General features: G+C 37.4%; 207 protein-coding genes, 1 tRNA gene, 1 rRNA gene and 1 pseudogene. 96 read left to right on the forward strand and 114 right to left on the reverse strand.

Annotated elements, in window-relative coordinates; genetic code table 11:
• The first annotated feature begins 201 nt into the window (after positions 1-201).
• The 3 genes from rrf to O0931_RS00015 all read left to right on the forward strand — a co-directional run bounded on the left by rrf (position 202) and on the right by O0931_RS00015 (position 2,632).
• Positions 202-313 (forward strand): 5S ribosomal RNA (gene rrf, locus O0931_RS00005).
• A 284-nt stretch (positions 314-597) separates the two neighbouring features.
• The gene (locus tag O0931_RS00010) at positions 598-756 is read left to right on the forward strand and encodes a hypothetical protein (RefSeq protein WP_269413510.1); all 159 of its coding nucleotides are present in this window, start codon (positions 598-600) and stop codon (positions 754-756) included.
• A gap of 115 nt (positions 757-871) precedes the next feature.
• Positions 872-2,632: a S8 family peptidase gene (locus O0931_RS00015; RefSeq protein WP_269413511.1), complete on the forward strand. Its 1,761-nt coding sequence runs from the start codon at positions 872-874 to the stop codon at positions 2,630-2,632.
• Between the two features lie 40 nt (positions 2,633-2,672).
• On the opposite strand, the gene O0931_RS00020 is transcribed toward O0931_RS00015, so the two are convergent.
• From O0931_RS00020 to O0931_RS00030, 3 genes are read right to left on the reverse strand one after another with little or no spacing between them, the layout of a single operon-like run.
• A complete protein-coding gene (locus O0931_RS00020) occupies positions 2,673-3,449 on the reverse strand; it encodes a polysaccharide deacetylase family protein (RefSeq protein ID WP_269413512.1) in 777 nt (258 codons plus the stop codon).
• Positions 3,449-4,381 carry a glycosyltransferase family 2 protein gene (locus O0931_RS00025; protein WP_269413513.1) on the reverse strand — a complete coding sequence of 311 codons (933 nt, stop codon included), beginning with the start codon at positions 4,379-4,381 and terminating at the stop codon, positions 3,449-3,451. Before O0931_RS00025 ends, O0931_RS00020 begins: the two co-directional genes overlap by 1 nt.
• Positions 4,378-5,562, reverse strand: coding sequence for a glycosyltransferase family 87 protein (locus O0931_RS00030; RefSeq protein WP_269413514.1), 1,185 nt, complete (start codon positions 5,560-5,562; stop codon positions 4,378-4,380). Before O0931_RS00030 ends, O0931_RS00025 begins: the two co-directional genes overlap by 4 nt.
• Before the next feature lie 139 nt (positions 5,563-5,701).
• Between O0931_RS00030 and O0931_RS00035 the strand changes: the two genes are divergently transcribed.
• The 5 genes from O0931_RS00035 (at position 5,702) to O0931_RS00055 (ending at position 11,921) form a co-directional block, all read left to right on the forward strand.
• On the forward strand, positions 5,702-7,177 hold the full coding sequence (locus O0931_RS00035; protein ID WP_269413515.1) for a xylulokinase: 1,476 nt from the start codon (positions 5,702-5,704) through the stop codon (positions 7,175-7,177).
• A gap of 20 nt (positions 7,178-7,197) precedes the next feature.
• A complete protein-coding gene (gene xylA / locus O0931_RS00040; RefSeq protein ID WP_269413516.1) occupies positions 7,198-8,529 on the forward strand; it encodes a xylose isomerase in 1,332 nt (443 codons plus the stop codon).
• Between the two features lie 3 nt (positions 8,530-8,532).
• On the forward strand, positions 8,533-9,546 hold the full coding sequence (locus tag O0931_RS00045; RefSeq protein ID WP_269413517.1) for a LacI family DNA-binding transcriptional regulator: 1,014 nt from the start codon (positions 8,533-8,535) through the stop codon (positions 9,544-9,546).
• 366 nt (positions 9,547-9,912) lie between these two features.
• The gene (gene pnuC / locus O0931_RS00050) at positions 9,913-10,533 is read left to right on the forward strand and encodes a nicotinamide riboside transporter PnuC (RefSeq protein ID WP_269413518.1); all 621 of its coding nucleotides are present in this window, start codon (positions 9,913-9,915) and stop codon (positions 10,531-10,533) included.
• 305 nt (positions 10,534-10,838) lie between these two features.
• The gene (locus O0931_RS00055) at positions 10,839-11,921 is read left to right on the forward strand and encodes an acyl-CoA dehydrogenase family protein (RefSeq protein WP_269413519.1); all 1,083 of its coding nucleotides are present in this window, start codon (positions 10,839-10,841) and stop codon (positions 11,919-11,921) included.
• 2 nt (positions 11,922-11,923) lie between these two features.
• Here O0931_RS00055 and msrA read toward each other — a convergent pair whose 3' ends face one another.
• From msrA to O0931_RS00090, 7 genes are all read right to left on the reverse strand, one after another.
• On the reverse strand, positions 11,924-12,469 hold the full coding sequence (msrA, locus tag O0931_RS00060; protein ID WP_269413520.1) for a peptide-methionine (S)-S-oxide reductase MsrA: 546 nt from the start codon (positions 12,467-12,469) through the stop codon (positions 11,924-11,926).
• An 88-nt stretch (positions 12,470-12,557) separates the two neighbouring features.
• The gene (locus tag O0931_RS00065) at positions 12,558-13,604 is read right to left on the reverse strand and encodes a hypothetical protein (RefSeq protein WP_269413521.1); all 1,047 of its coding nucleotides are present in this window, start codon (positions 13,602-13,604) and stop codon (positions 12,558-12,560) included.
• A gap of 102 nt (positions 13,605-13,706) precedes the next feature.
• A complete protein-coding gene (locus O0931_RS00070) occupies positions 13,707-14,588 on the reverse strand; it encodes an RsmD family RNA methyltransferase (RefSeq protein ID WP_269413522.1) in 882 nt (293 codons plus the stop codon).
• A gap of 3 nt (positions 14,589-14,591) precedes the next feature.
• Complete coding sequence (locus O0931_RS00075; protein ID WP_269413523.1) at positions 14,592-14,975, reverse strand: type II toxin-antitoxin system VapC family toxin; 384 nt, start codon at positions 14,973-14,975, stop codon at positions 14,592-14,594.
• Entirely contained in the window at positions 14,975-15,184 is a 210-nt protein-coding gene (gene vapB / locus O0931_RS00080) for a type II toxin-antitoxin system VapB family antitoxin (RefSeq protein WP_269413524.1), read from the reverse strand. The genes O0931_RS00075 and vapB overlap by 1 nt, the downstream gene beginning before the upstream one ends.
• Positions 15,185-15,237: 53 nt before the next feature.
• Entirely contained in the window at positions 15,238-15,990 is a 753-nt protein-coding gene (locus O0931_RS00085; RefSeq protein WP_269413525.1) for an ABC transporter ATP-binding protein, read from the reverse strand.
• Positions 15,990-16,724, reverse strand: coding sequence for an MlaE family ABC transporter permease (locus O0931_RS00090; RefSeq protein ID WP_090498877.1), 735 nt, complete (start codon positions 16,722-16,724; stop codon positions 15,990-15,992). Before O0931_RS00090 ends, O0931_RS00085 begins: the two co-directional genes overlap by 1 nt.
• Before the next feature lie 145 nt (positions 16,725-16,869).
• Between O0931_RS00090 and O0931_RS00095 the strand changes: the two genes are divergently transcribed.
• From O0931_RS00095 to ispG, 5 genes are all read left to right on the forward strand, one after another.
• Positions 16,870-17,559, forward strand: a complete 690-nt coding sequence (locus O0931_RS00095; RefSeq protein ID WP_269413526.1) for an SDR family oxidoreductase — start codon at positions 16,870-16,872, stop codon at positions 17,557-17,559.
• A gap of 19 nt (positions 17,560-17,578) precedes the next feature.
• Positions 17,579-18,253 carry a PspC domain-containing protein gene (locus O0931_RS00100; protein WP_269413527.1) on the forward strand — a complete coding sequence of 225 codons (675 nt, stop codon included), beginning with the start codon at positions 17,579-17,581 and terminating at the stop codon, positions 18,251-18,253.
• Positions 18,254-18,258: 5 nt separating this feature from the next.
• A complete protein-coding gene (locus O0931_RS00105) occupies positions 18,259-19,233 on the forward strand; it encodes a toast rack family protein (RefSeq protein WP_269413528.1) in 975 nt (324 codons plus the stop codon).
• A 105-nt stretch (positions 19,234-19,338) separates the two neighbouring features.
• A complete protein-coding gene (locus tag O0931_RS00110) occupies positions 19,339-19,944 on the forward strand; it encodes an RDD family protein (RefSeq protein WP_269413529.1) in 606 nt (201 codons plus the stop codon).
• Between the two features lie 696 nt (positions 19,945-20,640).
• On the forward strand, positions 20,641-22,641 hold the full coding sequence (gene ispG / locus O0931_RS00115) for a (E)-4-hydroxy-3-methylbut-2-enyl-diphosphate synthase (protein ID WP_269413530.1): 2,001 nt from the start codon (positions 20,641-20,643) through the stop codon (positions 22,639-22,641).
• Between the two features lie 158 nt (positions 22,642-22,799).
• Here the strand turns inward: ispG and O0931_RS00120 are convergent, their stop codons facing one another.
• Positions 22,800-23,624, reverse strand: a complete 825-nt coding sequence (locus tag O0931_RS00120) for an alpha/beta hydrolase family protein (RefSeq protein WP_269413531.1) — start codon at positions 23,622-23,624, stop codon at positions 22,800-22,802.
• A gap of 152 nt (positions 23,625-23,776) precedes the next feature.
• Complete coding sequence (locus O0931_RS00125; RefSeq protein WP_269413532.1) at positions 23,777-24,178, reverse strand: DoxX family protein; 402 nt, start codon at positions 24,176-24,178, stop codon at positions 23,777-23,779.
• 104 nt (positions 24,179-24,282) lie between these two features.
• Here O0931_RS00125 and hemA point away from each other — a divergent pair, with 104 nt between their 5' ends.
• The 4 genes from hemA (at position 24,283) to hemL (ending at position 30,271) form a co-directional block, all read left to right on the forward strand.
• Positions 24,283-25,509 carry a glutamyl-tRNA reductase gene (gene hemA, locus O0931_RS00130; RefSeq protein WP_269413533.1) on the forward strand — a complete coding sequence of 409 codons (1,227 nt, stop codon included), beginning with the start codon at positions 24,283-24,285 and terminating at the stop codon, positions 25,507-25,509.
• A gap of 261 nt (positions 25,510-25,770) precedes the next feature.
• The gene (hemC, locus tag O0931_RS00135) at positions 25,771-27,351 is read left to right on the forward strand and encodes a hydroxymethylbilane synthase (RefSeq protein ID WP_269413534.1); all 1,581 of its coding nucleotides are present in this window, start codon (positions 25,771-25,773) and stop codon (positions 27,349-27,351) included.
• A gap of 484 nt (positions 27,352-27,835) precedes the next feature.
• Complete coding sequence (gene hemB, locus O0931_RS00140) at positions 27,836-28,804, forward strand: porphobilinogen synthase (RefSeq protein WP_269413535.1); 969 nt, start codon at positions 27,836-27,838, stop codon at positions 28,802-28,804.
• Between the two features lie 96 nt (positions 28,805-28,900).
• On the forward strand, positions 28,901-30,271 hold the full coding sequence (gene hemL, locus O0931_RS00145) for a glutamate-1-semialdehyde 2,1-aminomutase (RefSeq protein ID WP_269413536.1): 1,371 nt from the start codon (positions 28,901-28,903) through the stop codon (positions 30,269-30,271).
• A gap of 144 nt (positions 30,272-30,415) precedes the next feature.
• Here the strand turns inward: hemL and O0931_RS00150 are convergent, their stop codons facing one another.
• Positions 30,416-30,553: a hypothetical protein gene (locus tag O0931_RS00150; protein WP_269413537.1), complete on the reverse strand. Its 138-nt coding sequence runs from the start codon at positions 30,551-30,553 to the stop codon at positions 30,416-30,418.
• A 171-nt stretch (positions 30,554-30,724) separates the two neighbouring features.
• Here O0931_RS00150 and O0931_RS00155 point away from each other — a divergent pair, with 171 nt between their 5' ends.
• From O0931_RS00155 to O0931_RS00205, 11 genes are all read left to right on the forward strand, one after another.
• Entirely contained in the window at positions 30,725-31,591 is an 867-nt protein-coding gene (locus O0931_RS00155) for a sensor histidine kinase (protein ID WP_269413538.1), read from the forward strand.
• Positions 31,592-31,599: 8 nt separating this feature from the next.
• Positions 31,600-32,304 (forward strand): response regulator transcription factor, encoded by a 705-nt coding sequence (locus O0931_RS00160; RefSeq protein WP_269413539.1) that lies wholly within the window; start codon positions 31,600-31,602, stop codon positions 32,302-32,304.
• Complete coding sequence (locus O0931_RS00165; protein ID WP_269413540.1) at positions 32,304-32,819, forward strand: hypothetical protein; 516 nt, start codon at positions 32,304-32,306, stop codon at positions 32,817-32,819. The genes O0931_RS00160 and O0931_RS00165 overlap by 1 nt, the downstream gene beginning before the upstream one ends.
• 205 nt (positions 32,820-33,024) lie before the next feature.
• Positions 33,025-34,050, forward strand: a complete 1,026-nt coding sequence (gene hemE, locus O0931_RS00170) for a uroporphyrinogen decarboxylase (RefSeq protein WP_269413541.1) — start codon at positions 33,025-33,027, stop codon at positions 34,048-34,050.
• Positions 34,051-34,133: 83 nt separating this feature from the next.
• Positions 34,134-34,313 carry a hypothetical protein gene (locus tag O0931_RS00175; RefSeq protein ID WP_269413542.1) on the forward strand — a complete coding sequence of 60 codons (180 nt, stop codon included), beginning with the start codon at positions 34,134-34,136 and terminating at the stop codon, positions 34,311-34,313.
• Positions 34,301-34,588: a type II toxin-antitoxin system RelE/ParE family toxin gene (locus O0931_RS00180; RefSeq protein WP_269413543.1), complete on the forward strand. Its 288-nt coding sequence runs from the start codon at positions 34,301-34,303 to the stop codon at positions 34,586-34,588. Before O0931_RS00175 ends, O0931_RS00180 begins: the two co-directional genes overlap by 13 nt.
• Positions 34,589-34,601: 13 nt before the next feature.
• Complete coding sequence (locus tag O0931_RS00185) at positions 34,602-35,162, forward strand: CopD family protein (RefSeq protein ID WP_269413544.1); 561 nt, start codon at positions 34,602-34,604, stop codon at positions 35,160-35,162.
• Positions 35,163-35,347: 185 nt separating this feature from the next.
• Complete coding sequence (locus tag O0931_RS00190; protein WP_269413545.1) at positions 35,348-36,514, forward strand: hypothetical protein; 1,167 nt, start codon at positions 35,348-35,350, stop codon at positions 36,512-36,514.
• 277 nt (positions 36,515-36,791) lie between these two features.
• Positions 36,792-37,361: an RNA polymerase sigma factor gene (locus O0931_RS00195; RefSeq protein ID WP_269413546.1), complete on the forward strand. Its 570-nt coding sequence runs from the start codon at positions 36,792-36,794 to the stop codon at positions 37,359-37,361.
• On the forward strand, positions 37,342-38,094 hold the full coding sequence (locus O0931_RS00200) for a hypothetical protein (RefSeq protein WP_269413547.1): 753 nt from the start codon (positions 37,342-37,344) through the stop codon (positions 38,092-38,094). The genes O0931_RS00195 and O0931_RS00200 overlap by 20 nt, the downstream gene beginning before the upstream one ends.
• 108 nt (positions 38,095-38,202) lie before the next feature.
• The gene (locus O0931_RS00205; protein ID WP_269413548.1) at positions 38,203-38,985 is read left to right on the forward strand and encodes an outer membrane beta-barrel protein; all 783 of its coding nucleotides are present in this window, start codon (positions 38,203-38,205) and stop codon (positions 38,983-38,985) included.
• A gap of 58 nt (positions 38,986-39,043) precedes the next feature.
• On the opposite strand, the gene O0931_RS00210 is transcribed toward O0931_RS00205, so the two are convergent.
• Together O0931_RS00210 and O0931_RS00215 are read right to left on the reverse strand one after the other, a co-directional pair.
• On the reverse strand, positions 39,044-39,463 hold the full coding sequence (locus tag O0931_RS00210) for a PIN domain-containing protein (RefSeq protein ID WP_269413549.1): 420 nt from the start codon (positions 39,461-39,463) through the stop codon (positions 39,044-39,046).
• Entirely contained in the window at positions 39,450-39,719 is a 270-nt protein-coding gene (locus O0931_RS00215; RefSeq protein WP_269413550.1) for a DUF6364 family protein, read from the reverse strand. Before O0931_RS00215 ends, O0931_RS00210 begins: the two co-directional genes overlap by 14 nt.
• A gap of 102 nt (positions 39,720-39,821) precedes the next feature.
• On the opposite strand from O0931_RS00215, the gene O0931_RS00220 reads away from it, so the two are divergent.
• Positions 39,822-40,814: an ABC transporter ATP-binding protein gene (locus O0931_RS00220; protein WP_269413551.1), complete on the forward strand. Its 993-nt coding sequence runs from the start codon at positions 39,822-39,824 to the stop codon at positions 40,812-40,814.
• Between the two features lie 6 nt (positions 40,815-40,820).
• Here the strand turns inward: O0931_RS00220 and O0931_RS00225 are convergent, their stop codons facing one another.
• Complete coding sequence (locus tag O0931_RS00225; RefSeq protein WP_269413552.1) at positions 40,821-41,231, reverse strand: hypothetical protein; 411 nt, start codon at positions 41,229-41,231, stop codon at positions 40,821-40,823.
• A gap of 126 nt (positions 41,232-41,357) precedes the next feature.
• On the opposite strand from O0931_RS00225, the gene O0931_RS00230 reads away from it, so the two are divergent.
• A complete protein-coding gene (locus O0931_RS00230) occupies positions 41,358-41,918 on the forward strand; it encodes a DUF4230 domain-containing protein (protein ID WP_269413553.1) in 561 nt (186 codons plus the stop codon).
• 56 nt (positions 41,919-41,974) lie between these two features.
• Here O0931_RS00230 and O0931_RS00235 read toward each other — a convergent pair whose 3' ends face one another.
• From O0931_RS00235 to atpD, 21 genes are all read right to left on the reverse strand, one after another.
• The gene (locus tag O0931_RS00235) at positions 41,975-42,322 is read right to left on the reverse strand and encodes a cupin domain-containing protein (protein ID WP_269413554.1); all 348 of its coding nucleotides are present in this window, start codon (positions 42,320-42,322) and stop codon (positions 41,975-41,977) included.
• 23 nt (positions 42,323-42,345) lie between these two features.
• Complete coding sequence (locus O0931_RS00240) at positions 42,346-42,723, reverse strand: VOC family protein (RefSeq protein WP_269413555.1); 378 nt, start codon at positions 42,721-42,723, stop codon at positions 42,346-42,348.
• Positions 42,724-42,766: 43 nt separating this feature from the next.
• Positions 42,767-44,017, reverse strand: a complete 1,251-nt coding sequence (gene ilvA, locus O0931_RS00245) for a threonine ammonia-lyase IlvA (protein WP_269413556.1) — start codon at positions 44,015-44,017, stop codon at positions 42,767-42,769.
• A 233-nt stretch (positions 44,018-44,250) separates the two neighbouring features.
• The gene (locus tag O0931_RS00250; RefSeq protein ID WP_269413557.1) at positions 44,251-45,411 is read right to left on the reverse strand and encodes a 2-isopropylmalate synthase; all 1,161 of its coding nucleotides are present in this window, start codon (positions 45,409-45,411) and stop codon (positions 44,251-44,253) included.
• 10 nt (positions 45,412-45,421) lie between these two features.
• Entirely contained in the window at positions 45,422-46,513 is a 1,092-nt protein-coding gene (leuB, locus tag O0931_RS00255; RefSeq protein WP_269413558.1) for a 3-isopropylmalate dehydrogenase, read from the reverse strand.
• A 2-nt stretch (positions 46,514-46,515) separates the two neighbouring features.
• Positions 46,516-47,976, reverse strand: coding sequence for an ATP-binding cassette domain-containing protein (locus O0931_RS00260; RefSeq protein ID WP_269413559.1), 1,461 nt, complete (start codon positions 47,974-47,976; stop codon positions 46,516-46,518).
• A gap of 150 nt (positions 47,977-48,126) precedes the next feature.
• Positions 48,127-48,708, reverse strand: a complete 582-nt coding sequence (gene leuD / locus O0931_RS00265; protein ID WP_269413560.1) for a 3-isopropylmalate dehydratase small subunit — start codon at positions 48,706-48,708, stop codon at positions 48,127-48,129.
• Positions 48,709-48,787: 79 nt separating this feature from the next.
• Positions 48,788-49,552: a class I SAM-dependent methyltransferase gene (locus O0931_RS00270; protein ID WP_269413561.1), complete on the reverse strand. Its 765-nt coding sequence runs from the start codon at positions 49,550-49,552 to the stop codon at positions 48,788-48,790.
• A gap of 61 nt (positions 49,553-49,613) precedes the next feature.
• Complete coding sequence (locus O0931_RS00275; protein WP_269413562.1) at positions 49,614-49,922, reverse strand: antibiotic biosynthesis monooxygenase family protein; 309 nt, start codon at positions 49,920-49,922, stop codon at positions 49,614-49,616.
• 81 nt (positions 49,923-50,003) lie between these two features.
• Positions 50,004-51,410, reverse strand: coding sequence for a 3-isopropylmalate dehydratase large subunit (gene leuC / locus O0931_RS00280; RefSeq protein WP_269413563.1), 1,407 nt, complete (start codon positions 51,408-51,410; stop codon positions 50,004-50,006).
• 91 nt (positions 51,411-51,501) lie between these two features.
• Positions 51,502-52,983: a ketol-acid reductoisomerase gene (gene ilvC, locus O0931_RS00285; protein ID WP_269413564.1), complete on the reverse strand. Its 1,482-nt coding sequence runs from the start codon at positions 52,981-52,983 to the stop codon at positions 51,502-51,504.
• 233 nt (positions 52,984-53,216) lie between these two features.
• Positions 53,217-53,684, reverse strand: coding sequence for a DinB family protein (locus tag O0931_RS00290; RefSeq protein WP_269413565.1), 468 nt, complete (start codon positions 53,682-53,684; stop codon positions 53,217-53,219).
• A 3-nt stretch (positions 53,685-53,687) separates the two neighbouring features.
• Positions 53,688-54,071: a glyoxalase superfamily protein gene (locus O0931_RS00295; protein WP_269413566.1), complete on the reverse strand. Its 384-nt coding sequence runs from the start codon at positions 54,069-54,071 to the stop codon at positions 53,688-53,690.
• Between the two features lie 111 nt (positions 54,072-54,182).
• Positions 54,183-54,821 (reverse strand): acetolactate synthase small subunit, encoded by a 639-nt coding sequence (gene ilvN, locus O0931_RS00300; RefSeq protein ID WP_269413567.1) that lies wholly within the window; start codon positions 54,819-54,821, stop codon positions 54,183-54,185.
• A gap of 87 nt (positions 54,822-54,908) precedes the next feature.
• Positions 54,909-56,660, reverse strand: a complete 1,752-nt coding sequence (gene ilvB, locus O0931_RS00305; RefSeq protein WP_269413568.1) for a biosynthetic-type acetolactate synthase large subunit — start codon at positions 56,658-56,660, stop codon at positions 54,909-54,911.
• A 21-nt stretch (positions 56,661-56,681) separates the two neighbouring features.
• Positions 56,682-57,257: an ORF6N domain-containing protein gene (locus tag O0931_RS00310; protein WP_269413569.1), complete on the reverse strand. Its 576-nt coding sequence runs from the start codon at positions 57,255-57,257 to the stop codon at positions 56,682-56,684.
• Between the two features lie 46 nt (positions 57,258-57,303).
• Positions 57,304-58,986 carry a dihydroxy-acid dehydratase gene (gene ilvD, locus O0931_RS00315; RefSeq protein WP_269413570.1) on the reverse strand — a complete coding sequence of 561 codons (1,683 nt, stop codon included), beginning with the start codon at positions 58,984-58,986 and terminating at the stop codon, positions 57,304-57,306.
• Positions 58,987-59,229: 243 nt separating this feature from the next.
• Entirely contained in the window at positions 59,230-59,808 is a 579-nt protein-coding gene (locus O0931_RS00320; RefSeq protein WP_269413571.1) for an O-methyltransferase, read from the reverse strand.
• Positions 59,809-59,911: 103 nt separating this feature from the next.
• Positions 59,912-60,802 carry a branched-chain-amino-acid transaminase gene (gene ilvE, locus O0931_RS00325; protein ID WP_269413572.1) on the reverse strand — a complete coding sequence of 297 codons (891 nt, stop codon included), beginning with the start codon at positions 60,800-60,802 and terminating at the stop codon, positions 59,912-59,914.
• A 574-nt stretch (positions 60,803-61,376) separates the two neighbouring features.
• Positions 61,377-61,622 (reverse strand): ATP synthase F1 subunit epsilon, encoded by a 246-nt coding sequence (atpC, locus tag O0931_RS00330; protein WP_123206811.1) that lies wholly within the window; start codon positions 61,620-61,622, stop codon positions 61,377-61,379.
• A gap of 103 nt (positions 61,623-61,725) precedes the next feature.
• A complete protein-coding gene (gene atpD, locus O0931_RS00335) occupies positions 61,726-63,231 on the reverse strand; it encodes a F0F1 ATP synthase subunit beta (protein ID WP_056088622.1) in 1,506 nt (501 codons plus the stop codon).
• A 160-nt stretch (positions 63,232-63,391) separates the two neighbouring features.
• On the opposite strand from atpD, the gene O0931_RS00340 reads away from it, so the two are divergent.
• The 5 genes from O0931_RS00340 to obgE all read left to right on the forward strand — a co-directional run bounded on the left by O0931_RS00340 (position 63,392) and on the right by obgE (position 66,800).
• Positions 63,392-64,303 (forward strand): SDR family oxidoreductase, encoded by a 912-nt coding sequence (locus O0931_RS00340; protein WP_269413573.1) that lies wholly within the window; start codon positions 63,392-63,394, stop codon positions 64,301-64,303.
• 103 nt (positions 64,304-64,406) lie between these two features.
• A complete protein-coding gene (locus tag O0931_RS00345; RefSeq protein WP_269413574.1) occupies positions 64,407-64,871 on the forward strand; it encodes a redoxin domain-containing protein in 465 nt (154 codons plus the stop codon).
• A gap of 98 nt (positions 64,872-64,969) precedes the next feature.
• Positions 64,970-65,043: transfer RNA gene (locus O0931_RS00350), tRNA-Arg, on the forward strand.
• A gap of 73 nt (positions 65,044-65,116) precedes the next feature.
• A complete protein-coding gene (locus tag O0931_RS00355) occupies positions 65,117-65,686 on the forward strand; it encodes an adenylate kinase (protein WP_269413575.1) in 570 nt (189 codons plus the stop codon).
• Between the two features lie 118 nt (positions 65,687-65,804).
• On the forward strand, positions 65,805-66,800 hold the full coding sequence (gene obgE, locus O0931_RS00360) for a GTPase ObgE (RefSeq protein ID WP_269413576.1): 996 nt from the start codon (positions 65,805-65,807) through the stop codon (positions 66,798-66,800).
• Positions 66,801-66,886: 86 nt separating this feature from the next.
• On the opposite strand, the gene O0931_RS00365 is transcribed toward obgE, so the two are convergent.
• Both O0931_RS00365 and O0931_RS00370 read right to left on the reverse strand, forming a co-directional pair.
• Positions 66,887-67,570, reverse strand: a complete 684-nt coding sequence (locus tag O0931_RS00365; protein ID WP_269413577.1) for a YdcF family protein — start codon at positions 67,568-67,570, stop codon at positions 66,887-66,889.
• 122 nt (positions 67,571-67,692) lie between these two features.
• Complete coding sequence (locus tag O0931_RS00370; RefSeq protein WP_269413578.1) at positions 67,693-68,058, reverse strand: YtxH domain-containing protein; 366 nt, start codon at positions 68,056-68,058, stop codon at positions 67,693-67,695.
• A 38-nt stretch (positions 68,059-68,096) separates the two neighbouring features.
• On the opposite strand from O0931_RS00370, the gene O0931_RS00375 reads away from it, so the two are divergent.
• The 4 genes from O0931_RS00375 to O0931_RS00390 all read left to right on the forward strand — a co-directional run bounded on the left by O0931_RS00375 (position 68,097) and on the right by O0931_RS00390 (position 72,795).
• The gene (locus O0931_RS00375; RefSeq protein WP_269413579.1) at positions 68,097-68,543 is read left to right on the forward strand and encodes an OsmC family protein; all 447 of its coding nucleotides are present in this window, start codon (positions 68,097-68,099) and stop codon (positions 68,541-68,543) included.
• A gap of 89 nt (positions 68,544-68,632) precedes the next feature.
• Positions 68,633-69,883 (forward strand): DUF2130 domain-containing protein, encoded by a 1,251-nt coding sequence (locus O0931_RS00380; protein WP_269413580.1) that lies wholly within the window; start codon positions 68,633-68,635, stop codon positions 69,881-69,883.
• 118 nt (positions 69,884-70,001) lie between these two features.
• A complete protein-coding gene (locus O0931_RS00385; RefSeq protein ID WP_269413581.1) occupies positions 70,002-72,128 on the forward strand; it encodes a glycoside hydrolase family 97 protein in 2,127 nt (708 codons plus the stop codon).
• Between the two features lie 190 nt (positions 72,129-72,318).
• Positions 72,319-72,795 carry an acyl-CoA thioesterase gene (locus O0931_RS00390; protein ID WP_269413582.1) on the forward strand — a complete coding sequence of 159 codons (477 nt, stop codon included), beginning with the start codon at positions 72,319-72,321 and terminating at the stop codon, positions 72,793-72,795.
• Between the two features lie 71 nt (positions 72,796-72,866).
• Here O0931_RS00390 and O0931_RS00395 read toward each other — a convergent pair whose 3' ends face one another.
• The 11 genes from O0931_RS00395 to O0931_RS00440 form a co-directional block, all read right to left on the reverse strand.
• On the reverse strand, positions 72,867-74,618 hold the full coding sequence (locus O0931_RS00395) for an ATP-binding protein (protein WP_269413583.1): 1,752 nt from the start codon (positions 74,616-74,618) through the stop codon (positions 72,867-72,869).
• A 93-nt stretch (positions 74,619-74,711) separates the two neighbouring features.
• Entirely contained in the window at positions 74,712-75,830 is a 1,119-nt protein-coding gene (locus O0931_RS00400; RefSeq protein ID WP_269413584.1) for a sensor protein KdpD, read from the reverse strand.
• Positions 75,831-75,917: 87 nt separating this feature from the next.
• On the reverse strand, positions 75,918-76,988 hold the full coding sequence (locus tag O0931_RS00405; protein WP_269413585.1) for a porin: 1,071 nt from the start codon (positions 76,986-76,988) through the stop codon (positions 75,918-75,920).
• Between the two features lie 199 nt (positions 76,989-77,187).
• A complete protein-coding gene (locus tag O0931_RS00410; RefSeq protein WP_269413586.1) occupies positions 77,188-77,748 on the reverse strand; it encodes a K(+)-transporting ATPase subunit C in 561 nt (186 codons plus the stop codon).
• Positions 77,749-77,822: 74 nt separating this feature from the next.
• Positions 77,823-79,850 carry a potassium-transporting ATPase subunit KdpB gene (kdpB, locus tag O0931_RS00415; protein ID WP_269413587.1) on the reverse strand — a complete coding sequence of 676 codons (2,028 nt, stop codon included), beginning with the start codon at positions 79,848-79,850 and terminating at the stop codon, positions 77,823-77,825.
• A gap of 53 nt (positions 79,851-79,903) precedes the next feature.
• Positions 79,904-81,622, reverse strand: a complete 1,719-nt coding sequence (gene kdpA, locus O0931_RS00420) for a potassium-transporting ATPase subunit KdpA (protein ID WP_269413588.1) — start codon at positions 81,620-81,622, stop codon at positions 79,904-79,906.
• 75 nt (positions 81,623-81,697) lie between these two features.
• Entirely contained in the window at positions 81,698-81,775 is a 78-nt protein-coding gene (locus O0931_RS20090) for a potassium-transporting ATPase subunit F (protein ID WP_082468366.1), read from the reverse strand.
• A 268-nt stretch (positions 81,776-82,043) separates the two neighbouring features.
• Positions 82,044-83,156 (reverse strand): M20/M25/M40 family metallo-hydrolase, encoded by a 1,113-nt coding sequence (locus tag O0931_RS00425; protein ID WP_269413589.1) that lies wholly within the window; start codon positions 83,154-83,156, stop codon positions 82,044-82,046.
• Positions 83,146-83,763 (reverse strand): N-acetyltransferase, encoded by a 618-nt coding sequence (locus O0931_RS00430; protein ID WP_269413590.1) that lies wholly within the window; start codon positions 83,761-83,763, stop codon positions 83,146-83,148. The genes O0931_RS00425 and O0931_RS00430 overlap by 11 nt, the downstream gene beginning before the upstream one ends.
• A 501-nt stretch (positions 83,764-84,264) precedes the next feature.
• Positions 84,265-85,842, reverse strand: coding sequence for a M1 family metallopeptidase (locus O0931_RS00435; RefSeq protein WP_269413591.1), 1,578 nt, complete (start codon positions 85,840-85,842; stop codon positions 84,265-84,267).
• Positions 85,843-86,230: 388 nt separating this feature from the next.
• Positions 86,231-87,568, reverse strand: a complete 1,338-nt coding sequence (locus tag O0931_RS00440) for a sigma-54-dependent transcriptional regulator (protein ID WP_269413592.1) — start codon at positions 87,566-87,568, stop codon at positions 86,231-86,233.
• Positions 87,569-87,698: 130 nt separating this feature from the next.
• Here O0931_RS00440 and O0931_RS00445 point away from each other — a divergent pair, with 130 nt between their 5' ends.
• From O0931_RS00445 to O0931_RS00525, 17 genes are all read left to right on the forward strand, one after another.
• Positions 87,699-90,203, forward strand: coding sequence for a PIG-L family deacetylase (locus O0931_RS00445; RefSeq protein WP_269413593.1), 2,505 nt, complete (start codon positions 87,699-87,701; stop codon positions 90,201-90,203).
• A 101-nt stretch (positions 90,204-90,304) separates the two neighbouring features.
• Complete coding sequence (locus O0931_RS00450; RefSeq protein ID WP_269413594.1) at positions 90,305-91,996, forward strand: sodium:solute symporter family protein; 1,692 nt, start codon at positions 90,305-90,307, stop codon at positions 91,994-91,996.
• A gap of 35 nt (positions 91,997-92,031) precedes the next feature.
• A complete protein-coding gene (locus O0931_RS00455) occupies positions 92,032-92,550 on the forward strand; it encodes a DUF2911 domain-containing protein (protein WP_269413595.1) in 519 nt (172 codons plus the stop codon).
• Positions 92,551-92,762: 212 nt separating this feature from the next.
• Complete coding sequence (locus tag O0931_RS00460) at positions 92,763-92,951, forward strand: hypothetical protein (protein ID WP_269413596.1); 189 nt, start codon at positions 92,763-92,765, stop codon at positions 92,949-92,951.
• Between the two features lie 320 nt (positions 92,952-93,271).
• On the forward strand, positions 93,272-94,258 hold the full coding sequence (locus tag O0931_RS00465; protein ID WP_269413597.1) for a glycoside hydrolase family protein: 987 nt from the start codon (positions 93,272-93,274) through the stop codon (positions 94,256-94,258).
• A gap of 223 nt (positions 94,259-94,481) precedes the next feature.
• A complete protein-coding gene (locus O0931_RS00470; protein WP_269413598.1) occupies positions 94,482-95,075 on the forward strand; it encodes an RNA polymerase sigma-70 factor in 594 nt (197 codons plus the stop codon).
• Between the two features lie 88 nt (positions 95,076-95,163).
• Positions 95,164-96,309 (forward strand): FecR family protein, encoded by a 1,146-nt coding sequence (locus tag O0931_RS00475; protein ID WP_269413599.1) that lies wholly within the window; start codon positions 95,164-95,166, stop codon positions 96,307-96,309.
• Positions 96,310-96,596: 287 nt separating this feature from the next.
• The gene (locus O0931_RS00480) at positions 96,597-99,890 is read left to right on the forward strand and encodes a SusC/RagA family TonB-linked outer membrane protein (RefSeq protein WP_269413600.1); all 3,294 of its coding nucleotides are present in this window, start codon (positions 96,597-96,599) and stop codon (positions 99,888-99,890) included.
• 10 nt (positions 99,891-99,900) lie between these two features.
• The gene (locus O0931_RS00485) at positions 99,901-101,289 is read left to right on the forward strand and encodes a RagB/SusD family nutrient uptake outer membrane protein (RefSeq protein ID WP_269413601.1); all 1,389 of its coding nucleotides are present in this window, start codon (positions 99,901-99,903) and stop codon (positions 101,287-101,289) included.
• A 75-nt stretch (positions 101,290-101,364) separates the two neighbouring features.
• Positions 101,365-102,855 carry a TlpA family protein disulfide reductase gene (locus O0931_RS00490; RefSeq protein WP_269413602.1) on the forward strand — a complete coding sequence of 497 codons (1,491 nt, stop codon included), beginning with the start codon at positions 101,365-101,367 and terminating at the stop codon, positions 102,853-102,855.
• 135 nt (positions 102,856-102,990) lie between these two features.
• Positions 102,991-104,070: a calcium:cation antiporter gene (locus O0931_RS00495; protein WP_269413603.1), complete on the forward strand. Its 1,080-nt coding sequence runs from the start codon at positions 102,991-102,993 to the stop codon at positions 104,068-104,070.
• Positions 104,071-104,221: 151 nt separating this feature from the next.
• Positions 104,222-105,415, forward strand: a complete 1,194-nt coding sequence (locus tag O0931_RS00500) for a helix-turn-helix domain-containing protein (RefSeq protein ID WP_269413604.1) — start codon at positions 104,222-104,224, stop codon at positions 105,413-105,415.
• Between the two features lie 109 nt (positions 105,416-105,524).
• Entirely contained in the window at positions 105,525-107,696 is a 2,172-nt protein-coding gene (locus tag O0931_RS00505; protein WP_269413605.1) for an outer membrane beta-barrel family protein, read from the forward strand.
• A gap of 38 nt (positions 107,697-107,734) precedes the next feature.
• Positions 107,735-108,196, forward strand: coding sequence for an NUDIX hydrolase (locus tag O0931_RS00510; protein ID WP_269413606.1), 462 nt, complete (start codon positions 107,735-107,737; stop codon positions 108,194-108,196).
• A 59-nt stretch (positions 108,197-108,255) separates the two neighbouring features.
• Positions 108,256-109,107 (forward strand): NAD(P)-dependent oxidoreductase, encoded by an 852-nt coding sequence (locus O0931_RS00515; protein ID WP_269413607.1) that lies wholly within the window; start codon positions 108,256-108,258, stop codon positions 109,105-109,107.
• A 59-nt stretch (positions 109,108-109,166) separates the two neighbouring features.
• Positions 109,167-109,568: a GlcG/HbpS family heme-binding protein gene (locus O0931_RS00520; protein WP_269413608.1), complete on the forward strand. Its 402-nt coding sequence runs from the start codon at positions 109,167-109,169 to the stop codon at positions 109,566-109,568.
• Positions 109,569-109,814: 246 nt separating this feature from the next.
• Complete coding sequence (locus O0931_RS00525; RefSeq protein WP_269413609.1) at positions 109,815-110,300, forward strand: DUF7004 family protein; 486 nt, start codon at positions 109,815-109,817, stop codon at positions 110,298-110,300.
• A gap of 1 nt (position 110,301) precedes the next feature.
• On the opposite strand, the gene O0931_RS00530 is transcribed toward O0931_RS00525, so the two are convergent.
• Positions 110,302-111,231: a DNA adenine methylase gene (locus O0931_RS00530; protein WP_269413610.1), complete on the reverse strand. Its 930-nt coding sequence runs from the start codon at positions 111,229-111,231 to the stop codon at positions 110,302-110,304.
• 261 nt (positions 111,232-111,492) lie between these two features.
• Between O0931_RS00530 and O0931_RS00535 the strand changes: the two genes are divergently transcribed.
• Complete coding sequence (locus tag O0931_RS00535; protein WP_269413611.1) at positions 111,493-111,816, forward strand: hypothetical protein; 324 nt, start codon at positions 111,493-111,495, stop codon at positions 111,814-111,816.
• On the opposite strand, the gene O0931_RS00540 is transcribed toward O0931_RS00535, so the two are convergent.
• Both O0931_RS00540 and O0931_RS00545 read right to left on the reverse strand, forming a co-directional pair.
• A complete protein-coding gene (locus O0931_RS00540) occupies positions 111,817-114,378 on the reverse strand; it encodes an ABC transporter permease (protein WP_269413612.1) in 2,562 nt (853 codons plus the stop codon). It abuts the gene before it with no gap.
• A complete protein-coding gene (locus O0931_RS00545; protein ID WP_269413613.1) occupies positions 114,356-115,045 on the reverse strand; it encodes an ABC transporter ATP-binding protein in 690 nt (229 codons plus the stop codon). Before O0931_RS00545 ends, O0931_RS00540 begins: the two co-directional genes overlap by 23 nt.
• A 103-nt stretch (positions 115,046-115,148) precedes the next feature.
• Here O0931_RS00545 and O0931_RS00550 point away from each other — a divergent pair, with 103 nt between their 5' ends.
• On the forward strand, positions 115,149-115,829 hold the full coding sequence (locus O0931_RS00550; RefSeq protein ID WP_269413614.1) for an arylesterase: 681 nt from the start codon (positions 115,149-115,151) through the stop codon (positions 115,827-115,829).
• 12 nt (positions 115,830-115,841) lie between these two features.
• On the forward strand, positions 115,842-116,384 hold the full coding sequence (locus tag O0931_RS00555; RefSeq protein ID WP_269413615.1) for an HD domain-containing protein: 543 nt from the start codon (positions 115,842-115,844) through the stop codon (positions 116,382-116,384).
• A 214-nt stretch (positions 116,385-116,598) separates the two neighbouring features.
• Here the strand turns inward: O0931_RS00555 and O0931_RS00560 are convergent, their stop codons facing one another.
• Positions 116,599-117,816 (reverse strand): glycosyltransferase family 87 protein, encoded by a 1,218-nt coding sequence (locus O0931_RS00560; RefSeq protein ID WP_269413616.1) that lies wholly within the window; start codon positions 117,814-117,816, stop codon positions 116,599-116,601.
• A 362-nt stretch (positions 117,817-118,178) separates the two neighbouring features.
• On the opposite strand from O0931_RS00560, the gene O0931_RS00565 reads away from it, so the two are divergent.
• Positions 118,179-119,378, forward strand: a complete 1,200-nt coding sequence (locus tag O0931_RS00565) for a GAF domain-containing sensor histidine kinase (RefSeq protein ID WP_269413617.1) — start codon at positions 118,179-118,181, stop codon at positions 119,376-119,378.
• A gap of 667 nt (positions 119,379-120,045) precedes the next feature.
• Here the strand turns inward: O0931_RS00565 and O0931_RS00570 are convergent.
• The 38 genes and pseudogenes from O0931_RS00570 to O0931_RS00755 form a co-directional block, all read right to left on the reverse strand.
• A complete protein-coding gene (locus O0931_RS00570) occupies positions 120,046-121,332 on the reverse strand; it encodes a gluconate:H+ symporter (protein ID WP_269413618.1) in 1,287 nt (428 codons plus the stop codon).
• Positions 121,333-121,336: 4 nt separating this feature from the next.
• Positions 121,337-122,818: a gluconokinase gene (locus tag O0931_RS00575; RefSeq protein ID WP_269413619.1), complete on the reverse strand. Its 1,482-nt coding sequence runs from the start codon at positions 122,816-122,818 to the stop codon at positions 121,337-121,339.
• A gap of 101 nt (positions 122,819-122,919) precedes the next feature.
• A complete protein-coding gene (locus O0931_RS00580; RefSeq protein ID WP_269413620.1) occupies positions 122,920-123,357 on the reverse strand; it encodes a DoxX family membrane protein in 438 nt (145 codons plus the stop codon).
• A 102-nt stretch (positions 123,358-123,459) separates the two neighbouring features.
• Positions 123,460-123,906 carry a hypothetical protein gene (locus tag O0931_RS00585; RefSeq protein ID WP_269413621.1) on the reverse strand — a complete coding sequence of 149 codons (447 nt, stop codon included), beginning with the start codon at positions 123,904-123,906 and terminating at the stop codon, positions 123,460-123,462.
• A gap of 261 nt (positions 123,907-124,167) precedes the next feature.
• Positions 124,168-124,719 carry a WcaF family extracellular polysaccharide biosynthesis acetyltransferase gene (locus O0931_RS00590; RefSeq protein ID WP_269413622.1) on the reverse strand — a complete coding sequence of 184 codons (552 nt, stop codon included), beginning with the start codon at positions 124,717-124,719 and terminating at the stop codon, positions 124,168-124,170.
• A gap of 10 nt (positions 124,720-124,729) precedes the next feature.
• The gene (gene xrtY, locus O0931_RS00595; RefSeq protein WP_269413623.1) at positions 124,730-125,344 is read right to left on the reverse strand and encodes an exosortase Y; all 615 of its coding nucleotides are present in this window, start codon (positions 125,342-125,344) and stop codon (positions 124,730-124,732) included.
• Between the two features lie 167 nt (positions 125,345-125,511).
• Positions 125,512-126,348 (reverse strand): annotated as a pseudogene (locus O0931_RS00600) (glycosyltransferase family 2 protein); the annotation flags it as partial.
• Between the two features lie 227 nt (positions 126,349-126,575).
• Positions 126,576-127,979: an XrtY-associated glycosyltransferase XYAG1 gene (locus O0931_RS00605; RefSeq protein WP_269413625.1), complete on the reverse strand. Its 1,404-nt coding sequence runs from the start codon at positions 127,977-127,979 to the stop codon at positions 126,576-126,578.
• A gap of 115 nt (positions 127,980-128,094) precedes the next feature.
• A complete protein-coding gene (locus O0931_RS00610) occupies positions 128,095-129,510 on the reverse strand; it encodes an exosortase Y-associated Wzy-like protein (protein WP_269413626.1) in 1,416 nt (471 codons plus the stop codon).
• Complete coding sequence (locus O0931_RS00615; protein ID WP_269413627.1) at positions 129,494-130,657, reverse strand: glycosyltransferase family 4 protein; 1,164 nt, start codon at positions 130,655-130,657, stop codon at positions 129,494-129,496. Before O0931_RS00615 ends, O0931_RS00610 begins: the two co-directional genes overlap by 17 nt.
• Positions 130,650-131,465 carry an FkbM family methyltransferase gene (locus tag O0931_RS00620; RefSeq protein WP_269413628.1) on the reverse strand — a complete coding sequence of 272 codons (816 nt, stop codon included), beginning with the start codon at positions 131,463-131,465 and terminating at the stop codon, positions 130,650-130,652. The genes O0931_RS00615 and O0931_RS00620 overlap by 8 nt, the downstream gene beginning before the upstream one ends.
• Positions 131,466-131,470: 5 nt before the next feature.
• The gene (locus O0931_RS00625; RefSeq protein WP_269413629.1) at positions 131,471-132,748 is read right to left on the reverse strand and encodes a glycosyltransferase; all 1,278 of its coding nucleotides are present in this window, start codon (positions 132,746-132,748) and stop codon (positions 131,471-131,473) included.
• A 1-nt stretch (position 132,749) separates the two neighbouring features.
• Positions 132,750-133,826: an acyltransferase family protein gene (locus O0931_RS00630; RefSeq protein ID WP_269413630.1), complete on the reverse strand. Its 1,077-nt coding sequence runs from the start codon at positions 133,824-133,826 to the stop codon at positions 132,750-132,752.
• Positions 133,823-135,049: a glycosyltransferase family protein gene (locus O0931_RS00635; protein WP_269413631.1), complete on the reverse strand. Its 1,227-nt coding sequence runs from the start codon at positions 135,047-135,049 to the stop codon at positions 133,823-133,825. Before O0931_RS00635 ends, O0931_RS00630 begins: the two co-directional genes overlap by 4 nt.
• Positions 135,050-135,055: 6 nt before the next feature.
• Positions 135,056-135,721, reverse strand: coding sequence for an FkbM family methyltransferase (locus O0931_RS00640; protein ID WP_269413632.1), 666 nt, complete (start codon positions 135,719-135,721; stop codon positions 135,056-135,058).
• A 46-nt stretch (positions 135,722-135,767) separates the two neighbouring features.
• Complete coding sequence (locus O0931_RS00645; RefSeq protein ID WP_269413633.1) at positions 135,768-136,796, reverse strand: glycosyltransferase; 1,029 nt, start codon at positions 136,794-136,796, stop codon at positions 135,768-135,770.
• Position 136,797: 1 nt separating this feature from the next.
• Positions 136,798-137,790, reverse strand: coding sequence for a hypothetical protein (locus tag O0931_RS00650; protein ID WP_269413634.1), 993 nt, complete (start codon positions 137,788-137,790; stop codon positions 136,798-136,800).
• Positions 137,783-138,487 carry a hypothetical protein gene (locus O0931_RS00655; protein ID WP_269413635.1) on the reverse strand — a complete coding sequence of 235 codons (705 nt, stop codon included), beginning with the start codon at positions 138,485-138,487 and terminating at the stop codon, positions 137,783-137,785. The genes O0931_RS00650 and O0931_RS00655 overlap by 8 nt, the downstream gene beginning before the upstream one ends.
• A 1-nt stretch (position 138,488) precedes the next feature.
• Positions 138,489-139,475: a glycosyltransferase family 2 protein gene (locus O0931_RS00660; RefSeq protein WP_487362613.1), complete on the reverse strand. Its 987-nt coding sequence runs from the start codon at positions 139,473-139,475 to the stop codon at positions 138,489-138,491.
• Between the two features lie 3 nt (positions 139,476-139,478).
• On the reverse strand, positions 139,479-140,492 hold the full coding sequence (locus O0931_RS00665; protein ID WP_269413637.1) for a glycosyltransferase family 10 domain-containing protein: 1,014 nt from the start codon (positions 140,490-140,492) through the stop codon (positions 139,479-139,481).
• The gene (locus tag O0931_RS00670; RefSeq protein WP_269413638.1) at positions 140,489-141,364 is read right to left on the reverse strand and encodes a glycosyltransferase; all 876 of its coding nucleotides are present in this window, start codon (positions 141,362-141,364) and stop codon (positions 140,489-140,491) included. The genes O0931_RS00665 and O0931_RS00670 overlap by 4 nt, the downstream gene beginning before the upstream one ends.
• A gap of 3 nt (positions 141,365-141,367) precedes the next feature.
• Entirely contained in the window at positions 141,368-142,132 is a 765-nt protein-coding gene (locus O0931_RS00675; protein ID WP_269413639.1) for a glycosyltransferase family 2 protein, read from the reverse strand.
• Complete coding sequence (locus O0931_RS00680; RefSeq protein ID WP_269413640.1) at positions 142,129-142,791, reverse strand: class I SAM-dependent methyltransferase; 663 nt, start codon at positions 142,789-142,791, stop codon at positions 142,129-142,131. Before O0931_RS00680 ends, O0931_RS00675 begins: the two co-directional genes overlap by 4 nt.
• Entirely contained in the window at positions 142,784-143,668 is an 885-nt protein-coding gene (locus O0931_RS00685; protein ID WP_269413641.1) for a glycosyltransferase, read from the reverse strand. Before O0931_RS00685 ends, O0931_RS00680 begins: the two co-directional genes overlap by 8 nt.
• A gap of 10 nt (positions 143,669-143,678) precedes the next feature.
• Complete coding sequence (locus tag O0931_RS00690) at positions 143,679-144,842, reverse strand: glycosyltransferase family protein (RefSeq protein WP_269413642.1); 1,164 nt, start codon at positions 144,840-144,842, stop codon at positions 143,679-143,681.
• A gap of 73 nt (positions 144,843-144,915) precedes the next feature.
• Positions 144,916-145,821: a glycosyltransferase family 2 protein gene (locus tag O0931_RS00695; RefSeq protein ID WP_269413643.1), complete on the reverse strand. Its 906-nt coding sequence runs from the start codon at positions 145,819-145,821 to the stop codon at positions 144,916-144,918.
• The gene (locus O0931_RS00700) at positions 145,822-146,838 is read right to left on the reverse strand and encodes a glycosyltransferase family 2 protein (protein ID WP_331283617.1); all 1,017 of its coding nucleotides are present in this window, start codon (positions 146,836-146,838) and stop codon (positions 145,822-145,824) included.
• A 44-nt stretch (positions 146,839-146,882) separates the two neighbouring features.
• Positions 146,883-147,986, reverse strand: a complete 1,104-nt coding sequence (wecB, locus tag O0931_RS00705; RefSeq protein ID WP_269413644.1) for a non-hydrolyzing UDP-N-acetylglucosamine 2-epimerase — start codon at positions 147,984-147,986, stop codon at positions 146,883-146,885.
• Complete coding sequence (locus O0931_RS00710) at positions 147,983-148,762, reverse strand: glycosyltransferase family 32 protein (protein WP_269413645.1); 780 nt, start codon at positions 148,760-148,762, stop codon at positions 147,983-147,985. Before O0931_RS00710 ends, wecB begins: the two co-directional genes overlap by 4 nt.
• Positions 148,759-149,493 (reverse strand): class I SAM-dependent methyltransferase, encoded by a 735-nt coding sequence (locus tag O0931_RS00715; protein ID WP_269413646.1) that lies wholly within the window; start codon positions 149,491-149,493, stop codon positions 148,759-148,761. Before O0931_RS00715 ends, O0931_RS00710 begins: the two co-directional genes overlap by 4 nt.
• Entirely contained in the window at positions 149,490-150,755 is a 1,266-nt protein-coding gene (locus O0931_RS00720) for an ABC transporter ATP-binding protein (RefSeq protein WP_269413647.1), read from the reverse strand. Before O0931_RS00720 ends, O0931_RS00715 begins: the two co-directional genes overlap by 4 nt.
• Before the next feature lie 88 nt (positions 150,756-150,843).
• Positions 150,844-151,188, reverse strand: a complete 345-nt coding sequence (locus tag O0931_RS00725; RefSeq protein WP_269413648.1) for a four helix bundle protein — start codon at positions 151,186-151,188, stop codon at positions 150,844-150,846.
• Between the two features lie 143 nt (positions 151,189-151,331).
• Positions 151,332-152,189: an ABC transporter permease gene (locus O0931_RS00730; RefSeq protein ID WP_269413649.1), complete on the reverse strand. Its 858-nt coding sequence runs from the start codon at positions 152,187-152,189 to the stop codon at positions 151,332-151,334.
• Positions 152,190-152,205: 16 nt separating this feature from the next.
• Positions 152,206-153,345 carry a glycosyltransferase family 4 protein gene (locus tag O0931_RS00735; protein WP_269413650.1) on the reverse strand — a complete coding sequence of 380 codons (1,140 nt, stop codon included), beginning with the start codon at positions 153,343-153,345 and terminating at the stop codon, positions 152,206-152,208.
• Positions 153,335-155,122 carry an asparagine synthase (glutamine-hydrolyzing) gene (asnB, locus tag O0931_RS00740; protein WP_269413651.1) on the reverse strand — a complete coding sequence of 596 codons (1,788 nt, stop codon included), beginning with the start codon at positions 155,120-155,122 and terminating at the stop codon, positions 153,335-153,337. Before asnB ends, O0931_RS00735 begins: the two co-directional genes overlap by 11 nt.
• 294 nt (positions 155,123-155,416) lie before the next feature.
• Entirely contained in the window at positions 155,417-155,920 is a 504-nt protein-coding gene (locus O0931_RS00745) for a UpxY family transcription antiterminator (protein ID WP_269413652.1), read from the reverse strand.
• Positions 155,921-156,125: 205 nt separating this feature from the next.
• Complete coding sequence (locus O0931_RS00750) at positions 156,126-158,534, reverse strand: GumC family protein (protein ID WP_269413653.1); 2,409 nt, start codon at positions 158,532-158,534, stop codon at positions 156,126-156,128.
• On the reverse strand, positions 158,534-159,370 hold the full coding sequence (locus O0931_RS00755) for a polysaccharide biosynthesis/export family protein (RefSeq protein WP_269413654.1): 837 nt from the start codon (positions 159,368-159,370) through the stop codon (positions 158,534-158,536). The genes O0931_RS00750 and O0931_RS00755 overlap by 1 nt, the downstream gene beginning before the upstream one ends.
• A gap of 728 nt (positions 159,371-160,098) precedes the next feature.
• On the opposite strand from O0931_RS00755, the gene O0931_RS00760 reads away from it, so the two are divergent.
• The 4 genes from O0931_RS00760 to O0931_RS00775 all read left to right on the forward strand — a co-directional run bounded on the left by O0931_RS00760 (position 160,099) and on the right by O0931_RS00775 (position 162,545).
• Positions 160,099-160,593, forward strand: coding sequence for a hypothetical protein (locus tag O0931_RS00760; protein WP_269413655.1), 495 nt, complete (start codon positions 160,099-160,101; stop codon positions 160,591-160,593).
• Between the two features lie 52 nt (positions 160,594-160,645).
• Complete coding sequence (locus tag O0931_RS00765) at positions 160,646-160,978, forward strand: hypothetical protein (protein ID WP_269413656.1); 333 nt, start codon at positions 160,646-160,648, stop codon at positions 160,976-160,978.
• Between the two features lie 230 nt (positions 160,979-161,208).
• Complete coding sequence (locus tag O0931_RS00770; RefSeq protein ID WP_269413657.1) at positions 161,209-161,637, forward strand: response regulator; 429 nt, start codon at positions 161,209-161,211, stop codon at positions 161,635-161,637.
• A gap of 512 nt (positions 161,638-162,149) precedes the next feature.
• Complete coding sequence (locus tag O0931_RS00775; protein WP_269413658.1) at positions 162,150-162,545, forward strand: hypothetical protein; 396 nt, start codon at positions 162,150-162,152, stop codon at positions 162,543-162,545.
• On the opposite strand, the gene O0931_RS00780 is transcribed toward O0931_RS00775, so the two are convergent.
• The 3 genes from O0931_RS00780 to O0931_RS00790 are packed head-to-tail and all read right to left on the reverse strand — an operon-like array spanning position 162,542 to position 164,826.
• Positions 162,542-163,660, reverse strand: a complete 1,119-nt coding sequence (locus tag O0931_RS00780) for a DegT/DnrJ/EryC1/StrS family aminotransferase (protein WP_269413659.1) — start codon at positions 163,658-163,660, stop codon at positions 162,542-162,544. The two genes, O0931_RS00775 and O0931_RS00780, sit on opposite strands and share 4 nt — an antisense overlap.
• An 8-nt stretch (positions 163,661-163,668) precedes the next feature.
• A complete protein-coding gene (locus tag O0931_RS00785) occupies positions 163,669-164,421 on the reverse strand; it encodes a class I SAM-dependent DNA methyltransferase (protein WP_269413660.1) in 753 nt (250 codons plus the stop codon).
• Positions 164,422-164,424: 3 nt separating this feature from the next.
• Positions 164,425-164,826 (reverse strand): cupin domain-containing protein, encoded by a 402-nt coding sequence (locus O0931_RS00790; protein ID WP_269413661.1) that lies wholly within the window; start codon positions 164,824-164,826, stop codon positions 164,425-164,427.
• A 411-nt stretch (positions 164,827-165,237) separates the two neighbouring features.
• On the opposite strand from O0931_RS00790, the gene O0931_RS00795 reads away from it, so the two are divergent.
• The 6 genes from O0931_RS00795 to O0931_RS00820 all read left to right on the forward strand — a co-directional run bounded on the left by O0931_RS00795 (position 165,238) and on the right by O0931_RS00820 (position 170,657).
• Complete coding sequence (locus O0931_RS00795) at positions 165,238-165,651, forward strand: hypothetical protein (RefSeq protein ID WP_269413662.1); 414 nt, start codon at positions 165,238-165,240, stop codon at positions 165,649-165,651.
• The gene (locus tag O0931_RS00800) at positions 165,652-166,398 is read left to right on the forward strand and encodes a glycosyltransferase family 2 protein (RefSeq protein WP_269413663.1); all 747 of its coding nucleotides are present in this window, start codon (positions 165,652-165,654) and stop codon (positions 166,396-166,398) included. It abuts the gene before it with no gap.
• 295 nt (positions 166,399-166,693) lie between these two features.
• Positions 166,694-167,797 (forward strand): MraY family glycosyltransferase, encoded by a 1,104-nt coding sequence (locus O0931_RS00805; RefSeq protein WP_269413664.1) that lies wholly within the window; start codon positions 166,694-166,696, stop codon positions 167,795-167,797.
• Between the two features lie 103 nt (positions 167,798-167,900).
• On the forward strand, positions 167,901-168,908 hold the full coding sequence (gap, locus tag O0931_RS00810) for a type I glyceraldehyde-3-phosphate dehydrogenase (protein ID WP_269413665.1): 1,008 nt from the start codon (positions 167,901-167,903) through the stop codon (positions 168,906-168,908).
• A 109-nt stretch (positions 168,909-169,017) separates the two neighbouring features.
• The gene (locus O0931_RS00815) at positions 169,018-169,461 is read left to right on the forward strand and encodes a GNAT family N-acetyltransferase (RefSeq protein ID WP_269413666.1); all 444 of its coding nucleotides are present in this window, start codon (positions 169,018-169,020) and stop codon (positions 169,459-169,461) included.
• A gap of 2 nt (positions 169,462-169,463) precedes the next feature.
• Positions 169,464-170,657 carry a phosphoglycerate kinase gene (locus tag O0931_RS00820; protein ID WP_269413667.1) on the forward strand — a complete coding sequence of 398 codons (1,194 nt, stop codon included), beginning with the start codon at positions 169,464-169,466 and terminating at the stop codon, positions 170,655-170,657.
• Between the two features lie 168 nt (positions 170,658-170,825).
• On the opposite strand, the gene O0931_RS00825 is transcribed toward O0931_RS00820, so the two are convergent.
• From O0931_RS00825 to O0931_RS00840, 4 genes are all read right to left on the reverse strand, one after another.
• The gene (locus tag O0931_RS00825) at positions 170,826-171,677 is read right to left on the reverse strand and encodes a nucleotidyl transferase AbiEii/AbiGii toxin family protein (protein WP_269413668.1); all 852 of its coding nucleotides are present in this window, start codon (positions 171,675-171,677) and stop codon (positions 170,826-170,828) included.
• Positions 171,674-172,312, reverse strand: coding sequence for a type IV toxin-antitoxin system AbiEi family antitoxin domain-containing protein (locus O0931_RS00830; RefSeq protein WP_269413669.1), 639 nt, complete (start codon positions 172,310-172,312; stop codon positions 171,674-171,676). The genes O0931_RS00825 and O0931_RS00830 overlap by 4 nt, the downstream gene beginning before the upstream one ends.
• Before the next feature lie 163 nt (positions 172,313-172,475).
• A complete protein-coding gene (locus O0931_RS00835) occupies positions 172,476-174,311 on the reverse strand; it encodes an ABC transporter ATP-binding protein (protein ID WP_269413670.1) in 1,836 nt (611 codons plus the stop codon).
• A gap of 118 nt (positions 174,312-174,429) precedes the next feature.
• The gene (locus tag O0931_RS00840) at positions 174,430-174,816 is read right to left on the reverse strand and encodes a DoxX family protein (RefSeq protein WP_269413671.1); all 387 of its coding nucleotides are present in this window, start codon (positions 174,814-174,816) and stop codon (positions 174,430-174,432) included.
• Between the two features lie 403 nt (positions 174,817-175,219).
• Here O0931_RS00840 and mraZ point away from each other — a divergent pair, with 403 nt between their 5' ends.
• The 15 genes from mraZ (at position 175,220) to O0931_RS00915 (ending at position 193,496) form a co-directional block, all read left to right on the forward strand.
• On the forward strand, positions 175,220-175,687 hold the full coding sequence (mraZ, locus tag O0931_RS00845; protein ID WP_269413672.1) for a division/cell wall cluster transcriptional repressor MraZ: 468 nt from the start codon (positions 175,220-175,222) through the stop codon (positions 175,685-175,687).
• The gene (gene rsmH / locus O0931_RS00850; protein WP_269414549.1) at positions 175,677-176,582 is read left to right on the forward strand and encodes a 16S rRNA (cytosine(1402)-N(4))-methyltransferase RsmH; all 906 of its coding nucleotides are present in this window, start codon (positions 175,677-175,679) and stop codon (positions 176,580-176,582) included. The genes mraZ and rsmH overlap by 11 nt, the downstream gene beginning before the upstream one ends.
• Entirely contained in the window at positions 176,579-176,995 is a 417-nt protein-coding gene (locus tag O0931_RS00855) for an FtsL-like putative cell division protein (RefSeq protein ID WP_269413673.1), read from the forward strand. The genes rsmH and O0931_RS00855 overlap by 4 nt, the downstream gene beginning before the upstream one ends.
• Positions 176,985-179,087 carry a penicillin-binding protein gene (locus O0931_RS00860; RefSeq protein WP_269413674.1) on the forward strand — a complete coding sequence of 701 codons (2,103 nt, stop codon included), beginning with the start codon at positions 176,985-176,987 and terminating at the stop codon, positions 179,085-179,087. The genes O0931_RS00855 and O0931_RS00860 overlap by 11 nt, the downstream gene beginning before the upstream one ends.
• Positions 179,087-180,544, forward strand: a complete 1,458-nt coding sequence (locus O0931_RS00865; RefSeq protein WP_269413675.1) for a UDP-N-acetylmuramoyl-L-alanyl-D-glutamate--2,6-diaminopimelate ligase — start codon at positions 179,087-179,089, stop codon at positions 180,542-180,544. Before O0931_RS00860 ends, O0931_RS00865 begins: the two co-directional genes overlap by 1 nt.
• On the forward strand, positions 180,544-181,791 hold the full coding sequence (mraY, locus tag O0931_RS00870; protein ID WP_269413676.1) for a phospho-N-acetylmuramoyl-pentapeptide-transferase: 1,248 nt from the start codon (positions 180,544-180,546) through the stop codon (positions 181,789-181,791). Before O0931_RS00865 ends, mraY begins: the two co-directional genes overlap by 1 nt.
• A gap of 81 nt (positions 181,792-181,872) precedes the next feature.
• Complete coding sequence (gene murD / locus O0931_RS00875) at positions 181,873-183,261, forward strand: UDP-N-acetylmuramoyl-L-alanine--D-glutamate ligase (RefSeq protein ID WP_269413677.1); 1,389 nt, start codon at positions 181,873-181,875, stop codon at positions 183,259-183,261.
• Between the two features lie 14 nt (positions 183,262-183,275).
• Positions 183,276-184,469, forward strand: a complete 1,194-nt coding sequence (locus O0931_RS00880; protein WP_269413678.1) for an FtsW/RodA/SpoVE family cell cycle protein — start codon at positions 183,276-183,278, stop codon at positions 184,467-184,469.
• A 209-nt stretch (positions 184,470-184,678) separates the two neighbouring features.
• A complete protein-coding gene (murG, locus tag O0931_RS00885; protein WP_269413679.1) occupies positions 184,679-185,785 on the forward strand; it encodes an undecaprenyldiphospho-muramoylpentapeptide beta-N-acetylglucosaminyltransferase in 1,107 nt (368 codons plus the stop codon).
• 133 nt (positions 185,786-185,918) lie between these two features.
• A complete protein-coding gene (murC, locus tag O0931_RS00890; protein WP_269413680.1) occupies positions 185,919-187,274 on the forward strand; it encodes a UDP-N-acetylmuramate--L-alanine ligase in 1,356 nt (451 codons plus the stop codon).
• On the forward strand, positions 187,267-188,493 hold the full coding sequence (locus O0931_RS00895; RefSeq protein ID WP_269413681.1) for a cell division protein FtsQ: 1,227 nt from the start codon (positions 187,267-187,269) through the stop codon (positions 188,491-188,493). Before murC ends, O0931_RS00895 begins: the two co-directional genes overlap by 8 nt.
• A gap of 43 nt (positions 188,494-188,536) precedes the next feature.
• The gene (gene ftsA / locus O0931_RS00900) at positions 188,537-189,895 is read left to right on the forward strand and encodes a cell division protein FtsA (RefSeq protein ID WP_056871442.1); all 1,359 of its coding nucleotides are present in this window, start codon (positions 188,537-188,539) and stop codon (positions 189,893-189,895) included.
• Between the two features lie 130 nt (positions 189,896-190,025).
• Positions 190,026-191,651 (forward strand): cell division protein FtsZ, encoded by a 1,626-nt coding sequence (gene ftsZ / locus O0931_RS00905; protein ID WP_269413682.1) that lies wholly within the window; start codon positions 190,026-190,028, stop codon positions 191,649-191,651.
• A 165-nt stretch (positions 191,652-191,816) separates the two neighbouring features.
• The gene (locus O0931_RS00910; protein ID WP_269413683.1) at positions 191,817-193,058 is read left to right on the forward strand and encodes an aminotransferase class I/II-fold pyridoxal phosphate-dependent enzyme; all 1,242 of its coding nucleotides are present in this window, start codon (positions 191,817-191,819) and stop codon (positions 193,056-193,058) included.
• 261 nt (positions 193,059-193,319) lie between these two features.
• On the forward strand, positions 193,320-193,496 hold the full coding sequence (locus O0931_RS00915) for a hypothetical protein (protein ID WP_010602932.1): 177 nt from the start codon (positions 193,320-193,322) through the stop codon (positions 193,494-193,496).
• Between the two features lie 49 nt (positions 193,497-193,545).
• On the opposite strand, the gene O0931_RS00920 is transcribed toward O0931_RS00915, so the two are convergent.
• The 5 genes from O0931_RS00920 to ligA form a co-directional block, all read right to left on the reverse strand.
• The gene (locus O0931_RS00920; protein WP_269413684.1) at positions 193,546-193,836 is read right to left on the reverse strand and encodes a hypothetical protein; all 291 of its coding nucleotides are present in this window, start codon (positions 193,834-193,836) and stop codon (positions 193,546-193,548) included.
• A 232-nt stretch (positions 193,837-194,068) separates the two neighbouring features.
• Positions 194,069-194,956 carry a 4-hydroxy-tetrahydrodipicolinate synthase gene (gene dapA, locus O0931_RS00925; RefSeq protein WP_269413685.1) on the reverse strand — a complete coding sequence of 296 codons (888 nt, stop codon included), beginning with the start codon at positions 194,954-194,956 and terminating at the stop codon, positions 194,069-194,071.
• A 220-nt stretch (positions 194,957-195,176) separates the two neighbouring features.
• Entirely contained in the window at positions 195,177-195,311 is a 135-nt protein-coding gene (locus O0931_RS00930) for a GxxExxY protein (RefSeq protein ID WP_269413686.1), read from the reverse strand.
• A gap of 86 nt (positions 195,312-195,397) precedes the next feature.
• Positions 195,398-195,556 (reverse strand): GxxExxY protein, encoded by a 159-nt coding sequence (locus tag O0931_RS00935; RefSeq protein WP_269413687.1) that lies wholly within the window; start codon positions 195,554-195,556, stop codon positions 195,398-195,400.
• 83 nt (positions 195,557-195,639) lie between these two features.
• Positions 195,640-197,652 (reverse strand): NAD-dependent DNA ligase LigA, encoded by a 2,013-nt coding sequence (gene ligA / locus O0931_RS00940; RefSeq protein WP_269413688.1) that lies wholly within the window; start codon positions 197,650-197,652, stop codon positions 195,640-195,642.
• A gap of 158 nt (positions 197,653-197,810) precedes the next feature.
• Here ligA and O0931_RS00945 point away from each other — a divergent pair, with 158 nt between their 5' ends.
• Positions 197,811-198,212, forward strand: coding sequence for a hypothetical protein (locus tag O0931_RS00945; protein WP_269413689.1), 402 nt, complete (start codon positions 197,811-197,813; stop codon positions 198,210-198,212).
• On the opposite strand, the gene O0931_RS00950 is transcribed toward O0931_RS00945, so the two are convergent.
• Positions 198,200-198,874 (reverse strand): ACP phosphodiesterase, encoded by a 675-nt coding sequence (locus O0931_RS00950; protein WP_269413690.1) that lies wholly within the window; start codon positions 198,872-198,874, stop codon positions 198,200-198,202. The genes O0931_RS00945 and O0931_RS00950 overlap by 13 nt on opposite strands.
• 152 nt (positions 198,875-199,026) lie before the next feature.
• On the opposite strand from O0931_RS00950, the gene tyrS reads away from it, so the two are divergent.
• The 3 genes from tyrS to O0931_RS00965 all read left to right on the forward strand — a co-directional run bounded on the left by tyrS (position 199,027) and on the right by O0931_RS00965 (position 201,361).
• On the forward strand, positions 199,027-200,313 hold the full coding sequence (tyrS, locus tag O0931_RS00955) for a tyrosine--tRNA ligase (RefSeq protein WP_269413691.1): 1,287 nt from the start codon (positions 199,027-199,029) through the stop codon (positions 200,311-200,313).
• A 116-nt stretch (positions 200,314-200,429) separates the two neighbouring features.
• A complete protein-coding gene (parS, locus tag O0931_RS00960; protein ID WP_269413692.1) occupies positions 200,430-200,909 on the forward strand; it encodes a type II RES/Xre toxin-antitoxin system antitoxin in 480 nt (159 codons plus the stop codon).
• Entirely contained in the window at positions 200,909-201,361 is a 453-nt protein-coding gene (locus tag O0931_RS00965; RefSeq protein ID WP_269413693.1) for an RES family NAD+ phosphorylase, read from the forward strand. Before parS ends, O0931_RS00965 begins: the two co-directional genes overlap by 1 nt.
• Before the next feature lies 1 nt (position 201,362).
• Here the strand turns inward: O0931_RS00965 and O0931_RS00970 are convergent, their stop codons facing one another.
• The 3 genes from O0931_RS00970 to O0931_RS00980 are packed head-to-tail and all read right to left on the reverse strand — an operon-like array spanning position 201,363 to position 205,161.
• The gene (locus O0931_RS00970; RefSeq protein ID WP_269413694.1) at positions 201,363-202,346 is read right to left on the reverse strand and encodes a LuxE/PaaK family acyltransferase; all 984 of its coding nucleotides are present in this window, start codon (positions 202,344-202,346) and stop codon (positions 201,363-201,365) included.
• A gap of 20 nt (positions 202,347-202,366) precedes the next feature.
• Positions 202,367-202,726: a hypothetical protein gene (locus tag O0931_RS00975; protein WP_269413695.1), complete on the reverse strand. Its 360-nt coding sequence runs from the start codon at positions 202,724-202,726 to the stop codon at positions 202,367-202,369.
• A 5-nt stretch (positions 202,727-202,731) separates the two neighbouring features.
• Positions 202,732-205,161 (reverse strand): penicillin acylase family protein, encoded by a 2,430-nt coding sequence (locus O0931_RS00980; protein WP_269413696.1) that lies wholly within the window; start codon positions 205,159-205,161, stop codon positions 202,732-202,734.
• 192 nt (positions 205,162-205,353) lie between these two features.
• Between O0931_RS00980 and O0931_RS00985 the strand changes: the two genes are divergently transcribed.
• The 3 genes from O0931_RS00985 to glgB all read left to right on the forward strand — a co-directional run bounded on the left by O0931_RS00985 (position 205,354) and on the right by glgB (position 212,995).
• Positions 205,354-208,287 (forward strand): TonB-dependent receptor, encoded by a 2,934-nt coding sequence (locus O0931_RS00985; protein WP_269413697.1) that lies wholly within the window; start codon positions 205,354-205,356, stop codon positions 208,285-208,287.
• A 198-nt stretch (positions 208,288-208,485) separates the two neighbouring features.
• Positions 208,486-210,948, forward strand: coding sequence for a glycoside hydrolase family 31 protein (locus tag O0931_RS00990; RefSeq protein ID WP_269413698.1), 2,463 nt, complete (start codon positions 208,486-208,488; stop codon positions 210,946-210,948).
• Between the two features lie 61 nt (positions 210,949-211,009).
• Positions 211,010-212,995, forward strand: coding sequence for a 1,4-alpha-glucan branching protein GlgB (gene glgB / locus O0931_RS00995; RefSeq protein ID WP_269413699.1), 1,986 nt, complete (start codon positions 211,010-211,012; stop codon positions 212,993-212,995).
• 185 nt (positions 212,996-213,180) lie between these two features.
• On the opposite strand, the gene O0931_RS01000 is transcribed toward glgB, so the two are convergent.
• Genes O0931_RS01000 through O0931_RS01010 form a run of 3 tightly spaced genes read right to left on the reverse strand, consistent with a single transcriptional unit; the run spans position 213,181 to position 216,086 of the window.
• Complete coding sequence (locus O0931_RS01000) at positions 213,181-213,453, reverse strand: hypothetical protein (RefSeq protein WP_269413700.1); 273 nt, start codon at positions 213,451-213,453, stop codon at positions 213,181-213,183.
• A 58-nt stretch (positions 213,454-213,511) separates the two neighbouring features.
• Positions 213,512-215,698 carry a TonB-dependent receptor gene (locus tag O0931_RS01005; RefSeq protein ID WP_269413701.1) on the reverse strand — a complete coding sequence of 729 codons (2,187 nt, stop codon included), beginning with the start codon at positions 215,696-215,698 and terminating at the stop codon, positions 213,512-213,514.
• A gap of 55 nt (positions 215,699-215,753) precedes the next feature.
• Positions 215,754-216,086, reverse strand: a complete 333-nt coding sequence (locus O0931_RS01010) for a DUF6660 family protein (RefSeq protein WP_269413702.1) — start codon at positions 216,084-216,086, stop codon at positions 215,754-215,756.
• Positions 216,087-216,261: 175 nt separating this feature from the next.
• Between O0931_RS01010 and O0931_RS01015 the strand changes: the two genes are divergently transcribed.
• Complete coding sequence (locus tag O0931_RS01015) at positions 216,262-216,573, forward strand: RNA polymerase sigma factor (RefSeq protein WP_269413703.1); 312 nt, start codon at positions 216,262-216,264, stop codon at positions 216,571-216,573.
• Between the two features lie 26 nt (positions 216,574-216,599).
• On the opposite strand, the gene O0931_RS01020 is transcribed toward O0931_RS01015, so the two are convergent.
• The 3 genes from O0931_RS01020 to tssD all read right to left on the reverse strand — a co-directional run bounded on the left by O0931_RS01020 (position 216,600) and on the right by tssD (position 218,153).
• A complete protein-coding gene (locus O0931_RS01020) occupies positions 216,600-217,160 on the reverse strand; it encodes a hypothetical protein (protein WP_269413704.1) in 561 nt (186 codons plus the stop codon).
• A gap of 83 nt (positions 217,161-217,243) precedes the next feature.
• Positions 217,244-217,570, reverse strand: coding sequence for a hypothetical protein (locus tag O0931_RS01025; protein WP_269413705.1), 327 nt, complete (start codon positions 217,568-217,570; stop codon positions 217,244-217,246).
• Between the two features lie 70 nt (positions 217,571-217,640).
• A complete protein-coding gene (gene tssD, locus O0931_RS01030) occupies positions 217,641-218,153 on the reverse strand; it encodes a type VI secretion system tube protein TssD (protein WP_269413706.1) in 513 nt (170 codons plus the stop codon).
• 680 nt (positions 218,154-218,833) lie between these two features.
• Here tssD and O0931_RS01035 point away from each other — a divergent pair.
• From O0931_RS01035 to O0931_RS01045, 3 genes are all read left to right on the forward strand, one after another.
• A complete protein-coding gene (locus O0931_RS01035) occupies positions 218,834-228,187 on the forward strand; it encodes an Ig-like domain-containing protein (protein ID WP_269413707.1) in 9,354 nt (3,117 codons plus the stop codon).
• 1 nt (position 228,188) lies between these two features.
• Entirely contained in the window at positions 228,189-229,181 is a 993-nt protein-coding gene (locus tag O0931_RS01040; RefSeq protein WP_269413708.1) for a PorP/SprF family type IX secretion system membrane protein, read from the forward strand.
• 233 nt (positions 229,182-229,414) lie between these two features.
• Positions 229,415-230,344, forward strand: a complete 930-nt coding sequence (locus O0931_RS01045) for a DUF2806 domain-containing protein (protein ID WP_269413709.1) — start codon at positions 229,415-229,417, stop codon at positions 230,342-230,344.
• Positions 230,345-230,686: the final 342 nt, after the last annotated feature.

Below are 230,686 nucleotides of genomic sequence, written 5' to 3' on the forward strand. Positions count from 1 at the left end.
GTTACAGATGTAAAGCTGGTGACAGCACAGTCGAGTAATACTAATCATCCGAAGCTTTCAAAGCTAACACAACTTGTTGTTTGTTCTTCAAAACTAACTTCTTTCAATAATATGTCATTTAGTGGTAAGTACTGAGTACTTAGTAGATAGATAAGATGTCTAATTACTAACGACTAAATACTACATACTATTTAAAAATATTTAGGTGCCTATATCGGTGGTGTCCACCTCTTCCCATTCCGAACAGAGAAGTTAAGCCCACCAGAGCCGATGGTACTGCGGTAACACGTGGGAGAGTAGGTCGGTGCCAAATCTTAAAAGAAACCCTTTAACGGAAACGTTGAAGGGTTTTCTTGGTTTATAGGCTTTTCCATTTCTTCCCTCGGGATAGCTATCAGGGAGGCCGGTGCCAAATCTTAAAACCAAAACAGGCCTTTAACAAAAGCCCTTGCATTAACAACTGCAGGGGTTTCTTGGTTTAAAAGACTAAAGACCAAAGCCTAAAGACCAAAGACTAAAAACGAAAGGCGAAAAACGAAACCAAAACACAAGCCGAACGGTTTAGCGGTTAGCGGTAAACGTTGAGGTAAAGTTTACATGGAACTTGCAGTTGAAAATGCACTCCCATTGCATTGGCAACAACATAAAACCAAACAACCAGCGCCTGAACAACCAACAGAGTTAAAAGATGAGAGCGTGGTTAATGAGTTATTATCGGCGATGTCATTTCTGGATGCTAAACAACTAAACATCTAACCCACTAACCACCTAAGAACCTAACCAAAGGTTTGTTAAAATATGATAAAATTTTCGGGCTCAAGACAATAAAACCGTATTATTGCAGTATTACGTAAGTGTTAATATGACAAATATGAGTTTGAAGAAATTGCTATTTTTTTCTTTTTTATTATGCTTAAACACAATCACCTTTGCGCAGAGCAAGAATATACAGTTACCCGCAAATTGGTTTAACCTAGACTTGGTAGAAAACGGATTTTTTGGCATAAGCACGGAGAAAGCATATCGTGATATTCTGAAAAATAAAATCCCGAAACAGAAAGTAATTGTTGCTGTCATTGATGGAGGTGTCGATATTAGTCACCAGGATTTGAAAGACGTTTTATGGACAAATAAAAAAGAAATTCCAGGTAACGGCATTGATGATGACGGAAATGGTTATGTAGATGATATCCATGGCTGGAATTTTATTGGTTCAAAAAAAGGCAATCTCGAGTTTGATAATCTGGAACTCGTCAGGCTATTAAGAATATACACTCCAAAATACCAATCAACCACAAACTTGACGCCTTTAGACAGCACACAAAAAGAAGAGTTTAGGTTATATAAAAAAATGGTTGGCGATTTCGGTAAAAAATATGAAGATGCAAGTAATACATTTTCAGTATTAGTCGCAATAAATAAAGTGCTCGATTCTGTCGCTAAAACCAGTAAAAAAGAAATTCCTGCTTACGAAGACATTGAGCAATATAAGGCAGATGATGAAGTAGAGGAACAAGTAAAAACGATCATCAGAAAAGGTTCTAAAGATGATGGCAGTTTCGAAAAATTCTACAAAAACATTAAGGATGGTTATAAACAATATGATGCGATGTTGAAGTATAACCTAAATCCGAAATATGATATGCGGGCAGAACTTGTTGGTGATGACTATACTAACGCTAACCAAAGAAATTATGGAAATAATGATGTAAAAGGTCCGGATGCTTTACACGGCACACATGTTTCTGGAATTATCGGTGCAAATAGAACAAACACTTTAGGAGTAATGGGCGTTGCAAATAATGTTAGCATTATGGCCATAAGAGTTGTACCTACCGGCGACGAACGGGATAAAGATGTCGCTAATGGAATTCGATATGCTGTAGACAATGGCGCCAAAGTAATTAATATGAGTTTTGGCAAATCGTATAAATGGGATAAAAAGGCAGTTGATGAAGCGGTTAAATATGCAGAAAGTAAAGGTGTTTTATTAGTGCATGCGGCAGGAAATGATAATCAGAATAACGATATCGATGAGAATTATCCCAATAAGTTTTATGATAGTAAAGAAGCTGAAGCTTATAAATTAGCTCATAAAAAACCTTCTTTAGCTGATTTTATGCCACCAAAGAATGTACCTCAGAATAATGGGATGGGCATGAGACCACCAGTGGCTCGACCTGCAATTGTAAAGCCTGTTCCTTTAGATTCGACAAAATATGAACTTCCTCATGCATCAAACTGGATTGAAGTTGGTGCCAGTGCCTATAAAGATGATGACAATCTAAAAGCTGATTTTTCAAACTATGGAAAATATACCGTTGATGTTTTTGCGCCGGGATTCTTAATTAATTCTACAGCTCCGGATAACAAATATGAAGAACTGGACGGAACCAGCATGGCATCGCCGGTAGTTTCTGGTTTGGCAGCTTTAATTTTAAGCTATTATCCGGATTTAAAACCTGCTCAGGTTAGAGAAATTATAATGAAATCGGTTTCAAAAGTGCTGCACAAAGTGAAATACAAAAATGAAAAGGGTGAAAATGTTCGGGTTCCTTTTAGTGATGTTTGTGTAAGCGGAGGTATTGTGAATACTTACAATGCTTTGAAACTCGCAGAAACTTATAAATAATCCGGAATTAAACTGCAAACTTAAGGCTGTAAACCGGCTATTAATTTATGGTTTTAATGAAATCCTGAAAAGTGCCAAAAGGGTAGTTTTTTAATTTCATCCAAGATATCAAGCTTTCCATTCTTTCAATCATTTTATGCCCGGTATTTTTTCTTACATAGCCAGGAAATCCGAAGCGTTCAAAATCATCCAGATCAGTAAATTCCCACGGGTGAAAATAAATATTCAGGTATTTATCTTTTTTATATGTCCAGCTTACCAAAGATTTGTAAATGCTTAAGGGTAAGTTATGAAACGAAAGCCAGAATAATGGGAATCTGATCAGCGGACTTACCGAAGCAGGTATTTGCAATACGTTTTCTTTGGTGAAAAAAGTTCTTGAAATGTTCAGGTTATTGTACCTCCCGGGCAAAAATGTAGGATTAATTGATGTGTTATATGTATAGCCGGCTTTCTCAATTTCTTTTTCATCCACAGGCATCATTCTGGCCATTCTATATCCGGTTATTTCCTTCCCTGACAGTTCTTCCAGTTTTAATTTTGATTGAAGCAAATGTTCGGGTTTAAAATCAGAATGGTAATAACCATGAGATGCCAGTTCATGCCCCGTTTCTGTAATTCTTTTTATTAAGTCTGGGATGTTTTCTGCAAAAGTAACGGTACAAAAAAAAGTCGCTTTTACATCGTATTTATCTAAAATATGAAGTATGGAAATTGTTCCTGCCTTGGAAATTGTGATTTGATCTGCAAATGAGATATCCTTACCATATTCAAAAGGCATGTCGAATTCTTCAATGTCGAAACTTAAAAGCACCATTATTTTGCAGGTATATTTGTGGAACGGATAATATAATTTGGCCTGTTTTTAGACTGCATGAACATTTTACCTACGTAGATTCCTATAATACCTAAAATGATCAATTGTAGTCCTCCAAAGAAAACAATCGTCATAATTACCGATGCCCAACCTGAAACCTCTACATTATTTACAAATGCATAAATAATATAAGGTATATAAAGTATTGACGCAAATGATAAAATAAAGCCTAAGTAAACAGCTGAATAAAGCGGTTTGATGCTAAACGATGTAACACCATGCAAGGCAAGCCTAAACATTTTTTTGAGGGTATATTTGCTCTTACCTGAAAAACGTACAGCCGGATTGTACCTGATTGCATGTTGCTTAAAGCCCAACCATTTAACTAAACCCCTCAAGAAGGGTTCATTTTCATGAAAATTGCGAAAAACATTAACAACTTTTTGATCCAATAAACGGAAATCAGCTGCTCCAGCCTCTAATTCAATATCGGAAAGTGAGTTTAAAATTTTATAAAACATGCTGGAGGAATTTCTTTTTCCTTTCGACAGATTTGTATCTTCTGCTCTTATCGTGTACACAACTTCAAAACCTTCTTCCCATTTTTTCAGCATTTCGGGAATTACCTCAGGCGGGTGTTGCATATCGCAATCCATAGAAATTACGCAGTCGCCAAAAGCATTGTCCATGCCTGCTTTAACCGCTAACTGATGTCCGAAATTCTTTGAAAACTCTAAAAAAAAGATGTTATCTGCTGTTGCAGCATAATTTTTTACTTTTTCAAGTGTATCATCTGCACTTCCATCATCAACTATGATAAGTTCGTAATCGTAATTAATTGTTGTAAAAACCTTCTTAATACTTTCGGCAATTACAAATATATTATCGGCTTCGTTGTAGGCAGGAATAACAATAGAAACTAATTTTTTCATTTATCTGTAATCAAATAAGAGTCGAAATCTTCTTTCATCATTTGATAAATCAGGGTTAGCCAAATGATGATGCAAGGTAGGGCTTTGAGCGAATATAGACGAATAAATTCCTTCGCAACGCTTGGAAAAATATCGGTTGGCGACAAACTGGTTAATATAAATGCAAAAATAAAGAGCAAAATTACCCAGATATTTTTAGGATTTGGTTGTGTTACATACCAAATTGCAATACCTGCAAATGCAATAACATACGTAGGTGATTCTGAGCTGCTGCTGAAAATAACCGTGAAAATTAATGTTGAAGCAAGTAGCATTAGTCTAAAAGCTAGCTTTTTATATTGTTTGATTCGAAGGTATGGTAAAGTAAAAATTAAAACGCCTCCAATTAAAAATGGTGTGTTGGGTAGGTTAATATTTCCTGAAATCCGACGTGCCATGCCCATAACAGAAATATCCTGAAATGAATTTAGCGAAGCATTCACATCATTTTTATGAACTAAAGAATTGTACCAATCCTGATAAGAATGAATTATAAATGACGGTGATGAAATTACCATTGGTAAAGCAAATAAAATAAGAAAAGCGGAGAGGCAAGATAAAATAAACTTTAATTTATTTTCAGTGAAAAAGAAGAAGGCTAAACCAACAATGCCATACAATTTAACAAGCGTTCCAAACGCAATAAAAAAAGCAGACTGAACTTCTTTTTTCTTTAACAAATATGAAAAACCCAGCATGATTGTTCCGGTTAATGCAATATTAAACTGGAAACTAAATAAGGCAGTTAAGGCTTCATGGGCACAAATCCATGCAACAATAGCGCGTTTGTTTTCGGCTATCGGTAAACTGTAAATTCCCCAAAGCAATATTAGTACATTGGCTATATTCCATAATATCATGCCTAAGCCATCAGGAAGTATTGCAAATGGGGCTATAAATAGCGAAAATAACGGGCCATAATGATTGCTGTCCAGGTATTCCGGATAATTATCATATAGGTTCTGTAAATCTATAGTGTGCCAATAAACATATTTGAAAATAGAATAGTTATTGTACGCGTGATGTAAGTATTGTTTTCCTCCGGCAACTACTGCTAATAAAACATAAATAGAAACAATAAACTGCTTTTTTAGCAAGTACGTCGTAATCTTATTATAATTAACTTTTCTGAAAGCCTTCATTATGATTAGTGCCGCTAATATAAGAATTTAAAATCGATGAAGATGCTGAGCAAATATTCAATGATAAAATTTGACTTTTTGAAATTTAAATTTAACTTTATGCAACCGTTTGCATAAGGCTATATTTAACCAATTTTCTATGTATTTATTAGGTATCGATATTGGAACTTCATCTATAAAAGTTTCTGCAGTAGATATTCATACACAAAAGAGCGTTGCAACTGCTCAATATCCCGACGACGAAGCCGAGATAAAATCTGTTCAATCCGGATGGGCAGAACAATCGCCTGAAGACTGGTGGTCGAATACCCAAAAGGCCATTTCTAAATTGAATGCCACCGGGTTATTTGATCCCGAACAAATACGGGCAATTGGAATTGCCTACCAGATGCATGGATTAGTTGTCGTAGATAAAAATCAAAATATTTTAAGAGACAGTATTATCTGGTGCGATAGCAGAGCCGTAGCAATTGGTGAAAAAGCTTTTGATGAAATCGGCAATGAATTGTGCTTAAGTCATCTGCTAAACTCGCCCGGAAATTTTACAGCTTCAAAATTAGCCTGGGTAAAAAATAACGAACAGGAAATTTATAAAAAAATAGATAAGGTTATGCTGCCGGGAGATTTCATTGCAATGAAACTTACAGGTAAAGTTACTACAAGCATATCTGCACTCTCGGAAGGTATTTTCTGGGATTTTAAGGAAGATGAGGTATCTGAAGCTGTACTGGATTATTATGGAATCGACAGCAGATTAATCCCAGATTTATATCCTTTATTTTCTGAACATGGAAATTTGAAAGACGATATTGCTGCTCAACTGGGTTTAAAGAAAGGTATTCCGGTAGCTTATAAGTCTGGTGACCAACCAAATAATGCCTTATCTCTTAATGTATTAAAACCCGGAGAAGTGGCAGCTACTGCTGGTACCTCAGGCGTAATATATGGTGTTAGTGATGAGCTAACTTATGATTTACAGTCGAGGGTAAATACTTTCGCACATGTAACGTACTCAAAGGAAAATAAATATACAGGCGTTTTATTATGTATCAACGGTACAGGAAGCATGTATCGCTGGGCTAAAAATAATTTTGCACCACAAATACCCTATTCAGAATTAAATGTATCAGCTGCTTCTGCGCCGATTGGTAGCAGAGGAATTAAGGTTCTGCCATTTGGTAATGGAGCAGAACGTATGCTGGGAAATAAATATACGGGTGCCCAGTTTCTTGGAATAGATTTAAACATACATACCCAGGCTGATATTTTCAGAGCCGTACAAGAGGGAATTGCTTTTTCTTTTCGTTACGGATTAGATATCATGCGTGAGAACGGGATGGAGCCAAAAGTAATAAGAGCGGGTAAAGCAAACTTATTTTTAAGTACTGTTTTTACCCAAACTTTTGTAGATGTAACCGGTGTACCTGTTGAACTTTATGAAAACGATGGTAGTGTTGGTGCAGCACTTGGTGCAGGAATAGGCTCAGGGATTTTTGAAAATGCTGAAGCTGCATTTAAAAATCACGAGATGATTAAACGTGTGGAACCAAAAAATATCGCTGAATATGAACCTATTTACCAGGATTGGAAGAAAATTTTAATTAAAGCATTATAAGAACCACAAAATAAAATAATATGATAAAAGTAGTAACAGGCGACACAGAATTTTTTAAAGGAATTGAACAAATTAAGTTTGAAGGTTTAGGAAGCGATAATCCTTTGGCATTCAGATGGTACGAAGCAGATAAGATAGTTGCTGGCAAAACCATGAACGAACATTTTAAGTTTGCCTGTGCGTACTGGCATTCTTTTAATGGAAATGGAAGTGATCCTTTCGGCGGCGCAACACATGTTTTTCCGTGGGATGAAAAAAAAGATGCTATCGAAAGGGCAAAAGATAAAATGGATGCTGCGTTTGAATTCATCACAAAAATGCAAATTCCATATTATTGTTTCCATGATGTGGATGTAGTTGATTATGGTGATAATATAGCTGAAAATGAGCACAGACTACAAACACTGGTTGAGTATGCAAAGCAGAAACAAGCTGAAAGCGGTGTAAAATTGCTTTGGGGAACGGCAAATTTATTTAGCCATAAGCGTTACATGAATGGTGCTTCTACCAATCCCGATTTTCATGTATTGGCTCATGGAGCAGCACAGGTTAAAGCGGCTTTAGATGCAACAATTGCTTTAGGCGGTGAAAATTATGTTTTCTGGGGCGGAAGAGAAGGCTACATGAGTTTGCTTAATACAAACATGAAACGTGAGCAGGAACATTTAGCAAAATTTTTACACGCAGCTAAAGACTATGCCCGTAAAAATGGCTTTAAAGGAACTTTCTTCATCGAGCCAAAACCTTGCGAGCCTTCTAAGCACCAGTATGATTACGATGCCGCTACTGTTAAGGGCTTTTTGCAGCAATATGATTTGCTTAATGATTTTAAACTGAACCTGGAGGTAAACCATGCTACACTTGCCGGTCATACTTTTCAGCATGAATTGCAGGTAGCGGTTGATAATGGTTTACTGGGTTCTATTGATGCGAACCGTGGCGATTACCAAAACGGCTGGGATACGGATCAGTTTCCGAACGATATTAACGAGTTAACCGAAACCATGCTGATTATTTTAGAAGGTGGTGGTTTGCAGGGTGGTGGTGTAAACTTTGATGCAAAAATCCGCAGAAATTCTACCGACCCAAAAGATCTGTTTTATGCACATGTTGGTGGAATGGATATTTTTGCAAGGGCTTTAATTACTGCTGATGCCATCCTTCAGAAATCTGATTACAAAAAAATCAGAAGTGAGCGTTATTCATCATTTGATAGCGGAAAAGGTGCTGAGTTTGAACAAGGTAAATTATCTTTAGAAGATTTAAGAAATTTTGCTGCTGAAAATGGCGAACCTGAAGTGCGTAGCGGTAAACAGGAATATTTAGAAAATCTGATTAACAGATACATTTAATACTTGAAGAAAACTACAATATATGATATTGCAAAAGCCCTTAATGTAACTGTTTCTACAGTGTCGAGGGCTTTAAGCGGCTTTCCTGCGATTAGTGATTCGACCAGGAAAGCCGTTATTGAAACTGCAAAGCAATTGAACTATAGTCCTAATAAACTTGCTTCTGCATTAAAATCAGGGAAGACGTATACTATAGGTGTCATTGTTCCATCTGTTGAGGCGCATTTTTTTGCAACCATTATCGATAGTATTGAAGAAGGTTTAAAAGATGCCGGTTACCGTATTATTGTCTATCAATCTAAAGAATCGTTAACCAAGGAAATTGATGGGGTGAAAGCCCTTACAGAGGCACAAGTTGATGGGATAATTGCATCGATGTCTTTAGAAACCAATAATGTATCGCATTTTGAAGCATTTATCAACCAGGATAAACCACTTATTCTATTTGATAGGATTAATATGGCGCTGGAAGTGCCTACCATCACTTTAAATGATTTTAGAGCCGGTTTTATTGCTACTGAACACCTTTTAGTAAATGGTTATCAAAATATTGTATTTGTAACCACCACGCATCAGATTAAAATATTTGAAAACAGGTTGAAGGGCTATAAAGCAGCTTTGGAGGCTAACGGACTACCTGTAAATGAAGACAATATACTCTTCGGAGGTTTATCAATAGCAGATGGAAAAACTATTGGAACACAACTTTTAAAAAGAAAAAAAAGACCTGATGCCATTATTGCGGGCGACGATTTTACTGCACTTGGTATCATGCAGCAGCTGAAATCAGCTGGCATTACCCCGCCGGAAATTGGCATAATTGGGTTTGCCAATGAAACTTTTTCTGAATATGTTACGCCATCTTTGACTACAGTAGAACAATATCCGGCTAATATGGGAAAAGCTTGCGCTGAAATGTTTTTGGATATGATTCGCTCGCTCAAACCTTATGAAAACATTAAACATTTTGTAATTGAGCCTGTTGTAATCGCCCGGGGTTCGACGGCTAAAAAATAACCCTAATGATTTGTGGCTTTTAATGAGCATAACAGAGTGAGGTTAATTATTAGATGAGCGGAATTCCCAATAAAATCAGAAATTTTCAATTTAAAAACTATATTTGCCTTACTCAAAGGGGTGCTTTTTGATTTAGCGGTTTCTGATGCTATTCAAAGGGCTGAGATTACACCCATTTAAGAGGCTTAAGGCAAAAGGCTTAAGGTTTAGGGTTTTCACCTTATGCCTTAAACCTCAAAACCTTTCACCTTTTAATGCACCTGATTCGGATAATGCCGACGTAGGGAAGAGGTTAATTTACAATGCTGTTTCGCCCTGAAAGCAGTTTTCAATTTTTTTATTGGTCGAAAGACAAAAATATTGTAAATGAATTTTCAAGAGTGGTTCAGGCTTTTCACGGTGCAAATTTTGCATACATCATTAATTGAGTGGCTGGCTGTTGGCTTTGGCATTTCCGAAGTTTTGCTGGCAAAGAAAAATAGCATCTGGTTATACCCTACCGGAATAATTTCTATTTTGCTATCCATGTTTCTTCTATTGAATGTAAAACTTTACGCAGAAACGCTGTTGAGTATTTATTATTTAGTGATGAGTGTTTATGGTTGGGTAATCTGGAAAAAACGCAAACTGGAAGGTGAAAATCAAGTTTCCTGGAGTACGAATAAGGAATTACTTATTGCGGTTTTAATCTCTGTCGCTGGTTTCTTCGTTTTCTACTTCGTTCTGAGAAATCATACTGATTCTGATGTACCATTACTCGATGCTTTTGTTTCATCAACAGCCTGGGCTGGAATGTGGCTACTGGCAAAACGAAAAATAGAAAACTGGATTTTTCTAAACATATCAAATATCGTAGCGATTCCATTATTGGTTCATAAAAAGTTACCACTGATGGCTTGTTTAACAATTTTTCTTTTTGTGGTGGCCATTTTTGGATTTATGGACTGGAAGAAAATTATTGGAAGGCGAAAATTAAGCGCAATTTAGGTTCGCCGCAGATTCGCAGATTATTTAATTTAATCCAAGAATCTGTGGCAAAAACAAAAAGAGCTATTGCCATTAATACAATATTAGCAACAAAATGTAAATCATAAGAAATTAAGCTTAATCCTTCTGTGATTTCAGTGTTTTAGTGGCAAATGATAGAAATTAGTTGGCATAAGCGAATGGCAACGGGCGCATAGATTGACACGGAAGTAAATATAATTTTCTGTGAATTCCGTGTTTCTGTGGCAAGTAATATAGGAATATGAAAACATTTTAATCAGAAAATCTGTGGCAAAAAATGCGATATGAATAATGTAGTAACACAAACCTGGCAGGAAAAAGTAAGTGAATTCGCCGCTCAATCTGAAGAAATGGGCGAATTGCATCCGGAGATTTTAGAACTGGCTTACCAGGAGGGTTGGTTTAAACTTTTTGTGCCGGAAATTTATGGCGGACCAGGAAAAAAACTTCCGGAAATATTAAGATTAGAAGAAGCCTTAGCTGAAGCAGATGGCAGCTTAGGTTGGACCATTACGCTTTGTGCAGGTGCAGCGTGGTTTGCAGGATTTTTAAATCCGGGTTTAGCAAAAGAAATTTTAGCGGATAGACAAGTATGTTTTGCCGGTAGCGGTGCTGTAGGCGGTACAGCTACAAGAACAGTGCATGGATATTTAATTAACGGGTATTGGAAATACGCCAGCGGTGCTTTACACGCTACCATTTTCACGGCGAACTGTATCCTAAAAAATAATGATGGAACCGATATCCTGGATGAAGATGGAAATCCGGAAGTAATGTCCTTTATCCTTAAAAAAGACGAAGTCGAAATTCTTTCCGGCTGGTCTTATTTTGGCTTAATTGCAACCGGAAGCCATGCTTTTAAGGTGCATGATTTAGTTGTTCCGGAGAACAGAACTTTTAAAATAAATAATACTATCGAAATCGCTGATGAGGGATTTGATTATCCGTTTTTGCAACTGGCAGAAACCACATTAGCCGTTAATAGTTTAGGTATGGCTAATCATTTTATTAGGTTGGTTGAAGAAGCATTTTTCTCCCGCTCAGGGTTGAAACGATACAGTGAAAGGCAAATTGATTTTTTCAATAAGGAATTGAATAAATGCAAGAAAGAAGTGCTGGATTTAAAAAATCATTTTTATAAGGTATTCGATGAGTCATGGCAGCAGCTAATCGAAACAGGTATTATCAGTGAGGCTATACTTTCGGAAGTGAGTTTAATAAGCCGAAGACTGGCTCATGTCTGTAGAAAAGCAACAGATACACTTTTTCCGTATTGCGGTTTGGAAGCTGCAAAAAAAGAATCAGAGATAAACCGGGTTTGGAGAGATATACATACTGCGAGTCAACATGCTTTATTAACTTTTTAGCATTAATCACCATGTAGTTCCGGTTTAATTTTATCCTTAAACTCCTGTACAAACTTATCAAGTTTAGGCTGAATCACAAATGTGCAATAGGGTTTTTCATGATTTTTACCGAAATAGTTTTGATGATAGTCTTCTGCATCATAAAATTCTGAAACAGGGCTCAACTCGGTGATGATCGGCTTATCGAAAATGTTATCACGTGTTAAATCATCTATAATTTTTTCGGTTTGCTGTTTTTGTTCTTTGGTACTGTAAAAAACTACTGAACGATATTGTATACCGCGATCATCATCCTGTCGGTTCAGCAAGGTTGGATTATGTATTTTGAAGAAAACCAATAGCAGCTCGTTAAAAGAGATTTGATTTTCATCAAAATCAATTTGAATTACTTCTGCATGCCCGGTATCTCCATTAGCGATTTCCATATAGGTTGGGTGTTTTAATTCGCCACCCATATAGCCCGATACTATCTTTTCTACGCCTTTTAAAGTTTTAAAAACAGCTTCTGTACACCAAAAGCATCCTCCACCAAATATTGCTGTCTGCATATTTCTAATAACGAAAATAGGAGTCTTAAGGTTTTACTGTGTACAAAAAAGCCTCTTAGTTTAATTAAGAGGCTTTGGTCATTTACTATTATTGATACTGAATATATATCGGTTTCGGCGTAAGTTTCAATAACTCTTCAGGTGTTAGCAAACGCTTTGGTTCTTTTTTTAAGTCGTTTTTGTAGAATAACTTAAAACCTGTAAACTGAACAGGTTCGCTTTGAATAAAGTGCCTGTAAGTTCCTTTTTTCAATTCAGGTTCACCCCAACCATCCATGTGTATTACCACCTGAACTTCAGGGCGTAATTTAATGTTTTGAGAATTGGTTACCATTTTCTTTGTAAAACGATGCAGAACGAAAACTTTTGGAGGTAAATTGTATTTCTTTACAAGGTCAGCTAAAAATCCGGTTACGTAATTAACGTCTGTTGCATCGTAAGTTCCGATCTTTTTGCCTGGTAAGGAGCCATCTTTCATTGAAAATTCGGGATCAATACCTAAATGAACATATGGTAACTGCAGGTATTTTTCGATATGAGGAAGTTCTGCTTTTATTGTGCTTAAAGCAACCTGTAAGTCTAAAAACACGATTGTATTTGGCTGCATTTTTGCGATTTTTAAAACCGAATCAATTTGTTTATCACCCATACGGTTTATGTATTTACCATCTTTACCTGGTGTTCCGCTGGCTACCGCAGCAATATAATGTAAACCCGGCTGAACTGGTGTGGTTGGATCTGCTTTTTCCCAGCGTTTAACTTCCGTATTTAAGCGTTGCAGCATTTCTTTAGGCGCATACTCGCCAAGTGCACCCATTTTTTTGGAGTGCAGGTTTCCATAATAAACTACGATACGTTTAAAGGGCAAAATAGCACCTGCAAGCGGATATGGTTGTTTTTTGACAGGCCATTTGCCGGTTGTGTCTCCATTTGCCAGTTTATTTACTAAAGAATCATAAAGTTTCGGATCAACGGGCTTCATTACGTTTACAGTAGAATCGGTTTTCTTTTTTGTACTGTCTGATGAGAACATTTTACCAATGCCACCGCTTTTGCCATCTGAATTACAATTGGCAAATAAAGTGATTGCGGCAAAACCAAGTATTACGGCGCCCGCTAACTGAGGAAATTTCATAGATATATTTATAGATAATTAATGTTTAGACAGTTTTTCCGAATCTGTTTGTGTATGAAAATAGAATGGAAAACCCATAGTTCAAAATAAAGTATTCAACATTTACACATTACAGAATTTGCCGAAAACGCCTAAAGGAAGTTTAATGCCTGCAGTGGCCTGAAGATATAATTCACCGGTTTCTAAATTTGTAACTTTAGGGAATGAGGTACGAATTAAATTTTCTACAATTACAGAAGAAAATCCGAGCGAATAGGTATTTAAAATTAAAAAGTGTTCTTTTTCATCTAAAAGTTGAACCACATCCTGCATCATTTCCTGTATATGGTCTTCCAGTTTCCATTTTTCTCCATTTGGTCCGTGGCCATAAGCAGGTGGATCTAAGATAATACCATTGTATTTCTTACCTCTTTTAAGTTCTTTTTTAACAAATTTAAGGGCGTCTTCAACCATCCATCTTGTGTTTTTTAAACCCGAAAGTTCCTGGTTTTCGTTTGCCCAGGTGACCACTTGTTTAATCGAGTCGACATGGGTCGTTTCAGCGCCGGCAGCGTTTGCGATTAATGAAGCAGCGCCTGTGTATGCAAAGAGGTTTAAGACTTTTGGCTGAGGTGTTTTAAACTTTTTAATGGATGAAGAAATAAAATCCCAGTTTACCGCCTGCTCCGGGAAAACACCTACATGTTTAAAAGAGGTTAGACCAAGGCGAAGTTTAATCGCAACTTCATTGTTTTTATAGTCTACGTGCCAGCGATCGGGTGTTGCAGGATTTTTCTTAACCCATTCGCCTGAAGTTGCCGAACGGCCCCTGAACGTGATGTTAGCAGTTTTTTTCCATTCCTGTTCGGATAGTGTTTTTTTCCAAACCGCCTGTGGTTCAGGCCTGATTAGGGTTACGTTTCCGAAACGTTCTAATTTTTCAAAATCCCCGCAATCAATCAGTTCATAATCTTTCCAGTGTGTTGGGGCAAGTAGTTGTATCATTTATTAAAGTAACTTTAAATTTGGATAATTTCTGATGTATTGATCATCACTTATAATCGTTAAATCTTCCGCAATTGCCTGCGAGATGATCATTCTGTCAAACGGATCTTTATGAATTAAAGGAAGGGCTGAATAAATTTTAAAATTATGTTCTTTTAGGTCAAGAATTTTTATGTTATAATTGCTCAAAAGAATATAAATAGAATTTACATCATCTTTTAATTTCAGTTTACCAATATTCATCTTGATAACAATTTCCCAAATACTTACGATACTAAGGTATATATCAGTATTTGGATTATTAATTACATTAACGGTTTCTTTCTGGATAGATTTATCGCCATTAATAAAAAACAAGAAAATATGAGTGTCCAACAAGAAGCGCATTACATGTAATCTTTAAGATCATCTAATGGCTCATTAAAATCATCCGCTATATAAATAATAGTACCCCTTGCAGCTCCATATAAATTTTTCGGTTCTTCTGCTAAATTTGACTTCCTGTCTGATTCAGGAGGATATTTAGCATGCTTGGTTTTCAAAAAATCAATAAAATCTTCTACCTCATTTACCATGCTTTCTGGTAAGGTTTCCAATTTGTTGATAATATTTTTTGTAGCCGTAGTCATATTCAAATATAAGAATTTTCTTAAAACTTATCTTTTGCAGCTTTCATAAAACGGCTGGCAAATACAAAATCATTAAGTTCTTTAATATCTGTATGCGCAATTTCCTTATTGCTTCCTTCCCAGAATTTTTTTCCTTCGTGCAGGAATAAGATATAGTCGCCGATTCCCATTACAGAGTTCATGTCGTGCGTAACTACAATGGTCGTTGTTTTAAACTCTTCAGTTAATTCCTGAATCAGTTCGTCAATAACAATTGATGTTTTTGGATCCAGGCCGGAATTAGGTTCATCACAAAATAAATATTTAGGATTCATGGAAATGGCACGGGCAATACCGACACGTTTTTTCATTCCACCTGATAATTCAGCCGGGAACAAGTTGTTTTTTCCGGCCAGATTTACCCTCTCCAAACAAAAATTTACGCGTTCAATTTTTTCTTTACGGGTTTGATCGGTAAACATGTTCAGTGGAAACATAATATTGTCTTCAACAGTCATGCTATCGAACAGCGCCGATCCCTGAAAAAGCATTCCGATTTCTTTACGAACCTCGATGCGTTGTTCGTAGGTCATTGGTGTGAAATCACGCCCATCGTATAAAACAGAGCCTGAATCTGGTTGATGTAAACCAACCATACATTTAAGTAAAGTTGTTTTACCCGAGCCTGAACCACCAATAATTAAATTCGTAACGCCTTCCTCAAACTTACCGGAAATGCCTTTTAAAACTTCATTTCCGGAAAATGACTTATAAATATCTTTAACTTCAATCATTACAATAATAGTTGAGTAACCAAATAATCGCAAACGAGGATAGAAATACAGCTGATTACAACTGCTCTGGTACTGGCTTGTGAAACTTCTAACGCTCCGCCACGAACATAAAAACCCTCATAAGCCGGAACTGATGTAATAATGAAACCAAAAACAAATGCTTTAACCAGGGCAACAACAATCGTGTATGGATTAAAGTCTGTTGTGATGCCTTGCATATATTCAGCAGGCGTTACAGCGCCAGAGATGGAGCCACCAATATAACCGCCAGTAATGCTCAGGAACATAGAAATGATAACCAGCATGGGTACCATGGTTATGCCGGAAATAATTTTAGGAAGAATCAGATAACCCGGTGCGTTAATACCCATTATTTCTAAAGCATCAATCTGCTCGGTAACCCGCATCGAACCAATTTCCGAAGAGATGGCTGAACCGATTTTCCCCGCCAAAACAATTGCACTGATGGTAGGACTCAGTTCCAGAATACTCGAATCCCGGTTTACAGAACCTATAATCGTTTTTGGTATGAAATCACTAACCAGCTGGAAGGCAATTTGTAAGGTCATTACGGCACCAATAAAAGTTGAAATGATGGCAATTAAACCTAGAGAACCAACGCCAACGTAATCCATTTGCTTTGCTATTTCTTTAAGGTATATCTTCAGTTTTTCCGGCTTTCTGAATACAGATTTGAGCAGCAGTATGTACCTGCCGAAATTGGTAAAATTCATTCCGTATGTATTTCTTAATTTAAATGTTAGTATGTGCTACTACAAAGAAACGATAAAAATGTTGTTGTGCTTTGTTAATTGCAAAAATATTCGTGGTTTTAAATATAAATATGGTTTTTTGCTTACAAAAATTAAACCATAAAATATGAAGGCTGTAATAACCGGAGCAACAAAAGGCATTGGAAAAGCAATAGCAATAAAATTGTGGGAAAACGGGTATGACCTGGCACTTGTTGCCAGAAATATAAATGAACTGGAAAAACTTCGTGATGCCTTATTCATAACCGGCAGAACGCTTTTAATTTATGCTGTAGATTGTGCCCTTAAGGAAGATGTTTCTCGTTTTCTGAATACCATTGAGCAAGAGTTTGGCTTTGCTGAGGTTTTGGTAAACAATGTAGGGGCTTTTTTACCAGGCAGTATGCTCGATGAAGAAGATGAAACTTTTGAAAAGCAACAAAATACAAACGTTAATTCAAATTATTACATCAGCAAATTTTTTGGTAAAAAAATGCGTTCTGAGCAACGTGGGCACATCTTCAACATTTGTTCGGTAGCCAGTAAAGCACCGGTAAAAAATGGTGGGAGTTATAGTGTAACAAAAGCAGCGATGTTAAGTCTTAATCATGTATTGCGGCAAGAGTTAGCACCACACCATGTTAAGGTAACTGCTTTTTTACCAGGTCCTACAAAAACTTCATCCTGGGAAGGAACTACGATTCCTGATGAGAAATTTGTACAACCAGAAGACTTAGCAGAAACTTTGTTTACCATTTTAAACTTAAGTAAAGGGGTAAATGTTGATGAAGTGCTGATTACACCGCTTGATTTTTAAACACAAAATGAACAACGTTATGGAAAAGAAGCTTTTTAGAAACGAACACGATAAGATGATTGCCGGTGTAGCTTCAGGCCTTGCAGAATATATGCAGGTAGAGGTAACCATAGTTAGATTACTGTTCGCATTATCAACCATTTTTATGGCCGGAGGTGGCCTGGTTGCGTATATAATTATGTGGATTATTGTTCCGGTTAATAATGACCCTGCAGTAAAATTCTCAAAATTTAACGATTACTTTAATAAGAATAACCCCAATGCGGCCCCCTTTGGAAGTACAGATTCATTTACCGGTCCGGTGGGTTCAGGTAACACAAATTGGACACAACCTGTAAATGATGCACAGAAAACACCATTTGAAACGCAGGCTGATTTCAGTAAATTCAGTAAACCAAATGATACCGGTCGTACAATAGGCGGATTGCTTTTGCTCGTTGTCGGATGTTTCTTCTTAATGCGTGAATTTGACTTTATTCCTGATTGGTTTCGCTTCAGAAATTTCTGGCCGGTAATATTCATTGTTTTAGGAATTAGTATCATTGCTAAATCTAAAAGAAAAAATGAATGGGCTGCATTCCAAAATCAACAACAAGCTGCTGAAGAGTCAAAAACAGAAACCGTTACTGACGCAGTTCTAGTTGAGGAAACCAAAGACGAAAACAATTCAAAACCTGTTAACCCTCAAGTATAGATATTATGAAATTAGATAGATTAATCTGGGGTATTTTATTGCTTTTCATAGGCGGGGTACTCTTATTGGAAAACTTTGGTGTAATCGAATTTTATTGGCGCAATGTATGGCATTTCTGGCCTGTATTTTTAATCATCGCAGGTGTAAATATTTTATTCAATAAAAATAATTCGCAAACCGGCAGCATGATTTCCATCGCTGTGCTGGTACTTACCTTAGGCTTTCTGTTTTTTAAAGGACAGCAGGAGCCCGATAGAAATTCCTGGTGGAGCCATAAGTTTAAAGAAGATGTCGATGTAACTATCGATGACAACGACAACAATGATGATAACGACAATGACACTGCTTTTAATGAGTTGAAGTTGTCAGAGCCTTTTGCAGCTGTTGATAGTGCTAAAAAAACTATCCTGAATATTTCAGGTGGTGGCATATCTTTCAATCTTGATGGAGAAACTACTGATTTAATCAAAGCAGATGTGAAAAAAAGGCACGGAAATTTTTCACTCACCAAGCAAAATACGGATACCGCAACTGTGCTTACTTTCAAAATGGGCGATAAGAAAAATAAGTGGAATTTTGGTGACGGGGGTAATGACGTAGATTTTAAATTAAATAAAGCGCCAAATTGGGATATACTAATGAAACTGGGTGCAGGTGAAGCAGATTTTGATTTTGAACACTATAAAGTTCGAACTTTCCGGTTCGACGGGGGAGCAGCATCATTAGACATTAAAATGGGCGATCTACTGCCAATAACAGATGTAATCGTGAAATCCGGCGTTGCCGATGTTAAGATTAAAATTCCTGAAAATTCAGGTTGCAGAATTAAAACTAAAACTGGTTTATCGGCAAAGGATTTCGAAGGATTTGAAAAACTGAGTGATGGTGTTTATGAAACTTCCAATTATAAAACGTCGACTAAAAAAATCTTTATCAATTTGGATGGCGGATTGAGTAACTTTGAAGTGAGCAGATACTAAAAGGGAGAAGGAAGTAGATGATGGTAGATGGAAATGGTAGGTGGGTTTGAATACGCTGATTAAAGCGGTTTAATAACCTTTATCTGTGTAACCAAACCAAAGTAAATGGAAGAATATACTGTCGTAATAAATGGCAAACCTCAAGGCCCTTACACCATAAATGACCTTAAAAGTTTAAATATTAAACCCAACACGTTTATCCGTAAACCCGGAATGGACGATTATAAAGAAGCTCATGCAATTGAAGAATTGCGTGAGCTTCTCGGTTTTAGCTATCAGAAGACTGCTCCGCAATATTTTGCCGCTTTCGATTTAAGACTGCTGGCTTCAGTTATCGACCATTTCTTAATCTTTGTGATTTATTGCCTGACTATTTTAGTCAGTTTCGTTTTTGTGGAAGGGAAAGACCAGCGCATTATGGCCTTTTTTATGCCATTGCCATCAATCTTTATTATAAAATTAATTTATGGCAGTTTTGCAGAATCGGGTAAAAAACAAGCTACTATTGGCAAACGACTGGTAAACATTAAAGTAACCGACCTGGAAGGAACAAAGATTTATTTTGGTCGTTCTCTGATACGCAATCTATCAAAAATACTTTCTGTAATTCCGTTTTTCTTCGGCTATTTCTATAGCTTTTTAAACAAGAAAAATCAATGCTGGCACGACGTCGCAGCCGATACCCTGGTGATGAAAGACAGGTTGATCTAACGATTTTTTTATTGTTAATTAAAGTTAATTGAAAAGGGAATCGTTTTTTAATAATTTTTTTATATAAACTACTCTTCCCTTATGAAATATTTACTGCTGATGGTTTTTGCTTTTTCCCAGTTAACTTTATTTTGTCAAAACCGCTCCAGATTCTTTAAAACTTGAAAAGGATGAATATATAAACTTAAAAAAGATTGAGGCTTCGGTTTTGATAATAGACGGTGAGAAAGATATGATTTTAGAAAAACACACTAAATTTATTGCAGATAACATTCCGAAATCACAGCTTTTTATTTTTTAAAGGTGCCAGTCATTATGTGCCTGTCGAAAATCCGGTTAAGTTTAATAAATAAGTTTTAAGTTTCCCCGAAACCAGATAAATTTCTGCTGATATAAAGTCTATCACGTCAGGTGCAAAAAATGTATTTTGACTATCAAAGTACTGCCTCAAAGTTCATCATTACTTTCATTTCTTAAATTTATTTGGTTGATTAGGATTGATAAAACGGCAAGTAATTTGTTGATTTTACTGATAAAAACAAGCAAAATCAAGTCAAAGTTGTTCTATAATTTATTGCAAAATATGGGCAATTTATTTGTTTTAGCCAATTGACTTTATTTTAGCCATTCAACCTTAAACAATTTAACAATCCATCAATATTAACAATAAAACATTTACCTTATCTTTGTAATCGCATGGAAAATATATCGGTAAAGCATGAATTAGGTGGTGGGTATTGCAACAGTTTAACGCAATATTCGAGGTTTTTAACCCGCGAAGTAAAAATTGGTGATATCGCCTTGGGTGGTCATAATCCAATTCGTATTCAATCGATGACAACTACCGATACCATGGATACTATTGGAACCGTTGAGCAAACCATTCGCATGGTAGAATCGGGTTGCGAATACGTTCGTATTACGGCTCCAAGCACTAAAGAAGCTGAAAATTTAGCCAATATTAAAAAGGAACTGCGCTATCGCGGATACGATGTTCCTTTAATTGCCGATATTCATTTTACTCCAAATGCTGCGGAAATGGCCGCAAGAATTGTAGAGAAAGTTCGTGTAAATCCGGGTAATTACGCTGATAAAAAGAAATTTGAAAATCTGGAATATACCCAGGATGCTTACACAGCAGAACTCGAACGCATCAATAAGAAGTTTCTTCCTTTAATCAAAATATGTAAAGAATACGGTACGGCAATGCGAATTGGTACCAACCATGGATCGCTTTCTGACAGGATTATGAGCCATTACGGCGATACCCCCCGGGGAATGGTGGAGTCGGCGATGGAGTTTATCCGCATGTGCGAAGCCGAAAACTATTACAACCTGGTTATTTCGATGAAAGCCAGCAACACCCAGGTAATGGTTCAGGCTTATCGCTTACTGGTAGAAACTATGGTAAAAGAAGGCATGAATTATCCTTTACATTTGGGCGTTACCGAAGCTGGTGATGGCGAAGATGGCCGTATTAAGTCTGCTGTAGGTATCGGAACACTATTAGAAGACGGCTTGGGCGATACCATTCGTGTTTCCTTAACCGAAGATCCGGAGTTTGAAGCACCGGTTGCGAAAGCGTTGGCAGACAGATATTCTTTTAGAAGTAACAAGACGGATGTCGAAAGTCAGAATCCTAAAAATTCATCATCCATTTTCCATCATCCATCATCTGTTACGGCATCATCTTCCATCAAAACTCATTCACCTTATTCTTATTCCCGTAGAATAACAGAAGCTGTTCAGCATATTGGCGGTCATCACCACCCTTTGGTTATGATTGATGTTTCTAAAGAAAACTTAAAAGACCCATATTTTTTAAATGTTGTTGGTTACAATTACAGCGCTGGTTTAGATAAATATAATTTAGCGGACCAAGCTTGCGATTTGGCTTTCCTTGGAGATAAGCTGCCATCATTCTCTTTCCCCGGAAATTTAAAACAGGTTTACAATTACAATACCTGGTTGGGTTTGAAGGATAAAAAAAATTGTCATCCTTTGTTTACGTTGGATGATTTTAATAAAGCAGGTGTTAAAGATGAACATTTAAATTTCGTGGAAATTGATGCCACACAATTCAACCATTTGTCTTTGCATCAATTAATTAATGTCGTTTTTGTTTTAAAAACAGCTGCAAATCACGGAATGGCTGAGCAGCGGGCATTTTTTGTCGCTTTGCAGGAAAAAAACATTCAAACACCTGTTATCCTCAAAAGAACTTACGATAATTTAAATGCTGATAACCTGATGCTTTATGCGGCAACTGATTTGGGTGCATTATTAACCGATGGTTTTGGCGATGGCGTGTGGATTGATGCTCCAGGTCAAAATCTGGCTTTATTAAACGCCATTAGTTTTGGTATTTTACAGGCAACCCGAACAAGAATCAGCAAAACCGAGTACATTTCTTGTCCGAGCTGCGGACGAACGCTTTTCGATCTACAGGAGACAACGCAATTGATTCGCTCACGTACGGACCATTTGAAGGGGTTAAAGATAGGGATTATGGGCTGTATTGTGAATGGACCAGGCGAAATGGCTGATGCAGATTATGGCTATGTGGGTACAGGACCTGATAAAATTACACTCTATCGAGGTCAGGAAGTCGTGAAAAAAAATGTTAATACCGCTTTTGCTTTAGATGAATTGATTGATATTATTAAAGGCGATGGAAATTGGGTAGAGAAAGCTTAAAACTATCGAGGTCTGTGGAGACACAGAACAGTTTAACCCTGTTATAGTTTCAGTCTGTGACGACACAGACTGAAAGGTTAGTAATTTGTTAGTCCAGGCATGTTGAAGAACAATCGTTGTTTGTGAAATTGTTTCGGGATGCTTGCCATTAAAATATCTTATTCTCCCAGAAAAATCAAACACTTTTCACATACTTTAAACAAAAGAGGTGGCAGGGTTTCATTTTCATAAGGGTGAGACGCACCATAAACATGATTTGCCCCTTCAATTTTAACCAGCCTGCTGTTTGGATTGGCATCCGCCAATTGCTGTGCATGCTCAAAAGGAACATTTACATCGTCATCGCCCTGAACAATTAGCCATGGAATGTTAATACGTTTGGCTGCCTCAATGATATTCAATGTTTCATAATTTTTTTCAAAATCTTCAAGCAACGTCACATTTAATGGCATTTGCTCTTTTGTTCGGGCATTGATAACGTGAATTTTCCCGGTTTTTATCCATTCTGCCTCCTGCTCTTTTTTCCAGAGACTATTAAAACCGGAAATCGCACTCCAGGTGATGAGCTTGTTAACTCTTAAATCGTTCGCGGCCGTTATAATGGCTAAACCACCTCCACGGCTGTGTCCGATTAAATTGATTTCAGTATCTTTTCCGTAAGCTTTTTCGATAAAATCAAGTACGGCGTTAACGTCGAAAAGTTCTTTTGAAACGGTATTGCTGGCGAAAGTTTCCAAGTCGGTAACATCTTTTGGATCATCAGCGGGAACGCCGCTGTGCGATAAGTTAAACTTTACATAACGATAACCATTTGCGGCAAAATACCGGGCTGCTAAATTATGTGCCCCCCAGTCTTTAAAACCTTTGAAGCCATGAATAAAAAGAACTATTGGTGTATTTGGGTTTTTATCATCGAAAGTAATGTCGCCGGTAATCAATTTTCCATCTGAACCGCTAAGGCTAAAATCATTTTGTATAATCATAATTAAGGAATTGGTACAATTTTATAAACCTATAAAACCTGATTTTGTTGTGTTTTTTAAAAAACTGCGGAGGTTATTCCCGAGGCGGCGATGGGTAGTTGTCACCCTGATCCGATAACGATTGAATCGGCACAATGATATGCCAGATACTATTATTTAGCAGAATCTCGATAATAATACCAGGCCCAGCCGATGAACAATACCTGAAAAGGCAACCTCGCCCAGGCAACAAATGGGGTCACTAAAATTTTTCCAAGCATGAATGGTGCTTTCTGAATCATGTAAATATGAGCAGGCACAAATGCTATTAGCATTAAAATAATTAATATTGAGGCGGTCTTTCTGCTTCTTGAAAAAAGCAATAAAAACCCTAAAACGATTTCAATTATACCGGAGAGATAAATTAAAAATCCATGAGCAGGCAACCATTCAGGCATTATTACGTAATAAGCTGCGGTGGATATAAAATGATTAATGCCTGCCAGGATATAAAAAACGGCATAAATCCAAAGGAAAAGTTTAAAGGTGAATGTGCGATTGTCAGCTTGATGCATTTATTTAAAACCGTTCTAAATTGATGTAAATTACAGATTAATGACGGTGACATGCATCAACCATGTTACTTTTGTATCCCGATAATAGTTAATAACGGAAGCACTTGGAATATTTAAAAGTAATCGCTTTTACGCATCACCACATCGACCTGAAATCTTTAGGCAAATTAGTTATTTGCGACCAGAGTTTAGATAGCAGGTTGAAAAATATTCAAACAGAACTCCCTGTTAGCGAAATTTTTTACATTGGTACTTGTAATCGGGTTGAGTTTGTTTTTCTAACAAAAGAGAAAACCGATAAAGAATTCATCACTAAATTTCTTACCGTTTTAAATATGGGCTTACCTCCGGAGTTTATGGAGCGTTTCCTTGATAATGTTACGGTATACGAAAATGAAGAAGCTTTTAATCATCTTTTAAGAACTTCATGCTCTTTGGAAAGTCTGGTTGTTGGTGAAAAGGAGATTCTTGCTCAAATCCGTAAAGCGTATGAAAACTGCAGAAATGCGGGTTTTACCGGTGATTACATGCGCATGATCATGGATAGAGTTGTTAAAACAGCCAAAGAGGTTTATACCCATACTAATATCTCCAAAAATCCTGTTTCAGTAGTTTCACTAGCTTATCGTAAATTAAAAGAATTGAATATGTGTGGTAATTCCCGCATTTTAATTATCGGTGCCGGCGAAACCAACCAAAATATTGCTAAATACCTCAACAAACATAAATACTCTAATTTTTCTATTTTTAACCGTACTTTTTCTAAAGCACAATCTCTTGCAGATGAATTAAATGGTAAGGCTTACGATTTATCCGCATTAGAAAATTTTACTGAAGGCTTTGATGTAATTATCACTTGTACGGGTTCTACCGAAGCTATTATTACCGAAGCGCTTTATGCTAAATTGCTTAATGGCGATACCGGTAAAAAAGTTATAGTGGATTTAGCGATTCCAAACGATGTTATTCCTGCGGTTATTCATAACAACCTGGTTCACTATATTGAAGTAGAATCGCTTAAAGAGGTTGCCCGTAAAAATATTCAGGAACGTTATAGCGAATTGGTTCATGCTGAAGAAATTATCAGCAATAATATCACTGAATTTTTCACGGTTTTAAAACAGCGCCGTATCGAACTGGCGATGCAGGAAGTTCCCCGCAAGATTAAAGAAATCAAGAATACAGCTTTAAATGGTGTATTTGCAGATGAAATTAGCCAGATGGACCACGCTTCCCGTGAAGTTTTAGAACGTGTGATGAATTACATGGAAAAAAAATACATCAGTGTTCCAATGATTATGGCTAAAGAAATTTTAGTAAATGAATCGTAGGCTTACCCGCAAAGCAAGCAAAGTTTAAGCGTAAAGAACACCAAGCAAATCTCATTTCTTTTAATTTTTTAAACGATTAAAATTATTGAATCGCCTGAACATGTTGTCAAGCTGATTTGATAAACTATCGGATCAGGGTGAAGTCTGCCTGTTGCCAGCCCCGAAAAATATAAAACTCTGTAACCGCACTGTCTCATTTTTAAACAATTTATAGTTTCAAGCACTATTTAACTTAAATTTGCAGTTCATTTAATCTTAATAGTGAAAAAATTAATCATCGGAACACGCGGTAGCGACCTGGCTTTATGGCAAGCAAATCATATTAAAAATGAACTGTTAGCCCTGGGGATTGAAGCAGAGATAAAAATTATCAAAACACAGGGTGATAAAATCCTGAATTTAAGATTGGATAAATTAGAAGGAAAAGGTTTTTTTACCAAAGAACTGGAAGAGGAACTTTTAGGCGGCACAATCGACCTGGCTGTTCACTGCCTTAAAGACTTACCCACAACTCATCCTGCCGGATTAACCATCGCTGCAATTCCTCCGCGTGAAGAAGCAACAGAATATTTGTTAATTTTAAAAGATTGCGTGGATGTTTCGCAAAAGCTTTCCTTAAAAAAAGGTGCAATGGTAGGTACTTCATCAAATCGAAGAAAAGCACAGTTATTGGGCTTACGCGCTGACCTTGAAATTGAAGATTTACGGGGAAATGTTCCAACACGTATCCAAAAACTCAGGGATGAAGATTACGATGCTATTATGCTGGCAAAAGCGGGCATAAAACGTTTAGGTTTAGATGTCAGTGAATTTCATGTTGAAGAATTAGAGCCGACTGAATTTGTTCCGGCGCCTGCACAAGGTGCTTTGGCCATCCAAATCAGGGAAAATGATGTTGAACTTTTCGCCGCATTGCAAAAACTGAATGATCCTGCCACAGCTGAAGAAGTGGCTGTTGAGCGTAAAGTTTTAAATCTTTTTGAGGGTGGTTGTCATATGCCCTTAGGTTGTTATTGCAAAAAAGAAGATGGATTGTTTGAAGTGTGGACTTCAAAGGCTGAAACTGCTGAAGATTTCCCGGAACGCTTGTTTCTGCGTTCAAAAACTACTGATGGCTTAGCTGAAAAAATTGTTGCAAAATTTGATGTAGCAAGAAAAAAGCCGGCTAAGGTGTTCATTTCCCGTGAAATCGGAGAACATAGTTATTTCAGGAAAGCTTTAGAAAGTAATAATATAGAAATTGAGGGACGTTCATTAATCCGTACGTTTCCTATTGTAACGGTTTTAGACCAGTTTATTTTGAAGAATATCGACTGGATTTTCTTCAGTAGCAGGAATAGTGTGGAATACTTCTTTAACTTAAAACCACAATTACCAAAGAAAACAAAGTTTGGTGTTGTGGGCAGGGGCTCGGAAGATGCCCTGCGTAAGTTTAATCATTTTGCAGATTTTGTTGGCGCAAGTGGTGATATTACTGAAGTTGCCGAAGATTTTGCAAAACTCGTTTCAGGAAAAAATGTATTGTTTCCGAGGGCACAGGATTCATTGCAATCCATTCAGAAATCTTTACCCGCTGATGCAAAAATTATAGATTTGCCAATTTATGAAACCGTAATTGAAGAAAATATCGACCAGAGTTATGCTGATGTTTTGATTTTTACCAGCCCGTCGAATGTCGATGCGTACTTTGCTGATAATTTACTGGAGCCTGGTCAGCAGGTTATTGCCATCGGAAATTCAACAGGAAAGAAATTTGATGAAATGGGGGTAAGTTATACTTTACCATATTCACCTGATGAAATTGGTTTGGCTGAAGCTGTTTTTGGAATAGAGATAAAATAGAGGTTTAGGGGTTAAAGGTGCAGGGTTTAGGAGCAGAAAGGCGAAAGTTTAAACTGAAATGAATAGCCACTTCGTCATTGCGAAGCATGAAGCAATCTTAAAGTGAAAATAAAAGCAGGTTTTTGAAATGATAATTTTATAAAATTTGAGGGGTATCCCCCTTTGGAGTGGGCAGGGGAGGATTTATGTTTGAAACACCGAACCCGTGTGGAATAAACCCGATTGAAGTGGAAATACTTTTTGACGGTTTTACGAAAAAGATTGCCACGTCGTTCCTCCTCGCAATGACGGAAATGGAGCATACTGACAAAAGTTAAAAAAGATTGAAACGAAAAGCGGGGCTGCAATAACCGAAGAGTCACTGAAATTGCTTTTCGAATTAATATTAGATAATGTTTCGTGAGGACACGAACCATGGAGTTTTGAGAGAAATAATACGACATCAAGTTTTGATACTTGATACTAAATACTTGATACTAATAAAATGTTACATCGTCCGAGAAGATTAAGGAAAAACCCGTTGGTTAGAGAGATGGTAGCCGAAACCCGGTTATCGAAAGATATGTTTGTATACCCTTATTTTGTGGTACCCGGAACGAATGTAACACATGCAATTGATGCCATGCCTGGTGTAAACCATTATTCGGTTGACGCTTTGGTTAAGGATGTGGAATCCGGAATGAAGAAAGGCTTGAATAAAATCATGCTTTTTGGTGTGGGCGATGAAAAATCCGCTGATGCCAAATCTGCTTACCACGATCATTCATTAGTGCCAACCGCTGTTCGTGAATTGAAAAAACAATTTGGCGAAGATTTATATGTGATTACGGATGTTTGCGTTTGTTCTTACACCACGCACGGTCATTGTGGAATTATGGAGAACGATTATGTTCAAAATGATAAAACGGTTGATGTGATAGCAAAAATGGCTTTAACACACGCACAGGCCGGAGCCGATATGTTTGCCCCATCGGATATGATGGACGGCCGAATTGAAGCGATGCGTAATTTGCTGGATGAAAACGGTTTTGTAAATGCGGCTATTATGAGTCATGCCACAAAGTTTGCCTCTGCTTATTATGGTCCGTTCAGGGAAGCTGCCGATTGCGCGCCAGGTAAGGGCGATAGAAAAGCATACCAAATGGACTTCAGAAATCCGCTTGAAGCGTTGCGTGAGGCACAATTGGATGAGCAGGAGGGCGCCGATGTATTAATGGTAAAACCCGGATTGGCTTATTTAGATATTATTCAGCGTTTAAAACAAGATACAAATTTGCCTGTTGCTGTTTATAATGTTTCAGGCGAATACTCCATGGTTAAAGCAGCTGCAGAACGTGGCTGGATTGACGAACAAAAAGTGGTTATGGAAACGATGCATGCTTTTGCAAGAGCTGGTGCAAGCATTATTACCACTTACCATATTAAAGATATTTTAAATAACGATTGGATGTAGATAAGCTGAAAGCTTAAAGCCGAAAGATCAAAGCCGTTCTATAGCGCTTTACTTTTTGCTTTAAGCTTTAGTCTTTCAGCTTTTAGCTTAATAAAAATGTTAGATTCATTAAAGAAAATATTTTCAGGCAATGAGGCCGAGATTCCGTTAAATACAGGGAGTAAACCGGATATTTCGAGGGTAAAATCTGCGGAGTTGTATGAGAAGTCAAAAACGTATTTCCCGGGTGGGGTAAACTCTCCGGTTAGGGCTTTTAAGTCCGTTTACGGAACACCGCTTTTTATTGAAAAAGGTGATGGCTGCCACATTTGGGATGCCGATGGTAATAAATTCATCGATTTCTGTGGAAGTTGGGGGCCTTTAATTTTAGGCCATAATAACCCTAAAATACGCGAGAAAGTGACTGATGTGATGCAAAACGGAATGAGTTTCGGTGCACCAACAGCTTTGGAAAATGAGCTGGCAGAGTTAATTATTAAAAATAATCGTTTTGTAGAAAAAATCCGTTTTACAAGTTCGGGCACGGAAGCGGTAATGTCGGCAATTCGATTGGCAAGAGGTTTTACAGGAAGAGATAAAATTTTAAAATTCGAGGGTTGTTACCACGGTCATAGCGATTCGCTTCTGGTTAAAGCGGGTTCAGGTTTAGTTACTTTCGGCGAAACGTCTTCTGCCGGTGTACCAAAATCTTTTGCTGAAGAAACGATTGTAGTTCCTTTAAATGATACAACCGCCATTGAGCAGGCCTTTGCCCAATTTAAAGACCAGATTGCTGCAGTAATTATCGAGGGTATTCCGGCTAATAATGGCTTAATTATGCAGGATGAGCAATACATTCATTTCCTGCGTAAAATTTGTACAGATAATAATTCGTTGCTGATTTTTGATGAAGTAATTACGGGTTTTAGAGTAGGTTTCGAAGGTGCTGCTGCCTATTATGGCATCGCACCTGATATCGTAACCTACGGGAAAATTATTGGTGGAGGTTTGCCGGTTGGTATGTATGGTGCATCGGCTGAAATTATGGGTCATATTTCGCCTGATGGTGGCGTTTACCAGGCTGGTACATTATCCGGAAATCCGGTGGCAATGGCTGCGGGTATTGCAACTTTAACGGAATTAAATAAATCTGGCTTCTACAAAGATTTAAATAACAAAGCACAAGAGTTTGTAGCGAGTATTCAACGTTTTGCAACAGCTAGAAATTATAAATTTAAAGTGTTTACAATTGGTTCCATTTTTTGGTTTGCTTTTACGGAGAAAGATAAAATTCAATCTGCTGATGATATTGACGCGAACAGCATGGAGAAATTCAAAATCATGCACCGAGAGTTGTTAAACAGAGGAATTTATTTAGGCCCATCGGGATATGAAGTTGGTTTCGTATCTTCAGCTCATACAAAGATCGAACTGGAGAAAGCGAAACGAGCAATTTTTGAAGCGCTTGATTTGGTTTTTAAAAAGTAGGTTTTTATAACTATAGAAATTTAGTTTTTAACCATATAAGGCATTTAGGAAAATATAAGCTCAACTGCTTTGCAAAGCAGGAGTAGTGAAGAAACTTTGAGGGGAACTTCTCCCGATTTTATCGGGAAGTTGGATGTGGTTTTTTTATTTCTTGCAGAAGCCCACGTTTCCTAAACCCGATTGAAGCGGAAATACTTTTTTTAGCAGTAAACCTGAATAAACGGTGATGCTGAGGTACGAAGCATCTGCAACAGATGAAACAGATGCTTCGTGCCTCAGCATGACAGAAATTTAAAAAAGATTGAAGCAAAAAGCGGGACTGCAATGACAAAAATGAATAGAACATTGCTTTTCAAATAATAATAATTCTATTGTTCATGAAGACACAAACCATGGCGATAAAAATATAATTTAGTGATTTAGGACTAAATCTTAAAATCCTGGTAAAGACAGATGAAAAAATCCATTATCATATTTTATGCATTATTGCTTTATGCATTAATCCAGCTGATTTCCTGGGGTACCTTGGTGGTGCGACTGCAACCGAGCCGTATGACGATGATTATGGGCGAGGGTTCAGTGTTTTTATTTCTGCTTTGTATTGGTGGTTATTTTTTGCATCAATCCTTAAAGCGTGAAGATAAGCTGAAAGAACAGCAACAGAATTTCCTGATGTCTATAACACATGAGCTGAAATCGCCGTTGGCGGCAATAAAACTTTCTATTCAAACCATTGTTAAGAGAGATCTGGATAAAGCCCGTCAGGTTTCGCTGCTGAATAATTCTTTAAAAGACATTGAACGGCTGGATGATTTGGTAGAAAATATGTTGCTGGCAACCAAAATAGAAAACCGTTCTTACAGCTTTCCGAAGGAAGAATTTAATTTCTCGGAATTGGTTTATAAAATTACAGATAGATTGCAGGTTCATTCTTGTGGCAACGAACAACTTATCAATGCTCAAATTCAGCCAAATTTGCAGTTAACTGGTGACAAATTTGCCTTATCGTCAGTCGTAACAAATTTAATTGAAAATGCAGTAAAGTATTCCAGTCCCTGTGATGAGGTAAATGTGCTTTTAGACAAGGTTGACGGGCATATTCGCCTTAGTGTAATCGATAAAGGGCCGGGTATTTCAGATGCCGAAAAAATGTTGATATTTGATAAGTTTTACCGCGTTGGTAATGAGAATGTCAGGAAAGCGAAAGGAACAGGTTTAGGCTTGTTTATTGTGAAAGAGGTTTTACAATACCATGATGCAGATATTACAGTAAAAGACAATCTGCCTCAGGGAAGTATTTTTGAAGTAACATTTAGTTAATCTCAATTATGTCACAAAAATTAAGAATTCTATTGGTAGAAGACGAGGATCACTTGTTAGATGCTATCAAATTAAACCTCGAACTTGAGGGCTATAAAGTTCATGCCGTTAAAGATGGCAAAACCGCTCTTAAAGTATTTAAAGAAGAACGCTTTAATCTAATCGTATTGGATGTTATGTTGCCTGAAATGGATGGTTTCCAGGTTTGCGAAACAATCCGTCTGGAGAATGCAGAAGTTCCGATTATGTTTTTAACAGCTAAAAATACGTCGGAAGACCGTGTTTTAGGTCTGAAAAAAGGCGCTGATGATTATTTAGTTAAACCTTTCAACTTGGAGGAATTAATTCTTCGCGTTGGTATTCTGGTTAAACGCAGTTTAAAATCGGATGATTTAAAAGAATTAAATTCTTATAAAATCGGCGATAAAACAATCTATTTTAACTCTTTTGAATTGAAACACGATGATGGTACCATCACACCGTTAACCAAAAAGGAAACGATGTTGTTGAAGCTATTAATCGAGCGTAAAAACGATGCGGTTTCTCGTGAACAGATTTTAGAAACGGTTTGGAATTATGATGTCTATCCATCAACCAGAACGATTGATAACTTCATTTTAACATTCCGTAAGTATTTCGAACCAGATCAGAAAAATCCTGTTTATTTCCATTCAATTCGTGGTGTAGGCTATAAATTTACTGATATCCATTAATGTACAATAGTCTTGGCAGGTATGCGTTGATGGCCGTATTTTTACTGGCCGCTTTGGTATGCGTGTTTTTTACCCAGTATGAATTGGCCGCAGTTGCAGGCTTTTTGTTTGTTTTTGTGATTTGGAGTCATTTCAGGCACAGTTCTGTTTTAATGGCCTCAAAATATTTCAAGAATAATGAATTTGGAAAAGCAAAGCTGATGCTGGGTGAAGTGCCGAATCCGGAAAGATTATCTAAAAACCGAAGAGGTTACTATGAATTTATGCAAGGCAATTTGGCTTTGAAAGAAGAACAATGGGATAAGGCTGAATACCATTTTCAGTTGGCGAGTCGCTTTCCTGTTGGAGGGAAAACTCAAAAGTCTTTCGTTTTAATTCATTTAGCTAATCTGGCCTTGAGGAAAAAGGATAAAGAAAAGGCTGAAGCTTATGTTAAGGTTGCCAAAGAACTTGCAGAATCGCCGCGTTCGAAAGATATAATTGTTAAGATTGAAAAAGAAATAAGCAGATTATAATATTCGTATTGTCATTTTGAGAAACGAAGCGCCGGTTTAGGAATAAAAAGGTACTTCGTTTTTTTTTTATTTATACCTTTGCGCAATTAAAATTTTGCTTTATCGTCATGCTGATTTGATAGCTATCGGATTTATTTCAGCATCTTTCTGCTATTAAGACGCTGAAATGATTCAGGGTGACGACGAGGCGACACAAATACAAATCATGAAGAATAATTTATTTTTAGACGCTGCATTTTCGAAACAAACAGAACGCCCACCAGTGTGGATGATGCGCCAGGCTGGTCGGTTTATGCCACAATATTGGGAGATTAAGAACAAGTACTCTTTTTTAGAGATGTGTAAAACGCCCGAAATTGCAGCTGATGTTACGATGTTGCCTGTTGATTTGTTGGGTATTGATGCGGCGATTTTATTCTGTGATATTTTAGTAACTGGTGAGGCTATGGGCGGCGATTTGAGTTTTACTCAGGGTGTTGGCCCTAAGTTTGCAAACCCGGTGCGCAATGCTCAGGATATTGAAAACTTAAATGTCGATTGTCTGAATGAATTGCAGTATGTTGCTGATGCGATTAAAGTGATTCAACAACGTCTAAATGGCAATATCCCACTAATCGGTTTCGCCGGTGCACCCTTTACGGTAATGAGTTATTTAATTGAGGGTGGTTCTTCTAAAGATTTTAAATTAACGAAGCTTTTTATACATAACCAACCGGAATTAGCATATAAACTTTTGGCAAAAATTGCGAAAGTAACAGCTGATTATTTAAATCTTCAGATTGCTGCCGGCGTTAATGCGGTTCAGATTTTTGATAGCTGGGCACTTGCCTTATCCTGGAACGATTATCAGGAATTCTCACACCGTTACATCCAGGAGATTATTTCGAATTTAAACAGAAAAGATATTCCGGTAATTTCTTTTTGCAAAGGAAGTTCGGTCTTTGCGCCAATTATGGCTGAAGCAAAACCCGATGTGATTTCGGTAGACTGGAATGCAGATTTATTGAACATTAAAAATGCTTTGCCTGCAGGGATTGCCGTTCAGGGAAATTTAGACCCGCATATTTTATACGCAGACCAATCGGTAATTAAAGCACAAATTCATAAACTATTTGAGCGCATGCGTGGAACAGAGGGATTTATTTTCAATCTAGGTCATGGTATTATGCCGGATATCCCTTTTGATAATGTGAAATATGCGATTGAAGTGGTTAAAGAGTTTAGGTATTAACCTTTAGAACCCTATAAGAGGACTTTTAACAGCGAGCGTAAATTGTTATATTTGCTATACAAGTTTAAGTATAAAAATTTTCCATGAAAAAGACTGAAATCATAAATACTTTGAAAGAGATGCCCGATGAGTTTTCTGCGGATGAATTGATTGAGAGAATTTTATTACTTCAAAAAATTGATGCTGGATTAAATCAGGTAAAAGAGGGGAAGGTTTATTCAGAGGAAGAAGCTGAGCAGAAATTAGACCGATGGCTAAAATAGTTTGGACTGAAATTGCTATTGATGATTTAAATAATATTGCCAACTACCATAGTCAATACTCTGATAATTTCGCATTTGCTCTGATAAATAGACTTTTCAATAAGCCTAAAATTTTAAAGGAGATGCCTGAGCTTGGTCGTGTTGTGCCTGAAAGAGACAATCAATCTATTCGTGAACTTATTGAGGGTAACTATCGTATTATTTATTTTTTCGACAAGGAAATTGATACAGTAGAAATCATCACAATCCATCATGCTTCACAACCATTTTCATAATCTTTCTTATTAGATGATAGAAACCCTACAACCATATTATTTATACTTTCTTGCAATACATATTGTATTCGTAATCAGCTGGATGGCGGGGTTGTTTTATATTTTGAGTCTTTTTATCTACCATACTGAAGCAAACGAAAAATCAGAGCCTGAAAAAAGTATTCTTGTAAATCAGTTTATAAAAATGGAAGCCACATTGTGGAAAATCATTGCAACTCCGGCAATGATAATTTCTGTATTTGCCGGTGTTTCCATGCTTACTTTAAACCCTGGTTTACTGCAGGCCGATTGGATGCATGTTAAACTTGGTTTTGTAGTCGGATTGTTAGCCTACCATTTCATTTGCCAAAACATCGTAAAGCAATTGAAAAGGGGTGAATTTAAATTAAGCAGCTTTCAGCTTCGCTTATGGCGGGAATTGGCCACCATTTTTATGATTGCCATTGTTTTTGTGGTGATTTTAAAAAGCGCCATCAACTGGATTTATGGTTTGATTGGTATTATGGGCATTGCAATGGCAATTATGATTGCGGTTAAGTTGTACAAGAATTATCGCAAGAAACGCGGTGAATAGATTTTCTAACACTAAAACACTAAGAAGAAAAAAAGCATTATAATTTATTTTGGTGTTTAACTTGGTGCTCTTTATGCCTTTGTGGTTAAAAAGAAAATACTTTGTTTCCTTTGCGTAAACTTCGCGTTATTTGCGGTTAAACAAACGAAAAACTATCCTAAATTTGGGCGATAAAAACCAAGCTCATGTTTACAAACACAGATCTTAAAAAGACCTTACTCCTCATATCATTTATTTTTAGTTTTTATGTTGCCTCCGCGCAGTTCAATCAATCCGCTTTAGAAAACAGAATCCGTCCGGATAGCAGTCTGACCAACGAAGTTCACTTCAATTTCTATAATTTCAATTATGTTCGTAATTATGAATATACCAACGATTTCCATGATGGTTATACTTTGTATGGGACACAGCTGCAGCCTCAGATTGTTTATTATGCACATCCTAATTTAGCCATAACGGCAGGCGCTTTCATTCGTAAAGACTTCGGAAGAAACGGAATATCAGATGCAAAACCATTATTCAGCTTAAAGTACCATAAAAGAAATTTAACCTTAATTTTTGGAAGTTTAGAGGGCGGAATTCAGCATAAATACATCGAGCCACTTTACGATTTTGAAAGAACGATAACGACACCAATTGAATACGGAACACAATTACTTGTTGAAAGAAAAAGGTTTAATCTCGATGCCTGGATTGCCTGGCAGAAAATGATATACACCGGTGAAGCTGCAAAAGAGGAAATTATTGGCGGTTTATCTACCGAGACGACAATCGCAGAAAATAGCGGCTGGAAATTTAGTTTTCCTGCGCAGTTTCTGGCTTTCCACCAGGGCGGACAGATTGATGTGTTAAAGGAAATTCCGATTAGTACCGTTTTTAATGGTGCAACGGGTTTGAAATTGCATAAAGAAATCAATACCAACATTAAGCAGGTTTATACTGATAACTACATTGCCGTTTATAAGGATTTTTCTCCTGACAAAAGACGCGCTTATCAAGGTGGGTTTGGAATGTGGTTAAACGCAGGCGTAGAGAGTAAATGGGGAAGTCTGGTTGCAACTTACTGGAAAGGAAATAACTTCATTTCGATTAAGGGTATGCCATTGTACGAATCGGTTTCAAGTAATTTATATACGAATGGCTTAAAGCAAAGCGGAAGAAATATTGTTTCATTGCGTTATGCTTATCAAAAAGAGCTGATTTCGCATTTATATCTTGATGTTCGTTTTGAGCCACATATTGATTTAGATAATACGGATAAACAATTGCAGTTTAACCATTCATTTTTCCTAACCTATAAGCAGGATTTCAGGTTGTTTAAGGTGAAACAGCGTGGAGGGTTTAGGGAGTAGGGTTTGGGCTGATTAAATTTATAGCTTTCTAAACCCGACATAAGTGGCAGCCCCGAATTTTCTATGAGGGGCTATAGCATTTAGCGGAACTGCCACTTCCGATGAAATGCTGAATGTTCATTTCCAGATAAATATTTATATCTTTCTTGAGAATTATTGGCGCTTTATCTTGTTGATAATCAGATATAAAAAATAAATTTTAACTTTTATTTAACTTTTTCTTAGTCCTGATGCAACCAATGTTTGTAATCTGCCATCTTCTATATACAAACACACAATGAAATTGACGCGAAGCTATACGATAAACGATTTGCTGGAGGGCTGCAAAGCCGGCGACCGGAAGATGCAGGAAATGCTTTATAAGCAAACCGCATCGAAAATGCTGGCTGTTTGTATGCGCTATGCAAAAGATAGGATGGATGCAGAGGATATATTGCAAATGGGATATATTAAGGTTTTCCAAAAGATTGAAGCATACCGGGGTGATGGTTCTTTTGAGGGCTGGATTAGAAGGGTGATGGTAAATACGGCAATTGAAAGCTACCGTAAAAATTTAAGAAGCTTAAATGTGGTAGAAATAGATGAAGCCTACGAGCAACCATCAACAGGATTTGATTTCGGAACACTGGGCATGCAGGATTTGATGAACGTGATACAAAAACTGGCAGATGGTTACCGGATGGTTTTCAACATGTACGTAATCGAAGGTTATTCACACAAAGAAATAGGCGAAACGCTTGGTATATCTGAGGGGGCAAGTAAATCTCAGCTGTCGAGAGCGAGAGCAATATTAAAAGAAGAAATTATAAAAATGGAGGGATTTGGTTATGCAACCTATACAGGATAAGGATTTTGATAAGTTATTTGCAACTGCTTTTGAAGATGCTGAAATTACGCCATCCAGAGATTTGTGGAGCAACATAGAAAAGGAAATAGAACCAAAGAAAAAAAGGGTTATCCCGATTTATTGGTTATCTGCAGCGGCCGTTTTATTAATCGCTACAGTTGGGTTTTTGGTTTATCGACAACAGGAAGTTAAATCAAAACAATTTGCAAATAAAATTGAACCCAAATTAGTGAAGCCCGCTGTAGAAAGTCTGCCAGTTAACGATGCGACAAAAACTTTAGATGTTCAAACAGACAAGATAGAACAAACTTTACCGCTTAGCTCAAACCCTGTTGATGCAATTGCAAAAACTAAGGTTAAGGAAAGTGTTAAACCTGTAGAAAAGCAGAAAGTAGTTACAGCGCCTGAAATGCAAAAACAGGAAAGCATGATTGCAAAAGTAGAGGTGCCTAAAGAGGATATTAAAGCAAAAATTGACGAGCTGGTTTCTAAATCTAATACTGAAACTGTAATAGTATCTGCCGCCGCAACCATAAAGGCCGATGAAGTGGCCGGAGATGATAACCAGGGTGATAATAAAGGCATCCGTAATGTTGGCGATGTGGTAAACTTAATCGTAAACAAAGTTGATAAAAGGAAAGATAAGTTTATCCAGTTCCGTACGGATGATGATGATTCTTCGCTCTCATCGATAAATATTGGTCCGTTTAAGTTTGGTAAAAAGAAAAAATAAACAAGATTTGAAGATGACCAGATTAAACCGATTTCAGAATTATACCTTAATTCTAGTAAACTAATGGCAAATGAACTAATGAACATTTTAAATAAACACACACAGAATATGAAACATCTAATTTTTACAACACTTTTGGTAAGCGGGCTTGCCGGTGTTATGGCTCCAGGTGCTTTTGCACAACAAGATACAACCAAAAAGAAAATGGATTACAGTGAGGGGCATGGCATTATTATTAAAACTAAATCTGCTGACTCTGCTAAAAAAGGACGTTTTGTAGGCGGAATAACTTTTACCAGGGTAGATTTAGGTTTCTCCAGGTTAATTGATAACGGAGATTTTAATCTATCTCCTAACAATGAATTCTTAGATTATAAAGGTGGTAAAACCAGTACATTCTCTTTTGATGTTTTACAGTTCGGATACCGCTTCAACTCGAACTTTAAGGTATATGTAGCCGGTGGTTTCGACTGGACTTTAATCCGATTGAGAGACAACATTACGATTCAGAAAAACCAGCCAACTTTAACATACATAAATGAGCCTATAGAATTTTCTAAGAACCGTTTCTCCAGCAGCTATGTACATATTCCCTTAAACTTTGAATTCCGTACCGGTGAAAGTAAAAAAGGAAAAAGGTTCTACTTTGTTTTAGGTCCGGAAGTAAGTTTCCTGCTTAACGGTAAGGTTAAACAAATTAGCGAGGAACGTGGTAAGGAAAAGCAATATGACGGCTATCATTTCCAATCGGTTCGTTACGGCGGTACAGTTAGGTTCGGATACGGCGGTTTAGGTTTATTTACCAAATACTATTTCAATGATATGTTTACTACGCCTGCACAAGCTGGGTTGCGAAATATGAGTTTTGGTGTAACCTTTGGATTGAATTAAAGATATAACGCCACACAAATAAATAAGATCCTGTTTCGGTTAGGCGAGGCAGGATTTTTTATAGAGTTTGTAAATACATGTTGGGTGTTAAAATGCTTAAATTACTTTTTTTGTAATCCTTGATATTCCTTGTAATTATAGCATTTATATTACCTTGATTTTCCGCTGAAAAATTTTGAAGTGCATCTTCAAAATCAGTAAATTCAGAATCAATAGAAGTTAGGATAGTATACTTATCTATAATAGTTATATTCAAAAACGTTAATAAACGTTTTATACCTTCTAATATTGATTTACTACTATGCTCTTTTCTTAATAAATAGTATATGTTAGCGACAGCAATCCCGGTTACAAAACCATTTAATTTTCGGTCTTCACATAATGTTAAAATTTTTGATGAATCATCGGAAAAAGGTTTCCTGTCAAGAAAATAATCAAGAATAATATCAGAATCAATCAGTACATTATTTACTATCATTATTAAGGTATTTTTGATATTTCTCCTCTCTGATTTTGTTTAATTCTTCCTTATAATCAAAATCCACAGACATTTTGAATGCTCCTTTCAATGATTTAACAATTGGAGAAAGTTCTGTATCATTTTCTTCATTTTTGGTTACAGCTTTCAAATAATTCTCTACTACAGCCGATAAACTGCGCCCCTGTTTCTCTGCATAGGCTTTTGCCTGCTTAATTACAGATTCATCAATTGTTAATGTCAACTTCGTATTCATAGATTAAATTTAAGTATAAATATTTACACGTGCAAAAAAAATAATTTTATACGTGTGTTTTTTTTCCTTTAGTCTTTCTGCTTTAAGCTTTATATTTACCTCGTGAGCGACAATATAATTAGTGTTAAAAATTTAACGAAACAATATCAGTCAGAACAGGCGGGCGGAATTAAAAATATTAGTTTTGACATCAAAGCGGGAGATGTTGTCGCCATTATCGGTGAAAGCGGAAGCGGCAAATCTACCCTACTGAAATCTATTTATGGTTTGCTTAAAACTGATGAAGGGGAAATCTATTTTGAAGAACAAAGGGTGAAAGGTCCTGATGAACAGTTAATACCCGGGCATAAGCAAATGAAAATGGTAACGCAGGATTTTTCATTGAATATTTATGCGAAGGTTTATGATAATATTGCCTCACAACTCTCCAATACCGATTTAAAAACTAAGGCTGAAAAAACTTTAGCCATCATGGAACATCTGCGGATTCTTCCACTACAAAATAAAAAAATTATAGAACTCAGTGGCGGTGAACAGCAGCGCGTGGCGATAGCAAAAGCCATGGTATCTGATACAAAAGTTTTATTGTTGGATGAACCTTTTAGTCAGGTTGATGCTTTGCTTAAAAATCAATTAAGGGCAGATATAAAACGTGTTGCTGCAGAAACCGGCGTTACCGTAATTTTGGTTTCTCACGACCCGGCTGATGGTTTGTTTCTTGCCGACCAGCTATTGATTTTACGAAACGGAGAACTGCTTCAAACGGGTAAACCGGTAGATATTTATCAAAATCCGAAACACATTTACACGGCCCAGATTCTAGGTAATGCTGTCGTTCTATCTCGTGGCGATGCCGAGAAACTTGGACTGAAAACTTTTGCAGCATCAGTTGTTTTCTACCCGGAATGGGCGGAGATTAGCAGTAACTGGAGCAGCAGGCGTTTTGAAGTAAAAGATGTGTACTATAAAGGTTTTTACGATGAATTGCTGTTGGAAAGAAATGGTGTAACCGTCCGTGCCTTACAATTGAACAGGGGAGCGCATAAAAAAAACGACCACGTTCAATTGAACATAAGCCGTTTTTTAGAGTTTTAAAGAAGCTTATTGGAAAGATTCAATCAATACAATTTTAACTCTTGTAACAGTATTAGGTCTAGTTGGAATAGCATTTTGAAAATCAGAAGACTGAATATCTAAATCAACCCTTCCTTGACTTACAGCGTAGCTATACGAATTTACATCATATACAAAAGGTAATTGCTCATAGACATTATTGTCACCCCGTGAGATATAAACCAAAATACCATCATCTTCAAAAGTTCTGGCGTCTATTCTATTATCTAATAGAGCAGCAGATAATGTAAAGCCGTTACTGCTGGCCTGCCATTCACTCGGCTGAATATATTTAATAATTGTTAAATTATTTGCTCCACTCTGAACAATTGTGTCTTTCTTGCATGAAGCTAGGCCTAGCGTAGCAATGCAAAGCATTAGGATAGTCAGTTTTTTCATTTTGATAAGTTTTATTTGTGTGTGTACCGTGCGTAACACAAAACAACTGCCAAAAATTCTGAATAATACAATGTGGATTAATAATTGTTTAAGAATTATAACACAACATTGAAAAATACCTTTTAAATGAGAATAATTTTTAGAATTTTACCCTGGTTGATTTTACTGGTTGCCGGTTATTTTTTCATTTCGAAAAAGTTCAGTATCAATACCTCCGTAGAAAGTAAACATCAGCTTTTGGTGGAGAAAATTGAGGCTATTGGCAAACTGGAGTTGGTTCGCTACCAAATCAGCGATGTGCTTGAACACAAAAATAAAACGGATTTCTTGCCGGAGGCAAGTGTTCTTTTAATTGTAAAAGCCGATGCTGTTGGTTGTATTGATCTTACAAAAATTACTCGTAATGATATTGAAATTGATGCAGATACAGCTGTAGTAAATTTGCCACAACCCGAAATTTGTTATGTAAAAATCGACCATAAAAATTCGAGGGTTTACGATACAAAAATGGCTTATTTCCGTGAAGCAAAACTGGTTGACGAAGCTTATAAAACAGCAGAACAAAAAATAACAGATGAAGTGAAAAAATCAAATATTTTAGCGCAGACAAAAATCAATGCTACGAATGTATTAAAGCCAATAATTGAAGGTTTGGGGTATAAGAATGTAAGGTTAACTTTTGAGTAAATTTTAGTATCAAGTATCAAGCTGTGAGTATCAAGTATCAAGATAGAAGTTGGATTTTATAAAAAGTCTTTGCGATGCGGGTTGAAAATATCAATTAATAACCCTGCTTTTAAACAAACCACACCGTGAGGCACATTTGATGGTGCAAAAAATACATCGCCCTCATTAAGAATTTTCTTATCCTCACCCATAGTAACTTCAAAAGTTCCTCTGGCAACATAACTTAACTGTAAATGCGGATGGTTGTGAATCGAACCTATAGCATCTTTTTCAAAATCAACTTTAACCAACATCAGGTTATCATCAAAAGGCATTACTTTACGTTTCACGCCTCCGCCTAATTCTTGCCAGGCCAAATCGTTATCTGATATTAATGTTTTGCTTGTTAAATCTTTGAAGTTCATTTTTTATTCGAGTAAGAATCTTATTAGTCTCCAATAGTTATTTTGTGCCCGTCGCAGTCTTTGATAACAAATTCCCTGCTACCATATACCCGTTTTACAATACCCTCAGTTACGTTTGCGCCTTTTGCTATTACCTCATTGTAAAAATTATCAATTTCCGGAACCCAAATTATCATGTCAGTACTTATTTTACGAAATTGCTCATTTACCGGAATTACATCTGTATCTGATTGCGCAAAATGAATCTGATAGCCATCCCTTTCAACCATAGCATAAACAGGTGGCTCCATAAAATATCCAATAATGCAGAAGCCTAAAACGTCTCTGTAATATTCAGCTGTAGTAGTAACATTATTTACCACTAGTTGCGGTGCAATACCAATTAACTTTGCTTTTTCCATTAATAAAAATACCTATTTATAGGTCCTTCTAAAATCAAAATATTTACACTAAATACTCAAATAAAGTCTGATCCTGGTTCAGTTCGATAATTTCGAATTTAAAATCTTTCATACGTTGCAGTAAACTGGCGTAATCGTTCTTGTTCGAAAGTTCAATCCCTACCAAAGCAGGACCGTTTTCCTTATTGGTTTTTTTAATAAACTCAAAACGGGTAATATCATCCTGCGGTCCTAAAACTTCGTTTACGAATAATTTTAAGGCACCCGGACGCTGCGGGAAACGAACTATAAAATAATGTTTCAAACCTTCAAACAGCAAAGATTTCTCTTTGATTTCCTGCATACGTTCGATATCATTGTTGCCGCCACTGATTACACATACGATATTTTTGCCCGCAATCTGGTCTTTTACCTGTTCTAAAGCAGCTACAGATAGTGCCCCTGCGGGTTCAACTACAATTGCATCTTCATTATAGAGTTTTAAAATTGTCGTGCAAATTTGTCCTTCCGGAATTAGGTATGTAGAACTTAACAGTTCCTGGCAGTATTGATAGGTTATCCAACCCATTCGCTTTACTGCTGCACCATCTACAAAGCGTTCAATATTTTCAACCGTTACCGGACCGCCATTTTTTAGCGCCTCACTTAATGAAGGAGCGCCCATCGGTTCTACACCGAAAATTTTTACAGAAGGCTTTACGGTTTGCAGGTAAGCACTCACTCCTGATGCCAAACCGCCACCGCCTACAGGCACGATAATGGCATCTAAATCCGGAAGATCCTCAAAAATTTCTATCGCTACTGTAGCCTGCCCTTCAATTACTTTGTCATCATCAAAAGGCGGGATAAATGTCGATGATTTTTCTTCACAATAAACTAATGCCTCTTTTAGACAATCATCAAATGTATCGCCGACTAAAATGATTTCAATATTGTCTCCGCCAAACATATTTACCTGCTTAATCTTTTGTTTGGGTGTGATTTCAGGCATAAATATTACACCTTTAATACCGAGCTTTTTGCATGAATAAGCTACGCCCTGCGCATGGTTACCGGCACTTGCACATACTACGCCGTTTATCAATGCATCCTCAGGCAACTGACTAATTTTGTTATACGCACCACGAAGTTTGTACGAACGCACAATCTGTAAATCCTCTCTTTTTAAATAAATATTGGCATTGTATTGAGCTGAAAGGCTGGCATTAAACTCCAAAGGTGTCCGTTTTACTACGCCTTTGAGTCGTTGCGATGCAGATTTAAAATCTAGTGTGTTCGGTGTTGTCGTATTCATTTTTTTATCAAGTGGTGATTTTAGTATCAAGTATCAAGTATCAAGAATCAATATTATTTATCACTTTATGTTTTTTGAATTTTGTCATTCTGAGGCGCGAAGAATCTGTTTCATCGGTTGCAGATACTCCGTGCTTCAGCATAATAGCTTATTCAGGGGTTACTGAAAAATCATGTTTAGCATAACGATTGTTCTAAGTACTTTGCAAGCTTTCGGCTTTAACATTTCCGCTACTAAGCTAAATGCAGTGCAACCAATTGATTTAAATCAGCATCATTTATGCCTTGTTTACTGTCTGCTAAAACCAAAAACTGTTTATAAACAATATCCAAATGTTCTTTTTCTAAATTGTGCCCTAAGCGGTCTAAGTGATGTTTCAATGCCGCTCGGCCGCTTCTTGCTGTTAACACTATTGTTGCGTCAGGAAAACCAACGTCCTGAGGTTTAATAATTTCGTAATTTTCACGGTTTTTCAAGAAACCATCCTGATGAATACCAGAGCTATGCGAAAATGCATTTCCACCCACAATTGCTTTGTTGGGTTGAACCGGCATGTTCATTTGATTTCTGACCATGTGGCTCATATCATAAAAACGAGTTGCATCAATTTGAGTATTCAAGCCCAAAACTTTGTGCGTTTTCAAAATCATCACTACCTCTTCCATCGAGGTGTTACCGGCACGTTCGCCTATACCGTTAATGGTACATTCAACCTGGCGGGCACCATTCTGTAAGCCGGCAATCGAATTAGCGGTGGCTAAGCCTAAATCATTGTGACAGTGTACAGAGATAATGGCATTATCAATGTTCTTTACATTCTCTTTCAAAAAAAGTATTTTCGAACCATACTGGTCTGGCAGGCAATAACCGTTTGTATCTGGAATATTTACCACTGTGGCACCGGCAGCAATAACTGCTTCTACCATTTTCGCCAAAAATTCAATATCGGCTCTGCCAGCATCTTCAGCATAAAATTCAACATCTTCGACATATTTTTTAGCATATTTTACAGCATCAACTGCACGCTCTAAAATGTCTTCTCGGGTACTGTTAAATTTATGTTTAATGTGAAAATCTGATGCGCCAATCCCGGTATGAATACGAGGGTGTTTTGCGTAACGCAATGCATCAGCAGCTACATCGATATCATTTTTATTTGCACGTGTTAACGCGCAAATAATCGGATTGTTAACGGCTTTTGATAATTCGATAACACTGTTAAAATCGCCGGGACTTGAAACCGGGAAACCGGCCTCAATCACATCAACACCTAAAAGTTCGAGTGATTTAGCGATTTCTACTTTCTGGTTTGTATCTAACTGGCAGCCTGGAACCTGCTCGCCGTCACGTAATGTCGTGTCGAAAATATAAACTTTGTTCGGGTCGTGAATCATAATCTTTTATTTAGGAATTGATTAATTTTTGTGATAAGAATTTTAATACTAATTTGCCCATTTCGGCTGTGCCTAAAACTTTAAACCGGTTAGTGCTTTGGTCGGCAATATCATGTGTTCTGAAACCCTCTTTCAAAACCTCATCAATAGTATCAACCAATAATTTAGCCTCGTCTTTTAATCCGAAGCCAATTTCAAGCATTAGCGCTGCCGACAGGATAGAGGCTAAGGGGTTAGCCAAATCCTTACCTGTAATGTCATGCGCTGAACCATGGATTGGCTCAAAGAAACCAGTGCTTTCGCCAACGGACGCCGATGCCAGCATACCCATTGAACCTGCAATTTGTGAAGCTTCATCGGTAAGGATATCACCGAATAGGTTGGCTGTTAAAACCACATCGAATTTCTTCGGGTTTTTTATCAGTTGCATGGCCGCATTATCGATAAACATGTGTTCGGTTTCTACATCCGGGTATTGTTTTGCAATTTCCTGAACGGTTTCACGCCACAAGCGGGAACTTTCTAAAACATTTGCCTTATCAACTGAACATAATCTTTTGTTGCGTTGCTGAGCAGCCTGAAAAGCTTTATGCGCAATGCGCTCCACTTCGTAGCGATGGTAAATCATTAAATCTGATGCCGTATTTCTATCTTCTGACCGGATTTTCTCTCCGAAATAAACATCGCCTGTTAATTCACGGAAGAATAAAATATCTGTTCCTCTTAAAATTTCAGGCTTAATACTTGATGCCTGAAGCAACTCATCAAATAGTAAAATCGGGCGGAGATTTGCAAACAGGCCAAGTTCCTTGCGTATTTTCAGCAAACCTTGCTCAGGTCTAACCTTTAAACTTGGGTCGTTATCATATTTCGCATGACCGATTGCTCCAAAAAGGATGGCATCACTTTTTCTTGCTTTTTCTAAAGTTTCATCTGGCAGAGGTTCGCCAGTAACTTCGATAGCTGCGTGTCCCATCAAAGCCTCATCAAAAACAAATTCATGTCCGAAAATTTCGGCAATTTTTTCCAATGCTGCTTTTCCCCATGTGGTTACTTCGGGGCCAATACCGTCTCCAGGTATTACTAAAATGTTCTTCTTCATTCTTAAACGCTTTCTAGTATATTCTCGACGACTTTTACTTCGCCTTTTTCTAATAATATTCTTTTCTCTATGCAGGTTGGCAGCTGCGATTCAAAATGGCCAACATAAATTAAGGTCATTCCATTGCTACACAATTCATCAACCAATTGGTTGAAATGTTTTGTTTGCTGCTGGTCTAAGCCCTGGCAGGGTTCATCGAGAATCAATAATTCCGGATTTTTTATGATGGTTCTTGCCAGTAAAACCAATCGCTGTTTTCCCAGTGGGAGGGAACTTAACAGTTCGTTTTTACTTGCTGTTAATCCAAAATAGTCGACCAATTCATCTACCTGAATACTTTTTGAATATGGTAATTGTTGAAACAAGCCTACTGTATCATAAAATCCTGATGCAATACTCTGCCAAACGGTCGAACTAGCATCAAAATACCAGTGAAACTCTGGAGAGATTAAGCCGATGTGTTGTTTGATGTCCCAAATGCTTTCGCCAGTTCCGCGTCTGTTTCCAAATAAGTAAAGTTCGTTGGCGTAAGACTGCGGATGGTCGCCGTTTATCAAGCTTAGTAAGGTAGATTTTCCCGAGCCATTATGGCCTTGTAATAGCCATTTCTCACCGGCCTTAACTTCCCAGTTAATGTTTTTTAATACTTGTTTTTCGCCATAACTGATATTCACATCAACCATTTTGACAATCTTACCAGAAGAATAAACCGGCGATTCTTTCAAAAAACCGGGTATTTCCCTCGAATGATTTTCGGTAGCCGATAATGGGGTTAGCGAATTAACCTCAATAAACTGCCCATCTCTTATCCCCGCAAAGCGATTAACAGAGCAGGGTAATTCCGGGTCGTTACAAATCAAAATCAACTGAACGCCATCTTCCGAAACCTCATTCAGTAGAATGTTTAAATTTTTACGTGATGCAGCATCCAGGCCCGTGTAAGGCTGGTCGATGATTAATAGTTGCGGTTTTAACCATAAGGCTTTTACCAATTGCAGCTTTTTATGTTCTCCACTCGATAATTCAATTAACTGTGAACTGGCGAAAGAAGAAAAATTCAAAGCCTCCAAAATAGGCTCCACGTGGTCTAAGTGGAGGTGTTTTTCTTTACCATAGCTGACCAGTTCGGCATGAACCGTTAAGGTGTCTTTAGCCTGCTGACTGGTATACCGCTGCTGATAATAGAAGTTTGCAACGCCCTCCAGGTTTTTAAACTGATACCAGCTTTCTACAAATAAAACTTCGGCAGGTAAAAGGTTGTTGGTATCAAAATTAATTTTTACTTCTCCAATTGCACTTAACTGGCCAGCAATAATTTTTGCCAAGGAAGTTTTTCCACTGCCGCTAATTCCGCCCAATACCCAGTTTTCGCCACGGTGGGTGGTCCAGTTCAAATCCGTTAACACCGACTTGTGTTGGTATTTTAAATTTAAACCCTGAATACTGACAAAACTTTCTTTCATGCTTTTATTTTTACCACCTTAGGAAATCTAAGTTGGGTGTTGATTTTATTTGAAACGCGATTTTTAGGCGGTCAATGACGGGTGTGTTCGTTTTTTGCTTTAGTCTTTCAGCTTTGGTCTTTCAGCTTTGGTCTTTCTGCTTTACTCTTTCTAACGCTTCTCAAATTCCTCAATTAAATCTTTCTGCGCCAGGATAAAATCGATGTCATCATAACCGTTAATCAAACATGATTTTTTGTATGGGTTAATTTCAAAAGATTCTTGAGCACCGGTTTCAACAATAGTTACCATTTGGTTTTCTAAATCAACTTCCAATGGAGATTTAGCATTGTTATCAACAGCTTTAAAAATCTGAGCTAAGAAATCTTCGCTCACCTGTATCGGCAATAAGCCATTATTTAATGCATTGCCTTTAAAAATATCAGCAAAGAAACTACTGATTACGGCATCAAAACCTGCATCCTGAATAGCCCAAGCAGCATGTTCACGGCTACTTCCGCAGCCAAAGTTTTTTCCCGCAACTAAAATCTGTCCGCTGTAAGTCGGATCGTTTAAAACGAAATCCGCTTTAGGTTGATTATCGTTTTCATAACGCCAGTCGCGGAACAAATTTTCGCCAAACCCCTCGCGAGTAGTCGCTTTCAAAAACCTCGCAGGAATTATCTGGTCGGTATCGATATTCTCTATGTTCAATGGCACTACGGCCGATGTTAATTTTGTGAATTTTTTCATTGTATTAGTATCAAGTAGCGAGTATCAAATAGCAAGACTCAATTTTCGTAATTTTATATTTTGCTTTTAGCTTTAGTCTTTAAGCTTTTTTTATCGCTTTCACGCGCAATCTTCTGTAATCTGCCACCCATTCCCCGTTGATAAAATAATCGGGTTTCAGTATGTCTACAGCTAAATTTTTAATAGATTCAGCTTGTTCTTTTGTTAAGGTCTTGAATGCATGTTGTGCAAATTGATTAATCCAGACATACATGCCTTCTTCGCCAATGAGCTTGGTTGGTCTGTCGAATAACCAAACTTGCTCCACTTCAAATCCTTTCGATTCCAGAAGCGTTGAATAGGTGCTAACTGATGGAAAGAACCAAAAATTACTCTGCACTTTATCTGCAAGGCCTAATTGCTCGGCAGCATCGGTTATCGCATCAGTTATGCTTTTAACATTGCCTTTTCCACCAAACTCAGCAACTAATCTTCCGCCAATTTTCAGACTTTTAAACAAACCTTCAGCTAAAGCATTCTGGTTTTCAATCCAATGGAAAGTTGCATTGCTGAAAATTGCATCAAACTGTTCATTATAGGGAAGTTGTGTTGCATTAACCACTTCAAAGTTTAGCTGTGGGTACGCTGTTTTTGCATTTGCAACCATATCCGTTGAGGCATCCGTTCCTACAACTACAGCACCAGTTTCAGCAATTTGCGCAGCCAGCCGACCGGTTCCGCAACCTACATCCAAAATATCTTCTCCAGGTTTTGGCGCAAGCCATTGCAACACATCTGCACCGTAATCAGATACAAAATGATGTTGTTTATCGTATAATTTACTATCCCAAACTATTTCTGGCATTTTTGATTATTTTAATTTTTACCATCTAAGAAAACTAAAGCAGCTAAAAATTTTAAATCGGTTAAGCTTTATTATTACAACTTTCAACCTCAACATAATGTTCAACAATTGGAAAAGGCTCATAAAAATGATGCAATAATTTTTTCCAATCCCGGTATTCTGTCGAAGCTCTGAATCCTTCAGTATGGGCTTCAAGCGTTTTCCAGGTTACCAATAAAATGTATTTATCATCTTCTTCTAGACACTTTTTCAGCTGATGCGAAACATAACCGTTCATAGAAGAGATGATTTTTTGAGCTTCGTTAAAAGCCGCTTCAAAATCAGCGGCTAAACCAGACTTTATATTTAATATCGCAACTTCTAAAATCATACCTATAATTTGTCACTCTGAAGAACGAAGCATCTGTTTCATAGGTTGCAGATGCTTCCTTCGTCGGCATGACAACTAAAACTAAGCTTTCTCCAGCATTTCCCTCACATCTGTAATCACACCTGTAACCGCAGCGGCCGCAGCCGTTAATGGACTAGCCAATAAGGTTCTTGCGTTTTGTCCTTGCCTACCTTCAAAATTTCTGTTCGATGTAGACACGCAGTACTTACCCGCAGGTATTTTATCTTCATTCATGCCTAAGCAAGCACTGCAGCCTGGTTCACGTAATTGAAAGCCAGCTGCTTCGAAAATTTTATCTAAACCTTCGTTTTTAGCTTGTTGTTCTACTTGTTTAGAACCTGGAACAATCCAAACCGTAACATTATCCGCTTTGCGTTTATCTTTTACAAAATCAGCAACTTCACGTAGATCTTCGATGCGGGAGTTTGTACAACTTCCGATGAAAACGTAATCAACTTGTTTTCCGATTAACGATGCATCATCATCAAAACCCATATAATCTAATGCTTTTTGATAAGAAAGTTTTTCCTTCTCAGGCTGAGCATTGGTTGCCGGGATGTTCTCCTGAATGCCCATTCCCATTCCCGGGTTGGTTCCATAGGTGATCATTGGTGCAATGTCTGCTGCATCAAAAGTTAAAATACTATCGAATTTCGCATCAGCATCGCTGTACAAAGTTTTCCAGTAAGCTAAAGCTTTATCCCATTCTTCGCCAGCCGGCGCAAACTCTCGGCCTTTAATGTAATCGAAAGTAATCTGGTCTGGTGCGATTAAACCACCTCTGGCACCCATTTCGATACTCATGTTACAGATGGTCATGCGGGCCTCCATACTTAAAGCTTCTATTGCGGAGCCTGAATACTCAATAAAATAACCTGTTCCGCCTGCTGCAGAGATTTGAGCAATGATGTAAAGAATAATGTCTTTAGCACCAACGCCTTTACCAAGCTCACCGTTTACTTCAATTTTCATGGTTTTAGGTTTCGATTGCAATAAACATTGCGTAGCGAAAACCTGCTCCACCTGTGATGTTCCGATACCGAAAGCAATCGCTCCGAAAGCACCATGTGTAGACGTGTGGCTATCACCACAAACCATTGTTTTTCCGGGTAATGTAATGCCCAACTCGGGTCCAATTACGTGAACAATTCCCTGAAACGGATGACCTAAGCCATATAGTTCAATACCAAATTCTGCACAATTTTTAGTGAGCATATCCACCTGATAGCGGGAAAGCTCTTCTTTAATTGGCAATAACTGGTTTAAGGTTGGAACGTTATGGTCGGCTGTGGCTACAGTTTGTTTCGGACGTAAAACGGGCAAACCTCTCTTGCGCAACCCATCAAAAGCCTGCGGCGAAGTAACCTCGTGTATTAAGTGTGTATCAATGTATAAAATATCAGGAAATCCTTCTTCACTTTTTACAACGTGCGCGTCCCAAATTTTTTCTACTAATGTTTTTGACATTTTAACCCCCTAGCCCCCTAAAGGGGGAATTTAAAGTTTATAATTTTATTTTTTTAACCATCCAAAAAGCCCCCTTTTAGGGGGTTGGAGGTTATGCAGTTTTAATTGCTTTCATGGCAGTCATTGCTTTACGCAATGTTGCACCAATTTGCTCAACCTCGTGTGAGCGGATAGCTTCGTTAACATCAATTAATTTTCTGTTATCTACAGCGCCATCTTTACCCTCGTTAAAGTTTTTACCAACTAAATCAGTGTCCACTTTTTTCATGAAATCTGCCAATAGTGGTTTACAAGCCTGATCGAATAAATAACAACCGTATTCAGCTGTGTCAGAAATTACGCGGTTCATTTCGAATAATTTCTTACGTGCAATGGTGTTGGCGATAAGTGGTGTTTCGTGTAACGACTCGTAATAAGCAGATTCTGGTTTAATACCTGCCTGAACCATCGTTTCGAAGGCCAATTCAACACCTGCACGAACGAATGCGACCATTAAAAGATAGTTGTCGAAATATTCCTGCTCGCCAATTTTAACATCGCCGGCAGGTGTTTTTTCGAAAGCTGTTTCACCGGTTTCGGCTCTCCATTTCAATAAGTTTTTATCGCCGGCAGCCCAGTCTTCCATCATTGTGCGACTAAATTCGCCGCTCATAATATCATCCTGGTGTTTTTGGAATAAAGGACGCATAATGTCTTTCAGTTCTTCCGAAATTTCAAAAGCTTTAATTTTAGCAATATTGCTTAACCTGTCCATCATTGCAGTAATACCACCCTGTTTTAAAGCTTCAGTAATCACTTCAACACCATATTGGACCAGTTTTGATGCGTAGCCCGCGTCGATTCCTTTTTCTACCATTTTATCGAACGATAGGATAGAACCGGTTTGCAACAAGCCACAAAGAATGGTTTGCTCGCCCATTAAATCAGATTTTACTTCAGCTACGAAAGAAGATTTTAATACACCTGCTCTGTGACCACCAGTGCCTACACAATAAGCCTTAGCCTGAGCTAAACCTTTACCTTGAGGGTCGTTTTCAGGGTGTACAGCAATTAAAGTTGGCACACCAAAACCACGAACATATTCCGCTCTTACTTCGCTACCAGGGCATTTAGGTGCCACCATAATAACGGTTAAGTCTTTACGGATTTGCATGCCTTCTTCCACAATGTTGAAGCCGTGCGAGTACAATAAAGTGGCGCCCTCTTTCATCAAAGGCATAATTGCATTCACAACAGCGGTATGTTGTTTATCGGGGGTAAGGTTAATTACCACGTCAGCAGTAGGAATTAATTCTTCGTAAGTACCAACTTTGAAGTTGTTTTCAGTTGCATTTTTCCATGAATCTCTTTTGCCTTCAATCGCTTCTTTGCGCAATGTGTAGCTTACATCTAAACCACTATCTCTTAAATTTAAACCTTGGTTTAGGCCCTGAGCGCCGCAACCTACAATTACCAGTTTTTTGCCTTTCAAAGCGCTAACGCCATCTAAAAACTCGTTGCTGTCCATGAAATCGCAAACACCCAGTTGGTTTAATTTTTCTCTAAGAGGTAATGTGTTAAAATAATTTGACATCGTTTTTGTTATTTATTTTATGGTTCTATTTTGCTAATTCGTATTATTTTTACGGCCATGGTCCGTGTCTTCACGGAACATTTATTATTCTTCTGAAAAGCAATTTTCTGTGCTTTTCGGTTATTTCAGTCCCGCTTTTTGTTTCTGCCGAGAAAAACGGCATCCACTTCAATCGGGTTTATTTTACTCAGGTTGGGCGTTTCAAACCATCAACCTTCATCCCACATCTTCCATTATCCCAGGCTTTTCTTCAGCGCCCAGGCGTAGCCATAATGCACGTTATCGTGCCCTATCGTAGTAATCAATACTTCTTCAATACTTTTCATTTCAGCACCGTAAGTAGAAGTTGAAAAAGGTATAATGCTTGCGAACACATCGCTGGCATAATCTTCCTTTATTTTTTCGATACTCTTGAGCGCAATGGACTTCAGTTCTGCAACTTCTTCCGCTGTTACGTTATAAATCGGGCGGGTATCTTTCTTATAAAACTCATTAAACTTTACTGAGCCTGCATCTGCAAAAATCCCTGTGCGTACATAACATAGCGTTTGCGTGCTTACGACAATATGGCCAAAGTTCCAGATGATGTTATTGTTGTAGCCATCAGGAATTTTATTCAACTGTTCGATGGTTAAGCCATCAACCAGCTGAATAAATGCTTTGCGTGAGTTAATTATAAATTCAAATACTTTGTTCATCATTTTTTATGCTTCTATCTCTGATTCGTCTAATGGCTGGTTAAAAGTAATCTTGTTAAAAAACGGGTCGTTTACCGTAACTGCCCAGCTTCCGTAAAAAGTTCTTTCCAGCCCCGGTCGGTTATATTTATATTTTTTATCAATTAGCTCCTTGTGAAATTCTTTCAATTCATAACAATCGATATGAATGTGTGCACCGGGAGCACAATCGCCATGATGCTCACTTAAATGCAATTCGATACCAGCTAATGAAATCTGCATATAAATAGGAGCGTTGTCATCAAAACGATGTTCCCAATCAATGGTAAAGCCTAACCAATCCACGTAAAATTCGATTGCTTTATCATAATCGAATATTCTTAGAATGGGTTTTACGCTATTACATTTCATATTTTTTAATTTGCTGTTATTGGTTTGAGTTTATCGAAGACTATTAAAGGGCTTCGACAGGCTCAGCATGACAATTCGCTTTAGTCTTTTATCTTTTGGCTATCTACCTGCTTACATGGTGAAAATCTTCTCGCCTTTATCCAAAAATTCATTCTCCACCAGTTCTTCTCCTGGTTCAAAAGCTTCGAATTCTTTTAGTTTTTCATGGAAACCTGCACTATCTTTAATGATGGCTACTCTTGCAGAACGCACAAACTCAATCAGTTCATAAGGTTCAAGGGCTTTTACTAAAGCGTCTGTTTCTTCTCTGTGACCAGTTACGGCGAAAACTGTATAATCTTTTCGGATTACCACTGCGCTTGCACCATATTGTCTTAATAAACGTTCTACCGTCACTTTTTCAGCGATTTCATCTGTAGAAACCTTATAAAGGGCCAATTCCTGCCAGATAATTTCTTCATTGGTGTTGAAATAAACTTTTAATACCTCAATTTGCTTTTCAATCTGACGGGCAAGTTTTCTAACTACTTCATAGCTTTCCGTAATGACGATGTTGAAACGGTGGATGCCATCAATTTCAGATGCCGAACTGTTTAAGCTTTCAATATTAATTTTTCTCTTCGAAAAGATAATCGCAATCCGATTCAATAAACCAATACGATTTTCAGCATATACTGTGATGGTATATTCCTGCTTTCCGTCTAAATCAGCTTTACCTATTTTATGTTCTATTGTATTTTCAGTACTCATGTCTAAATTTTTATCAATAAGGCACAAAGGCCACAAAGGTTTGTTTATGCTATTTTTTGCTTTAGTCTTTATGCTTTATCCTTTAGCTTATTTCAACCTAATCTCACTTACACTCATTCCTTGCGGAACCATTGGGAAAACGTTGTTTTCTCTTCCAACCATCACCTCAAGTAAATAAGAGCCTTCATGGTTAATCATTGTTTCCAATGCTTTTCTTAAGTTAGTACGTTCATCAACTTTGTCAGCCTCGATGTAATAAGCTTTAGCTAAGGCCACAAAATCAGGACTGGTGATGTTCACGAAAGAATAACGTTTATCGTGGAATAACTGCTGCCACTGACGAACCATGCCTAAGAAACGGTTGTTTAAAATCAGAATTTTTACTGCTGCACCAAACTGCATAATGGTACCTAGTTCCTGTGGTGTCATTTGGAAACCACCATCGCCAATGATTGCAATAACCGTTTTATCAGGCGCACCATATTTCGCGCCAATTGCTGCCGGTAAGCCAAAACCCATAGTACCTAAACCTCCGGAAGTAATGTTGCTGCGGGTGTTATTAAATTTAGCATAACGGCAAGCAACCATTTGGTGCTGACCAACATCGGTCACGATTACTGCGTCGCCACCGCAAATTTCATTGATGTTACGCAATACTTCGCCCATTGTCATTTCATCGCTCTGCGGATAAAGCTCGGGGGTAATCACCTGGTCGATTTCCTGTTGATTGTAGTCTCTGAATCGGGCTAGCCAATCTTCATGTTTATTTTCGTTAACCAAATTGGTTAGCAAGGGTAAAGTTTCTTTACAATCGCCCCAAATACCCACTTCAGCTTTAACGTTTTTATCAATTTCCGCAGGATCTATATCCAAGTGAACAACTTTTGCCTGTTTTGCATATTTATCTAAACGGCCGGTTACGCGGTCATCGAAACGCATACCAATAGCAATTAAAACATCGCATTCATTAGTTAAAACATTTGGACCATAATTGCCATGCATGCCTAACATACCAACATTTAATGGATGTGAAGTCGGGATAGCGCCGTCGCCCATAATCGTCCAGGCAGCCGGAATGCCGCTTTTCTCAATAAAGGCTTTAAATTCTTGTTCTGCACTACCTAAAATAACACCTTGTCCGAATAATATGAATGGCTTTTTTGCCGAATTGATCAATTCTGCAGCTTGCTCGATATACTCAACCCTAACCTTTGGTTTCGGACGGTAAGAGCGAATATGATTACATTTAACATATTCAGGAAATTCCTCAACTTGTAATTGTGCATTTTTAGTAATATCAATTAAAACCGGTCCCGGTCTGCCGCTTTTAGCAATGTAAAAAGCTTTGGCTAAAACTTCAGGAATTTCCTTAGCATCGGTAACCTGATAGTTCCATTTGGTAACCGGTGTGGTGATGTTGATGACATCAGTCTCCTGAAAAGCATCAGTTCCTAATAAATGTGCAAAAACTTGTCCGGTTATACAAACCAGAGGCGTACTATCGATTTGAGCATCAGCTAAACCCGTAACTAAATTGGTTGCGCCTGGTCCGCTGGTTGCGAAACAAACCCCGACTTTGCCACTTGCTCTGGCAAAACCCTGAGCAGCATGGATACCACCTTGCTCATGGCGGACTAAAATATGTTCTAATTTATCTGCGTAATCGTAAAGTGCATCATAAATTGGCATAATTGCGCCACCCGGATAACCGAAAATAGTGGTTACACCCTCTTCAATTAATCCATTCAACAAAACCTGCGAGCCCGTTCCCTTAAATAAAGTTTTTGAGGTTTCTGCTTTCGCCTCGGCTTGTTGTATTGTATCTTGTGCAGTTTCCATAATTATGTTTTTGCGGTCCTATTATTCTTTAAGTTTAAACCCAATTCTCTCCCTGTCTTTCCATTTCAATTGAGCAATTTTTTCGTCTATCAAATTTTCCATTGCATCGTAAAGCTCATTTAACTGAACATCATGTTCGCCAATCCGTTCCTTAATCTCTTTTAATTGTTCGTTGATGTTACTTTGTTTGAGCAAAATTTTCCGAACAGCTACAAAAGTCCTCATAATGGCAATATTCATGTTTATTGCCTTTTCACTTTTTAAAATACCACTTAGCATCGCCACCCCCTGTTCTGTAAAGGCATAAGGTAGGTTTCCTCTGTGTTTTTGCGAACCGGTCACAATTTGTGACCGGTTCAGGTTTGTATTGCCAGTTCGTGATGAATCAATTTTTTCATTTCGAATGGAAACATCAGACCACTCAAAAGAAGTTAGCTGAAACATAAAATCTTCTGGAAAGCGCTGAATATTACGTTTTACCGCTTGATTTAATACTTTTGTTTCAACTTCATAAAGTGATGCCAAATCGAAATCCAACATCACTCTTTCACCCCGAATTACATAAATTCTACTTTCAATGCTTTTAATAATTTGCATATTGTATTCATTTAAATATTAACTTATTGTCGGGATGACTTCAAATTTAATATTCATCAGTTACGCAACCACTGGCCGCGTCTGAAACTGTTTTAGCATATTTATATAAAACGCCTTTAGTTACTTTTAACTCCGGTTGTACGTATTTTTTTCTTCGTTCTGCAATAACTTCTTCACTCACCTGTAAGCTGATGATGTTATTTACAGCGTCGATTAAAATTCTGTCGTCATCTTCCACCAGGCCGATTAAACCACCTTTGTAAGATTCTGGCGTGATATGACCTACTACAAAGCCGTGTGTTCCGCCAGAGAAGCGGCCGTCTGTAATTAAAGCTACCGATTTACCTAAACCAGCACCGATAATTGCCGAAGTTGGTTTTAACATTTCAGGCATGCCCGGAGCGCCAACCGGACCAGAATTTTTAATTACGATAACATCGCCATGTTGAACGCGACCGCTGGAAATTCCTGCGATTAAATCATGCTCGCCATCAAATACACGTGCCGGACCCTCGAATTTTTCGCCCTCTTTTCCACTGATTTTAGCAACCGAACCCTTTTCGGCCAAATTTCCATAAAGGATTTGCAAATGACCGGTCGCTTTAATGGGATCGCTTAACTTTTGAATGATTTTCTGGTCGTAATCCATAATCGATTTTACACCTGCTAAATTTTCAGCTACCGTTTTTCCGGTTACCGTTAAGCAATCGCCATGTAATAAACCCTCGTTTAATAAATATTTTAGTACTGCTGGAATACCACCATATTGATGCAAATCCTGCATTAGATATTTACCACTTGGTTTAAAATCGGCAAGTACTGGTGTTACATCACTCATTCTTTGGAAATCATCCTGCGTAATTTCCACACCGATAGCTTTACCCATTGCAATAAAGTGTAATACAGCGTTGGTACTTCCACCCAATATAATAATAGAACGAATTGCATTCTCAAACGCTTTTCTCGTCATGATATCAGATGGTTTGATATCCTTTTCCAATAAAATTTTGATGTATTTACCTGCGTCCAAACATTCTTGTTTTTTTTCCGGGCTAATTGCCGGATTGGAAGAGGAGTAAGGTAAGCTCATGCCCAAGGCCTCAATTGCTGATGCCATGGTATTTGCAGTGTACATACCGCCGCAAGCCCCGGCGCCCGGACAAGTATGTTTAATAATACCCTGATAATCTTCTTCAGAAAGGTTACCACAAATTTTTTGTCCCAATGCTTCAAAAGCAGAAACAATATTTAATTCTTCGCCTTTATAATGCCCCGGCGCAATTGTTCCACCGTAAACCATAATTGATGGTCGATCTAACCGGGCCATCGCCATAATTGCACCCGGCATATTTTTATCACACCCGGGGATGGAAACAATTGCGTCGTAATATTGGCCGCCACAAATGGTTTCAATACTATCTGCAATTACATCGCGACTTACCAAAGAATAACGCATACCATCGGTACCATTACTCATTCCATCACTCACACCGATGGTATTGAAAACCAAGCCCACTAAATCATTTTTCCAGACCCCGGTTTTAACGTCCTTTGCAAGATCGTTCAGGTGCATGTTACAGGTGTTACCATCATAACCCATACTCGCAATACCAACCTGTGCTTTTGCCATGTCGGCATCGGTTAAGCCAATTCCGTAAAGCATAGCCTGTGCAGCAGGTTGTGTGGGGTCTTGTGTAAATGTTTTACTGTACTTGTTTAATTCGCTCATTGTTTAAAATATATATTCTGGTTCTGTTAGTTATAATATTTTGAGGCAAAAAAAAACCGCCTCGTTTCGGAGGCGGTTTCGATATTGTATATTTTAAAATTATACGCAACGATATCCACCTCTCTCCTGAGAAATGATAATAATTAGGTTGCTAATAATGTTTGTGATTAATTTCATGTATTCGATTGAACACAAACATACTAACTTCTTGAAATATGCAAAGAACTATTTTAAAGTATTTCCCTATTTTTTTACGCCGATTACAATCCCGGTTGCCCAAAGCTGTTTAGTTAACCTTAAATCTTTATTTGATTCTAAATCCACCATTAACTTAATTGCTTTTTCCGCATGACCATCCGGCCAATTTGATTGAGGAAGCATGTCATCAATAATATAGAAACCACCTTTTTTTAGCATCGATAATGCCTCATTTAAAAGCAAATATTTTCCGTGCCAGGTATCTGCAAAAATATAATCGAACTTTTTATCTTTATTTTTTTCAATCCAATCGCCTCCATCAGTTGAAACTATATTTAACCGACTATCATTACCCAGGGAATCCTTTGCAATGCTTAAAAATTTTTCATTGTTGTCGATAGAAGTCAGCGTAGATGACTCATCCATTCCGTCTAATATCCATGAAGTTGATAAGCCTGTTCCTGTACCTAGCTCCAGGAAGTTCCCAGAAGGTTTTGAAGTTGCAAGCGTTCTCAGCAATGAACAAGTCAATACATCAGATGCCATATCAAATCCCGATGCTTTAGTAGCATCATTAATTTGTCTGTAAGTGGCAGGGAACTGCTGATTGATTTCCTGATTCATTGTTTAAATATGTATCTTGGTTCTGTTAGTTTTTTATATTCCTATCCTGATACTTGTTCTATTCCTATCTTAATACTTGATTCTCAATACTTAATACTTAATACTAAATAATCACTTCGTAATTTACTTTTTCCAATACAAGGTTTTTGTAGGCGCGTTGTATTGTATAACCGATAGATTCCCGCCAAAGCGTACGGAAAACGATATCGTCAATAGAGGCAATACCTGCAATTTCAGTTGCTGTTCCGCATAAAAAAGCGCTATCTGCTTGTCTTAAATCCTCTACCGTTAATTTTTTTTCGATACATTCGATATCTAAAACGGTACAAAGTTCTTTTACCGTTGCTCTGGTAATTCCAGGTAAAATATTTCCTAAAGATGGGGTATAAAGTTTACCGTCTTTTTCCAAGAAAATATTAGCACCAGAGGCTTCTGCAACGAACCCATACATATCTAAAAGTAAAGCTTCATCATAACCTTTCATATTGGCTGCGGTTGTGGCCAAAATAGAGTTTACGTAGTTTCCGCTTAATTTCGCCTCCATTGGAGTCGATTTTGGATTTGGCCTTTCGTAATCTGAAATGGTTAATTTTAATAGTTTATTACCTGAGTAAGCATCCCAATCCCAGGCGCAAATGAAAATTGAAACACCACTCGGCTCATTTAATTTCATGTTAGGGTGGCAAAAAACCAATGGACGGATATAAGCATCTTTCAGTTTGTTCAACGTTAGCAGTTTATATGTCTCTTTAATCAGTTCTTGTTTATCCCATGGGAAAGGAATATTTGCCAATTGGCAGGAGCGCTCTAAGCGGTCGAAGTGTGCAGCTGCTTTGAATATGCGATTTCCGTTGTGGGTTTTATACGCTCTGATGCCTTCAAACGCGGCATAACCGTAATGTAAAGACTGGCCATAAAGGTCAGTGCTGCTATCTGCCGCTTTTTCAAACCGTCCATCAAGGTAAATAATCGTATTAGAATTATAGTACTTCATAATACTGTTTTTTGTTATTTAAAAAAAGCGTCCTGTTTGTATCAGGACGCTTTAGGTATAATTAGTTTTTTAAATCTATTTAATCTGCGTCCGCTTATTGCCCCATAAAATATTTAGGAGTAGCAGGTTCACAATAATGACAGGTAACAACACAATATTTCCAGCTGCAGTTGCAGTAGCATTGTTAAAAAAAATGTTGTTTTGAATGGTCATTATTTACTGATTCTTTATAAATACCAATTTAGTTTTTGGTTCATTAATATCCAAGAGAAATCAGAAAAAATTGAAATAAGAATATTATTCTTTATTTGTGTTTTAATTCGGAATATTATTCTTAATAAGGGTAATATTAGTGATTTAATACGGAATGCTTTAGACTAAATATCAAATTGGTATACGGTATGATTATTATGCTTGCATTGCAAATTTTATATTTTTCTGCGTAAAATGAGTTTTTAACTAAAAAAAAATGAAAATTTATGGTAATATGGCTTCAACAAAAAAGCCTTTCCGAAATAAAACGAAAAGGCTTTTTATTGAGCTACTGAAACTAGCTCAGCATTACGAATTTCAATTAAGCAATACCTTCTGCCAGCACAACAATCTTATTGTGGATGGCTTCAACAACACCACCTTTAATAAAGAAACGTTGTTCATCAGTTTTATTTGCTTTAATAATAACTTCTCCATCTTCTAAAGTTGAGATGATAGGGGCATGGTCTTTTAAAATTTGAAACGAACCCAAAGTACCAGGAACTGTAACAGCTGTTACTTCACCTTCGAAAACTTTTTTATCCGGAGTTAATATTTCTAAATTCATTCTTTTGGGATTTGAGTATCAAGTAGCAAGTTTTAAGTAGCAAGTAGCCAGTATCGAGTATCAAGAGGTTTTTTGTCTCGATACTTGATAAAAAAACCTGATACTAGTTGTTCGCTTCTGCTAATAATTTTTTACCTTTTTCGATGGCGTCTTCAATACTACCAACTAAGTTAAATGCAGCTTCAGGATACTCATCAACTTCACCATCCATAATCATGTTGAAACCTTTGATGGTATCTTTAATGTCAACCAATACACCTTTCAAACCTGTAAATTGCTCAGCTACGTGGAAAGGTTGTGATAAGAAACGTTGAACACGGCGAGCTCTTGATACCACTAATTTATCTTCTTCAGATAATTCGTCCATACCTAAAATCGCAATGATATCCTGTAATTCTTTATAGCGTTGTAAAGTTTCTTTAACACGTTGTGCGGTGTTATAGTGCTCATCGCCTAAAACCGCCGGAGAAAGGATACGTGAAGTAGAATCCAATGGATCCACCGCAGGGTAAATACCTAACTCAGCAATTTTACGGGAAAGTACTGTTGTTGCATCCAAGTGGGCAAATGTTGTTGCCGGTGCAGGGTCAGTTAAATCATCCGCAGGCACATATACCGCCTGTACTGAAGTAATTGAACCACGTTTAGTTGAAGTAATACGCTCCTGCATTAAACCCATTTCAGTTGCCAGTGTTGGCTGGTAACCTACAGCAGATGGCATACGACCTAATAAAGCCGATACCTCAGAACCCGCCTGCGTAAAACGGAAGATGTTATCAACGAAGAAAAGGATATCTTTTCCAGCGCCTTCGCCATCACCATCACGGAAATATTCTGCAACTGTTAATCCTGATAACGCTACACGGGCACGTGCACCGGGAGGCTCGTTCATTTGACCGAAAACCAATGTTGCTTTAGATTCTTTTAATTTTTCAGTATCAACAGCTTTTAAATCCCAACCACCTTTTTCCATGGAGTGTAAGAATTCGTCACCATAGTTGATTACGCCTGATTCGATAAATTCACGAAGTAAATCGTTACCCTCACGAGTACGCTCACCAACACCTGCAAATACAGATAAACCAGCATAAGCTTTAGCGATGTTGTTAACCAGCTCCATGATTAATACTGTTTTACCTACACCAGCACCACCGAATAAACCAATTTTACCACCTTTTGCGTATGGCTCTAATAAATCGATAACTTTAATACCTGTGAAAAGTACTTCAGTTTCGGTTGATAAATCTTCGAACTTAGGAGGTGTAGCATGAATAGGGCGACCATCGGTTTTGTCAACTGTGTTGATACCGTCAATCGCTTCACCAACTACATTAAATAAACGACCTTTGATTTGGTCGCCAACTGGCATTTTAATCGCAGCACCAGTATCAACTACGTCCATTCCGCGAACCAAACCATCTGTAGAGTCCATCGAGATTGCACGAACGCGATCTTCACCTAAGTGTTGTTGAACTTCTAAAACGATTTTCTGTCCATTTTCTTTCGTTATCTCTAACGCGTCAAAAATTTTAGGTAGATGGGCATCATTAGCAAAGCTAACGTCAACCACTGGGCCGATAATTTGTGCTATTTTTCCTAAGTTAGGCATATCTGTTGTGAGTAAATTTATTACAATCAATGAATTAAAGCTATTTATAGGGGCTCCAATTCGGTTGGCAAAGTTAAGTTATTCTTACTTAATTTTAAATATATATTATAAATTTTTTCAATAAGGTTTTTATAGATAATTTAGAGGCCTAATACAACCTATGAAAACAGTTTTAACGACCGGCAGCAATGGCCTTTTAGGACAGAAAATAACTGAGAAAGTTTTAGCTGAAGGGCGGGTAAAGCTTATTGCTACATCAAAAGGTGCAAATCGTTATCCGGCTACAAACGGTTACGAATACGCTGAAATGGATATTCTTAATCCGGAGCAAGTGAAAGCCGTGGTTGAAAAATACAAGCCAGATTCAATTATCCATACGGCCGCTATGACTAATGTTGATACGGCCGAGGCAGATAAAGCGCTTTGTCACCAGCTTAATGTAGATGCGGTTCAAACTTTATTATCGCTTTGCGAGGAAAAAAATATACAACTAATTCATCTAAGTACTGATTTCGTATTCGATGGTGCAAACGGACCATATAAAGAACAGGATGCTGTGAATCCATTAAGTTATTATGGCGAGTCGAAAGTATTGGCTGAAGAATTATTAAAAAACTCAACAGCAAAGTGGGTAATTTTGAGAACGATATTGGTTTATGGCATCACTAACGATATGAGCCGAAGTAATATTGTGCTTTGGGCAAAAGGTGCTTTGGAGAAGGGTTTGCCTATTAATGTGGTTAATGATCAGTGGCGCATGCCAACTTTAGCTGAAGATTTGGCCGAGGCTTGTTTATTAGCTGTGGAAAAAAATGCTGAAGGAATTTATCATGTTTCAGGTAAAGATTACATGAGCATTGCAGATATAGTGCAAAAAGTTGCCGATTATTGGACACTCGATAAATCGATTATTAACGAAGTAAGTTCGGTTGGCTTAAATCAAACCGCGATACGGCCGATGAAAACAGGTTTTGTATTGGATAAAACGATAAGAGATTTAGGTTATAATCCTCATAGTTTTGATGAAGGATTGAGCGTGGTAGATGGGCAGATGGTCGTTAGGAATAAATGATGTTATTCGTTTGTCGTCTTTCGTGTGTCGTTCAACGAAAAACGAACAACTTACAACTTACAACGAGCAACGAAAAAAAAACGATTAACAAATAATTAAACATATGTCACTACAAATTGGCGACCAAGCCCCGGATTTTAAATTATTCAGTTCAGAGTTAACTGAAGTCTCTTTATCGGCTTTTAAAGGCAAAAAGGTAATTATTCATTTTTTTCCTATGGCTTTTACAGGTACCTGTACCGAACAATTATGCACAATGAGAGATAACTTCAGTTTTTATGAAGGAATTGATGCACAAGTTTTAGGTATATCTGTAGATTCTCCTTTTTCTTTAGCTAAGTTCAAAGAAGTTCAAAATTATCAGTTCCCATTACTGTCCGATTTTAATAAAGATGTATCTGCTGCTTACGGCGCTTTATATGATGAATTTGTATTCGGATTGAAAGGTGTTTCCAAGAGAGCAGCCTTTGTTATAGATGAAGAAGGAAAAATTGCCTATGCAGAAGTTTTGGAAAATGCCGGTGATTTACCTGATTTCAAAGCAATTAACGATTCGTTAAAAGCTTAGCGTAAATTAGCTGTAAAAGTGGATTCGATTTTTTTTCAAATATAATTGCGAATTTAAATCTCAAATCTTACTTTTGCAGTCCGTTAACAAACGGAATTGCATTTGTAGCTCAATTGGATAGAGCATCTCACTACGGATGAGAAGGTTTGGGGTTCGAATCCCTACAAGTGCACAATTTGGATGAAGCCTTGTCGCCCCATGGCGATAAGGCTTTATTAATTTTAAAGATAACCTAAACCACGTTGATGCTTAATTTAGTTCTCTTTGGCCCCCCGGGGGCGGGTAAAGGCACCCAATCCGAAAAACTGATTTCAAAATATCAGTTAGTTCATATTTCAACCGGCGATTTGTTCAGAGCGCATGTAAAGGGAGAAACCAAACTAGGGAAAAAAGTTAGTCAGTTGTTGGCAGATGGCGAATTGGTGCCGGATGCAATTACGATTGCAATGCTTGAAGAAGAAGTAGATAAGAATCCTGATGCAAAAGGATTCGTGTTCGATGGTTTTCCACGTACTGTGCCTCAGGCAAAAGAGCTTGATTTATTTTTGGAGCGTAAAGGCAGTAAAATTGCAGGTGTTATTGCTTTAGATGTTAATCAGGAAGAATTAACAAAACGCATTGCGGAGCGTCATAAAATTAGCGGCCGGCCAGATGACGACGCTGAAAAGTTAAAAAAGCGTATTTCAGAATACTTCGATAAAACAATTCATGTGTTACCTTATTATGAGGAACAAGGCAAGTTGAAAAAAGTAAATGGAATCGGAGAAATAGAAACAGTTTATAATGATCTTTGCGCTGTAATCGATCAGTTCTAAATAATAGAATTTTTAATTTATAACATCCGCAGAAAAGGCATTAGTTGTTTTTTGCGGATGTTTGTTTTTTAGCGATTTTTGTCAGCCGAAAATCGTCAATCTAAAATCTAAAATAAATATGTCACAGGGTTCAAATTTCGTAGATTATGTAAAAATTTGTTGTCGTTCGGGTAAAGGCGGCGCAGGTTCTGCACATTTGCATCGTGATATTTTAACGTCGATGGGTGGTCCTGACGGTGGTGATGGTGGTCGTGGCGGACACATTATCGTGAAAGGAAGTATTCACATCTGGACATTGTTACACCTTAAATACCGTAAACATATTATTGCTGAAGATGGGGGTGCCGGTGGCAGTTCGCATAAATTTGGTAAACAGGGTACGGATGAAATTCTCGAAGTTCCACTTGGGACCATTGCCAGGGATGCAGAAACCGGTGAAGTGCTTTTCGAAATTACCAAAGATGGTGAAACTAAAATTTTAACAGCCGGCGGTCGTGGAGGTTTGGGTAATGCACATTTCAAAAATGCGGTTCAGCAAACGCCACGTTATGCACAACCTGGTGAACCGGGTAAGGAAGTCTGGAATATTCTTGAATTAAAGGTTTTAGCCGATGTTGGCCTGGTTGGTTTTCCGAACGCCGGCAAATCTACCTTGCTTTCAGTTGTTTCTGCCGCTAAACCGGAAATTGCTGATTATCCGTTTACGACCATTGTACCTAATTTAGGAATTGTAAGTTACAGAGGCGGAAAGTCATTCGTAATGGCTGATATTCCGGGAATTATTGAAGGTGCTTCAAAAGGTAAAGGCTTAGGCTATCGCTTCCTGCGTCATATCGAACGTAATTCCGTATTGCTTTTTATGGTTCCTGCAGATACCAGCAGAAGTATTAAAGAAGAATATGAAATCTTAAAAAGAGAACTCGAATCTTACAATCCTGAATTAATGCAGAAACCGCATGTTTTGGCCATTACCAAATCAGATATGCTGGATGAGGAATTAATGGCAGAAATGAAACTGGATTTACCAAATATTCCCTCAATATTTATTTCATCAGTTGCTGAAAAAAATATCTTGGAGTTAAAAGACATGCTCGTAAAAGCGATTGAAGGATAAGGATGATGGTGGATGGATGATGGATGATTGGAAAGAAAAAGTTCTGAACTTTTTTACCAATTAAATTGTAATAATTCAGCAAATCTTTAACCTCTGAATTGGTCTACGGCTAAGCCAATCCATTCTTTAAAAAGCAATTCCCAGGAACTTAAAATACCGGGGTCGGGAATAAAGTCGCCAATTGAATATCCGTTTGTTCTGCCGATATAATTTGTAGGCAGATAATCGGGTTTTGTTTTATAGAACTTATTAAAAATTAATCTGGCTCTTGGAATGTGCCATGCACTGGTTACAACAACAACTTTTGCACCCGGAAATTTTTGCGCTATTAACTGAGCGCTAAATTTGGCATTTTCAATCGTATTTCGGCTTTGATTTTCAATTAACACATCTGAATCGGGTATGCATATATCGTGCAGAAATTTCTTTACTAAATCAGCCTCTTTAATCTTATTGTCGAGCAAACTTGCATTTCCGCTTGCTATCAGGATTTTTTTTATTTTACCCTTTTTATATAAAGAAAGGGTTTGGAAAAGCCTGTCGTTGGCCCAATTGAACTGTATTTCGTGGTTTCTCTTGTTCAAGCCTGAAAACCCGCCTAAAACAACAGCGATATCGTAATTCTTTTGTTCCTTCGGATATTCAGGTTCATAAAAATTGTATGCCTTTCCAATCAGATAGCCATTAGAAAATATTAAAAATACGGCTAACGCTGCTAAAAAGAAACGTTTTTTTAGTTTCTTGTTTTTAACGAAAATTGAAAGTGCCAACAGTATGCTGAACCATAGAAACGGCTTGATCAGAAACAACAGAATTTTTGAGAGGATAAAAATCATGGAATGATATTATCCTGTAAAACTAAACAATTGTTTTGATTGGCAATGGAAAAGGTTTAGCCTTGTCCTTCCTGGACCTGACCATTTTCGTGGGCAGATTCTAGTATTTCCTTAACACTCGATTTAGCTTTTTTTGTAACTTTATGTTTGAAATGGGGTACTTCATGCTCAACAATATCATTTTCAATTGCCTCAACCCCAAATACTTTTTCTTTTAACAGATTATATTTATCCTGGAAGCCATAACGTAAATTTTTTGCGCTACCGGCAATTTTTCCACGGGTTTCCTCACCGCTATCCGGTGCAAATAAAACACTGATTATGGCGCCAACAGCTAAACCTGCAACAAGTGCAATCGCAACCTGCGCATTATTGTTCGATTTGTGCGTTAAATATTTTCCAACTAACTTTCTGTATTTCATAACGTAGCATTTTTAAAAAGAACAAATGCCAGGTTATAATGTTTCATAAAATCTTAATAAGTATAAATATAGGTAAGTTTAAACTTTCAAATATTCTGAATAAAATGGTAAAAGCAACGATAAATAAAGAGCACTACGCCTGTTCTGTAACTGATGGTTCACACGAAATTATAATTGATGAGCCGATCGATTTAGGCGGAACAAATAAAGGATTTGCACCTAAAGGATTATTAATGGCCTCTTTAGCATCCTGCGTAGCAATTACATTAAGAATGTACATCGACAGAAAACAATGGGAAGTTGAAAAAATCGACGTTGAAGTTAACCTTAGTATAGAAAATGCTGAAACGATATTTGTTGAAGAAATTACCTGTACAGGTCAATTAACGGATGAACAAAAGTTAAGGTTGGAAGATATTGCCTCCAAATGCCCGGTGAGCAAAATTTTAACTGCGGGCCATGAAGTTCGGTCAAAAGTCTTATAATTTTAAATCGTGCAAAACTCCTTTAGACAATCCTGAAAAGCTTTAATATCTTTGTGTGAACCGTGGGAGTTTTCTACGGTTAAGAAATTATGGCTACAGAAATTAAATGTCCGAACTGTGCTCATGTTTTTCCGATGGAGGAAGCCATGGCCGAAGATTATAAGAAAGAGCTGCGTGAGAAAATGCTTACCTTTACTAAGCAAAAAGATGAAGAATTTCAGCGGAAATTAGCCATTCTTGAAAATGAAAAGCAATTACAACAAAAAGCTTTTGATACAAAACTGGTAGAAGAAAAAAATAAACTAAAAGGCGATTTGGAAGAAAATCTGCGCAAAAGTATTGCCTCTGATTATGAAACCAAATTACAAATGCTTGAGGGGTCGGCTAAAGATAATGCCGAAAAATTAAGGCTGGCCCGCGAAAAGGAACTTCAGTTTTTGAAACGCGAAGAAAGCTTACTTTTAAAAGAGCAGGAAATGGAACTTTCCATGCAACGTAAAATGCAGGAGCAGCGAAATGAACTTGTTGAGCAAATTCGTAAGCAGGAAGCCGAAAAAAATAGCATTAAGGATACTGAACATCAATTGCGTTTAAAGGAATTGGAGAAACAGCTCGACGACCAGAAAAAACTGGCTGAGGAGATGAAGCGCAAAGCAGAACAAGGTAGCATGCAATTGCAGGGTGAAGTTCAGGAGCTGATTTTAGAAGAATTATTGCGCAGCAATTTTCCTTTTGATTTGATCGAGGAAGTTGGCAAAGGTGTTCGTGGGGCAGATTGTGTACAGGTGGTTCGTAACCAGTTCGGACAAGAATGCGGTAAGATCATATATGAAAGTAAACGTACAAAAGATTTTGGCGGCGACTGGATTGAAAAACTAAAGAAAGACATGCGGAGTATGGGTGTAGACGTAGCGGTAATCGTGAGTCAGTGTTATCCCAAGGGCATGGATTGTTTTGGTCAACGGGATGGTGTTTGGATTTGCTCTTTTGAGGAAGTAAATGCAGTAGCTTATGTGTTGCGTGATGGGATTTTGCGTTTATCGAGCGCTATGAAATCGCAGGAAAACCGTGGCGATAAAATGCACATGCTTTACGATTATTTAACAGGCGCAGAATTCTCAGAGCAATGGAAAGCCATTCGTGAGGGTTTTATGAGCATGAAATTATCCATCCAACGCGAACGTGATGCCATGGAGCGCTTATGGAAAGCACGTGAAAAACAATTGGAAAAAGTGTTGTTAAATGCAACGCATATCCGCGGCTCGATTGAAGGCATTGCCGGAAGCGATAGTATTCAGTTGAGTTTGACGGATGATGATGAAACTTTGTTATTAGATTAACAATTTAATTTTTACCACCTAAGGAACTTAAGAATATTTTAGCTTAGGTGCGCTAAGGTGTCTCAGGTGGTGAAGAATTATTGCAATTAAAAAATAATTATCAAATAAATTATATATAGTGAATAAAAACCTAAACAACAAACGCGCTAAATTTTTAGCTTTAATTTGTTTTTGTCTTTTTGCAGGAACAGTGTTTGGACAGGAATTAAAATCGCCTGATGCGAACCTGGTGGCAAATTTTTCTTTGGCTGATGGTGGCGTGCCAACCTACAGTTTAAAATACAAAGGAAAAGACGTAATTAAAACCAGTAAACTTGGTTTGGAGCTTAAAGAGGGAAAATCTTTAATGAATGGCTTTACTGTTACAGATACCAAAACAAGCACTTTTAACGAAACCTGGAAACCGGTTTGGGGCGAAGTGAAGGAGATTGTAAACCACTACAATGAACTGGCCGTAACTTTAACTCAAAAAGAAACCAGTCGTTTTATTATCATCCGTTTACGCTTATTTAATGATGGTTTGGGCTTCAGATATGAATTTCCGGAGCAGAAAAACCTGGATTACTTTGTTATAAAAGAAGAAAGAACGCAGTTTGCATTAGCAGGAGACCATAAAGCTTTCTGGCTACCCGGCGATTACGATACACAGGAATACAGCACCGTAACTTCAAACTTATCAGAAGTTCGTGGAAAAATGAAATCGGCGGTTACTCCAAACGCTTCACAAACAACCTTTTCTCCAACGGGTTTACAAACGCCTTTGATGATGAAAAGTAAGGATGGTTTATATATTAACATTCATGAAGCCGCCTTGATTAATTATTCATTAATGTCGCTGAATCTGGATGATAAAAACATGGTTTTAGAATCATGGTTAACCCCGGATGCGGTAGGCGATAAAGGTTATTTGCAGGCGCCTTGCTTGTCGCCATGGAGAACAATTATTGTAAGCGATAAAGCAGGAGATATTCTGACTTCAAAATTAACTTATAACCTTAATGAGCCGACAAAGTTTAAAGATGTTTCCTGGATTAAACCAACTAAATATGTTGGCGTTTGGTGGGAAATGATTACCGGTAAAAGTACCTGGGCTTACAATGATTTAACCAGCGTTCAGTTAGGTGTAACCGATTACTCGAAGACAAAACCTAATGGAAAACACGCTGCCAACACCGCTCATGTTAAAGAGTATATCGATTTTGCGGCTAAAAATGGCTTAGATGCAGTTTTAGTAGAAGGCTGGAATGAAGGCTGGGAAGACTGGTTCGGAAAAACGAAAGATTATGTTTTCGATTTCGTAACACCATATCCGGATTTTGACGTGCAGGAATTGCATCGCTATGCGGCGAGCAAAAACATTAAAATGATTATGCACCACGAAACTTCTTCTTCGGTTCGTAATTATGAAAGACATCTGGATACTGCCTATAAATTTATGAAAGCGAATGGTTACGATGCGGTAAAAAGCGGTTATGTAGGCAATATGATTCCTCGTGGCGAACACCATTACGGGCAATGGTTAAATAACCATTATTTATATGCCATTCAAAAAGCTGCGGATTATAAAATCATGGTGAATGCGCATGAGGCGGTTAGACCTACAGGTTTGGCCCGTACTTATCCGAATTTAATTGGAAATGAATCTGCCCGTGGAACGGAATACGAGGCTTTCGGCGGTAACAATGCCGACCATACAACCATTCTGCCTTTCACCCGTTTAATTGGCGGCCCGATGGATTATACGCCTGGTATTTTTGAAACCAAGGTAAGTGCATATAATCCTGAAAACAATTCATTTGTTCATAGCACCTTGGCCCGCCAGTTGGCACTGTATGTTACGATGTATAGTCCGCTTCAAATGGCTGCAGATTTACCGGAAACCTACAATAAATACATGGATGCTTTCCAGTTTATTAAAGATGTAGCGGTTGATTGGGATGATACTAAAGTTTTAGAAGCTGAACCAGGTGATTACATCACATTTGCCCGTAAAGCTAAGGGGAAAAACAACTGGTTTGTCGGACGAACAAATGATGAAGTCGCCCGTACTTCAAAAATCGACTTCAGCTTTTTAGATGCAGGTAGAAAATACATGGCAACCATTTACGCAGATGCGAAAGACGCAAATTACGAAACGAATCCAAAGGCCTACACCATCCGTAAAATGGAGGTAACCAATAAAACAAAGTTGACTTTGAATTGTGCTCCTGGTGGCGGTTATGCCATTAGCATCATGGGAAAATAAGTTTACTGATTTAACCGCAAAGAACGCTAGGTTTTTCGCAGAGTTTTTAAAGTATTAAGTAAGAAAAACATAAAGCTTTTTAATAATTAGTCGTTCCATTTGGAACGACTTTTTTGTTTAAAAATCCGACTGCTCTTTCTTTGCGTTTTCACTTTGCGTACTTTGCGTTTAACAAAAGCAACTTAAAATCATGGCCAGAACAAAAAATCACATTGAACTTCAATTTTTAAGCGAACCATCTGATGTAAATTATGGTGGTAAAGTGCATGGCGGAATGATGATGAAATGGATTGACCAGGCTGCCTTCGCTTGTGCGCTACAATGGAGCGAATCTTATTGTGTAACGGTTTATGTAGGTGGAATTCGGTTTTTTCACCCGGTACACATTGGTCATCTGGTAAAAATGGAAGCCCGGATTATTTATACCGGTAAAACGAGTATGCATATTGCTGTGGATGCCTATTCAAAACCTGTTGGCAAGGCCGACTTTGTTAAAAACACACACTGCATTATTGTTTTCGTAGCGGTTGATGATAACGGACAACCAAAACCTATCCCTGCTTTTAAGCCAAAAACAGAAAGGGAAATTGCCATGCATGGTTATGCCATTAAGTTAATGGAACTAAGAAAAAGCATCGACAAAGAGATGAAACCTTATATTGTCTAGTTAATTTAAGGATAAAAAAGGCCTCAATATTTCATTTGAAGCCTATTAATCATACCCGATATTTCTTTACATTATTCGACTATTGGTAAGGTAAAGCAAAATTTACTGCCTTCTCCAATGGCACTTACTACCCAGATTTTTCCCTCTTCAGCTTCTATAAAATCTTTTGAAATGGCTAAGCCCAAACCGGAACCGGATTTATTTTGCCCATCGGTAGGAACCTGGAAGTACCTGTCAAATAATCTTTTCTGATATTTTTCGTCGATGCCTTTACCATAATCCTGAACCGAAAACTGAATGAATTTGTCTTTTTGAAAAACATCAATAATGACTTTTGATTTTTCAGCACTGTAACGCAGGGCGTTTGATAAAAAGTTAACCAGCACCCAGGCTGTTTTCTGTATATCTGCATTTACTTTCGGTAAATTGGTATCACAATTTAATTCCAGTTTAATTGCTTTCTGTTCTGCCTGAAATTTTACGGCATCAATCGCATATTGAACAATATCTTCGGGTTTGGTTACTGCGAAGGTTAATTTTAAATTGCCGGTTTCAACCTGCGATAAATCCAAAAGCTCACTCGTAATTTTCAGTAGCCTGTCGCTATCTTCCTTAATATGTATTAACAGCTGGTTTTGTTCTTCATTCATCGAGCCAACGCGTTCATCATTTAATAATTTTAAACTCATTTTAATGGATGAAAGCGGTGTTTTTAATTCATGGGAAACGGTTGCAATGAAATTGGTTTTAGCTTCATCAAGTTCCTTAAACTGGGTAATGTTTTTTAAAATATAAACACTTCCAGCCGATTTTGATGATTCAATTAAAGTTGTATCATCCTGCTCTTCATAGTTAGGGATTACGATTTCACGGTTTTCTAAAAGGAAATAAGATTCCTTTTCATCGGCATAAATTTTTAAGGTTTTATCAGCTGTTTCGGGTTTAATAATACGCTTTAGCAATTCATTTTTTTTAATCAGCTCTGCAACATTCTGACCGATAATTTTTTGCTCATCTAAATTTATCAGCTTTGCTGCCAGGTGGTTTAAAAACAGCACTTCTCCTTTTTCATTTAAGCCGATAATGGCATCCTGCATTTGTGCGATAATGGCTTCTATTCTTAGTTTTTCTGATTTTATTTTGGATAGATTACTATTTTCCCATTCATTCAGTTTTACGACCATTCCGTTAAATGCATTGGCGAGTTCCGTAAATTCATCGTCGTTTTCGAAATGTAAACGTTGTTTGTAATTTTTACGGCTTATGCCCCTGATTGCGGCGCTGAATTCAGCCAGCGGATTGGCAACAAAACCCGGGAAATTCACAATGAAAGTAAACAGTATAATAAAACTTAATGTTGCCGCAATCATGATATACAAATTTGCCCTGCCGGATGCTTCATTTGCAAGTTCGTTTTTGGCATAGATGGCTTTCATGTTCAGCTCCTCAATATTTTGAAGCAACGAGCGTAAATCTTTTACAGCACGTTGGCGGGTATCAACCGATGGTGTGGTCTGAAGTGTTTTAAAACTGTTTTCCAGTTTCTGAACGGCCGTTCTTTCACCGGGTTCGGTAATATTTTGCCCTTCCAGTTTCAGGTTTTCTTCAAAAATACCGGCCTGGTTTGTATTTAAAGGATAAATATTTTCATCGAGTACATTTCTCATCGCCGAAACATATTTAAGCGATTTATAATTGTCTTTTAAAATCACCTTGGATTTATCAGAAAGCTCATTCAAAAAGAATAAGGCAATCAACCCAAAGGATAAAACGATGATAAAGAGAAACCCGAATCCGAGGCGAAGCTTGGTTTTTATTTTCATGATTATTTAATTTTATTACCACCTAAGACACCTTAGATAACTTAAGCTTAAATGCTCTTAGGTTCCTTAGGTGGTAAAATGCCTTCACTAAACTTAAGAAAGTATAACCAAATCAATTTCTTTTGCGGCTAAATTACGCAACAATTGATTAAAAATTGCCGTTCGCATAATGACCTGAAAAATATTTAAATGTGGCTTACCAATACAGATGGTGGTAATTTCTTTTTCTGTTGCCATGTTAATAATAGTTTGTGTAACCTGATTGCTTTTTATTTTAATTACTTCTGCGCCGAGTTCAGTTGCCAGTTTAAAATGGTTAATTAAATACCGCTGTTTATCAAGCTTAATTTTATCTAAACTTTCCGCATCACTCTGTACATAAAGTACAATCCAGGGCGAGTGATAATAGGAGGCAAGCCTGGCTGTTTTCCGAATCACCACACCCGCGGTTTCGGCGTTTGAAGATATACAGGCTAAAAACCTTTCCGGCCTTAGTTTAATTGATTTTGGAATTTCCGTTTGAATTTTTCTTTCCACCTGATGAACCACTTCTTTTAAAGCCAGTTCCCGTAATTGCAGAATTCTATCCGGTTGAAAAAAATTTTCTAATGCCCTTTCAATTTTGCTTTTATCGTAAATTTTTCCCTCTTTTAACCGGGTAACCAATTCATCAGCCGTTAAATCAATGTTCACGATCTCATCGGCCAGTTCCAGGATTTTATCCGGAATTCGCTCGGTTACATTAATGCCTGTAATGTGTTCAACTTCTTCATTTATGCTCTCCAGGTGTTGAATGTTTACCGCAGATATTACACTAATTCCTGCTTCAAGTAAATCAAAAACATCTTGCCATCGTTTGCCATTTTTACTGCCTTCTGCATTGGTGTGTGCCAGTTCATCAACCACAACAATTTCCGGATGGCGATTCAGTATACCCTGCAAGTCCATTTCATCGATTTCCTTACCCCGATAAAATATCTTTTTCCTCGGAATTAAAGGTAAACCTGCTACCAATGCCTCGGTTTCTGCGCGTTTGTGCGTTTCTACATAACCAATACAAACATCAATTCCGTTGCGCAAAAGTGCATGAGCTTCCTGTAGCATCCTGAAGGTTTTGCCCACGCCGGCGCTCATCCCAATGTAAATTTTGAGCTTACCCCGTCTCGATTTTTGAATCAGTTCGAGAAATTTTTTTACAGAATCATCCTTCATACTGTTGATGTAAGATATAACAATGTAAGATGGACAATGGAACCCATCTTCCCTTATCCATCTTACATTTTCACACGGTCTATCCTTTTAAAATGCTACCGCAATACTCGCGGTTACAGTTGTATTTGCATTTACTAAATTGTTTTCTCTGGTAAAAATCTTGTCCTTGCTATCGTACGTTTTACCTTCTAATCGAATTACGGCATTTTGAATTGGTGAATAATCTATGTTTAAAGAATAACCTTTTGTTTTGAAACCATTTGGTGTTCCTGTTGATATAAAAATACCATTATTATCTTCGTAATATTCAAATCTTCCGGCAACCGCCCATTTCTCTGCAAATTTATATTGGGCAATGGCAACCGGAGAAATAATTTCGTTTCTGGCAGTACTTCCTTTTACTTTTTGTTGTGTACCGTAATCTAAGCCGAGTGTTAAACCAAATTTATCAGTCAGCTGAAAAACGCCGTAAATGTTATGGTAGAAACGGTTTACACGTACAGAGTCTGCGCCTTCGGTACCCAGATAGTTGCTGTAGTTTACGGTAATTTTAGATGTCGGTTTCCAGGTTAGTTGCAAGCCGCCGGCAGGTTTATCATTTCCGTTCTGACGGGTAATCCGTTGCCATCCGTTCAGGTAGAGTAGGGTCGCGGTTAATTTTCCATCTGTAGTGCCATAGGTTATTTTCGCTCCTGATTCATAATAAGGTGTGTTTTCTGAAGAAATATTTCTGGTTAAAACCCAGCAATCTTTAGAAATTGCGCTTTCGAAACCAATATGTGAAGAAAAAATACCGGCATCAATCCAAAGGTTTGCCGATTTTGATAGTTTTACACCCGCGTTAGCTTCAAAAATATTTTTCAAAACACCGGGTTCTGCAGAAAGGTTGGCGTTAGCATAAGTTCCGGCCATTACTGCCAGGTTAGCACGGATTGAACCGCTGTCATAAGCTGCTTTAATAAAACCTAAATTCAGATTTACCTCGTTTGCCCTGTTATGGGAATAGATAAATGCCGGACGGTTATGGTCTGCAGGTTGATTAAAATCGTACCCGTAATAGGCTTCCAGGTAACCTGAAAATTTTACTTTGGGTTCTTCTTGTGCAAAAGCGTTAATTGTTGCTGTTAATATTGTTATAAAGATGATTAATTTTTTCATTGTTAATGATGGTTTTACCGGTTTTCCTTCGGTATGATTATATAGATTTAATGATTACACTGATTTAAAGTATTGCTCGGATTTTTATTGAAGTCATCATTTCGACTGCAGTGGAGAAATCTTTGTACGATGTTTGAAAGTTCAAAGATTTCTCCATGCCGCAGACAGGCTTTGTGTCTCGCAATGACGACGTTTGGATTTACAACTTATCTAAAGCCAGATTCAGTTTCAAAACATTTACGGATGATGGTCCGAATAAGCCCATTAATGGTTTCAAGGTATTCATCGCCACTAAATCCTTAACCTTTTGTTCGCTGATTTTTCTTGTTTTAGCTACCCTCGCAATTTGAATGGCGGCCCCTTGTTCAGAAATGTTCGGATCTAAACCACTACCCGATGCAGTAACCATATCGGCCGGAATGTCTGATTTTTTTAATCCGGGATTGTATTTTAACAGGGTATCGATTCTGGATTGAACTTCTTTTAAATAATCCGGATTGGAAGGGCCTTTATTTGAACCTGCAGAACCTGCCGCATTATAAGCAACAGCTGATGGTCTTCCCCAGAAATATTCGGGTTTGGTAAACGACTGACCTAATAATTCATAGCCAACGATTTTACCATTTTTTGCGATTTTTTCACCGCCACCATTTCCCTTGGAAAGTTTGCCTGCTAATGCAATGCTGATGGGGTAGATGATGCACAGTAATACGATTAAAACTAAGGTTAAGCGTATAGATTGTATGATGTATTTTTTCATGATGATATTTTTTATTCAGCCTCGACAACTTTAGGGGCAAATCGCACAGAAAAGTTGTCAAAGCTTTTGATGTTTTAAACAAATAATCCAACCAGTAAATCAATTAATTTAATGCCGATAAATGGTGCGACAACACCTCCGATTCCGTAAATAAATAAGTTTCTGCGAAGCAAAGCTGTTGCGCCAATCGGTTTATAGGCTACACCTTTTAGGGCAAGAGGAATTAAAATCGGAATGATTATCGCATTAAAAATAACTGCCGACATTATCGCACTTTCAGGTGTATGCAGGCCCATAATATTTAAACTTTGCAAGGCCGGAATCGACGCAATAAATAGCGCCGGAACAATGGCGAAATATTTAGCAACGTCATTAGCGATGGAGAAAGTTGTTAACGTACCCCTGGTAATTAATAATTGTTTACCGATTTCCACAATCTCAATCAATTTGGTCGGGTCGTTATCCAAATCCACCATGTTTCCAGCCTCTTTTGCGGCCTGCGTTCCGCTATTCATGGCTACACCAACATCTGCCTGCGCAAGTGCGGGCGCATCGTTTGTACCATCGCCCATCATTGCTACAAGCTTACCTAAAGCTTGCTCATCTTTGATGTAATTCATTTTATCTTCAGGTTTTGCCTCTGCGATAAAATCATCTACGCCTGCTTTTTCGGCTATGTATTTTGCCGTTAAAGGATTATCGCCGGTTACCATCACCGTTTTAACACCCATTTTACGTAAGCGTTCGAAACGTTCGCTGATGCCTGGTTTGATAATGTCCTGTAATTCAATTACACCCAAAGCTTTTTCGTTTTCCGACACCACTAAAGGTGTTCCGCCATTAGTAGCGATGCTTTTTACATGGTCTTCTATGTCTGACGGGAAGATATTTCCCGCTTTTTCGACAATATTTCTTATTGAATCAAAAGCACCTTTTCTAATGCGTCTTCCGTCAGCAGTATCCAATCCGCTGGAACGGGTTTCGGCTGTAAATTTGATGAAAGTTGAACCCTGAGGCGTTCCTGAGGTTTTAAATCCCTGTTCATTGGCCAGTTCGATGATGGATTTTCCTTCAGGGGTTTCATCTGCTAAAGAACTTAAAACACAGGCATCTGTAAAATCTTTAATGATTACACCAGCAGTAGGATAAAAATTGGTTGCTTTACGGTTACCAATGGTGATGGTACCGGTTTTATCTAAAAGCAATACGTCTATATCGCCGGCAGTTTCCACAGCTTTACCTGATTTGGTAATTACGTTCGCTCTTAAAGCCCGGTCCATTCCGGCTATACCAATGGCTGATAATAAACCGCCGATGGTTGTTGGAATCAGACAAACAAAAAGGGAAATTAAAGCCGCAATGGTGATGGGTGTATTGGCATAATCGGCGAAAGGTTTCAGCGTTACGCATACAATGATGAATACCAAGGTAAAACTGGCCAGTAAAATGGTTAGCGCGATTTCATTTGGTGTTTTCTGACGGGAGGCACCTTCCACCAGGGCAATCATTTTATCTAAAAAGCTTTCACCGGGTGCAGTGCTTACACGAACTTTTATCTCGTCGGATAAAACCTTTGTTCCGCCTGTAACTGAAGATTTATCACCACCTGATTCGCGGATTACCGGGGCGGATTCGCCTGTAATGGCCGATTCGTCTATAGTCGCAATACCTTCTATAATTTCGCCGTCAGTTGGAATGGTATCGCCTGTTTCACAAACAAAAACATCCCCTTTTTTCAATTGATTTGAGGAACGGATTTCAATTGTTCCATTATCTAAAAGAACTTTTGCAGGTGTTTCCTCGCGGGTTTTACGCAAACTATCTGCCTGTGCTTTACCCCTTGCCTCAGCAATGGCTTCCGCAAAATTGGCAAACAGAACGGTTAATAAAAGTACCAGGAAAATAAAAAAGTTGTATAAAGGCGAGCCTTGTCCACTGGCACTGAACGAATAAACCGTAACGTAAGCCATTACGAGTGTTCCAACTTCAACGGTAAACATAACCGGGTTGCGAACCATTACCCTTGGGTCGAGTTTAATGAAAGATTGTTTTAATGCAGTTTGCACTAAAGCAGGTTCGAACAATTTATTATTGGGTTTCATTTTTTTTATATTAAGTGATTTCACAGATTAAAATGATTTCACAGATTTGTTAATTATTTAAGCATCGTAAAATATTCCGCTAATGGGCCTAAGGCCAAAGCAGGGAAATAAGAAAGTGCATTCAATACCAGAATAACCGCGAACGTCATTAAGGCAAATGTTTTGGTATCTGTTTTTAAGGTTCCGGCAGATTCAGGAATGAATTTTTTAGCACCTAATAAGCCTGCAATTGCAACCGGACCAATAATCGGTAAAAAACGACCAAGGAAAATAATTACACCTGTTAAAACGTTCCAAAAAATATTATTGTCGCCTAAGCCCTCGAAGCCTGAACCATTGTTCGCATTTGATGAGGTAACCTCGTATAGCATTTCAGAGAACCCATGAAAACCAGGGTTATTTAACCAGTTTTTCGGTTGTACAGCCCAGCTTGCATCGCCATAGTTAGTAAAAACATAACTGGCGATTGCCGTTCCTGCTAAAATTAAAAACGGACTTAGCAAGGTGATTATCGCAGCAATTTTAATTTCCCTGGCTTCAACCTTATGGCCTAAAAATTCAGGCGTTCTGCCAACCATTAATCCGGATATGAAAACAGCGATAATTAAGTAGATGAAGTAGTTTAACAAACCAACGCCGCAACCACCATAAACTGCATTTATCATCATGGCCAATAATTGCCATAAGCCGGTTAGGGGCATTGTACTGTCGTGCATCCCGTTTACCGAACCGGTAGAAATTACAGTAGTTACCGTACTCCAATAGGCTGTAGCTGCAGGGCCAAAGCGTACTTCTTTACCTTCCATAGCACCTGTTGCCTGCGAAATACCCATTTTTGCCAATGCAGGATTTCCGCCCAGTTCGGAACTTAAAGTCGGAATCATCAGCATAAACAGGCCGACGGTCATAACACCAAAAATAGTCCAGCCTAATTTTCTTCTGCGGATGAAGTATCCGAAAGCAATAATCATCGCCATCGGGATTATAACCTGTGCAATTACTTCAACCATATTGGTAAAATAGCTTGGGTTTTCGAATGGATGGGCAGAATTTGCACCAAAATACCCACCACCATTCGTTCCCAAGTGTTTAATGGCAATAAGCTGTGCAGCTGGTCCGCGGGAAACGTTTACTGTATCGCCTTGTAGCGAAATAAACTTGTCTTTACCGTCATAACTGGCTGGTGTGCCATTAAAAGTTAATATTAATGCGATTACGATTGATAACGGTAATAATAACCGGGTTATCGCTCTTACAAAAAACTCCCAGAAGTTACCCAGTTGTGTAGTTGTTTTATCTCTAAAGGCTTTAAACAATACCACTGCTGCGGCAATCCCGGTGGCCGCACTTACAAATTGAAGAAACATCAACACGAATTGCTGCGTTAAATAACTTACACCACTTTCGCCTGAATAATGTTGCAGGTTACAGTTTGCCACGAAGCTGATAATGGTATTGAAAGCCAAATCAGGCGTCATGCCCGGGTTTCCGTCAGGATTAAAAGGAAGTTTATCCTGGAATATTAGCACGAAAAAGCCATAAACCAACCATAATACGTTAATGGTTAGCAAAGCTTTCAGCTGCTGTTTCCAGTCCATTTGTTCTTTGATATTGATGCCCGAAAGTTTATATATACCAGTTTCGAGCGGTTTTAAAAAGTCTGTCCAAACTTTTTCTCCTGCAAAAACTTTCGCTAAATACTTTCCTAAGGGAATTGCAATAACTAATGTGAGCAGGAATGTGGCGATAATGCCAATTAATTCAGTGTTCATTTTTTTTACAAATTAATTGTCATCCTGAGGTATCGAAGGATATGTTTCGACGGGCTCAACACGACAAATTGCGATTTAAAATTTTTCGGGTTTAATCAGCACGTAAATCATGTAGATAAATACGGCGATTGCGATGATGAATAGTGCTAACATGTCTTTAAATTTTTTCGAACCAATCAATTGATTTGTAAGTTGCCCAGCAGAGCAAAAGGATAATTAGAAATAGGATAATTGTCATAATTTATATGTTTATAAATAACCCATAGCCAACTGTTATGCCATCGGATTTGAATTTTTCTTAACTAATTGATTAATAGTGTTTTGTATTAATTTTTTGAAATAATTAATTTTTTTAAGCAAAAAAACCTTTCCATTTTGGAAAGGTTTTTTCTTTTTTGGAATGGCGGAAAAAATATCCTCATTAAATGAATTTCGCCGGGTCAACGGTTTTTAAAAGTTTAATATAAAGCGTAATGCCCTCTTCTATTTCTTCTATACCAATAAATTCATCGGCGGTATGTGAACGGGAAGAATTTCCAGGTCCCATTTTCAATGAAGGCATGCTCAGCCATCCCTGATCAGAACTTGTAGGCGAGGCATAGGTTTTACGGCCTAGGTTCAATCCCGCAGTTACGATGGGATGGTGTATATCGATATTTGATGGCTGAAGTACATTTGCCCTTACTCTAAAAAAACAATCCGTATGGTTAACAATCGTATTCAGGATTTCCTTCTGCGTATAATTATGGTCAAAACGAATGTCAACCGTAAATGAACAGTCAGAAGGAATGATGTTATGCTGTATGCCTGCATTGATTTGGGTAACGCTCATTTTTACGGGTTGAGGCAAATTATCTTCAATAGGAAAAAGATACTTCGAAAACCAGTTTATATCTTTTATTGCTTTATAAATGGCATTATCACCTTCATCACGGGCTGCATGGCCGGAGATTCCTTTTGCATGGCAGTCTAAAACCATCGATCCTTTTTCGGAAATAGCCATTTCCATGCAGGTCGGTTCGCCTACAATAGCAAAAGCGATGGGTTTTAAATCCTGCAAAATACTTTTAATGCCGCTATCGCCGGAGTTTTCTTCTTCTGCCGTAGCGGCTAAGCAGAGGTTAAAAGGAAGATTTTCCTGTGCGTAAAAATAAAGGAATGTCGAAATCAAAGCGACCAAGGGGCCACCGGCATCATTACTTCCCAAACCATATAATTTTTCGTTTTCAATAATTGGCTCAAACGGGTTTTTGGTATATTGTTCATTGGGCCTAACGGTATCGTGATGTGAATTGAGTAATATCGTTGGCCGTTTTTCGTCAAAGTATTTGTTATAACACCAAATGTTATTGTGCTTCCGAAAGCTGAAAACATTATTCTCATTTAAAAAAGATGCGATTAAATTAGCTGTTTCTGTTTCTTCTCCACTAAATGAAGGGATTGAAATAAGATTTTTCAGCAGGCAAATTGCTTTGTTGTACAGTTCGTTTAAATCAGGTACAGTTACCGATTTTTTTTCGATGCTAATATTCATTTTGAAGAAATTTGATTTGATTTTGTTGACCGGGATTGCAGCTGTTTTCCTGAAAAGGTTTCGGGAGCCGTTCCGGATCAAACAGCATGGCGGTGCAAAGACAATTGCACTTTTTCTTTCGCTCAAGAATATCGTAATTCACGCAACTCTCACAACCCTTCCAAAACTGGTTGTCATGGGTGATTTCGGCAAAACTAACTGGTTCGAAACCTAATTCTGCATTCATATGCATAATGGCTGCTCCGGATGTAATGCTGAAAACTTTGGCGTTTGGGTATAATCTTCTCGATAACTTGAAAACTCTTTGCTTTATGCTTTTCGCTACACCCGAATTTCTGAATTTCGGGGCAACGATTAAACCGGAGTTGGAAACAAACTTACCGGCCTCCCAGGTTTCGCAATAGGAAAAACCAACCCATTCACCAAGGCTGGTTACGGCGATGATGGCTTTACCGGTAACCATTTTTTCTATAACGGAGTCGATACTTCTTTTGGCAATACCCGAGCCGCGGGCAATTGCGCTTTTTTCAGTTTCTGAAATGATTTCTTGTGCATATATAGCATCGCGAAAATTGGCAATACGTATAAAAATTATTTGATTATCCATTTTTTTTAAATTTCATACGGGCGCTTTAGCAAATGAAAGACCGCAATTAACTATGGCAATAAAAAAATGGCTTTCTGAATATTAAATCATGGAGATTTTTTTTTCATCATTTAATGCAAAAAATAAACCCTTTCAAAATGGAAAGGATTTTATCATTCCGGATTATATAAACAGCACCTCGGCTGTATTTATTCTTAATGTGCTTTGTAGCCTAATAATTGTTAATTAAAATGAGCTGATTATATTTTTATTTGTTTCAAAATAAATTGCAACGGTGTTTTATTAGCCTACGGATATTGCCCGCTTTCATTCAGAACTGTAGATTCAATTATTTACATGGAGGCAATGTGGGTTTTTTGCGAACAGGATAATATAAGGGTATTTAAAGATGTTTTTAATGAGCAATATGCTTTTGTCGTGAAAAATTACTTTTGATTTTAAGGTAAACAAAAAAGTCTTAGCGAAATTACTAAGACTTTTGTATTGTGAATTAAGATAGCTTTAAAACTTACCTTGCTGATTCAACAAGGCAAAGTATTTATCCAGGTTTACACCTAATGATTTCTCCATTGATGCTTTAAAATCGGCGGGTGTTGGGTGTTTGTTTTTCCATTCGCTAAAATAAGCCTGAAATGCTTTATCGAATTTTTCCTGGCCAATTTCAGATTGCAGTATATAGAGCCACAAAGCGGTTTTAGCATAAGAAATCAAACCATATTCTTCAGAAGTTTTAAAATCGGCTGCAGGCGTTTCAATAGCGGATTGCATCGGCACATTGGATAAGGCACCATAAATACTGGCCAGAAATTTATCAGTTGGTAACTCTTTAATTTTGGCTGGAATAGCATCCCCAAAGATTGAATTCGATCTGTATTTTTCGGCTTCATATCTAAACTGGAAATAAGTGTTGAAGCCCTCATCCTGCCAGGTGTGCATTCTTTCATTACTGCCAAGCATACTCATAAACCAGTTGTGGCCAACTTCATGCGTAATTACACCGTCTAAAGTTTCTTTTTTCGCATCAGGGCTGGTAATCAAAGTAATGGTTGGATATTCCATGCCTCCGCTGGCATTATTTTTTGGGCCCTCTATCGCCTGAACAACAGGGTATTCATATTCGCCTATCCAGTTGCTGTAATGTTTTGTTGCATCTTTTATATAGTCGATACTGTTTACCCAGAGGGTGTTTTTTTTGTTGTGGTAATAGCTGAACGCATCAACAACCTTACCTGATGCCAATTTTACCGTATCATACTGAATCACCAAATCCTTGTCGGCGAACCAGGCAAAATCCGGTACATTGTTGATTGAATAAGTTAAAGTTTTAGTAGCTGATTTACTAACCGGTGTATAAATAGTAGGTTTGTTTCTATCGGCTGTATTTTTTGCCCCGATGGTTTTATATGCCGCCAGCTCATCTGCATTTTGCATCACACCAGTAGCGCCAACCACATAGCCCGATGGCAAAGTGATATTCACCTTATAGTTTGCATATTCACTGTAAAACTCGCCCATATCTAAATAGGGGAATTCATGCCAGCCATCTTTATCAAAAACAGCTGGTTTCGGATACCATTGAGTTACCATAAATTCGGTGTCGGCATATCCCGAACGCGAAAAATAACTCGGCAATTTTACATTAAAATCAGTAGTTATTGTAATAGAGTCTCCGGGCTTTAATGATGAAGGCAATAAAACTTTAATAATATCGATATATTCCGGATTTGGATGCGCCGCTGTTTTGGCAGTCTTTCCGTTTACTTTGAAGTTTAATCCATCAATACTTCCGTAGGTTACATTTTTCAGTTTTTCCTTGCGGGAAGTATCCCCATTTATCTGTTTAAAAAGTGCTGTCGATTCATTTTTATAAGCATTCGGCCAGATGTGAAACCAGATAAAATCTAAGTTAGAAGGCGAGTTGTTTTTGTAAACAATGGTTTCAAAACCCTTTAAAGATTTGTCCTTATCGTTCAGGGTTACATCAATATTGTAATTTAAATCTTGTTGGAAATAAGCTTGTTGGGCAAATATTGAAAGGGAAAAAAGGAATAATAGAATGGTTAGAAATATTTTCTGCATGTTAAATTTTTTTCGAAAGATAATAAATTGTGCGAAGAAGATTAGGTAATAAGATGTTAATTATGAATTGAGGTTTTTTATTTTAAAGGCCTTTTATGTAGCCATTTGGTTAAAATGATTTGGAAAATGAACGTTTTGTGCTTTTGGTAGCTTGCAGTCCTGCTGTGCGCTAAAGCCTCGCTGAAAGAGCTTTGGGCTATCGCTGCCATCAGGTTTATAAACCAGGGTTTGTGCATCCTGCAAGCCGTCAAAATAGAACACCGTTTTTGTAAATTAGCCCCGCCTGCCTGCGTTGGGCAGGGTTGAAGCGGGCACGTAGCAACAGCCATTTCAGCTGTTTAGCGCTTCAAATAAATTGATATTAACTAATAATTAAAGTTAACTAATTTTATAGCTCCTTAATCTGATATTCTTCTATTTTACGATAGAGTGTTGTAAGTCCGATGCCCAGTAACCTGGATGTTTCCGTTTTGTTTCCTTTAGTATGGATTAAAACTTTTTGAATGTGTTGTTTTTCTATTTGTTGTAAATTGTAATTGTTTTCCATTGGTGTAAATTCAAAAAATTCAGGTGGTAAAGCACTTGGGTTCAAAGTGTTTCCATCTGATAAAATAACCAGGCGTTCAATAACATTTTTTAACTCCCTAATATTTCCCTTCCAGCTGTGTTCTGCTAAAACGGATAACATTTTATCGTCCATCTCAATTGCAGTACGGTTTACCTTATCTGAGAATTCCTTAAGGTAAAATTTTGCCAAAGCAGGAATGTCTCCTTTTCTGTCGCGAAGCGGGGGTAAAGTGATGCTGAAAACAGAAAGGCGGTAGTATAAATCGGAACGGAATTTTCCTGATGCGGCATCTGTTTTCAAATCTTTATTAGTCGCTGCGAGAATGCGTACATTTACCTGCTGGGTATGGGTATCGCCAACTTTAATAAAACTCTGATTTTCAAGTACCCTTAACAGTTTGGCCTGCAAATCGAGGTTCATTTCCCCGATTTCATCTAAAAATAAGGTGCCGCCATTGGCCTCTTCGAGCAAGCCTTTTTTATCTTTATTTGCACCCGTAAAGGCCCCCGCCTTATAACCGAAAAGTTCACTCTCTAATAATTCAGGACTGAAACCGCTGCAGTTCAGCGCGACAAAAGGCTTCATGGCCCTAGGGCTTTCGTAATGTATCGACTGTGCAAAAACCTCTTTTCCCGTACCGGTTTCGCCCAAAAGTAGAACTGTGGTGTCCGTTTGACTTACTTTTTTCGCTAAATCTATAGCTTCTTTTAAAGCTTTAGATTGCCCGACGATTGTGGCAAAGCTATGCTTTCTGGCAACTTTATGTTCCAGTTCAAAAACCCTTTGCTGGAGATTGGCTTTATCCATCGCTTTATAAAGCAAAGGAATAATTTTATCATTGTCATCACCTTTAACCAGGTAATCAAAAGCACCATTTTTTATGGCCAGAACACCATCTGCAATGGTTCCGTAGGCCGTTAGGTTTATAATTTCAACAAAAGGTTTTAAGGCTTTTATGTCCTTTACCAACGCTACGCCATTAACATCGGGTAGCTTAACATCGCTGATTACGATACTTACTTCGTTTGTTTTTAATAATTTGACACCCTCTTTTCCGGTATTGGCCTGCAAGGTTTTAAAACCCTCCAATTCTATAATCCTGGAAAGTAAGCTGCAAATTTTCTTTTCATCATCAATGATGAGCACAATACCATTCATAGGTTGAATTTATTAGGCAATATTAAGGATAAAACAGGAATTTGCCTTTATAATAATTTGTACCTTTTTCGTTTCCTGCGCTTCAAAATAAAAGCATTTTAGCATCTTTGATTAACACAAAGCAAATTTTATGTTTAAGCGACTAACCATAATATTCATTTTAGGGTTTTTTACGGTATTTTGTTCGGCCCAGCAGGTTCGTCCTTCAAAATCGTCTGAAATTTACCGCGAACTCAAAACCCTTAAACATCTACCAAAAGTTTTATACCTGGCGGCTCATCCGGATGACGAGAATACCGGTTTACTCTCCTGGTTGATAAATGACCAGAATGTAGAAACGGGTTACTTGTCTTTAACCAGAGGCGATGGCGGACAGAATCTATTAGGCACAGAACAAGGGGCGGCACTAGGTTTAATCCGAACACATGAACTTTTAGAAGCACGGAAACTTGATGGCGCACAACAATTTTTTACCAGGGCAATTGATTTCGGATTTTCGAAAAATACGAATGATACGTTTAAACAATGGGATGCCGACAGCATAACCGCTGATGTGGTTTGGGTTATCCGTAAATTTCGTCCGGATGTAATTATTTGCCGTTTTCCACCAACTGCAGCGGCAGGTCATGGGCAGCATGCAGCTTCGGCTGTGGTTGCAGAAAAAGCTTTTAAGTTGGCTGGCGATAAACGCGCTTTTCCAAACCAATTAAAATATGTAAGTGTTTGGCAACCCAAAAGAGTGCTTTGGAATACCTTTCGTTTTGGAGCCGTGAATACCACAGCCGAGAACCAACTTAAAGTTACGGTTGGTCAATACGATGCGCAATTGGGCATGGGCTATGGCGAACTGGCGGGTTTAAGCAGAAGTTTGCATAAAAGTCAGGGCGCAGGTACACAGTCGGTCGCCGGAATCAGAACTGAATATTTTACCCATGTTTTGGGTGAACAGGCAAAAACATCACTATTTGAGGGCGTTGTTAAAACCTGGACTGCAAAAGGTAATGCAGATATCGATCAATCACTGGATAAGATTATTTCTGCTTTCAATTTTAATAATCCTGACCTGAGTTTACCAGCTTTGCTGGCTTTGCGCAAAAAGGTTATGGCGCTAAAAGATGCAGACCTGAAGAAGGATAAAATAACAGCACTGGATAACATCATTTTAAGTTGCGCCGGTTTTATGGGCGAAATGGTTACCAATCAGGCGGAAGCCGTTGCCGGAGACAGTTACAACTTCAGGTTAAACCTGATTTCAAGAGCATCAAATCCGGTTATTTTGGAAAGTGTAAAATGGTTAAATCAACCTGAAAGTTTCAATAGAAAACTATCGGGCGATTCTTTAATCACGATTGAACATAAAATTCAAATTCCTGCGGATGCTGCTTTGACAGAACCCTACTGGCTGGTGAAGCCTGCAAAAAATGCGGCGACATTTTCGGTAGCCAACGATACATTAATCGGTTTGCCAGAGGCCGAATCTCCACTAAATGTTTTGCTTTCTTTAAAAATCGGCACAGAAAAATTTCAGGTTAAATTGCCGTTGTCATTCAAAAAATTAGATCCGGTGCGTGGCGATGTGGTCGAAGCACTGCGTATTGTTCCGGCACTCGAATTAAAATTTACACAACCTGTTTATTTAATAAAAGAAAACGAAGACTTGCATATCAGCCTGAATTTTAAGGTAAATTCAAACAAAAAGTTTGAGAATGGAAAGGTAAATCTCCTGTACAATGGCGAGCGCGTTGGTGGTGCAGATTCAACCCCGATAAACGTAAAAGACCTCACCGTTGATTATACCATATCAAAAACTAAACTTGCGGACATCAATTCGAACCGGTTACAACTGGACGCAAATTATGTGGTCGGCGGTATAACTTACAATAAAAAACAAGTATTGATTCAATATCCACACTTGCCTTCCCTTCAATATTTTGCACCGGCAACTGCAATTGTAATGAAAGGCGATATTCAGGCAAAAGTTAAAAAAGTTGGTTACATAGAAGGTGCGGGCGATTTTATAACAGATTTCTTACGCATTGCAGGCATTCAGGTTGATGTTTTGAAAGATGAAGATTTTTATGGTTATGTCGATGAATCTGGTATAAATGTAAGTCAAAATAAACTCTCGCAATACGATGCAATTGTATTCGGAGTTCGTGCAAATAACACTGAAAAGAAACTTGGCCGCTGGATGCCCTTTTTATGGTCGTATGTAAAAGCAGGTGGTAACCTGGTTATGCAATACAATACCAATCAGGATGCAACGGTTGATAAATTAGGTATGTATCCTTTCAGCATTGCAAATAAACGGGTTACAGAAGAAAATGCAGCAGTTAAGTTTTTAAAGCCTGACCATAAATTATTAAACTTCCCGAACAAAATTACTGCCGATGATTTTAAGGGCTGGGTACAGGAACGTGGTGCTTATTTCCCCGACAGGTGGGACGCAGCATATGAACCCCTTTTCGAAATGCACGACACAGATGAGGAACCTTTGCAAGGCTCAACATTATATGCTAAATACGGAAAGGGTAATTTTATTTACACACCATTGGCATTTTTCAGGCAGTTGCCTGCTGGAAATGTAGGTGCAGCACGTTTGTTTTTAAACTTTTTATCTGCACAGAAAAACTAAATGAAAAATCAACTCAAAAACTGGAATACCTGGTATGTATTATTGGCGTTGGCTTTGGTATTTCAAATTGTATTTTACTATCTGTTTACTGAATTCTGGGCATGAGTAATATCGATTGGATAGTCCTTATTTTTACCCTTTTTGTCGTAGTCGTTTACGGTGTATTTATTGGCCGCGGGCAAAAAAGTAACGAATCTTACTTGAAGGCAGATAATAAAATGCCTTGGTATATTGTGCTTTTGGGCATTATGGCTACGCAGGCAAGTGCAATTACTTTTCTTTCAGCACCGGGTCAGGCCTATACCGATGGCATGCGTTTCGTGCAGTATTATTTCGGTTTACCGCTGGCGATGATTGTTATCTGCATCACTTTTATCCCGATTTTCCAGCGGTTGAATGTTTATACCGCTTATGAATATTTAGAAAACCGTTTTGATAAAAAAACAAGGGTATTAACTTCTTTGCTTTTTCTTTTCTCCAGAGGATTATCAACCGGGATAAGCATTTATGCACCAAGTATTATTTTATCGAGCGTTTTAAACTGGAACATCTATTTAACCAATGTTCTAACCGGCGGAATACTTTTGATTTATACTTACGTTGGTGGTGCAAAAGCCATCGCCCACACGCAAAAACTGCAGTTCCTCATTATTCTCGGAACAATGGCTTTTGCGGGATATTTGCTGGTTCAGAATATGCCAAATGGAATTGGCTTTAAAGATGCACTTTACCTGGCAGGTAAATCCGGAAAACTAAACGTTATCACTACTAAATTCGACTGGAAAGATAAATATAACATCTGGAGTGGACTGATTGGTGGTTTTTTTCTCGCGCTTTCATATTTCGGTACCGACCAAAGCCAGGTTGGCCGGTATATTACGGCGAAAGATAATACGAATGCAAAAATGGGCCTGCTGTTAAACGGCTTGGTTAAAATCCCGATGCAGTTTGCCATTTTGTTAATCGGCGCCTTACTCTTTGCGTTCTTCTCTTTAAAACCGGCGCCAATTTATTTCAACGAACGTTCCTATCAGTATTTAAAAGATACAAAACCCGATCAGGCAGCTGTTTTTGAAAAGGAACATCAGGCTTTGCAGCAAAAATTTAATTCACTGTCTAAGGAAATTTTAGCCCAAAAAGAAAGCAAATCCCCGGCTTTAAATACGGCCATAGAAAACTTTAAAAAAACACAAAGTAAAGTGAAGGATTTGCATGGCAGGGTAGAAGAGGCGATTAACAATTCAAACTATAACGCAGAGAAAACCGATACCAATTATATTTTCCTGTACTTCGTGAAAAATACGCTCCCGGTTGGCATGATTGGTTTGCTGTTCGCGGTAATTTTTCTGGCGAGCTGGGGTTCCATTTCGGCGGCACTAAATTCCCTTGCTGCGTGTTCATTAAAAGACATTCACCTTATTTTCAATAAAAATATTCCTGATGAAGAAACCGAATTAAAGTATAGTCGATTACATACTTTAGGTTGGGGTATTTTTTCCATTGCAGTTGCCATGTTCGCTACACAAATGGGTTCGCTGATTGAAGCTGTAAATGTATTAGGTTCATTGTTCTATGGCCCAATTTTAGGCATTTTCCTGGTTGCTTTCTATTATAAAAAAATAAATGGACCGCTTGTATTTATTTCTGCCATTCTATCAGAAATAGTGGTTATAGCCGTTTATAAGTTCGATGTGGTTTCATTTCTCTGGCTAAACGTTGTGGGCGCGGCCGCAGTAATCATATTTTCGGCAATCGGAACCTTGTTTTATAAGCCTAAAGCATTAAATTCGTAAAATTAAAAAACAACAAATCAGATAAAAATAATACTATGAAAACGATGATTAAATCCATTACCCTGCTGTTAACAGCAATTACCATTTCAGTAAGCGCATTTGCCCAGGATGCTAAAAAACCCGCAAGTCCGCCGGCAACCGCAACAGGTAAAGTTAAAGATGCAACCATTACGATTGCCTATAGCAGCCCATCCGTTAAAGGACGTAAAATCTGGGGCGGCTTAGAAGCCTATGATAAAGTTTGGCGTGCTGGTGCAAATGAAGCCACTACTTTCGAAACGGATAAAGACATAATGGTTCAGGGAAAAACTTTACCGGCAGGAAAATACAGCTTTTTCTTAATCCCAAAGGAAAGCGGAATCTGGACAGCTATTTTTAATAAAGAACCAAAACAATGGGGTGCCTATAAATATGAGGAAGCTAAAGATGCTTTGCGTGTTGATGTAAAAGTTAAGCCATTAAAAGCAACTCAGGAAACACTGGTATATAAAATAACTAAAAGCGGTTTCTCAATGGACTGGGATAAGATTTCAGTTCCGGTAGCCATAAAATAAAATAAGTTAGTACAAAATTGAAGCCCCAGCAGAAAGTTGGGGCTTTTTTGTTAAGCTTGTCCTGCCCTTAAATAAGTGTCAACCTATTTTAGGACTAGTCAGCTGAATCATTAGGGCATAAATTGTTAATTCAAAGTCAAATGTATTTTTCTTTTTAAGGTTAAAAACTTTTTTTAATTAAGCATGTTATTTGATTATAAAAACATTATAACATGGCTCCTTTAAAAACAGACGAAATCCAAAATGATACGCTAACCAGAATCTCTAAGGAAGAAGAAAACAATCAATTTTTAGAAATGCATCCGGAGGCCTATAAAGTAAAAGGTCCATCTCCGGATAAAATGCAATCGGTATCTGCTTCTTTACGCAAATACGCTCACGGACTATACGGTTTGTTATAGTCATTCAAATAATTAAGTTCCATCTGGGGAATAAATGCACGGGCATAATCAAAAATATGTTCAGGCATTTATTCCCTTTTTGTTATTAACCTGTTTTGTTCGCTGCCATAGTAAGTATATACAAGGTGTATTTTTTAAATTACGACCGGGTAGATTAAATGTTTAGATAATATCAGAAATTGAAGAAATGATACTAGCGGGATGATTAAAATGAAGATAAATTTGGGTATATAAAATCAATGCCTGTTTTTTCGTGAGTCCTGGTGCACAATGACTTGCGTATAAATAGAATTTTTTAACCAAATCTAGAACCTTCAATTATGAAAATTTATCAAATTGCCCCAAGATTGTGGCAAGCTAAAATCCATCACTTAAATATTGTTATTTTACTCGCTCTTGGTATATTAAGCAGCTGTAAAAAAAATGCAGATACTGAACAGCCCGTTCCTGCTGCCGATACAAAAACTATAGCCCAAACAGAATTGACATCGGGTATCGGTAATGGTGTAAATATCCAGCCATCTTATTATAACAGTGGTAATCCTAATTTCGGATGGTCGCTAATGAAGCAACAAACGAAGATTAAAACTGTACGTTTGGAAATTGAGCCGGATAAAGTAACTCAGGCAAAAAACTGGATATCACAGGCAAAAAGCAATGGTTACACCGTTATCGCAACCTACCATAAGTCTAGTGTGCTTGGATCAGACAATACAGCAGAACTCACAGCAGCTGCAAACTGGTGGAAAGCCAATTATGCCAATTTAGCTTCTTCAGGATCATTCACCGTAAACCTGATGAACGAATGGGGAAGCCATAACCTCAGTGCAAATAGCTTTGCTTCCGCCTACAACAATGCAATTTCGATTGTGAGGCAGGTTTACAGCGGACCTATTATCATTGATATTTCGGGCTGGGGACAGGAAACAGCCATTGCAGCAGCGGCAGCAAAAGGTTCAAACGGAGGAACAAAAATCAATGACGGTAATTATATCCTTTCTGCCCATGTATATCCTGGTGCCTACAACCAGGCAAAAGGCCGATACATGAACACATCAGATATCGATGATTTGGCTTCTTCCGGAAAACCCTGTATGCTGGGTGAGTTCGGCAACCAGGGTGGTTCTGGTGCAGACTGGTCAGGTATTGTTGATTATGCAAAATCTAAAGGATGGACGATTCTTGGCTGGGCGTGGAACGGCGATGGTAACAGTATGAACATGGTTAGCCCTTCATGGGCTTCTAATGGAGGTGCTACATCATTTACGCTTAGCTCTTATTTCAGCGTAGTTTACAATAAACTGTAAAAAACCTTAACCTGTATGAATGCCGGCGCAACATTCATACAGGTTTTTTGATAGTCTTTCAAAAAATGTTTTCGAGCTAATCGCAATGTGATATTGCAAACCTTCCCCACATAAACAGGCCGAAAATCTATTCATCTGGCTTCTTCATTATTTTTTTATTCCAAGCAGAATAAAAAACCAGTTTTAGACCATTTTGTAATTATATTCGTGTTCGTATAATTCTATGGTTTCTGTTACGCATTTATCGGATGATGAACTTCTTCTGCTACTCAAAAAAGAAGATAAGCTTGCATTTTCAGAAATCTACAATCGTTATTGGGAAAAAATGGTTTCTTATTCAGTAAGATTAACCAAATCAGAAGATGAATCAGCAGATATTGTTCAGGAGATCTTTGTTTCACTGTGGAACAGAAAGCTTGAATTAATTGTTAAAGGCAGCCTGGCTTCCTACCTGATTAAAAGCACTAGAAATTTAAGCCTCCGATATATTGAAAGAAATATACATTCAATAGATTTTGTTGAAAAACTCACAGAATTCATTGTCGACAAAAGTCAGAATATTGAAGAAAATATTTCATTTAAAGAGCTTCAGGATAAAATTGAATCCGGAATTGCAAAACTTCCTAAAAAGATGCAACAGGTTTATCTTTTAAGCCGAGATGAACAATTATCTTACCGCGAAATAGCAGAAAAACTCCAGATAGCGGAAGGAACGGTAAAAAAACAAATCAGCAATGCACTTAAAATCATTTCGCAATCATTAAATGAACGACTTTCTGTTGTGATGAGTGCCTTATTAATACATCTTTTAAGGTAAAATTCTTTTTTCTTAAATAAATCTACCACCAAAATCATTTTTTTGGAATATCTATTTATAACACGCCATCTAATCGTTTTATATACCTATGAAAATCGAGCAAACTAAAGCGTTATTAAAAAAATACCTGGATGAAAAAGCCAGTCCAAAAGAGAAACATCTAATGGACTCGTTTATTGAAGAACAATTGTTATCAAATTCATGGGATCCCTCTGAAGTTGAAAAGCAAGAGCTCCGATCAAAAATTAAGCAAGGTATTGATAACGAGTTATTTGATGGACATACAGTTGCCGAAAATAAAACAAAATCCAGATTGATAAAATTATGGCGCATTTCAGCAGCAGCGGCGGTTTTAGCTGTTTTTTTACTCGGGGGGGTATACTTTTTAAGAAAAAGAAATGAACTGCCTGAAGCGAGATTTGCCAATGATATTCAACCTGGCGGAAATCAGGCAGTTTTAACTTTAACTGATGGTAGGAAAATTAATCTCGCCAGCAGTAAAACCGGTGAACTGGCAAATTTAAATGGAATTAGCATAAAAAAATCTACAAACGGACTATTGATATTTTCGGTTTTGAAAGCCGAAGAAAACATAAATTCCGACCAGCTTAATACTATTGAAACACCATTGGGCGGTCAATATCAGGTGAATTTACCTGACGGAACAAAAGTTTGGTTAAATGCAGGAACGAAATTGAAGTTTCCAACGCTTTTTACGGGTTCTAACCGTATCGTTGAATTACGCGGTGAAGCTTATTTCGAAGTAACAAAAGATAACAAACACCCTTTTCTTGTAAACAGTGGTGTACAGGAAGTAGAGGTATTGGGTACGCATTTTAATATTAATAGTTATAGTAACGAGCCTGTTATTAAAACGACACTTTTAGAAGGCGCTGTAAAAGTTAGCAATTCAGACATGGAAAAGTTAATTGCACCGGGTGAACAGGCTATACTGAATAATAAACACTTTGATATTAAGGAGGTAGACCCAGCAACTGCAGTAGACTGGAAAAACGGGGAATTTCGCTTTAAGGATGAAAATTTAAAGAGCATTTTGCGTAAACTGTCGAGATGGTACAACGTTAAATTTATTCTGGAAGAAGGCCTTGACAACTTACCGGCTTTCTCCGGGTCGGTATCGCGTTTCGATCAGATTTCAGTTGTGTTGAAAATGCTTGAAGAAACCGGAAACATTAAATTTTACATAAACGGAAAGGTGATAACCGTAAAATAATACGCCTTCAGGGCTAACCATCCTGAAAAATAAATAAATATCAACTCATAAAACCAAAAACATGAAGAAAAAGCTACTACTGCCGCGTTAAGGAAAAAGAAAGGTTTAAACGAAAAAAACCATGAATGTGTTACCAGCACACCCATGGCGAAGTATCTGAGTTAACCCTTTAAAAACGAATTCTGAGGTCCATTTACGCATTAACCCAAACAAACGAAAATATGAATTTTAATCCTTTTTATCAAGGAAGGCATTTGACGTGCCTGTCCAAAAAAATCCTGTTAATTATGAAGCTCACCATCATCATCATGACGACCCTAATCATGCATGTTAGTGCCGGCAGTTTCGCTCAAAAACTAACTTTTTCAGGAAAAGACATAACTATTGACAATTTATTTAAAGCCGTTGAAAAACAAACCGGGTATAGGATTTTGTATGCCACAAATACCCTTAATGATGATGCTAAGGTAAGTGTCAATTTTAGAAATGCACCTTTAGAACAAGTATTGAAGCGTGTTCTGAAAGATAAAGCATTAACTTATAAAATTGAACAAAATACTATACTTATCAAAAGAGAAGAACCATCTTTCTTAGACAGGCTTACTGCTGTTTTTACTTCATCCCGATTTAACGGTCGCATAGTTGATGAAAATAAAAACCCGCTGGTTGGCGCTACGGTTACTGTAAAAGGCACAAAAAAATATGCCATAACTGGTTCTACGGGTGCTTTTGTACTCGACCTAGAAGAAAATGATGTTTTAGTAATTTCCTACATTGGCTATGAAACCAAAGAATTGAAAATCAGCGCGGGTTTATTGCAAAGCGGTGTCGCAAGTCTACTTGATATTAGCCTTAACATTTCTGCCTCATCATTGGATCAGGTTCAGGTTATCGGTTATGGAAGTACGACTAAACGAAATAATACAGGCTCGGTAAGTTCGATAACAGCCTCTGAAATTGGTAAACAAACCATTGAGAACCCGTTATTAGCGTTGCAAGGCAGGATTGCGGGCGTACAAATTACACAGGATAACGGTTTGCCCGGCGCAGGGGTAAGGATGAATATCAGGGGAGCCTATACCGGTCTTTCGGGTGCAGGGTTTATTCCATTGTATGTAATCGATGGTGTTCCGTTTACGCTTTTCAATGGGGCACAACCTGCTTCTGATAATTTAAATGCAAATGGAGTTAGTGCAGCTAACGGAGCCGTGAGTCCTTTTAGTATGATTGCGCCGGAAGATATAGAACGTATTGATATCTTAAAAGATGCCGATGCGACTGCTATTTATGGTTCACGCGGTTCGAACGGGGTGGTTTTAATTACCACAAAGAAAGGGAGTAAAGGAAAAACCAGTTACAATTTCAACCTTAACAGCGGAATAGCAAATGTGTCCAACTATATTCCAATGATGAATACAGAGGAGTATCTGGCCATGCGTAGGGCTGCCTTTGCACGTTCGGGCGTTACACCAACGGCAGCAAATGCTTTAGATTTAACCACCTGGGATCAGAATGCTTATACCAACTGGCAGGACTATTTTATCGGTCATACCGCGCAAATGACAAATTTAACAGGGTCGGTTTCGGGTGGAAATGCTCAAAACTCATTTCTTTTTTCTTCTACCTATCGTAAACAAGGTACCGTTTACGGAAGTGATTATGGCGCAACAACTTTCTCCGGCAGGCTAAACGCAGGGCATAAAAGTGTAGACGGAAAATTCAGTATAGACGGTTCTGTAAACTATGCTTATATGAAAAATCTTTTACCTACTACAGATTTAAGCAGTATTTATGGTCTAGCTCCAAATTACCCGCTTTATAATGCAAACGGAACCGTAAACTGGACTTCAACCAGTCCGCTTTCTTATGATCCGAAGAGAACGGATGCTGAAACAACCAATTTGTTTACCAACCTGAATCTTTCCTACAAGGTTTTGCAAAACTTAACCTTAAGGGCAAATTTAGGTTATACCACAACCAGGTTAAAACAACAGCAAATTAATCCGGCCAGTTCACAAAACCCTGCAACCTCGCAGGTGAGTACCTTAAGGTATACAGATAATGATAACGATAATTACATTATTGAACCGCAAGCCATGTATACCGCTAAAATAGGCGAAGGTAGTTTTGAAGCTTTAATTGGTACAACTTTTCAAAAAACAAATGCAACCGGAATTTTCTTAACAGGTACGGGATATAATAATGAAAGTTTACTTTATTCCTTAACCGGTGCATCGGCTGTTACAACCTCAGCAAATGCAAGCAGCGTTTATAAGTACAATGCATTTTTTGGCCGTTTAAATTATAACTGGAAAGGAAAATACATTGTTGACGGAACTTTCAGAAGAGATGGTTCATCACGTTTCGGTGATAATAACAAGTTTGGAAACTTTGGTGCCGTAGGTGCCTCATGGATATTTACTGAAGAAGATTTTATGAAAGATTTAACTTTCTTAAGCTTTGGTAAATTAAGGGGAAGCTATGGCGTTACTGGTAACGATCAGATTCCGAACTATCAGTACCTTGGGCTTTACTCCACTTCGGGCTCCGGTTATAATTATGATGGGTCTACAACCATAATTCCTTCAAATATTCAAAATCCTGATTTAAAATGGGAAACCAATAAAAAACTTGATGTCGCAGCAGAACTTGGTTTTTTAAAAGACAGGATTTTATTAAAAGCCGATTATTTCCGTAATCGTGTTTCTGATTTGTTAAATACTATTATCATACCATCGCAAACAGGTAGTTCAGGTTATACCGCTAATTTAGACGCAACTGTTCAAACTAAAGGTTTTGAATTTGAGTTAACAACCGTTAATATGGCCTCAGGCAGCTTCAAATGGACAACCAATATCAACTTAAGTATCATCAGAAATAAATTGCTAAAGTTTGATAACCTCGCAAATACCTCATATGCCAGTACTTACGTGATAGGACAGCCAACCGATATCAGACGGTTTTACAAATACACGGGTGTGAATCCGGCAACTGGATTACCAACTTATCAGGATTTAAACGGAGACGGGCTTATCAGTTTTGCCGGCGACCGTTACATCGGTTATTATGGTCATCCATATTTCGGAGGGATGAACAACAGCATCAGCTATAAAAATCTCTCACTTGATTTTATGTTCCAGTATAACCATCGTTATGGGATATTAAATTCAACATTGAGCTCCAGCCCTGCGGGCATTAATTACAGTAATTTAAGTACTGCATTGTTAGATCGTTGGGCGGCTCCGGGAGACGTGGCGCTTTTCCCTGCGGCATCTACGGTGAATGATCCATCTTATGGTAATCTAACTTCTTCTGATGTAAACTGGGGTGATGCTTCTTACCTTAAACTTAAAACCGTAAGCTTAAATTACAGTTTCCCAAAACAATTAACCAATAAATTAAAACTGGCTAATCTCAGTATTTACGTTCAGGGACAAAACCTGTATACGTGGGCAAAACAGAAATATACTTATGATCCCGAGTCGACAGTTCCGGGTACCGGTTCTGCGCTTGGAACAGGTCAGTATATTGCTGCTCCTCAGTTACGTACAATTATATTTGGCTTAAACTGTTCATTTTAATTAGAGAATTATGAAAATTATTTATATGCTTTTCAAAAAGGTTATGGTTCTGGCTTTAGTTGCAACCGCTTTAACTTCGTGCAAAAAATTCGTAGAAGCTGATTTAGCAACGAACCTGATATCAAGAGAGAATGCCTTTGCCAGCGATGCTTCGGCTACAAGCGCTACTTTATCATTATATTCCTATTTTCCGACGATTAATTCGCTACAATATGTAAGCTGGCTCGGCGGCCTTTCTGCAGATGAATTACAGAATACAACGTCCACAGCTGATTTAATTCAATATTCTCAAAATGTAATTGCATCAAACAATGGTTTTTCACAAATTTATCTCTGGGACTATCCTTACCAGGTTATCAGGGAGTGTAACCTGATTATTGATGGTGTAAATAAATCAACTGGTATTTCTGCTTCTATGAAAAGCCAATTAACCGGTGAAGCTAAATTTTTCAGGGCAATGATGTATTTCAACATGGTAAACTACTTTGGCGGCGTACCGATTAGTCCAGATCCCACAGAATTGAACAATGCCCGAAATCCAAGAGCAAGCGTTGCTGAAACTTATGCACAGATACTGGCAGATTTAAAGGATGCACAAAATCTTTTACCGACGACTTATGCAGGAACAGCCGCTTTGAAAGTCAGGGCAAATAAATGGGCAGTAACCGCATTATTGGCAAAGGTTTATTTGTACAATAAAGACTATGTAAATGCCGAAACAGAAGCAACAAAAGTAATTGGTTCAGGTATGTATAGCATGGCAACTGTTGGTAATACTTTTATTAACAGTAGTCCTGAAACCATTCTGCAATTATCATCCCTTTTTGGTGCTTCAGCTTTTTCTACCTATCGCACAGCAAGTTCCGCAAATAATGTTGCGCCTCCGGGTTACGTTTTATACAATAACTTTACAAAAGATTTTGAATTGAATGACAGCCGCAAAACATCATGGGTTGATTCGACAACCTTTAATGCGATTAAATATTACAGAATTAACAAGTATAAGGTTCAAACGGCTACTGCTGCTACACTTGGTAATGAATACACAGTATTGTTTCGCCTTGCAGAACTTTACCTGATTCGTGCAGAGGCGAGGGCTCAGCAAACTGACATTGCCGGTGCACAGAGCGATTTAAATATGATTCGTACCCGTGCCGGACTTGCAAATACAACAGCCTCCACACAAGCAGCGGTTTTAGCGGCAATTGCCAAAGAAAGGAAATTAGAATTATTTGGCGAATTTGGAAACAGGTGGTTTGATTTAAAAAGAACAGGTGCCGCAGATGCTGTTTTAGGCCCCTTAAAAACGACTTATAAAACAACAGCTCAGTTGTTTCCTATACCATTAGCCCAGATAAATCTGAATAATAATCTGATTCAAAATCCGGGTTATAATTAATGTTTAAACTCAGGCTGCCAGTATTAACATTATGGCAGCCTGTTTAAATTTTCACTTTTAAATAAGAAAACCAATATGAAATTTTTAAAAATAATTTGCGCTTTAATGTTCCTTACAATTGCGGTAAATGTTGCGCACGCACAGAAAAAAATAATGCCCGATACCACAACGCAATACCTTAACCGTTTGGTTGCTTCAAAAGATTCGTCTGATAAACAATTATTAAGAGCAAAACTTGTAGAATTAGCGGAAGGTAATACAGAAAAACTGGTATTAACGGCTGCAAACTATTATTATAAAATAGGCGATGTTAAGCAATCTGAAAAACTGTATAAAGATGCTGAAGTGCGTTTTCCTTTAGGTACACAGGCAAGAGGAGCGGGTTCTAAAGGGATTTATGAAATGAAAACTGCTGCCGAGGCGGAGGCCGCTTATAAAGCATGGGTTAAAAAATTTCCTCCGGAAAACTATGAAAATACAGAGGTTTCCAGTCGTTTAGATTACGATTATGTTAGATCGTTGGTCGCAAACAAATTTGCTGCTGAAAAAAATATTGCGAAGGCAAATGCTTATGCAAAAATGCTCGAAGTAGATTTCTGGAAAGGAAATGCCTATTCTGGTCTTACAAGTGCTTTTTACAAAAATGGAGATTTGGTTAATGCAGAAATCTATGCCAAAATGGCCATGGATAATGCCTTTTCTTATATTGATGGAAAAAAAGGCAACGAAAACTGGGCTAAGTTTTCAGCATCAGGTTATCCCGGCCTAACCAGTACCTACGCAAATATCCTTTACGAACGTAAAAAATATGATGAAGCGTTAAAATATTCAGAAATGGCTTATAAGAATAGCAAAAACCTGAATCCTAAATTAAATTATCGTTATGCGCAAATTTTAATGGGCCTGAAAAGAGATCAGGAAGCTTATGACAAGCTGGAAGAAGTGGTTAAAGCAGGTAAAGCAGACCCTGCTATGGCAGCTGATTTTAAAAAACTTTATGTTAAACTTAAAGGCAGCGAGGCTGGGTTTAATGAATATGCCTCGGCAATAAGGAAAAGTTATCTGGACGCTTTAAGTAAAAAGTTAAAAAAAGAAATGGTGACGGAGCCTGCAGCAACCTTTACCCTGACTGATTTAGATGGTAAACAGGTTTCACTGGCTGATTATAAGGGCAAAATTGTAATCCTCGATTTTTGGGCAACCTGGTGCGGGCCTTGTAAGGCTTCTTTTCCGGCAATGCAAATGGCAGTAGACAAGTATAAGGATGATGCGAATGTTAAATTCCTTTTTATCCATACCTGGGAACGGGAAGCTAATCCGACAGCAGATGCCACTGCATTTATTAAAAATATGAAGTATAGTTTTGAGGTTCTGATGGATATTAAAGATGCCCAGACAAAAAAAAATAAGGTCGTTAGCAGTTATAATGTAATTGGTATCCCGGCAAAATTTGTGATTGACGGAGCAGGAAACATCAGATTTAAATTAACAGGTTTCGATGGAAGCAATGAAGCAGCTGTTGATGAACTCACCATGATGATTGATATGGCTAAAGCAAAATCATAAACATAATTTTCACATAAGTTTTTAAGCCCTGCCTGAGATATTTATCTTCAGGCAGGGCTTAATTTTTTTGGCTGGAGGTTATTCTTAAAAACTCTTAAGTTGTTTTTTTGTTAGGCTTTAAACTTCTTGAGTATTATGGATAAAACACTTGCTTTACCAAAATGGACCATGCTTCTTCCCGCATTGGGTATTTTAACTTATGCATTAACTGGTTTTGATTTAGGTATTTACCTGAAAGTTATACTTGCCTTAGTGCTCATTGGAAATGTAATTGCATCAGTACATCACGCAGAAGTTATTGCCCATAAAGTTGGTGAACCATTCGGAACCATTATACTGGCCATAGCCATTACAACTATTGAAGTTGCACTTATCGTTTCTTTAATGTTAAGTGGCGGAGAAGGTGTAAGCGAACTGGCAAGAGATACCGTTTTTGCTGCCGTGATGATTATAATGACGGCAATTGTAGGCATTTGTATTTTGAAGGGCGGCATTAAATTTAATGAACAGGTGTATAAGCTCAGCGGTATAAATACCGCTTTGATAACCTTATTGGCTATTATTGTACTTACACTGATTTTGCCAAACTTTACCATTAGCGGGCCTGCAGGAGAATATAGTACAAGTCAGCTTATTTTTGTGTCGGTTGTTTCTCTGATTCTTTATGGAGGTTTTATTTTTGTTCAAACCCTAAGGCACAGAGATTATTTTCTGCCTAAAGATTCAGCATCTGAAGATGAACATGCACTACCGCCCAATAAAAAAACGGCAATAGCAAGTCTGATTTTTTTGCTTATCAGTTTGGTTCTTGTTGTTTTGCTTGCCAAATACCTTTCTTATGATCTTGAAAATATTGTGCTAAACCTTGGCGCACCAAAATCTTTGGTCGGTGTAATAATTGCGGCCATTGTGCTGCTACCGGAGGGACTCGCTGCTTATAAAGCGGCCAAAATGAACAGGTTGCAAACCAGTTTAAACCTGGCTTTAGGTTCGGCATTGGCGAGTATCGGGTTAACAATACCTGCGGTTGCCATCGTTTCAATTTATATTGGGATGCCCTTGGTTCTGGGTATTGATGCCAGATCAACAGTACTGCTCTTGCTTTCTACGCTAACTTTGATTTTTACGCTGGCTACAGGTAAAACGAATGTACAGCAGGGTATCGTACTTTTAGTCATTTTTGCTTCTTATCTTTTTTACACGATAATACCATAAAGAAAAATTTTCGCTCTGTTAAAACTGTAAAATATAGATGAGATCTGATGGTAGCAATATCGTTGGTTTATTAATTAATTAGCCGTTGTCTATACAAATTCTGTGTAAATATGTACTTGAAAAATAAGCTATTTATACTTAATTTGGTAAAATGCTTTTCGACTTCAGTCTCTACAGTTGCCTTCTGCTGATTTTCTTTTTCCATATTCTTGTTTATAGTTTTCTGTTTTTTAACAGGGGCATACAACAAGAAAATTATGCAGATAAAATAATGGGCTGGTTTTTGGTGGTTGCGGCGCTGCTAATTGTACCGTTCATGGTTGGCTTTGCGGGCTGGTACGATAACCAACCCTACCGCGACATTTTATTTTTTGTCCCATTTGTTCATAGTCTTTTTATTGGTCCGTTGCTTTATTTTTACACCAGGGCAATTTTTAACTATGATTTCAGGATTAAAGGCCTTGATTTTTTTCACCTGTTGCCCGGTTGCCTCTATTTAATCGTAAATATAATCATTAGTTCGGTTGATGTTTTTTTATATAAAAGCTATAATTTAACCAATGAACACGAAGACCCTGACTTTGCCACCTGGTATACGGTCTTATCCATGCTGAGCATTCTTGTTTATCTTTTTTTATCCATCCGATACTATAACCAATTTAAGAAATATACGGCCATAGCAACTTCTTTTGCCGACCAAGCCGGTTTGAAATGGTTAAGGAACTTTTTGTATGCTTTTTCACTGCTCAGTATTATGCCTATAATCAGGGCCGTGTTATCATACTTTGATTTCTTTGAACGGATGCGCTATTTTGGTCCCTGGTATTACTATGTAGGTTTTGCAATAGTGGTCTATTATATTGCAATAAATGCATTTCATGCCGTCCACTTACCTTTGCATAAAATTCAGTTCAACCCTCAATTGCTTCTTGGGTTCGATTTAAAGGAGCAATCTGCCGAAAATGTTAAAAAATCTGCGGCTTTTGAAATTCCGCCTGCGGTTGATGGAAAAGAGATTGCATTGAAAGAAGCTTTAAAAGCCCTTATGGAAAATGAACTGTTGTTTGAGCGATCAGATTTAACACTTAGTGAAGTGGCCAAAAAACTTCAAACCAATTCAGTGGTACTTAGCAGGGCTGTAAATCAACAGTTCAGGCTTAACTTTAACGATTACGTTAACCAATACCGGGTTAACGCCGTAATCGAACGCCTTTCCATGCCTGAATTTAAAAACCAGACTTTACTGGCGATTGCCTTTGATGCAGGTTTCAATTCAAAGGCAACCTTCAACAGATCCTTTAAAAAGTTTACAGGTAAGAACCCGAAAGATTTTCTTGCCACATAAAATATGTCTCAAATTATAATTTGAACCCTAAAGTTGTTGCCTCACATTATGATATGAGGCGACTACAAATGGCTTTATGCTGAGTTTTGAAGAAAAAAGCTCAGGTTTTATGAAAAATTTTTTAATTTATTTCAATCTGTTTTTGTGTGGTTTAAATGCAAATGCACAGAAAAAGGATAGCACTTTTGTAAAAAAAGATTCGCTCAAAATTTATAACCTTAAGGAAGTAACGGTTAAAAGCGCTGTTCCGATGGTTAGGGTAAAAACCGATAAAATCCTGATGAATGTTGATGCTGTTCCTAATGCAGCCGGATTAAATGCATTAGAACTTTTGCGGCAGATGCCCGGCGTAACAATTGACGGACAGGATAACGTGAAAATCAGCGGCAAAAATGGCGTTCAGGTATTACTTGATGGTCGCATTCAAACGCTTAATGCTCAGCAATTAAGTGCGTTATTAAAGGGTACATCATCTGCCAGTCTGAAAGCTATAGAAGTCATATCTAATCCCTCTGCTAAATATGATGCTGCGGGCAATGCAGGAATTATAAATCTGATTTTTAAAACTTCGGGTGCTTATGGTACAAGCGGAAACTTAACAGCAGGTTATCAAAAAATGGATCATTACCGTCAGAACAGCGCATTGAACCTTAATTATAAAGGTGCAAAACTAAGTGCATTTTTAAACGGAAATTTTGACAACAGTTTGCAGTTTACAAAAGTAAGCAGCAACCGCATCCTTAGCGATAAAGTATTTGACCAAAATGGTGTTGAGCAGCAGGGCTATAGCAATTCAATGGTTCGTACAGGTTTGGACTATACATTCAATAAAAAACATAAAATCGGCACAATATTAAATTATCAACGCACCTGGGATGATTTCCCTTCTAATGCAAGTACTTCAATTATAGGCAATGCCGCTGATGTGCTTTTTACAAATACACTGGCGAACCTGACAGAGAATCGTTTTTCGACAAATTTGAATTATCAGTATGCCGCTAAAAACGAAAGTAGGCTGAATGTGGAAGTAGATTGGATGAGGTACAGTTCAAACCTCAATAATCTGGTTGATAATGCATTTGAGCGTGCGGTTCAGCAAACATCATTTAAAAATGATACCAGGAGCAGGATTAACCTGTTCTCGGCAAAAGCAGATTATAGCAAAGCGTTCTGGAAGGGAAACTTTGAATCCGGATTGAAATTTTCTTCCAGCCAAACCGGAAACGAACTGCGGGGTGAACAAAGCGGAAGTACCGGAAGCATGCAGGTTAATCTTTATAATGATTTTGATTACAATGAAAAAATTGCGGCAGCTTACACAAGTTTTGAACGTAGTTTTGGTAAATTAAACATTCAGGCAGGCCTTCGCGGAGAATACACCAGTATGAAAGGATTATCTATTAATGAGATTGGGCAAAAAACTGCTTTGCCCGACACATCTTATGTTAATATCTTTCCTACATTTTTTTTGCGGTACCAGTTGGATGATAAAAACAGTTTTGGTTTTGCATACAGCAAAAGGGTAAACCGGCCTTCTTTTCAGGATCAGAATCCATACGTTTACCGTACCGATTTTTATTATGCCTCACAGGGCAACCCCTTGTTACTACCCCAGTTTACACAAAGCCTGGAGCTTGATTACACGTTTGATGGTCAGCGCCAGTTGAAAGTAAATTACAACACAACCCGCGATTTGATCGAGTTTGTACAAACCCAGTCAGGTGATCAAACCACGGTTCTGCCCGTCAATGCCGGAACCCGCAGTTACCTGAACATGAGTTTAAGTACACCATTTAAATTCTTTAAAATATGGGAGGGGTATTTTTCTGCCGAACCTTATTATCAATTTTATAGAGCAGATTTAAGCGCCTACAACGGACTGGCTAAAATCAGCAATGGAGGCGTTGGCTTTAATGGCTATTTAAGCAATACTGTCGATTTGGGAAAAAAGTGGAAGGCCGGATTAAGCACCTGGTTTAATTATGCCAGCCGCTCTTCCATTTATCGCACAAAAGCGATTTCAAGCGTGGATTTCAGCCTTAAAAAAACGTTACTTAACGATAAATTAAATTTAAACTTAGCCATGCGTGATATTTTTAACACGCAAAAATGGGAGCAGACCGCTGTAATAGGTCAGATTAATCAAAGCAGTTTACGTAAATGGGAAAGCAGGGGGCTTTATGTTGGTTTAAATTACAACTTCGGTAATACAAAAGTTAAAAACTTAGGCACAAAAGGCAATAAGACCGACGAACAGGAGCGAATAAAATCAAGAGGATAATCATTATACTATTTAAGCCTAATGTGTAACTTGCAATAATGAAAGTGAGCGCAGGTTTATTAATATTTCGAAAAATAGCTAATCAATTTGAGTTTTTTTTAGTCCATCCGGGCGGGCCGTTTTTCGCTAAAAAAGATGTAGGCTGGTGGACTGTTCCTAAAGGCGAAATCTTAGAAAATGAAAAGCCAATAGATGCTGCAGTTCGGGAGTTTGAAGAAGAAACCGGATTTAAGGTTTCCGGAGATTTTGAGGAATTAAATCCCATCACTCAAAAAGGAGGAAAGAAAGTATTTTGCTGGGCAATAGAATTTGATGTTAATGCAGCTGAATACCTTAGCAACACTTTTGAAATGGAATGGCCGCCACGTTCAGGCCAAAAGAAAATTTTTCCTGAAATTGATAAGGCGGGTTGGTTTAAATATGATGAAGCGGCCAAATTAATTAATGAAAAACAGATTTCTTTTTTAGAAGAAGTTCTTGGTAAGTATTCCGCTTCGTAAGCTTCTTTACAGCAATCAAAGCATTTCAGTTTTAAATCTTATTATGTGATATTTGCTACATGGAGCAAATAAAAATAGGATGGATTGGCCTTGGTAACATGGGTATCCCAATGGCTGAGCAATTAATAAAAGCTGAATACAATGTAAAGGTTTATAATCGAAATAAAATTAAAGAAGAAGCCTTAAAAAATATGGGCGCTTCAATAGCAGCATCGCCAAAAGAATTATTAAACAGTTCTGATATCGTTTTTCTGATGGTTTCTGACGATGAGGCAATAAATCAGATTTTTAAAAATAAAGATGGTTTGCTTAATGATAATTCTACTGGTAAGATTATTATTAACATGAGCACAGTATCTCCAGGTATTAGTTTGGAAATGGCTGCATTGTGCAAAGAACAAGGAAATTTTTATTTAGATGCACCCGTGTCTGGAAGTGTTAAGCAAGCCGAAACCGGTACATTGGTAATTATGGTAGGCGGAGATGAACATGCTTTTGAAATTGCTAAACCAGTGCTAGAGAAATTAGGTAAACTAGCCATGCATATTGGTGAAAATGGTGCCGGAAATAATGCGAAACTGGCCATCAATTCTTTGCTTGCCTTATATGCCCAGGGATTAGCAGAAACAGTTTTATTTGCAAATCAACAGGGTGTTAAAACCGAAGATTTACTAAACCTTATCAATAACGCTGCGATAGGGAACATATTTACCAAAATTAAAGGCGATGCCATTTTGCAGGATAATTATAAAGCTGCCTTTGCATTAAAACATATTGTGAAAGATTTAGGCTTGGCTAAAGCAGAGGGGTTATCATCGCCTTTAGGGAGTGTAGCTTTCGAAGTTTATAAAAATGCAGCAGCTCAACACGGCGAAGAAGATATCATTTCCGTGATAAAAGCGTTAAAATAGGTTAATGATTAAACTTTATATAGAATAACATGTTGTAATTAAACTAATAAATATAAATCATGAACATAACACTAGAACAAGCAGAATCAGTTATCGCAGCCGCTAAAAAGAAAGCTACAGAAATTAATACTAAAATGAATATTGCTGTGGTAGATGCAGGCAGTAATCTCATTGCCTTTGTGCATATGGATGGTGGTTGGATTGGTTCGGTAGATATTTCTATGAAAAAAGCAAAAACCGCGGCTTGGTTTCAAATGGATACTAAAGCGTTAACTCCTTTAGTGCAACCCGGGCAGCCTTTATTTAATATCGAGCATTCTAATGGCGGGTTAATTACCTTTCCTGGTGGCGTAATTTTAAAAGATGCTTCTGGTGAGATTATTGGTGCTGTTGGTGTATCAGGTAGTACAGTTGATGATGACCATGAGGTGGCGGAAGCAGGTGCTGCGGCCGTTAAATAACCGGCAATGCGCCCTGATTAAAAGAAAGCAGAAGTCATTTTAATTGAATATAATAATAAAAACCAACCTCTCCCTGAAAGAAGGAGGGGCGCTGAACATATTAAAAACGCTCGAATCTCATTTAGTATAAGATAAGTTACTCCCCTCCTGATTTAGGAGGGGCTGGCGGTGCTCAAACCACCACAAATCCCCGGAAAGTTCTTAAATTTATAACCATCCCGTTTTAATTATTTTAATTTAAATAGAATGGCAACGCTCATCAAAGCAATAAATAATAATGTTTTCATCGAGTTTGATAAGGGAAAATTTGATGAATGGTGTGTTTATCTAACCAGAAATACAAGCAAACGTTACGCACCTTCAGATACCGAATATTTTCGGCGTCTCCAGGAACTCGGCAAACTACATTCACCACAAAAAATTTATAATGATTTTATAAAATTCTACAACCCTACAGACAAAACCATGAACCAAGCTATTTTAGAAACAATAGATAGTCTGGCTGAAAGTTACGCTGAAGACGCAGAAGAAATTAACATTTGGTTTACTGTAATTTATGCCGGAATGGTAGCCGAGGAAAATAAGGAACATGCTGTTTTAAAGAAACGCATAAAAAGACTGGGCATGCACCAGGTATTAATTGAAAACGTGAAACCTGAATATGCTGCAAATTTCTCAAAAGGAAAAAAATGGATGGAGTTGGATACGGTTATGAAAGAGAAAGAAATCTGAATTATTTTTTATAGTTCATAATCAAAACCTCGTTAATTTCACCCCTTTTTGCCGAATTAGAATTTATCATTCTTTTCGCTTTAATTCTTACAATTGTATTTGAAGGCCTGCCAAATAATTCGTCAAAGAAATTGTTTTCAGGCTCAATATTTTTTGGGTCTGAATTGCTCAATAGCCAACGGTAGTTTTTTCCTGTTAATAATTCCGTAAACGCTGCAAGTCTGATTTGTTCATTATCACCGAATTCGCCCTTGGCATAAGCATTAAAAGAGGATGTTTTGCTTATTGGTTTATAGGGAGGGTCGAAATAAAAAAAACTATTTTTGCTGGCATATTTTAAAGTTTCCTGATAATCCCCATTTAGGATGGTTACATTTTGCAAAAGCTTGCTGATTTTATGAATATTTACCGGGTCTGAAATTTTTGGTTTAACATATTTACCGAATGGAACATTAAAAAGATTTTTGCTGTTTACGCGATATAAGCCATTGAAACAAGTACGATTCAGAAAAATGAAATAAGCTGCATTTTCAATTTTGTAATCTGTTTTATCGTTAAATTTTGATCGGATAGCCATAAAGAATTCTCTTTTTTCTCCCTCTGAGTTTAAATTGTAAAAGTTTATTTCTATTGAATCTAAAACTTGTATTAATTCATCAGGCTTTGATTTAATGATTTCATAAACGTTAATCAAATCCGAATTTATGTCATTAATAACCGCTTTTTTAATATTGAATTTTTGAATAAACCAAAAGAAAACGGCACCACTCCCAATGAAAGGTTCGATATAAGTTAAATTTTCATTTTTCCCGAGTGCATGGGGCAGATAGTGTTCAATTGCGGGTATTAATTGTGTTTTACCACCTGCCCATTTTAGAAATGGTTTTGCTAATGTATTTTGTTTGGTGGTATTTTGCAAAGTTAAAGCCATCAGATTTTGTATCGCAAGTTATAAAAATACCCCCATCCAAATGCTTTAAAAATTGCTTTTTATCTTTACCATCAATTTAAGCACCAGCTCCCGTTTATTTTAAGTAAATTTGAGCAAATCATTAAAGGGTCGCGTTCTCCCGGCCGAAAAATTAAATCTGCGGAAAGCGATAATAATCGATTTCAATACAGGGTTTTCTTTAAACACCAGGATTAAGCAATTATATGGGCCTAAAGAAAAAGTTCACGAATAATTAACAATATGGAAAATCAGGAAATAGAATTTCAGGCGAAGATGTATGCATTTGCTTTAAACAGTGCAACAAAAGAACATGGGTTCAAGAAAGATGAAGGCTGGAAACTTAACCTGGCAAATGCAGCTGAAAAGTTGGAAATCGAGCAAAAATATTATCCAACTGTTTCCACGCAGATTGCTTCCGATTCTTTACACAAATTATCAGAATTGGTAAAAATTGTTTTGAACCGTACACCTGCTTTCGCTAACGAGCCAATTAATACCTTCGGTGCGCAGCATGCAGATTCTGAGTACATTGTGGCCTATAATCCAACCCGGGTTCACCGTTAGTTAATTCGCTTCGTTTCGTAAAATTTGCAGCGGCGGTTTATTTAATATACTTCTGCTGCTTAAAACACCTGTTACCACAACCAGTAAAATTACGCTGCTGAATAGCAAAAATGTTGGTAAAAATGGTGGAATGAAAGCGGCATCGAAACTAAACTTTGCCAAAGCCCAACTGCCACTTAAGGCAAGGATTAATCCTGCGGCAGCGGCAAACAGGCCTAAGAAAAAGTATTCTATAGCGTTTATAGCAAGAATCTGTTTTCTGCTTGCCCCCATAGTTCGAAGTAGAATACTTTCTTTTATACGTTGGTTTTTGCTGGTTAAAACTGCTGATATGAGTACAATCCAGCCGGTTACCATACTAAAACCCGCCATAAACTGAATGACAAAACTGATTTTACCCAGTAACTCATCCAGAAGCTTCAAAACCAAACCCAAATCGATAACCGAGATGTTGGGAAATTTACGAACCACACTGCCTTGAAAACTTGCTGATGTTTCGCTGTTTGGCACCCTCGTCATCAATACATGAAATTGCGGCGCCTGTTCTAAAACACCTGAAGGAAAAACAACCCGGAAGTTAGTTTGCATCCGGCTCCAGTTTACCTCCCTTAAACTGCCCACAACGGTTGGTAATAGCATTCCCTGCACATTAAAAACAATTTTATCATTCAGCTTTACTTTAATGCTTCTGGCAAAATTCTGATCCAATGAAATATAAACTACGTCTTCAGGACTGTTTATTTTTCCTGTCCATTTTCCATCAACAATTTTTTCTGCAGCCGTTAAAGTATCCTGGTAAGTGGCTCTTACCTCATTTCTGAATGCTCTTTTGTTTGTACTGTCTGCACCTGCTTTCTTACCGTTAATTTCTTCAATCCGCATAGTAATCACAGGAACCTGATTCATTAAAGGTAATTTATACGATTTTGTTAAATCCGTTACCGCTGTTTTTTGTGTGCTTTGAATATCGAATAAAACCATATTCGGCTGTGTAGTACCCGATGAAAGCGTAACCCGGTTTATTAAAATGCCCTGAACGAAGTAAAGTGTACAAATAAATGCTGTAGATAAGCCAATAGAAACAGTTAGCATTAAAGTTTGGTTGTTAGGACGGTATAAGTTTGCAAAACCTTGTCGCCACAGATAGCTTAAAGAAGCAGGCATTAACTTTCGTACAAGAAACATCAGTACGCTCGAAAACAGCATCAGCAAAAGAAAGGCAATTAATATTCCAGCGGTGAAGGCAATGGTTTGAACCCAGCCTTTCATTTGTAGATATGTAAAACCGACAATGAATACAGCCATCAACAGGTAAACGATGCCCTTTAATAAATCGCCCTTTTTATTGGCGTTGTTTTCAAAAGTCGCCCTGATCGCGTTTAACGGCGAAATTCTTCTTACAGATAATAAAGATGGCAAAGCAAACAAAACAGAAATAACCAGTCCAAGTAATAAGCCCTGACCAATGGCTGACCAGGAAACCTGCATGGTAATTTCCACCGGCAGGAAATCTTTTAATACGATTGGCAATAGAAATTGTATCAGCGTTCCTAAAATAGAACCGATTATGGCGGCCATGATGCCAATAAAAGAAACCTGAATCAGGTAGATTAAAAAGGCATCCCATGCTTTTAAACCCATACAACGCAAGGTTGCAATAGCAGATAGTTTCTCCTGAATGTATACGTGGATGGCACTACCAACACCAACACAGCCCAACAACAAAGCAATAAAGCCCGTTAAGGCCAGAAAACGACTTAAATCCCTGAAACTGCGGCCAGTTTGTTCCTTTCTTTCGGCTACAGTATCTAAATCCAAACCTTCTTTCTCTAATTTCGGTTGGAGCTGCTTTATTGTTGCCGCGAGTTGATTTTCACTATTAAATTTATAGTAATATTTGTAATTGATTCTGCTACCTGTTTTAACCAATCCGGTTTTATCAAGGTATTTAAGCGGAATATAAACAATTGGTGCAACGCTTGATGAAATACCCGTTTGCCCGGGTGCTTTATCTAAGACACCGGCAATTTTAAAAGTTAAATCGCCAATATTTATTGAATCGCCTGTTTTGGCGCCAAATTGAAGCATTAAGGTTTTATCAACCAAAGCAGTTCTGCCATTGAAAAAGCTTTTAGCCGCAGTAGCAGGTGTGGTTTCAATAGTGCCGTAAAAAGGGTAGTTCCCTTCCAACGCTTTCATTTGTACCAACCGGCTGCCGCCACCTTTTAAAAAATAAACCATCGATGCAAAGGTACTTTCCGATGCACGGTCATCGCCCATGGTTTTCAGCATCTGCTGTGTTTGTTTGCTTACCGTTTTACGGCTTTCTACAATTAGATCGGCACCTGTTAGTTCTTTGGCCTGCCTGTCGATGTCGTTTTGAAGGTTATCTTTAAAAGAATATACCGCTACTAAAGCTGCTATTCCTAAAATAATAGAAGATATAAAAAGGAATAACCTCGAACGGTTTTTACGACTATCCCGCCAGGCCATTTTAAATAGCCATGCAATTGGAACACTTTGTTTTGGAAGTGAATTTTCAGGCATAACTTGGGTTTTCATCAGCGATAATCAATCCACCCTTCATTTTAATTACCCTGTTTGTTCGGGCCGCTAAATCAGGATCGTGGGTTACAATCACCAAAGTTGTTCCGGCATCTTTATTCAAATTGAACAAAAGTTTAATAATCTTTTCGCTGGTTTCTGCATCCAGGTTTCCGGTAGGTTCGTCGGCAAATAGTAGCGCCGGACTACTAGAAAATGCCCTAGCCAGTGAAACCCGTTGCTGCTCACCGCCAGATAATTGTATGGGATAATGGTGACCCCTGTCTGCCAAACCTACTTTATCCAACAATTCAAGGGCATGCGCCTTAATATTTTTAGCACCCCGTAATTCTAATGGAACCATTACGTTTTCCAGCGCTGTTAATGTAGGTAAAAGCTGGAAATTTTGAAATATGAAACCTACATACTGATTACGGACAGCGGCACGTTCATCTTCCGACAGTTTATCCAGAACAATGCCGTTAAGTTCAACACTTCCGGCGCTTGCCCGGTCTAAACCTGCACATAAGCCTAATAATGTTGTCTTCCCACTTCCGGATGGACCAACAATTGAAATTGTTGAACCCTTTTCGATTGAAAAATTAACATTGTTTAAAACAGTAAGCTCGCGACCGGCACTTTGATAAATTTTACTTACATTTCGGATATTCAGTATATTTTCCAATGGCTGGGATTTTAATTTTTTGGGCAATTTGCATCAAACATAATGCAGTCTTTTCCGTTAAAGATAATGGCTTTTTGATTTTTAAGAGATAGAATAAATAGATATGTTACGAAAACGCTTAATGGCTTTAATTGTTTTGACAGGAATATTACAAGCCTGCTCAAATTCAGGCAATAAAAGCAAATCCAACGATACAGATTCAGCAAAAACTGAAGTAACCTCCACGGTAAAGGCAACTAAAAACATCCTTTTTTTTGGTACGAGCTTAACTGCCGGTTACGGACTTGACCCCACGGAAGCTTACCCGGCACTGATTCAAAATAAGATCGATTCTTTAGAGTTGCCTTATAAAGTTATTAACGGAGGCTTAAGCGGTGAAACATCTGCAGGTGGAAAGGGGCGTATAGATTGGCTTTTAAAACAGAAAGTCGATATTTTAGTACTTGAACTGGGCTCAAACGATGGTCTTCGCGGCGTTCCTGTAGCCGAAACCACCAAAAACTTGCAAAACATAATTGACCGGGTAAAGGCAAAATATCCTGACGCCGAATTGGTGATGGCCGGTATGCAAATGCCGCCAAGCATGGGCACTAAATATGCCGCTGATTTTAAAAATATGTTTCCTGAACTGGCAAAAAAAAATAATATGCGTTTGATTCCTTTCCTGCTTGAAAATGTGGGTGGTATTCCAAAATTGAATCAGGCAGACGGTATTCATCCAACCGCCGAAGGCGATAAAATCCTGGCAGAAAATGTTTGGAAAGTTTTAAAGCCTTTGCTTTAGCAGGTAAAGATCATGAATGCTGCAGCAAAACTTGCCGATTGGGTTAAGGAACAGCACGCTGGTCAAATTATAAAGAAAACGGATTTACCATACTTCAGCCATTTGTTAATGGTGGCGACAACAAGTGGACAATTCGTAAGACTAGGTTTTGAGATTGGACTCTGTCATGATTTGCTGGAAGATACTAAAACAACACAGGAACAGCTATTTGATTCATTAATTCGCTTTGGCTACGCCACTAAAGATTCAAAAGAGATTACTGTTTGCGTAAACGAATTAACAGATATCTATACCAGGAAGGATTTTCCATTTTTAAAAAAAGCACAGCGAAAAAAGCTGGAAGCTGATCGCCTTTCATTAATTAGCTCCACTGCTCAAACCGTAAAATATGCAGATTTGATGGATAATATAAATTGGGTAATGCGATATGATAGAAAAAAAGCAAAAAAATACCTTGAGAAAAAACTCTTTTTCACAAAGCAATTAAATCTGGGTAATAAAGATTTACGAATGCAATTGCTGCAACGGATTTACGAAAGTCTGGGTAGTCTTTAAATACCGTTATAATTGTTGCTTGCTTGAATGCTGCAGAACTACTGATATTTAAAATAACGGATATTGACTCTCAAAGATTTCTCTTTCTGGCGCTGGCAGTCAATCTTTTGAAATAAAAGAAATTTATCAGCTTGAAAAGTGTTACAGGCGTTAAAAAACCGGCTTCGTCAGAACGAATGTCGGCCGTCACCGGTGCTAACGATTCAGCACCGATCTAAATATTTAATAAAAGATTTTCCTGAGTTGCCATTGGTTCATCATCATGCTTAAATATCTTCTTATACATAAATGCTTTATATAAAACCCGTATCCAAACTAAAAAGTAAGGGAAACTTAGCATAGAAAGCATTATCCGGTGACTTTTTGAAAATTCAGGGAAAAACAACAGAGGGAAATTGCAGGCCGTTATTAGAAGCACAGGCAGCAAAATGTTTTTAAGTAATCTGTCTTTCTCTAAAACGTACCAGATGCCTACCCCGGCTATGGAGATGATAAAAGTGCAATCCTCCGCACCGGTACTGAACAATATCGGAAACAACAAAGCTGAAGAAAGGATGAGCAGCTGGAATCTTTTTTTCTTAAAACATTTATAGTTTAAGTAAGGAATCATAAAAAGTAATGCGCCAACACCTATGCAAATGGAGTTTGTAAGTATGGGTGTGTGAAACAATTCCCGGAAAAATCCCATGATAGACATATCGATACCTTCGCCGGATACGTTTGTTGCATTTTTATGGGTCAGAGAGACAAACCAGTCAAAATAGGAATCCGTAACAAACAATGGTGAAGAAAAAAGCATTGGAAGCATAAAAAAGACCAAAGCCCAGAATAATGAATACAAGATATACCTGGACTTATGTTTGCAAAAGAAAAAGAAGGCAAGGCCAACTATTCCGTAAAGTTTCACAAATATGCCTAATACCATAAACATAGCAGCGTAAAATCCTTTCACCTTGTTGAGTTGAGTATAATTTAGAATAATTAAAGCACCCGCTGCCGCATTAAATTGTTGATTTAGCATGGATTCTATCAGGCAAGGAATTGCGATATAGCAAAATATCAGGCGATCTTTTTGGCTTACCGGAAGTGTTTGAACAGCTTTAAACAGAAAAATGCAATTAAATAAATTCCAGAATAATAAGCCCAGCCAGTTTGGTAAGGCAGCAAAAGGCGCAACAATTAAGCTGAAAATGGGGCCGTAATGGTTTGCATCTTCATGGAAATCGGGGTATAAATCATAAAAAGATTGCTGATTTATCAGGTTTCGAAAAGTGTTTTCAAAAATCAGATAGTTATTTAACCTGTTTGTAATCCATGAATCGATCACAAATATCAAGGTTACCGCTAACCATAAAAAAAACGCAAAGCGGTAATCTTCATAAATTTTTGTAACAGAACGATTAGTTTTGTCTGGAGATAAGAAAGGAATCATTTGTAATTTTTGTGTTACACAATAATAATTCGAAATCTTAACATTTCAAAATGTTAAAAAAAATATTTTAACATTTTTTAACTCCTAAAAGTTGTATGATAAAACAGGCGATTTTAAGAAATTAATTTGTTTTTTTACTTAAGTATAAATTAATATAACTGTAACTATTTTCTTATTTTTGACATGTAATTCGAGCTGTTATATTTGTTAAATTATAATTTGATTTTGTTTTCTTTAAATTTGGATTTTTTTTATCTTGTATAACTAAACAGTAAGAATTGCATTTTAAGCTTAATGACTTAAATTTTTTTTATCAGAACTAAAAATTATAAATTGCAAAGCGCTCTTTCCTCATAATTAATATGGCTTTAGCAACTGAACAAATCCGCCCGATACCATTAAATGAGACGGCGCGAATAAAAAATTTATCAGAATTTGATTTTGATTTCGCCGACTTTCAAACTAATTTCGATAACATAACAGCCCTGGCGGCGAAAATTTCAGGAACAAATATTTCTTTGGTTAACCTGATAGATTCTTTTACACAATGGTCGGTTTCTAATTATGGATTGGAAATTGATCAAATGCCACGTGAGGAATCTATTTGTCAATACACAATTGCACAAGAAGATCCCTTCGAAATCACTGACCTTTCAGCCGATGAACGATCAAAGAACTTTTTTTACGTAGGCAGTCCGCTAAATTTGCGTTATTACTTTGGCATACCACTCAAAACCCCTGATGGATACAATATTGGTGCGTTATGTGTAATGGATCAAAATGTTCAAAAACTAACTCCTGCAAAGATCGAATTACTGAAGCTACTTGCTATAGAAGTCGTTGATAAGCTGGTTAATTTGAAAATGCTGCATAAAACGAAGAGTGAACTGGATGAGTCGAATATTAAGCAACGAAAACTTGCACACGATATTCGTGGTCCGCTCTCTGGTATCAGAGGTATTATTGAGATTATCCGGACAAGGGGGTATAAGAATAAAATGTTCGATGTTATGGATTATTTATTCATGATTGATAAAAGCAATAATGAAGTGCTCAATCTTACCGATGAAATTCTTGTTCAGGAAAAGAAAATAATAAAAGATGAGTTCAACTTAAACATATTTAAGGATAAACTCGAAAAGCTTTACACCCCGCAGGCAAAAGCTAAAAATATTTTCTTTAAGGTTTCCACGACTTCAAATCATAATGAACTTAATTTTCCAAAAGATAAACTACTCCAAATTTCAGGTAATCTGATATCAAACGCAATAAAATTCAGTTCAGACTATGGTACGGTTACTGTTAAATTAGGATTGGATGTTCAGGAAAATGAAAAAATCCTGAAGATAAGTGTATCAGATAACGGAAATGGTTTATCGCAGGCGGGAATTGATAAAATTATGCAAGGTAAATTAGAATCATCAGAAGGAACAATAGGTGAACGCGGTTACGGCTTCGGTTTACCAATGGTTATGAGTGATATAAAGAGTTTAAACGGAGAAATGGAAATTACTTCTGAAGAGGGGTGGGGAACAAATTTTGATGTTAAAATACCTTTTTAATAACATACCGTAAACCTTAAGTTAATATTGACATATATTTGTTTTTCTGTGTTTGCAGGACTATAAATACAACAAAAATGCTACAAGAAAAGTGGCTTTAAAATGATTATATTTGGATATGCAGCATCAGGTTCAAAATATAGTTAACCAGTCTTTAAAGCCAAAAAAAGTGTCGAATGATATTAAAAAATTCGATAAGTCTGTAGCGGATAATTTTAAAGCTGCACTGTTGTTCAGTCAGTGGCAGCGTCAAAAATAATTTAAATAATCAACGCGCGGTTAATTCCGTAAAAAAACACCCAATTCTTTCGCCAAACGTAATTATTCTCACCTGCGAGGTAAAGAAGCCTTTTGAGTTAAAGATTGCTTCTCGTTCCTCCTCGTAATGACGCTCCGGAGAAGTTACCATTTCAATTACACTCAAATAGAGTCGCCATCCGATAGCTATAGGATGCGAGACCGCTTTTTCAGCCAACAAACCGTTCTTTCATGCTGTGGTTTATCCCTTGTTTTTCAAAAATTTTGCCTTAAATTAAGGTTAAATTTTTTTTTAAATACCGATGCTGACATTGTCATGAGAAAACAGTAAAATAACTTCGGTTGCAAAGCATACTAAAAACTTATGAAATTGAATCTTCAGAAAGCTTATTCTGCGGCGCAACTTATCTTAAAAAAGATTAATCAGTAATACACCTAAAAGGCCTGCTACAGATACAATACTTTCCATTATGGTCCATGTTTTGAAAGTTTCCTTTAAACTAAGGTTAAAGTATTCTTTGAACATCCAGAAACCGGTATCGTTAACATGAGAAAACATTAAGCTACCCGCTCCAACGGAAAGCACCATCAACTCCGGGGGTGCATTTGCGCCGATAAGTGGTAAAACAATTCCCGATGCTGTTAGAGCGGCAACGGTTGCCGAGCCAAGGGTTATTCTGAGTGATGCCGTAATCAGCCATGCTAAAAACAGGGGCGACAGATTTAAATCTGCAGTAAGTAATTTAACAGTTTCGCCCACCCCGCTGTCAACTAATATTTGCTTAAAAGCACCTCCGGCAGCTATAATCAGAATAATCATTGCAATACTCTTCACACCCTCTACACATGATTCCATGGTTTTTGCAATACCTGTTTCCTGAACCAAAATTGTAATAACAACAGCTACCAAAAGTGCCGCAGTAGGGTCTGACAGAAAAACAAAAATCGGCTTTACTAACTGGGGAACATGAACTGCTGTACCAATTGTGCCGGCAATAATTAATAAAACCGGTAATAAGGCTACCGAAAAACTTCTTAAACCAGACGGCAAATTTACATCTTCTGTTAAAATATAGCCGTTTTGGATGGATAGCGTGTCTTTTCTGATAATCAACCTGGGAAAGTAAACACCTGCGAGTATTGCAATTGGTATGCTCAATCCTAATCCATAAAGGAGTGTTTTGCCAATATCGGCATGAAAGATTGCTGCTAAAGCAACCGGTCCGGGGTGGGGTGGTAAAAAGCCATGGGTAACAGAAAGTGCTGCCGCCATGGGTATACCGATATATAGTTTCGGTAATCCGGTAGCCGATGCAATAGCAAAAACTAAAGGAATTAATACGACGAAGCCCGCATTATAAAATAGTGGTATACCAACCAGTAATCCGGTCAATAAAACAGCCCATTGAATATTTCTTTTACCAAATAGTTTGATAAGTATAAAGACAATTTTTTTTGCTGAACCGCTATCCTCAATAAGTTTACCCATCATGGCACCTAAAGCCAGCACCATAACCATACTGCCTAAAGTGCTCCCAATTCCGCTGCTTACCGATGCCATTACCTTTGGAGCCGGCATGCCTAAAAATAAGCCGGTAACAATTGCGGTAATGAGCAAGGCTATCATTGGGTTAAGCTTCTTGATAATCATTACAAAAAGCAATAAAATACCCGCAAGGACAATAAATAATGACATATTTTTAAGCGTTTAGATGGTAAAGCTGATGCATGGTAACACTTAAATTTGCATACAGTTGTTTAAATAACAGAAAATTTTTTTGATGGCGAATATGGTTCTTAAGGTCAGGTTTGATAAGCTCAGGCTTTTGGTTTTCAGAAACAGGATAATTATCTGTTAATCCGATTGCCTTTGCTGCCAGGTAAGCTGCACCAACCGCCGACGCATCTTCCTCTAAAACCAATATAAGTTCTTTACCGGTTACATCAGCGAGTATCTGCATCCATATTTTGGAATGAACAAAACCACCGCTCACATGTATTCTTTTAATTGTTTCAGAACTGTGTTCGACGGCTTTCAATACATCATTTAAGGCATAGCAAATGCCTTCCAGAACAGCTCTGGCCAGGTGTTTTTGCGCGTGCCCGAGATTTAAACCAAAAAATGTTCCGCAGGTCTCACTATCCCAGATTGGCGCCCTTTCGCCGGTTAAATAAGGTAGAAAAATTAATCCATTGCTGCCGGAATCAGTTGCTTCCACCTGTTTAAATAAATCAAGGTAATCTTCAGCGCGCAGGTTTTCTTTTTTGAAAATATTTTTCAACAGCCATTGTAAAGTGCTTCCGCCATTGTTTATCGGCCCGCCACAGATATAAGTTTTTTCATCCAGGATGTAACTGAACGTCATGGCTGATGGATTAAACACAGGTTTTGAACTGGCTAACCTCAAGGCGCCACTTGTGCCGATCGTTACCGCTGCAATACCTTTTTCAGTTGCTTCACTACCTAAATTTGCCAAACAGCCATCGCTTGCACCAATTACAAATTTGGTATTTAATCCATTAAACACTTCAGGTAAAAGGTTTGAGTTAAAATAATCTGCTGAAACGGGTATTGATAATTGTTTCGCAGTAATACCTGCCAATGCCAATGCCTGTTCGTTCCAGGTTTTCGTATGAATATTAAATAAGCCAGTACAGGATGCGATGGAGTAATCTATACGATATTCACCAAAAAGTTTAAACCAGATATATTCTTTAATGGAAATAAATTTTTTGGTTTTACCAATCAAATCAGGCTCATTTTTCTGAAGCCAAATCAGTTTGCAAAGTGGCGACATGGAATGAATTGGCGTACCACTTGCTTTGTAAACTTCAATTCCGATTTCTGAGTCTTTTAACTGTTTAGCCTCTTCAAAACTTCTGCTGTCTGCCCAGGTCATCATCGGTGCAAGCACATTATGTGTCTCATCAACCAATATTAAGCTGTGCATGGCTGAACTCAATCCAATGGCTAGCGGTTCTGTTTGCAGCTTACTTTTTAATTCCTTTATACATAAAACAAAAGCTTCCCAAATGAATTCAGGATTTTGTTCACTGTAGCCGGGTTTTAAAGAATCCGTCGGGTAATAAAATTGGCTGGTGGCAATTGGTTTATAGTGTAAATTCAAAGCCACAGCTTTAGTACTGCCGGTACCAATATCGAGCCCGATTAGATATTTCATGCAATAGGTTTAAACTGCAATTTAAGTTTTGTTTTTTATTTAAAACCTAATCTGTTTAATAAAACAAAAAAATGCCGTTTAAACGGGCTGCAGTAGCTAGTTTAAGCACTTAATTTCTTTGAATTATCTACCGATATAATGCCATTGCCTTCAACAATAAAACAGATCAAACCTATCAATACAGAAATAGAAAGCCATAATTCAGCATAAGGCCGGAAGATTTCTGAAGATAAGTTTATAAAGAAAACAGCCCCAATCAGTACGGGTAAATTAACGAGGCAAAATATCCTGGTATGTGTACCTAAAGCAATTGCAAATCCGCCGATAATATGTACAATAATGATGAAATGAGCAATTATACTGATAAAAACAGCAGTTCCTAAATGAACCTGATGCATTAGTGTGCTAAAAGCGCCTATATTTAAATAAAAGGCAATGCCCTTCCAGATTAAAATTATACCTAACAGTATTCTTAAATAATCAAGCCAGGCGGGATGATGATCATCACCCCAATCCTGCATTTTTTTTAATACGCTCATAATTTTATAATTGGTTATAAGCAATATACGAAAAATAATAGTGCCTTTTTTCAAAGAAATTAAATTAAAAATTGATACTCTGATCTTTATAGAGTACCTTTCTTAATTATTTCTGGTAAGTGTATTTATATAGTCATTTGAAAAAGGCATTTGCATTTCATCTAAAATGGTATTATCAGTTTTTCTAAGCCTTCTCATTTTGCTGATTTTTGGAATAATAACCAGAATTCCGAATGCAATTAAAGATAAAACTAGTTGAAGAACAACATTTACTTTTGCAATAGGCTTTACATTTATATTATCTAAAATATAAACTGAACGATAAATACTACGAATGACTAGAATAATCAGAAGATAGACACTCCAGGCAAATCGCCGCTTAATCATGATAGCAAGTAAGTATCGAAGAACCAATACAATACCTATCATAATAAAATCTGTGGTACTTTCCGGATCGTATAAAAACAGATTAGCCAATCCGATGATAAACGAACCAAAAATAAGGTTAGATGAAAGCGAGTACTTATTTCCTCCGAATTTAGAATTCATCAGCAGCAAATAAAAAATTATCAATTTAGAGTAGACATACAAATATGAGGTTTTTTTGGAAAATATGTAATTAAACAGACAAAATTTAGTCTGATTTTATTTTTTTATTTTGTCCGTCTAAGTCTTTCTGTGTTTAAACGATCTTAAAAGATATTGTGTGTTTAAAATAATTGGGGAATAGGGAAGAAAATTCGTTAGGCTGGCTCCTGTCTGATGATTTTTTGTGGGGATATTGCGTTTTTTAATTAAAACGAGGCACAATTAACGGATAATTCTTTCCTTTATCCAGACTGCCGGGTTTCCCTGGTATACGCCGTAGGCTTCGAGATTTGTTTTCCCTACGCTACCCATCGTGAGTACACAGTGACTGTGTAAAATTAAGCCGGGAGCTATTTGAGCGCCGGAACCTATCCAGGCACCGTCTTCAATAACTATCGGACTTATGATAAGATCAAATGAAGTTTTTTTATAGTTGTGATTACCGGTCATTAAAATAGCTTGTTGTGATATACAACAATTGTTCCCAATTTTAACCCAATCCAGGTTTTCGATATAGCAATCGGCAAGCCAGCTGTAATCACCAACTTCCAGCTTCCATGGGTATTTAATGTGAATACCGGGTTTTATTCTAACCTCTTTTCCGATTTTTGAACCGAATAAACGTAAGATAAAAACCAATACAGAACTGAAGGGCATTAAACCGCTTTTAAAGAAAAAAACTGAAGTAAAATACCACAGGAATTGTTTAATACCGGAAGCACCTATCTCGAAACCACCCGTATTAAAGTTCTTATGAAGTTGTGTTTTTAACAAAGTATGTATTTTAATGATTGCCGTTGTAACTTGAAAATTTAGATTTTGAAGCTGCTGTGGTGTTTTTCTTAATCCAGATATAAAGCATAACAAAAATAATGATGTATACCAATACATTGAATATTTCATGGTGGTATTCAAAATATTTATGCTGACTACGAAATGCACCAAACAGTATACCTAAACCTGCTATTCTACAAATATTCAGAAAATAAATACCAGCAATACCAACAACAAGCATTTTTATGGTTTCTTTCCAACTTGTAGGAAACGCTAAAACAAAAGCAGCTAAAAAACTCATTACACCCAATCCTAAACAAGAATAACTGATTCGCAAAAGTGGTCCGTTAACAACCATCACATCCTGTTCATTATGTATCGCATAGAATCCAAATAACTTTATTAGCCATATTGCGGGTATAATTATTGCGTTTTTTAAGCCCTGTATATAATTAAAATGATCAGCCAGGTAAGCATTATAATATTTCCCTCCCGGACTCATCATACTGTTCATAAAAATATTTCCCTGACTGAAGACGATATATAATATGAAAAGCATTACAATAAATTTAATTACTTTTTTATCCGCTTGTTGCTTTGCCTGTTGAGTAGTGATTTCGCTCATATATATTAAATCAATTTATACGTTCGTTAAAAGCAAAAATGGTTTCTTCAAAATTATTTAAAAATAGCTGAAACAATACTTTCTAATCTTGATTTCGTCTAACGTCTAACGTCTAACGTCTAACGTCTAACGTCTAACGTCTAACGTCTAACGTCTAACCCGGATTGTAGCGATTTAATTTTCTTATCCACTAATTTTCTAAACCAAAAACCCTGCAGATAATGAAAATGCCTGGCCGTTTTATTATCCATAAAGCCCAGTTGGAAAATCATACGGAAGCTATAATAAAAATAAGGTCTTATGCCCAGCGGAAGTTTCCACCATAAACGTTTTAACCAGGCTTTTCTTTCATCAGGATTGCCCGTCAGGTTAGGTTTTAAAGATTGGCGTCTGAGATTTTGCATTCTATCAATTTCTTCATGGGCAATTAAATCGCTATAACGCTCATGTTTCTCAAACCAAAAATTGATGTCATTTTCTTTCAGATTTTCTTCCAGCAGGTGGCCGTCTTTCCAGACGATGGTTTTACCTGGTACGATAAACCGGTGATCCATATTTTCATTCAAATCAGAATATCCAATTCCGGTTCTGAACATTTTTAAAAGGTAAATAGGGTAGTAGCCCCCATAACGAATCCAGCTCCCCTGAAAAAAGTTCTTCCGATTAAAATAGATACCATTTATCCCTTCAAAATTATGATCATTAAATTTTTGAAGTCTGTCAAAAAGTTCGGGTGTTACAATCTGATCGGCATCTAAACCAATTGTCCACGGCGTTTTTATAGCAAAGTTCTTTAGTGCATAATCCCATTGCCTTGGATGGTTTTCGAATGGATTTACCTGAACCACAGCCCCGAATTTTTTTGCTATTTCTATGGTATTATCCTGACTACCACTATCAAGAACGAAGATTTGAGCGGATAAATCCACTATAGATTTCAATAACCTTGACAAATGAATTTCTTCGTTATAGGTAAGTATAATAAAACTGAAGTCTTTATTCATTATGTTATTCGCTATTTTTCGTTTCAAAAAGATACCTGTAGGTGGAAGGTGTTTAAATGAAATAACCCTTATTCATGCTGATCCGATAACTATCGGATTCCAGCCTGCCGCAGGCACAATGTCATTAAGTTAAGCGAAAAGGCTGTCAGTCTGAGCCTGTCAAAGACCTTTTTATAATCAAAAATAAAAATATCTGTCCTTCGACAAGCTCAGGATGACAATATTTTTTATTTTTTCCTTAACTTAACGATATTGGCCGGAGGCGAAATATTTTCAGCATATTTTCCAATTACACGCTTATATAATTCTGTATATTTCGATACCAAAACATTATCATCAAAATCTGCTCTGATTATTTGTGGAGCAATCGTATTGATTAAATTAAGTTTCATTTTATCCCGCTCAATCGATTTTAACTGCTGGCTTATGTCTTCAATATTAAGGCTGGTTATCCATCCCAAATTCTTTTCAGCAACATATGCAGATAGACCGACTTTATTTGATAGAAGCACAGCTGTCCCGACACTTAAACTTTCTACCACAACATTTGCAAAGTTTTCATTGTATGAAATTAAAACCGATAAATCATGGCTTGCCAGTAAATCGAATTTTTCTTCATTTGAAATTTGCCCCAGCCATTTTATATTGTGATTAAGCTTTAAATTTTCAGCTTTCCGCTTTAAGGTTTCAACATATGCTTTCGCGCCCGAACCAGCTAAAGTTAGCGACCAGGGAAAATCCAATAATGGTAAAGCATCAAAAAGAAGATCGAGTCCCTTCTTTTCTTCAATCCGCGACAAAAAAATCATTTTAAATGTTTCGTTATCACCTTGATACTTGCGACTAGCATCTTGATACTCGCTACTCGCTACTTGATACTCACTACTTGCTACTTGATACTTACCACCTGCTACCTGATGCCCAATGTTGATCAAATTCGGAATAACTGTAATACTTATTGGTTGCACAATCTTTAATATGTCTTCTTGTTCTTGTTCGGTGGTTGCGTGAATGTGGCAATATTGCAGAAGTTTTTTCCCGATTAGGTTGTGAAGAATTTTTTTTGAAAGCGAATTGCGGTTATTTTGTGTGTAATCAGTAAGCATTCCCCTCGGCGAGAGCACCACAGGCACCTTATAAAATTTTGCTAACCAACAGCTCAAAACCGAAACCAGGTTCCACCAGGCGTGGATGTGTATAATCAGTTCGTTGTTCGTTAATTGTTGTTCTTTTTTTTTTGTAACTCGTCCTTGGTTAAAATTTGAGTTCAGTTTGTCCGGCTTTGATCTTTCAGCTTTTAACTTTAAGCTGTTAATAATTTCTCTTCTCAGCGTCCACAACAAGCCTGGCGAAAAATGACTGTGATCTTTAGTAAGGCGGCTAAAATATGTAACAAATACACCGTCTATAATGTGCTTTTCCCCGGCTTCAATACGAAGTTCATGCTTGCCATTTGCAGTTGTCGTCAACACTTCTAAATGGGTTATAGCTTTATTCCTTATTTCTTGTTCATCAGTCCTAATAAAAGCTTCACATAGTTTCGCAACCGATTGTATCGGCCCGCCATAAATGTACGCAGGTTTATAAGAAGGAGTAATATGAAGAATTTTCATTTTTTCTCTTATTGTCATCCCCCTCTTTTAAGGGGTAACTCGCAGAATAGGATGTTTTTTTATGAATCTTTGTCATCCTGAGCCGGTCGAAGGATAAACAAATAAACAACGTGGTAAAAGATGCCCAAAACGGTTAATAAGCAGGTCTTAAAATTTTTAGCAGTTTTAAAACTTCATTTAGGGCAATCATAATAATAAAGCCCCAGAAAATATTGTTAAACATAAATTCAAAATTATTACCCCGCCAAAGTCCCTGAAAAATACTGTTAAAAATGATCACACAACCCAGCTCGTAACCGCCAAATATGGATTCGGCAAGGTTACATAGAGATTGCACAAGTAAACCATAAAGCAGCATCGTAAAAAATACACCCGGAATACCCCAGCTTAAATAGGCATCAACAACTGGCCGGGTTTTAGCCGATACCGGCGACATCGGATTCGCAGCTCCGGCCGCATACACCCGTTCCATCGATACACTTTCCATGTTAGGTTTACCTGACCAAAATACCCTGGGCACCAAAGCTTCTATTGAATTTTCGACAATTTCCCAGCCATAATAGTCATGATGTCGAGGTACATAATCAATAAACTGGGTGAACATATTCGTTTCACTTAATCGTTCAGTTAAGAAAGCCCAGTTGGTTTGCTCAATAATATCCTCATTAGCATCTTCACTAATGGTTTTCAAGGCTTGTGTCTGTGCATCTTCTGCACTAATCTCTCCACTCCAGCTTTGTCTGATGGTATTGTTATACGTAGGTAAGAAATATAATAAAACATAGGCTGTTGGAATGGAAATATAAAGTACAAATTTTTTATAATAGGGCAGAAATACACAGGCAAGTACAATCACATTTGTAATTATTGGCTCTTTATAGCCCGATAAGGATGCATGTAGAAAATTAACAAAAAAAATAGATGCACCAATTGCAATGTAACTAATGTTCTTTGTTGTAATGCCTTTTACAAAAAGAACAGCAGCGCATGATATACCAACAGTTGTTAATGGTAAGGCGATTTGACTGAAGCCAGCTATACTTTGGCAAATTGAACCTATTGCAAATACAATTACACCTAGCCATACCAAAAAATCCTGGCCCTTAAAAGCCTGAATATTTTTAATCTTTATATTTGCTGTTTTAATGCTCAATAGAATACCGGTGGTTAAAGCCGCATGACCTAATAAGCACAATCTTTGGCAAGAAGCAATTAAAGCGGTTTGTTCGCTTTCCTTAAATTCAGCACCATAATTTATTTCCGTGAAGTATCTATACCCCAGGTGGTCTAGAAAATAAAAAACAGAGGTTACGCACATAAAACCTGCAAAAATAAATTGGGTCAAAAATAATGGACGCATAATTTGCTGGTAAACCGGCAAATCTTTTTGATAATAGGCTACAGGCGAGAACCAGGTAATATAAAATATGAATAAAGAACCTGACCATGCCACCAGGTAGGATATAACAGGGCTATTTATCAACAGATAGGATAGCACTGCCGGTAAATAAAAAGTAAGTATAGTTTGTACTTTATTTTTTTGGTTCATTAGTAATAATTTGTAAAAGATGCTTTACTTGTTCATCCAATGACCAGCTGTTAATGAGTGTTTTCGACGCAGTGCCATACGAACTAAGTAAATTTCGATCAGAACAAAGATAGGCCAACTTATTTTTTAAATCTTCAAAATCCATGTAATTAAAGATTTTTCCATTTTTGCCCTGCTTAACCAAATCATTTGCACAGCCAACCCTATCTGAAACCAGAATAGCTTTACTACTTGCCATCGCTTCATTTACAGCTAAGCCCCAGGTTTCGCTTAAGGATGGCAGGCAAAATAAATCACAAGATTGATAAATTACAGGCATTTCGGTTTGATTCTGAAAATCCATAAAATGAATTCGATTATGATTTGCTTTTTGCTTTTTGCTTTTAGCTTTTAACTTTAGTTCTAGCGGTCCGCTACCCACAAAAAGCAAATGTGTGTTTGTTAAATCGAGTTCAATAAAGGCGCGCAATAAAATTAAAGGACTTTTAACGACATCAAATTTACCCGCAAAAAGAACTAAAACTTCATCACTACGGATGCCTAGCTTTGCTCTTAAAGATTCCGCTTCTGTATGTCTATCTTCAAAAAACCTTTTGTTATCTATGGCATGGGGTGCAAACGCCAGTTGATTTTCTTTTAGTCCATATTTTTCAAAGTAAGCCCTGTTTGCTGTTCCTGTATAAAAAGCAAAATCGACATGACGATATACCCACTTTAAAAATGGCTTTTTAAAAAAAGTTTTCCATTTGGCACTTCTGCTAAATAATGTCGAATCACCTCTGAAATAAATGGGAATTTTTCCCTTAAAATATCTAATCAGATTAAGATGGCTAACATAAGCCCAACCATAAATTAAAATAGCATCAGGTTTATAAATTTTAATTTGTTCATTCAGGTTTGGATTTATAATTCCCTTAAAATGATGGGTACCAGGATTTTTGGATGTATTTTCTATAAATTCATATGCATATCCGGTTAACAAAGGCAAGTCCCATTCAATATATTGATTGAAGCCTCTGTCGAATGAAGAAAAGTTTGAACCCAAGGTGTAAAATACTTTTAACTCACTTTGTTGTGCCATTAATTGAAAAACAGGCGCATAATATTGAATAGGATGGGTACTGATAATAGCCAGTTTCTTATTCATTTGGTAAAGCTAATATGTTTCCAGAAACCAAATTTTTGAAGCTTTCAATGGTCTTTAAGCCATCTCGATTAATGTATTGAAATTGATAACCCAATGAAGCAAGTAAGAACAAAATGTAATCTTCCGAACGACTAGTTTTTCGATGATAATCCTGGTCGAATTCAAATATGATTTTTGGTTTATTCTTTTTTATTGTTTCAATTAACCCGTCCAATACATAACTTTCATAACCCTCTACATCTATTTTAATGAAATCCACTTTTTGGTTATCAACAATGTCATCGCCAACTACACATTCAATCGGGACATCGCCATTTAACTCAAAAAGGTTATAAGCACCCGGATTAGTGCTCTTTAAATCGACTTGTATGCTGATTTGTTCTTTTTTATTACTTAGTGCGACATTATGGGTAATGATATTAGAGAAATTGTTCAACTGAATATTATTATTTAATGACTTATAATTATCTGGGATGGGTTCGAAAGCGGTTACCAAACCTTTGCCGCCGGTTAATTGCGCAAAGTATAAGGTATGAAACCCTATGTTTGCGCCAACATCTAATATATAATCACCGGGATTAATAATGGACTTAAATATCTTTTTCAATTCTGGTTCATAATCACCGGTATACACAATCTTGCCACCAATCCAGGTATTGCAGTCACAATTTATTTTGAAATTCCCTTCAAGGGGTTTTACAGCAATGGTTTGTTTTTTAAATTTTTGGTTGATAAAAAAATAATTGAATAACCTGTCTTGCCCTCTGAAAAAGGGCCGTCTGAGTATAAATTTATAAAGGTTTTGCATAAAGTTTAAACAAGCCGGTTAAATAGTTCGACTTGTTTTTTTGTCATATAAAATGCGGTATAGGGTTCAAATTCTTGCCAGTCTGTACACGGGATATTTTTTTCATTAATAAGATTGAGATAGCTAACTATGGTTTCAAAATTAGCTTCAACAGGATCGTTAATACCAATCAGGTAACCAGCTTTACAGGCAGTAACGATTTGGCTTGCACTGCTGTCTGGATGTAAAATAGCCAGTAGCGGTCTTTTAGCTAAAATATATGGATATAATTTTGAAGCAGTATAGGCTGCCTGGTTTGATCCGATAATAATTAACCCATCTGCCTTTTGCAGATTTTTCAAGCTTTGATAAAATCCAATTCTATTGGTATATTCAGTTACATATTTCGTCAGTCCAAACTTTTCAGCCAGTGGAGATACAGTTGGTATGCCTTTATCATTTGAAGCATAACTGGTACCGATAAAATGCATATGGATGTTACCAAATAGCTGTGGATCTTCTAGCAGACCTTTTTTTAATGTAGAAAACAGCGTGTAAATAGCTGCTTTCATATCATATCCGCCTCTGCCTATATAAACCAAATTAATTTGTTCATTCTTTGTTTTAAAAGCTAAACTTAGTTTTGAATCATTTTCTTTTGCGATTTGAAAATCAACATCAAATGCACCAAAGGTAATTACGGCACTGGGCTTTGCCTTTAAATTTGTATAGCGTATTTGCAGTGTTTCGATATAATCTGCCGAAACACTAATCAGTCCATCTGCCTTTTTCATGGCGATAGGCTCCAGATATTTATTTAAGCGGTAAGAAAACCAATGTTTTTTCGGCCTTTCGTTTTTAGGTTTATTCTGATAATATTCTGTATGCCAGGGGTCCTGCATGTCTATAACATATGGAATGCCAAATTTCCTTTTCCAGCAGGCACCCAATATACACAATGGAAACGCTGTAGTCGAGAAATAGATTAAGTCGAACTTTCCATGCTTTAAAAGTTTATTTACCTTTTTCCAATAAAACCAGATGGAGCGTAAAGCCAAACTTCCTAAACCCAATTTGCTGGTCCACGTTTTTGAAAGTGCTGTTACACGATGGATTTTAATTTTATCAGGAATAGACTGTAATAAAAGCGGGTCCTTAATCGTATCAACATATCTGTCATTAACGGCTACCACCTCTGTATCCCATCCAAAGCTTTCAAAATAAGGCAGGCTCATTCTGATGCGTTGCATGTCTGCAGTATTGGCAGGAGGGAAGTATGGTGAAATGATAAGAACGCGTTTCAATCTATATTTTTCTATTGTAGTTTAAAGCAATTCTCTCTGTAAAGTAATAAATCAAATAAATTATGGGTATTGTAACCATAATTGAAAGCAATACAAACCATAAATGGTAGGGTAACGCATGGCTTTGTCGGTAATTTAGAATAAGCGTTTGATAGAAATTTAGAAAAGGAGCATGTAAAAGATAAATTGAATAAGAAAATGCGCCTAACCAGGCGAACTTTTTTAAGAAGCCATTAACCGGACTATTTTTATATGCAATAATAATGGATAAGCTTCCCACAACAATTAATCCGAATATAGCGTCTGATAATGGGTAATATGAATTTGATTTATTTATAAACGGGTAGACAAAACATAGAAGTAATAAATAAGAAATCCATTTCATTGAATTCATATTTTTATAGATGCCGGCCAGCACACAGCCTAAACTCCATACCGTCAGGGTATATGCGGCAGTGCCAATGTAAGGGATGCTAAAGCCAAAAGCATAACTAGTGTACAAGCCGATGATGATAAGAAGCGCTAATACATAATGCCTTTTTGCAAGCCAGAGTAAGAAGGGATATAAAATGTAAAAAAACCACTCATGTTTTAATGACCAAACAGGGAAATTATAGCCCCAGATGGTTGCATCCGGAATCAGAAATAGGTTAAAGAAAAAGCTGTTGTAGCTATACTTGGAAAAAATCTCCTGAAAATTTGTTTGTGTAAATAACCAAGCAAAATAATCCAGAATAATAACAAGTATAAAAGATACGATTAGTGTTGGATAAATCCTGATTACCCGTTTTTTGAAATAGGTAAAGACGTTAAAATGCTCAAAATTGTAATTTTTGTCAGATTGTTTTAAATGAATAACAAAACCAGATAACACAAAAAATATGATAACAGCTTCATGCCCGAATTTGAAAGAACTAAAAGCATAAACCATTAATTTATCGTACCATGCATATTTTTCCGGATGTATACTCAGGCCATTTTGGTAGGATTGTGTAAGTGCTAAACGAGCATGATGGATCATCACATACAATGCCGTCAATCCTCTAATCCCATCTAAAGCTTTAAAATTTTCTTTCAATTTTCGAGCGTATATTTTACAATAGAAAGAAATTTTTCCTGCTCAACTTCCCAGTTTAAGGTTTCAGTTGCATATTTATATGCCCGGTTTTGGTGTTTTCTTAATAGTTCTCTGTTTTCAATATATATCTTTATGGCCGCGGCTAAAGATTCAGGATTGTTTTTTTTATAGACAATTCCCATATCAGGATATTCTTCAAATAGTTTTTTTTGGGCAGTTGTATCCGATGCAATGACAGCTAAACCAGATTGTATATAGGTGAAAATTTTGTTAGTTAAACAAATATCTCTGTTTTTAGGTGAACTGATTTCTGACGCAATACCCAAATCAAACTGACTGGCAAAGGCAAAGATTTTCTGAGGAGCAATAGGATGATAATAGTGAATTAAGTCAGGATTAAAACTATAAGCGCTTGAAATCTTTTCAAAACTTTTTTTGGTCTGGTCATCATAATTTCCAAGTAAATGCAGTTCGATAATATAATCTTTGATGAACGCCAAAGCCTCGATCAATTCCTCAAGTCCTCTTCCAATGCCGATGGTTTGAGAAAACCAAAATAACTTCAGTTTGCAATCATCTACGCTACCTTGCCGGGTTATTAATTGCTTCGGGAATGCATTTAGTATTGTTACAGGCTCTTGTTCAGGGTATATTTCTGAATAAGCCAAGCTGATAAGTGGACTTGCTGTAGATAAATAATCAAGTTGTTTAATGTATTTATCTTCTATATTTTTTTTTAGCTTAAAATCATAGTCGAAAATGTTGTCTGTAACCTCATTTCTATGAAAATCTTCAGCATCAAAACCACACTTAGAATTATTCTTCTTAGCTGCTAATGCTGCTGCAGGCAGGGCTGCCAAATTATGAGCGATATACAAATTGGCAATATTATTTTCTGCTGCCCTAATTACTTGCTTTGTACATCTACCAATGGCAAGTTCGCGCCAACTTTTGAACCCAAATTTTTCGACTAATAATTTGCCAATTTTCCATTGTAGCCGTGTAAAATTATAAAGTAAGCGTTGTTTATCTGGTGAGCCTCCAATAAGTTGAAATGACCATTTTTTTGTCTTTAATAATTCTCTATCAAGTTCGGTTCCCCAATTGTTCCAGTATTGATAAATAACTTTAACCCGATACCCGGCTGCAACCAAAGTATCTGCTTCTTTCACTAAACGTGGATTTAAAGAAGGCTGACCCGAAGTAATTAATACAATCTTCATGCTAGTTTATGCCCATCTGGAAGAAGCTATTAATGGATGTTGTTGTTTAATAAATAAAAAATCTGATTGAAATAAAGCTTTATCATATGGTCTGCGCATTACCGAACAAATGTCATATAATACAAAGCCTCTATCCTTCATGAAATTGATTACTTCATCAACTAATGGTGCGCCCTTATATATCTGTAGTAATGAAACTTCTACCAATACGAGTTGGGCAGTTTGTAAAACTTTTTCTCCGCCTTTTAATATTTCCAATTCCGATCCCTGGGTATCAAGTTTGATTAAATCAGCCGTTTCGAATCCGGCATTAAACGCAACTTCGTCAAGCAAGTTTAACTCTATGTGCTCAACTTTAGCATTGGTTTTATTATCTTCCTCAAAAATTGAACTGGCAGATTCATAAATGTTAAAGGCTACATTTTTCTTCTCTGCACCTAACAATGCGATTTTTAAGGTTGAATTTGGAATTGATTTTAATTTTTGTGTTAGAATATTTTCTTTGTTTTTTTGTCCTTCAACCATTAAAATTTGTGATTTAGGGAATATTAAATGAATGTCTTGCGACCACATGCCCTCAAATGCACCAATATCAATTATTCTCTCCGGATTAAATCCTAATTTCTTTAATCTTAAAAATGAAGATTCTTGGTTTGGAACACCCAGTTTCATTCTTAGTTTTTTTAATAGTGAATTTGGAATTAATTTGCCAATTATTCTATTTATCATCCTTAAATATTGCTAGATAATCATTTGCCACTATTTTAATGTCATATTTTTTCTCTACAGTTGCTCTGCACAATGCCCGGTTTATTGTTGCAATTTTTGGTAAAATATTTAACATTTCCTCTTCATTGTGAACAATAAATCCATTTTCGCCGTTACTTATTATTTCTTTTACAGAACCTTTATTAAAAGCAATTACAGGTGTGCCGCAGGCCATGGCTTCTAGCATAACCATTCCAAATGGTTCGTTCCAGTCAATCGGAAAAAGAAGCGCTTTTGACATGCCCAAATACTTATTCTTTTCATGATCATTCAATGCCCCGAGATATATAATTTGTTTTCCATCAAAAAATGGTTTAAGCATTTTTTCATAGTATTCTAAATTATCTTGTGTATCAGGGATATTGCCTCCGATGAATAACGTAGAGCCTGATTTAATCGCGATATTTATTGCATGATGAACACCTTTAACTTTATCAAGTCTTCCTAAAAACATAAGCGGAGCATCAATATTCACTTTTTCCTGTAGCTGGTATTTTGAAAAATCTATTGCATTATAAACAGTTTTCCATAAGCCGGCCACATTTCCTGTTCCTACACAATAATCACTGCAGGCTGTAAATATTAGGTTTTTGTAGGGCATGGAGGTTATGATTCTTATGCCGTTTTTTGATACAGGCCTTCCATAAGTCATTATTTTTCCTACAGAAATATTAAGTATAGGAATGAGGTATGCCAACCGGCCGAAATTATGTACCAAATCGAAATTTTTCTTATTGACAGATAGAAATTTCCAGACAAATAAAAGTTCTTTAGTTTTTTGCCATTTCGATCGCTTTAGGTTATTTGAGCCAAACGCATGTACTTTACCTGTAACAACAGAGTTTGGACCTGCCAATAAGCTAACCTGATGCCCCAGTTTAGTAAATTCTTCTGCAAACATATAAACCAAACGTTCGTGCCCGCCATAGGTTAGTGGTGGAACAGGTATGCCAGGATCCATTATTAGTAGAATCTTCATTTTACGATTTAGATTCTGTTATTTTATTGACGATGTCAATGTAATCTCTTGCTTGTTTTTTGAGCGTCAAATTATTTAGAATGTATGTTCTTGGTTGAAATTTTTTTTCTTCAACTTTATTTAAAAAATCATTAATTTTAAAATTGAATTCATCAATGTCTTTAAATTTATCGCCACATGATTTAGACCAATAAGGAACTGAAGTTACATCTTTGAATTGTACGGTTTTCGGGAAAAACTTTGGATCTTGCCAATAACCTTGTCTATCCCATGCTAAAATGGGTATATTCATGGATAGGGCTTGCAAGTAAGCGAAACCCTGAGTTTCGTGTTCGCACAAAAAAATCATTGCACTTGCTTTATCCAGCTTTTTCATATAATCCGCTTCTTTGTATTTGCCATATTTAACATATTCAACGTTAATTGATCTTGCAGCAAGTTCATTTAAAACCGGCTCTAACAGCGCTGGTACAAATTCGTCTCGTTTCCAGCGTATTTTATCGTAAACTAAAATCGTTGCCTTGTTGATTTTGTAATTGTTAGGCTTCCATTTGTCAGTTTCTATTCCACTAGGCCATATGCTTATCGGTATTTTAATTGGTAAATCATGATTAAACATTTCTTCCATCCATTTGCATGGCGCTATTAGATGGACAAGATTTTGAATATCCCAAAATGAGTTTTCTGATGGGTGAGATGGAAGGCCAGGTCCGTAAATAATTTTTGTATGACTTGGGAGTTTTTCAATAACATGAGGCCTCCCGAATACCAAAGCAATTATATTTGCATTTTCCTTTAATATTTTGAAATTATTAACTTCATATTCTTGATTAATTTCTTGTAGGCCGGATAAAAAATTAACAAACCATCTTTCTACACCGCTAATTTGTTTTGGCCCACGAATTATCCGCCTAATTAAGAATCTGGGAAAACGATCGTATTTAAACCATCTGTCAGTTTCTAATTCTTCATAATAAACATAAAGTTTATTCATTTATTTCTATTTTATTATCGGCAGGATTACCACTGATGCCTGAAATATTTAATAACTTTAACTCTTTTGTTTTCAATTGAAGTGCACGGATACTTTCTCCCATGCCCCGCTCAATAGATACCGATGATTTATGAAAATTAATATTTGCATTTCCGCTTAGTAGGTTTTCAATTATTCTGAAAAAACTTGTTGGGCCCACAATTTTAAAGTGATATCCGTAAATATAATCGATGGCTTTTAACAAAATCATTTCCAGAATTTTCTTGTTTTTAACATAATAACATCGTGTTGAAATTGTTGTTTTCAAATCGAATTTTCCAGCGAAATCATAAGCCGCTAACGCTTCAAAATCCCAACTTTCATTAAGTATGTACCGCCCTGATATTTTCAATATGGGTTTATCCTCCGGAAGATTCCTTAATCCTAATAACAGAAGATATATTTCTGACAAGCCTTTATTTTTGTAAGGTAATACATCGAAAGAAGTTGCAATTGCAGGGTAAAGCAAATCAATTATTTCTTTGTTTAATCTTGGTGTGGAATTATCGAAAACATAAATGGAATCGAAGTTTTTACTTTCCAAAGATTTGACAGTCTTTATGGTGTCAGCAAGTCTTGATTCGTTGCTGATAAGATTTTTACTTTGTTTCTCAGTGATGTAGAATGGAACGATTGTAGAACTAACTATAGAAATCATCTCAGGTTATTTTTTGTTTGATATATTGCAATCTCCTTGCTAATTTCCAACTCAAAGTGTTTGCTAAAAAGTCAATAAATTTATTGCCAATATAGAATTTAGGTAACTTTTTTCTACCTAAAATCTTTATTGCTTTTTTTGCACATATTTCATACAAATCATATTCATCGGGGTAGCATCGAATAGCTAATTGCCAGAAATAATCTGACATGATTTTTTTATAAACAAACGCAGATTTACTTCTTAATAAAATATCTGCTTTGGATTTGAGACTGTCGATACTTGCTGTTAAATTTTTTTTACCAGTATTATTTGACAAAGAAGAATTATCATTATATTTTCTGTAATATGTTAAACTTTTTGGAAGGTAATGTATGCGTCTTGAGTTTAAGATAACCCTTAGAAAAAATTCCCCATCATCATCAACAGTAAGTTTCTCATTCCATGGCCCTGCCTCTTCAATTATATTTTTAGGGCATAGCCAGGAATGAATTTCAACCATTCCGGTAGGTAAATCGGAAATTCCGCCGTTCATTTTTATAATAAAATCATCAGGCTTTTCCGTTGTTTTGATATCACGGCAATAATGGCTATTTAATATGGTATTTTCAGAATAAATTTGTTCTTTAAAATTTATACAATCTCCAAATGCAATTGATTTCGTGTCATTTTTCAAAACCTGCATTTGTATAGTAATTTTATTAGTTTCTAAAAGGTCATCAGCATCCAGGTACTGTATAAAACTTCCGGTAGCTAAGCTTAAACCTTTATTTCTTGCAGATGCTGCGCCTCTATTTTTTTGAGAGAAAATTTTTACACCAAATTTTTCAAACTGTTTTGCAGTTTGAAGAGATCCATCTGTGGAGCCGTCATCCACAATTATAAGCTCGATATTTTTATAGGATTGTTGGAGTACCGATTGAATACTTTCGCCCAAGAAACGGTTGGAATTATAAACGGGCATTATTACAGATACTAGCGGCGTCAATCTTTATTTTTTATTTTCAAAAATTTCTATCCAGCGGTTGATATTAAATGTATCTTCAGGTATTTTATTATCTTTTAACCAGGGCTCCCTGATATATTGATCGTACAATTCATCATTACAATCAATTTCTATAATCCGTTCTATTAATTTCGAAAAATTTAGATTATCTAATTGAAGTTGCATTTTAAATTTTCTTCCCCAACTTTTTAATTTTCTTTTTATTCTATAATATGGAGCATTAATAAATGCAGGCCGGATATCATAAAAATCTTGCTGAGAACATTTTTCCAGAAAATTAATAAGCCAGTTTGATTTTAAATTTATATAATCAGAAGCGTTTATAAAACTTTTGGTATTAAATAACTCAGTTACAAAAGGGTCTCCAAGATAAATAGGTAAACTTTTTGCAAGCATAGCATCGTATAATTTTTCAGTCTGGTAACCAGCGTAAATGTAGTTTTCAAAAGCAATCGTAAATTTATAATGCTCCAGAAAAAATCTTTTTCTTTCCCAGGTAGTTCCTTCGTAAAGATTATCAATTGATGACATGTTGTTCATGGAATTTCCTGGCGAATCTATATTTTTATATTTCGATAACTGCCTGAAAAACTCTTCTCTGTAATCTACCTTATTGGAATAAAAAAAGTTACAAAATTTTCTTTTTTCGTTCTTGGGTTCATTTGTTGCAACATCTTTATTCTTAACTAATAATGTTGGGTCTAAGCCATGCCATTGAATTCTTTTATAATGGTAATTATTAACCTCTTCTTCTCGTGGAACGCCAAAGGCCCATTCACACAATGACAAATCCGGTTTTATATTTTCACAATAATATCCTATACGGACATAATCGCCTGGTTTTGGAACATCGTTGCCATAAGGGCCAAACAATATATAATCTGGCTTATGTTCATCTTCGATAAAATGATACCTGTTTGCCAGCAGAGGAAATATTTCTCTTACCGCATTGGTAAAAGAAATCCCATTTTGACATTTGATTTTAACCTGTTTTTTCAATAAAATTTGTCTGTTTTTATAATTCTTAATTTTGTTAGAAATAGCCTTATAAAAAAACCAAAAATATTATAAAATGAGGAATTCGAGACAAAATTCCAGCTAAAAAATACTTTAAGTATATCAATTACCGGGTACCTCAGAATATTCATTCTAAAAAAAAGTATTTTTCTGTTTCTCCACTCTATTGACCTTTGTTGGTTTCGCGATAGATTACCTAATGGCAGTATATGTAACCATTTTTTAGTATATTTAATGGCGTATTTTACCCAGTCATTATTCAAGTTTCCCGAAGAAAAATGTTCAATAAGAATTTCTCCTGTGACGTAAATCTTATTGTGCTGACCTACCTGAGTACAAAAATCCAAATCGTAAAAGTGGAATTTATCGAAGTTAATTTCATCAAATTTATTTTTGTTCCAAATAATTTTTGGACAACATAAAAAAATACCATCTAATGTTTTTACTTCGTCAAATTTAATTGTCGTTTTGATGTTAACAACTTTTTGATAATAATGTTGTAAAATGTTTAAGGAATCCGTGTTGAAAAGCCCTTGCGCCCAGATGCTTGGTACAACAGATTTATATTTGGAACCAGCTACCCCGAGTATACCAGCTCCCTTATTTTGTTCGAAAAAATTGAGGATAACTTTACCCCAATCATAAGTATGAAAATGAACATCTTCGTGAACAAAGCAGAGTAGCGAATATTTACTTAGAGCAGCACCAATATTATACGCTTTACAAATGCCAAAATTGTTGTTAGTATTATCAATTTTAATTATTTCATATTCTATACCGATTGTTTTCTCGATATTTTCTGAAACACTAAGTAATTGATTTTTATTTTTAGAGCAAATTATAACTGAAAGCAAAATTTAAGCTGCTTTTTTTTTACTAAAATTCAGGTATCTTTCTTTAAGCCAATATTTTAACTTATCGTATAAGTATAAACCAAAGTTATGATGGATCCACTTGTATTTATAATAAGCAAAACCTTCCAGTACCAAATTGTTGTTCGCAGAGATTTTTTCTGATGATAAAGTTTTGCTACCTAAATGAGTTACCTTAGCGGATTTTACCATTGCATTTTTGAGTTGATTGTATTTTAAAGTTAGCCGGTAATCATCATCGGCATACCAGAATTTAAATCGTTCGTCAAACTGTCCCGTTATATTAATGATAGATTTTTTAATCAAAAAACACCAACCTGTAAAATTTATTCCATTTATAAAACCATAATTAATTTCTTCAAAATTATATGGCTGGTCACCGTGAAATACTGGACAGTAGGGGCACAAGCAGACCAGTTCAGGATCTTTATTCATCGCATTAATAAGTGATGTTGCCCAACCTTCGTGAAAAATTAAATCATTATTGCAAAAACAAATAAGATTACTGGTGCTAAATTTTGCGCCTATATTCAGAAATTTATGAAATCCAAATTTTTCTTTTGGGTATAATGTGCTTGTGTTTTTATATTGAAAAGGTTCAATTTCTCTATTTGATTCAATTACCAAAATATTGAATTTAATTTGCTCTGGATCTTCGGACCTTAATAGTGTATTTATTGTTTGCTCTGTAAACTGTTTCAGTTTCTCGTTTTTCGTATAGCTTAGAATGATTATATCAATATTAATCATTGTATTTTTACAACTGTAGCAAATTGTTGATATTCAGTATCTTCAAATTTATTTGTAAAGATTTTTAAAAATCTGAGGGCTAAAGAAAATTTTTCTGAGATCGATTTATTGATTCCCTCGTGCAAAATAATTTTATATCCTGCATTTTTATATAGAGAAATAATACTTTTTTTTGTGAAAAACCTTAAATGTGTACGATCCATTATTCCTGCATCTTGGTATTCAAATTCACCCAAATAAAATAGCCGGTATAAATAAGGAGCATGTCTGAGATTTGGAATTGAACTAACTATTACTCCGTTATCTTTTAAAAAAGATTTTACATACAATAATATTTTTTCTGGTTCTACGAAGTGTTCTAATACGTCATTAAAAACAATACAATCAAAATGTTGCAGCGGCAAATCGTAATCAGTAGTAAAAACCGCATTATCAAAAAAGTCTAAATGTTCCTTAGCTGAATTAATAAATCTCGAATCAGGTTCAATTCCCCAGTATCTGCATTGAATATTTTCTTTAATCATTGCGCCAAAAGATCCATCTCCACAACCTATTTCTAAAATGTTTTTAGCATTTGTAGGAATGTATTTAATCATCTCATGCCTTTCGTGCTGATAGTAATTAGAATCTTTATGTAAATATTGCGCTTTATTATACATCAACAATGAAATTCTTATCAGACTGAAGTTCTGTTTCTTCTAAAGTTCTGTAAAGGGTAGGATAAACCTCAGAAAAATTTATGAATTGATTTTTTTGACTTTGATTTTTTTTGTAAAAAATCTTACCAATTTTGATTTTTAATTTACTGTAAATGGAAATGTTACTGCTGTCTCCCTTATATTCGTAAGCCAGACTTCCAATTTTCCCTTCTCTTTTTAAAGTCTCTTTCGATACTTTAGATGTAATATTACCCGGTGTGTTTACGCCCATAACTGTATAGCCAGTGTAATATGCTATTTTACATTGCAGATAACTGGCTCTCAATGAAAATTCCCAGTCCATCATTACGAATTGCGTGTTAAAGAGTCCAATTTTTGACAGGGAACTACGCCTTATAAGGAGATAAACATCACTAAAACTAAAACTTTTTGTAACGCCTTTTCTCCATTGAATAAACTCGTTCAATCTTGTGTTTTTATTTAGAGTTATCGGATTGTTTAAATCAGCAGTTAATGAATTAGATATACATAAGTCATAATCAGGATTCTGAAACATAAAATCAGCACATCTTCTTATCGCATTATATTCAAAAACATCATCATCGATGATTTTCTTAATTAGTACCCCCCTTGCCAAAAGCATTGCTTTATTCCATCCATGGGCTTGATTTTCATCAGTTTCAGATATGTATTGGTGTATCTTATTTTCTTTAAACAATTTTTGTAAATATTCTTTTGATCCATCTGAACTATTTCCATCAATAACAACGATTTCCTCGTTTGGATGTACGTTCTGGATTAAGTGATTAAGTGTAATTTTTAAAAAATGAAGCCTATTTTTACTCGAAATAATATAAGAAAGGTCGTATTCAGACATTTGAAAGATGTTATTTTATTAGATGGGTAATAAAATGCGTAATTTGTTCGCTGGGGTTTAACACTTTTTCATAAAATTCTAAGCAATCTACTTTATTAACCAGTTTCAAGCTATGTGATTTAATGTGATATGATAAACTTTTTTTTTGAGTTATCAACGCACCAATTTTATATTGCATCAGTAGGTTCCTATACGTCGTACATTCAGAAAGTAATGTTGGTAAACCAGCTAACATGTAGGTAGATAATTTTCCCGAAGCCAATCCAATTTCACTAATATTTTTTCCAGTAAATAGTCCATCATCTGGTCTATAAATAGTGATTCCATAATTGAAACACTGTAAAAATGAATTATAATCACCATAATTTTCAAATAATTCATCATGTAGTACAAGGTTAGCTCCATTCTCCCTAAGCTCAAAGAGTTTTGTATGAATGGGATCATTTCTATCAAATTTATTTTTATTGTGTATTAAAATAAATGTATTTTCTGGTAATCCTTCTTCTATGGCATTTATTATGGAATCTAAGCCAGACCATAAAGATACACTGCCTGAATGTACATATACGATATCAGTATCCTTTAATCCAAAATTACTTCTTTGGTATTTTTTTGCAGCTGAATTATTAATTATGATAGGAGAAACTGGAACATAGAACCAATTAGTGAAGCTGGGTTTTATATTATTTTCTGTCGCTAATAATTTTTTTCTTTCAGCATCTTGTATAATAATGGATGTTAAATTGCGGCTATAAAAAATCTCTTTCTTTTTTACTTTTAATATTTTTGTATGTTGTTTTATTTCGTCTAAAAAGAATATTTCGAATGAACAATAATGAATTTTTATATTACTTAAGAACGTACTAATCCTACCTGCCATTACCAATCCGAAAGCATCTACGGCCAATAGATTTTTAATTTTATTTTTTTTAATAAACTTAATAGCTGACCAAAAAAGATAGATGTATTTAAAGATATAATCTGGTCTGCGTGGTAAAAATAAACCTTTAGGTAAATCTGCATAACTGGTTAAGTTTAACTCATAAGGAATAGGGGTTTGCTGAAAACCACAAAATAAAATAACCCTTATACCCCGCTCATTTAATACTTTAATAATTGAATACAATGTTGGATTAGTGAAAGTATCCGAATTCAAAGTAACAATACCAACCATTATAGGGTTTCTAGCGTACAATTAGACAGTTTTAGAATCAACTTAATATTGATAAGAAAGTTTTTAGTAATATTTAATCATTACTTGGTTTTTGACTTCTTGTTTTAAATCTTCTATAATACATTCTAAGTATGTTTGTGCTTTGTACCCGAAAATCTTTTTTTGAAAATGAATATGTCTTTTTTGAAGGCAAAAGGAAATAAAATATTGCAATGAAGTAATAATAAATTCCTGTGAGAAAATTATTGCATTCAAAAAAACGCGTAGCAACAGCCAACATATGTTTACTATAAATGTTATCGCCGCAAAATTTTAAAATATCTTTTCGGTAATTTCGAAATAAAAATGCCCAACCCTCAGCTACAGCCATTCTATCTTCCGTCATAGAATTATCATCGCCATAAACCATGGCCATCTGTAACAGATTAACTTTAAAGGGGAATAATTTGGCCATTCTGAAACAAAAATCATCATCCTGACAAATTTTATATTTAAGGTCGAAACCTCCAGCTGCAACCACTGCTTCTTTTTTGGCTGTAATCGTTATCATTGAAGATAGAAAACCTTGATTGAGTACTTCAGCATATTTTTGATTGCCTTCTAAAGTCCATAATGGTCCATTTACCAAATTGCAATAAGCAAATTTGATGTGTGGATTATCCTTATATATTCTGCTCATTTCTGCTAAATATTCTGGATTCCAAATGTCATCACTATCCAAAAAGCCAAGATGATCATATTTAGCATGAGCAACTCCCGTATTCAAAGCAGCATTTTGACCTTTATTTACGCTATGCCTGATCAACTTTATCCTCTTATCATTAATTTGTTCTATTATAGCTATACTATTGTCGGTAGAGCAATCATCAACGACCAGTATTTCAAAATGTTGATCGGTTTGATTCAAGATGCTATCTATTGCTCTTTTTATAAGCTTTTCCCTATTATAACAAGTAATTATGCAAGAGTAGTAAATCATTTAAACAGGGGTATATTGTTTAAACCAGATTTTCGCTCGTTGTTTAAAAGAGAGTTGAGAAAATTTAAAAAAATAACTTTGTTTATATTTCAAATAAAGTTTGTTTTTGGCATTAGCATAAACATTAAGAATTATATCTGTTTTTTTTGCAATTTCCTGTTCAAAAACTTCTGAATTCAGAATTTTAATTTCATTATTAATGATTGATAATTTTTGCAGCATGGAACAGATTTCCTCAAAATGATTTACTTGATTTAAACTAACACCATTTTGGAAAAAGATATAAAGCAGATCAATTTGTGCAGAAGTTAAAGGAAACATTCCCAAAAGACGTTTTTTTATTTTTTCATCAGTTTGTTGTTGAATTTTAGAGAATCTGCTTGCAATCTGTTGATTTGAAATTCTGTAATTAAGTAAAACTTCATCATAGTTAGCACCTTTCAAAATCAGTAAAGCCCTGCTCCATAAGTCATAGTCTTCCACATGCTTAAATTCTTCCCGGTACCAGAGGTTATGCTTTACAAATTCATCTTTTCGCATCATGACAGTCGGGTGGGCAAATGGGCTTCCAAAAAAGAGCATTACCTTTAGCGCTTCATGCTTTAGTGGCATGAGGTAGCAATCTGTACCGTAACCTGCAGCATTAACGATTTGAAAATGAGAACCCAGAATTGCGATTTCAGGATTTTGCTTTAGAAAATCATATTGTTGTTGTAATCGGGTAGGAAGAGAAATGTCATCAGCATCCATTCTGGCAATAAATTCTCCCTTTGCCAATTTAAATCCTTCATTTAACGAAGCGACAATACCTTGATTAGTATCTTTTTTAATATAAACAATTCGATTGTCATTAAAACTTTTTACAATTTTCTCAGTCTGATCTGTAGAACCATCGTTAACAATTAAAAGTTCAAAATTTTTGAAAGTCTGAACAAGTATGCTTTCAATAGCGACCTTTAAATAAGGTTCTCCATTATAAACAGGTAATAATACGGTTATTTTAGGCGTGTTTTTCAGATTTTAGTTGATTGGGCTTATTTCATTATGTCGCGGGATGAATTTTATTGATGAGCCATGAAATGATGAAGAATTTTTTTTGCAGCCGTTCCATCTCCAAATGGATTAGTCATTTTGACCATTTTCGAATAAAGCACCTTATTTTCTATTAGTTCAATAGTAGCTTCTATTATTTTATTTTTATTAGCACCGACGAGTAGCGCTGTTCCGTTCTCTATAGCTTCTTGTCTTTCAGTGGTATCTCTTAAAACTAAAACTGGTTTACCTAAGCTAGGCGCTTCTTCTTGAATTCCACCAGAATCGGTTAAAATTAAATATGAACATTCCATTAAATAAACAAAGTCGAAATAATTTAATGGGGCAAGTAAATGTACATTTTTTATGTCATTTAACAATCTAAATACTGGTTCTTGTACATTGGGGTTAAGGTGAACTGAGAATATATAGGTTATTTCTGGATAACGCTCCGCAAGTTCTTTAATAGCGTAACAAATACTATCAAACCTATCTCCAAAGTTTTCTCTTCTATGACATGTTATTAAAATAACTTTCCCTTTATTATATGATAAATTGATTGAGTTTATAGGTTGTTGTTTTAACTTTTTAAGTGTAAAGAATAAGGCATCAATACTTGTATTTCCTGTAATAATAATTTTATCGTTTTTTATTCCTTCATTTAACAGGTTTTGCCTAGCCATAACTGTGGGCGCAAAATGTATATCTGCAATTCTGGAAATTAATACTCTATTAAATTCTTCAGGAAATGGTGAATTAATATCAAAAGTTCTTAATCCAGCCTCGATATGTGCAACTTTTATCTTCAAATAAAATGCGACGGTAGTCGCCACCATCGCGGTGGTTGTATCACCCTGTACGAAAATTAAATCAGGTTTTATTTCTTCAATATAGTCTCCCAATTTTTCAAACATTTTACCCACTGTATTGCTTAATTTTTGATTTGGACTCATGGCGTAAAGGTTCGCGTCAATCTGTATATTGAAAAAATCAAATATCGGAATAACCATTTGCTGATGTTGTCCTGTAAAGCAAATATTTATAGAAAAGTATTCATTTTTAACAAATTGTCGGATTACGGGTGCCATCTTAATAGCTTCAGGCCTGGTACCGAAAATGAATGAGATCTTCATCGGCTAAATTTCATTTTCTGAAATGATCTGCTTAGCAATTCTTTAACTAAATAAATAGTTTTAATTTTTTTCGTTATTTCCTTCTGAAAATTTATGTCAGGCATAACTTTAAGAATATTATGATATTTTTCTTCATAATAATAAAGACTCATTAAATCTTTATATGCAATATAATGGTCTTCATCCTCCAGCCAAGATCCATTAAAGTGGTGGCAGGCGTAATTCACAGGTATGTCTATACAGAACGTATCCGATGGATAAATTGCAATTCCTTCGTCAACTAACTGAAGTTGGTTTTTTTCCCTATTAACTTTGTAATGGGTAACTAGAATATCTGAAACAATACTTGTATTTGGCAATATACTAAACTCATTTTGTTGGTGGTAATAAGCTAAAACAAGTTTTGGCCAGTTATGATTTTTTTCGGATGCCCAAACTGCAGTAAATGGAGAACCTTTTAACTCAAATCCAGAAAATGCTTTGTGAGAAAGAAATACATCGAAATTGTATTTAATCTCCACATCTGTATCAAGATAAATCCCACCTATATTGTATAATGCATAAGCTCTGACATAATCACTAACAAATGCCCACTTTTTGCTTTCATAGGCTTTTTTAACATAAAATGGTGCATACTTTAACTCAAAGTTAGATTCATCCCATTTAATGACTTTGTATTCTGGTAGATGCTTTTGCCAACTAGCCATACAAAATTCTACAAGCTTATTCTTCTCATTATTCCCAAACCAGCAGTAATGGATTATTTTTGGAATCATAATTTAGGCTCTAAAAACATAAAAATACCACTGGTATAGATTTTTTTCCCTTCTTTTATGATCCAACGATGTTTTGGATGTTTAATATAATTTAGGTTGTCTAAATCAAGCCCAGATAATACCTGTTGAATTTTTTTATCTTCTTCAAAATCATCATAAATTAATTCGAGGTGATGGGTTTTGGAAAATTTCTTCGAAATTGTTCCCGTCAGATTTTCTCTATAGAAAGGGTGAAGTTCTATAACAATTTTGGTTTGCTGTTGCCATGGAAATTGTATAGGATCAAGAAGAATCATTTCTTCGCCTTCGCAGTCGCAAATAATTAGGTCAACTTCATTTTCCCAGCCCTTAAAAATTTGTTCAGTAGCAGACTCATAAATGTGAAAATTATTAAGATTGTTAGGTTCTATCCAATCAAGAATAAGATGATGACAAGTTATATCAGTTTCAAATATATATACCTGATCAGGCTGATAAAAGTAGGAAAGTCCTGCGCTATAGTAACCATAATGACCACCAACAACTAAAATGTTTTTTATATTTTTTGATAATAATTTACTCCAAACATTAAATAAGCAGGACTCATATAAACCAAGGACTTCAGGTATCGTGAGGTGTGGTATTAAAGAGTCAGGAATTTTTAATCCAGTAAAAGGCCCATAATAAACACTATTCCCAACCATTTCTAAAAGGACTTGTAATTTATGAGTATTTTTTTTGGAAAATTTCATAACTTAATCTCTTTAATTTTTATTTCCGGTAACAAGCTAATTTGTCCAGGCCAACCACCTCTAAATACTCCGCCACGCCTTTTTTCATCATCAAGAATATAAAAACTAGCATAATTTTCAAAAATTTTATATAAATCCCCGTTTTGACTATTTAAATGTAAATTAATGTGATATTGTCCGTCATTAAATATGTATGGCGGAATAATGGTGTCGAACTCATAAATTCCAATGTCCAAACTATTAATTTTTTGGTTAATATGATAGGTATTTATACATGTAACCAGTTCTTGCAAAACATTATAAATAGCAATGCAAAAACCGATATTTGGTTTAGGTGTTTTAACTTTTAAAGAAACCTTAATGATGATTTTTTTTCCATTTATAATATTTTTTATTTCTGCTTCAGAGGCATCGCAAATTTTCAATTTTTCTAATTTAAAATCGGAATTTTCAAAATGTTCGATATTTACCTTCACAGTGTGGAAATAAGACGATATGACCATGTTGGCTTTTCCTTCGTTTTTAATTTTTCCATCTTGTAATAAAATTGCTTTTTTACAAAGCGACTTAATTGATGCCATATTATGGCTCACAAACAACACCGTTCTGCCTTCTCCTTTACTCACGTCGTTCATCTTGCCCAAACATTTTTTCTGAAATTCTGCATCACCCACAGCTAACACCTCATCTACAATTAAAATTTCTGATTCGAGGTGAGCGGCCACAGCAAAAGCCAGTCGAACATACATACCCGAACTATAACGTTTCACAGGTGTATCGAGGTAACGTTCAATTCCGGCAAAATCTACAATTTCTTCTAATTTTCGTTGAATCTCTTTCTTACGCATGCCTAAAATAGCGCCATTTAAAAAGATATTTTCTCTTCCACTAAGTTCCGGATGAAAACCCGTTCCAACTTCCAATAAACTTGCAATACGGCCTTTTCCAGAAATTTTGCCTGTGGTCGGTGCGGTAACTTTACTTAATATTTTAAGTAGGGTACTTTTGCCTGCCCCGTTCCGGCCAATAATACCAACGGCATCACCTTGTTCAATTTCAAAATTAATGTCCTTTAAACTCCATACAACATTACTTTCGCTTTTGCTGTGCTGATCATTACTTTCGCCGATTCTTAAAAATGGATCTTCCTTACCCCTTACGCGAGCATACCACCGTTCCAAATCACGACTAATCGTACCTGTACCAATTTGCCCCAATTGATAAGCTTTACTTAGGTTTTCTACTTTTATTGCAATGCTCATTTGTTGTTCGCGTATGGTTGTTCGTTAAGCGTTTTTCGTTAACCGTTGTTCGCTTGAAGTTGACCGATAAACGACAGACGAAAACGATTCATTTTAAAACTTTAATTAATTTAGTCAACATCATTTTTATGCTGATAATCTGTGCATCGATAGATACATAAGTTTCTTCGCTTAAATAGGATAAACTTTTTGCTAAATATAAATGATAATGTTTTTCAGCTAAAGATCCTTTTGCAATAAATAAAAACTGCTTAAATTCTTTAAAATATTGCCTGGCTTGACCTTCAACAATATTTGTCGGTACACTTGATGCACTTCTTCTGATTTGAGAAGTTAAAACGAATAATTCTTCTTTTGGAAATTGCTTACTCAACAGATAAATAGATAATGTTAAATTGTGTGCTTTTTTCCAGATTTCTAATTTGTTTTCCATGTTATAATTATTTTTTTAAATTATAATCAGGGATGATTGCTTAAATGTAACTATTATTTTTTCGTTGTTCATCGTTCGTTATTCGTTGACTGTTGTTCGTTGACTGTTGTTCGATGGACGAAAAACGACAGACGCAAAACGAATTAGACAGTATCAACAAAATTCCGTTCCACTTTATTAAAAACTACGATTCCAAATAGGAGCAAGGCCAACGTAACTCCGGTAGCGTAACCTAAACTAGCCCAGCTAAAGCTACCTTCTCCTAAAAAGCCATAGCGAAAAGTCTCAATGATGGGTGTCATGGGGTTGTATTCGATTAGCCAGGCATAGTCAGGATATTTCTGTAAGGCAATAGATAATGGATAAATAACTGTCGTGGCATACATCAATAGTTGCACGCCGAATCCGATTAAAAAGGCCAAATCCCGGTATTTTGTAGTCATGGCAGAAATAATCATACCGGCTCCTAATCCTAACAATGCCATCAACATAACAACTATTGGGAACAGTATAATCGACCAGGTAATTTGAAATGATGCACCTGCGAAATAATAATAGGCAATAAATAGCAGGAACAAAATCATTTGTACACCAAAACGAACCAGGTTGCTCACCACTATACTTAAAGGCATAATTAACCTTGGGAAATATACTTTACCAAAGATTCCGGCATTATCCCTGAATACGGTTGAGGTTTTAGTCAGGCAATCAGAAAAATAGTTCCAGGCCGTAATACCTGCCATGTAGAAGAGCGGTTTTGGTAAGCCATCCGTCGATATACCAGCCAGGTTACCAAAAATAAATGTATAGATTATCGTGGTGAAAAGCGGCTGTATAAAAAACCAAAGCGGTCCGAGAATAGTCTGTTTATAAAAAGAAACAAAATCCCGTCGTACAAGTAACCATAACAAATCCCGGTATGCCCAAACCTCATTTATTTTTAAATCAAATAAGGAAGCTTTTGCTTCAATTGTCCAGTTATGCGCTTCGTTATGCTCCATTAGTTTTTTTGGTAAGTCACCGCTCTTCTTCAAGGGTGGGGCTCAATAAAATACCTTGTAATGCAGTTTTATAATTAGCATAATTGAAGGTTTTCATGCATTTTCTTTGAAGATTTAACTTATCAGCTTTACTTTGTGGATGATCCAAGAAATTTTCAATTTGAAATTGTATGGCTTTCAAATCATCCGGATCAACTAATGCACCTAGCTCACCTTGCTTTAGCGCATCTACACTGCCGTCCTTATTGCCGGCAATAACTTGTAAGCCACTGGCAATGGCCTCAATAAATACAATTCCGAATCCTTCTTTTTTACTGGGCATAATGAAGATGTCGGATAAGAGAAAATGATCCGTAACTTCTGCCTCATCAATAAAACCGATAAGCCGGATGTGTTTTTCAAGCTTATGAAAAGCGATAAGTTTATCCAGCCTTCCTTTTTCAAGTTCATCCCATTTCCCGGCGAGCAGATAAACCAATTTTGGATGATTTTTTAGTAGTGCCGGTAAAACCTCGATGTTATGATCATAGCCTTTATATTTTTCTGACGAAGATACCCTGGAGAGTGAAAACAGTATCGGACTCTGATTACTGACCTGGTAACGATCCAATAAAAATTGGGGCTTTTCAAAATCGACGGAATAATGATAAAACGGATCAAGGCAATTGTTAAGCACAACTATTTTGTTTTTAGGAACCTGATGAATTTCCTGTATTTTATCTGCCGTAAACTGGCTTACACAGATAATTTTATCGAGGCTCTTTAAAATATTCAGCTTAGCTTCCGGAAAACTTTTCCATACCTCGATACCGTGAGCAATCAGATATATTTTTTTTTGAGGATGTATTTTTTTGATTAAATACCCGATATTAACCAAATGTACATGGCTCAATAAAATAATATCAGATTGAAGGCCTGTTAGGAAAGCCTTAAAAACAAAATATTTACGGGAAGAATCAAAACCTTTAAATTGTTTGCGGTGAAGATACCTGGAATCCCTTTCATTATTTTTATCATACATACTGTAAACAGTCGGTTCCAAAATATTTTCTTCACTCAAATCATATAATACCCTGCAAACGGTACGGCAAACTTTTTCAATACCGCCTGTAAAACCAAAAGTTTTCAGTGTTAAGAATAATACTTTAGCTTGCATGATAAAGTCTGTAGAGCGAAAAAGCAGATGACCAATGCAGTTGATTGTCTTTAAACTTTTCCATTAAAGCTTTTGCGCGCTTATTATGATAAAGTTCAGGTGCTGAAATGGCCTTATTTTTTCGCATCCATTCCTGGAAAGGAAAGGTAAAACCCATCTTCGAGCGATTCCAGGTTTCTGCAGGAAGTCCGTCTTTGTAACCTTCTATTAAAAGATGTTTCTTCTGCTCGTAACTGAATTTAATTTCATTAGAAATGGAAAATACAAGGTTTACAAAATTCCGGTCCAGAAATGGAACACGAACTTCTACGCCATGGCTCATGCTCATAAAATCAGTATCTTTTAACAGCTGGTTTTGCATATACATATTAAACTCAAACCAACTCGCCCTGATCTCATTGCTCAGGTGTTTTACCTGGGGTGCAAAAGGTATATCTTCAAGGCAATTCATTACCGTCTTCATGTCGATATCCAGCAATTCGGCGATAATATCGGGTGAATAAACACCTCTCAAACACAAGTATTCCCCTATAGGCGAATCCATGCTAAGGTAATACAAACGCTTATATTTATTGTTTTTAAGAAAGCGAGTACTTTTAATAGTGCTTTTGCTAAGCCAGTTTAAATTCTGTATTTTATGAATCCGGTCAAAAGAAGGGTAGCCACCAAACAATTCATCAGCCCCTAAGCCCGAAAGTACAGACTTTAAACCATTTTCTTTTGCTGTTTTACAGACGAACCACGTATTAATCCCGTCGTTACTCGGTTGGTCCATGGAGTTTAATACCGAATCAAAATTTTGTACAAAATCCCGGTATGTAATGGTTTGTTCAATTTCACGCGAATTCATTTTTTTAAGCAAGCTTTCACGTTGCTTATGTTCCGAAAAATCAATTTCATCAAAATTTGCTGAAATACAGGCAAGCTTATCTTTTGTGTAACGGCTGGCCAATGAGGCAATAATGCTCGAATCAAGCCCTCCGCTAAATAAAACACCAATATTAGTATCCGAAATCAACTGTCTTTTTATCGAAGCATTCAGCTCATGTTTAATCAGTCGGATGGCTTCCCGTTCATTTGTAATTATTGAGGATGTTTTAAACTGATAATAGCTGCTTATTGCATAAGAACCGGTATTAAGATTGTATTTTAAGAAATTGCCCTTTGAGAGCGAGTAAACATTTTTTAACGTAGTGTAGGGCTCGGGAATATGACCAAATGCGAGAAAGTATATATTACGATTTTGATCATTTTGAAAATCATCAGCATGTTGGAATGCTTTAACTTCCGAGGCGAAAATAAGTTTTCCGCTTTGATGCGAAAAATATAAAGGCTTCACCCCGTTTGGGTCCCTCACCAGATAAACAAGATCGCGTACTCTATCGTGTAAGGCAAAGGCGAAAATACCATTGAGCTTTTCAAAAGCTTTTTCGCCCCACTCGCAATAGGCTTTTAATACAACCTCCGTATCCGTTTGCGTTTGGAACAAAACACCCAGCATGTTGAGTTCATTTCTTATCTCCTTGAAATTATAAATTTCTCCATTATATGAAATCGCGACAGTGCTATCCGGGTTAAGCATGGGCTGGCGCCCTGCCATAGTCAAATCAAGTACGGCAAGTCGGCGGTTTCCTAAACAAACTGCTGCATCGGCATCATAATTTACACCAAAATCATCCGGACCTCCATGTTGCATACTGTTACACATAAAGGTAACCTTTCGCTGTAAAATATCCGGCGATTGTTTTTTATCAATTATCCCTGCTATACGGCACATATGCTAATTTAAATGGTAGCTAAGGATTGCAATTCGTGGTAATCTATCTAGTATTTCAGTTCCATCTTCCATTATCCATCTTCCATTTTTTTCATCTTTACACAGCTTCGCCCTTTCAGTCACATTTTTTTTAAAATGACCTAGTTCTTTTTCTTCAAAGATGATGGGGGAGCAATTTTTGTATAGATACCTGAAATTAATAAATTCAGCTTAAATCTTTTCTTATTGATGAATATTTCCCGCCTTAATCTGATGAATTCATTTCAAATAAACCAATGACTAATGAACAAAAGTCTAAATAGGTTCGATAAAAGCCATTGAAGTATTTATGTTAATCGCGAAACCCATATGTTCTAAGCGTAAAATTAAACGCTGTTTGTTATGGATCGATACTAATTCCCCAACCATATCTTTAAATGGCCCTGCCTTTATAATAACTTTTTCACCAGGCTTAATATTATGATCAAATACCTCCAATTCTTCATCGGTAGCTAATAATAACTTTAAACTTTCAATTTGCTGAACAGGCATTGAAGCAACCTGACCTGAAAAGTAAAGGAACCTGGCAATACCATTTGTCATTAATACCTCCGCATGCTCTTTAGCTGAAATATACACAAACAGGTAAGACTTAATTAAAGGTTCTTCAACTATTTTTTTTCGATCGCTCCACTGCTTGAGTTCTTTTTTCAGCGGGAGGTAGGCAATGATGTTTTTTCTGATTAACTCTTGGTAAGCTTTCTTTTCAGCCCTCGAACGCGTGTAAACCGGATACCATTTGTAATTTTGATCAATCATTAATCTGAAAGCCGTATTTATAAATTATACTAAAAATTTTCTAATTATTTTGCCGCCAGGCAGTTATATTATTAATCATTCAAGGTCTTAATCTTTTAATCAATTAAATACTTAACCAATTAACCCTTTTCTAATCACTCAACTTTCTAACCAATATCCATTTAACCAATTTAAACAGTTAAGCGATTAACCTTTTTTCTAAAACCTATCCCTTCTTCCAAAACATCCACCACTTCCGCTGCTCATCATCATAGTAGCCACTACTTCCATAACCGCTATAGCTGGAGTAATAATAAGTTCCGGTGTTGGCATGGGCATAATTGGTTGTATAGATATTCGAATGTAACTTTTCGTCTCCGAATGAATTTAAAATAATAGCGATATTATTCAAGCCATATTCTTTAGACAACCTATCCGGAATACTGGCAGATCTGTTTTTGGAAACACCCGCTCTGATAATAAACAAGTTAATATCCGCAACCCTGATTAAAGGAATAGCGTCGGATACCAGGCCAACCGGTGCAGTATCTATAATAATATATTCATATTGCCTTCTCAATTCATCCATTAAAATTTTTATCTTATTGCTGTGTAGAAGCTCAGAAGGATTAGGTGGAATTGGTCCGGAAGTGATGTAGTCAATATTATTTTTACTGTCATGATTAATAATTTCATCTAAATTACTTTGTCCGGATAAAAAAGAGCTTAATCCGGTCAGGTTTTTAGAACCAAAAGCTTTATGCAGTTTTGATTTTCTTAAATCACCCGCAATTACAATCACTTTCTTATCAATAATAGATAGCGTGCCGGCAAGATTTAAACTCACGAATGATTTTCCCTCTCCCGAAACTTCAGAAGTAATACAAATCATTTTGGTATCTTTATCACTGGCCATAAAACTCAAATTCGTTCGGACAGAACGGACAGATTCTGCAAATATCGATTTTGGTCTTTCTAAGGAAAGAACACTTTGATTATCATTGGAAAGTTTCTTAGGGTATTTCAATATCACACCTAAAATTGGCGTGGCCGTTAAGCCTTCAATAGCTTCTACATCATAAATATATGGATTGGTAAGTCTGACCAGCAGAATTAAGCCTAATCCTATAAACAAGCCCATAGACATATAAGATGAATATATTTTACCCGGAACGGGAGAAATTGGTAAAAAGGAGGGTTGGGCCTGACCAATAATTGTAGCGCCCGCAATTACCGCTGCGGAACTGATTTGTGCAGATAACTTCCGCTCAAATAACATCGACAACATACGTTGGTTAATATCTAAATTGCTCTGGAGTTTTGCAAAATCATTTTGCTTTCCGGGTATGGTATTTAAGCTTTGATTGGCATTACCCAATTGTTTATTTACAAAATTTAAGGTTTTACGGTTCCGGTCGTGAAGCAACTGGATATTGGTTTTGATAGCTTGCTTAACCTCAGCTATCTGCCGTTCGATATCTTTAACGGGTTGAGCGCTTGCATTAAAATTCAACAATTTGTTTTCTCTTACCTGGAGCAGGTTATTAAACTGACTAATTAATCCCGACAATAATGTGCTGTTGGTGCCTTCTAAATTTAAATTTAGTTGAATGCGATCCTGACTTGCTTTTAATTGATTTTCAATTTGGGCAATAAATAATTCCTGCAATTGTAAATCCGCAATCTGCTTTTGCAGATCAGCTAGTTTTGAAGTCCCGGCTTGCTTTTCTGAGCTTGGATCGATAAGATTATTGCTGGTTTGATAATTAGATAACTTCCCACCGGCTTTATTAACCTGGGCATCCAGGAAATCAATCTGACTATCTAAATAATCAACAGTTTGCTTGGCAGAACGCTGTTTTAATTTAGCATCATTTTTAACGTATGCTTTAATAATTTCATTTAATACATTAGCTGAAAAAACAGGATTGCTATCCGTATGGGTAACGCCCATAATATTGGTGTTTTTTTCCTGCTCAAATACATTTAAGCCAGCCGCAGCTCTTCCGTAAAGATCGTTGATGGCGTTAAATTTAAAACTATACTTGCCAATAGCTGGAATAGGGCTTTTAATACTAAAGACCATGTTTCCGAGGACAATTTTTTGCCCATATTTATAAATAGCTTTCGTTTTAAATTCATCATCACTTGAAGAAAGTTCAAAATGTTTATCATCCTTTGGCAATACATTGTAAATAGCTCTGCTGAAGTTAACAGTATCTTGCTTTACGATTGCTATCTTAAAGGGTTCATTTGGATAAAGTTCCGATGTTCTGACGCGTCCTTCCAAATAATAAGAAATCTGGTAGTTCAGGTTTCTTAATGCGGTGAATATCACGTCTTCCGAACGCATAATAATTCCTTCAGTTTGAATTTGATTTGCACCAAAGCCCCTGTAACTTACAGGAGCATTAGGAAAAAGACCCAGTTGCTCTTGCTCATTATCGAGCTTTAAAGAAGCCGATGTAATATATATTGGCGTGCTTGTACGTACTTTTATCCAGGCAAATATAAACCCCATTAATACACAACCCGCAACCCAATACCATCGACTTAAAAATATGCGGACAATTTTCCAGTAATTAATGGTTTGGCTGGCGAGTTTATTTTGCTCAAAGGAGGTTGAATTTTCCATTAACGGGTAAGTGTGAAGATTAAAACACCTAAATTGACGACAACCAATAAGGGCTGGATAATGCTGTTAAAACTATTTAATTTTTCGCTTAATGCACTTCCCTTTGTTTGCTGCAATACGATGATGTCGTTATTTTGCAAAATAAGTTTCTTACTGGCCAGGCTGTTGATATCATTTAAATTAACATAAATAATTTCGGGATGTGTCCGGTCACCACGTATAATCTTTAAAGTTTTAGGATCAGCAGTCTTGTTAATGCCACCGGCTTCGCCGATAATTTCAATTAAAGTAGTGTTTTCTCTTTCAATTAGAAAATTACCTTGTCTGCTGAATTCGCCTAATAAAGTAACCTTTAAATTAACTATACTAAGCTCTATAATGGGGTCGCGTAATAATTGTTTTGCGTAAAGTTCCTGAATTTTTAAAGCAGCCGCTCTTCGGGTTAAGCCTAAAACGTTTACCTTTCCGATAGCAGGCAAATTTACCTGACCATCCAAATCGACCGGGTAAGATAAGGCATTGTTAATATTTCCGCTTAATGTATTCCCTGTACTGGAACCAATGCTTGTAGCACCAATAACCTGGTTACCTGCCCCAAATTCTTTATTCTGAACATTACGGATAGCCAGTTGATCGCTAACTTTAATTTTATAATAGCCATCACTAATGCCTTGATCATTTACCACGTAAACTTGTTTAATGGTATCGGTAACCGTGTCACTTGGCGCATTAAACAGGCTGTGTTCTTTACGCGCAGAACATGAACTTAAAATTAAGACGAAGCAGAAAAATGATAATGGAACAAATATAAATTGTTTGCTGAATGTCAAAACCATAGAAATGCGCAGTATTGATTAGATTAACCACAAAAATAACTTTTATAGTTGTGAATAAAAAAAAAATCAAAACATAAACAAGTAGCCAACTATCATCCGTGTTAATCTGCGAAATCAGCGGGAGCATAAAAAATCTGCCACGTAAACACTTCAGCCTGCTGCAGACCGGGATTTTCCCGGAATAGCTTTTTAAACTAAACGATAATTTGCGAAATCAGCTATTGCTATAAATATACAGGCTGATTGCTATAAATCACTTTGCCGGGCACAAGTATAAGATAATGTCCGGATTTGTCCTGAATTGTCCGGATTTGACTGGTTAAATGTAACTTTGTTCGGGTGTTGTTCGGGACTTGTTGCTGAAACAGTGCTTTAAAGGCCGTTTTCCCGAAGAAGACTCGAGGCAATGTAGAACAAGCCCTCATCAAAATCTATTATCATCTGCGTTAATCTGCGAAATCAGCGGGGGTATAGAATATAGCCTGCCATGCGTTAATCTGCGAAAGCCTAAAAATAATTTGCCACCGAAACACGGATTTTCAGGGAACATGTATAAGCAAATAGCTTCGAAATCAGCAAGCGTAAAATTTTTCCCGTAAAAAAGCCGATGCCTGCAGAAAGATATTCAACTGCGAATAATACATTTGAACTTGGACTTAAGTATACTGTTTTTAAAAAATGATGTCTGTAGCCTTTAGTTGATTACCATCTAAATTAACCAATCATAAATGAAATTGATGTTTAAAAAATATTGTCTTTTACCACTCCTGATTTTATTAGGGTTAAATGTATCTGCACAATTAACAGATTCCTCCTCTATAACAAAAAATACAGGCGCTGTTCCATTTCGTCATTGGTCTTTTGGTTTGAATGCAGGTATGCTAACTGCTTATTCCCCATTTCAAGCCCAGGAAGATTTCAGCAGATCGGGTTTAGATTTTGGATACGGAGGCTATCTCAAATACCAGTTTTGGCGGGTACTGGCTTTACGGGCAAATATTTTAAGGGGAGCCGTTTCGGGTTCAGAAGCATTTTCCGGCGCTTACATCGATTATAAAACATCATTAAAATATGCGGCAGACATTAGTGCAAATTTATCCTTCTTTAGTGTCCGTTTTAATCAGAATAAGAACTTTGTTAGCCCTTACCTTATCGCCGGATATGGTTTAGCGTCGTATCGGCCTACTTTTACGGATATTGAGGGGGGTCGTTTATGTAGCTGATCACAGTATAAAATATACATATGTACCGATTGGATTAGGTTTTACGGTTGGTTTGGCTAAGCGGGTTAATTTTGATTTTGGTTATACCTTAAATCTGGTTAACGGCGATAACCTGGATGCCTATAACTATGGAATGAACAGCGATCAGTTTTCTTATGTTCACGTGGGTTTATCATTTCAAATCGGTAACCCTAAAACGCTTGTTAAAACGGTAAAACCGAATAAGTCTATAATCCGGGAACCGTTAAGAAATAAAGCAGACGCCGGACCTGTAAAAGATTCGCTGGTTAAAGCAACAGACGGTTTAAAGGCTAAACAAGTTAATGAAACAGCAGGCATTACGTCGAAACCCGGAGCAGATTCGGATGGTGATGGTGTATGGTGAGGCCTATCCGGTAGCAGATAATTCGACTGAAAAAGGGCGTGAGCTGAATTGCAGGACTGAATTCCAGTAAACACATGTTTTAATTATTTAGTAGAAAACATAATTGTTAAAATAAGTGCCTCTTAAATAAATTAAAATAAAGAAATACTTACAAAGATATTTGAACCTGATTTCGTAAGCTTGAATAAAAAGTAAATATGGTAAGCACGATAAGTATTAATAAGTTTTAGATGGAAACTTTAAACAACATAATAAAGTCAACACCAGTAAGTTCACTGATACAAAAAGTGAGCGCACAACAGGTTAACCAGTATGCTATGGATGACTTTGATTTAGTGGGTAAACATATTCTCATTACTGAAGACAATCCTTTAAATCAAATGATCATCACAACAATGATGAGTAGTTGGAAAAATACGAAAATTACTATCACAAGTAATGGTCTGGAGTGTTTGGAAATTATGAAAAAGCAATCTTTTGACCTGATATTAATGGATATACAAATGCCTGTAATGGATGGTTATCAAACCATTTCAGCAATAAAAAAAGGTTTTGCCGGCGTTGAAAATTTAAATGTTCCCATTATTGTGCTTACATCAGATATTACTGATGATACGAGAAAACGGGTTTTCTGTCTGGGTGTCGGGGTATTTAAATAAACCAATTGAAGAAAATATACTTTATCAGAAAATAACGTCAATACTTTAAAATCCTGGAGGTTCTGCGGTCTTCTCGGTACATTGTCATCCCTGCCTGACAGGGAATCTTTAAGTATAAGGTTGCATTAAGATTTTCGCCTGCGCGGAAAAGATGAAAAGAGGAGAGGGCGTTCGAAGGAATTTAATAGCTTTTTGTTCAGTTTATTCATTTAGTTATGAATGGTTATTTAGGAATTTTTTTTTAATTTAAATATAATCGTATATACTTATTTAATCATAACATTAAACCTTTATATCCGCAAAATACCCGTAAGGCCCATTTTTTCCCTCTTACACTAGTCATTTAAACATTAATTTAATAAAATAATCTTCAAATCAATATCGCTGTACATTTTTATTTAACTACTGATTACTCTGTTTCAACTACGCTTAAAATGTATTGAATAAACTGAACGACAAATAATTAATTCAGCCTATCTATAATTGTGTTATAACAATTAGCGACGGATTAGATGGGCTATTTAAAAGTAATTCTTTTTATTTTATTAATCTTTTCATTAGAAAAAAAATCAGTCGCACAGGGTACTGCAACAGGCTGCCTTTTGCCAGATAATAAAGTTTATACATCTCCTACCACTGTATTGGGTACAACAATTTACAGTAACACTCCTTCGGTTTCGCTTTCTACAAATTATTGTACCTGGACAGCCCCTTCAACTACATCTTGCAATGTTTGCACGGGATCATTAAACTTAATTAGCTTAGTATGTCTCGGTGGTCCGGTGGTGCAAGGACAAGAAGGTGTGTTTACGATGGTTGAATGCCCAATAGATAACATCACCTGGTTAATTCTTTTTGTATCCGGGTTTTTTGGTATTGCCGCAATAAAAAAAATGGGTATTACTTAAACTATGGCCTTTCTGATAACAGCGACAACCCGTTCCAGGTCGTTTTGCTCAATGCCCAAACCAGATGGCAGATAGAAACCATTTCTTGCTAATTTTTCTGCATTTGGATAAGATTCATTTTTAAATAATTCCATTTTTTTAAACACCGGTTGTTCATGCATACACCAGAAAAATGGCCTTGTTGCAATTTTATTTTGATCTAATAGCAGCACTAAACGCTCTTTTTCTTGTTCAGTCGGCGCCACCAATCCAAAAACCCAGTAAATATTTTCGGCATAATCTGTTGATTTTTCAGGTAACAGGTAGCCAAAATCTTTCAGAAAGTGTAATTCATCCTGATAAAATTTACCCATCAGTCTTTTCTTTTCCAAAAAGTAATCCATTCGCTCTAACTGTGCAATTCCCAGTGCAGCCTGTAAATTCGTCATGCGATAATTCCAACCTAACTCATTGTGTACAAACCGGGGGGCGTTAGGTTCAAAACAAAGATTTCTATATTTCTGACAACGCCCGGCAATTTCAAAATCATTTGTTAAAATCATGCCGCCTTCGCCGGTGGTGATGTGCTTATTCGGGTAAAAGCTGAAAATAGAAACATCACCAAAAGAACCACAAAGCTTACCTTTATAGGTTTGTCCGTGAACTTCTGCGGCGTCCTCTATTATTTTTAACTTATATTTTTTAGCAAGCGTTAGGATAGGATTCATATCCACCGGCAAGCCATAAATATGAACAACCAGAATTGCCTTTGTCTTCCTGGTTATTTTACTTTCGATTGCTGCAACATTCATGTTCCAGTCGGTTGGATTGCTATCAACTAAAACCGGAACTGCACCTGCGGTTATTACAGATTGTGCAGGTGAAATAATGGTAAATGTAGGCATAATTACTTCATCACCGACGCCGATACCCAGTGCTTTTACAGCAATATCCAGAGCGGCTGAACCACTACTTACCGCAATACCATAGGCCTGCCCGATATAGGATGAAAATTTATCTTCAAATGCTTTAATGAATGGCCCTTCGCTGCTAATCCAACCTGTTTCAATACATTCGGTTAAATATTTAAGTTCATTACCATTTAGTAAAGGTGTATTAACAGGTATAAAATTCATATTGTAAGTTATAGTTTCCGGAGCACAATACAAATGCCCCAGGTATCTGCACCAGGCGTTTTGCCACTAAGGAATTCTTGTGTAGTCAGGTGTTCAAAACCACACACCTCTGCCAGTAGTAAAAGTTCAGGGATACTGAAATGGCGCATTTTATGGGTCTCGGTAATGTATTCTGTTTTATGAAGAAGCTTATTGAACACCTCAATTGTATAAACAACCTCAACGATATTGCTGTTCCAATTAATATCAGGTTCAGCATTTCTGATCAGTTTAATTTCGTCGTTTTCAATGGTTTTAACTCTTTTTTCAGGTAACTGCGTTAAAACGGCAGGCGTGTACCAAACATCAAATATAAAAAGTCCTCCTTTTTTCAGGCAGTTATTTACATTTTTAAAAGCTGTTTTTAATGCTTCATTATCGGTTAAATAGCTGATGACGTGGAATAAGGACAGGGCAACGTCGAATGTATGTTGCCCATAATAAGATTCGATGGATGCCTGAACAAAAGAAAGATTAGGTTTAGTTTTTGTTTGTGCAATTTTAATCATTTCAGCACTTGGTTCAACGCCGGTAACATTAAATCCGCCTAAAGAAAATAAATTTGCATGTTTTCCGGTACCGGAACCAAACTCAATGATATCATTTGCGCAGTTATGATGCTTTTTAATTAGGTCTATAATATAACCGGCTTCTTTAAGATAATCCTTGTCTTTGTAAATTAAATCATAATACGCACTGTAGGCATTAAAAACGTGTTGCATCAGTTATGTTCTAAATCTTATTTTGTCTTCCTCGCCAACATATGGACCTTGTTTTATTTCAATCATTTCCGAATCTTCAAGCATTTCGAAGCCATGTCCGCCATTTGCAAGCAGAATAACATCACCTGTAGTAACCGTTCTGTGCTCCAGAAATGCCTGTGTATCGTCATAAAAATTTACGAGAACCGACCCGCTTTTAATGTAAAGCACTTCCTGGGTAAGCACAACTTTTCGTTCTACTAATTTATGCACATGAGGTTCAATTACATAACCTTTTTTTCTGTTCATGTAGCCCAATTGCTGAGAGAAATCATTAGGCGTGAAAAAATTTATGCCTTCCTGTTTGTAGCTTGCCCGGATAATAATGGCTAATAATATGCCTTCATGCTCTATTCTTTCAACCATTTTAAATTATTTGTTTAAGGACATAAATTTTCGTTCGGACAAGCGACATCAATTTAATGATCATTGCTTCAGGATTGTGTATGTAAAAATAGGTATTTAAATAAATAAAAATGATAAACATCTACATTTGAATCGGTACGCTTCCGGAGAAAGGGACCAGCGATGGAATAGTGGCTTTACACCAATGGCTTATTGCATTAAGATTCCCATTTACATGGAAATGACGACTTGGGAGAATGGGTTCTAAAACTCACTCTTGAAGCCTTCCTTGCAGGAGGAAGGTTCCGGGAGGCGGATGGAGGTTCGTGTAAAACTGTCTGCAAATTTATAATTACCTCTTAAAAATTATCAAAGCACTTTTAAAAATAATAAACTTTCACTATCTTCATCACGTGATTAATTCTATAGCTGATGAAAAAGTTGTGTTTAATCATCCCTATCCTTTTAATCCCATCCCTACTTGCAGCTGAAGATGGCGTTGACGGTTGCCACATCACTACAGGTGCTACCATGCAGTCGCGTTTATATTATACACCTTATACCTATGGTTCCGGAAGTCCAACAGAATGGATTGAAAGTTCTGCCGGACATGCCGGCTACAACTTAGTCACATCTGTAAAGTGCTTCGATACCTCAAACATACCCTGCAATGTTTATCAATACGGAACCACTGCTGCTTCACCATCGGCCGCAGAAATAGTTTATACCGGTTATTATGCGTTGGTTACTACAGATTGCCCAATCGACAATTATATCGCCGTATTTTTTATATTTACGGCTGGCTTCTCCATCTTTTATATTAGAAAAAAAGCTTCTGGCAGTTAAATGAAAATATCTTTAATAACGGTTTTATATAATGGTGAAGCATTTTTGAAAGAATGTATAGAATCTGTTATTCATCAAACGTATAAGAATATAGAATATATCGTGATAGACGGCGGCTCTACCGACAGAAGTTTATCCATCATAAATCATTATAAAAAGCACATTAATTATTTTATTTCCGAAAAAGATAAGGGGCTTTATGATGCCATTAACAAAGGCATCAGCGTTTCAACGGGCGATGTTGTAGGTATATTAAATGCCGATGACGTATTGGCCGGTGAGTATGTTATCGACCAAATTGCTGCTGCATTTAAACAAAATCCTGATATTGATGGCACCTATGGCGACCTTAATTATGTTTATCCGGTTAGCCTGAAAATAATCCGAAAGTGGAAATCAAGGCAGGCGAACCGGCACGACATCAAATCGGGCTGGATGCCTGCACACCCGACATTATACCTTAAGAAAAACCTTTTTGAAAAGCATGGTAACTATGCCTTGGATATGGGTACCGCTGCTGATTATGATTTAATTTTAAGGTTCTTCCACACCCATGAAATAAATGCGTTGTATTTGCCTGTGCTAATGGTGAATATGCGAACAGGAGGCGTAAGTAATAAATCAATTAAAAGCCTTTTGGCTGCTTTTATGAACGACTATAAATCTCTTAAAAGAAACAAAATCCCATTTAGCTTATTCGTATTGTTAAAGAAAAAGTTTTCAAAACTTGCGCAGTTTAAAAAGTAGAGCTGAAAGATTGGTATTTAAGGCATTAAAGATTTCCCGCTCATGAACCCTCTCTCTTCCATGGAAGTTGCCGGCAGGCGGATAAGGATTCTGTTGCTTAATGCATTAAGATGCCCATTTGCATGAAAATGACGACTTGTGGATGAGGCGTTGTACGAAACTCCTGCTTTTAAACCCTTCCTTTTGCAGACGGATGGAGGTTGGATTCAAACATTCATGAGCATCAGGAACTGGCATAATGATTGTAAAAGTAATTCGAACCATTTGTTATATTTGTTAGTAAATCCCTATCATTTTGATAATAAATTTATTAAAAACACATCCTGTTTTTTTTTATCTGGCAATAGCTTTTATTGCGTATGCCATAGTGGTTCTCAGTATTCCATCAGTCATTTATACTTCAATTAAATATAATTTATTTGATAAGAATGACATGTACAGGAAGAACCATAAACACAACATCTCACGTTTAGGGGGGATAGCCATTGTTGCTAGTTTTACAATTACCACTTTGCTTTTTTCAACCCTGATAAAGTTTGAAGAAGCGAACTTTTTAATTACATCCTGTATCATACTGGCCGCTTTGGGCTTAAAAGACGATGTTTATGGAAGTAATACCAGTACAAAGTTTATACTACAATTATTAGTAGCCGTTATTTTGGTTTTCTTTGGTGGATTTAGATTAACCAGCTTATATGGCGTGCTTGGAATAGGTGATATGCCCTTGTTTTGGAGCGGAATTTTTTCTGTTATCCTCATCATTTTCTTAAATAATGCGTTTAACCTTATCGACGGTATTGATGGACTGGCAGGAACTAAAGGTATCCTGGTAAACCTGATTTTTGGCGTCTTTTTTGCCTTAATGAACCAACTACCCTATGCTTTTATAGCCTTCTCTTTAACAGGGGCAATTGCCGGGTTTTTAAAACACAACTGGTATCCTGCTAAAATATTTATGGGCGATACCGGTGCATTGATTATCGGCTTGGTTACTGCGGCATTAGCGGTTAAATTCATAGAATTAAATAAGTTTTCTTCAGGCGTAACCCCTTTTGTTTACTCCGCACCTGCAATTGCCGTGTCAATTTTAATTGTTCCGGTATTCGATTCTCTTCGGGTATTTACGGTAAGGGTGTTTAACAGGAATTCGCCTTTTAAAGGCGATAGAAATCATATTCATCACCGTCTAGAAAGGTTAGGGTTAAAACCGCCTCTGATTATCTTGACAACATCTTGTTTGAACGTCTGCCTGATTGCGATATGCATACTTATGCAGAACCTTGGTAATTTTTTCCTCATTTTCCTTATTATTGGTATTTGTGTACTGTTTGATCTTATGCTCATTTATAAACTCCGTAAGAAAGATAACCTGGCAAAAAAAGCAACAGACTTACAATAATTTTTCTTTATGTAAGCAATAACAATTTTTGCAAAGTACATCTCCTTTTTTTTATCGCCGTCAATCTCAAAATAAAGATTAATTTTGCGCTTTAATTTATTAAATGAGAATAGCGATAAACGGTTTTGGCAGAATAGGAAGAACTTTTTTACGTTTGGCTTTAGCTGAAGGTTTTGAGGTTGTTGCTATTAACGACTTATCAGAACCAAAAACAATGGCACATCTTTTTAAATACGATACGGTGCATGGCGTATATAAAGGTAATGTTGCTGCCAAGCCTGATACCTTGCTTATTGACGGACTATCAATCCCTGTTTTTTCAATTAAACACCCTATTCATTTACCATGGTCGGCTTTAAAAGTGGATATCGTAGTGGATTGCACGGGTAAAAACTTAAGCCATGAAGATGCGGAAGGACACCTGATATCCGGTGCGAAACAGGTTATCATTTCTGCTCCGGCTGCAGACGATATTCCAATGGTGGTTTTAGGCGTTAACGAAAATAAAATTGATCTGGAAGGTAAGATACTTTCAAATGCGAGTTGCACGACCAATAATATTGCGCCGATAATTAAAATATTAAACGATAACTGGGGTGTGGTAGAAGGTTATATTACAACAATTCATTCTATGACCGGCGACCAGAATCTTCACGACAGTAATCATAAGGATTTACGCAGGGCACGAGCAGCTTCGGCATCTATTATCCCGACCACTACCGGTGCCGCAAAAGCCATTACACACATTTTTCCCGAACTCGAGGGTAAACTTGGCGGAGCTGGTATTCGTGTGCCCGTTTTAAATGGTTCTCTAACTGATTTTACCTGTATTTTAAAAGAAAAAACAACTATTGAAGAAATTAATGCGGCTTTTAAAAATGCAGCAGATGGGACTTTTTCGGGTATTTTGGAATATACAGAAGACCCCATTGTTTCTGTCGATATCATAGATAATCCACATTCTTGTATCTTTGACGCCCAGCTCACCTCGATTGTAGGGGATTTGGTAAAGGTTGTGGGTTGGTATGATAATGAATTTGGCTATAGCAGCCGTTTAGTAGACTTAATAAAGAAAATAAAGGAAATTAAACAGCTGGCAGTCAACAGTTAACAATTTACAGTTAACAATTAAACAATTAACCAGTTAAACACTTAACTGTATTAACAATTAAACAATTTATACAATTAATCAGTTCGGCAATTAACCTTCTAACCAAAAAATGATGGTAAAATTCATCTCTGCAAAAGAGGTACTTCCTTTGAGAAGCCTTGTTTTAAGAAACGGAAAGTCTTTTGAGCATTGTATTTTCGAAGGGGATGAAAGTTATGATACTTTTCATTTAGGTTATGAACTGGATGGTGAAATCAGATCGGTAGCTACTTTTATGCGTAACGATTTTTTTGAAGGAGCAGGTGAAGGCTATCAGTTAAGGGGAATGGCAACACACCCCGATTTTAATGGTAAAGGATTTGGAAGCGCCCTGATAGCTTTTGCAATAGACTATTTAAAAGCATACAAAATTGCCTACATGTGGTGTAATGCTCGTTCAACAGCATCAGGCTTTTATAAAAAAATAGGTTTTACAACGGAATCACCTGAGTTTGATATACCAGGAATTGGCTTCCATTACGAAATGAAATTAAACTTAAATCAAAATAATTAAACATGAAAACAGTAGACCAGTTTAACTTTAAAGATAAAAAAGCGCTAATCAGAGTCGATTTTAACGTTCCTTTAGACGATAGTTTTAAAATTACAGATGATAAAAGAATGCGTGCCGCGCTTCCAACAATCAAGAAGATTTTAAACGATGGCGGTTCTGTAATTTTGATGTCGCACTTAGGTCGCCCGAAAGACGGACCTACTGATAAATATTCTTTAAAGCACATCATTGGTGATTTATCTTCAATGTTAGGTTTGGAAGCAAAATTTGCTGACGATTGTATCGGCGAATCTGCTGTTAGTGCAGCTGAAAACTTAAAACCTGGTGAAGTTTTGCTATTGGAAAATCTTCGTTTTTATAAAGAGGAAGAAAAAGGTGATGTTGCTTTCGCTGAAAAATTGGCAGCGCTTGGTGATGTTTATGTAAATGATGCTTTTGGTACGGCTCACCGTGCACACGCTTCTACAGCCGTAATTGCGCAGTTTTTTCCTGACGCGAAATACTTCGGCTATTTAATGGCGTCGGAACTGGAAAATGCAGAAAAAGTTTTAAATCACCCAGAAAGACCATTTACCGCAATTATGGGTGGTGCAAAGGTTTCTGATAAAATCTTATTAATCGAGAAATTATTAGATAAAGTAGACAACCTGATTATTGGCGGTGGTATGGCTTATACTTTTGCTAAAGCACAGGGTGGTGAAATCGGTACTTCTCTTTTAGAAGCCGATAAACAGGAACTTTCCTTAGAATTAATTGAAAAAGCAAAAGCTAAAGGTGTTAATTTAATTTTACCGGTTGATACGGTAATCGCTGATAAATTCGCAAATGATGCAGATAAAAAGGATGTGACCTCTGGTCAGATTCCGGCAGATTGGATGGGATTAGATATTGGCCCTAAATCTGTTGCTTTATTTCAGGATGTAATCAAAAACTCAAAAACATTATTATGGAATGGCCCGATGGGCGTTTTTGAAATGGAAAGCTTTGAGGTGGGCACTAAAGCTGTTGCAGAAGCAGTTGTTGCCGCAACAAAAGATAACGGTGCTTTTTCTTTAATTGGTGGTGGAGATTCTGCTGCAGCTATTGCGAAATTCGGAATGGAAGATGAGGTAAGCTACGTTTCAACAGGTGGAGGAGCCTTACTCGAGTATATGGAAGGTAAAGAATTGCCCGGGGTAAAAGCGATTAATGAATAAACGAGGATTAATTTCATATCGCTGAAAAGCAGCAGTCAAACTGCTGCTTTTCAGCTTTTAAGACATTGATCAAATTTGCAATAAAATAGCATTAAAGAGTGGTTTTGTACCTGGTTTAGCTAATTAAGGCATTTAAATAGATAATTTTTTCAACTATTCTTGCTTGCCCTATTCTATTTTTAATTTTGCGGTCAAGTCATGGAAATAAGCCGGAGACCATATTTCAATCAACTTCGGATCCCTTATAAACCTCGATATATCGGCTTTGACAAAATCCATTTTAACATTATCAATCTTTTCACTAAGCAATTTCCTGAACGCTTCTTCACTTATGGTTTTGCTCTTCCAGTCGCCGCTGTCTATTGCTCTGAGGAGAAAATGATTTAGATTAAGCGGGTATCCCTTTTTAATATACCATTCCATATCATACCAATCGCGTCCTTTTACATTAGTGCCCCATTTCCGGAAGAGTAGCGCGTGCATTTTTCCTGCGAACAGATTGGGAAGTGTTAGGCATTTCACATAGAATGAAAATGGCTTAATTAATAACTTTTCTTCAGTAGAGAACCCTAAAGGTGGTTTTGTATCTACTTCTAACTTGATTTTTATATTTGCTACTTCCTTAAGTCCGCTTTCCGGGATTATTCCTTCAAGCACAAGCTCTTTCCAGATTGTTTCGGATTTGAGAAAAGCTGAATTAATGTTGCTTTTTATCGTTTTTTGTTTTTCTGATATAGAAACATGCATGCCTAGAGCTTCAAATTCATGCACAATAGCTTCCTGATACTTTTCTAAGGAAAAATCTGGATTGATAGCTAAAAGTGAAAAGTCCAAATCCTCAGAGAAACGATCCAGTCCATAGAATATTCTAAGCGCAGTTCCTCCATAAAAAGCAGCCTTTTCAAAGAAGCCAGCTCGGTTAAGTCCAGCAAGGGCAATCTCTTGCATAATTTCTCTTAATGCATCTTTGGCTTCATCCCTGTTTGTTGGGTGATAGCTATCGAGCCATTCCTTTATCATAATCTTTCAATCATTTTGATTAACATTTCAAGGCTTTCCTGCTTTGGAGAATATTTTAACCAGGATGATATTGCGGTTAAGTTAAAATTGGCAACTTCACTTTCTTCCATTCTCAAATTTCCAAAAACATAGTCTTTTGCAGCAGACTGACTTCTTAATGTAATACCAGCTGTTGTGGTTATTTTATCACAAAGTGCCTTTTCTGGGTTTGCTAACATCGCATTTTGGTTTTTAGACAGGCTTACGGTATTGATACCAAACGCATAGTATGGTAATGGCAACTTAGTATAAGTATACAATCCAATTTTGGTTTTAAATTGTCTTGATGCTTTGGTTGTCATTGAAGTAACAGCAAATACCTTTTCTGGAATCAAACCGTAATAAGAGAGGGCACTTTCCATCGAAACATAGCTTGGTCCTAATATATGATTAGCGATCAACGCATTTTCTGGCCTTTCCGAACTTACCGATTGTCCAACAACATACAGGCCTTTTTTTACCGGTTCTATAAAATTATTAGCTTTCAATGATAATATTTTATCATTTGGCCGTTTGTATTCCTTCAACAAATCGGCAAGCAATTGATGTGTAAGTGGTTGATTGGCGAGATTATTTAATTTTACCCGAACATCCATATTGTAAAATATTTATAAGATAAACGGTTAAAAATCGTTTATCTTGTATCTAAATTACATAAATTTCGCAGATATACAATATGTTGATTTATTAAGTGGTGCTATTTTAGTTAGACCGATTTTATTAGAAACAATTAGCCTTGGAATAGATTAGATTTTCGATTTACTGATATCCTTTTGCCTGCAAATTAAATAACTCGGCATACCTTCCGTTTTTCTCCAGTAATTCTGTATGGGTGCCAGATTCAAGTATCGTTCCTTTTTCAAGCACCAGTATTCTATCAGCAAGCCTTGCAGTAGAAAAACGGTGTGAAATAAGTACGGCCGACTTTCCAATTGTTAATTCAGCAAAACGCTGAAAAACTTCGTACTCCGCTCTGGCATCTAATGCAGAAGTTGGTTCATCTAAAATAAGTACTTGGGCATTCTTCATATAAGCCCTCGCTAATGCAACTTTTTGCCATTCGCCGCCCGATAACTCCACACCATCATTAAATTTCCTGCCTAACGATTGCTCGTAGCCAAGCGGAAATTTAGCAACTAACAAATCAGCCAGACTTTGCTGAGCCGCCGTTGTGATAAGATTTATGTTATCAAGTTCACCAATATTTCCAACGGCAATATTTTGAGAAAAAGTCATCTGATAGCGGATATAATCCTGAAAAATAATACCCATATTATGCCTTAAATCTGCCAGGTTATAATTCTTTAAATCCTGTCCATCCAGCAATATCCTTCCTTCGGTTGGATCATAAAGTCGGGATAATAGTTTTACCAGCGTTGTTTTGCCTGCGCCATTTTCGCCAACCAGCGCAAGCTTTTCGCCGGGTTTAAGTGTGAGGCTTAAATTGCGGCAGGCATATTTTGGAGCATTCCGGTATTGGAAGCCAACATTTTCAAAAACAAAGCCAACCTGAATAGGATTCGGGAAAGGTAAAGGATTATCCGGTTGGGTAATTCTTGGTTTAATTTCAAAGAACTCTATAAAATCATTCAGGTAAATTGCACCTTGAGATACCATGGTAAAACGAGACAGCATGGTTTCCATTAAGCCACTTAATTGCCTGAAGGAGCCGGCTAAAAAGGTTAAACTACCAATTGTTGCCTTGCCGTTTATGGTTTGATAGATGATAAAGCCATATGCGCCATAGTAGCCTATCGTTCCCATTATGGAGAAAAGTGTACCCCAGCCGGAGCGGCTTACGGCCAGCTTACTGTTATCCGCATAGAACTTATCCGAAAGCGTTTTGAATCGGTTGATAATGAATTCTGATAAGCCGAAAACTTTAACTTCCTTAGCAGTTTCATCACTTGCGCCGAGGTAGCGTACATAATCCAGTTCCCGTCTTTCTGGTGTCTGACTTCTGGAAAGTGCATAATTTCTGCTGTTAAAATAGGATTCTCCTAAAAACGACGGGATTATGGCAAGCAACAACATTAATATAAGCCACGGGTTAAAGGCAATTAACCCGGTTAAAAGAAAAGCCATGGAAATAAAATCCTGTAGCTGACTCATTACCTGGGCAAGTAAGATCGTTCTGCCTACGGTTTGCTGCCTGGCTCTTTCGAGCTTATCATAAAATACTGAATCTTCGAACTGATCCAAGTCCAGCTTGGTTGCATGCCGCATGATGCGCATCGAGGTGTGGTTGGAAAACAAATCACCAAGCAGGCTATCCGTCAGGTTAATCATTCTGTTTAACCCATCGGTAAGTACAGCCAACGCGAATTCAAGTCCTACAAGTTCCCAGAGTCTATTGTTGTCTGCATGAGCGGTTCCTGAATTCAGGGCAACCACCTGATCAATGATAAGCTTACCGGTATAAAGCAGCGCTACAGGCATGGCTGAACGAAATATCCGCAGAATCAGGCTGATGAGCGTTTTTTGCGGACTGCTCTCCCAAACCATCTTAAAGAATACAGGCAGATTTTTGAAGGATAGAAGGCGTTGCTTAAACGTAATTTCCTCCATTTTTATCGTATTCCTGTTTTTCGCCATATCAGTCTCTTGTGTTGCTCAAATATAAATGATTCTTCGATGGCGGAATACTAAAATACAAATCTTTAATTAAGTAAATGTTCCTGGTGATTATGTGTATAATGTCAGGTGAATTAACTCAGTTATCTGTACTTTTTAAAGCCCAGTAAACAAGTGCGGGTTGAAAGAATAATCTGGCTAATCTTTTAGCATTGGTATCTAAACCGAAAGTACTTCTTCTGTTTTTGTATTGTGCAATATTGCCGGGAAAAACAGCTATAAATAAGCCCGCTGCTATTTTTCCAATGGTTTGCTCATGCTTTTCGGGTGCTAAAATCAGCGCAGTGCCTAAAGCAATTTCTACGAAGCCAGATTGTACAACAGCATTGTCTTTTTCCAAAGGAACCCAATCCGGAACCTGCGCCCGGAATGCTTTTCTTGCAAAAGTAAGGTGGCCGATGCCTGCAAATATTAATCCTGCACCTAATAGAATTTTAGTGGTTTTTTTAATACTTTCTTCTTTCATAATTCTATCAAATGCTTAATGCTTATCTCGTTAACAAATGCAGTTGATTAAAGTTGTGATTCTTTAATTTAATTCGGCAATTGCCTGTCCGAAATAAATAATATATGTGCATAAAATTTTGGCTCAATGCATACATAATGTCCTTAGCTTTGGTCTTTTTAAACTTAAGAATGAAAAAAATATTCGTGGTGGGATTAAATTTTTTAAAATGCTAATTTTTGTAGTTAACTCGCTTTTTACCAGTGATTAAGCAGTTTTTATAATTTTTCAGATAGTTTCTTTTCAGTCTGTTTGGGGGACAAAGTGGGAGAAAGTATATGTGGAAAACTTTTTTGTGGTAAAAAGTGGTAAAAAGTGGTAGAACTATTTACTTTTACACTACATAAAAAGTGTAAATGCCACTATGACCCATCTTTTAGGAGAATTTGATTGTAAACTTGACGCAAAAGGCCGCTTAATGGTTCCTTCTGCGCTTAAGAAACAATTGCCTGATGTGGAGCGGGAAGGGTTGGTTATTAACCGCGGTTTCGAAAAAAATTTAGTCATCTATCCGAAAAGTATTTGGGATGGAATCGTTGCGCAGTTAAGCACACTTAATGTTTATGATGAAGAGAATCGAAAGTTCATCAGGGCATTTACCCGAGGTGCCACAGAGTTAAGTCTTGATGCGGCCGGCCGTGTATTGTTGCCGAAATCACTTACGGAATATGCGGGTATCGGGACAGACATCATGCTTGCCTGCCAGTTAGATCGCATTGAGGTTTGGGATAAATTAGCTTACGAAGACACTTTGGATGGTACGCCGGCAAATTTTGCTGCGCTTGCTCAAAAGGTAATGGTTGATAAGAAAGGAGGAGCCGATGGATTATAATTACCATGTTCCTGTAATGCTTCAGCCTTGTATCGATGGTTTAAATATTAAGCCGGATGGGGTTTATGTAGATGTTACTTTTGGTGGCGGTGGCCATTCAAAAGAGATTTTAAAACACCTTGGTCCCAAGGGCAGGTTGGTTGCTTTCGATCAGGATCCGGACGCGCAAGCAAATATACCGGTTGATGACAGGTTCATCTTTATCGATCAGAACTTTGGTTTCCTGAAAAATAATCTTCGCCTTAAAGGTTTCAAAGAAGTTGATGGGATATTAGCCGATTTAGGTGTTTCATCTCACCAGTTTGATGTGCCTGAACGTGGTTTCTCTATTCGCTTCAATGCGGATTTGGATATGCGCATGGATCTGAACGGCAATTTAACGGCTGCGGAGGTTTTGAATACCTATTCAGAAGATAAGCTTCATAAAATATTTGGCATTTACGGCGAGGTTAAAAACGCAAAGTCTTTAGCCCGTGCTGTTGTAACGGCTCGTTTGGATAAGCCTTTTACAGATATAAATAGTTTTAAGGCTGCGGTTTCGGAATATATCCCGAAAGGAAAAGAAAATAAATATCTGGCCCAGGTTTTTCAGGCTTTACGTATTGAAGTAAATGCCGAAATAAAAGTGCTTGAAAGTTTTTTGGAGCAGGCTGCTGATGTGTTAAAACCGGGTGGCCATTTGGTGGTGATGTCTTACCATTCGCTGGAAGACAGGCCTGTTAAGAATTTCATGGCGAAAGGCAAATTTCAGGGTGAAGTTGAAAAAGATTTTTTTGGCAATCAGCAAAAGCCGTTTAATGTCGTAACACGCAAAGCGATAATGGCTTCCGAAGAAGAAATCGCCCGCAATAACCGGGCTCGTAGTGCAAAATTAAGAATAGCGGAAAAAATATGAACAGGTTTAGAGAAGATGAAGAGGAAATCGGACCTGAACCTGAACTAAAGGTGAAAGCCGAAAAAATAAAAACAGAAGAGGATAAAAGGTTTAGCGAGACTTTTATCGGAAAGTTTTTTACAGAGGGTGTAATATCAAAGGAAGCGGCAACAGATGCATTGCCGTTTTTATGCTTTCTGGCCTTTTTAGGAATGATTTACATCGCTAATAGTCATTTTGCAGTGAACAATGTTCGCCGCATTGATAAGTTAAATAAAGAAGTTAAAGAATTACGTTGGGAATATAAATCCTTAAAAGCCGACCTCATGTTTAAAAGCAAATTAACAGAGGTTGCCAAAAAGGTTGATACCCTTGGAATAAAAGAATTAATTGAACCACCAAAAAAAATAATTGTTAAAAGCGATGAATATTAGAGCAAACATCTTGCTTCGTGTATATCTGGCATTTGGCTTAATTGTGCTCTTTGCTTTGGCGGTATTTTTACGCCTTGGCCAGGTGCAGTTTGTACAGGGACATAAATGGAAGGCTATGGCAGATAGTCTTTCAACACGTTATATGCCTGTTGAGGCAACCCGGGGTAACATCTATTCAAATGATGGCAGCTTGCTGGCAACATCCGTTCCGGAGTATGAGTTACATATGGATATGTTCGCAGGTGGTATTGCAGACGACAAAATTTTTAATGAAAAAGTAGATTCCCTTGGGATGAAACTCGCTGATCTTTTTAAAGATAAATCGGCAAAAGAGTATTGCAGGATGTTGCGCAAAGGTCGTCAGGATAGTGCCCGTTATTTATTGATACATCGTAAAGTAGGTTATTCGGATTTAAAAATCATCAGAACTTTTCCATTATATAACATTGGTAAATTCAGCGGTGGCTTAATCGCCGTTCAGCAAAACAAACGCATTTTGCCTTTTCAGGCATTGGCCGCCCGTACCATTGGGTATAAAAATGCCAATGTAAAAAATGGAGTTGGTTTGGAAGGTGCATATACGGATTACATCAACGGAGAAACCGGTAAAAGATTAATGCAGCGTATTGCAGGCGGTGTTTATGTACCTGTTAATGATGAAGAGGAAGTTGCGCCTAAAGACGGCGCGGATATCATTTCCACTATTGATATCAATATGCAGGATTTGGCACAAAGTGCTTTGGAAAAGCAGCTTATAAAATACAAAGCCGATCACGGTACGGTAATCGTTATGGAAGTTGCAACCGGAGAAGTAAGGGCTGTGGCAAATTTTTCTAAAGTAGAAGAAGGTGTTTATAAAGAGAAATTCAATTATGCCATTGCCGGCAATCAGGATCCGGGCTCAACCTTCAAGCTGGCATCCTATATGGCCTTACTGGAAGATAAACTGGTTGATACCAATACCATGGTGGGAACTGGTAATTATCAGATTCCTGGCAAACTAATTACGGATTCGCACGGCAGTATTGGTGTGGTAACCGTGAAAAGAGCTTTTGAAGAATCATCGAATGCTGCCATATCTTACTTGGTGAACTCAAATTACCGGGATAACCCGATAAAATTTACGGATCATTTATATGATTGGCATTTAAATAAAAAAATGGAGCTTCAGATACCAGGTGAAGCTACGCCGGTAATTAAAAACCCCAAAACAAACAAAAGCTGGAATAAGAACATGACCCTGCCGCAAATGGCTTACGGATATGAAATGCAGTTAACTCCTCTTAAAATGTTATCATTTTACAATGCGGTAGCGAATAATGGTAAATACATTGCGCCGATTTTTGTTAAAGAAATCAGAAGACTGGGTAACCCGATTGAGCAGTTTAAGGCAAGGGTAATTAACGAGCAGATTTGTTCGGATGTAACCCTTAGTAAAATTAAAAAAATGCTTGAGGGTGTGGTGACAGAAGGTAGTGGAAAAACTTATGTCTATAACCCATTGTATAAAATTGCCGGTAAAACCGGTACGGCGCAAGTTGCTGATGCAAACAAAGGCTACAAGGCTAACAAGCAGTATCAGGCTTCTTTTGTAGGTTATTTTCCTGCTGACAAACCTAAATATTCTATGATTGTGGTGATTAACGATCCTAAGGGTGGTTATTATGGTGCGCTGGTTTCCGGACCTGTGTTCAGGGAAATTGCCGACAGGATTTACGCCAGCGATATGCAGATGTATAACGATGTTCCAACGACTTTAGTTGGCAACACAGGCAATCCGCCAACAAAAGCCGGTCAGAGTAAGGCGACTCAAAAGGTTTACAAGGCATTTGGCTTTAAACCGCTTTTTGCATCAAAATCTGAATATTATAATACGATTGATACCAGTGCCGGAACCATTTTTCAGGAGAACAATGAACGTAAAGGTGTTATGCCGAATGTAGCGGGAATGGGTTTAAAAGACGCGCTCTACCTGCTTGGAAACGCGGGGTTAAAAACACGGGTTACAGGTTCGGGCAAAGTAATCAGGCAATCCGTTCAGGCGGGAACAAAAGTGAGTAAAGGTTTGCAAATAGATATACAATTAGATTAATGCAGTTACAGGATTTACTATATGGCGTAACAATAAAGGAATTGGTTGGCAGAACCGACAGGGAAATTAATGAACTGACGTTTGATTCCCGTAAGGTAACCACTAACGATGTATTCTTTGCAATTGTCGGAACTGCGGCCGACGGGCATCTTTTTATCAATCAGACCGTTGAGCAAGGTGCGAAGGTTATCATCTGTGAAAACCTGCCTGAAATTGATAATTTCGATGTTACCTATGTAAAGGTCGATAATTCTTCAGTAGCCCTGGGGATTATGGCTGGTAATTTTTATGGTAATCCTTCCAAAGAATTAAAACTAATCGGTATTACCGGTACAAATGGTAAGACGACGATTGCAACTATTTTATTTAAGCTTTTTAAAGATTTAGGTTATAAAACAGGACTGCTGTCAACAGTAGAAAACTATATAAACGATGTAATTGTAGCGGCAACACACACTACGCCAAATCCGATTGCACTAAACGGATTGCTTCGTGATATGGTTAATGCGGGTTGCGATTACTGTTTCATGGAAGTAAGTTCTCATGCAGTGGCTCAACACAGAATAGAAGGACTGGCTTTTTCAGGTGGCATTTTTTCCAATCTGACACACGACCACCTGGATTTTCATAAGACTTTTGAAAGTTACCTGAAAGCAAAGAAAGCGTTTTTTGATGGTTTGCCTAAATCGGCTTTTGCCTTAACCAATATCGATGATAAAAACGGTATGGTAATGTTGCAAAACACCAAAGCCTATAAAAAAACATATGCTTTAAAACAGCTTGCAGATTTCAAGGCCAAAATAATTGAGAACCAGTTCAGCGGTTTGCATCTTGATATCGACAACGAAGATGTTTACTTCAAACTGGTTGGTTCTTTCAATGCGTATAATCTACTTGCAGTTTACGGAGCTGCCATTCTTTTGGAACAGGATAAACTGAAAGTACTGACGTTATTGAGCCGTTTAACCGGTGCCGAAGGTCGTTTTGATTACATTACCTCGCCAGATAAAATCATTGGTATAGTCGATTATGCGCATACGCCTGATGCGGTGCAAAATGTACTGAGCACAATTGCAAACATAAGAAAAGGTACGGAACAAGTAATTACCGTTATCGGCTGTGGGGGCGACAGGGATAAAACCAAACGTCCGGTGATGGCACAAGTGGCCTGCGACTGGAGCGATAAAGTAATCCTGACTTCCGATAACCCGCGGACTGAGGATCCTCAAACCATTATTAACGAAATGGAAGAGGGTGTTTCACCTACAAATAAACGTAAAACGATATCCATTTTGGATAGAAAGGAAGCAATTAAAACAGCTTGCCATTTAGCGCAGAGCGGCGATATCATTCTTGTAGCCGGAAAAGGCCATGAGAAATACCAGGAAATTAATGGCGTGCGTAACCATTTTGATGATAAAGAAATTTTACTAGAACAATTAAACCCTCGCAGCTAATGTTATATTTATTATTCGAATACCTGCATAAGCATTACGACATACCCGGATTAAGGTTGTTCCAGTACATCACTTTCCGTGCTTCAGTTTCTATTATTCTCTCTTTAATCATTACAACAGTTTACGGTCGTAGGTTAATAGATTATTTACATAAAAAGCAGGTTGGAGAAACGGTGAGGAATTTAGGTCTTGAGGGCCAGATGCAAAAGCAAGGAACGCCGACAATGGGTGGAATCATTATTTTGCTCGGTATTTTAATCCCGACAATTCTTTTTGCAAACATCACAAACGTTTATGTTATCCTGATGATTATAACCACCATCTGGATGGGTGCCATCGGTTTTCTTGATGATTATATTAAGGTTTTTAAAAAAAATAAGGAAGGTTTAGCGGGTCGTTTTAAAATTGTTGGTCAGGTTGGCTTGGGCTTAATTGTAGGCTGGACCATGTATTACAACCCGAATATTGTTGTTCGGCAAACGGTTCAGGATAATGTAAAAACAACAGATGCGGCGCCAATGGTTTTAAGGCAGAAAGGCGAAACTTTTTATTATACGCAAGACGTAAAATCGACCAAAACAAATATCCCATTTTATAAAAATAATGAGTTTGATTACGCCAAAGTGTTGAAGTTTTTAGGTACAGGCTATGAAAAATATGCTTTTCTTGTTTTTCTGGCTTTCACGGTTTTCATCATTACAGCGGTTTCAAACGGCGCAAATATTACTGATGGAATCGACGGTTTAGCAACCGGCACATCAGCCGTTATTGGTACTACGCTTGGCATTCTGGCCTATGTATCAGGTAACGTTGGTTTTGCCGATTACCTGAATATCATGTACATCCCGAATTCGGGTGAGCTGATGATTTTTGCGGGTGCCTTTGTTGGCGCATGTGTAGGTTTCCTTTGGTATAATTCTTACCCTGCTCAGGTTTTTATGGGCGATACAGGAAGTTTAGCGATTGGAGGAATCATTGCATCATTTGCCATCATGATTCGTAAGGAATTATTGATTCCAATACTTTGTGGCATTTTCCTAATCGAGCTGGTTTCGGTAATCATGCAGGTTTCTTATTTCAAGTACAGCAAAAAGCGATTCGGGGAGGGCAGGCGAATTCTGCTCATGGCACCCTTGCACCACCATTACCAGAAAAAAGGCTATCATGAAGCAAAGATTGTAACCCGCTTCTGGATTATCGGGATTATGCTGGCCATTATGACGATTGTAACATTGAAATTGAGGTAGAAAAGGTTATCCGTTGACCGCTTTCGGCAACCTACACGAATAACGACAAACGAAACACGAACAACGAACAACGAAAAAAAAATGAATACGAATCAAAATACAACAAACAATCCTCAGCCGGCAATGGCAGGGCAAAGTTGTGTTGTCATTTTGGGTGCGGGTGAAAGCGGTGTAGGTGCAGCCAGGCTGGCACAGCAAAAGGGTTTTGATGTTTTTGTTTCGGATTTCGGCATAATAGCCGATAAGTATAAGGCTGCGCTTGAAAAATTATCTGTTCCATTCGAATCTGGACAACATACGGAAGAACGGATATTAAATGCAACAGAAGTGATAAAGAGCCCGGGAATTCCGGCGACTGCACCAATTATCAAAAAACTGGTTGCAAAGGGAATTCCAGTGGTTTCGGAAATTGAGTTTGCCAAAAGATACACCAATGCGAAAACAGTTTGCATTACGGGGTCCAACGGTAAATCGACTACAAGCTTACTCACCTACCACATTTTGAAAAATGCAGGTTTGAATGTGGGCCTGGCTGGTAATATCGGTAAAAGTTTTGCTGCCCAGGTGGCAGAAGAAAGTTTCGACTGGTATGTGCTTGAAATATCAAGTTTTATGCTCGATAATATGTTTGCCTTTAAAGCAGATATCTCGGTACTGTTAAATATTACACCTGATCATTTAGACAGGTACGATTACAAATTGGAGAATTATGCAGCATCTAAAATGCGCATCATTCAAAATCAAACAGCAAATGATGCTTTTATTTATTGTGCTGATGATGAAGAAACTTTAAAAGCCATGGAAGGTATAGAACTTCAGGCAAAAACATATCCTTTTTCAATTTTCAAAGCAATTGAAAAGGGTGCTTATTTAGAAAACGATACAATACACATCCTTACAGAACCAAATAAAGAATTTACCATGTCTATTTCAGAATTAGCCTTGCAGGGCAAGCACAACATTTACAACTCTATGGCTTCAGGTATTGTGGCTAAGGTTTTGGAGTTAAGAAATGAAACCATTCGCGAGAGTATGGCAAATTTCAAAAATATTGAGCACAGGCTGGAGCATGTGGCCAAAATTTCGGGTATTGATTTTATCAACGACAGCAAGGCAACCAATGTGAATTCCACCTGGTATGCGCTGGAGAGCATGACAACTGATGTGGTTCTGATCATGGGCGGCGTTGATAAAGGCAACGATTATAATATGCTGAAGGATTTGGTGCACAGTAAGGTAAAAGCAATTGTGTGTTTAGGGAAGGATAATAAACGCATTCACGATGCATTTGAAGATGATGTTGAGGTGATTGTAAATACATTTTCAGCAGAAGAAGCAACGCAGATTGCCTTCCATTTAGCTAAACGGGGAGATACGGTGTTGCTGTCTCCTGCATGTGCAAGTTTCGATTTGTTTAAAAATTATGAAGACCGTGGCAACCAGTTTAAAGCGGCCGTAAAAGAATTATAGAAGGAGGTTTAACAATGTTTCAAACGCTACTTAATAAAACAAAAGGCGACAGATGGATATGGTTAATCATTATCCTGCTTTCGCTTATATCTGTAATGGCAGTTTACAGCGCTACAGGCACGCTTGCTTATAAACGTGGAGAAGCTGTTGAAAAATTGCTGTTAACTAAACACCTGATTTTTGTTTTATTGGGCATCGGTATGATTTACATATCCCACTTGCTGGATTACCGCTACTATGCCGGGATTTCGAAGATTCTGATGATAGTTACGATTCCCTTATTGCTTTATACCCTGATTTTTGGCGCTAATGTTAATGACGCATCCCGCTGGGTGAAGATACCGGTAATTGGATTGACCTTTCAAACATCCGATTTAGCGAAACTTGCCCTGATTACCTTCTTAGCCCGAATGTTAACTAAGAAGCAAGAGAACATTAAAAACGTGAAAGAGTCATTCATTCCGATAATGGGCTCAGTTTGTGTGGTATTCGTATTGATTGCATTGGCGAACTTATCAACCGCATTAATGCTTTTTGGCGTTAGTATTTTGCTTTTAATTATAGGCCGTATCAGCATCAAGCAAATCTCGCTGGTTTGTGTTGGCGGAGCTATATTATTGATGTTTGTTGTTTTCTTAGGTCCGAGGAGAGCAACTTATGCCTCCAGGATTAAGTCTTTTCTTCATCCGGAGATGCAGCATTCAGACAAGACTTTCCAGGCAGATCAGGCAAAAATTGCCCTGGCTACTGGTGGTGTTTTCGGTAAAGGACCAGGTAACAGTACACAGCGCAATTTCCTTCCGCACCCTTATTCGGATTTTATTTTCGCCATTATTATTGAAGAATGGGGAACGTTTGGGGGATTGGTGATTATGATGCTTTACCTGGTGCTTTTATACCGATGTATAAAAATTGTAACCCGGGCGCCTAAAGCATTTGGCGCGTTACTCGCTGCTGGCCTGAGTTTCAGTTTAACTATACAGGCTTTTGCAAATATGGCTGTAGCAGTAGGCTTAGGTCCGGTTACAGGTGTTCCGCTCCCGTTGGTAAGTATGGGTGGAACATCAATGATTTTTACCAGCGTGGCTTTCGGTATTATATTAAGTGTAAGCCGTGATGTGGAAGAAAACGTAGCCGGTAAAACGGTAACAGATAAAACAAAAGTTAGTAATAAAGTAATAGTTGGCGAAATACCGGCGATGGCTTAGAAAAAGCTGAAAGCGAAAAAGAATTTAAGAAGTACGGCAACATTAAATTACTTCGTGTCTTAGTGACTTTGTGTTAAAAAATATAAAATAAAACCTCAGTGCCCTTTGTGAAAACTCAGTGTCGTCTGTGGTAGAAAATAGAAGTAGAGCTTTAGCGTGCTTGGTAATAAACTTAGCGCTCTTTGCGGTTAAATAAAATAATTAAAAAAATGAATAATTCCCCAAAAATTATCATATCAGGAGGTGGCACAGGCGGGCACATATTTCCCGCCGTTGCCATTGCCAATGCGTTGAAACGCTTGGTGCCTGGCTGTGAAATATTGTTTGTGGGCGCAACGGGCCGTATGGAAATGGAAAAAGTTCCGGCAGCCGGATATAAAATTGTTGGCTTGAACATTAGTGGTATTCAGCGGGGTTCGATTGTAAAAAACCTGGCACTGCCATTTAAAGTGCTCGGCAGTGTGAGGGCCGCAATACAATTGATTAAGGATTTTAAACCAGATGTTGTTGTTGGTGTTGGTGGTTATGCCTCAGGTCCGCTATTGTATGCTGCATCATTAAAAGGCATTCCCTATCTCATACAGGAGCAGAATTCGTATGCGGGAATAACCAATAAATGGCTGGGCAAAAAAGCTTCAAAAATATGTGTGGCTTTTGATGAAATGGAGCAGTTCTTTCCGGCTGAAAAGATTTTGAAAACAGGAAATCCGGTTCGTCAGGAGGTTGTTGATATTAAAGGAAAACATTATTCAGGAGCAGAGCTTTTAAAGCTCGATCCGCAGAAAAAAACAATTCTGGTTACCGGCGGAAGTTTAGGTGCCGGAACATTAAATAAAAGTATCGAAAAGCATTTGCCTGAAATTCTGGAACAAGATGTTCAGGTCATCTGGCAAACCGGTAAATTTTATTATAAGGCCATTATCGAGAGGTTAGGCCTGGATTATCATCCGAATGTGCGCATACTGGAGTTTTTGAATAAGATGGATTTAGCTTATGCGGCCGCAGATGTAATTATCAGCAGGGCAGGCGCAGGCACTATAGCCGAACTTTGCCTGATTAAAAAACCGGTTATCCTGGTGCCTTCTCCAAATGTGGCTGAAGATCATCAAACCAAAAATGCATTGGCACTGGTAAAAAATAATGCTGCAGTATTAATAAACGACAGGTCTGCAGAAGATACGTTGGTAATTGAAGCATTGAGGCTGTTAAATGATAAAACCTACAGTGCAACGCTTTCTGAAAACATCGGAAAGATGGCTTTGCCGCAGGCAGATGAAATTATTGCAAATGAAGTGTTAAAACTGATAAAAGCTTAATGGCTAAAGTGGAAAGCATAAAGCTGAAAAAGACAGAGTTAGAGAAGGCGTTAGAAATGTATAACATAAAATAGAAATTACGGTAGAAAGGAAAGCTTTAAGCTTTAGTCTTTCTGCTTTTAAGTGTATAAAAATGGAGTTAAGTAAAATAAACAGAGTGTATTTCGTGGGTATCGGTGGTATCGGTATGAGCGCTATTGCCCGTTATTTTGCTAAACGCGGTCAGGCGGTTTGCGGTTATGATAAAACCCGTACTAAATTGACGGAAACGTTGGAACAGGAAGGTATTCTGATTTCGTACCTGGATGAGGCCGCGGCATTGCCATGTGCTTTTTTGGATAATCACGAAGATACGCTTGTTGTTTATACGCCTGCAATTCCTAAGGATTCCAAAATTTTAAATCACTTTAAAAATAAAGGCTTTAGTTTAAAAAAACGTTCAGAAGTTTTAGGGATCATCAGCAGAGGCATGTTCTGCATCGCAGTAGCCGGCACCCATGGAAAAACAACAACGTCCTCTATCGTGGCACATATTTTAAAAGATACAGGTTACGATTGTACAGCGTTTTTGGGTGGTATTACCAGTAATTACAACAGCAATGTTTTATTTGGTAAAAATAATGTAATGGTTGTGGAAGCGGACGAATATGACCGGTCGTTTCTGACTTTGCATCCGGATGTCGCGGTAATTACCTCAATGGATGCCGATCACTTAGATATTTACGGCGATAAGCGCCAGCTTGAAGAATCTTTCCAGCTTTTTGCAGGGCAGCTAAAACCTGGTGGTCAGATTTATGCGCACGAAGGTCTTCCCATTATAAACAGTACGAGCTATGCAGCGAATTCAACAGCGGATGCCAAAGCTGAAAATTTAAGGGTAGAAGGTTCAAAATTTGTTTTTGATTATTCGGACCGCACAACAAGTATCAAGAACCTGAGTTTGATGTTGCCTGGAAAGCATAATGTAGAAAATACTACCGTCGCCATTGCCATCGCTTTACAGCTTGGCATCGATACGGAGAAGATTAAGCAGGCAGTTGCAAATTTTAAAGGTGTGAAGCGCAGGTTTGAATACATTGTAAACAACGATAGCCAAATTTACATTGACGACTATGCGCATCATCCGGAAGAATTGAAGGCATGTTTTGATGCCGTAAGGCAGTTATATCCTGATAAGAAATTGACAGTGGTATTTCAGCCGCATTTATTCACCAGAACGAGGGATTTTGTAGATGAATTTGCAAAAGTTTTAGGCACGGCTGACGAATTGATGCTGCTGGAAATTTATCCTGCAAGGGAATTGCCCATTGAAGGGATTAATTCGCAGTATTTACTCGATAAAATAACATTGGCAGATAAGAAAGTATGCGGAAAAGAATTTGTTATTCAGCATGTTAAGCAAGTAAAACCTGAATTAATTTTAACGGTGGGGGCAGGCGATATTGATACATTAATTGAACCTTTAAAAAACACATTGAACAATGCTTAAGCGAATAAACTGGAGCGCAATTTTTACCGGCTTTGCATGGCTGATTAGTCTTGCAGGTGTGGTGGTGCTTTTAAGTTTCATCAGCGTAAAAAAGCAAGGCGTTAAATGTACGGAGGTAAAAATATTAATTCCCGGTGCCGATAATTTTATCGAAAGAGAAGAAGTTGATCAGATTTTGCGGGAAGACCAGGGTGTTTTGGTGGGCAGAAAGCTTGAGCAGATTAACATTCATCAAATCGAACAGAAACTAAGGGCTAACCCATATATCGGCTTTGCCAAGGTTTACGCGGATATGGACGGTGTGCTGCGAATTGAAATTAAACAACGCCAGCCAATTTTAAGAATACTGAATTTGATAGGGCAGGACTTTTATATAGATAATGATGGATTAAAAATGCCGATTTCTCCAAACTTTACGGCCGATGTACTTGTTGCTACAGGCAATATTCAGGAGGTTTTTGGAAGCCGCATCGATACCTTGCGGACACAACTGGCTCGTGATTTATATAAAACCGCACAGTACATCAAAAGAGATACTTTGTGGGATAATCAAATTGAACAAATTGCTGTTAACGAAAGAAATGATATGGTATTGGTACCAAGGGTAGGCGATGAAACAATTATATTGGGTAGCGCAGATTCTCTGGATGTGAAAATGAAAAATCTTAAGGTTTTTTATAAACATGCTTTACCACAGGTCATCGCAAGAAAATACAGAACGATAAACATAAAGTACACCAATCAAATTGTTTGTGAAAAAAGAGATTCTTCATTAATTGCAAAAAAAGACAGGATACTTTCCGGTGCCGACAGTATTAACATAACCAGAAAGGTTTCTGATTCCTTAATCCGTAGTTCAATTGCAGGTGCAATGAAAAGCGATGGTTTACAAGACGACCGGAATGCGGAACAAAGGGAGGAAAAGCCGGTTACAGTAGCGAAACCCAAGCCAGCAACGGTGCCGGAGGTTAAGCCTAAAACAGTGGCGGCAAAATCTGAAGTAAAAAAGGAAAAACCTAAAACCGAAAGCCCGAAGCCAGCAGTAAAGCAGGAGCAGCCAAAGGCAAATGAAACGAAGCCGGCGCCAAAAAAGGAAAAGCCTAAAACTGCCGAACAAAAACCAGAAGTGAAAAAAACACAAACTTTTGCCGAGAAAATGGCAAAACAACAAGCTGAAGCCAGGCAGAAGTCGGCAACAACAGAAAAGAAAAATAAATAAGTCCCTGAAAAATAAAATATATAACTCAACAAAATTAACGAATATGGACAAGGCAAAATTTACTAGTCAGTCTCCAATTGTAGTTGGCCTGGATATCGGTACTACAAAAATATGTGTTATCGTAGGCCGCAGAACACAGCATGGCAAAATAGAGGTCTTAGGCATTGGCAAAGCCGAATCTGCAGGGGTAACCCGTGGTGTGGTTTCTAACATTCAGAAAACCGTACAAGGTATTGCGCAGGCCGTGGAAATTGCCAGCGGACAATCCAATGTAGAAATACAGGTGGTAAATGTGGGTATCGCTGGTCAGCACATTAAGAGCTTACAGCACCGTGGTATTTTAACCAGAAGGGAGTTAAATAACGAAATTGGTAAAAAAGACATCGATAAATTAATCGATGATATGTTTAAACTGGTTATGCCTCCGGGTGAAGAGATAATTCATGTTTTGCCACAGGAATTTACCATCGATAACGAACCGGGTATTAAAGACCCGATTGGTATGGCGGGCGTTCGTTTAGAAGCGAATTTCCACATCATTTCCGGTCAGGTAACCGCCGTTAAAAATATCATCAAATGTGTAAACAATGCAGGCCTTCAGACTCAGGATTTGATTCTTGAGCCCCTGGCTTCTTCTGAATCGGTGTTGAGCGATGAAGAAAAAGAGGCTGGCATCGCCTTGGTTGATATAGGTGGCGGAACAACCGATATTGCCATTTTTCACGAAGGGATTATTCGTCATACAGCCGTTATTCCATTTGGTGGTAATAGTGTTACGGAAGACATCAGAGAAGGTTGCTCAGTAATGCGTAATCAGGCGGAGTTATTAAAAACACGTTTCGGTTCTGCTTTGGCCGAAGAGAATAAAGAAAATGAGATTATCTGTGTACCGGGATTACGCGGAAGAGAACCGAAAGAAATTTCTGTTAAAAACCTGGCTTACGTTATTCAGGCCCGTATGGAAGAAATTATCGAGCATGTTTACTATGAAATTAAAGCATCAGGTTACGAGAAAAAACTCATTGGTGGTATTGTAATTACAGGTGGTGGTGCTTTGCTTAAACATTTAAGCCAGGCGGTAGAATACGTGACCGGTTTAGATTGCCGCATCGGTTATCCGAATGAGCATTTATCTAAATATGAGGATATGCCGAAAACGATTTACGATGATTTAAAAAGCCCGATGTATGCAACCAGTGTTGGCTTATTAATCAAAGGAATTCAAAAAGCAGAAGAACTGATTGAAGAGATGAAGCAACCGGGTGTTTTTGTTGAGAAACCTAAAACAGCTAAAGAAAAAGAAAAACGCGGACCAGGCTTATTCGATAAATTACTTGCAAAAACCAGAACTTTCATTCAGGATGATATGGATGTAAGCGATGAAGATTACCTTAAAGGATAGTTTTTTTTCAACAAAACATGAGTTTTCCACATTATGAACACTTGTGGAAAACCTATGTTGAAAAAGTGTTAATATTACGTTTGGTAATGAACAGAATTTAAGAATTTTTAAACAACTGATTCATAAGATTATGCAGTTCGAAATGTTAAAAGATAAGTCGTCAATCATCAAGGTAATTGGTGTTGGGGGCGGTGGCGGCAACGCAGTTAACCATATGTACCTGTCGGGTATCACTGGTGTGGATTTTATTATTTGTAATACAGATGCCCAGGCTTTGGAATCTAGTCCTATACCTAACAAGGTTCAGTTAGGCGCTAGTTTAACCGAAGGGATGGGTGCCGGTTCTATTCCTGAAGTTGGAAAAAACTCTGCGATTGAAAATATAGATGATATCAAAGCCATGCTGGGTAGCACCACCAAAATGTTGTTTATTACGGCAGGAATGGGTGGCGGCACAGGTACGGGCGCAAGTCCGATAATTGCAAAAGCTGCTAAGGAACTTGATATTTTAACTGTAGCAATTATAACCACACCATTTTCTTTTGAAGGCAAGCGACGCAGGTTGCAGGCCGATGAAGGTATGGAAGAGTTAAAAAAATATGTAGATTCTTACCTGGTTATTTCAAACGATCGGTTGCGTGAGATCTTCGGTAATTTAACCCTAGGCTCTGCATTTGGCCAGGCAGATGATATTTTAACAACTGCAGCAAAAGGTATTGCTGAAATCATTACCGTTCCGGGATACATCAACGTAGATTTTAAAGATGTTCGTACGGTAATGAAAGATAGTGGTGTTGCCATTATGGGTAGTTTTGCTGCTGATGGTGATGAACGTGCTTTACAAGCTGTTGAAGGTGCTTTAGCTTCGCCTTTATTAAAGGATAATGAAATTGAAGGCGCCCGTTACATCTTATTGAACATCAGTTCAGGTTTGCGCGAAGTAACCATGGATGAGGTTTCAATTATTACAGATTACATTCAGGAGAAAGCCGGTTTATCTGCCGATTTAATATGGGGTAACTGTACAGATGAAACATTGAATGATAAACTATCAGTTACTATTATCGCTACCGGTTTCCAAACCTCGGAAGAACGCGTAAACGAAGAAAAAAATAAAAAGAAGATATCTTTACTAACACCTGAAGAGGCACCACTGGTTCGACCTGTTGAGCCGGTAAATTCTTTTATTCAACCCAAAGCAGCGCCATCTTACGAGCCCGTTTTAAAAGCGAAGGAAGAAGCACCGCAGGCAGATTTATTCGGTGGCATGTTTAGCAAAGCTGAAACACCTAAATACCAGGAACCTGAAAATGATGTTGTTCGTCATACCTTAATTGAAGAAGAACCTCAGGTTGAAGCACAGGCAGAAACAGGTTTTGAATTTGAGATTAAACTGGCCGAAACAGAATTTGTTTTCGAAACACCTGTAGCAGAAATTCCTTCAATTCCGGAACCAGAGCCCGAAATGCCGGTTGTTGGTTTAGATGATAACCAGAACGACGAATCTGTTGAAGAGCAATTAAAAAAATCGAGAGAACGCATTATGCGTTTAAAAGATTTAAGTATGAAGCTGCGCACAACAAATGGCTTACAGGAATTGGAAAATGAGCCTGCTTATAAACGTAAGCAAATGCAATTACAACAGGTGCAGCATTCTTCTGAATCGCAGGTTAGCCGTTTTACATTAAGCAATGATCAGGATGGTGGCACTGAAATCAGACCAAATAACTCGTTTCTACACGACAATGTTGACTAGTATAAACCAAATATAATTTTAAAGCCTCGATATATCGGGGCTTTTTTGGCATAAAATTAGACTGTTAAATTACGTTAATTTACAAGCAACGGATTAAGCTTGTTGATTTTAAGCCGAATAAAACGTAAATTCGCAACAATTTTAGTACAATAAAAACATAACACATTGGATATATTTGATAAAATAGCAAAGCACATGGGACCACTGGGCCAACACCAGAAATGGTCTCATGGGTATTTCTCATTTCCAAAATTAGAGGGAGAAATTGCACCACACATGCAATTCAAAGGAAAAGAGCATTTGGTTTGGAGTTTAAACAACTATCTAGGCTTAGCCAATCATCCGGAAGTTAGAAAGGCTGATGCTGATGCGGCTGCAGAATTTGGTATGGCTTACCCAATGGGTGCGAGGATGATGAGCGGTAACTCAAAATACCACGAACAACTGGAGCAGGAATTAGCTGAATTTGTAGGCAAGCCTGATGCTTTCCTTTTAAATTATGGTTACCAGGGTATGGTTTCCATTATTGATACTTTGGTTGACAGAAATGATGTTATTGTTTATGATGCAGAATCTCATGCCTGCATTATTGACGGTCTTCGCCTGCATATGGGTAAAAGATTCGTTTACCAGCACAATGATATTGATAGCGCCAGAAAACAGTTAGAGCGTGCAACTAAACTGACTAATGAGTCTGGTGGTGGTATTCTTCTAATTACCGAAGGTGTTTTTGGAATGAGTGGAGCGCAAGGTAAATTAAAAGAAATCGTTGATCTAAAGAAAGATTTCAATTTCCGTATTTTGGTTGATGATGCGCATGGTTTTGGTACAATGGGCGATACCGGTGCAGGCACACATGAAGCGCAGGATTGCATCGAAGGAATTGATGTGTACTTCGGAACATTTGCAAAATCAATGGCAGGTATTGGCGCTTTCGTAGCGTCTACTGAGGAGATCACAAATTTCTTAAGGTACAACATGCGTTCTCAAACCTTTGCAAAAGCATTACCGATGCCGATGGTTAAAGGCTTATTGAAACGTTTGGAATTGCTGAAAAGTAAACCTGAACTAAAAGATAAACTATGGGAAATCGCAATGACCTTACAAAAAGGTTTACGGGAGCGCGGTTTTGATTTAGGTGTAACGAATTCAGTAGTAACGCCAGTGTTTCTAAAAGGTGAATTATCTGATGCAACTGCAATTACATTTGATTTACGCGAGAACTACAGTATTTTCTGTTCCATTGTCGTGTATCCTGTAATCCCGAAAGGTATGATTGAGCTACGTTTAATTCCAACTGCAGTACATACATTGGAAGATGTTCAACGTACATTAGATGCCTTCAGTGAGGTAGCCGAGAAGCTGGAAAACGGTTATTACAAAGAAAATCAATTCGCAACAGCTTAAGTTTAAAATAATTATTTAAAGGCCCTTTAATTAGATTTAAAGGGCTTTTTTGTTTTGCTTTTGTTTGTATTTAATTGATATACAGTGATTTAATTATATTTAGCGCATGTTGAATGTTTATAAATGGTGTAAATGTGGAAAAAAAGCATATTTAAAGGTGTTTTTTGTACCATTAAAAGTTTTTTTATTTACTTAAACGCTTTAAATTAGAGTTACATTAAAAAAAAACTAAAAACCTAAAATTTACAGGAGCAATTAAAAATGAAAAAATTCGAAGAAGTAAAAAGTTTAGTTGCAGCTTTGGAAGCTGACGCAGACAAGTTTTATAACAAAGGAAACAGCGCAGCGGGTACACGTGTACGTAAAGGCATGCAGGATTTGAAAAATTTAGCACAAGCGATTCGTTTGGAAGTGCAAGACACTAAAAACAAAGCTTAAGCAATAAAAATATGATTAAAAATGCCTTCATAAATTGAAGGCATTTTTTTTATCTGATGAATTTATAATCATCACCTCGGTCAGACTTAATAAACTTGGCCAATCTACCCTGGTAAAAATAGAAAAATGAATAGGGCTCTGGTCTGGGTATCATTGTGTTCGTGAAGGTTCTGTAGATATTGGTTCCATCGCCTTCGGAAGATATCAATTCAGCCTTTCGATTGGCTTCTTTAAAACTTGTTTCAGACATTCCGATTGTGAATTTAGGTTCGTAATAGGAAACCGGTTTGCAGCCGATGGCTGCAACTGCTATCAAGCAGATAAATACTAGTTTTTTCATGTGTGTGTTTAATTTGTGTGTATCAAATGCTAATCAAAAATAATGCCCGCCTCATTCCTGTTTGGTTTAGAAAACCCTTTTCGATAGAATACCTGTTTTCATGTTTTTCAAATAATTGATTACCAGTTAAAAACGAGACAGGTAATTTTTTATTTACATAAAAAAACAGAAAGTGCCCTTAGTTTATTAAGCTAAGGGCACTTTCTGTGTTGTGTTATTTGTAAAAAAAAGTTTAAGCCACCAAGACTAGCTTTTCTATTTCTTTTATAATGGCCGTTTCCAATTGTGAAGAAGCCTTTATCAGCGGTAATCTTACCGTATCACCACAAATATTTAAGTGTTTTAGTGCCGCTTTAACGCCAGCGGGATTGCCTTCTGCAAAAGCTAACCTGGTAAATTCTACAAGACTTAAATGAGCAGGTAAAGCCCTTTTAAAATCGCCTGACAGGCAAAGATTTACCATTTCAGAAAATTGTTTTGGTAAGGCATTCGCTATAACTGATATGATACCGGATGCACCTAAAGCTATCATAGGTAAGGTAATCGGATCATCCCCTGAAATCAAAAGAAAATCTTCGGGTTTGTCTCTCATAATTTGATTAAATTGATCAAAACTTCCCGATGCTTCTTTTGTAGCAATAATGTTTTTGAAATCATGTGCTAACCTGCAGGTCGTTTCCGGAGACATATTGCTCATTGTACGTCCCGGAACATTGTATAAAATCAAATCCAAAGGAGAAAGCTCGGCCAAATGTTTGTAATGCTGGTAAATACCTTCCTGTGTTGGCTTATTGTAATACGGGCTAACGGATAGAATTGCACTGTAACCGTTTGCTTCGAAATTTTTAATATCCTCCGCAACAGCGAGCGTATTATTGCCGCCAATTCCGGCAACCAATGGTAATCTGTTATTGTTAATTTCAGCAGTATAGGCCCACACTTTCTTCTTCTCGTCCTTCGTCATCGTAGCGGTTTCGCCGGTTGTGCCTAAAGAAACGAGGTAATCTATCCCTCCGTCTACCAGGTGATTAATCAGGTTTTTTAAACCATTATAATCAACTGTTCCATCTGTGTTGAAAGGTGTAACCAATGCTACACCAGTACCCTGAAATTTGTTCATTACGTTATTTACTATTTAATTTAACCACAAAGGCGCAAAGGCACTAAGTGATTTTGTTTACTTCTTTGTCGGTATTCAGAGCAATGATTATCTGTTTTCGTGATAGTCGTTAATTACCCTCTTTATACCATCTTTTATTTTGCAACGTTAAAATTGATTAGTAATCCAAGCTTGCAATTATTAATCACGAAGATACAAAGGACAGCAAGGTTTTTAATTGCTATAAATTTCCATTTAAAACACGTCTTATTTCATCTTTTATTTTTGCAACGTTAAAGTTTATTAATAGTCCAAGTTTGCAATTTGATAATTTCAAATACGTAATTGTTTGTGCTAAATGCACATCATTTAACATAATTACAGACTTAATTTCTACAATTACTTTTGTTCTACCAAAAGATCTATTCTATATCCACAAGCTAGTTTGATACCCCCGATAAACTACTGGTAGTTTATCTGACCGTCAACCTCAAGCCCTGCATTTTTCAACTCGTGTAGCAGACAGGCTTCATAAGTTGATTCTAATAATCCAGGACCTAATTCAATGTGAACCTGATAAGCTGCGTTTAAAATTAATTTTGCAATTTCATTTCCATTCATCCCTAAAATTTTAAATAGTTAAATTTATATAAAGCAATAGGGATGCTATAGTAATAATCTTTGTGTCTTTGTGGTTAATTAATTTATTTAATCATTTCCAACAATTCATTATCGCTGATAATTGGAATATTTAATTTATTCGCTTTTTCAAGTTTCGAAGGACCCATATTATCGCCGGCAACCAGGTAGTTTAATTTACCTGAAATGCCGCTTAAAATCTTCCCGCCGTTGGCTTCAATTAAATCTTTTAGTTCATCGCGACTATAGTTCTCAAAAACGCCCGAAATTACGAATGTTTTTCCAATAAGTGTATCGCTATCAAGCGTTATTACTTTTTCTTCAATTTCAAACTGTAATCCTGCCGATTTTAACAGTTCTATCTGCGTTAAGTGCTCATTTTTTCCGAAATATTCAACGATGCTTTCTGCAATACGCTGACCGATTTCATCTATAGCAATCAATTCCTCCAGACTAGCTTTAGCAAGGTTATCTATATTTTTGACGCCGGCAGCCAGTTTTTTAGCGACAGTCTCGCCAACATACCTGATGCCTAAACCGAACAATACCTTTTCGAATGGCATTTCCTTTGACTTTTCTATCCCCGCAAGCATATTCTCGATAGAGCGTTCGCCAAAACGGTCGATAGCTTTCAGCTGATCTGATTTTTGATACAAAGTATATAAATCACTTATATGATTTATCAAACCTCTCTTAAAAAAAGTTTCTATGGTTTCATCACCAAGCCCGTCAATATTCATCGCTTTTCTGCTAATGAAATGCTGAATTTTACCCACTATCTGTGGCGGACAACCTTCATCATTCAGACAATAATGAACGGCTTCGCCTTCTTTTCTTATTAATTCAGTTCCACACTCCGGGCAATTGTGCAGGTAATGGACTTTCGCTGAGCCTGGCAACCGCTTATTAAGATTTACCTTAATGATTTTTGGAATAATTTCACCACCCTTTTCCACAAAAACGGTATCACCTTCGTGTAAATCTAACCGTTCTATTTCATTCGCATTGTGTAGGGTTGCTCTTTTAACTGTTGTTCCTGCAAGAAGAACCGGTTTTAAATTTGCTACCGGTGTAACGGCACCCGTACGACCAACCTGATAAGTTACTTTTTCCAGTACGGTTTCGACTTCGGCGGCTTTATATTTATAAGAAATGGCCCAGCGGGGCGATTTTGCTGTAAATCCAAGTTCCTGCTGTTGTGCATAGTTATTTACCTTGATTACAATACCATCGATATCATAACTCAATTTAAAGCGCTCATTTTCCCAGTGGTGGATAAATGCTAAAACGTCATCAATGTTTTTTATCAGCCGGTTATGTTCACAAACATGGAATCCCCATTCTTTTACGGCTTTTAGGCTTTCCCAATGGGTTTTAAATTGATTTTTATCAGTGTATAAGAAATAAATGAAGCCATCCAGCGGGCGTTTTGCCACTTCTCCGCTATCCTGCATCTTTATCGTACCCGAAGCAAAATTTCGGGGATTTGCGTACGGAATTTCACCAAGTTCTTCTCGGGCAGCATTTAGCTTTAAAAAGGCAGCTTTATGCATAAAAATTTCACCGCGGATTTCGAAATGATCGGGTGCCTTATCTTTTTTTAGCTGATGAGGAATGGTGTGAATGGTTTTCACATTATTGGTTACGTCATCGCCTTTTGTGCCATCGCCACGGGTAACAGCCCTTAAAAGTTTGCCGTTTTCGTAAGTTAAGCTAATGGATAAACCATCGAATTTTAATTCGCATACGTATTCGAAATTTTCGCCGATGGCTTTTCTGACGCGTTCATCAAATTCACGCAAATCTTGTTCGTTATATGTATTTCCCAATGATAACATTGGGTATTTATGTTGAACAGTTACGAAATTCTTAGTAATGTCGCCACCAACCCTTTGTGTAGGCGAATTCGGATCTGCAAGATCAGGATTTGCTTTTTCTAAATCGGCAAGGTGTTTAAGCTTTTTATCGAATTCAAAATCACCTATTGTTGGCATCGCCAAAACATAATAATTGTAATTATGCTGGTTTAATTCGGCCACAAGGGCATCCATTTCTTCTTTTACTGCAAATAGCGACATGGAACAAACTTAGAGAAAATTGTTGTTTTTTGCCATAGGTAAATACCCCCTCTTCATCTTAAATTAACATTTGTAGAAAATGTTTCTCATTCGTGTAAATTAAAAATATACAAAACCATATCCGTTTGTATGGTGTTGGAAAACATAAACGGATGCACATGAGAAATACAACTACAAGAAAAAATATAAAAGAAGAATTATTGGTAGAAGGGTTGAAAGTTGCTGGTAATGCTATCGGTATAAATTACGGAAAAGGAAAAATTAAGAAATCAGTATCCAGAAACTTGAGTATGGTAGATAGTTTGATGAGCGCTGCTTTTACCAGAAAAGGAAACGTATCGTATAAATCGCAAAAAGCAATTGAATTGGGCAGTTTGGGATTTATTGCATTGTATAATATTATCAAAGGTGTAAAGCGAAAACGCAGAGGCTTAATTGCGGAAGGGATATTTCTTTCATTAGCTTTAGGCGCCGTTATTTTTGCTTCAAATAATCAAAATAAGAAAGTAAATGCGTTACCAAAAATTGGCAGCGATAAGGATATTAGTTATGTAAGCTGATTATCGATGTATTCGAAAATACTCATGAAGTCTTTTTCTAAAACTTCTTTAAAAATGGCGAGTTGATGGGTGAGTTGATTTATCTGCGGATCATTTAAGGTTTCCGGCCACAAACGCATGCAAATACGGTTTAATGCATAACTTATATTTTCCAGTTTCTGGTAACTTAACAGATACTTGCTGCTGATGAATTGTTCGAGAAACTTAAAGAAAATATCATGGTTTTTAAGATTGCAGTGTTCCAGAAAATCGCTGAGTGATTCTTTTTTAACAGCATTTAAATTATCATAAAATTGATGAACCTGAATTAAATTGTGTTCAATAAGTAAATGATCCAATAAAAGTTCAAGTCCGATGTGTGCCAGAAATGATGGTCTGACGGGCGTATTTTCGATCACAGGGATAATAAGTTGTTTTAACGCTGTCGTTTTTTCTAAAAAAAAATCGGAGGAATGGAAAAGTAAATCTACCGCCAGATGTCTTTTCCATCCTTTTAGGATTGCTTCTTCGTCAGGGCTGCCTAAAAAAAGAAACTCATTTTTTTGTGGGTATAGATTAGATTCTTTAGATGCATTTTTTATTAAATCCGGTAGCACAACACCCATTACCACATTGGCATTGGTATTTAACCTGTCGAAATAAAAATGAGAAAGGAAATTCATGTTGTAAATATAGGTTTTTAAAAGTGCCGGATTTAGTTAATGCGGGTGTCTTATCGCAGGGCGACTAATTTAATCAGAACGGATTTTGCATTCTGCATTTAACTTTCAGCTTTACCCTCAAAAAACTATCTTTGCGCAATTAATTTTAGACCATGACAAATTTTGTTGAAGAGTTACGTTGGAGAGGCATGTTGCATGATATTATGCCGAATACTGAAGAAAAGTTAAATGAAGGTATGACTTCAGGTTATATCGGTTTTGACCCTACCGCCGATTCGTTACATGTTGGTCATTTAACGCAAATTATGACCCTGATTCATTTTCAGAATGCCGGGCATAAACCATTTGCTTTGGTTGGCGGTGCAACAGGCATGGTTGGCGACCCTTCAGGGAAATCTGATGAACGTAACCTGCAGACGCCTGAGATGGTTGAGCATAATTTAGCCGGTATGAAGCGCCAGCTTTCGAAGTTCCTGAATTTTGAAGATTCTGGCAATGGCGCAGTAATGGTTAATAACGCAGATTGGTTCAAAAACATGAACTTTTTAGACTTTATCCGTGACGTAGGTAAACACATTACCGTAAACTACATGATGGCGAAGGATAGCGTTAAAAAACGACTGGAAGGCGATACCGGAATGTCTTTTACCGAGTTTTGCTACCAGCTGGTGCAGGGATTTGATTTTTACTATTTATGGAAAAACCATAACTGTATCGTACAAATGGGGGGGTCAGACCAATGGGGTAATATTGTAACCGGAACAGAATTAATCAGAAGAAAAGATAGTGGAACGGCTTATGCAATTACCACTCAATTAATAAAAAAGGCAGATGGAACTAAGTTTGGTAAAACCGAAAGTGGTGCTATTTGGTTAGACGCCGAAAAAACTTCTCCATACAAATTTTACCAGTTCTGGTTAAATGCATCAGATGATGACGTGAAAAAATGGATTAGAATCTTCACGTTGAAAACCAAATCTGAAATTGAAGCTTTAGAGACGGAACATGATGCTGCACCGCATTTGAGGATTTTGCAAAAAGCACTGGCAGAAGACATTACGGTGAAAACACATTCTGCTGAAGCTTTGGAAACAGCAATTAAAACATCAGAATTTTTGTTTGGAAATGGTTCTCTGGAGTTTTTAAAGCGCTTATCCGATAACCAGGTTTTAGAAATCTTTGAAGGTATTCCTCAGTTTAAAATTTCAAAATCTGAACTTGTCGAAGGGATTGATGCGGCAACCTTATTAGCAGAAAAAACAACTGTTTTTCCTTCAAAAGGGGAAACTAAAAAATTAATTCAGGGTGGCGGTGTTTCGGTGAATAAGGAGAAAGTTGCCGATGCAAATCAGGTTTTTAAATCAGAAACCCTGATTAACGATAAGTTTATCGTTGTTCAAAAAGGGAAGAAAAATTATTTTCTTTTAATCGCTGAATAGATTTAAAAAACCTTTTTACCAAAGTCAAAAATCCCATACTTTAAGCTGGGATTTTTTTATGAACGTTATTTTTGTAATTCAGACAAAATGTATATATTCGGGTATAATTGTCGGGTATGAAAAAGAAAGTCGAAGATATTTCAAAAGTTGAAGAACCGGTAGCTATCTATGGGGTTTCTAATCATACACCTATGGTAGCCATGATGGGTAGTAAATATGCAAACCCTTCCGATTTTGATTTACTAAAACTTGCACGTAAGGGGATAGCAAAAAAATCTTTAATTGCTTTGGCAAAACAGATTTCGTTAACCATTGAAGAAATGGCCGGTGTTTTACATATTTCTGATAGAACATTACAACGCTACACGCCCGATACGTTGGTTAAAACGGAATACGCTGATAGAGCTATAGAACTGGCTTTGTTGTACGAACGTGGTATCGAGGTTTTAGGAAGCGAAAAAGCTTTTAGTAATTGGGTAAAATCGCCAAATTTTGCCTTAGGTGGCGAAATTCCGTTCAATTTGTTAGATACCCGGATTGGTTTTAACATGGTTTTAAATATTTTGGGTAGGATAGAATATGGTGTTTTCAGCTAATGATGCTGTACAGAATTTCTAATTGCAAACACGCAAAAGATTACAGTGGCACAGGTGCTAAGTTGTTTGGTGGTCGCTGGAATTCTGTTGGGGTTCCGCTACATTATATGGCTTCAAGCAGAGCTTTAGCAGCTTTAGAGGTTTTAGTGAATAAAAATTCGATGAGTAATTCCAGGGATTTATGCTTAACCGTTTTTGAACTGCCGGATAATTTAATTAAGAATATAGAAACTAAAGATTTGCCTGAAAATTGGAAATCTTACCCTGGACCAGCTGTACTAACAAAAATTGGAGATGAATTTATTAAGCACAAAGAGTTTTTATTGCTCAAAGTACCATCAGTACTTATTGAAGATGAATTTAATTATTTGATGAACGTAAATCATCCAGACTCAAATAAAATAAAGATTGTTGAAGTAAAACCATTTATGTTTGATGAAAGATTGTTTTAGATTACTGCACCAACAAATTACAACCTCTTATATCCGCATTATCGAAGCGGCCTAAAACTTCAAAGCTGCCATCCGAATTTATTCTGCCTAAATCTTGCGTGGAGATGAACGAACAGGAATTAACATTCGCTAAATCGATTACATTTATACCCCCTGTTCTGCCGTGTTCTATTAAAGTTAAAGGATCGTTCGTATCTCTGATTAGCACCTGCATCCAGCTCGGGCAATTAAAAATGCCTTCGCCTAAAGAATAAGCCTGTGAGAGAAGTTCGGTCATGCCGTATTCACTATGGATGGTTTTTATTCCAAAGCCTTTGGTCAATTGTTCGTGTAATGCTTCACGAACCATTTCCTTACGCTTTCCTTTCATGCCACCTGTTTCCATTACAATTAAATCCGGGAAATTTAAATGATAAGTTTCTATGAAATCGAGCAGGGCATAAGTAACACCAATCAGAACCGTTTTTTGCCCTTTGGATTTTAAGGTGCTAAGGGTTTCAAAAAGTTCATCATGGTTATACAAAAAATAGCCACTTTCAGGATGCCTGCTTTGCTCGATCAAATCATTAACCATATAAATTAATGAGGAGCCTGTACGTTGCTGGTAGGATGGAAGAAGTGCTAAAAAGCAGTAATCTTCTATATTCCCGTAGAATTGGTTAAAAGCCTGTAAATAGCTTTGTTCATAAAGTTTAACGTCGGTTACATGATGGCTGCTTTGGACCATTCCGGTTGTACCTGAGCTACTAAAAGTAATTTCTATTGGCTTTGTATTGCTTAGAACAGCATGCGTTTTAAAGAAACTGATGGGTAAAAAAGGAATCTGGGTTATGTCTTTTACTTGTTTAACATCGATATGTAAATGATAAATATATTCAGCATAAACCAGGCAATTTTGAGCCTGATGTTTAAATACTGCTAAAGCCAAAGCTTCAAATTCTTCAGCATTTTGAATAGAAAAGATGTTTTTAGTAGTAAAGTTCACAAAAGCAAAAGTACGAAGGCTTATGCTATTTTTTCATCAGTTTTTTTTACCAGCATCGCCTTACGAAACTGGTAGCCGCAATAGCCACTAATTCCCGCTGCAAGTCCGCTCAATAACCCGGTTACAAATAATAAAATCCACCAGATTTTTACGCCCGTCATTACGGCTACTCTTGCTGCAAGTACATTATCGTTTGGTAAACTTTTAAATAAAGCATAACCAATCCAAAGTAAGAATATGGCAAAAAATGACTGCCAGAAGGCAATTTTACCGGTTTTACCGATAATGCCACAAGTTGCAAATGAAACTACAATAATGACCCACCAGGGTGCTGCCATCTGCAAAAGAAAACAAACTATTATTATGACGATGAAAACCATTTTTTTTATTTAGAAATTTTTAAACGAGAGATTACGGTACCTGATTTATCATCAGGAGATTGCATGTAGAACAAGTCATAAAGCTTACCATTTGCCCAGGTGTCAATCATATTATCATAGAATTTACTACCCGGATTACCTGATTGGCCACCCGGATAAACGCCATGGCCTTTTGGGATTTTACCAAGTTCGATAACCATTCTCCATGATGGGCCATTCGTTTCGCTGATGGCATTAATGGTACTTTTAGCACCACCGATAAGTAAAACTTTCGAACCGAAACCTGGTATTTTCGCAAGGTGAGGCACATTGGTTTGTTTTACATTTCCCCAATACCAATCTTTATTAATTGGGCCAAACCTGCGTTCTAAACTATCACAGCTATATTTAAATGCTTCGTTAACTAAATCAGATAAGGTTTCTTTTGAGGATGTTTTTACATTATCGAACCATTTAGCATTTGGTTCTTTCAAAATCATTTCAACCGTTCTGTCTCTGGATGGGTAACGCATCGGAATGCCTTCAACTTCAAATTCATCATTCCAGATATCGAAACTTAAGCGCTTCGTCCAGATTTCGAAAACGCTGGCTGCTATTTTATCTGCATCGTATCTTTTATTCCATTTAGAAACGTAATTTAAAGCCTCTTTTTGGGTTGCATTTAGCTGATCATTATTTAACAAAGGTAGTAAGGCGGGTAAAAGATTTTGCGCCATAATGCTGTAATTATCCGTTTGCATCAGGCGAATACTATCTGCTGTGGCTTTGTTCATTACGCCAAGCCTGTCGTTAATCCGTTTTCCACGTTCGTAAGGTGCAAATTCCCAATTGATATAATAAGGATAGGTTTTATCTGTTGAAGACTGGTTTGCTGAACTTACAAAACCCCTTGCCGGATTTTTAACCGTTGGATTTTGGGCAGCGGGAATCCAGCCCTGCCAGTCGTAGGCCGGGTCAGTGCCATCTAAAATAAATTTTCCCTGGTCGTTCCATTTTAAGGGGAATTTACCGTTTGGCGTTATTGCGATATCGTTATCCACGCTGGCGAATACAAAATTTTGTGCCGGTGCAGTATAAAAAGTTAAAGCTTTTCTGTAATCATTATAATTTTTACCACGGTTTAAATAGTAAAAAGTCATGAGTTCATTAGATTCATCATGGGCAATCCATCTTAAAGCATCGCCAACGGGAACGTTATTTGCCCTGCTATATTTTGGCTTTTGAAAATAGACCACAGGTCCGTGGTGGGTATAATAAACAGTATCTATTTCATCTTTACCGCCACGTATTTTTATTGTTTCGAGTCTGGTTTTAGTTGGTTTCCAGGCGTTGTTGTACCAATATTCTTTATGCGAATTGTCTTTAAATTTAATCTGGTAGAAATCCAGCACATCGGCAGCAACATTGGTTACACCCCAGGCTATTTTGCCGTTAAAGCCAATAATTACACCCGGCGCTCCGGGTAATGAAACACCATAGGTATTTACACCAGGCGCATGCAATTGAATCTGGTACCAGATAGAGGGTAAGGTTAAATCCAGGTGTGGGTCATTTGCCAGAATCGGGTAACCCGATGCTGTTTTAGCACCCGACAATGCCCAGTTATTACTGCCAATGCCTTCGATTTTTTCTTTTGTTTTTACCTCACCTGTTTGTGCTTTAGTAAATGATTCCGGCGTTTTTGGTATTGGTAAGGGCGAAAAATCCCATTTTGTACCAACAGGAATAATGGGGTCTTCCCGGAAGGGATAATCGGGGAAAAGATTTTTGGTAACCTCAGGTCCGAATTTTTTCATGATGTTGGTCATGTAGAATTCATCTGAACCCATTGCCAGAACGGCCGACATCTGCTTTAACAGCAGTGCGCATTTTATTGGCGCCCAGTTTTCAGGTTTAAAATCTAAAATTTTATATTCTATCGGATAATTAGCATGAGAAAGCGTTTTTATATAAGCATTAATTCCGTCTGTGTAAGCCAGAATCATTTCTTTAGCTTTTGGATCAGCCATCATCCCCTTTAAAGAATTTTCAGCGCCGTAAACCATGCCCATTCTGCGCTGGTATCTATCCACCTCAAGGGCTTTATCACCAACTACTTCGCTTATTCTACCTGCGGCAAAACGTGTTTGAAAATCCATTTGCCATAAACGGTGCATGGCCGTTACATAGCCTTGGGCCAAATACAGGTCATGATCATTTTTAGCAAAAATATGCGGAATCATCCTGTCGTCGAATACAATTTCTATTTCATCAGTTGCGCCTTTAATTCTTGCTTTATGGTTAAACATAAAATGATTATTCTCCGCATTTTGCCAGAAACCCATAAAGGGATTTAAAAACTTAAGCAGGGGCGGTGTACTGCCAATTTTTGTATTAAAGAGAAAAGCGATTGCTACAGGAATTATAACGCAGAAAAGAGCCTTAAGTTTATTCATAAATGGTTAGCTAAAATCAACATTTCATAGATTATCTGCTGAACGATATTATTGCAAAATACAACAATCATCATATCAATCAAAATTTAAAATTCAATTGTAATTATTATGCTAACATAATTTGTTTAATTCAAAAAAAGAATTTAAGTTTAACTAACTAATTAAAGGGACTAACCAAAATTACCAGTATTTATGAGCAAAATCTTTACACAGATCTTCAATGTGTTTGTTCTTGTATGTGTAACCTTCGTTACAGTGCAGGCACAAAACATAACGGTGAGCGGAACCGTTAGAGATAGGCAAACCAAAGAACCCTTAGTGGGTGTAACCGTAATTGTTAAAGGTCAATCCGGCGGTGCGGCAACCAGTTCTAATGGTACATTTAGTTTTACCACAACATCAAAAGTGCCTTTTACCCTGGTGAGCAGTTATATAGGTTACGGAACCGTAGAACAACAGGTTACGGGGAATACGAGCGGACTCATTGTAGAATTGGAAGCTGCAGCGATATTGGGTGGTGATGTGGTTGTTTCGGCGTCGAGAACGCCTGAACGTATACTCGAATCGCCGGTTTCGATTGAAAGGATGAGCGCAGCCTCCATTCGGGAAATCGCGGCTCCATCTTTTTACGACGCCTTAAATAACATGAAAGGTGTAGAAAGCAGTATGCAAAGTTTGACTTTTAAATCTATTAATACCCGGGGTTTCAATTCAAACGGTAACACACGTTTTAACCAATATATAGATGGAATGGATAACCAGGCACCTGGTTTAAATTTTTCAGTTGGTAATATTGTAGGTATTACCGATCTGGATGTTGATAATGTTGAACTTTTACCAGGTGCATCATCAGCTTTATATGGTGCCGGCGGTATTAACGGAACATTGCTGATGACATCAAAAGATCCATTTAAATATCAGGGTGCAAGCTTTCAATATAAAACCGGTGTTAACCATGTTAACGACGATAACAGCAGCGTTCAGCCTTTCAATCAGTTAGATGTTCGTTTGGCTAAATCATGGAACAATAAGTTTGGCGTTAAAGCGGCATTCTCTTTTTTACAGGCTAAAGATTGGTTTGGTAATAATTATTCAAATTTTGACAGGGTTTCAAGAACAGCGAAATCAGGCGATAGAAACAGCGATACAAATTATGACGGTATTAATTCTTACGGGGATGAGGTTAGTCAAAACATGCGAAATGTTGCTCTGAGCGTACAAAATGCAACTATTGCCGGTATAAATGCCGGTACAGGTGGGGCGATACCGAATATTAAATCATTAATAGACGGAACTTTTGGCGCCGCTATCCCGAATGCCGCCCAACAGGCAGGTTTTTTAGCCGGTTTGCCGGCAGCATTGCGTCCTACGGTGCAAAACTATTTTCCTTTTTATGTGGGATTAAAGGCGAACTTAATTCCTGATCAAAATGTATCAAGAACCGGGTATAATGAAGAAAATCTGGTGGATTACGACACAAAATCGCTGAAAGCATCCGGTGCTGTATATTACAATATTTCTGGTACGGTTCAGGCAGTGGCACAGGCAAACTGGGGAACAGGAACATCTGTTTATACCGGTTCTGACCGTTATTCTCTTCGTAATTTTAACATCGGACAGTATAAAATTGAAGTAAAAGGACAGGATTTTTATGTAAAAGGATATACCACTCAGGAACGTTCCGGAGATTCTTACATTTCCTCCATTCTTGGAAGTTACATTAACGAGGTTTCTAAACCTTCTACCACCTGGTTTCCGCAATATATAGGTAATTACGTAGGTGCCAGGGCAGCGGGGCAAACTGATGCAGCTGCGCATGTATTTGCAAGAGGGGTTGCCAATCAGGGTCGTTTCGAACCCGGGTCGCCGCAGTTTGCAACCGCTAAGAACAACATTATGAATACCACCATCAGTGCAACTTCTATTAATGCTGCTGATCCTTCCAAAAGTATTTATGGTGCTAAGTTTGATGATAAAACTAATTTATACCATTATGAGGGTATGTACAATTTTACCAATGCATTTAATAATGTGGTAGAGTTTCAATTGGGTGCATCTTATCGTCTGTATGATTTGAATTCAGCAGGAACCATTTTTAATGATTTAAATGAATCTATCGACATTAATGAATATGGTGCTTTTGCGCAGATAGGAAAAAAGATGTTTAATGATAAAGTGAAGTTCACCTTTGCCGGAAGGTATGATAAAAGCATGAACTTTGAAGGTCGTTTTACACCACGGATTACCGGCGTTTTTACCATTGCGAAGAATAATAACATCAGGGCATCTTATCAAACCGGCTATCGTAATCCTACAACCCAGAATCAGTATATAGATTTATCCGTTGGCGGAGGTTCTCAGCGCTTAATCGGCGGTTTGCCGGAAATTATGTTTGGAAAGTATAAACTTGATGTAAATAAAGGGTACACGGATGTAAGTTATCGTGCTTTCTTAGCCTCTGCTGCAACGGGAGTTCCGAATCCGGCTTTATTGCAACAATATACTTTTGATACAAAAGGTGTTCGCCCCGAAAGTGTTCAGTCGTATGAGTTAGGTTATAAAGGATTAATCACCTCAAATTTATTAATTGACGCATACGGTTACTACAATACCTACAAAGATTTTATTACTGCTGTTGACGTTTATCAGAATGTTGGCACACCGGCCAGTCCTACTTTTGTTAAGTTTGGGGTTCCGGTTAATGCCGCAGGAGAAGTTACCTCATACGGTGCAGCATTAGGTTTAGATTATTTGGTTAATAAATGGAATTTAAGCGGAAACGTATCATACAACCAAATTGGTGATCTTCCGGTTAACTACATCAATGATTTTAATACACCTAAAGTTCGTTTCAACCTCGGTTTGGGCAATAAAGAAATCATCAAGAACTTTGGTTTTAATGTTTCATACCGCTGGCAAGACAAATTTTACTGGAATTCCTCGTTTGCTTCAGGCGAAGTACCGGCATACAGCACATTGGATGCGCAGGTGAACCTGAAAATACCGTCTGTAAATTCTGTAATCAAATTGGGTGGTTCAAACATCACGAATAAATATTACATCACCTCGTATGGTAATCCGGCGGCCGGTGCAATTTATTACCTGGCGTTCGCATTTAATCCATAATTGCCTTAATATCCAGTTGTTAAAGATATTCTCTTTAAAAAAAACAGCTTAAATATCCAGGGTTCAAAAACCTTCTGAATTAAAAATCAGAAGGTTTTTTTATGAACAGCTACCGCCTTTTATAAAATATGCGTATTATAGTACTTTCTTAACGAGCAAATTTTTAAGAAAGTCGAATTAATTTTTTGAATTATTAGGATGGAAGCGCAAAACGATAAGCCAAGCCCGGCCAGTGAGCTGATTGAAAAAGAACAGGAAATACAACATTTAAATAATCCTGTTGATATATCTGTAAAGCCAATTGTAAAGCAATATTTAGGAACGGTTAAAAAAGTTAAAAAAGAAGGTAACCGGTTTTATTTTTCCGATGGCGATGCCAGAGTTGAAATCCGGGTAGTGAGCGACGATATTATTCGTGTCCGCCTTGCGCCGCATGGTGTCTTTCTTGATGATTTTTCTTATGCTGTTCCGGAAGTTGACCAGAAAGTTTCTGTATTTAAAATGCATGAACATGAAGACAGTTATACGGTTTCTACACATGCAGTAACCTGCAAAATCGATAAATCTAATTTTCACATTACGTTTTCCGATAACATTACCGGAACCGTAATGGTTGATGAGGCAAACTCGATGCACTGGGAAGAAAATACTGATTTTGGTGGTTATTACATTTTCGCAACCAAAAAATGCCATCCCGAAGAGAATTTTTTCGGATTGGGTGATAAGTCAGGAAATTTTAATTTACGTGGCCGCAGGTTTCAGAACTGGAATACCGATGCGTATTCTTTCGGATGGAATCAGGACCCGCTTTACAGAACAATACCTTTCTATATAGGATTGCACAACAAGGCCGCCTACGGTATTTTCTTTGATAATACTTTCAAATCATATTTCGATTTTGGTTCTGAAGATGTGAGTAAAACCAGTTTCTGGTCGGATGGTGGCGAATTACAGTATTATTACATCCACGGCCCGCATATGATGGATGTGGTTAAACGCTACGCGAGCTTAACCGGTACACATCCGATGCCACCAAAATGGACTTTAGGTTATCAGCAATGCCGTTGGAGCTATTACCCGGAATCGAAAGTTAAAGAAATTGCCAGGCAGTTCCGCGAACGTAAAATTCCTTGCGATGCGATTTACCTTGATATCGATTACATGGATGGTTATCGCTGCTTTACCTGGAATAAGAAATACTTTCCTGACCCAAGAAGAATGATTAAGGAACTTTCAGATGATGGTTTTAAAACCGTTGTGATGATTGATCCGGGAATAAAAGTTGATGATGACTACTGGGTTTTTAAAGAAGGTAAAGAGAAAAGATTTTTTTGCCGCCGGAGCGATGATTACTATATGGAAGGGCATGTATGGCCTGGCCGTTGTCAGTTCCCTGATTTTACAAATCCAAAAGTGCGTACCTGGTGGGGTAATTTATATAAGGAATTGGTCGATATGGGTGTGGCCGGTTTCTGGAATGATATGAATGAGCCGGCCGTTTTCGGTTCCGGAACATTCCCCAACGATGTCCGCCACAATTACGATGGTTTCCGTGGTTCGCACCGTAAAGCACATAATGTTTATGGCATGCAGATGGTCCGTTCTACCTACGAAGGCTTGAAAAAGCTGATGCGTAATAAACGTCCTTTTACCATTACAAGAGCGGGTTATTCAGGTATGCAGCGTTATGCAAGTGTTTGGACAGGCGATAACCTTGCAAGCTGGGAACACCTGAAAATGGGCAATATCCAGTGTCAGCGTTTATCGGTATCGGGCGTGCCTTTTTGCGGTACGGATATTGGCGGTTTCAGTGGCGAACCGGATGGGGAATTATTTACCAGATGGATACAGCTGGGCACATTTTCACCATTTATGAGGGCACACTCCGCAGGCGACACTGCAGAGCGGGAACCCTGGAGTTTTGGCGACTTTTTTGAAAACATCAACCGTAAGTTTATTGAATTGAGGTATCGTTTGATGCCATATTTATACTCGGTTTTTTGGGAGCATCATCGTTATGGTTTTCCGATTTTGAGGCCGCTTGTTATGCTTGAACAGGAAAAAATCAGTAATCATTTCCGTCAGGATGAGTTTTGCTATGGCGATAAACTTTTAATCTGCCCGGTTTTGGAGCAAGGTGCCGTATCAAGAATGGTTTACCTTCCGAAAGGAACCTGGTACAATTACTGGACAAATGAAATTTTAGCCGGCGAAAGTGAACATTTGATTGAAGCAAAGATCGACAGTATGCCAATGTTTGTAAGGGCCGGATCTGTAATTCCGGAATATCCGGTAATGCAGTATGTTGATGAAAAAGCAATTACAGAAGTGACCCTCAATATTTATAACAGTGATTATGAGGTAAATTCATTTATGTATGAAGATCATGGCGATACATTTGCGTATGAGCAGGATATTTACCTGGAGAAAAAGTTCACGGTAAAAGGCGATTCCTCATCCATAAAAATTAATCAGCTTACAGAAGGATTATATACACCAAATTACGAATTCTATGCTTGTAATGTTTTTGGTATTAAATTCCAGGTTCGTAAAATTGTTGTCGATGGCAGGGAAATAACTGATTTCTATACCGATGATAATAACTGTTTACATTTTAAGTGCAATAAAATTTTCTCTGAAATACAGATTTTTAGTCTGTAAAACCATAACCCCGAAACTTTAACAGGCTTTCGGGGTTTAAATTATCTAACCGAAATTAAGGATGTCAGCAGCAAAAAAAGTACCTGCAAAATCGCCTGCAAAAAAAACAGCAAAAGCAGCATCACCAGAAATTGATAAAACTTTGCCTGTATGGCCGCATAGTTTATTGACAGAATTTGATATTGATTTATTTCTGGTTGGTAAACATTTTCGTTTATACGAAAAAATGGGTGCCCATCTGCTAACAGTTGAAAAAACTGCGGGGACTTACTTTTCCGTTTGGGCGCCAAATGCCATAAATGTAGGTGTTGTCGGGGATTTTAATAATTGGGATGTAAATGTACACTTCCTGCATAAAAGATTAGATAAGTCGGGAATATGGGAAGGTTTTATCCCGGCGCTTAAAAAGGGCGATGTATATAAATATTTTATCAAGGGTTTTGACGGATCGGAGCATTTAAAAGGCGATCCGTATGCGGTACGCTGGGAACATCCGCCACAAACGGCCAGCATCATCTGGGATACGGATTACAGCTGGAAAGACAAATCGTGGCTGAATAAACGACCGAAAATCAATGCGCTTGATCAGCCGATTTCTGTTTACGAATTACATTTAGGTTCGTGGCAGCGCGATCCCGATAATCCGGAAAGGGTGCTGAATTGCAGGGAAGTTGCAAAGGCGCTGGTTCCATACATTACAGAAATGGGCTTTACGCATGTGGAACTTATGCCGGTTATGGAATTTCCTTTCTTTCCCAGCTGGGGCTACCAGATAACCGGTTATTTCGGGGCGAGTTCCCGTTATGGCACGCCACAGGATTTAATGTTTTTGATAGAAGAGTTGCATAAAGCAAATATTGCTGTAATTCTGGATTGGGTACCTTCTCATTTTCCAGGCGACAGGCATGGCTTATATGAATTTGACGGAACCCATTTATATGAACATGCAGATATGAAGAAAGGGTTTCATCCCGATTGGAAATCATATATTTTCAATTATGACCGGAATGAAGTCCGTTCATTTTTAATCAGCAATGCTTTATTCTGGATAGATAAATATCATGCAGATGGCTTACGGGTAGATGCAGTGGCTTCAATGTTGTATTTTAATTTTTCGAGGGAAGATGGCGATGCCGCAACCAATGAATATGGTGGCAGTGAAAACTTAGGTGCTATTCAGTTTCTGCAGGATTTGAATGTTGCTATATATGGAAATTTTGAAGGCGTACAAACCATTGCCGAAGAAAGCAGCACCTATCATGGTGTAACACATCCCGTTCATTCCGGTGGCTTAGGTTTTGGTATGAAATGGATGATGGGCTGGATGAATGATACCTTAAAATATTTTAAGGTGGATCCGTTGGCAAGAAAGCATTATCAGAATCAACTTAGTTTTAGCATGACTTATGCTTTTACAGAGAACTTTATGCTACCTTTTTCACATGATGAGGTGGTTCATGGTAAATCGCCAATGCTTTATAAAATGCCGGGTGATGACTGGCAAAAATTTGCAAATCTGAGGGCTTTGTATGCATACATGTACACCCATCCGGGTGCAAAACTTTTGTTTATGGGGAATGAGTTCGGCGATACCAGTGAGTGGAATTTTACACAATCATTAAACTGGCACTTATTGCAATACCCGCCACATAAGGGTCTGCAGGAAACCGTGAAAGCACTTAATTTTTTATACAGAAAAGAGCCCGCCTTATATCATTTCAATTTTAGTTATGAAGGTTTTGGGTGGATTGATGCCGATAACCGGGATGAATCGGTATTTGTTTACATGCGTAAAGGCCCTAAGGCAAAAGATACCTTAATCATCGCATTGAATTTTACGCCGGTTGTGAGGGAAAATTATAAGATTGGCGTTCCTTTTAAAACTAAATGGAAAGAACTGTTTAATACCGACGACATCATCTTTTACGGAAGCGGAATTAATAACAGAGGCGATATCGTTCCTGTTGAAGAAGGGTATAACAACCAGAAGTTTTCAATGTCAGTTAACCTGCCACCTTTGGCTGTTGTAATTTTTAAAAGCAAATAATTGCTGTAGTTATAATTTTTAAAAAAAGAAGACTCTATCATAATAAAATTGTCATCCTGAGCCTGTCGAAGGACATATAAAACTGATTTTTAGTGTTTCGACAGGCTCAACATGACAGCATTTAAAAGTGAATTGATTAATTTATCAAACAGTCTTTTTTGTCCAAACCATTCTATAAATTTAAATTATTCATCTTTTTCCTCATCATCTTCAAATTCTTCGTTTAATAAAGTGCCTTCTCCATCTGCAAATTCAACTTCATCCGCTGAATAGTCGCTGTCATCAGCATCTTCATCCTCATCTGTTGGATCCGGCTCAGCACCTGAAGTTTCTGCAAAATCAGATTCAAACTTATCATGAGGTCCTGACCGCTCGACCTGAAATTGTTCAATGTTCGGGATTTCTTCTTCGTGTAATGATTTATTTTCTTCGCTTAAATTATAATCCTGATTTTCCATAGTAAATTGATTTTAAATACATGTATTAAACAAGCAAAAATCTGATCCGGTTTTAATTTTATAATTTCAGTTTTATACCGGCATTAAAAGTCCGGCCTTCTGTATGCGTCCAGATGTCGTCGAAAGTAGGATTGTTATGTGCGCCGTTAACAACACTTTTGTACCTGCTTTGCCTGGTATCGGTAAAGTTTTCAGCGTTGATAAAAACAGCTACCTTTCCAAAAACCTTTTCTGCCATAAAGCCGAATTCCCAATAAGAAGGGGTATGAAAGTTGTTATAGAGGTATTGCCTGTCGGTAAAATAGCCTTCAAGTCCGAATTTAAAATTTTTTTCTTTTTCATAAAGCAAAGCCAGATTTAACCTGTTTTTTGGTAATAAACGGATGTCTTCTATTACAGGCAGGTATTTGGCTTTTGCATTGGTATAGGTATAACCAGCGAATAGTTTAAAATCCTCTTTGAAAATAAATTTTGCGTTGGTTTCAAATCCTGTACTATTAACGGGTTGTACGGTGTTTGTAAAGTAGAAATTCAAATTTGCATCCTGCAAAAGAATGGTTGAATTGCTAATCCTCGTGTAAAAAAACATTTGATTTAAGCTTATTATCCAATCTTCGCCTATCGTCGTTTTATAGTTTACATCAGCGGTTCCGCCATAACTTTTTTCAGAAGCTACATCTTTCAGAGGTAATAAGTTCTGGTATTGAAAAGTTTCGGTTTGCTCGGTAAATAACGTTGGCGTTTTATAACCTAAACCACCACCGATTCTCGAACTCCATTTATTGTTAAATTTATACAACGCAGAAACACGCGGCAGCACGAAGAAATCAGTATTGCTGTAAAAATTATTGTAATAATGTGTTAAATCCGTTCTGATACCACTTTCGAGTTTCAGTTTTTCTGTCGCATCCCAGGTTTGCTGAAAATATAAACCGGCAGTTTTGGTATTGAAATTTTTAGCTAAAGAAGAAGGGTTATCTTCTTTGAAATTATCATACACCAGATTAGCGCCGAAAATCAGACTTTGATTGTTTAAGTTTTTTAGATAGCTGATATCGGTGTAAACATTATAATTGGCGCCTTTGAAACTATAATCGGGGATGTCTATACTGCGGTTAAAATAATTGAAACTTGTTTTTACACGAAATAAATCCTTCTCGTTCGATTTTAAACTTAGGTTTAAGGTTGAGGTATTCCGGATGCTTTTATTACTTTCAAAATAAGTATGATTTTTATCCGCGCCGTCCTTTATCAGAAAAATATCGCCACCGGTCCGGTCACTTTTGGTTAACGCATTTCCAATAATCAGCGTTGTTTTTTCATTCGGATAAATAAATAGTTTCGGGTGAATGGTAAAGTCTTTTGATTTTGGCAATTCCGTAAAATCATCTTTATCCACATCATAAGGTTTTTGGAAATTTGATAGGGCGAGCAGGCTGTAACCAATTTTGTCATTCCGTTTCATGGCGAAGCCACCAATGTTCGTCTGCCCTACGTTCGATTGATTAACTATAAAATTATAATCTCCTTTTTCACGCGGTGTTCTTGAAATAAAATTTACAACGCCTGCTATTGCGCCTGCACCATATAAGGTTGAAGCAGGGCCTTTAATAATTTCCACCTGACTTAAATCGAGTGGTGGGATTTCTAAAATACTCAGGCCATTTGCAAAATTGCCAAAACTTGCGTAGCCATCTTTAAGCAGCTGCGTGTAGCGCCCATCTAAACCTTGAATTCTGATGCTTGCATTTCCACTTGTAGCAGAAGTCTGCTGTACAGAGATACCGGTACTTTCATGTAAAATCATGGAAACATTTGCAGGCCGCATATTGCTTTTTTCATCAATTTCTTCCAATTCTATCGTTTCTACGCGGGTTGGTGTATTTTGAATTGTTCTGCTGGTTCTTGTTGATGAAATAATAACTTCTTCCAGTTCGGATTCAGCTGCTTCCAGGAAAACTTCTAACGGATGTTGTTGATTAGCAGGAAAATCTACAATCAATATTTTTTCTTTGTAACCTACATGGTTAATTTTTATCACCTGTTTTCCGGCAGGAACGTTATCTATCGAAACTAAACCGAGCTGATTCGCACCGCTTGTTATAGTTCTGCCGGCAATACTTACCGTAGCGCCCGGTAAAACCGATTTTGTTTCTTCTGATTTAATTAAAATTTTGAAACTGTTTTGCGCATAAGCACTGGTTATGCACAATACTGTGCACAACACCAAAAATATTTTTTGCATTTAAATTGTATTTAAAAATGAATGAGTAATACTGTTATCCGTACTGGATTCCGAATTATCCGATAGTATTCATTTTTAACTTTGGCGGCTGCCAGATATTTTTTAAAAAACCAGAAGTAAATGAGTTTTTATACTCAGGTTCATTTTGACTACCCTTTTCTGATTTTTGTATGGCTGATAAGGAAGATTTTAATGTAAATACCAGCGGCTGTCCGCAACAGTTACAGGCACAAAGCGGAGAACAGTTATCGGCATCGGCATGGTTTTGATTTTTCTTAACTGAAGCAGACACCTGAGTTTTGTTATCTGGTTGTGCTGCAAAGTCTTCACAGCTCACACAGGATAAAGTAAGTATACAAATGCTTAATAACCAGATAAAAGTTTTCATTGCCGTTGCAAAGGTACAACCTCTTAAGGAATAATTTAAACCTCTTTGTTTAATCCTGAAAATAAATTAATGTTTGTTGTAAACCAATTTCAATTATTATTCCCTGCAGTTGTTTTATTTGTTAAACAATTCGAAAATCCCGGTGTTCTTTAACTACTTGTAACATAGTTAAATAATGCAGTCGACAGTCATTAACAATAAAATTATAGAAAAGCCTGTTTTAAAGGTTTGGGTATCTGCAAATGAAATTTCTATGGATAAACTTAAAATCCATGACGTAGAAGCTTTTAAGTCTTTTTATAAATTTTATGCGCCAGCAGTATATGGTTCTGTTTTGCGGAATTTAAAAGATGAAGCAAAATGCGACATTATTTTAGAGCAAACATTTATTCAGGCCTGGAGTACTATTTCTTCTTTTGATGGTTCTAAATGTAAAATGTTTACCTGGTTAAATAGAATCGCCAGAAATATTTCAAACCAATATTAATTTTTGCCGACGATTACTTGTCCATTTTATTTACTTTTTTTTAAAGAGGAAAGTGGGATAAACCCTCTAATATCTTTACCAGAAGTGGTCGTAAAATAAACAAGTGCCCAATTTCCTGCGGTTACATTTTCTATATCCAGGGTAACTTTGTCGCCTTTTAATACATAGGTTTTTAATTTTGTAGCAGCATCAGCCTTCTTATAAAAATAAGCTTTCGGTACATTTACAATGTAATCTCCGGCCACCGCATCTGTGATTTTGCTATATAGGCCATTAAAATCAGTAGGTAAATGATCTGTCGTACAATTTCCAAATGCTGCTTTTATTTTTCCTTCAGTAACCGTTAGTGTAACTTTACAGCCAGGTTCATTTTCAGTACTCACCAATACGCAACTGTTACTTTTCAATGTACCTGTTCCGTTATAATAGCCCATCTGATTATTTGCGGTATTCCACCAGCTGAATACCTGTGCGCTAACCAGATTGCCCGATTTTTGAAACGATATATAACAATAGGCACCGTTCGGATTCTTTTTTTCATAAGTACCATTTTGCGCTTTAATAGTCATCGTAAATACTGATATCATTATCAGCAAGAGATAACCTGAGGATTTAAATTTCTTAATTGAAACAGGATGACTCATGTTATCAGTGGTAATTGTAATGAAGATTAATTAATATTTGCAGATATTTTCTTATTCCTGCTGTAAACAATCGCATAGAAAATAACTGTAATTATTGGAATAAAAATTATCGTGATGCCTATTCCAATAAAAGCAAAACCAACAGATGGTGTTGCACATCTTACATCAGGAGGCAAATTGGCAATATCAATATAAGTAGCCAATAATGGTAGCAGCAAACCTGTAAACAGACAAAAGATATTGATGAACAAATAAGATATCCTGACTTTATTGCGCATCTTTAAAACGCTCAGCACCAGCTGAATAATTGGTGCAATTACCAATAAGCATAAACAAATTATAAATAATATCATGGCCGCTATTTATCTATACATACATCATGAAGCAAAAAGGTGACTCATAAAAACTAAATTTTAAATTAGCTTATTCGATATTTACACCATTTATACTTACTTCTTTACAGGTAATGGAAATCACACTGTTTCCGTAGTAATCTCCGTAAGATGCTGCTGAAAATTGATCTGAATAGCTATAAAGCGATGCCTGTTTAAACTTAACCACCCGGGTTGGGTTTTTGCCGTAAGTATCTGTAATGGTTACGGTACCGTCAAAGTAGGATTGTTTTTTAGCAAATACCTTCATTAACTCTGTATCAACCTGCTTAATATCCATGGTTAAATAAAATGCAGGATAGCTACCGGGAGGTAATTTGGCTTTGGTTTTACTGGTATCAGCAGTTGATTTTAATGGCGAAAGGTCTTCGTAACCAGTTCTCGAAATCGAAGTACTTAAGGAGTTTAAATCTGCTTTGAGCGTGTTACCTTCGAAGGTAATCACCAGTTGAACATTGTTGCGGCGCTCATCAGATTGAGCAGATAATTTTGAAAATTGACCGGAAACTACAATGACAAACATTAATATAAAAAGTTTTTTCATAATTTTTCTTTCTTATAGTCAGGTAAAATGTATGTATAACAACTATGCCTGTTATTTGTTGGTGGTGTTTACTTATTACATTAACCTTTAGATGGGCGACACAGATTGTATCTTTGTCACTACTATAACATCCGGCCAGAATCGCCTTATCTCCGTTCGAATTAAATTTCTGTATAGGTTTCTATTGAAATAAATTTGAATATATCGGGATCGAAAGCTTGGTTTTGGCTTACAACTAATCTACAATTTCACTAAAAAGCAAAATTTGGTTTCGTGTAAAATTTTAACTTTTAAGCTGAAATTTTTTTCTGAATTAGTTTTTCCGGTTTTTTTTATTCTATTGATTCACTATCAATCGATTATATATCAAAAAGCAATTTTTTTTGTTCCATTTGGGTAGTATTAGTAATACATTTATAAAGTTTATCTTAATTTATTGATTGTTAATGTGTTAGATAACGTAAAAAATTAAATTTAAAAACCAATTATATAGGTAAATTGTCATCAATATTTGATTTGGTAACCCGAAAAGCATTGATTTAGTTGTTTTCTGAATATACACTTTCGTATTATTTCGATTTATGTCAATGCTGATTTCATAAAGACTTATTAATTTTTATTATTGGGCTATTTTGAATATTCAAAATAGTGATGTTGAATCTTGGAGTTGTTGATAGCTGATGATTAAAGCGATACTATTAAAAATTTTTGTTTTCATTTTCTGCATTTTTTTTGCGGAGCTTTCGCACGCAGATAATCCTTCCGTTAATTTCAATCCGAATCAAGGCAAAGATTTTAAAATAATTAATTCATTATTATCGTCAGTTGCGTTAAGATCAAATACGTATTCCAATTTTAAGCGAATTTTTCAGTCCGCTTCAGCAACTCCTCCAACGTATTCCAAACATTATATCGCGCCTGCACCGTGGCAATACTGGAGCAAAGCCAACCAGATAGTTATTACGACAGAAAGTACCACAACTATTTCAGGTACAATTACAAAAAGCGATGGCACACTGTTATATAATTTTACCTGTTCAGCAGGTGTGCCATACATAGAAAGATTTACCGGGCTACCCGGCGCACTTCCAATTCATCCGCTTAATACCGTTGTAAATGGTGGTGGACTTATTGTAACCGCTGGTGGTTCGATTTCTGTTAACTTAAGGAACATTGCTTCTGATCAGTTGGGTAGTGATGGAAATGATGCCAACATAAAAGGTAATGCGTCTTTATTCAGTTTTGGAGATGCCGGTATAGGTACATCTTTTAGAGTTGGTTATTACCGGGATGGCAATTTAGCTGGGAATGAAAGACCAACATATAGCATCATGGCTATTGAAAATAACACCATTATTAAGATAGCAGGTGCTGCGGTTACCACCTTGAATGTAGGTCAGAGTTATCTTTTTCAGTGTCCAATCGGAACGTTAGTTGAGTCGTCTGGCGCTGCAGTTATGAATACCTCTGCCAGACTGGATGCCCCGGGCGGATGCGGGGATGGGGCCTATAATCCGATTCCTCCAATCGCTTCACTGGGTTCGGAATATGTTATTGTCAGAGGAGAAGGAAATCTAACAGCAGAGCAAACAACAGTCGTTAGTACCGAACCCGATACTAAAATTCGTATTGAATTTTTTGATGAAAACGGTATTGAAAAAAAAGTTCAGAATATTACAATTGCAACAGCCGGAGATTTTAAAACTTTTAATCACGGCTACACAAATGGAGGAGGATACGATAAAAATAATAATACAGGAAGATTTTCTTCCTCAAGAATTGTATCTGATAAAAATATTCTAGTTTTCTCCGGAACAGGTGGAATATCCGGTGGTGGTGGCTGCGAAGTTGATATCGCTACGCTCGTTCCCATCGCCAGCTGTGCGGGTTCTAAACAGGTAGAAACCTATAAATTTACATCCTACAAAGATGGGAACCTTCCTTATTTTGGATACATCTTAACAAAAAATACAGATAGAATTGATTTAACGACTAAAGGCACAACACCTTATACTTCGAAAGATATTGAAAGCATCACTGGCATAGGCCCTCGCAAAGCTTTGGGTACCTCCGGATTATACCTGATTAAATTTACAGATGCAAATATCAGTTATCCGAATGTGATTACCATCAATAGCACGAGCAGATTAACCGTATCAATGGTTCAGCAGAGCAGTGATTTCTCTATGTCGAACTTTATTTCCAGATTTCCGGAGAAAGCTGAACAACCAACTGTTGATATGACGGATTGTACCGCTGCAAAGCTTACGGCGAGCCCGGCGAGTACAGGACCGTATCAATGGTATTTTAATGGTGTGGCCATATCCGGTGCGGATAAAAGTACTTATATCGCAACTACCTCCGGAAATTATACCGTTACCTCATCCTTAGAATGCGGGATGAGCGCACAGTCTTTACCATTGATCATTTCTTTATGTAATATCGACCGATCGATTACCAAAACAGTTGACACTAAACTTCCTGAAGTTGGTGAGGTGGTTAGCTTCACGCTGAAAGCGGAAAATTTAGGCTCAGGAAATGCAATTGGCGTTTCAGTTACAGATTTACTTCCGGCAGATTATCAGTATGTATATAGCACGGTTTCAGAAGGAAACTACGATGCTGCTACAGGAACCTGGTCAATTGGATCCATGAACAGTCATTCGGCAGCTACACTGGTTATAAAAGCAAAGGTACTTACTCAAGGTGTCCACGTTAATAATGCAACAATTACAGGCCCGCAAGCAGATAATGTTCAAAGCAATGATCAAAGTTCTGCCTCTACAAGTACAACACTCGGTACAGTTACGCTGATTACTGAAGGAGCAGACAGGAATGTTTGCGTAAATACTGCAATTGCTGATATTGAATTTTTAGTAGGTGGTGGTGCTTCCGGCGCAAATGTTACAAATTTACCTTCCGGACTGACTTATAATTATGATACTAACACTAAAAAGCTAACAATTACAGGAACGGTTAATACGCCCACACCGCCTGCCGGAATTACCTACACGGTAACCACTACTGGCGGTATTCCTGTTTCAAAAACCGGGAATATCATTGTTCGGGATAATGTTACAACGCCTGTGTTTGCAAATGGGCTAACGTCTACCCGTTGCATGGGTGCTGGAAGCGATACTTATACAGCAACTTCATCTAATAGCGATGGTTTGGTTTATAGCCTGCTGCCTGCAAACGCCGGATCGATTGATCCGGTAACAGGACGAGTAACATGGGCGCTGGATTTTGTTGGTACGGCTACGATTACCGCAAAGGCAACGGGATGTATTGAAAAAAGTGCTGATTTTACAGTAACAGTGAACAATTTGCCAGCTGCACCAGGTGTTTCAGATGTTACTTATTGCAAGAACCAGGCTGCTGTTCCATTAACAGCTGCGCTTACAGAAACGAGTCTGGTCTGGTATAATAGCAGTGGCGCTGTAATCTCCGTGCCGACACCATCAACGGCTACCGTTGGGACTACGGATTTTTATGTAAGCCAGAAAAATGCGAACGGTTGCGAGAGTGCCAAATCAAAAATCACCGTTACGATTAATGATTTGCCAACTGCGCCAGGTGTTTCAGATGTTACTTATTGCAAGAACCAGCCTGCTGTTCCATTAACAGCTTCGCTTACAGAAACGAGTCTGGTCTGGTATAACAGCAGTGGCGCTGTAATCTCCGTGCCGACACCCTCAACGGCTACCGTTGGGACTACGGATTTTTATGTAAGCCAGAAAAATGCGAACGGTTGCGAGAGTGCCAAATCAAAAATCACCGTTACGATTAATGATTTGCCAGCTGCACCAGGTGTTTCAGATGTTACTTATTGCAAGAACCAGCCTGCTATTCCATTAACAGCTTCGCTTACAGAAACGAGTCTGGTCTGGTACAACAGCAGCGGCACTGTAATCTCTGTTCCAACGCCTTCAACGGCTACAGTCGGGGCCACAGATTATTATGTGAGCCAGAAAAATGCGAACGGCTGCGAGAGTGCCAAATCAAAAATCACCGTTACGATTAATGATTTGCCAACTGCGCCAGGTGTTTCAGATGTTACTTATTGCAAGAACCAGCCTGCTGTTCCATTAACAGCTTCGCTTACAGAAACGAGTCTGGTCTGGTATAACAGCAGTGGCGCTGTAATCTCCGTGCCGACACCATCAACGGCTACCGTTGGGACTACGGATTTTTATGTGAGCCAGAAAAATGCGAACGGTTGCGAGAGTGCCAAATCAAAAATCACCGTTACGATTAATGATTTGCCAACTGCGCCAGGTGTTTCAGATGTTACTTATTGCAAGAACCAGCCTGCTGTTCCATTAACAGCTTCGCTTACAGAAACGAGTCTGGTCTGGTATAACAGCAGTGGCGCTGTAATCTCCGTGCCGACACCATCAACGGCTACAGTCGGGGCCACAGATTATTATGTAAGCCAGAAAAATACGCAGGGCTGTGAAGGACCTAAAGCGGAGCTGAAAGTAACGATAATCGCTTTACCTGCCGCTCCGGTAACTGCACATTTAACCTATTGCCAGGACGAGCAGAATATCCCTGCATTAACTGCAGCTGGTTCTGACTTAACCTGGTACGATGCCAATGGCACTAAGCTTTCTGCTGCTCCAGTGCCAACAACTTCAGCAGCTGGAGAAACAAAATACTATGTAAGCCAGAAAAATACGCAGGGCTGTGAAGGACCTAAAGCGGAGCTGAAAGTAACGATAATCGCTTTACCTGCCGCTCCGGTAACTGCACATTTAACCTATTGCCAGGACGAGCAGAATATCCCTGCATTAACTGCAGCTGGTTCTGACTTAACCTGGTACGATGCCAATGGCACTAAGCTTTCTGCTGCTCCAGTGCCAACAACTTCAGCAGCTGGAGAAACAAAATACTATGTAAGCCAGAAAAATACGCAGGGCTGTGAAGGACCTAAAGCGGAGCTGAAAGTAACGATAATCGCTTTACCTGCCGCTCCGGTAACTGCACATTTAACCTATTGCCAGGACGAGCAGAATATCCCTGCATTAACTGCAGCTGGTTCTGACTTAACCTGGTACGATGCCAACGGTACTAAGCTTTCTGCTGCTCCAGTGCCAACAACTTCAGCAGCTGGAGAAACAAAATACTTTGTAAGCCAGAAAAATACGCAGGGCTGTGAAGGACCTAAAGCGGAGCTGAAAGTGACGATAATCGCCTTACCTGATGCACCGGTAACTGCACATTTAACCTATTGCCAGGACGAGCAGAATATCCCTGCATTAACTGCAGCTGGTTCTGACTTAACCTGGTACGATGCCAATGGCACTAAGCTTTCTGCTGCTCCAGTGCCAACAACTTCAGCAGCTGGAGAAACAAAATACTATGTAAGCCAGAAAAATACGCAGGGCTGTGAAGGACCTAAAGCGGAGCTGAAAGTAACGATAATCGCTTTACCTGCCGCTCCGGTAACTGCACATTTAACCTATTGCCAGGACGAGCAGAATATCCCTGCATTAACTGCAGCTGGTTCTGACTTAACCTGGTACGATGCCAATGGCACTAAGCTTTCTGCTACTCCAGTTCCAACAACTTCAGCAGCTGGAGAAACAAAATACTATGTAAGCCAGAAAAATACGCAGGGCTGTGAAGGACCTAAAGCGGAGCTGAAAGTAACGATAATCGCTTTACCTGCCGCTCCGGTAACTGCACATTTAACCTATTGCCAGGACGAGCAGAATATCCCTGCATTAACTGCAGCTGGTTCTGACTTAACCTGGTACGATGCCAATGGCACTAAGCTTTCTGCTACTCCAGTGCCAACAACTTCAGCAGCTGGAGAAACAAAATACTATGTAAGCCAGAAAAATACGCAGGGCTGTGAGGGACCGAAATCGGAACTAAAAGTGACCATAAAGGCCTTACCTGATGCTCCGGCAACGCTACCCTTAAGCTATTGCCATAACCAAACGAACATCCCGGCTTTAACAGCTACGGCATCTGCAAACGCAAGCCTGATCTGGTACAACGAAGCCGGAACTTTGCTTGCATCTGCACCAATCCCTTCAACAGCTACAGTTGGGGAGCAAAAGTTTTATGTAAGTCAGAAGTTTGCAACCGGCTGCGAAGGACCAAAAGCGCTGCTAACCGTTACCATAAATGCTTTGCCTGATGCTCCGGTAACGCTACCGTTAAACTATTGCCAGAACCAAACGAACATTCCCGCTTTAACAGCTACGGCATCTGCAAACGCCAGCCTAATCTGGTACAATGAAGCCGGAACTTTGCTTGCAGCTGCGCCAAGCCCTTCAACAGCTACAGTTGGTGAGCAAAAGTTTTATGTGAGTCAGAAGTTTACCACCTGCGAAGGACCAAAAGCGCTGCTAACCGTTACCATAAATGCTTTGCCGGCGCCGGTAACCGCAAATTTAAGCTACTGCCAGAACCAAACGAACATTCCGGCTTTAACAGCAACGGCATCTGCAAATGCAAGCCTGATCTGGTACAATGAAGCCGGAACTTTGCTTGCAGCTGCACCAATCCCTTCAACAGTTACAGTTGGTGAGCAAAAGTTTTATGTGAGTCAGAAGTTTACCACCGGCTGCGAAGGACCAAAAGCGTTGCTAACCGTTACCATAAATGCTTTGACCGACGCTCCGGCTACGCTGCCGTTAAGCTATTGCCAAAACCAGACGAACATTCCGGCTTTAACAGCTACCGCATCTGCAAATGCCAGCCTGATCTGGTACAATGAAGCCGGAACTTTGCTTGCAGCTGCACCAATCCCTTCAACAGTTACAGTTGGTGAGCAAAAGTTTTATGTGAGTCAGAAGTTTACCACCGGCTGCGAAGGACCAAAAGCGTTGCTAACCGTTACCATAAATGCTTTGCCCGACGCTCCGGTAACGCTACCGTTAAGCTATTGCCAAAACCAAACGAACATTCCGGCTTTAACAGCTACCGCATCTGCAAATGCAAGCCTAATCTGGTACAATGAAGCCGAAACTTTGCTTGCAGCTGCGCCAAGCCCTTCAACAGCTACAGTTGGTGAGCAAAAGTTTTATGTAAGTCAGAAGTTTGCAACCGGCTGCGAAGGACCAAAAGCGCTGCTAACCGTTACCATAAATGCTTTGCCTGATGCTCCGGTAACTACAAATTTAAGCTATTGCCAAAACCAAACGAACATTCCGGCTTTAACAGCTACCGCATCTGCAAATGCCAGCCTAATCTGGTATAACGAAGCCGGAACTTTGCTTGCATCTGCACCAATCCCTTTAACAGCTACAGTTGGTGAGCAAAAGTTTTATGTGAGTCAGAAGTTTAGCACCGGCTGCGAAGGACCGAAAGCTTTATTAACGGTTACCATAAATGCTTTGCCTGATGCTCCGGTAACGCTACCGTTAAGCTATTGCCAAAACCAAACGAACATTCCGGCTTTAACAGCTACCGCATCTGCAAATGCCAGCCTAATCTGGTACAATGAAGCCGGAACTTTGCTTGCAGCTGCACCAATCCCTTCAACAGCTACAGTTGGTGAGCAAAAGTTTTATGTGAGTCAGAAGTTTAGCACCGGCTGCGAAGGACCAAAAGCGCTGTTAACCGTTACCATAAATGCTTTGCCTGATGCTCCGGTAACCGCAAGTTTAAGCTACTGCCAGAACCAGACGAACATTCCGGCTTTAACAGCTACGGCATCTGCAAATGCCAGCCTAATCTGGTATAACGAAGCCGGAACTTTGCTTGCAGCTGCACCAATCCCTTCAACAGCTATAGTTGGTGAGCAAAAGTTTTATGTGAGTCAGAAGTTTAGCACCGGCTGCGAAGGACCAAAAGCGTTGCTAACCGTTACCATAAATGCTTTGCCCGACGCTCCGGCAACGCTGCCGTTAAGCTACTGCCAGAATCAAACGAACATTCCGGCTTTAACAGCTACGGCATCTGCAAACGCAAGCCTAATCTGGTACAATGAAGCCGGAACTTTGCTTGCATCTGCACCAATCCCTTCAACAGCTACAGTTGGTGAGCAAAAGTTTTATGTGAGTCAGAAGTTTGCAACCGGCTGCGAAGGACCGAAAGCTTTATTAACGGTTACCATAAATGCTTTGCCTGATGCTCCGGTAACGCTACCGTTAAGCTATTGCCAAAACCAGACGAACATTCCGGCTTTAACAGCTTCAGCGATTTCTGGCGCCAGCCTGATCTGGTATAATGAAGCCGGAACTTTGCTTGCAGCTGCGCCAAGCCCTTCAACAGCTATAGTTGGTGAGCAAAAGTTTTATGTGAGTCAGAAGTTTACAACCGGCTGCGAAGGACCAAAAGCGCTGCTAACCGTTACGATAAATGCTTTGCCACCAGCACCGGCAACGCAATCTTTAAGCTACTGCCAGAACCAAACGAACATTCCGGCTTTAACAGCTACGGCATCTGCAAATGCCAGCCTAATCTGGTATAACGAAGCCGGAACTTTGCTTGCAGCTGCACCAAGCCCTTCAACAGCTACAGTTGGGGAGCAAAAGTTTTATGTGAGTCAGAAGTTTGCAACCGGCTGCGAAGGACCGAAAGCACTGCTAACCGTTACCATAAATGCTTTACCACCGGCACCGGTAACAACAAATTTAAAATATTGCCAGAACCAGCCAAACACCCAGCCACTAACAGCAACGGGTTCAAACCTGATCTGGTATGATGCGAATGGCATTATACTTCCTGGTGCACCTGTTCCAACAACTTCAACTGTCGGAACAATTAATTATTATGTATCCCAAACTAATTTAACGGGATGCGAAAGTGCTAAATCTAAAATTACAGTTGAGGTTTTTGCTGCACCTGAAAAACCAACAGTTAGCGCATCAGGTCCGGTTGTTATTTGTGAAGGTGGTTCAGTGATTTTAAAATCAAGCCCATCTGTTAATTATCAGTGGTTTAAGGATGGTGAAGTTTTGAGTGGAGCAGTTGGTCAGGCCTTAACAGTTTCAGAAACCGGTCTGTATAAAGTGATTACGAAAAATGCAAATGGTTGCGGTAGTGAATTTTCTGAAGGGATTAATGTTTTAGTTAATAAAATCGCTCAAAAACCTGCCATACAAGTACAAGGCAGTCCAACGGTTTGCGAAGGGCAGGCAGTCGTTTTAAGTTCATCCTATTCAACAGGAAATCAATGGTTTAAAGACGGTGTTTTAATTCCGGGTGCAACTGAACAAACTTATCTGGCTAAACTGACCGGAAAATATACCCTTGTTATTAATACGTCTTCCGGATGTTCAAGCAAACAATCTGACGCGGTAGCTGTATCTGTTAACAGTATGCCTGTTGTTCCTGTTATCACTACTCAAAGTTCAATGCTAATTTGTAAAGGCGGAGTGGCCGCATTAACCTCCTCTGTATCATCCGGAAACCAGTGGTATAAAAATGGCGCATTAATTCCTGGCGCTACCGGACCGATTTACATAGCCAACTCAGCAGGTAGCTATATGGTAAAAAGTAAAAATGTTTCCGGATGCGAGAGTTTAAACTCAAACGCAATAAACCTGGCTGAAGAAGAGTTTAAAATAGCTTTACAAACAAGTTCAAATCGTGTAGAATATGGTTCAAAAATACAATTAAGCACCAGTTCAAAATTAAGTTATAAAATCCTGAGCTGGTCGCCCACTAACATATTTATTGAGGGCGATGCTAAATCTCAATCCTTAGTGTTGTTAAAAAATATAACGGTTACTGTGAATGCAGTTTCAGATAATGGATGTTATGCCTCGGCAACCATTAATATTCAGGTTGATAAAAAAAGAGATTTATTTATTCCAAATACATTTACCCCCAATGGGGATGGAAAAAATGACGTAATCAAAGTTTATGGAACAGGGATTGAAATGATTGACTGGGCAGTTTATTCACAATGGGGTCAGCTGATTTATAAATCAAAAGCACAGGATGCTTCATGGGATGGAACTTTTGGTGGTGTTATGCAACCTGTAGGCGTATATGTGTACAAGTGTGTTATCCGGTTTACAGATGGAGCGGAAATTACCAAACATGGTTCAATAAACCTGGTCAGATAGTATGAGGATATTCTTTTTTGCTGTCATTTCTTTTGTTAGTTTTAACCTGCATCTCCACGCGCAGGTGGATCCGCATTTCTCTCAGTACTATGCTTATTCTTTATGGATGAATCCGGCATTAACCGGTGCAACCCAAATGGATTACAAAGCAACCTTAATCCATCGGAATCAAAATTTCGGCAATGTAAATACCTTTAGCACATCCGGTTTATCCGCTGAAATGTCTACAAACAGAAACATCAATATTGGGTTAAATATTTTAAATCAAACGGCAACCAGCGGCGGCTATGGCTACCTGAATGGAATGCTATCTTTAGCTTACACCGGGATCAGACTTGGTTATAACGAAGACTATAATATTACTTTCGGGATGAATGTTGGCTTTTTAAACAGGAGATTCGATCCGACTAAGTTTCAGCTTGGCGATCAATATGAATCGGGCGTAGGGTATTCACCTTTAATTCCAACTTCTGATAATTTTAACAACAGTGCTTCTACTGCTATTGATGCGGGTGCAGGTGTGGCATTTTTTGATACCAACCCTTTAAAAAGGGCAAATTTATATGCTGCTTTTTCTATTAATCACCTTACCAGGCCGATAGACCCCTTCGTCGATTCGCAAGGCAAACAGAATTTACCGATTCGGTATCTGTTTAATATGGGCGTTAGCATAAAGCTTAGTAATGATATGTTTGTCATTCCAAATGTTTTATATGCCAGGCAAGGTAATGCCCAGGAACGAATGGCCGGCTTGTATTTTACCATTCCGTACGGAACGGATTCGGAGTTAATCGCCGGCGCAAATATGAGGCTTAAAGATGCAATTGTACCTTATGCAGGTTTTACCTTTAATAATTTTACACTCGGACTAAGCTATGATGTAAATCCGGCACTTCGCGGTACAGGAACCAGCACAAATACTTTTGAAATCTCATTGACCTTTTTCAGGAAGCGCGCGGGAAATTATCGTGCGGTAAGGTGCCCGGTTTTTTAAGTGTGTACCACAGTCGCTTCTTGCCTGATAAATTTAATCGCTTTACTCTTCAGCTCAACTGCATTATTCAAAAAAGCGGTGTTGTACTTGTGATAAAACATTAATATAATCCCATTACGTTGCAACTGCTGATGCGCACACATTTCCTCATTTCGCAAGAGGTAAGCATAGAAGCAGGATAAACTTTAAAATATTTATTTATCTTAGTGGAGCTCAAGATAAACTAAATTAACATGTCGGATTTTAATCTTATAAAATGGGAGGGGAAACCTCTTGAAAAACTAATAGAAGTTATAAGCAGCGCTATTGGGACTATCTATAAACCTAAAGCAATACGTAAAGAAGCCGATGCCAAAGCTTATGAGATCGAAATTATTGAACGAGCTAAGTCAAGAGCTTTAGCCGAAGGCAAAGAAATTGAGGCAGCATCATTTGAAAGAATGCAAGATAGGCTACTTCATAGAGAGATGAAAAGGCAAAGCAATATCGACGCAATCTCGAGTGTTGCAGCGGAACAATTGTCTCAAGAAGAATCTGTATCAGAAGAACCAGTAAGCGAAGACTGGACTACTAGATTTTTCAACATGGCAGAAGATATCTCGGATATTGATATGCAAGCCTTGTGGGGGAAAATACTTGCTGGCGAAGTTAAGCAGCCAAAATCTTTTTCCTTGCGTACGCTCGAATTGATACGAAATTTAAGTAAATATGAGGCTAATATATTCCTAAAAGCATCAGAATATGCCATCGAAACTAGTGGTGCATCTTTTATATTTAAAGATAGCGAAACATCTGAAAAATTCTTATCGTATACTGAGCGTTCAATACTAGTGGAAGTTGGATTACTTAATTCCGATCAGTTTTTATCTTATCAGCTTCTGGAGACACCAAATGATGCATCCTTAGTAATGACATCTGGAAATATAATATTGGTTACAAAGAAGAAAGCTGGTACAGCAGTAGTAAACCTTGATGTTTATGCATTTAGCAAATCAGGGGTTGAACTTTTAAAATTACTTAAGCCAACGGTTCAAATGACATATTTAAGCAAACTTGGTAAAAGCTTAATTAATTTAGGAGTAACTGTACAGTACGCCAATATACTGAAAGTGAATAGCGACGGGACGATTCAACATACCTTACCCATGATGGACTTTATTTAGCGTTTCCATCTCTTATATTTATCACTTAACGTTATCATATCATGACTAAAGAACAATTAAGAATGTAGTCCGTTCGCTTACTATCCGCTAATAAAATGGGTGATTCAAAAGAAGTTTTGGATATTTATATTAGGTTCTTTTTAAAGCAATTAACGAGCATCAGACTCCAGTAAAAAATCAAGCAGAAGGAGAAGCAAAACTAGTGCTGCAAATGGTGTTTACCAAGCTTCTTAACCTGCGTCAACTTGAATCATAATATTGGCGGAGGTATTCAGTTAAATAATTTTATTGATCCAACGCAATTATGTACCATGTGTAGGTGATCCAGAATAAAATAAACTG

It is taken from the genome of Pedobacter rhodius, assembly GCF_027213645.1.
Lineage (GTDB): Bacteria > Bacteroidota > Bacteroidia > Sphingobacteriales > Sphingobacteriaceae > Pedobacter > Pedobacter rhodius.

Coding starts and splice junctions, on each gene's coding strand:
- O0931_RS00755 (WP_269413654.1), bottom strand. CDS start 159,370: ATGGTTTTGACATTCAGCAAACAATTTATATTTGTTCCATTATCATTT.
- O0931_RS00290 (WP_269413565.1), bottom strand. CDS start 53,684: ATGATGAACAAAGTATTTGAATTTATAATTAACTCACGCAAAGCATTT.
- O0931_RS00685 (WP_269413641.1), bottom strand. CDS start 143,668: ATGTCTGAATACGACCTTTCTTATATTATTTCGAGTAAAAATAGGCTT.
- O0931_RS00295 (WP_269413566.1), bottom strand. CDS start 54,071: ATGAAATGTAATAGCGTAAAACCCATTCTAAGAATATTCGATTATGAT.
- O0931_RS00860 (WP_269413674.1), top strand. CDS start 176,985: ATGAATATTAGAGCAAACATCTTGCTTCGTGTATATCTGGCATTTGGC.
- O0931_RS00690 (WP_269413642.1), bottom strand. CDS start 144,842: ATGGTTGGTATTGTTACTTTGAATTCGGATACTTTCACTAATCCAACA.
- O0931_RS00160 (WP_269413539.1), top strand. CDS start 31,600: ATGTCACAAAAATTAAGAATTCTATTGGTAGAAGACGAGGATCACTTG.
- O0931_RS00055 (WP_269413519.1), top strand. CDS start 10,839: ATGAATAATGTAGTAACACAAACCTGGCAGGAAAAAGTAAGTGAATTC.
- O0931_RS00340 (WP_269413573.1), top strand. CDS start 63,392: ATGAAAACAGTTTTAACGACCGGCAGCAATGGCCTTTTAGGACAGAAA.
- O0931_RS00855 (WP_269413673.1), top strand. CDS start 176,579: ATGAACAGGTTTAGAGAAGATGAAGAGGAAATCGGACCTGAACCTGAA.
- O0931_RS00840 (WP_269413671.1), bottom strand. CDS start 174,816: ATGAAAGAAGAAAGTATTAAAAAAACCACTAAAATTCTATTAGGTGCA.
- O0931_RS00565 (WP_269413617.1), top strand. CDS start 118,179: ATGGCTTTAGCAACTGAACAAATCCGCCCGATACCATTAAATGAGACG.
- O0931_RS00235 (WP_269413554.1), bottom strand. CDS start 42,322: ATGAACTTCAAAGATTTAACAAGCAAAACATTAATATCAGATAACGAT.
- O0931_RS00635 (WP_269413631.1), bottom strand. CDS start 135,049: ATGAAGATTGTATTAATTACTTCGGGTCAGCCTTCTTTAAATCCACGT.
- mraY (WP_269413676.1), top strand. CDS start 180,544: ATGTTATATTTATTATTCGAATACCTGCATAAGCATTACGACATACCC.
- O0931_RS00975 (WP_269413695.1), bottom strand. CDS start 202,726: ATGGTTTTCATCGTCATAATAATAGTTTGTTTTCTTTTGCAGATGGCA.
- O0931_RS00640 (WP_269413632.1), bottom strand. CDS start 135,721: ATGAAACTGGGTGTTCCAAACCAAGAATCTTCATTTTTAAGATTAAAG.
- O0931_RS01040 (WP_269413708.1), top strand. CDS start 228,189: ATGAGGATATTCTTTTTTGCTGTCATTTCTTTTGTTAGTTTTAACCTG.
- atpD (WP_056088622.1), bottom strand. CDS start 63,231: ATGCCTAACTTAGGAAAAATAGCACAAATTATCGGCCCAGTGGTTGAC.
- O0931_RS01025 (WP_269413705.1), bottom strand. CDS start 217,570: ATGATATTATTTATAATTTGTTTATGCTTATTGGTAATTGCACCAATT.
- O0931_RS00915 (WP_010602932.1), top strand. CDS start 193,320: ATGAAAAAATTCGAAGAAGTAAAAAGTTTAGTTGCAGCTTTGGAAGCT.
- ispG (WP_269413530.1), top strand. CDS start 20,641: ATGGAAAATATATCGGTAAAGCATGAATTAGGTGGTGGGTATTGCAAC.
- O0931_RS00275 (WP_269413562.1), bottom strand. CDS start 49,922: ATGATTTTAGAAGTTGCGATATTAAATATAAAGTCTGGTTTAGCCGCT.
- hemE (WP_269413541.1), top strand. CDS start 33,025: ATGAAGAATAATTTATTTTTAGACGCTGCATTTTCGAAACAAACAGAA.
- O0931_RS00835 (WP_269413670.1), bottom strand. CDS start 174,311: ATGGCGAAAAACAGGAATACGATAAAAATGGAGGAAATTACGTTTAAG.
- leuD (WP_269413560.1), bottom strand. CDS start 48,708: ATGAAAAAATTCACAAAATTAACATCGGCCGTAGTGCCATTGAACATA.
- murD (WP_269413677.1), top strand. CDS start 181,873: ATGAATACGAATCAAAATACAACAAACAATCCTCAGCCGGCAATGGCA.
- O0931_RS00450 (WP_269413594.1), top strand. CDS start 90,305: ATGAGTAATATCGATTGGATAGTCCTTATTTTTACCCTTTTTGTCGTA.
- kdpA (WP_269413588.1), bottom strand. CDS start 81,622: ATGAACACTGAATTAATTGGCATTATCGCCACATTCCTGCTCACATTA.
- O0931_RS00485 (WP_269413601.1), top strand. CDS start 99,901: ATGAAAATTATTTATATGCTTTTCAAAAAGGTTATGGTTCTGGCTTTA.
- O0931_RS01020 (WP_269413704.1), bottom strand. CDS start 217,160: ATGATATCAGTATTTACGATGACTATTAAAGCGCAAAATGGTACTTAT.
- O0931_RS00445 (WP_269413593.1), top strand. CDS start 87,699: ATGTTTAAGCGACTAACCATAATATTCATTTTAGGGTTTTTTACGGTA.
- O0931_RS00100 (WP_269413527.1), top strand. CDS start 17,579: ATGGAAAAGAAGCTTTTTAGAAACGAACACGATAAGATGATTGCCGGT.
- msrA (WP_269413520.1), bottom strand. CDS start 12,469: ATGCAGACAGCAATATTTGGTGGAGGATGCTTTTGGTGTACAGAAGCT.
- obgE (WP_269413576.1), top strand. CDS start 65,805: ATGTCACAGGGTTCAAATTTCGTAGATTATGTAAAAATTTGTTGTCGT.
- O0931_RS00185 (WP_269413544.1), top strand. CDS start 34,602: ATGATAGAAACCCTACAACCATATTATTTATACTTTCTTGCAATACAT.
- O0931_RS00470 (WP_269413598.1), top strand. CDS start 94,482: ATGGTTTCTGTTACGCATTTATCGGATGATGAACTTCTTCTGCTACTC.
- O0931_RS00380 (WP_269413580.1), top strand. CDS start 68,633: ATGGCTACAGAAATTAAATGTCCGAACTGTGCTCATGTTTTTCCGATG.
- O0931_RS00795 (WP_269413662.1), top strand. CDS start 165,238: ATGAAAAAGTTGTGTTTAATCATCCCTATCCTTTTAATCCCATCCCTA.
- gap (WP_269413665.1), top strand. CDS start 167,901: ATGAGAATAGCGATAAACGGTTTTGGCAGAATAGGAAGAACTTTTTTA.
- O0931_RS00205 (WP_269413548.1), top strand. CDS start 38,203: ATGAAACATCTAATTTTTACAACACTTTTGGTAAGCGGGCTTGCCGGT.
- asnB (WP_269413651.1), bottom strand. CDS start 155,122: ATGTGCCGTATAGCAGGGATAATTGATAAAAAACAATCGCCGGATATT.
- O0931_RS00370 (WP_269413578.1), bottom strand. CDS start 68,058: ATGAAATACAGAAAGTTAGTTGGAAAATATTTAACGCACAAATCGAAC.
- O0931_RS00655 (WP_269413635.1), bottom strand. CDS start 138,487: ATGATTTCTATAGTTAGTTCTACAATCGTTCCATTCTACATCACTGAG.
- O0931_RS00215 (WP_269413550.1), bottom strand. CDS start 39,719: ATGAATACGAAGTTGACATTAACAATTGATGAATCTGTAATTAAGCAG.
- O0931_RS20090 (WP_082468366.1), bottom strand. CDS start 81,775: ATGTTAGCACTATTCATCATCGCAATCGCCGTATTTATCTACATGATT.
- O0931_RS00930 (WP_269413686.1), bottom strand. CDS start 195,311: ATGTTAAATGATGTGCATTTAGCACAAACAATTACGTATTTGAAATTA.
- O0931_RS01005 (WP_269413701.1), bottom strand. CDS start 215,698: ATGCAAAAAATATTTTTGGTGTTGTGCACAGTATTGTGCATAACCAGT.
- leuC (WP_269413563.1), bottom strand. CDS start 51,410: ATGTCAAAAACATTAGTAGAAAAAATTTGGGACGCGCACGTTGTAAAA.
- O0931_RS00645 (WP_269413633.1), bottom strand. CDS start 136,796: ATGAAGATTCTACTAATAATGGATCCTGGCATACCTGTTCCACCACTA.
- kdpB (WP_269413587.1), bottom strand. CDS start 79,850: ATGAAACCCAATAATAAATTGTTCGAACCTGCTTTAGTGCAAACTGCA.
- O0931_RS00895 (WP_269413681.1), top strand. CDS start 187,267: ATGCTTAAGCGAATAAACTGGAGCGCAATTTTTACCGGCTTTGCATGG.
- O0931_RS00820 (WP_269413667.1), top strand. CDS start 169,464: ATGAAAACAGTAGACCAGTTTAACTTTAAAGATAAAAAAGCGCTAATC.
- O0931_RS00785 (WP_269413660.1), bottom strand. CDS start 164,421: ATGCAACACGTTTTTAATGCCTACAGTGCGTATTATGATTTAATTTAC.
- O0931_RS00815 (WP_269413666.1), top strand. CDS start 169,018: ATGATGGTAAAATTCATCTCTGCAAAAGAGGTACTTCCTTTGAGAAGC.
- O0931_RS00615 (WP_269413627.1), bottom strand. CDS start 130,657: ATGAATAAGAAACTGGCTATTATCAGTACCCATCCTATTCAATATTAT.
- dapA (WP_269413685.1), bottom strand. CDS start 194,956: ATGAACAAATTTCAGGGTACTGGTGTAGCATTGGTTACACCTTTCAAC.
- O0931_RS01035 (WP_269413707.1), top strand. CDS start 218,834: ATGATTAAAGCGATACTATTAAAAATTTTTGTTTTCATTTTCTGCATT.
- O0931_RS00105 (WP_269413528.1), top strand. CDS start 18,259: ATGAAATTAGATAGATTAATCTGGGGTATTTTATTGCTTTTCATAGGC.
- O0931_RS00980 (WP_269413696.1), bottom strand. CDS start 205,161: ATGAATAAACTTAAGGCTCTTTTCTGCGTTATAATTCCTGTAGCAATC.
- O0931_RS00710 (WP_269413645.1), bottom strand. CDS start 148,762: ATGATTCCAAAAATAATCCATTACTGCTGGTTTGGGAATAATGAGAAG.
- O0931_RS00435 (WP_269413591.1), bottom strand. CDS start 85,842: ATGCAGAAAATATTTCTAACCATTCTATTATTCCTTTTTTCCCTTTCA.
- O0931_RS00990 (WP_269413698.1), top strand. CDS start 208,486: ATGGAAGCGCAAAACGATAAGCCAAGCCCGGCCAGTGAGCTGATTGAA.
- O0931_RS00790 (WP_269413661.1), bottom strand. CDS start 164,826: ATGGTTGAAAGAATAGAGCATGAAGGCATATTATTAGCCATTATTATC.
- hemL (WP_269413536.1), top strand. CDS start 28,901: ATGTTAGATTCATTAAAGAAAATATTTTCAGGCAATGAGGCCGAGATT.
- O0931_RS00500 (WP_269413604.1), top strand. CDS start 104,222: ATGCTTTTCGACTTCAGTCTCTACAGTTGCCTTCTGCTGATTTTCTTT.
- ilvE (WP_269413572.1), bottom strand. CDS start 60,802: ATGAAGTACTATAATTCTAATACGATTATTTACCTTGATGGACGGTTT.
- O0931_RS00780 (WP_269413659.1), bottom strand. CDS start 163,660: ATGAATTTTATACCTGTTAATACACCTTTACTAAATGGTAATGAACTT.
- ftsA (WP_056871442.1), top strand. CDS start 188,537: ATGGACAAGGCAAAATTTACTAGTCAGTCTCCAATTGTAGTTGGCCTG.
- O0931_RS00715 (WP_269413646.1), bottom strand. CDS start 149,493: ATGAAATTTTCCAAAAAAAATACTCATAAATTACAAGTCCTTTTAGAA.
- O0931_RS00920 (WP_269413684.1), bottom strand. CDS start 193,836: ATGAAAAAACTAGTATTTATCTGCTTGATAGCAGTTGCAGCCATCGGC.
- O0931_RS00475 (WP_269413599.1), top strand. CDS start 95,164: ATGAAAATCGAGCAAACTAAAGCGTTATTAAAAAAATACCTGGATGAA.
- O0931_RS00570 (WP_269413618.1), bottom strand. CDS start 121,332: ATGTCATTATTTATTGTCCTTGCGGGTATTTTATTGCTTTTTGTAATG.
- O0931_RS00935 (WP_269413687.1), bottom strand. CDS start 195,556: ATGAATGGAAATGAAATTGCAAAATTAATTTTAAACGCAGCTTATCAG.
- O0931_RS00950 (WP_269413690.1), bottom strand. CDS start 198,874: ATGAATTTCCTTTCTCATTTTTATTTCGACAGGTTAAATACCAATGCC.
- O0931_RS00605 (WP_269413625.1), bottom strand. CDS start 127,979: ATGACAATAAGAGAAAAAATGAAAATTCTTCATATTACTCCTTCTTAT.
- O0931_RS00270 (WP_269413561.1), bottom strand. CDS start 49,552: ATGCCAGAAATAGTTTGGGATAGTAAATTATACGATAAACAACATCAT.
- O0931_RS00770 (WP_269413657.1), top strand. CDS start 161,209: ATGGAAACTTTAAACAACATAATAAAGTCAACACCAGTAAGTTCACTG.
- O0931_RS00410 (WP_269413586.1), bottom strand. CDS start 77,748: ATGAAAAAATACATCATACAATCTATACGCTTAACCTTAGTTTTAATC.
- ilvA (WP_269413556.1), bottom strand. CDS start 44,017: ATGAATACGACAACACCGAACACACTAGATTTTAAATCTGCATCGCAA.
- O0931_RS00010 (WP_269413510.1), top strand. CDS start 598: ATGGAACTTGCAGTTGAAAATGCACTCCCATTGCATTGGCAACAACAT.
- ilvN (WP_269413567.1), bottom strand. CDS start 54,821: ATGAGTACTGAAAATACAATAGAACATAAAATAGGTAAAGCTGATTTA.
- O0931_RS00200 (WP_269413547.1), top strand. CDS start 37,342: ATGCAACCTATACAGGATAAGGATTTTGATAAGTTATTTGCAACTGCT.
- O0931_RS00760 (WP_269413655.1), top strand. CDS start 160,099: ATGAAATTGATGTTTAAAAAATATTGTCTTTTACCACTCCTGATTTTA.
- O0931_RS00155 (WP_269413538.1), top strand. CDS start 30,725: ATGAAAAAATCCATTATCATATTTTATGCATTATTGCTTTATGCATTA.
- O0931_RS00650 (WP_269413634.1), bottom strand. CDS start 137,790: ATGAATAAACTTTATGTTTATTATGAAGAATTAGAAACTGACAGATGG.
- O0931_RS00695 (WP_269413643.1), bottom strand. CDS start 145,821: ATGATTTACTACTCTTGCATAATTACTTGTTATAATAGGGAAAAGCTT.
- O0931_RS00985 (WP_269413697.1), top strand. CDS start 205,354: ATGAGCAAAATCTTTACACAGATCTTCAATGTGTTTGTTCTTGTATGT.
- murG (WP_269413679.1), top strand. CDS start 184,679: ATGAATAATTCCCCAAAAATTATCATATCAGGAGGTGGCACAGGCGGG.
- O0931_RS00395 (WP_269413583.1), bottom strand. CDS start 74,618: ATGAAAATAAAAACCAAGCTTCGCCTCGGATTCGGGTTTCTCTTTATC.
- O0931_RS00745 (WP_269413652.1), bottom strand. CDS start 155,920: ATGATTGATCAAAATTACAAATGGTATCCGGTTTACACGCGTTCGAGG.
- O0931_RS00120 (WP_269413531.1), bottom strand. CDS start 23,624: ATGATTATACAAAATGATTTTAGCCTTAGCGGTTCAGATGGAAAATTG.
- O0931_RS00075 (WP_269413523.1), bottom strand. CDS start 14,975: ATGCGCTTCTTGTTGGACACTCATATTTTCTTGTTTTTTATTAATGGC.
- O0931_RS00025 (WP_269413513.1), bottom strand. CDS start 4,381: ATGAAAAAATTAGTTTCTATTGTTATTCCTGCCTACAACGAAGCCGAT.
- O0931_RS00560 (WP_269413616.1), bottom strand. CDS start 117,816: ATGATTCCTTTCTTATCTCCAGACAAAACTAATCGTTCTGTTACAAAA.
- O0931_RS00020 (WP_269413512.1), bottom strand. CDS start 3,449: ATGGTGCTTTTAAGTTTCGACATTGAAGAATTCGACATGCCTTTTGAA.
- murC (WP_269413680.1), top strand. CDS start 185,919: ATGGAGTTAAGTAAAATAAACAGAGTGTATTTCGTGGGTATCGGTGGT.
- O0931_RS00260 (WP_269413559.1), bottom strand. CDS start 47,976: ATGAAAGAAAGTTTTGTCAGTATTCAGGGTTTAAATTTAAAATACCAA.
- O0931_RS00180 (WP_269413543.1), top strand. CDS start 34,301: ATGGCTAAAATAGTTTGGACTGAAATTGCTATTGATGATTTAAATAAT.
- O0931_RS00390 (WP_269413582.1), top strand. CDS start 72,319: ATGGCCAGAACAAAAAATCACATTGAACTTCAATTTTTAAGCGAACCA.
- O0931_RS00510 (WP_269413606.1), top strand. CDS start 107,735: ATGAAAGTGAGCGCAGGTTTATTAATATTTCGAAAAATAGCTAATCAA.
- pnuC (WP_269413518.1), top strand. CDS start 9,913: ATGAATTTTCAAGAGTGGTTCAGGCTTTTCACGGTGCAAATTTTGCAT.
- O0931_RS00175 (WP_269413542.1), top strand. CDS start 34,134: ATGAAAAAGACTGAAATCATAAATACTTTGAAAGAGATGCCCGATGAG.
- O0931_RS00125 (WP_269413532.1), bottom strand. CDS start 24,178: ATGCATCAAGCTGACAATCGCACATTCACCTTTAAACTTTTCCTTTGG.
- O0931_RS01015 (WP_269413703.1), top strand. CDS start 216,262: ATGCAGTCGACAGTCATTAACAATAAAATTATAGAAAAGCCTGTTTTA.
- O0931_RS00730 (WP_269413649.1), bottom strand. CDS start 152,189: ATGGAGCATAACGAAGCGCATAACTGGACAATTGAAGCAAAAGCTTCC.
- ftsZ (WP_269413682.1), top strand. CDS start 190,026: ATGCAGTTCGAAATGTTAAAAGATAAGTCGTCAATCATCAAGGTAATT.
- ilvB (WP_269413568.1), bottom strand. CDS start 56,660: ATGGAAACTGCACAAGATACAATACAACAAGCCGAGGCGAAAGCAGAA.
- O0931_RS00800 (WP_269413663.1), top strand. CDS start 165,652: ATGAAAATATCTTTAATAACGGTTTTATATAATGGTGAAGCATTTTTG.
- rsmH (WP_269414549.1), top strand. CDS start 175,677: ATGGATTATAATTACCATGTTCCTGTAATGCTTCAGCCTTGTATCGAT.
- O0931_RS00620 (WP_269413628.1), bottom strand. CDS start 131,465: ATGCAAAACCTTTATAAATTTATACTCAGACGGCCCTTTTTCAGAGGG.
- O0931_RS00555 (WP_269413615.1), top strand. CDS start 115,842: ATGAATGCTGCAGCAAAACTTGCCGATTGGGTTAAGGAACAGCACGCT.
- O0931_RS00610 (WP_269413626.1), bottom strand. CDS start 129,510: ATGAACCAAAAAAATAAAGTACAAACTATACTTACTTTTTATTTACCG.
- O0931_RS00455 (WP_269413595.1), top strand. CDS start 92,032: ATGAAAACGATGATTAAATCCATTACCCTGCTGTTAACAGCAATTACC.
- O0931_RS00465 (WP_269413597.1), top strand. CDS start 93,272: ATGAAAATTTATCAAATTGCCCCAAGATTGTGGCAAGCTAAAATCCAT.
- glgB (WP_269413699.1), top strand. CDS start 211,010: ATGTCAGCAGCAAAAAAAGTACCTGCAAAATCGCCTGCAAAAAAAACA.
- O0931_RS00230 (WP_269413553.1), top strand. CDS start 41,358: ATGAGAATAATTTTTAGAATTTTACCCTGGTTGATTTTACTGGTTGCC.
- O0931_RS00720 (WP_269413647.1), bottom strand. CDS start 150,755: ATGAGCATTGCAATAAAAGTAGAAAACCTAAGTAAAGCTTATCAATTG.
- O0931_RS00480 (WP_269413600.1), top strand. CDS start 96,597: ATGAAGCTCACCATCATCATCATGACGACCCTAATCATGCATGTTAGT.
- O0931_RS00150 (WP_269413537.1), bottom strand. CDS start 30,553: ATGCTGAGGCACGAAGCATCTGTTTCATCTGTTGCAGATGCTTCGTAC.
- tyrS (WP_269413691.1), top strand. CDS start 199,027: ATGACAAATTTTGTTGAAGAGTTACGTTGGAGAGGCATGTTGCATGAT.
- O0931_RS00750 (WP_269413653.1), bottom strand. CDS start 158,534: ATGGAAAATTCAACCTCCTTTGAGCAAAATAAACTCGCCAGCCAAACC.
- O0931_RS00085 (WP_269413525.1), bottom strand. CDS start 15,990: ATGATTGAAGTTAAAGATATTTATAAGTCATTTTCCGGAAATGAAGTT.
- hemB (WP_269413535.1), top strand. CDS start 27,836: ATGTTACATCGTCCGAGAAGATTAAGGAAAAACCCGTTGGTTAGAGAG.
- xrtY (WP_269413623.1), bottom strand. CDS start 125,344: ATGAGCGAAATCACTACTCAACAGGCAAAGCAACAAGCGGATAAAAAA.
- O0931_RS01000 (WP_269413700.1), bottom strand. CDS start 213,453: ATGGAAAATCAGGATTATAATTTAAGCGAAGAAAATAAATCATTACAC.
- O0931_RS00725 (WP_269413648.1), bottom strand. CDS start 151,188: ATGGAAAACAAATTAGAAATCTGGAAAAAAGCACACAATTTAACATTA.
- xylA (WP_269413516.1), top strand. CDS start 7,198: ATGATAAAAGTAGTAACAGGCGACACAGAATTTTTTAAAGGAATTGAA.
- atpC (WP_123206811.1), bottom strand. CDS start 61,622: ATGAATTTAGAAATATTAACTCCGGATAAAAAAGTTTTCGAAGGTGAA.
- O0931_RS00195 (WP_269413546.1), top strand. CDS start 36,792: ATGAAATTGACGCGAAGCTATACGATAAACGATTTGCTGGAGGGCTGC.
- parS (WP_269413692.1), top strand. CDS start 200,430: ATGAAAAAGAAAGTCGAAGATATTTCAAAAGTTGAAGAACCGGTAGCT.
- ilvC (WP_269413564.1), bottom strand. CDS start 52,983: ATGTCAAATTATTTTAACACATTACCTCTTAGAGAAAAATTAAACCAA.
- O0931_RS00880 (WP_269413678.1), top strand. CDS start 183,276: ATGTTTCAAACGCTACTTAATAAAACAAAAGGCGACAGATGGATATGG.
- mraZ (WP_269413672.1), top strand. CDS start 175,220: ATGACCCATCTTTTAGGAGAATTTGATTGTAAACTTGACGCAAAAGGC.
- O0931_RS00735 (WP_269413650.1), bottom strand. CDS start 153,345: ATGCAAGCTAAAGTATTATTCTTAACACTGAAAACTTTTGGTTTTACA.
- ilvD (WP_269413570.1), bottom strand. CDS start 58,986: ATGAGCGAATTAAACAAGTACAGTAAAACATTTACACAAGACCCCACA.
- O0931_RS00525 (WP_269413609.1), top strand. CDS start 109,815: ATGGCAACGCTCATCAAAGCAATAAATAATAATGTTTTCATCGAGTTT.
- O0931_RS00825 (WP_269413668.1), bottom strand. CDS start 171,677: ATGATAAAGGAATGGCTCGATAGCTATCACCCAACAAACAGGGATGAA.
- O0931_RS00375 (WP_269413579.1), top strand. CDS start 68,097: ATGTTTCATAAAATCTTAATAAGTATAAATATAGGTAAGTTTAAACTT.
- O0931_RS00210 (WP_269413549.1), bottom strand. CDS start 39,463: ATGATAGTAAATAATGTACTGATTGATTCTGATATTATTCTTGATTAT.
- O0931_RS00965 (WP_269413693.1), top strand. CDS start 200,909: ATGATGCTGTACAGAATTTCTAATTGCAAACACGCAAAAGATTACAGT.
- O0931_RS01045 (WP_269413709.1), top strand. CDS start 229,415: ATGTCGGATTTTAATCTTATAAAATGGGAGGGGAAACCTCTTGAAAAA.
- leuB (WP_269413558.1), bottom strand. CDS start 46,513: ATGAAGAAGAACATTTTAGTAATACCTGGAGACGGTATTGGCCCCGAA.
- O0931_RS00675 (WP_269413639.1), bottom strand. CDS start 142,132: ATGATTAATATTGATATAATCATTCTAAGCTATACGAAAAACGAGAAA.
- O0931_RS00580 (WP_269413620.1), bottom strand. CDS start 123,357: ATGAGCGTATTAAAAAAAATGCAGGATTGGGGTGATGATCATCATCCC.
- O0931_RS00090 (WP_090498877.1), bottom strand. CDS start 16,724: ATGAATTTTACCAATTTCGGCAGGTACATACTGCTGCTCAAATCTGTA.
- O0931_RS00030 (WP_269413514.1), bottom strand. CDS start 5,562: ATGAAGGCTTTCAGAAAAGTTAATTATAATAAGATTACGACGTACTTG.
- O0931_RS00680 (WP_269413640.1), bottom strand. CDS start 142,791: ATGTATAATAAAGCGCAATATTTACATAAAGATTCTAATTACTATCAG.
- O0931_RS00505 (WP_269413605.1), top strand. CDS start 105,525: ATGAAAAATTTTTTAATTTATTTCAATCTGTTTTTGTGTGGTTTAAAT.
- O0931_RS00310 (WP_269413569.1), bottom strand. CDS start 57,257: ATGCAAATTATTAAAAGCATTGAAAGTAGAATTTATGTAATTCGGGGT.
- O0931_RS00535 (WP_269413611.1), top strand. CDS start 111,493: ATGGAAAATCAGGAAATAGAATTTCAGGCGAAGATGTATGCATTTGCT.
- O0931_RS00550 (WP_269413614.1), top strand. CDS start 115,149: ATGTTACGAAAACGCTTAATGGCTTTAATTGTTTTGACAGGAATATTA.
- wecB (WP_269413644.1), bottom strand. CDS start 147,986: ATGAAGATCTCATTCATTTTCGGTACCAGGCCTGAAGCTATTAAGATG.
- O0931_RS00250 (WP_269413557.1), bottom strand. CDS start 45,411: ATGATTCACGACCCGAACAAAGTTTATATTTTCGACACGACATTACGT.
- O0931_RS00345 (WP_269413574.1), top strand. CDS start 64,407: ATGTCACTACAAATTGGCGACCAAGCCCCGGATTTTAAATTATTCAGT.
- O0931_RS00070 (WP_269413522.1), bottom strand. CDS start 14,588: ATGATACAACTACTTGCCCCAACACACTGGAAAGATTATGAACTGATT.
- O0931_RS00520 (WP_269413608.1), top strand. CDS start 109,167: ATGAACATAACACTAGAACAAGCAGAATCAGTTATCGCAGCCGCTAAA.
- O0931_RS00575 (WP_269413619.1), bottom strand. CDS start 122,818: ATGAAATATCTAATCGGGCTCGATATTGGTACCGGCAGTACTAAAGCT.
- O0931_RS00490 (WP_269413602.1), top strand. CDS start 101,365: ATGAAATTTTTAAAAATAATTTGCGCTTTAATGTTCCTTACAATTGCG.
- O0931_RS00225 (WP_269413552.1), bottom strand. CDS start 41,231: ATGAAAAAACTGACTATCCTAATGCTTTGCATTGCTACGCTAGGCCTA.
- O0931_RS00830 (WP_269413669.1), bottom strand. CDS start 172,312: ATGGATGTTCGGGTAAAATTAAATAATCTCGCCAATCAACCACTTACA.
- O0931_RS00440 (WP_269413592.1), bottom strand. CDS start 87,568: ATGAATGGTATTGTGCTCATCATTGATGATGAAAAGAAAATTTGCAGC.
- O0931_RS00095 (WP_269413526.1), top strand. CDS start 16,870: ATGAAGGCTGTAATAACCGGAGCAACAAAAGGCATTGGAAAAGCAATA.
- O0931_RS00945 (WP_269413689.1), top strand. CDS start 197,811: ATGAGAAATACAACTACAAGAAAAAATATAAAAGAAGAATTATTGGTA.
- tssD (WP_269413706.1), bottom strand. CDS start 218,153: ATGAAAAAACTTTTTATATTAATGTTTGTCATTGTAGTTTCCGGTCAA.
- O0931_RS00240 (WP_269413555.1), bottom strand. CDS start 42,723: ATGGAAAAAGCAAAGTTAATTGGTATTGCACCGCAACTAGTGGTAAAT.
- O0931_RS00460 (WP_269413596.1), top strand. CDS start 92,763: ATGGCTCCTTTAAAAACAGACGAAATCCAAAATGATACGCTAACCAGA.
- O0931_RS00400 (WP_269413584.1), bottom strand. CDS start 75,830: ATGAAGGATGATTCTGTAAAAAAATTTCTCGAACTGATTCAAAAATCG.
- O0931_RS00190 (WP_269413545.1), top strand. CDS start 35,348: ATGTTTACAAACACAGATCTTAAAAAGACCTTACTCCTCATATCATTT.
- O0931_RS00035 (WP_269413515.1), top strand. CDS start 5,702: ATGTATTTATTAGGTATCGATATTGGAACTTCATCTATAAAAGTTTCT.
- ligA (WP_269413688.1), bottom strand. CDS start 197,652: ATGTCGCTATTTGCAGTAAAAGAAGAAATGGATGCCCTTGTGGCCGAA.
- O0931_RS00540 (WP_269413612.1), bottom strand. CDS start 114,378: ATGAAAACCCAAGTTATGCCTGAAAATTCACTTCCAAAACAAAGTGTT.
- O0931_RS00110 (WP_269413529.1), top strand. CDS start 19,339: ATGGAAGAATATACTGTCGTAATAAATGGCAAACCTCAAGGCCCTTAC.
- O0931_RS00530 (WP_269413610.1), bottom strand. CDS start 111,231: ATGGCTTTAACTTTGCAAAATACCACCAAACAAAATACATTAGCAAAA.
- O0931_RS00425 (WP_269413589.1), bottom strand. CDS start 83,156: ATGAATATTAGCATCGAAAAAAAATCGGTAACTGTACCTGATTTAAAC.
- O0931_RS00165 (WP_269413540.1), top strand. CDS start 32,304: ATGTACAATAGTCTTGGCAGGTATGCGTTGATGGCCGTATTTTTACTG.
- O0931_RS00015 (WP_269413511.1), top strand. CDS start 872: ATGAGTTTGAAGAAATTGCTATTTTTTTCTTTTTTATTATGCTTAAAC.
- O0931_RS00320 (WP_269413571.1), bottom strand. CDS start 59,808: ATGAATCAGGAAATCAATCAGCAGTTCCCTGCCACTTACAGACAAATT.
- O0931_RS00495 (WP_269413603.1), top strand. CDS start 102,991: ATGGATAAAACACTTGCTTTACCAAAATGGACCATGCTTCTTCCCGCA.
- O0931_RS00405 (WP_269413585.1), bottom strand. CDS start 76,988: ATGAAAAAATTAATCATCTTTATAACAATATTAACAGCAACAATTAAC.
- O0931_RS01010 (WP_269413702.1), bottom strand. CDS start 216,086: ATGAAAACTTTTATCTGGTTATTAAGCATTTGTATACTTACTTTATCC.
- O0931_RS00515 (WP_269413607.1), top strand. CDS start 108,256: ATGGAGCAAATAAAAATAGGATGGATTGGCCTTGGTAACATGGGTATC.
- O0931_RS00865 (WP_269413675.1), top strand. CDS start 179,087: ATGCAGTTACAGGATTTACTATATGGCGTAACAATAAAGGAATTGGTT.
- O0931_RS00065 (WP_269413521.1), bottom strand. CDS start 13,604: ATGAAATTTCCTCAGTTAGCGGGCGCCGTAATACTTGGTTTTGCCGCA.
- O0931_RS00775 (WP_269413658.1), top strand. CDS start 162,150: ATGGGCTATTTAAAAGTAATTCTTTTTATTTTATTAATCTTTTCATTA.
- O0931_RS00585 (WP_269413621.1), bottom strand. CDS start 123,906: ATGAATTCTAAATTCGGAGGAAATAAGTACTCGCTTTCATCTAACCTT.
- O0931_RS00430 (WP_269413590.1), bottom strand. CDS start 83,763: ATGGATAATCAAATAATTTTTATACGTATTGCCAATTTTCGCGATGCT.
- O0931_RS00355 (WP_269413575.1), top strand. CDS start 65,117: ATGCTTAATTTAGTTCTCTTTGGCCCCCCGGGGGCGGGTAAAGGCACC.